Annotated in this window: 228 protein-coding genes, 4 tRNA genes and 1 riboswitch (2 of these 233 cut by a window edge); of the genes, 140 read left to right on the top strand and 92 right to left on the bottom strand. The window is 73.7% G+C overall.

Annotated elements, in window-relative coordinates:
* Positions 1 to 21 carry the 5' end (the start) of a DUF885 domain-containing protein gene (locus tag J2X64_RS07380; RefSeq protein WP_310151751.1) on the bottom strand. 1665 nt of this gene lie to the left of the window's left edge, so only the first 21 of its 1686 coding nucleotides appear in the window; the start codon lies at positions 19 to 21; its stop codon lies beyond the left edge, outside the window.
* 154 nt (positions 22 to 175) lie between these two features.
* On the opposite strand from J2X64_RS07380, the gene J2X64_RS07375 reads away from it, so the two are divergent.
* Positions 176 to 1441 (top strand): MFS transporter, encoded by a 1266-nt coding sequence (locus J2X64_RS07375; protein ID WP_310151748.1) that lies wholly within the window; start codon positions 176 to 178, stop codon positions 1439 to 1441.
* Here J2X64_RS07375 and J2X64_RS07370 read toward each other — a convergent pair.
* From J2X64_RS07370 to J2X64_RS07325, 10 genes are all read right to left on the bottom strand, one after another.
* Entirely contained in the window at positions 1438 to 2043 is a 606-nt protein-coding gene (locus J2X64_RS07370; RefSeq protein WP_310151745.1) for a bacterial proteasome activator family protein, read from the bottom strand. The two genes, J2X64_RS07375 and J2X64_RS07370, sit on opposite strands and share 4 nt — an antisense overlap.
* Before the next feature lie 15 nt (positions 2044 to 2058).
* Complete coding sequence (locus J2X64_RS07365; RefSeq protein WP_310151742.1) at positions 2059 to 2580, bottom strand: nitroreductase/quinone reductase family protein; 522 nt, start codon at positions 2578 to 2580, stop codon at positions 2059 to 2061.
* A 10-nt stretch (positions 2581 to 2590) separates the two neighbouring features.
* Complete coding sequence (locus J2X64_RS07360; protein ID WP_310151739.1) at positions 2591 to 2953, bottom strand: DUF1304 domain-containing protein; 363 nt, start codon at positions 2951 to 2953, stop codon at positions 2591 to 2593.
* A 5-nt stretch (positions 2954 to 2958) separates the two neighbouring features.
* Positions 2959 to 4257: an MFS transporter gene (locus J2X64_RS07355; protein WP_310151737.1), complete on the bottom strand. Its 1299-nt coding sequence runs from the start codon at positions 4255 to 4257 to the stop codon at positions 2959 to 2961.
* 272 nt (positions 4258 to 4529) lie between these two features.
* A complete protein-coding gene (locus J2X64_RS07350; protein WP_310151734.1) occupies positions 4530 to 5507 on the bottom strand; it encodes an NAD(P)H-quinone oxidoreductase in 978 nt (325 codons plus the stop codon).
* The gene (locus tag J2X64_RS07345) at positions 5504 to 6106 is read right to left on the bottom strand and encodes an NTP transferase domain-containing protein (RefSeq protein WP_310151731.1); all 603 of its coding nucleotides are present in this window, start codon (positions 6104 to 6106) and stop codon (positions 5504 to 5506) included. Before J2X64_RS07345 ends, J2X64_RS07350 begins: the two co-directional genes overlap by 4 nt.
* Positions 6107 to 6121: 15 nt before the next feature.
* A complete protein-coding gene (locus tag J2X64_RS07340; RefSeq protein ID WP_310151729.1) occupies positions 6122 to 6865 on the bottom strand; it encodes a D-alanyl-D-alanine carboxypeptidase family protein in 744 nt (247 codons plus the stop codon).
* Positions 6866 to 6906: 41 nt separating this feature from the next.
* Positions 6907 to 7719, bottom strand: a complete 813-nt coding sequence (locus J2X64_RS07335; protein WP_310151725.1) for an IclR family transcriptional regulator — start codon at positions 7717 to 7719, stop codon at positions 6907 to 6909.
* Entirely contained in the window at positions 7712 to 8404 is a 693-nt protein-coding gene (locus J2X64_RS07330) for a response regulator (RefSeq protein ID WP_310151722.1), read from the bottom strand. The genes J2X64_RS07335 and J2X64_RS07330 overlap by 8 nt, the downstream gene beginning before the upstream one ends.
* Positions 8401 to 10020, bottom strand: a complete 1620-nt coding sequence (locus tag J2X64_RS07325; RefSeq protein ID WP_310151720.1) for an ATP-binding protein — start codon at positions 10018 to 10020, stop codon at positions 8401 to 8403. The genes J2X64_RS07330 and J2X64_RS07325 overlap by 4 nt, the downstream gene beginning before the upstream one ends.
* A gap of 130 nt (positions 10021 to 10150) precedes the next feature.
* Between J2X64_RS07325 and J2X64_RS07320 the strand changes: the two genes are divergently transcribed.
* Genes J2X64_RS07320 through J2X64_RS07305 form a run of 4 tightly spaced genes read left to right on the top strand, consistent with a single transcriptional unit; the run spans position 10151 to position 13712 of the window.
* Complete coding sequence (locus J2X64_RS07320) at positions 10151 to 11161, top strand: tripartite tricarboxylate transporter substrate binding protein (RefSeq protein ID WP_310151717.1); 1011 nt, start codon at positions 10151 to 10153, stop codon at positions 11159 to 11161.
* The gene (locus tag J2X64_RS07315; RefSeq protein WP_310151713.1) at positions 11158 to 11670 is read left to right on the top strand and encodes a tripartite tricarboxylate transporter TctB family protein; all 513 of its coding nucleotides are present in this window, start codon (positions 11158 to 11160) and stop codon (positions 11668 to 11670) included. The genes J2X64_RS07320 and J2X64_RS07315 overlap by 4 nt, the downstream gene beginning before the upstream one ends.
* Positions 11670 to 13310, top strand: a complete 1641-nt coding sequence (locus J2X64_RS07310) for a tripartite tricarboxylate transporter permease (protein ID WP_310151709.1) — start codon at positions 11670 to 11672, stop codon at positions 13308 to 13310. The genes J2X64_RS07315 and J2X64_RS07310 overlap by 1 nt, the downstream gene beginning before the upstream one ends.
* A gap of 9 nt (positions 13311 to 13319) precedes the next feature.
* Complete coding sequence (locus J2X64_RS07305; protein ID WP_310151707.1) at positions 13320 to 13712, top strand: universal stress protein; 393 nt, start codon at positions 13320 to 13322, stop codon at positions 13710 to 13712.
* A 152-nt stretch (positions 13713 to 13864) separates the two neighbouring features.
* On the opposite strand, the gene J2X64_RS07300 is transcribed toward J2X64_RS07305, so the two are convergent.
* Both J2X64_RS07300 and J2X64_RS07295 read right to left on the bottom strand, forming a co-directional pair.
* Positions 13865 to 14671 carry a hypothetical protein gene (locus J2X64_RS07300; RefSeq protein ID WP_310151704.1) on the bottom strand — a complete coding sequence of 269 codons (807 nt, stop codon included), beginning with the start codon at positions 14669 to 14671 and terminating at the stop codon, positions 13865 to 13867.
* A gap of 30 nt (positions 14672 to 14701) precedes the next feature.
* Positions 14702 to 15712 (bottom strand): hypothetical protein, encoded by a 1011-nt coding sequence (locus J2X64_RS07295; RefSeq protein WP_310151701.1) that lies wholly within the window; start codon positions 15710 to 15712, stop codon positions 14702 to 14704.
* Positions 15713 to 15916: 204 nt separating this feature from the next.
* Between J2X64_RS07295 and hutH the strand changes: the two genes are divergently transcribed.
* Positions 15917 to 17482 (top strand): histidine ammonia-lyase, encoded by a 1566-nt coding sequence (gene hutH, locus J2X64_RS07290; RefSeq protein ID WP_397444018.1) that lies wholly within the window; start codon positions 15917 to 15919, stop codon positions 17480 to 17482.
* Positions 17483 to 17600: 118 nt separating this feature from the next.
* Positions 17601 to 19259, top strand: a complete 1659-nt coding sequence (gene hutU / locus J2X64_RS07285) for a urocanate hydratase (RefSeq protein WP_310151694.1) — start codon at positions 17601 to 17603, stop codon at positions 19257 to 19259.
* Between the two features lie 175 nt (positions 19260 to 19434).
* Here the strand turns inward: hutU and J2X64_RS07280 are convergent, their stop codons facing one another.
* Positions 19435 to 19917: a YbaK/EbsC family protein gene (locus J2X64_RS07280; protein ID WP_310151691.1), complete on the bottom strand. Its 483-nt coding sequence runs from the start codon at positions 19915 to 19917 to the stop codon at positions 19435 to 19437.
* 160 nt (positions 19918 to 20077) lie between these two features.
* On the opposite strand from J2X64_RS07280, the gene J2X64_RS07275 reads away from it, so the two are divergent.
* Positions 20078 to 22012: a glycosyl hydrolase family 28-related protein gene (locus J2X64_RS07275; protein ID WP_310151688.1), complete on the top strand. Its 1935-nt coding sequence runs from the start codon at positions 20078 to 20080 to the stop codon at positions 22010 to 22012.
* 213 nt (positions 22013 to 22225) lie between these two features.
* Here J2X64_RS07275 and J2X64_RS07270 read toward each other — a convergent pair whose 3' ends face one another.
* Positions 22226 to 23203, bottom strand: a complete 978-nt coding sequence (locus J2X64_RS07270) for a LacI family DNA-binding transcriptional regulator (protein ID WP_310151686.1) — start codon at positions 23201 to 23203, stop codon at positions 22226 to 22228.
* A 228-nt stretch (positions 23204 to 23431) separates the two neighbouring features.
* Here J2X64_RS07270 and J2X64_RS07265 point away from each other — a divergent pair, with 228 nt between their 5' ends.
* The 3 genes from J2X64_RS07265 to hutI are packed head-to-tail and all read left to right on the top strand — an operon-like array spanning position 23432 to position 27215.
* The gene (locus tag J2X64_RS07265; protein WP_310153153.1) at positions 23432 to 24625 is read left to right on the top strand and encodes an allantoate amidohydrolase; all 1194 of its coding nucleotides are present in this window, start codon (positions 23432 to 23434) and stop codon (positions 24623 to 24625) included.
* Positions 24622 to 25947, top strand: coding sequence for a formimidoylglutamate deiminase (locus J2X64_RS07260; RefSeq protein ID WP_310151683.1), 1326 nt, complete (start codon positions 24622 to 24624; stop codon positions 25945 to 25947). The genes J2X64_RS07265 and J2X64_RS07260 overlap by 4 nt, the downstream gene beginning before the upstream one ends.
* Positions 25944 to 27215: an imidazolonepropionase gene (gene hutI / locus J2X64_RS07255; protein ID WP_310151680.1), complete on the top strand. Its 1272-nt coding sequence runs from the start codon at positions 25944 to 25946 to the stop codon at positions 27213 to 27215. The genes J2X64_RS07260 and hutI overlap by 4 nt, the downstream gene beginning before the upstream one ends.
* Positions 27216 to 27240: 25 nt before the next feature.
* Here hutI and J2X64_RS07250 read toward each other — a convergent pair whose 3' ends face one another.
* Entirely contained in the window at positions 27241 to 27519 is a 279-nt protein-coding gene (locus J2X64_RS07250) for a DUF4235 domain-containing protein (RefSeq protein WP_310151677.1), read from the bottom strand.
* Between the two features lie 68 nt (positions 27520 to 27587).
* A riboswitch (TPP riboswitch) is annotated at positions 27588 to 27690 on the top strand.
* Positions 27691 to 27780: 90 nt separating this feature from the next.
* Here J2X64_RS07250 and J2X64_RS07245 point away from each other — a divergent pair.
* The 3 genes from J2X64_RS07245 to J2X64_RS07235 all read left to right on the top strand — a co-directional run bounded on the left by J2X64_RS07245 (position 27781) and on the right by J2X64_RS07235 (position 32901).
* The gene (locus tag J2X64_RS07245) at positions 27781 to 28449 is read left to right on the top strand and encodes an ECF transporter S component (RefSeq protein WP_310151675.1); all 669 of its coding nucleotides are present in this window, start codon (positions 27781 to 27783) and stop codon (positions 28447 to 28449) included.
* 139 nt (positions 28450 to 28588) lie between these two features.
* Positions 28589 to 30757, top strand: a complete 2169-nt coding sequence (locus J2X64_RS07240) for an ATP-binding cassette domain-containing protein (protein WP_310151672.1) — start codon at positions 28589 to 28591, stop codon at positions 30755 to 30757.
* 56 nt (positions 30758 to 30813) lie between these two features.
* Positions 30814 to 32901, top strand: a complete 2088-nt coding sequence (locus J2X64_RS07235; protein ID WP_310151669.1) for an elongation factor G-like protein EF-G2 — start codon at positions 30814 to 30816, stop codon at positions 32899 to 32901.
* Between the two features lie 60 nt (positions 32902 to 32961).
* Here J2X64_RS07235 and J2X64_RS07230 read toward each other — a convergent pair whose 3' ends face one another.
* Positions 32962 to 34002: a LacI family DNA-binding transcriptional regulator gene (locus J2X64_RS07230; RefSeq protein WP_310151667.1), complete on the bottom strand. Its 1041-nt coding sequence runs from the start codon at positions 34000 to 34002 to the stop codon at positions 32962 to 32964.
* A 167-nt stretch (positions 34003 to 34169) separates the two neighbouring features.
* Here J2X64_RS07230 and mmsA point away from each other — a divergent pair, with 167 nt between their 5' ends.
* The 4 genes from mmsA (at position 34170) to J2X64_RS07210 (ending at position 39502) form a co-directional block, all read left to right on the top strand.
* Positions 34170 to 35777 carry a multiple monosaccharide ABC transporter ATP-binding protein gene (gene mmsA, locus J2X64_RS07225; RefSeq protein WP_310153151.1) on the top strand — a complete coding sequence of 536 codons (1608 nt, stop codon included), beginning with the start codon at positions 34170 to 34172 and terminating at the stop codon, positions 35775 to 35777.
* 106 nt (positions 35778 to 35883) lie between these two features.
* Positions 35884 to 37134 (top strand): multiple monosaccharide ABC transporter permease, encoded by a 1251-nt coding sequence (gene mmsB / locus J2X64_RS07220; RefSeq protein ID WP_310151664.1) that lies wholly within the window; start codon positions 35884 to 35886, stop codon positions 37132 to 37134.
* Between the two features lie 71 nt (positions 37135 to 37205).
* The gene (locus J2X64_RS07215) at positions 37206 to 38303 is read left to right on the top strand and encodes a substrate-binding domain-containing protein (protein ID WP_310151662.1); all 1098 of its coding nucleotides are present in this window, start codon (positions 37206 to 37208) and stop codon (positions 38301 to 38303) included.
* Positions 38304 to 38446: 143 nt separating this feature from the next.
* The gene (locus J2X64_RS07210; RefSeq protein ID WP_310151659.1) at positions 38447 to 39502 is read left to right on the top strand and encodes a GDSL-type esterase/lipase family protein; all 1056 of its coding nucleotides are present in this window, start codon (positions 38447 to 38449) and stop codon (positions 39500 to 39502) included.
* A 21-nt stretch (positions 39503 to 39523) separates the two neighbouring features.
* On the opposite strand, the gene J2X64_RS07205 is transcribed toward J2X64_RS07210, so the two are convergent.
* From J2X64_RS07205 to J2X64_RS07180, 6 genes are all read right to left on the bottom strand, one after another.
* A complete protein-coding gene (locus J2X64_RS07205) occupies positions 39524 to 40093 on the bottom strand; it encodes a dihydrofolate reductase family protein (RefSeq protein WP_310151656.1) in 570 nt (189 codons plus the stop codon).
* Between the two features lie 200 nt (positions 40094 to 40293).
* Entirely contained in the window at positions 40294 to 41691 is a 1398-nt protein-coding gene (locus tag J2X64_RS07200; protein WP_310151652.1) for a DUF222 domain-containing protein, read from the bottom strand.
* Positions 41692 to 41867: 176 nt separating this feature from the next.
* On the bottom strand, positions 41868 to 42509 hold the full coding sequence (locus J2X64_RS07195; protein WP_310151650.1) for a hypothetical protein: 642 nt from the start codon (positions 42507 to 42509) through the stop codon (positions 41868 to 41870).
* Between the two features lie 172 nt (positions 42510 to 42681).
* Positions 42682 to 43086 (bottom strand): DUF488 family protein, encoded by a 405-nt coding sequence (locus J2X64_RS07190; RefSeq protein WP_310151647.1) that lies wholly within the window; start codon positions 43084 to 43086, stop codon positions 42682 to 42684.
* A gap of 55 nt (positions 43087 to 43141) precedes the next feature.
* A complete protein-coding gene (locus J2X64_RS07185; RefSeq protein ID WP_310151645.1) occupies positions 43142 to 43282 on the bottom strand; it encodes a hypothetical protein in 141 nt (46 codons plus the stop codon).
* Between the two features lie 44 nt (positions 43283 to 43326).
* Complete coding sequence (locus tag J2X64_RS07180) at positions 43327 to 43995, bottom strand: class I SAM-dependent methyltransferase (protein ID WP_310151641.1); 669 nt, start codon at positions 43993 to 43995, stop codon at positions 43327 to 43329.
* Between the two features lie 238 nt (positions 43996 to 44233).
* On the opposite strand from J2X64_RS07180, the gene dnaK reads away from it, so the two are divergent.
* From dnaK to J2X64_RS07150, 6 genes are all read left to right on the top strand, one after another.
* On the top strand, positions 44234 to 46132 hold the full coding sequence (dnaK, locus tag J2X64_RS07175) for a molecular chaperone DnaK (protein WP_310151638.1): 1899 nt from the start codon (positions 44234 to 44236) through the stop codon (positions 46130 to 46132).
* Positions 46129 to 46752 carry a nucleotide exchange factor GrpE gene (gene grpE, locus J2X64_RS07170; RefSeq protein ID WP_310151635.1) on the top strand — a complete coding sequence of 208 codons (624 nt, stop codon included), beginning with the start codon at positions 46129 to 46131 and terminating at the stop codon, positions 46750 to 46752. The genes dnaK and grpE overlap by 4 nt, the downstream gene beginning before the upstream one ends.
* 62 nt (positions 46753 to 46814) lie before the next feature.
* Positions 46815 to 47834: a DnaJ C-terminal domain-containing protein gene (locus J2X64_RS07165; protein WP_310151632.1), complete on the top strand. Its 1020-nt coding sequence runs from the start codon at positions 46815 to 46817 to the stop codon at positions 47832 to 47834.
* A 2-nt stretch (positions 47835 to 47836) separates the two neighbouring features.
* The gene (locus J2X64_RS07160; protein ID WP_310151629.1) at positions 47837 to 48295 is read left to right on the top strand and encodes a heat shock protein transcriptional repressor HspR; all 459 of its coding nucleotides are present in this window, start codon (positions 47837 to 47839) and stop codon (positions 48293 to 48295) included.
* A gap of 99 nt (positions 48296 to 48394) precedes the next feature.
* Positions 48395 to 50125, top strand: coding sequence for a formate--tetrahydrofolate ligase (locus J2X64_RS07155; RefSeq protein ID WP_310151626.1), 1731 nt, complete (start codon positions 48395 to 48397; stop codon positions 50123 to 50125).
* Positions 50126 to 50239: 114 nt separating this feature from the next.
* A complete protein-coding gene (locus J2X64_RS07150; RefSeq protein WP_310151620.1) occupies positions 50240 to 50575 on the top strand; it encodes a ribonuclease E inhibitor RraB in 336 nt (111 codons plus the stop codon).
* A 54-nt stretch (positions 50576 to 50629) separates the two neighbouring features.
* On the opposite strand, the gene J2X64_RS07145 is transcribed toward J2X64_RS07150, so the two are convergent.
* The gene (locus J2X64_RS07145) at positions 50630 to 52195 is read right to left on the bottom strand and encodes a glycoside hydrolase family 3 N-terminal domain-containing protein (protein WP_310151618.1); all 1566 of its coding nucleotides are present in this window, start codon (positions 52193 to 52195) and stop codon (positions 50630 to 50632) included.
* Positions 52196 to 52386: 191 nt separating this feature from the next.
* Between J2X64_RS07145 and clpB the strand changes: the two genes are divergently transcribed.
* From clpB to J2X64_RS07130, 3 genes are all read left to right on the top strand, one after another.
* Entirely contained in the window at positions 52387 to 54975 is a 2589-nt protein-coding gene (gene clpB / locus J2X64_RS07140) for an ATP-dependent chaperone ClpB (RefSeq protein WP_310151615.1), read from the top strand.
* A 131-nt stretch (positions 54976 to 55106) separates the two neighbouring features.
* Positions 55107 to 55571 (top strand): hypothetical protein, encoded by a 465-nt coding sequence (locus J2X64_RS07135; RefSeq protein WP_310151613.1) that lies wholly within the window; start codon positions 55107 to 55109, stop codon positions 55569 to 55571.
* A 14-nt stretch (positions 55572 to 55585) separates the two neighbouring features.
* Positions 55586 to 57274: an alpha-amylase family protein gene (locus J2X64_RS07130; protein ID WP_310151611.1), complete on the top strand. Its 1689-nt coding sequence runs from the start codon at positions 55586 to 55588 to the stop codon at positions 57272 to 57274.
* 61 nt (positions 57275 to 57335) lie between these two features.
* Here the strand turns inward: J2X64_RS07130 and J2X64_RS07125 are convergent, their stop codons facing one another.
* A complete protein-coding gene (locus J2X64_RS07125) occupies positions 57336 to 58172 on the bottom strand; it encodes an NlpC/P60 family protein (protein ID WP_310151608.1) in 837 nt (278 codons plus the stop codon).
* A gap of 106 nt (positions 58173 to 58278) precedes the next feature.
* Here J2X64_RS07125 and J2X64_RS07120 point away from each other — a divergent pair, with 106 nt between their 5' ends.
* Together J2X64_RS07120 and J2X64_RS07115 are read left to right on the top strand one after the other, a co-directional pair.
* Positions 58279 to 58989 (top strand): LppX_LprAFG lipoprotein, encoded by a 711-nt coding sequence (locus tag J2X64_RS07120; RefSeq protein ID WP_310151605.1) that lies wholly within the window; start codon positions 58279 to 58281, stop codon positions 58987 to 58989.
* Positions 58970 to 60592 carry an MFS transporter gene (locus J2X64_RS07115; protein ID WP_310151602.1) on the top strand — a complete coding sequence of 541 codons (1623 nt, stop codon included), beginning with the start codon at positions 58970 to 58972 and terminating at the stop codon, positions 60590 to 60592. Before J2X64_RS07120 ends, J2X64_RS07115 begins: the two co-directional genes overlap by 20 nt.
* Positions 60593 to 60670: 78 nt before the next feature.
* Here J2X64_RS07115 and J2X64_RS07110 read toward each other — a convergent pair whose 3' ends face one another.
* Both J2X64_RS07110 and J2X64_RS07105 read right to left on the bottom strand, forming a co-directional pair.
* Positions 60671 to 61567 carry an alpha/beta hydrolase gene (locus tag J2X64_RS07110; RefSeq protein WP_310151600.1) on the bottom strand — a complete coding sequence of 299 codons (897 nt, stop codon included), beginning with the start codon at positions 61565 to 61567 and terminating at the stop codon, positions 60671 to 60673.
* A gap of 1 nt (position 61568) precedes the next feature.
* Entirely contained in the window at positions 61569 to 62354 is a 786-nt protein-coding gene (locus tag J2X64_RS07105) for an exodeoxyribonuclease III (protein WP_310151597.1), read from the bottom strand.
* A gap of 46 nt (positions 62355 to 62400) precedes the next feature.
* On the opposite strand from J2X64_RS07105, the gene J2X64_RS07100 reads away from it, so the two are divergent.
* The 3 genes from J2X64_RS07100 to J2X64_RS07090 are packed head-to-tail and all read left to right on the top strand — an operon-like array spanning position 62401 to position 64538.
* On the top strand, positions 62401 to 63168 hold the full coding sequence (locus J2X64_RS07100) for an SDR family oxidoreductase (RefSeq protein ID WP_310151594.1): 768 nt from the start codon (positions 62401 to 62403) through the stop codon (positions 63166 to 63168).
* 44 nt (positions 63169 to 63212) lie between these two features.
* A complete protein-coding gene (pyrE, locus tag J2X64_RS07095) occupies positions 63213 to 63767 on the top strand; it encodes an orotate phosphoribosyltransferase (RefSeq protein ID WP_310151591.1) in 555 nt (184 codons plus the stop codon).
* Positions 63768 to 63818: 51 nt separating this feature from the next.
* Positions 63819 to 64538 (top strand): LemA family protein, encoded by a 720-nt coding sequence (locus J2X64_RS07090; protein WP_310151587.1) that lies wholly within the window; start codon positions 63819 to 63821, stop codon positions 64536 to 64538.
* A 93-nt stretch (positions 64539 to 64631) separates the two neighbouring features.
* Here the strand turns inward: J2X64_RS07090 and J2X64_RS07085 are convergent, their stop codons facing one another.
* Complete coding sequence (locus tag J2X64_RS07085; protein ID WP_310151584.1) at positions 64632 to 65207, bottom strand: helix-turn-helix domain-containing protein; 576 nt, start codon at positions 65205 to 65207, stop codon at positions 64632 to 64634.
* 55 nt (positions 65208 to 65262) lie between these two features.
* Here J2X64_RS07085 and J2X64_RS07080 point away from each other — a divergent pair, with 55 nt between their 5' ends.
* From J2X64_RS07080 to J2X64_RS07050, 7 genes are all read left to right on the top strand, one after another.
* Positions 65263 to 66459 (top strand): MFS transporter, encoded by a 1197-nt coding sequence (locus J2X64_RS07080; RefSeq protein ID WP_310151581.1) that lies wholly within the window; start codon positions 65263 to 65265, stop codon positions 66457 to 66459.
* Positions 66460 to 66492: 33 nt separating this feature from the next.
* Entirely contained in the window at positions 66493 to 67398 is a 906-nt protein-coding gene (locus J2X64_RS07075) for an ABC transporter ATP-binding protein (RefSeq protein WP_310151579.1), read from the top strand.
* Positions 67395 to 68204, top strand: coding sequence for an ABC transporter permease (locus J2X64_RS07070; protein WP_310151576.1), 810 nt, complete (start codon positions 67395 to 67397; stop codon positions 68202 to 68204). Before J2X64_RS07075 ends, J2X64_RS07070 begins: the two co-directional genes overlap by 4 nt.
* A 38-nt stretch (positions 68205 to 68242) precedes the next feature.
* Positions 68243 to 69478 carry a sensor histidine kinase gene (locus J2X64_RS07065; RefSeq protein ID WP_310151574.1) on the top strand — a complete coding sequence of 412 codons (1236 nt, stop codon included), beginning with the start codon at positions 68243 to 68245 and terminating at the stop codon, positions 69476 to 69478.
* A complete protein-coding gene (locus tag J2X64_RS07060; RefSeq protein WP_310151571.1) occupies positions 69475 to 70101 on the top strand; it encodes a response regulator transcription factor in 627 nt (208 codons plus the stop codon). Before J2X64_RS07065 ends, J2X64_RS07060 begins: the two co-directional genes overlap by 4 nt.
* Before the next feature lie 129 nt (positions 70102 to 70230).
* Positions 70231 to 70716, top strand: a complete 486-nt coding sequence (locus J2X64_RS07055; protein WP_310151568.1) for a hypothetical protein — start codon at positions 70231 to 70233, stop codon at positions 70714 to 70716.
* Positions 70703 to 72223, top strand: a complete 1521-nt coding sequence (locus J2X64_RS07050; RefSeq protein ID WP_310151564.1) for a multicopper oxidase family protein — start codon at positions 70703 to 70705, stop codon at positions 72221 to 72223. Before J2X64_RS07055 ends, J2X64_RS07050 begins: the two co-directional genes overlap by 14 nt.
* 32 nt (positions 72224 to 72255) lie before the next feature.
* Here the strand turns inward: J2X64_RS07050 and J2X64_RS07045 are convergent, their stop codons facing one another.
* The 3 genes from J2X64_RS07045 to J2X64_RS07035 all read right to left on the bottom strand — a co-directional run bounded on the left by J2X64_RS07045 (position 72256) and on the right by J2X64_RS07035 (position 76038).
* Positions 72256 to 72945 (bottom strand): VTT domain-containing protein, encoded by a 690-nt coding sequence (locus tag J2X64_RS07045; RefSeq protein WP_310153149.1) that lies wholly within the window; start codon positions 72943 to 72945, stop codon positions 72256 to 72258.
* A gap of 97 nt (positions 72946 to 73042) precedes the next feature.
* Entirely contained in the window at positions 73043 to 75007 is a 1965-nt protein-coding gene (locus J2X64_RS07040) for a TetM/TetW/TetO/TetS family tetracycline resistance ribosomal protection protein (protein ID WP_310151560.1), read from the bottom strand.
* 155 nt (positions 75008 to 75162) lie between these two features.
* Entirely contained in the window at positions 75163 to 76038 is an 876-nt protein-coding gene (locus J2X64_RS07035) for an LLM class flavin-dependent oxidoreductase (RefSeq protein ID WP_310151558.1), read from the bottom strand.
* 67 nt (positions 76039 to 76105) lie between these two features.
* On the opposite strand from J2X64_RS07035, the gene J2X64_RS07030 reads away from it, so the two are divergent.
* The 10 genes from J2X64_RS07030 (at position 76106) to J2X64_RS06985 (ending at position 83794) form a co-directional block, all read left to right on the top strand.
* Positions 76106 to 76888 (top strand): TrmH family RNA methyltransferase, encoded by a 783-nt coding sequence (locus tag J2X64_RS07030; protein ID WP_310151554.1) that lies wholly within the window; start codon positions 76106 to 76108, stop codon positions 76886 to 76888.
* The gene (locus J2X64_RS07025; RefSeq protein WP_310151551.1) at positions 76885 to 77244 is read left to right on the top strand and encodes a YciI family protein; all 360 of its coding nucleotides are present in this window, start codon (positions 76885 to 76887) and stop codon (positions 77242 to 77244) included. The genes J2X64_RS07030 and J2X64_RS07025 overlap by 4 nt, the downstream gene beginning before the upstream one ends.
* Before the next feature lie 10 nt (positions 77245 to 77254).
* Positions 77255 to 77617, top strand: a complete 363-nt coding sequence (locus J2X64_RS07020; protein WP_310151549.1) for a YciI family protein — start codon at positions 77255 to 77257, stop codon at positions 77615 to 77617.
* 7 nt (positions 77618 to 77624) lie between these two features.
* Entirely contained in the window at positions 77625 to 77987 is a 363-nt protein-coding gene (locus J2X64_RS07015; RefSeq protein WP_310151547.1) for a YciI family protein, read from the top strand.
* A gap of 13 nt (positions 77988 to 78000) precedes the next feature.
* Positions 78001 to 79278, top strand: coding sequence for a DUF6596 domain-containing protein (locus J2X64_RS07010; protein ID WP_310151544.1), 1278 nt, complete (start codon positions 78001 to 78003; stop codon positions 79276 to 79278).
* An 81-nt stretch (positions 79279 to 79359) separates the two neighbouring features.
* Entirely contained in the window at positions 79360 to 80385 is a 1026-nt protein-coding gene (fbaA, locus tag J2X64_RS07005; protein WP_310151541.1) for a class II fructose-bisphosphate aldolase, read from the top strand.
* Positions 80382 to 80792: a DUF3151 domain-containing protein gene (locus J2X64_RS07000; RefSeq protein WP_310151540.1), complete on the top strand. Its 411-nt coding sequence runs from the start codon at positions 80382 to 80384 to the stop codon at positions 80790 to 80792. Before fbaA ends, J2X64_RS07000 begins: the two co-directional genes overlap by 4 nt.
* 205 nt (positions 80793 to 80997) lie before the next feature.
* Positions 80998 to 81837, top strand: coding sequence for a hypothetical protein (locus tag J2X64_RS06995; protein WP_310151537.1), 840 nt, complete (start codon positions 80998 to 81000; stop codon positions 81835 to 81837).
* 102 nt (positions 81838 to 81939) lie between these two features.
* Positions 81940 to 83241, top strand: coding sequence for an adenylosuccinate synthase (locus tag J2X64_RS06990; RefSeq protein WP_310151535.1), 1302 nt, complete (start codon positions 81940 to 81942; stop codon positions 83239 to 83241).
* Positions 83234 to 83794 carry a DUF402 domain-containing protein gene (locus J2X64_RS06985; RefSeq protein ID WP_310151533.1) on the top strand — a complete coding sequence of 187 codons (561 nt, stop codon included), beginning with the start codon at positions 83234 to 83236 and terminating at the stop codon, positions 83792 to 83794. The genes J2X64_RS06990 and J2X64_RS06985 overlap by 8 nt, the downstream gene beginning before the upstream one ends.
* Before the next feature lie 32 nt (positions 83795 to 83826).
* Here the strand turns inward: J2X64_RS06985 and J2X64_RS06980 are convergent, their stop codons facing one another.
* Together J2X64_RS06980 and J2X64_RS06975 are read right to left on the bottom strand one after the other, a co-directional pair.
* On the bottom strand, positions 83827 to 86043 hold the full coding sequence (locus J2X64_RS06980) for an AAA family ATPase (RefSeq protein ID WP_310151530.1): 2217 nt from the start codon (positions 86041 to 86043) through the stop codon (positions 83827 to 83829).
* Positions 86044 to 86180: 137 nt separating this feature from the next.
* Positions 86181 to 87224, bottom strand: a complete 1044-nt coding sequence (locus J2X64_RS06975; protein WP_310151528.1) for a helix-turn-helix transcriptional regulator — start codon at positions 87222 to 87224, stop codon at positions 86181 to 86183.
* Between the two features lie 258 nt (positions 87225 to 87482).
* On the opposite strand from J2X64_RS06975, the gene purD reads away from it, so the two are divergent.
* Complete coding sequence (purD, locus tag J2X64_RS06970; RefSeq protein ID WP_310151525.1) at positions 87483 to 88766, top strand: phosphoribosylamine--glycine ligase; 1284 nt, start codon at positions 87483 to 87485, stop codon at positions 88764 to 88766.
* 36 nt (positions 88767 to 88802) lie between these two features.
* Here the strand turns inward: purD and J2X64_RS06965 are convergent, their stop codons facing one another.
* Together J2X64_RS06965 and J2X64_RS06960 are read right to left on the bottom strand one after the other, a co-directional pair.
* Positions 88803 to 89540 carry a phosphotransferase gene (locus J2X64_RS06965; protein WP_310151522.1) on the bottom strand — a complete coding sequence of 246 codons (738 nt, stop codon included), beginning with the start codon at positions 89538 to 89540 and terminating at the stop codon, positions 88803 to 88805.
* Between the two features lie 122 nt (positions 89541 to 89662).
* Positions 89663 to 91114, bottom strand: a complete 1452-nt coding sequence (locus tag J2X64_RS06960) for an MFS transporter (protein ID WP_310151520.1) — start codon at positions 91112 to 91114, stop codon at positions 89663 to 89665.
* A gap of 121 nt (positions 91115 to 91235) precedes the next feature.
* Here J2X64_RS06960 and J2X64_RS06955 point away from each other — a divergent pair, with 121 nt between their 5' ends.
* From J2X64_RS06955 to J2X64_RS06945, 3 genes are read left to right on the top strand one after another with little or no spacing between them, the layout of a single operon-like run.
* Positions 91236 to 91745 (top strand): SigE family RNA polymerase sigma factor, encoded by a 510-nt coding sequence (locus tag J2X64_RS06955; RefSeq protein WP_310151517.1) that lies wholly within the window; start codon positions 91236 to 91238, stop codon positions 91743 to 91745.
* A complete protein-coding gene (locus tag J2X64_RS06950) occupies positions 91745 to 93049 on the top strand; it encodes a hypothetical protein (protein WP_310151516.1) in 1305 nt (434 codons plus the stop codon). The genes J2X64_RS06955 and J2X64_RS06950 overlap by 1 nt, the downstream gene beginning before the upstream one ends.
* A 28-nt stretch (positions 93050 to 93077) precedes the next feature.
* Entirely contained in the window at positions 93078 to 93992 is a 915-nt protein-coding gene (locus J2X64_RS06945) for a phosphoribosylaminoimidazolesuccinocarboxamide synthase (protein WP_310151513.1), read from the top strand.
* A 75-nt stretch (positions 93993 to 94067) separates the two neighbouring features.
* Here the strand turns inward: J2X64_RS06945 and J2X64_RS06940 are convergent, their stop codons facing one another.
* The 5 genes from J2X64_RS06940 to J2X64_RS06920 form a co-directional block, all read right to left on the bottom strand.
* On the bottom strand, positions 94068 to 94529 hold the full coding sequence (locus J2X64_RS06940; RefSeq protein WP_310151509.1) for an HNH endonuclease signature motif containing protein: 462 nt from the start codon (positions 94527 to 94529) through the stop codon (positions 94068 to 94070).
* Positions 94530 to 94532: 3 nt separating this feature from the next.
* On the bottom strand, positions 94533 to 95297 hold the full coding sequence (locus J2X64_RS06935) for a DUF222 domain-containing protein (RefSeq protein ID WP_310151507.1): 765 nt from the start codon (positions 95295 to 95297) through the stop codon (positions 94533 to 94535).
* A 103-nt stretch (positions 95298 to 95400) separates the two neighbouring features.
* On the bottom strand, positions 95401 to 95832 hold the full coding sequence (locus J2X64_RS06930) for a nitroreductase/quinone reductase family protein (protein WP_310151503.1): 432 nt from the start codon (positions 95830 to 95832) through the stop codon (positions 95401 to 95403).
* 113 nt (positions 95833 to 95945) lie between these two features.
* Positions 95946 to 96857, bottom strand: coding sequence for an NAD(P)H-hydrate dehydratase (locus J2X64_RS06925; RefSeq protein WP_310151500.1), 912 nt, complete (start codon positions 96855 to 96857; stop codon positions 95946 to 95948).
* A complete protein-coding gene (locus J2X64_RS06920) occupies positions 96850 to 97689 on the bottom strand; it encodes a histidine phosphatase family protein (protein WP_310151496.1) in 840 nt (279 codons plus the stop codon). Before J2X64_RS06920 ends, J2X64_RS06925 begins: the two co-directional genes overlap by 8 nt.
* Before the next feature lie 333 nt (positions 97690 to 98022).
* Between J2X64_RS06920 and purS the strand changes: the two genes are divergently transcribed.
* The 5 genes from purS to J2X64_RS06895 all read left to right on the top strand — a co-directional run bounded on the left by purS (position 98023) and on the right by J2X64_RS06895 (position 103070).
* Positions 98023 to 98292 carry a phosphoribosylformylglycinamidine synthase subunit PurS gene (gene purS / locus J2X64_RS06915; protein ID WP_310151493.1) on the top strand — a complete coding sequence of 90 codons (270 nt, stop codon included), beginning with the start codon at positions 98023 to 98025 and terminating at the stop codon, positions 98290 to 98292.
* Positions 98289 to 98972, top strand: coding sequence for a phosphoribosylformylglycinamidine synthase subunit PurQ (purQ, locus tag J2X64_RS06910; RefSeq protein ID WP_310151490.1), 684 nt, complete (start codon positions 98289 to 98291; stop codon positions 98970 to 98972). Before purS ends, purQ begins: the two co-directional genes overlap by 4 nt.
* On the top strand, positions 98969 to 101284 hold the full coding sequence (gene purL, locus J2X64_RS06905; protein ID WP_310151487.1) for a phosphoribosylformylglycinamidine synthase subunit PurL: 2316 nt from the start codon (positions 98969 to 98971) through the stop codon (positions 101282 to 101284). The genes purQ and purL overlap by 4 nt, the downstream gene beginning before the upstream one ends.
* Positions 101285 to 101359: 75 nt before the next feature.
* Positions 101360 to 102523, top strand: coding sequence for an ATP-binding protein (locus J2X64_RS06900; protein ID WP_310151484.1), 1164 nt, complete (start codon positions 101360 to 101362; stop codon positions 102521 to 102523).
* A gap of 184 nt (positions 102524 to 102707) precedes the next feature.
* Entirely contained in the window at positions 102708 to 103070 is a 363-nt protein-coding gene (locus tag J2X64_RS06895; RefSeq protein ID WP_310151482.1) for a sterol carrier family protein, read from the top strand.
* A gap of 39 nt (positions 103071 to 103109) precedes the next feature.
* On the opposite strand, the gene J2X64_RS06890 is transcribed toward J2X64_RS06895, so the two are convergent.
* Genes J2X64_RS06890 through J2X64_RS06880 form a run of 3 tightly spaced genes read right to left on the bottom strand, consistent with a single transcriptional unit; the run spans position 103110 to position 106033 of the window.
* Positions 103110 to 104153 carry a Gfo/Idh/MocA family oxidoreductase gene (locus J2X64_RS06890; protein WP_310151479.1) on the bottom strand — a complete coding sequence of 348 codons (1044 nt, stop codon included), beginning with the start codon at positions 104151 to 104153 and terminating at the stop codon, positions 103110 to 103112.
* 27 nt (positions 104154 to 104180) lie between these two features.
* Positions 104181 to 104984 (bottom strand): fused MFS/spermidine synthase, encoded by an 804-nt coding sequence (locus tag J2X64_RS06885; RefSeq protein WP_310151476.1) that lies wholly within the window; start codon positions 104982 to 104984, stop codon positions 104181 to 104183.
* Between the two features lie 2 nt (positions 104985 to 104986).
* A complete protein-coding gene (locus J2X64_RS06880) occupies positions 104987 to 106033 on the bottom strand; it encodes a zinc-dependent alcohol dehydrogenase family protein (protein WP_310151473.1) in 1047 nt (348 codons plus the stop codon).
* Positions 106034 to 106223: 190 nt separating this feature from the next.
* Between J2X64_RS06880 and J2X64_RS06875 the strand changes: the two genes are divergently transcribed.
* Complete coding sequence (locus J2X64_RS06875) at positions 106224 to 107087, top strand: LLM class flavin-dependent oxidoreductase (protein WP_310151470.1); 864 nt, start codon at positions 106224 to 106226, stop codon at positions 107085 to 107087.
* A 92-nt stretch (positions 107088 to 107179) separates the two neighbouring features.
* Here the strand turns inward: J2X64_RS06875 and J2X64_RS06870 are convergent, their stop codons facing one another.
* The 4 genes from J2X64_RS06870 to J2X64_RS06855 all read right to left on the bottom strand — a co-directional run bounded on the left by J2X64_RS06870 (position 107180) and on the right by J2X64_RS06855 (position 111206).
* Entirely contained in the window at positions 107180 to 108100 is a 921-nt protein-coding gene (locus J2X64_RS06870) for an anti-sigma factor domain-containing protein (RefSeq protein ID WP_310151467.1), read from the bottom strand.
* A complete protein-coding gene (locus J2X64_RS06865) occupies positions 108097 to 108693 on the bottom strand; it encodes a sigma-70 family RNA polymerase sigma factor (RefSeq protein ID WP_310151464.1) in 597 nt (198 codons plus the stop codon). Before J2X64_RS06865 ends, J2X64_RS06870 begins: the two co-directional genes overlap by 4 nt.
* A gap of 24 nt (positions 108694 to 108717) precedes the next feature.
* Entirely contained in the window at positions 108718 to 109362 is a 645-nt protein-coding gene (locus J2X64_RS06860) for a fasciclin domain-containing protein (RefSeq protein WP_310151462.1), read from the bottom strand.
* A 188-nt stretch (positions 109363 to 109550) separates the two neighbouring features.
* Complete coding sequence (locus J2X64_RS06855; protein WP_310151459.1) at positions 109551 to 111206, bottom strand: molybdopterin-dependent oxidoreductase; 1656 nt, start codon at positions 111204 to 111206, stop codon at positions 109551 to 109553.
* Positions 111207 to 111289: 83 nt separating this feature from the next.
* Between J2X64_RS06855 and J2X64_RS06850 the strand changes: the two genes are divergently transcribed.
* From J2X64_RS06850 to J2X64_RS06820, 7 genes are all read left to right on the top strand, one after another.
* On the top strand, positions 111290 to 111517 hold the full coding sequence (locus tag J2X64_RS06850) for a hypothetical protein (protein ID WP_310151456.1): 228 nt from the start codon (positions 111290 to 111292) through the stop codon (positions 111515 to 111517).
* A 49-nt stretch (positions 111518 to 111566) separates the two neighbouring features.
* Entirely contained in the window at positions 111567 to 113105 is a 1539-nt protein-coding gene (purF, locus tag J2X64_RS06845) for an amidophosphoribosyltransferase (RefSeq protein WP_310151453.1), read from the top strand.
* A 103-nt stretch (positions 113106 to 113208) separates the two neighbouring features.
* Positions 113209 to 114831 carry an FG-GAP-like repeat-containing protein gene (locus J2X64_RS06840; protein WP_310151450.1) on the top strand — a complete coding sequence of 541 codons (1623 nt, stop codon included), beginning with the start codon at positions 113209 to 113211 and terminating at the stop codon, positions 114829 to 114831.
* A gap of 64 nt (positions 114832 to 114895) precedes the next feature.
* A complete protein-coding gene (gene purM, locus J2X64_RS06835) occupies positions 114896 to 116008 on the top strand; it encodes a phosphoribosylformylglycinamidine cyclo-ligase (RefSeq protein WP_310151447.1) in 1113 nt (370 codons plus the stop codon).
* A 49-nt stretch (positions 116009 to 116057) separates the two neighbouring features.
* Positions 116058 to 116489 (top strand): hypothetical protein, encoded by a 432-nt coding sequence (locus tag J2X64_RS06830; protein ID WP_310151443.1) that lies wholly within the window; start codon positions 116058 to 116060, stop codon positions 116487 to 116489.
* Between the two features lie 24 nt (positions 116490 to 116513).
* Entirely contained in the window at positions 116514 to 117005 is a 492-nt protein-coding gene (locus tag J2X64_RS06825; protein ID WP_310151440.1) for a hypothetical protein, read from the top strand.
* A gap of 71 nt (positions 117006 to 117076) precedes the next feature.
* A complete protein-coding gene (locus J2X64_RS06820; protein ID WP_310151437.1) occupies positions 117077 to 117559 on the top strand; it encodes a hypothetical protein in 483 nt (160 codons plus the stop codon).
* Here the strand turns inward: J2X64_RS06820 and J2X64_RS06815 are convergent.
* From J2X64_RS06815 to J2X64_RS06800, 4 genes are all read right to left on the bottom strand, one after another.
* The gene (locus J2X64_RS06815) at positions 117556 to 118122 is read right to left on the bottom strand and encodes an isochorismatase family protein (protein WP_310151435.1); all 567 of its coding nucleotides are present in this window, start codon (positions 118120 to 118122) and stop codon (positions 117556 to 117558) included. The genes J2X64_RS06820 and J2X64_RS06815 overlap by 4 nt on opposite strands.
* Positions 118119 to 119582 carry a cytosine permease gene (locus tag J2X64_RS06810; protein ID WP_310151432.1) on the bottom strand — a complete coding sequence of 488 codons (1464 nt, stop codon included), beginning with the start codon at positions 119580 to 119582 and terminating at the stop codon, positions 118119 to 118121. The genes J2X64_RS06815 and J2X64_RS06810 overlap by 4 nt, the downstream gene beginning before the upstream one ends.
* Before the next feature lie 151 nt (positions 119583 to 119733).
* Positions 119734 to 119925 (bottom strand): DUF3073 domain-containing protein, encoded by a 192-nt coding sequence (locus J2X64_RS06805; RefSeq protein ID WP_310151429.1) that lies wholly within the window; start codon positions 119923 to 119925, stop codon positions 119734 to 119736.
* 221 nt (positions 119926 to 120146) lie between these two features.
* Positions 120147 to 121238 carry a Glu/Leu/Phe/Val dehydrogenase dimerization domain-containing protein gene (locus tag J2X64_RS06800; protein WP_310151427.1) on the bottom strand — a complete coding sequence of 364 codons (1092 nt, stop codon included), beginning with the start codon at positions 121236 to 121238 and terminating at the stop codon, positions 120147 to 120149.
* 249 nt (positions 121239 to 121487) lie between these two features.
* Here J2X64_RS06800 and J2X64_RS06795 point away from each other — a divergent pair, with 249 nt between their 5' ends.
* The 3 genes from J2X64_RS06795 (at position 121488) to J2X64_RS06785 (ending at position 123478) form a co-directional block, all read left to right on the top strand.
* Positions 121488 to 121676 carry a BldC family transcriptional regulator gene (locus tag J2X64_RS06795; RefSeq protein ID WP_310151424.1) on the top strand — a complete coding sequence of 63 codons (189 nt, stop codon included), beginning with the start codon at positions 121488 to 121490 and terminating at the stop codon, positions 121674 to 121676.
* 162 nt (positions 121677 to 121838) lie between these two features.
* A complete protein-coding gene (locus J2X64_RS06790) occupies positions 121839 to 122969 on the top strand; it encodes a CaiB/BaiF CoA-transferase family protein (RefSeq protein ID WP_310151422.1) in 1131 nt (376 codons plus the stop codon).
* Positions 122970 to 123091: 122 nt separating this feature from the next.
* On the top strand, positions 123092 to 123478 hold the full coding sequence (locus J2X64_RS06785; protein WP_310151419.1) for a hypothetical protein: 387 nt from the start codon (positions 123092 to 123094) through the stop codon (positions 123476 to 123478).
* Between the two features lie 167 nt (positions 123479 to 123645).
* Here the strand turns inward: J2X64_RS06785 and J2X64_RS06780 are convergent, their stop codons facing one another.
* The gene (locus J2X64_RS06780) at positions 123646 to 126945 is read right to left on the bottom strand and encodes a response regulator (protein WP_310151417.1); all 3300 of its coding nucleotides are present in this window, start codon (positions 126943 to 126945) and stop codon (positions 123646 to 123648) included.
* 120 nt (positions 126946 to 127065) lie between these two features.
* Here J2X64_RS06780 and J2X64_RS06775 point away from each other — a divergent pair, with 120 nt between their 5' ends.
* A complete protein-coding gene (locus J2X64_RS06775) occupies positions 127066 to 127713 on the top strand; it encodes a LysE family translocator (protein ID WP_310151415.1) in 648 nt (215 codons plus the stop codon).
* A gap of 97 nt (positions 127714 to 127810) precedes the next feature.
* Here J2X64_RS06775 and csrA read toward each other — a convergent pair whose 3' ends face one another.
* Genes csrA through flgN form a run of 3 tightly spaced genes read right to left on the bottom strand, consistent with a single transcriptional unit; the run spans position 127811 to position 129127 of the window.
* The gene (csrA, locus tag J2X64_RS06770; RefSeq protein WP_310151411.1) at positions 127811 to 128140 is read right to left on the bottom strand and encodes a carbon storage regulator CsrA; all 330 of its coding nucleotides are present in this window, start codon (positions 128138 to 128140) and stop codon (positions 127811 to 127813) included.
* Positions 128141 to 128193: 53 nt separating this feature from the next.
* The gene (fliW, locus tag J2X64_RS06765) at positions 128194 to 128598 is read right to left on the bottom strand and encodes a flagellar assembly protein FliW (RefSeq protein WP_310151409.1); all 405 of its coding nucleotides are present in this window, start codon (positions 128596 to 128598) and stop codon (positions 128194 to 128196) included.
* A 16-nt stretch (positions 128599 to 128614) separates the two neighbouring features.
* Entirely contained in the window at positions 128615 to 129127 is a 513-nt protein-coding gene (flgN, locus tag J2X64_RS06760; RefSeq protein ID WP_310151406.1) for a flagellar export chaperone FlgN, read from the bottom strand.
* A 204-nt stretch (positions 129128 to 129331) separates the two neighbouring features.
* On the opposite strand from flgN, the gene J2X64_RS06755 reads away from it, so the two are divergent.
* The 32 genes from J2X64_RS06755 (at position 129332) to J2X64_RS06600 (ending at position 157740) form a co-directional block, all read left to right on the top strand.
* Positions 129332 to 130228 carry a sigma-70 family RNA polymerase sigma factor gene (locus tag J2X64_RS06755; RefSeq protein WP_310151404.1) on the top strand — a complete coding sequence of 299 codons (897 nt, stop codon included), beginning with the start codon at positions 129332 to 129334 and terminating at the stop codon, positions 130226 to 130228.
* Positions 130229 to 130362: 134 nt separating this feature from the next.
* Entirely contained in the window at positions 130363 to 131232 is an 870-nt protein-coding gene (locus tag J2X64_RS06750) for a flagellin (RefSeq protein WP_310151401.1), read from the top strand.
* Between the two features lie 94 nt (positions 131233 to 131326).
* On the top strand, positions 131327 to 133210 hold the full coding sequence (fliD, locus tag J2X64_RS06745) for a flagellar filament capping protein FliD (RefSeq protein WP_310151398.1): 1884 nt from the start codon (positions 131327 to 131329) through the stop codon (positions 133208 to 133210).
* A 29-nt stretch (positions 133211 to 133239) separates the two neighbouring features.
* Positions 133240 to 133641: a flagellar export chaperone FliS gene (gene fliS / locus J2X64_RS06740; RefSeq protein ID WP_310151395.1), complete on the top strand. Its 402-nt coding sequence runs from the start codon at positions 133240 to 133242 to the stop codon at positions 133639 to 133641.
* Positions 133638 to 133994 carry a hypothetical protein gene (locus J2X64_RS06735; RefSeq protein ID WP_310151392.1) on the top strand — a complete coding sequence of 119 codons (357 nt, stop codon included), beginning with the start codon at positions 133638 to 133640 and terminating at the stop codon, positions 133992 to 133994. Before fliS ends, J2X64_RS06735 begins: the two co-directional genes overlap by 4 nt.
* On the top strand, positions 133994 to 135361 hold the full coding sequence (flgK, locus tag J2X64_RS06730) for a flagellar hook-associated protein FlgK (protein WP_310151389.1): 1368 nt from the start codon (positions 133994 to 133996) through the stop codon (positions 135359 to 135361). Before J2X64_RS06735 ends, flgK begins: the two co-directional genes overlap by 1 nt.
* A 61-nt stretch (positions 135362 to 135422) precedes the next feature.
* Entirely contained in the window at positions 135423 to 136331 is a 909-nt protein-coding gene (flgL, locus tag J2X64_RS06725) for a flagellar hook-associated protein FlgL (RefSeq protein WP_310151387.1), read from the top strand.
* A 254-nt stretch (positions 136332 to 136585) separates the two neighbouring features.
* Positions 136586 to 136945, top strand: a complete 360-nt coding sequence (locus J2X64_RS06720; protein WP_310151384.1) for a flagellar basal body protein — start codon at positions 136586 to 136588, stop codon at positions 136943 to 136945.
* Positions 136945 to 137346: a flagellar basal body rod C-terminal domain-containing protein gene (locus J2X64_RS06715; protein WP_310151381.1), complete on the top strand. Its 402-nt coding sequence runs from the start codon at positions 136945 to 136947 to the stop codon at positions 137344 to 137346. Before J2X64_RS06720 ends, J2X64_RS06715 begins: the two co-directional genes overlap by 1 nt.
* Before the next feature lies 1 nt (position 137347).
* Positions 137348 to 137701, top strand: coding sequence for a flagellar hook-basal body complex protein FliE (locus tag J2X64_RS06710; protein WP_310151378.1), 354 nt, complete (start codon positions 137348 to 137350; stop codon positions 137699 to 137701).
* Positions 137698 to 139296 (top strand): flagellar basal-body MS-ring/collar protein FliF, encoded by a 1599-nt coding sequence (gene fliF / locus J2X64_RS06705; RefSeq protein ID WP_310151375.1) that lies wholly within the window; start codon positions 137698 to 137700, stop codon positions 139294 to 139296. Before J2X64_RS06710 ends, fliF begins: the two co-directional genes overlap by 4 nt.
* Complete coding sequence (fliG, locus tag J2X64_RS06700; RefSeq protein WP_310151372.1) at positions 139293 to 140324, top strand: flagellar motor switch protein FliG; 1032 nt, start codon at positions 139293 to 139295, stop codon at positions 140322 to 140324. Before fliF ends, fliG begins: the two co-directional genes overlap by 4 nt.
* On the top strand, positions 140311 to 140973 hold the full coding sequence (locus tag J2X64_RS06695) for a FliH/SctL family protein (RefSeq protein WP_310151370.1): 663 nt from the start codon (positions 140311 to 140313) through the stop codon (positions 140971 to 140973). The genes fliG and J2X64_RS06695 overlap by 14 nt, the downstream gene beginning before the upstream one ends.
* Positions 140970 to 142268 carry a FliI/YscN family ATPase gene (locus J2X64_RS06690; protein WP_310151367.1) on the top strand — a complete coding sequence of 433 codons (1299 nt, stop codon included), beginning with the start codon at positions 140970 to 140972 and terminating at the stop codon, positions 142266 to 142268. The genes J2X64_RS06695 and J2X64_RS06690 overlap by 4 nt, the downstream gene beginning before the upstream one ends.
* Entirely contained in the window at positions 142265 to 142693 is a 429-nt protein-coding gene (locus J2X64_RS06685) for a hypothetical protein (protein ID WP_310151363.1), read from the top strand. Before J2X64_RS06690 ends, J2X64_RS06685 begins: the two co-directional genes overlap by 4 nt.
* Positions 142684 to 143799 carry a transglycosylase SLT domain-containing protein gene (locus tag J2X64_RS06680; protein ID WP_310151360.1) on the top strand — a complete coding sequence of 372 codons (1116 nt, stop codon included), beginning with the start codon at positions 142684 to 142686 and terminating at the stop codon, positions 143797 to 143799. Before J2X64_RS06685 ends, J2X64_RS06680 begins: the two co-directional genes overlap by 10 nt.
* Before the next feature lie 413 nt (positions 143800 to 144212).
* The gene (locus J2X64_RS06675; protein WP_310151357.1) at positions 144213 to 145295 is read left to right on the top strand and encodes a flagellar hook-length control protein FliK; all 1083 of its coding nucleotides are present in this window, start codon (positions 144213 to 144215) and stop codon (positions 145293 to 145295) included.
* Positions 145296 to 145302: 7 nt separating this feature from the next.
* Positions 145303 to 145881, top strand: a complete 579-nt coding sequence (locus J2X64_RS06670; protein WP_310151354.1) for a flagellar hook capping FlgD N-terminal domain-containing protein — start codon at positions 145303 to 145305, stop codon at positions 145879 to 145881.
* 6 nt (positions 145882 to 145887) lie between these two features.
* Entirely contained in the window at positions 145888 to 147132 is a 1245-nt protein-coding gene (locus J2X64_RS06665) for a flagellar hook protein FlgE (RefSeq protein ID WP_310151352.1), read from the top strand.
* Positions 147133 to 147374: 242 nt separating this feature from the next.
* The gene (locus J2X64_RS06660; protein ID WP_310151350.1) at positions 147375 to 147626 is read left to right on the top strand and encodes a flagellar FlbD family protein; all 252 of its coding nucleotides are present in this window, start codon (positions 147375 to 147377) and stop codon (positions 147624 to 147626) included.
* 1 nt (position 147627) lies between these two features.
* On the top strand, positions 147628 to 148404 hold the full coding sequence (locus J2X64_RS06655; protein ID WP_310151347.1) for a MotA/TolQ/ExbB proton channel family protein: 777 nt from the start codon (positions 147628 to 147630) through the stop codon (positions 148402 to 148404).
* Positions 148401 to 149318, top strand: coding sequence for a flagellar motor protein MotB (locus tag J2X64_RS06650; protein WP_310151344.1), 918 nt, complete (start codon positions 148401 to 148403; stop codon positions 149316 to 149318). The genes J2X64_RS06655 and J2X64_RS06650 overlap by 4 nt, the downstream gene beginning before the upstream one ends.
* Before the next feature lies 1 nt (position 149319).
* Positions 149320 to 149787 carry a flagellar basal body-associated FliL family protein gene (gene fliL / locus J2X64_RS06645; RefSeq protein ID WP_310151341.1) on the top strand — a complete coding sequence of 156 codons (468 nt, stop codon included), beginning with the start codon at positions 149320 to 149322 and terminating at the stop codon, positions 149785 to 149787.
* Positions 149788 to 149892: 105 nt separating this feature from the next.
* On the top strand, positions 149893 to 150762 hold the full coding sequence (locus J2X64_RS06640; RefSeq protein ID WP_310151338.1) for a flagellar motor switch protein FliM: 870 nt from the start codon (positions 149893 to 149895) through the stop codon (positions 150760 to 150762).
* Positions 150763 to 150885: 123 nt separating this feature from the next.
* Entirely contained in the window at positions 150886 to 151605 is a 720-nt protein-coding gene (gene fliN, locus J2X64_RS06635; RefSeq protein ID WP_310151335.1) for a flagellar motor switch protein FliN, read from the top strand.
* The gene (locus J2X64_RS06630) at positions 151602 to 152117 is read left to right on the top strand and encodes a flagellar biosynthetic protein FliO (protein ID WP_310151331.1); all 516 of its coding nucleotides are present in this window, start codon (positions 151602 to 151604) and stop codon (positions 152115 to 152117) included. The genes fliN and J2X64_RS06630 overlap by 4 nt, the downstream gene beginning before the upstream one ends.
* A complete protein-coding gene (fliP, locus tag J2X64_RS06625) occupies positions 152110 to 152985 on the top strand; it encodes a flagellar type III secretion system pore protein FliP (protein ID WP_310151328.1) in 876 nt (291 codons plus the stop codon). The genes J2X64_RS06630 and fliP overlap by 8 nt, the downstream gene beginning before the upstream one ends.
* Before the next feature lie 7 nt (positions 152986 to 152992).
* Positions 152993 to 153262, top strand: coding sequence for a flagellar biosynthetic protein FliQ (locus J2X64_RS06620; RefSeq protein ID WP_310151325.1), 270 nt, complete (start codon positions 152993 to 152995; stop codon positions 153260 to 153262).
* Positions 153262 to 154035 (top strand): flagellar biosynthetic protein FliR, encoded by a 774-nt coding sequence (locus J2X64_RS06615; protein WP_310151322.1) that lies wholly within the window; start codon positions 153262 to 153264, stop codon positions 154033 to 154035. The genes J2X64_RS06620 and J2X64_RS06615 overlap by 1 nt, the downstream gene beginning before the upstream one ends.
* Positions 154032 to 155177, top strand: coding sequence for an EscU/YscU/HrcU family type III secretion system export apparatus switch protein (locus J2X64_RS06610; RefSeq protein WP_310151319.1), 1146 nt, complete (start codon positions 154032 to 154034; stop codon positions 155175 to 155177). The genes J2X64_RS06615 and J2X64_RS06610 overlap by 4 nt, the downstream gene beginning before the upstream one ends.
* A 57-nt stretch (positions 155178 to 155234) precedes the next feature.
* Positions 155235 to 157286, top strand: a complete 2052-nt coding sequence (flhA, locus tag J2X64_RS06605; RefSeq protein WP_310151315.1) for a flagellar biosynthesis protein FlhA — start codon at positions 155235 to 155237, stop codon at positions 157284 to 157286.
* A 1-nt stretch (position 157287) separates the two neighbouring features.
* Complete coding sequence (locus J2X64_RS06600) at positions 157288 to 157740, top strand: hypothetical protein (RefSeq protein WP_310151312.1); 453 nt, start codon at positions 157288 to 157290, stop codon at positions 157738 to 157740.
* 40 nt (positions 157741 to 157780) lie between these two features.
* Here J2X64_RS06600 and J2X64_RS06595 read toward each other — a convergent pair whose 3' ends face one another.
* From J2X64_RS06595 to J2X64_RS06585, 3 genes are all read right to left on the bottom strand, one after another.
* The gene (locus tag J2X64_RS06595) at positions 157781 to 159106 is read right to left on the bottom strand and encodes a glycosyltransferase (RefSeq protein WP_310151310.1); all 1326 of its coding nucleotides are present in this window, start codon (positions 159104 to 159106) and stop codon (positions 157781 to 157783) included.
* Positions 159103 to 161316 (bottom strand): glycosyltransferase family 4 protein, encoded by a 2214-nt coding sequence (locus J2X64_RS06590; protein WP_310151306.1) that lies wholly within the window; start codon positions 161314 to 161316, stop codon positions 159103 to 159105. The genes J2X64_RS06595 and J2X64_RS06590 overlap by 4 nt, the downstream gene beginning before the upstream one ends.
* A gap of 104 nt (positions 161317 to 161420) precedes the next feature.
* On the bottom strand, positions 161421 to 162482 hold the full coding sequence (locus J2X64_RS06585; RefSeq protein WP_310151303.1) for a putative sulfate exporter family transporter: 1062 nt from the start codon (positions 162480 to 162482) through the stop codon (positions 161421 to 161423).
* A 94-nt stretch (positions 162483 to 162576) separates the two neighbouring features.
* Between J2X64_RS06585 and J2X64_RS06580 the strand changes: the two genes are divergently transcribed.
* Positions 162577 to 163509 carry a LysR family transcriptional regulator gene (locus J2X64_RS06580; RefSeq protein WP_310151301.1) on the top strand — a complete coding sequence of 311 codons (933 nt, stop codon included), beginning with the start codon at positions 162577 to 162579 and terminating at the stop codon, positions 163507 to 163509.
* Between the two features lie 22 nt (positions 163510 to 163531).
* Here the strand turns inward: J2X64_RS06580 and J2X64_RS06575 are convergent, their stop codons facing one another.
* The 4 genes from J2X64_RS06575 to J2X64_RS06560 all read right to left on the bottom strand — a co-directional run bounded on the left by J2X64_RS06575 (position 163532) and on the right by J2X64_RS06560 (position 167227).
* Positions 163532 to 165127, bottom strand: a complete 1596-nt coding sequence (locus J2X64_RS06575; RefSeq protein ID WP_310151297.1) for a hypothetical protein — start codon at positions 165125 to 165127, stop codon at positions 163532 to 163534.
* Positions 165128 to 165155: 28 nt separating this feature from the next.
* Positions 165156 to 165779, bottom strand: a complete 624-nt coding sequence (locus tag J2X64_RS06570) for a hypothetical protein (RefSeq protein WP_310151294.1) — start codon at positions 165777 to 165779, stop codon at positions 165156 to 165158.
* A gap of 281 nt (positions 165780 to 166060) precedes the next feature.
* A tRNA-Phe gene (locus J2X64_RS06565) sits at positions 166061 to 166137 on the bottom strand.
* Between the two features lie 163 nt (positions 166138 to 166300).
* A complete protein-coding gene (locus J2X64_RS06560; protein ID WP_310151292.1) occupies positions 166301 to 167227 on the bottom strand; it encodes a diiron oxygenase in 927 nt (308 codons plus the stop codon).
* Between the two features lie 50 nt (positions 167228 to 167277).
* Between J2X64_RS06560 and J2X64_RS06555 the strand changes: the two genes are divergently transcribed.
* Positions 167278 to 167955 (top strand): TetR/AcrR family transcriptional regulator, encoded by a 678-nt coding sequence (locus tag J2X64_RS06555; protein ID WP_310151289.1) that lies wholly within the window; start codon positions 167278 to 167280, stop codon positions 167953 to 167955.
* Positions 167956 to 167986: 31 nt separating this feature from the next.
* Here J2X64_RS06555 and paaZ read toward each other — a convergent pair whose 3' ends face one another.
* Positions 167987 to 170023 (bottom strand): phenylacetic acid degradation bifunctional protein PaaZ, encoded by a 2037-nt coding sequence (gene paaZ, locus J2X64_RS06550; protein ID WP_310151285.1) that lies wholly within the window; start codon positions 170021 to 170023, stop codon positions 167987 to 167989.
* 146 nt (positions 170024 to 170169) lie between these two features.
* Here paaZ and paaA point away from each other — a divergent pair, with 146 nt between their 5' ends.
* Genes paaA through J2X64_RS06515 form a run of 7 tightly spaced genes read left to right on the top strand, consistent with a single transcriptional unit; the run spans position 170170 to position 176200 of the window.
* On the top strand, positions 170170 to 171162 hold the full coding sequence (gene paaA / locus J2X64_RS06545; protein WP_310151282.1) for a 1,2-phenylacetyl-CoA epoxidase subunit PaaA: 993 nt from the start codon (positions 170170 to 170172) through the stop codon (positions 171160 to 171162).
* Positions 171159 to 171473, top strand: a complete 315-nt coding sequence (gene paaB, locus J2X64_RS06540; RefSeq protein WP_310151279.1) for a 1,2-phenylacetyl-CoA epoxidase subunit PaaB — start codon at positions 171159 to 171161, stop codon at positions 171471 to 171473. The genes paaA and paaB overlap by 4 nt, the downstream gene beginning before the upstream one ends.
* Before the next feature lie 7 nt (positions 171474 to 171480).
* Positions 171481 to 172431, top strand: coding sequence for a 1,2-phenylacetyl-CoA epoxidase subunit PaaC (gene paaC, locus J2X64_RS06535; protein WP_310151276.1), 951 nt, complete (start codon positions 171481 to 171483; stop codon positions 172429 to 172431).
* Positions 172428 to 173015, top strand: a complete 588-nt coding sequence (gene paaD / locus J2X64_RS06530; RefSeq protein WP_310151273.1) for a 1,2-phenylacetyl-CoA epoxidase subunit PaaD — start codon at positions 172428 to 172430, stop codon at positions 173013 to 173015. Before paaC ends, paaD begins: the two co-directional genes overlap by 4 nt.
* Positions 173016 to 174113 carry a 1,2-phenylacetyl-CoA epoxidase subunit PaaE gene (gene paaE / locus J2X64_RS06525; protein WP_310151270.1) on the top strand — a complete coding sequence of 366 codons (1098 nt, stop codon included), beginning with the start codon at positions 173016 to 173018 and terminating at the stop codon, positions 174111 to 174113.
* Positions 174114 to 174140: 27 nt separating this feature from the next.
* On the top strand, positions 174141 to 175319 hold the full coding sequence (locus tag J2X64_RS06520; protein WP_310151268.1) for a thiolase family protein: 1179 nt from the start codon (positions 174141 to 174143) through the stop codon (positions 175317 to 175319).
* Positions 175316 to 176200 (top strand): 3-hydroxyacyl-CoA dehydrogenase family protein, encoded by an 885-nt coding sequence (locus J2X64_RS06515; protein WP_310151265.1) that lies wholly within the window; start codon positions 175316 to 175318, stop codon positions 176198 to 176200. Before J2X64_RS06520 ends, J2X64_RS06515 begins: the two co-directional genes overlap by 4 nt.
* On the opposite strand, the gene J2X64_RS06510 is transcribed toward J2X64_RS06515, so the two are convergent.
* Positions 176188 to 176823 (bottom strand): TetR/AcrR family transcriptional regulator, encoded by a 636-nt coding sequence (locus J2X64_RS06510; protein ID WP_310151263.1) that lies wholly within the window; start codon positions 176821 to 176823, stop codon positions 176188 to 176190. The genes J2X64_RS06515 and J2X64_RS06510 overlap by 13 nt on opposite strands.
* A 300-nt stretch (positions 176824 to 177123) precedes the next feature.
* Between J2X64_RS06510 and J2X64_RS06505 the strand changes: the two genes are divergently transcribed.
* Positions 177124 to 178047, top strand: a complete 924-nt coding sequence (locus tag J2X64_RS06505; RefSeq protein ID WP_310151260.1) for an NADP-dependent oxidoreductase — start codon at positions 177124 to 177126, stop codon at positions 178045 to 178047.
* Between the two features lie 89 nt (positions 178048 to 178136).
* Here J2X64_RS06505 and J2X64_RS06500 read toward each other — a convergent pair whose 3' ends face one another.
* The 11 genes from J2X64_RS06500 to J2X64_RS06450 form a co-directional block, all read right to left on the bottom strand.
* Positions 178137 to 179087, bottom strand: coding sequence for an SDR family NAD(P)-dependent oxidoreductase (locus tag J2X64_RS06500; protein ID WP_310151257.1), 951 nt, complete (start codon positions 179085 to 179087; stop codon positions 178137 to 178139).
* Positions 179088 to 179193: 106 nt separating this feature from the next.
* Positions 179194 to 179267: transfer RNA gene (locus J2X64_RS06495), tRNA-Asp, on the bottom strand.
* A gap of 29 nt (positions 179268 to 179296) precedes the next feature.
* A tRNA-Glu gene (locus tag J2X64_RS06490) sits at positions 179297 to 179369 on the bottom strand.
* 96 nt (positions 179370 to 179465) lie between these two features.
* Positions 179466 to 179840, bottom strand: coding sequence for a GntR family transcriptional regulator (locus tag J2X64_RS06485; RefSeq protein WP_310151254.1), 375 nt, complete (start codon positions 179838 to 179840; stop codon positions 179466 to 179468).
* Complete coding sequence (locus J2X64_RS06480; RefSeq protein ID WP_310151251.1) at positions 179837 to 180754, bottom strand: hypothetical protein; 918 nt, start codon at positions 180752 to 180754, stop codon at positions 179837 to 179839. The genes J2X64_RS06485 and J2X64_RS06480 overlap by 4 nt, the downstream gene beginning before the upstream one ends.
* A gap of 57 nt (positions 180755 to 180811) precedes the next feature.
* On the bottom strand, positions 180812 to 181861 hold the full coding sequence (locus J2X64_RS06475) for a PHP domain-containing protein (protein WP_310151247.1): 1050 nt from the start codon (positions 181859 to 181861) through the stop codon (positions 180812 to 180814).
* Positions 181862 to 181879: 18 nt separating this feature from the next.
* Positions 181880 to 183322 carry a GuaB1 family IMP dehydrogenase-related protein gene (locus J2X64_RS06470; RefSeq protein WP_310151245.1) on the bottom strand — a complete coding sequence of 481 codons (1443 nt, stop codon included), beginning with the start codon at positions 183320 to 183322 and terminating at the stop codon, positions 181880 to 181882.
* A gap of 33 nt (positions 183323 to 183355) precedes the next feature.
* Positions 183356 to 184198, bottom strand: a complete 843-nt coding sequence (locus tag J2X64_RS06465; protein WP_310151242.1) for an oxidoreductase — start codon at positions 184196 to 184198, stop codon at positions 183356 to 183358.
* Positions 184195 to 184413: a hypothetical protein gene (locus J2X64_RS06460; RefSeq protein WP_310151240.1), complete on the bottom strand. Its 219-nt coding sequence runs from the start codon at positions 184411 to 184413 to the stop codon at positions 184195 to 184197. Before J2X64_RS06460 ends, J2X64_RS06465 begins: the two co-directional genes overlap by 4 nt.
* Positions 184414 to 184442: 29 nt before the next feature.
* Positions 184443 to 185429, bottom strand: coding sequence for a hypothetical protein (locus J2X64_RS06455; RefSeq protein ID WP_310151237.1), 987 nt, complete (start codon positions 185427 to 185429; stop codon positions 184443 to 184445).
* Positions 185426 to 186427 carry a pirin family protein gene (locus J2X64_RS06450; RefSeq protein ID WP_310151235.1) on the bottom strand — a complete coding sequence of 334 codons (1002 nt, stop codon included), beginning with the start codon at positions 186425 to 186427 and terminating at the stop codon, positions 185426 to 185428. The genes J2X64_RS06455 and J2X64_RS06450 overlap by 4 nt, the downstream gene beginning before the upstream one ends.
* A gap of 116 nt (positions 186428 to 186543) precedes the next feature.
* Between J2X64_RS06450 and J2X64_RS06445 the strand changes: the two genes are divergently transcribed.
* A complete protein-coding gene (locus J2X64_RS06445) occupies positions 186544 to 186759 on the top strand; it encodes a hypothetical protein (protein ID WP_310151231.1) in 216 nt (71 codons plus the stop codon).
* Positions 186760 to 186790: 31 nt separating this feature from the next.
* Here J2X64_RS06445 and J2X64_RS06440 read toward each other — a convergent pair whose 3' ends face one another.
* Positions 186791 to 188044, bottom strand: a complete 1254-nt coding sequence (locus tag J2X64_RS06440; protein ID WP_310151227.1) for an aromatic acid exporter family protein — start codon at positions 188042 to 188044, stop codon at positions 186791 to 186793.
* Between the two features lie 148 nt (positions 188045 to 188192).
* Between J2X64_RS06440 and J2X64_RS06435 the strand changes: the two genes are divergently transcribed.
* A complete protein-coding gene (locus J2X64_RS06435; RefSeq protein ID WP_310151225.1) occupies positions 188193 to 189032 on the top strand; it encodes a PAS and ANTAR domain-containing protein in 840 nt (279 codons plus the stop codon).
* 61 nt (positions 189033 to 189093) lie between these two features.
* On the opposite strand, the gene J2X64_RS06430 is transcribed toward J2X64_RS06435, so the two are convergent.
* The 3 genes from J2X64_RS06430 to J2X64_RS06420 form a co-directional block, all read right to left on the bottom strand.
* Positions 189094 to 189228 (bottom strand): hypothetical protein, encoded by a 135-nt coding sequence (locus J2X64_RS06430; protein WP_310151222.1) that lies wholly within the window; start codon positions 189226 to 189228, stop codon positions 189094 to 189096.
* A 588-nt stretch (positions 189229 to 189816) separates the two neighbouring features.
* Positions 189817 to 189889: transfer RNA gene (locus J2X64_RS06425), tRNA-Lys, on the bottom strand.
* A 122-nt stretch (positions 189890 to 190011) separates the two neighbouring features.
* Positions 190012 to 190776 (bottom strand): TetR/AcrR family transcriptional regulator, encoded by a 765-nt coding sequence (locus J2X64_RS06420; RefSeq protein WP_310151220.1) that lies wholly within the window; start codon positions 190774 to 190776, stop codon positions 190012 to 190014.
* 110 nt (positions 190777 to 190886) lie between these two features.
* Here J2X64_RS06420 and J2X64_RS06415 point away from each other — a divergent pair, with 110 nt between their 5' ends.
* The 3 genes from J2X64_RS06415 to J2X64_RS06405 all read left to right on the top strand — a co-directional run bounded on the left by J2X64_RS06415 (position 190887) and on the right by J2X64_RS06405 (position 193525).
* Positions 190887 to 192362 carry an MFS transporter gene (locus J2X64_RS06415; protein ID WP_310151219.1) on the top strand — a complete coding sequence of 492 codons (1476 nt, stop codon included), beginning with the start codon at positions 190887 to 190889 and terminating at the stop codon, positions 192360 to 192362.
* A gap of 130 nt (positions 192363 to 192492) precedes the next feature.
* Complete coding sequence (locus J2X64_RS06410; RefSeq protein ID WP_310151216.1) at positions 192493 to 192825, top strand: zf-TFIIB domain-containing protein; 333 nt, start codon at positions 192493 to 192495, stop codon at positions 192823 to 192825.
* A gap of 52 nt (positions 192826 to 192877) precedes the next feature.
* The gene (locus J2X64_RS06405; protein WP_310151214.1) at positions 192878 to 193525 is read left to right on the top strand and encodes a hypothetical protein; all 648 of its coding nucleotides are present in this window, start codon (positions 192878 to 192880) and stop codon (positions 193523 to 193525) included.
* Between the two features lie 169 nt (positions 193526 to 193694).
* Here the strand turns inward: J2X64_RS06405 and J2X64_RS06400 are convergent, their stop codons facing one another.
* Positions 193695 to 193943, bottom strand: coding sequence for a hypothetical protein (locus J2X64_RS06400; protein ID WP_310151211.1), 249 nt, complete (start codon positions 193941 to 193943; stop codon positions 193695 to 193697).
* Positions 193944 to 194082: 139 nt separating this feature from the next.
* On the opposite strand from J2X64_RS06400, the gene J2X64_RS06395 reads away from it, so the two are divergent.
* The 4 genes from J2X64_RS06395 to J2X64_RS06380 all read left to right on the top strand — a co-directional run bounded on the left by J2X64_RS06395 (position 194083) and on the right by J2X64_RS06380 (position 197324).
* Complete coding sequence (locus J2X64_RS06395) at positions 194083 to 194301, top strand: hypothetical protein (protein WP_310151208.1); 219 nt, start codon at positions 194083 to 194085, stop codon at positions 194299 to 194301.
* A 166-nt stretch (positions 194302 to 194467) separates the two neighbouring features.
* Positions 194468 to 195094, top strand: a complete 627-nt coding sequence (locus J2X64_RS06390) for a DUF47 family protein (RefSeq protein WP_310151206.1) — start codon at positions 194468 to 194470, stop codon at positions 195092 to 195094.
* Between the two features lie 8 nt (positions 195095 to 195102).
* Positions 195103 to 196095, top strand: coding sequence for an inorganic phosphate transporter (locus J2X64_RS06385; RefSeq protein WP_310151204.1), 993 nt, complete (start codon positions 195103 to 195105; stop codon positions 196093 to 196095).
* Between the two features lie 467 nt (positions 196096 to 196562).
* Positions 196563 to 197324, top strand: a complete 762-nt coding sequence (locus J2X64_RS06380) for a hypothetical protein (RefSeq protein ID WP_310151199.1) — start codon at positions 196563 to 196565, stop codon at positions 197322 to 197324.
* Positions 197325 to 197360: 36 nt separating this feature from the next.
* On the opposite strand, the gene pstB is transcribed toward J2X64_RS06380, so the two are convergent.
* The 7 genes from pstB to mshD form a co-directional block, all read right to left on the bottom strand.
* Positions 197361 to 198137: a phosphate ABC transporter ATP-binding protein PstB gene (pstB, locus tag J2X64_RS06375; RefSeq protein ID WP_310151196.1), complete on the bottom strand. Its 777-nt coding sequence runs from the start codon at positions 198135 to 198137 to the stop codon at positions 197361 to 197363.
* A gap of 104 nt (positions 198138 to 198241) precedes the next feature.
* Positions 198242 to 199180, bottom strand: coding sequence for a phosphate ABC transporter permease PstA (gene pstA, locus J2X64_RS06370; RefSeq protein WP_310151191.1), 939 nt, complete (start codon positions 199178 to 199180; stop codon positions 198242 to 198244).
* Positions 199177 to 200151 (bottom strand): phosphate ABC transporter permease subunit PstC, encoded by a 975-nt coding sequence (gene pstC / locus J2X64_RS06365; RefSeq protein WP_310151190.1) that lies wholly within the window; start codon positions 200149 to 200151, stop codon positions 199177 to 199179. The genes pstA and pstC overlap by 4 nt, the downstream gene beginning before the upstream one ends.
* Positions 200152 to 200332: 181 nt before the next feature.
* Positions 200333 to 201466, bottom strand: a complete 1134-nt coding sequence (pstS, locus tag J2X64_RS06360; protein WP_310151188.1) for a phosphate ABC transporter substrate-binding protein PstS — start codon at positions 201464 to 201466, stop codon at positions 200333 to 200335.
* Positions 201467 to 201676: 210 nt separating this feature from the next.
* Positions 201677 to 202627, bottom strand: a complete 951-nt coding sequence (locus J2X64_RS06355; protein ID WP_310151186.1) for an NUDIX hydrolase — start codon at positions 202625 to 202627, stop codon at positions 201677 to 201679.
* Positions 202624 to 204882, bottom strand: a complete 2259-nt coding sequence (locus J2X64_RS06350) for an RNA degradosome polyphosphate kinase (protein WP_310151185.1) — start codon at positions 204880 to 204882, stop codon at positions 202624 to 202626. Before J2X64_RS06350 ends, J2X64_RS06355 begins: the two co-directional genes overlap by 4 nt.
* Before the next feature lie 10 nt (positions 204883 to 204892).
* Entirely contained in the window at positions 204893 to 205870 is a 978-nt protein-coding gene (gene mshD, locus J2X64_RS06345) for a mycothiol synthase (protein ID WP_397444017.1), read from the bottom strand.
* 104 nt (positions 205871 to 205974) lie between these two features.
* On the opposite strand from mshD, the gene J2X64_RS06340 reads away from it, so the two are divergent.
* Entirely contained in the window at positions 205975 to 207810 is a 1836-nt protein-coding gene (locus J2X64_RS06340) for a bifunctional metallophosphatase/5'-nucleotidase (protein ID WP_310151179.1), read from the top strand.
* Between the two features lie 72 nt (positions 207811 to 207882).
* Here J2X64_RS06340 and J2X64_RS06335 read toward each other — a convergent pair whose 3' ends face one another.
* Positions 207883 to 208572 (bottom strand): response regulator transcription factor, encoded by a 690-nt coding sequence (locus tag J2X64_RS06335; RefSeq protein WP_310151177.1) that lies wholly within the window; start codon positions 208570 to 208572, stop codon positions 207883 to 207885.
* Positions 208573 to 208655: 83 nt separating this feature from the next.
* Between J2X64_RS06335 and J2X64_RS06330 the strand changes: the two genes are divergently transcribed.
* Together J2X64_RS06330 and J2X64_RS06325 are read left to right on the top strand one after the other, a co-directional pair.
* A complete protein-coding gene (locus tag J2X64_RS06330; protein ID WP_310151174.1) occupies positions 208656 to 208916 on the top strand; it encodes a MoaD/ThiS family protein in 261 nt (86 codons plus the stop codon).
* Between the two features lie 16 nt (positions 208917 to 208932).
* Entirely contained in the window at positions 208933 to 209790 is an 858-nt protein-coding gene (locus J2X64_RS06325; protein WP_310151170.1) for a hypothetical protein, read from the top strand.
* A 72-nt stretch (positions 209791 to 209862) separates the two neighbouring features.
* On the opposite strand, the gene J2X64_RS06320 is transcribed toward J2X64_RS06325, so the two are convergent.
* Positions 209863 to 210234 carry a DsrE family protein gene (locus tag J2X64_RS06320; protein ID WP_310151167.1) on the bottom strand — a complete coding sequence of 124 codons (372 nt, stop codon included), beginning with the start codon at positions 210232 to 210234 and terminating at the stop codon, positions 209863 to 209865.
* Positions 210235 to 210356: 122 nt separating this feature from the next.
* Here J2X64_RS06320 and J2X64_RS06315 point away from each other — a divergent pair, with 122 nt between their 5' ends.
* From J2X64_RS06315 to J2X64_RS06305, 3 genes are read left to right on the top strand one after another with little or no spacing between them, the layout of a single operon-like run.
* Positions 210357 to 210854 carry an FABP family protein gene (locus tag J2X64_RS06315; protein WP_310151166.1) on the top strand — a complete coding sequence of 166 codons (498 nt, stop codon included), beginning with the start codon at positions 210357 to 210359 and terminating at the stop codon, positions 210852 to 210854.
* A 3-nt stretch (positions 210855 to 210857) separates the two neighbouring features.
* Positions 210858 to 211442, top strand: coding sequence for a low molecular weight phosphatase family protein (locus J2X64_RS06310; RefSeq protein WP_310151163.1), 585 nt, complete (start codon positions 210858 to 210860; stop codon positions 211440 to 211442).
* Positions 211442 to 212389 (top strand): hypothetical protein, encoded by a 948-nt coding sequence (locus J2X64_RS06305; protein WP_310151160.1) that lies wholly within the window; start codon positions 211442 to 211444, stop codon positions 212387 to 212389. Before J2X64_RS06310 ends, J2X64_RS06305 begins: the two co-directional genes overlap by 1 nt.
* A gap of 110 nt (positions 212390 to 212499) precedes the next feature.
* Here J2X64_RS06305 and J2X64_RS06300 read toward each other — a convergent pair whose 3' ends face one another.
* The gene (locus J2X64_RS06300; RefSeq protein WP_310151157.1) at positions 212500 to 213519 is read right to left on the bottom strand and encodes an LCP family protein; all 1020 of its coding nucleotides are present in this window, start codon (positions 213517 to 213519) and stop codon (positions 212500 to 212502) included.
* A gap of 56 nt (positions 213520 to 213575) precedes the next feature.
* Between J2X64_RS06300 and J2X64_RS06295 the strand changes: the two genes are divergently transcribed.
* Complete coding sequence (locus tag J2X64_RS06295; RefSeq protein ID WP_310151155.1) at positions 213576 to 213989, top strand: Fur family transcriptional regulator; 414 nt, start codon at positions 213576 to 213578, stop codon at positions 213987 to 213989.
* Entirely contained in the window at positions 213986 to 215029 is a 1044-nt protein-coding gene (locus J2X64_RS06290) for a glycine cleavage T C-terminal barrel domain-containing protein (protein WP_310151152.1), read from the top strand. Before J2X64_RS06295 ends, J2X64_RS06290 begins: the two co-directional genes overlap by 4 nt.
* Before the next feature lie 112 nt (positions 215030 to 215141).
* On the opposite strand, the gene J2X64_RS06285 is transcribed toward J2X64_RS06290, so the two are convergent.
* Entirely contained in the window at positions 215142 to 216554 is a 1413-nt protein-coding gene (locus tag J2X64_RS06285) for a polysaccharide biosynthesis tyrosine autokinase (protein WP_310151150.1), read from the bottom strand.
* A 140-nt stretch (positions 216555 to 216694) separates the two neighbouring features.
* Between J2X64_RS06285 and J2X64_RS06280 the strand changes: the two genes are divergently transcribed.
* From J2X64_RS06280 to J2X64_RS06250, 7 genes are all read left to right on the top strand, one after another.
* Positions 216695 to 217546, top strand: a complete 852-nt coding sequence (locus J2X64_RS06280) for a 3-keto-5-aminohexanoate cleavage protein (RefSeq protein ID WP_310151148.1) — start codon at positions 216695 to 216697, stop codon at positions 217544 to 217546.
* A 74-nt stretch (positions 217547 to 217620) separates the two neighbouring features.
* Positions 217621 to 218175 (top strand): helix-turn-helix transcriptional regulator, encoded by a 555-nt coding sequence (locus J2X64_RS06275; RefSeq protein WP_310151145.1) that lies wholly within the window; start codon positions 217621 to 217623, stop codon positions 218173 to 218175.
* Positions 218176 to 218189: 14 nt separating this feature from the next.
* Positions 218190 to 218876, top strand: a complete 687-nt coding sequence (locus J2X64_RS06270; protein ID WP_310151142.1) for a hypothetical protein — start codon at positions 218190 to 218192, stop codon at positions 218874 to 218876.
* A gap of 146 nt (positions 218877 to 219022) precedes the next feature.
* A complete protein-coding gene (locus J2X64_RS06265) occupies positions 219023 to 220003 on the top strand; it encodes an asparaginase (RefSeq protein ID WP_310151139.1) in 981 nt (326 codons plus the stop codon).
* 3 nt (positions 220004 to 220006) lie between these two features.
* Positions 220007 to 220432 carry a D-aminoacyl-tRNA deacylase gene (gene dtd / locus J2X64_RS06260; protein WP_310151137.1) on the top strand — a complete coding sequence of 142 codons (426 nt, stop codon included), beginning with the start codon at positions 220007 to 220009 and terminating at the stop codon, positions 220430 to 220432.
* A gap of 28 nt (positions 220433 to 220460) precedes the next feature.
* Positions 220461 to 220796 carry a DUF2516 family protein gene (locus J2X64_RS06255; protein WP_310151134.1) on the top strand — a complete coding sequence of 112 codons (336 nt, stop codon included), beginning with the start codon at positions 220461 to 220463 and terminating at the stop codon, positions 220794 to 220796.
* A gap of 11 nt (positions 220797 to 220807) precedes the next feature.
* Complete coding sequence (locus J2X64_RS06250) at positions 220808 to 221206, top strand: phosphomannose isomerase type II C-terminal cupin domain (RefSeq protein WP_310151132.1); 399 nt, start codon at positions 220808 to 220810, stop codon at positions 221204 to 221206.
* Positions 221207 to 221224: 18 nt separating this feature from the next.
* On the opposite strand, the gene J2X64_RS06245 is transcribed toward J2X64_RS06250, so the two are convergent.
* Positions 221225 to 222046, bottom strand: a complete 822-nt coding sequence (locus tag J2X64_RS06245) for a class I SAM-dependent methyltransferase (protein ID WP_310151129.1) — start codon at positions 222044 to 222046, stop codon at positions 221225 to 221227.
* 131 nt (positions 222047 to 222177) lie between these two features.
* Between J2X64_RS06245 and J2X64_RS06240 the strand changes: the two genes are divergently transcribed.
* The 4 genes from J2X64_RS06240 to J2X64_RS06225 form a co-directional block, all read left to right on the top strand.
* Positions 222178 to 222954 carry a hypothetical protein gene (locus J2X64_RS06240; protein WP_310151126.1) on the top strand — a complete coding sequence of 259 codons (777 nt, stop codon included), beginning with the start codon at positions 222178 to 222180 and terminating at the stop codon, positions 222952 to 222954.
* A gap of 71 nt (positions 222955 to 223025) precedes the next feature.
* Positions 223026 to 224378, top strand: coding sequence for a D-inositol-3-phosphate glycosyltransferase (gene mshA, locus J2X64_RS06235; RefSeq protein ID WP_310151123.1), 1353 nt, complete (start codon positions 223026 to 223028; stop codon positions 224376 to 224378).
* A complete protein-coding gene (locus tag J2X64_RS06230) occupies positions 224375 to 224905 on the top strand; it encodes a YbjN domain-containing protein (protein WP_310151120.1) in 531 nt (176 codons plus the stop codon). Before mshA ends, J2X64_RS06230 begins: the two co-directional genes overlap by 4 nt.
* 40 nt (positions 224906 to 224945) lie before the next feature.
* Positions 224946 to 225134: the 5' portion of a DUF6767 domain-containing protein gene (locus J2X64_RS06225; protein WP_310151118.1), read on the top strand. The gene runs 3 nt beyond the window's last position; the window shows 189 of its 192 coding nt (coding positions 1-189); it begins with the start codon at positions 224946 to 224948; its stop codon lies off the right edge, out of view.

Here is a 225134-nt window from a genome sequence, read left to right as displayed (position 1 = left end):
AGTCATGGTGCCGTCGGTCATGGTGCCGAACGTATCGGTGCCCGGCGACGCCCGACAGCCGGTTTCCGCCGCACGGCCACGGGCTCCCCAGCAGCGCCCCACCGTTTGCCCCGGAGCGCCCCATCGTTTGGCCGGGCGGCCGCCGTCGCCCGCGGGCCCGGGGCACACTGTGCGGGTGACGACCACCGCCCCCGGCTGGCTGCGCGCCGACCCGGACTTCCGCCGGTACTGGACGGCGCGCCTCACCTCGCTCACCGGGTCGCTCGTCACGGCCGTCGCGATGCCCGTCCTCGTCTACCGGATCAGCGGCTCGCCCGGCCTCACCGCGCTCACCACCACCCTCGAGGCGCTGCCGTACCTCCTCTTCGGGCTGTTCTCCGGCGTCGTCGGCGACCGGCTCGACCGCAAGCGGGTCATGGTGGGCGCCGACCTCGCCAACGTCGTCGTCATCGGGACGGTGCCGCTCGCCTGGTGGCTGGGACACCTCACGGTCGCCCACGTGCTCGTCGCGGGGTTCGTCGCGCAGTCGCTCTTCACGTTCTTCGACGGGGCCAACTTCGGCGCCCTGCCCGTTCTGGTCGGGCGCGAGCGGGTCGGCGAGGCGAACGCCGCCATCTGGGGAGTCGGCGGCATGCTCGACCTGTGCGTCCCCGCCGGGGTCGGCCTCGCGCTGGCGGTGATGCACCCGGCCGACCTGCTGGTGCTGGACGCGCTGACCTTCCTCGTCTCGGCCCTGCTCGTCCGCTCGATCGGGCGGGCCCTGTCCACCGCCCGCGAGCGCGCCGCATCGGCCGGGTTCGCCGTCGGTGCCCGGTCCGTCCTCGCCGACATCCGTGACGGCCAGCGGTTCCTGTGGCAGCACGCGGGCGTGCGGTCCAACACCGTCATCGGCGCGCTGCAGTCGCTGGCCGGTGCCGGGTTCATGGCGCTCGCGGTCCCGTGGTGCGACCGGGTGCTCGGCGTGGGGACGAGCGGCTGGCGGTTCGGCCTCGTCTTCAGCATGTGGGGCGTCGGCGGCATCCTCGCGGCCTGGCTGACCCCCCGCCTGCTGCGCCGGGTCGGGACCGCCCGGCTCACGCTGCTCGCGATCCCGGTGTCGGCCGCCGGCGGGCTGGTGGTCGCCACGACGACCACGTGGCTGGTCGCGGTCGTGGCGATGGTCGGCTGGGGCGTCGCGTACCAGCTCGTCGTCATCAACTCGCTGACCTACCGCCAGCAGGTCACGCCCGAGCACCTGCTCAGCCGGGTCAACACCGCCGGCCGGATGCTCTCCTGGGGCATCGGCTGGACGGTCGGGGCGCTCGCCGCGGGCGGGCTGGCCAACGAGTGGGGCGTACGCCGCGCGATGGTGAGCGTCGTCGCCGTCGGCGTGCTCGCCGCGGCATACGCGTGGCTCTCGCCCCTGCGCCGCATCGCCCGCGAGCCGGAGGTGGCCGCCTAGAGGTACTGGCCGGTGGGCCCGCTCTCGCGGTGCTCGGGGCCGCCCGGGTGCAGGCCCGGGCCACTGGGCATCCCGGGGCCGCCGTCCATCGGCGCCTGGCCGGGCGGGAGCGCGCGCCGCATCTGCGCCAGCTGCTGCTGGGCCGCCATCTGCTGGGCGAACAGCGCGGTCTGGATGCCGTGGAAGAGCCCCTCGAGCCAGCCCACGAGCTGGGCCTGCGCGATCCGCAGCTCGGCATCGGTGGGCGCCTCGTCCTCGCGGAACGGCAGGGCGATCCGCTCGAGCTCCTCGATGAGCTCGGGGGCCAGGCCGTCCTCGAGCTCCTTGATCGAGCGGCGGTGGATCTCGGCCAGGCGTGCGCGTCCCGCCTCGTCCAGGGGCGCGTTGCGCACCTCCTCGAGCAGCTGCTTGATCATCGAGCCGATCCGCATGACCTTGGCCGGCTGCTCGACGAGGTCGGCCGGATTGGTCGGGCCGTCCTCGCTCTCCTCGTGGTGGGAGACGCCCATGCCGTCCTGCGTGACGACGACCACCCGGTGCGGGTCGCGGTCGCCCTCGGCGTCGGGGCTGGTCTGGCCTTCCGGTCGCGGCTGCTCGCTCATGCGTCCCATCCTGCCTCAGCCGCGCGGGGCGGGCTGGAGGAGCCAGACCGTGATCGTGCGGTGGGCCGCCCGCCGGCGGTATGCCGGGTAGCCGGCGTACATCGCGGCGGCCGTGTCCCAGACGGCCTCCGCCTCCGCGCCGCTGAGCAGCCGTGCCCGGACCCGGACCGACCGGTCGTGGTGGGTGAGGACCCCGCTGGGGTCGGCGCGCAGGTTGTGCACCCAACCGGGGGTTGCCTCCCCGCCGTAGTTCGACCCGATGACGGCCAGGTGCTCCCCGCAGGGGATGGCGAGCAGGTGGCTCTGGCGCTCCCGGCCCGTGCGGGCGCCACGGGTGGTGAGCGTGACGGTGGGGACGCCGGCGAGTGCCTCGGTGGCGGTGCGACCTCCCGCCAGTCGGCGCACGGCGGTGTCCAGGGGCGCAACGACCCGGCTCGCGACCCGGGCCCCCGGCGCGCTGGCGACGAGCCGGTGCAGGGCGTGCCGCACCGGGCCGGCGTGCGCCGCGGGGAGCCCGAGGTCGGCCCACAGTCCCATGGCCGGACCGTCAGCCGGCGAGCAGGACGGCAGCCAGGGCGACGGCACCCGGCAGGGCCTGCACGAGCAGGATGCGCCGGCTCGCGGTGGCCGCGCCGTACAGCCCGGCCACGATGACGCAGAGCAGGAAGAAGACCGCGAACCCGAAGCGCAGGTGCTCGGGGCCCACGAGGCTCCAGACGAGACCCGCCGCGAGGAAGCCGTTGTAGAGGCCCTGGTTGCCCGCCAGCGTGCGGGTCGCCTCGGCGAACTCGGGCGTCAGGCCGAACGCCGCACGGCCGCGCGGGGTGGTCCACAGCGCCATCTCCAGCACCACGATGTAGAGGTGGACCAGGGCCACGAGGGCCACCAGCACGGTGGCGAGCACGCTCATGCCGCTCAGCGTGGCACGGCCTCGGCCGCGAGGGGGCCGTTCGCGGCCGGCTCGCCGGGGGCGTCGCCCGGTGCGGCCTGCACCGTCGCGGCGTGGCCCGCCCGATCGAACCGGCGCAGCACGACCCGTGACACGAGTGCCACGACCAGGGCGGTGGCCGTCGCGGTCACCGCCACGGCGAACGCAGCCCGGTGCCCCGAGTCGTCGGCCAGCCGGCCGGCGACCGCGGACCCCAGCGCGTAGCCGAGCCCCGTCGCAGCGGCCAGCAGCGTCATCGCCGAGCCCACGCGGGTCGGGGGCGCCACACGCTCGCCGAGGGTGAAGGTGGTGATCATGTAGGGCGCCACGACGAAGCCGAGCAGCAGCACGACCGCCACGAGCGACCCCAGCGAGCCCACGAGCAGCAGGGGCAGCGACAGCACGAGCAGGCCACCGGCGGCGGCGAGCAGGCGCGTCGTGAGCGCCACCCGCTCGGGCACCGCGGCGAGCGCGACGCCGGCCGCCACGCTGCCCACGCCCAGCAGGGCGTGCACGAGACCTGCGCTGCCGGGGTGGCCGGCACTGGTCGCGAGCACGGCCGTGCCGGTCTGCACCGAGCCGAAGACGGTGCCGATGAGGAGCTGGGCGAGCAGCAGGATGCCGAGCGGGACGGTCCACAGCCGGGTCCGGGCCCCGGCGGCGGCACGGACCGCGTGGGTGAGCCGGGCGGAGTCGTGCAGGGCGAACCCGGTGCCGAAGACGAGCAGCAGCACCGCCGCCAGCACGAGCCCCGCACCGGGCGCGGCCACCGACACGAGCACCCCCAGCAGCGCCGGCCCGAGGACGAACGACGCCTCGTCGGCGGCGCCCTCGTACGAGAAGGCGGTGGACACCAGCCGCGGCTGCAGGCTTCCCTGCCCGGCGGTCAGCGGCCGCCACCGCACGCGGGCCATCGGCCCGACCTGCGGCAGGAACGCACCGGTCACGCCGGCTGCGGTGACGAGGACGGCCGCGGGTCGCCCGGCCGCGGCCAGCGCGACGAGGGCCAGCAGCCCCAGGCCCGCGACGACCGACTGCACGAGCAGGACGGGCCGCTGCCCGACCCGGTCGGCGACCGCCGCGGCCAGCGGCGAGGCGACCGCGCTCACCACGGCGAGCGTGCCGGCGGCCAGGCCGCCCGCGGCATACGAACCGGTCGTGTGGGACACGAGCAGGAGGGCACCCATCTGGCTCATGGCCAGGGGTAGGCGCGCGAGGAAGGCGGTGACGACGTAGGCGGGACCGGCCACCGAGAACAGGCGGCGGTAGGAGGCGATGGGCGACACGGGTTCTCGTTCTGAGCGGGGCGAGGGCACGCCGAAACGGGCGTGCGCCGCACCCGCCTCCAAGACGCACAGGAACCCTTTGCCGCCCCCAAGGATACGCCGCCCGGCGAGGTGCCCCTGCCCGATCGCTCGTCTGCGCACAGACGTCCGTCCCACTGCGCACGGATCCGCTCACTGCGCAGTGGGACGCAGGTGTGTGAACAGACGAGCGGGGCCGGCCCCCGGGGGGTGGGGGCGGGGGCGGGGGCGCGAGGGGTCAGGGCGTCAGGCGGTCAGGGCGTCAGGAGGATCTTGCCGACGTGGCCGCTGGACTCGAGCTCGCGGTGGGCGGCTGCCGCGTCGGCGAGCGGGTACCGGCCGTGGACGACCGGGCGCACCCGACCCGCCTCGACGAGGGGCCAGACGTGCTCGCGCACGGCGGCGACGATGGTGGCCTTCTCGCCCGCAGGCCGCGCGCGCAGCGACGTCGCGATGACGGCGGCCCGCTTGGCCAGGAGCTTGCCGAGGTCGAGCTCGGCGGTGCGACCGCCCTGGAGGCCGATGATGACGAGCCGCCCGTTGGGGGCGAGGACGTCGACGTTGCACGCCAGGTACTTCGCGCCCATGTTGTCGAGCACGACGTCGGCCCCCGCCCCGCCGGTCGCGGCCCGCACCCGCTCGACGAAGTCCACCTCGCGGTAGTTGACGAGCACCTCGGCGCCCAGCTCGCGACAGGCCTCGAGCTTCTCGGCCGTGCCCGCGGTGACCGCGACGTGCGCGCCGACCTCGCGCGCGAGCTGGATCGCCATGGTGCCGATGCCGGAGGAGCCGCCGTGGACGAGCAGCGTCTGCCCGGGCAGCAGGTTCGCCGTCATGAAGACGTTGGACCAGACCGTGCTGACGACCTCGGGCAGGGCCGCCGCGTCCTCCAGCGACACGCCCGCGGGGACGGGCAGCAGCTGCCCGGCCGGCACGCAGACCAGCTCGGCGTAGCCGCCGCCGGACAGGAGCGCGCAGACCTCGTCGCCGACCGACCAGCCCTCGACGCCCTCGCCGAGCGCGTCGACGGTGCCGCTGACCTCCAGCCCCGGGTACTCGGGGGCGCCGGGCGGCGGCGGGTAGTGGCCCATCCGCTGCATGACGTCCGCGCGGTTGACCCCGGCGGCCGCGACCCGCACCCGGACCTCGCCGGCCGCGGGCTGGGGGTCGGGCACCTCGTCGAGGACGAGGGCGTCGGCGTCTCCGGGCTGGGGGATCGTGATGGCCTTCACGGGCCGAGCCTATGGCGTGCCCGTTCGAGGTCGTCCGGGGTGTCGACGTCGAGTGCCGCCGGGTCCGCGACCTCGACCGCCTCGACCCGCAGCCGGTCGAGCAGCCGCATGAGGGGCGCCCCCGCGGCTGGCGTCGGGACCGCCGCGCGCAGGGCGTCGACCCGGTATGCCGCGAGCAGCGGCTGCACCCGCCCGCCAGCGTCGCGGGCGGCCACCACCTCGGGCGCGGAGCCGGTGCCGTGCCCGCCGGAGCCGGTGCCGCCGCCCGCCACGAGGCGGCTCGCGAGGTCGGGTGCCGCGGGCGCGGCATACGGCATGTCGCCACCGAGGGCGACGAGGACGGGCGTCGCGACGTGCGGGAGGGCGGCGGCCAGCGCGGCGACCGGACCTCCCCCGGGCGGGTCCTCGCGCAGCCAGGTGACCCCGCGCGTGGTCGGGCGGCGCTCGCCGACGCACAGGACCGCCCAGTCGCCGGGCAGGCCGTCGAGCAGCCGGTCGAGGACGGTGGCGCCGCCGAGGTCGGCTCGGGTCTTGTCGCCGCCGAAGCGCCGCCCCGTGCCCCCGCACAGCACGACGGCGGTCACGGGGGTGTCGGGCACCCGGCCATTGTGGGGTCAGCCGGCGGCGGTCGGCAGCCTGGGCGGGCAGGTGGACGTGGCGAGGTACTCGAAGTGCCACCACTCGTTGTCGTAGGTGCGGCAGATCCCGTACGCCGGTCCGTGCACCTCGAGCCAGGCGGCGACCGCCTGCGGGTGGACGTCGACGGCGTACCCCTTGACGTGGGCGGACCGGCTCGGCGGCAGGACCCACCTGCCGGCCTCGGCCGCCGAGCCGTAGGTCGCGACGGCCCGGTCGAACAGGACCTGCTGGTAGGCGCGGCTGCGCCAGGCGGAGCGGATCTGCGGGTGGAGCCCGCCGGCCCGGGCGGCGGCGAAGGCCCGGTCGAAGGCACGGGCCGCCGAGGGCTGCATGTTCGTCGTCCCGCGGACGGGCGCGTCCAGGGCGATGCTGACGGCCGGTGCCGGGATGCGGTCGGTGACGACAGGGGCGAATGCCGTGGAGCCGGCCGGGCGGTGCGCCTGCCTTGCGGGCGTGGTGGCGCTGGTCGGGGAGGTGGTGCGGGACTGCGGAGCCACCGGGTGGGCCGTCGTGGGCCTGACCGGCGGACGCACACCCCTGCCGGGCTGAGCGCCTGCCGCGACCACGCCGGTGGACGCACGACCGGCTCCGGCGGGGTCCCGGCTCCACGCGGCATACCCCGCGGCGCCGCCCGCCACGAGCAGGGCCACGGCCGCAGCAGCAGCGCGTCGCACCACCCGGCGTCGCCGGCGTCCCGCCGACTGGTGAGTCGTCGTCATGGTCCCCCCTCGGTCCCGCAGGCCAGTGTGGCAGGCGGGTGTCAGTGGACGCCGCGGATGCGCGCGGTCAGTGCGGCCGCGGTGCGGGTCACGGCTGCGACGAGGCGCTCCTGCTCGGCCGTGTCGACCTCGTCCCGGGGGAAGGTGACCGCGATGCCGGCGACCGGGTGGCCGGTGTGGTCGAGGACGGCCCGGGCGACCGAGGCGAGACCGGGGCTGACCGAGCCGTCCTCGGTGGCGTAGCCGCGCGTGCGCACCGCCGCGAGCTCGCGGCGCAGCTCGGTGACGCTCGCGGGGCCGCGCCCGTCGCGCTGGACGAGCGTGTCCCTGTGCGGGAAGAGGGCCCGGACCTGCGCTGCGGGCAGCTCGGCCAGCATGGCCAGGCCGCTGGCCGTGAGGGTGGCCGGCAGCCGCACGCCGACGTCGGTGACGAGCAGCGGGCGGCCGGGCGCGCGCTCCTCGATGACGTAGAGGACGTCGCGGCCGTGCAGCACCGCCAGGTGCGCGTTGTGGGTCGTCGCGTCCACGAGCCGGCCGAGGAGCGGGCGGGCGATCCGCTGCAGCGGCGCCTGGCGCTGGTAGGCCGACCCCAGCTCGAAGGCCGCGACGCCCAGGCCGTAGCGCCGGTCCTCGGGCAGGTGCGTGACGAAGCCGGCGTCCCGCAGCACCGCCAGCAGGTGGTACGTCGTCGAGCGCGGAAGGCCCAGGTCCCGCGCGATCGCCCCGGCGGGCAGGGGCTCGGTGTGCCGCGCCAGCAGGGTGAGCACGTCGAGCGCGTGCCGGGCTGCCGGGGCGTTGGCGGACGACGCGGCGCGGGTCCCGGGCCCGGGTTCGCGGCCCGGCGCCTCAGGCACGGCGGTAGCGCCGTTCCGGGCGGCCGGTGCTGCCGTAGCGGAGGGTGACCTCCGCGCGCCCGGTGCTGACGAAGTACTCCAGGTAGCGCCGGGCGCTCACCCGGGAGATGCCCACCGCCTCGGCGGCCTCGGTCGCCGACAGGGTGCCGTCGGCGGTCCGCAGCGCGTCGGCGACGACGGCCACCGTCTCCGGGCTGAGGCCCTTGGGCAGCACGGTGGATCCCGAGCCGGCGCGGGCGAGGACCCGGTCGATCTCGGCCTGGCCGTCGACCCGGTCGGCGTCGCCGCGCAGGAGCTGGCGCTGAGCGGCATACCGCTCCAGGCGCTCGCGCAGGTCCTGGAAGCCGAACGGCTTTAGCACGTAGTCGACCACGCCGCGCTGGATCGCCCCGCGGACGGCGTCGAGCTCGCGGGCCGCGGTGATGACGATGACGTCGCAGTCGCTGCCCGCCTGCCGCAGCTCGCCGAGGACGTCGAGGCCGAACCGGTCGGGCAGGTACATGTCGAGCAGCACGAGGTCCGGCTGGGTCCCGGCGACCTGGGTGAGGGCGTCGGCCGCGGTGTGCGCGACACCGACCACCTCGAAGCCCTCAACCTTCTCGACGAACCCCGTGTGCACCCGGGCCACCATGAAGTCGTCGTCGACGATGAGGACGCGGATCGCGGCGCCGGTCACCCGGCTCACCGGGTCACCGCCTCGGGGACGGGGGTGACCGTGAGGTGGGCGGTGAAGACCGCTCCGTCGGCCGTGTTGTGGAACCCCGCCTCGCCACCGCGGCGACGGCACACCAGCCGGGTGAGCGCGAGCCCGATCCCGTGCTCGCCCTCGCCCTCGGTCTTGCTCGTCACGCCCTGCTCGAAGACGGAGTCCGCGACCTCGTCCGCGACGCCTGGCCCGGAGTCCCGGACCGTGATCCGCACCGTGGTGCTGTCGTGGGCGATGCCCACCTCGACCCACGAGCCGGCGCTGCCGGCTGCGGCGTCGATCGCGTTGTCGACGAGGTTGCCGACCACGGTCGCGACGTCGGCGGAGTCCTCGGTGTCGAGCCGGTCGAGCGAGGTGTCGTCGCTGATCCGCAGGTCGACCCGGCGCTCGGCCGCGATCGACGCCTTGGCCATGAGGAGCACCCCGACGGCGGGGTCGCGGACCCGGCTGTTGACCGACAGGTCGAGGGAGTGGCGGCGCTCGCTGACCGCGTCGACGTAGCGGACGACCTCGTCGTACTCGCCGATCTGGATGAGGCCGCTGATCGTGTGCAGCTGGTTGGCGAACTCGTGCCGTTGGGCCCGCAGCAGCTGGGTGCTGCTGCGGAACGACCCGAGCTCGCGCTCGAGCGCGGCCAGGGCGGTGCGGTCGCGCAGCGTGGTGACGGTGCCGAGGTGGCGGCCGTCCTTGTCGACGCTCATCCGGTTCATGACCAGCACCCGCCCGCGGCGGACCACCACCTCGTCGGTGGCCTCGCCGTCGCCGGTGAGCACCGTCAGCAGGCGCCCGGTGATCCGCAGGTCGGCCAGGCTCAGCCCGGTGGCGTGCTCGGGCAGGTCGAGCAGGCGACGGGCCACGTCGTTGACCAGGGTGATCCGCCCCTGCGGGTCGAGCGCGACCACGCCCTCGGCGATGCCGTAGAGCAGGGCCTCGCGGTGCTCGACGAGCCCGGTGATCTCCTCGGGCTCCATGCCGAGGGTCTGCCGCTTGATCCGCTCCGCCAGCAGCCACGACCCGACGAGCCCCACGATGAGGGCGGTGCCCAGGTAGGTGAGCAGGTACGAGGAGGCGCCCCGAAGCCGTTGCCACGCCGACGGGAACGCCTCGGTGATCATGACGGTGCCGAGGTGCTCACCGACGTGCTCGTCCGCCACGCTGAAGACCGGGACCTGGCTCACGAGCTGGCGCTGCCCGAACAGCTCGAGCGTGCCCGACCAGCTCGCTCCGTCGGCAACGGCCTTGCGCGGCAACGGGATCCGGCCACCCTCCAGCGAGGGGTCGGTGGAGGTGCGCACGTTCTCGTCGGCGTCGGCGAAGGTCACCGACGTCACCCGGGACTGCGTCACCACCGACTGCCCCAGCGTGGCGAGACCGGTGCGGGTGGACGGCGTGGCGAGGTTGGTCCGGACGAGGGGGTTGCCGCCGAGCTGCTCGGCCAGCGCGCTGACCCGGCGTCCCTCGACCCCGCGGAACGTCGCCTCGGACTGCGCGAGGGACACTGCACCGACGAGCACGAGCACCACGATGACCACCGCCAGCTGCAGGACGAGCAGCTGGCCGGCCAGGGTGGGCCGCCGGCGCCGGCGTACGAACACTATGAACTCAACCTTCACTGCTGACAGAAGGGGGACGGGCCGGGGAGGTGGCCGCCACGATCATGGCGCTCGCCTCCCCGCGAGCGGAAGTCTCCCCCCTGAACGTCCTGCACGACGAAAGGTCTCAACGATGAGAGCCCGTCCCACGACCGTCCTCGCGGCCGCCACCGCCGTGGCCGCCCTGCTGCTCAGCGCCTGCGGCGCCACGGCCGCCAAGGGCACCGCCTCGTCCTCGTCCGACGGCGGCAAGCCCGCGACGGGCCTGCAGCTCATGGTCCCGAACAGCCCCGGTGGCGGCTACGACACGACCGCCCGCACCGCCGCCAAGGTCATGGAGGCCCAGAAGATCACCGGCTCCGTCCAGGTGTTCAACCTGCCCGGTGCCGGTGGCACCGTCGGACTGCAGCGGGTCGTGAACGAGAAGGGCAACGGCAAGCTCGCCATGCAGATGGGGCTGGGCGTCGTCGGCGCGGCATACACCCAGAAGTCGAAGGCGACGCTCGCCGAGACCACGCCGATCGCCAAGCTGATCGAGGAGGCCGGCGCGATCGTCGTGCCGAAGGACTCCCCGTACAAGGACATCAACCAGCTCGTCGCCGCGTGGAAGGCCGACCCCAAGAAGGTCGCCGTCGGCGGCGGCTCCTCCCCGGGTGGCCCCGACCACCTGCTGCCGATGCAGCTCGCCAAGGCGGTCGGCATCGACCCCAAGCAGGTCAGCTACGTCTCCTACGACGGTGGCGGTGAGCTCCTGCCGGCGCTCCTGGGCAACAAGATCGCCTTCGGTGCCAGCGGCTTCGGCGAGTTCCTCGACCAGGTCGAGGCGGGCGACGTGCGCGTCCTCGCGGTGACCAGCGAGCAGCCGATCGAGGCGCTCAAGGACGTCAAGACCCTCAAGGAGCAGGGGATCGACCTGGTCTTCACCAACTGGCGCGGCATCGTGGCGCCCCCCGGCATCTCCGACGCCGACAAGAAGGCCTGGACCGACGCGCTGACGAAGATGCACGACACGCAGGCGTGGAAGGACGAGGAGAAGAAGCGCGGCTGGACCGACGCCTTCCAGACCGGTGACGAGTTCAGCACCTTCATGAAGGAGCAGGACACCCAGGTCGCCGAGATCCTCAAGCAGCTCGGCCTGGCATGACCCAGCCCACCTCGGGCCGCCCGCAGGTCAAGGACCGCGCACAGTACGGACTGTGCGCGGGCCTTGCCCTGCTCGGCGCCTACGTCCTGTTCGACGCCAGCCGGATCGGCCACGTCTCCAGCAGCAACGACCCGGTGGGCCCCAAGCCCATGCCGATCCTGCTCGGGGTGCTGCTGCTCGTCGTGGCCGTCTTCTACGCCATCGACGTCGCCCGTGGCGGCGCAGGCGAGGCGGAGGAGGGTGAGGACGTCGACCTGTCGACCAGCGTCGACTGGCGCACCATCGGCCTGCTCGTCGCCGCCTTCGCGGTCAACGCCCTGCTCATCGAGCCGCTCGGCTGGGTGATCAGCGGGGCCCTGCTCTTCGCGGGCTCGGCCTTCGCGCTCGGCAACCGCCACCACGTCCGGGGCCTCGCGGCGGGGCTGGCCCTGTCGCTCATCACCTTCTACGCGTTCGCGATCGGGCTCGGGGTCAACCTGCCCGCCGGCATACTCCAGGGAATCCTCTGATGGACAACCTCCTGAGCCTCCTCGGGGGCTTCGGCGACGTCCTGTCGCCGATGAACCTCCTCATCGCCCTGCTCGGCGTCACCGTCGGCACCGCCGTCGGCGTCCTGCCGGGCATCGGGCCGGCCATGACCGTGGCCCTGCTCCTGCCCATCACCTACGGCCTGCAGCCCGTCGAGGGCCTGATCCTGTTCGCCGGCATCTTCTACGGCGGCATGTACGGCGGGTCGACGACCTCGATCCTGCTCAACACCCCGGGTGAGTCGGCGTCGGTCGTGACCGCGATCGAGGGCAACAAGATGGCCAAGGCGGGACGGGCCGCCCAGGCGCTCGCGACGTCCGCCATCGGCTCGTTCATCGCGGGCACCATCGGCACCCTCGGGATCGTCTTCCTCATGCCGCAGGTGGCGAAGTTCGCGATCAGCCTCGGTGCGCCGGAGTACCTCGCGATCATCCTGCTCACCTTCACGGGCGTGACGGCCGTCCTCGGCGCCTCGCGGGTGCGCGGCCTCGCCTCGCTGCTCGTCGGCCTGACCATCGGCGTCGTCGGCATCGACTTCGTCACCGGCCAGCAGCGCCTCACCGGCGGACTGCCGCAGCTCGCGGACGGCATCGACGTGGTCGTGGTTGCGGTCGGCATCTTCGCGGTCGGCGAGGCACTGTGGGTCGCGGCGCACCTGCGGCGCAAGGCCGGCGAGGTCATCCCCGTCGGCCGGCCGTGGATGGGGCGCAGCGACTGGTCGCGGTCGTGGAAGCCGTGGCTGCGCGGCACCCTGCTCGGCTTCCCGTTCGGCGCGATGCCTGCGGGGGGCGCGGAGATCCCGACGCTGCTGTCCTACACGGCCGAGAAGAAGCTCTCGAAGCACCCGGAGGAGTTCGGCAAGGGCGCCATCGAGGGCGTCGCCGGCCCGGAGGCGGCCAACAACGCCTCCGCCGCCGGCACGCTGGTGCCGATGCTGGCCCTCGGCCTGCCGACCAACGCCACGGCAGCGATCATGCTGGCCGCCCTCCAGGGCTGGGGCATCGAGCCGGGGCCGCTCCTGCTCACCAAGGAGCCGGCGCTGGTCTGGGCGCTCATCGCCAGCCTGTTCATCGGCAACACGATGCTGCTGCTGCTCAACCTGCCCCTCGCCCCGGCGTGGGCCAAGCTGCTGCAGATCCCGCGGCCCTACCTCTACGCGGGCATCCTGTTCTTCGCGTCCATGGGTGCGTATGCCGTGAACAGCCAGCCGTTCGACCTGTGGCTGCTGCTCGTGCTGGGTCTGCTCGGGTTCGCCATGCGGCGCTTCGGGCTCCCGGTGCTCCCGCTCATCGTGGGGGTCATCCTGGGCCCGCTCGTCGAGCGCAAGGGCCGGCAGTCGCTCCAGCTCACCGGTGGCGACATCTCCGGGCTGGTCGGCGGCCCGGTGGCGTGGGTCTGCTACGTCCTGATCGTGCTCGCCCTCGCCTGGCCGCTGATCGGTGCGCTGCTGCGACGCGGTCGCGGCGGGCACGGAGACGACCGTCCCGGTGGCGGCGACGGAAGTGGTGGCGGCTCCGCCGAGGCGGACGGCGACGAGATGAGGTCGGAGCGACCGGCCGACGTCCGGGCAGCCGTGGCGCAGTCCGGACGTAGTGGCAGCGAACCCGGCTGGGCCGGCTGAGGAGGAACGATGACGGTGCTCACGGGGTACGTCCCCAACGCGTTCGGCGAGGCGGCGCTCTCGCACGCGGCCCAGGAGGCCCGGCGGCGGCACGAGCCGCTGCTCGTGGTCAACATGTCGCGCGACGACGTGCTCGCCGACGCCCACCGGGCGCCCGACGACCAGCTCGCGCGGGTCGGCCGCGACCTGGCCGAGCTCGGCCTCGACGCCAGCGTGCGCCGGGTCGAGGAGGGCAGCGACCCCGCCGAGGCGCTGCTCGCGGTGGCGCGGGAGGTCGACGCCTCGGTGCTCGTCATCGGCCTGCGCCACCGCACCCCGGTCGGCAAGCTCATCCTCGGCTCGACGGCGCAGCGCGTGCTGCTCGACGCCCCGTGCCCGGTCCTGGCGGTCAAGCCCGCCTGACGGGTTGCCCTCCGCGCCGGGTGCCCGGTGCGCGCCGGGTGCCCGGTACGCGCCGGACGCCCGGTACGCGCCGGACGCCCGGTTCGCGCCGGACGCCCGGCGCGAACCGCAGCGGGCACGGGCCCGGGCCGTGTGGCCGCCCGGTGCGCCCGTCAGTCGCCGTCGACCGGGTCGGGTCCCGCCGGACCCGACCCGGTCGGCCGCGCCCGCCCCGAGGCACGTCGGCGCAGGCCGACCTGCCGGACGACCTCCGGCACGCTCGCGACGGTCGCCAGGAGCAGTGCCACCACGGTGACGTACCGGGGGTCGTCCCGGCTGAGGGTCCAGGCGATGCCGGAGACGAAGACCAGCACGAGCAGGGCGCGCCCCGCGAGCCGCCACGCGGGCTCCGGCGACCGGTCGGGCGCCGACGGGAGGAGGCCGGAGCCGTGGTCGTCGGCGGCCGCCTCCACGAGGGTCCGGCGCTCGAGCACCCGGGCGCGGTCGGAGTCGAGCTCGCCCGCCCCGCGGTAGGGGAACCCGGGCGCCACCGGGAGATCGAGCGCGGCCGCCAGGGTGCGCCACCCGTCCTCCGGCGACGAGGGTGACCGCAGCACGAGCAGGAGCTCCTGCGGGTCGGCCCCGAGCCACCGTTCGAGCTCGGCCGCCGTCGAGCGGGCGGCCCCGGCGTCCAGGCCGTTGACCTTGCCGGCGGTCCAGCCCACGGTGGCGCGTCGCCTGCCGCGGGCCCACAGCTGCAGTGCGCTGCGCCACTCCCCGACCACGAGCAGCAGGCCCGTGCCGACCTTGCTCACCTCCTCGGCGACCCGCTCGAGCGCCGCCTGGTCGGCCGAGCCGACGTCGACCAGGGTCCAGCCCGGCACGGCGGCGGGCGCCATCCGCACCGTCGACAGCGCCCAGACGGCCCGGCGCTCGAGGTCGGCGGGCGCGGCCCGGACCATGAGCACCATGGCGGTCACGCCGTGCCCCCGCTCACCGGGCGCCCGCGGTCATGACCCGGTGGCCTTCTTGGTGACCACGTGCCGCCGGTGGGTGAGGAACTCCTCTCGCGCGTCTCCCCAGTAGCCCCAGGGGAACTCGGTCGCGTGCGGCCCGACGGCGACGAGCTGGTCGTACGCGTCGTCGAACCGGTGGAGGTGGAACAGCACCCGGACGAGCAGGTTGCGGGTCTGCGCCGTGAGGTGGTGACCGGCGTCGGCGTTCGCCTCGACGTACGCCTGCCCGCGACGGACCGCGTCCTCGACCCGGGCGGGGTCCTGGGTCAGCGCGGTCGACGGGTCCTCGGCGAGGTGCTCGAGGACGGCGTCGAGCGGCAGCTCCTGGATGCGAGCGTCGGCCGGCGTTCCGTCGACCGCCTCGTGCACGAACGCGTACATCTGCTCGTGCGAGCCGAACCACTTCTTCGCCAGGAACTGCATCGCCTGCGAGGTGCCCTCGTAGTGGTACCGGTCGACCTCCCACAGCGTCTCGACGTAGCCGCGCAGGACGTCGGCCGGAGCCTCGAGCCCGCGGGCGTGGACGATGGCGAGGGCCCACGGCTCGGGGTCGCCCGGCGAGAGGTCCACCGCCCGCTGGATCTGCGCAGTGGCGTCGGCGAGCGTCGTGTGGAAGGCCTCGAACTGCTCCCGGGTGACGTCCTTGGCACGGGCGTGGCTGCGCTGCTCCCAGGCCTGCAGGACCAGGAGCCGGGAGGCGACGACGGCCAGGTCGGGGTCGTCGGGTGCCTCGGCCCGCCAGGCCTCCAGCCACTGCGGCGCCTGCAGGGACGCCTGGCCGAGCGTGGAGACGAGGTGGCTGCGGTCGCCCCAGGCCTGGTTCTGCCGGGTCCAGGCGAGCAGCTCGGCGGCCGGCGCGTGCTCGCCGCGCAGGGCGGCCTCGACGGCCGGGAGCGCGAAGTCGGCGGGTGCGTCCACCACCACCGCGTCGTCCGGTGCGAGCTGGGCCGTGAGCCCGGGCCCGTCCCTCATGGCCTTGCGGGCGTCGTTGAGCTTCTTGAACACCGGTTCCCCCTCCGTTGCGGTGGGCGCAACCTACAGGGCGCGGGCGCCGATGACGAGGGGCCGGGAGCTGCCACCCGAGCGCTGGCGGCCTCCCCGTGGCCACTCGCGACGCGCGGCGGGGCCCTGACGGTCGGTCTCGGATGCGAGACGGTATGCCGCCGCCGTGGCTGTGCGCCGCGCCCCGGCTCGGCTGCAATGGAGGGCATGACCACCACGTCCCCCTCCGTCGCGACGGTCCTCGTCGGCACCGGGCCGCTGTCGTTCGACGACGTCGTCGCCGTGGCCCGCCAAGACGCGCGGGTCGAGCTCGACCCCGCAGCGCTCGAGGAGGTCCGACGCACCCGCGGGGTCGTCGAGGCGCTGGCCGACGACACCCAGCCCCACTACGGCGTCTCGACCGGGTTCGGCGCCCTCGCCACTCGGCACATCCCGGTCGAGCTGCGCGCCCAGCTGCAGCGCTCGCTGGTGCGCTCGCACGCCGCCGGCTCCGGTCCGGAGGTCGAGCGCGAGGTCGTGCGGGCGCTGATGCTCCTGCGCATCTCGACCCTCGCCACCGGCCGCACCGGCATCCGCGAGGAGACGCTCTCCACCTACGTCGCGATGCTCAACGCCGGCATCACCCCGGTGGTCCACGAGTACGGCTCGCTCGGCTGCTCCGGTGACCTGGCCCCGCTCTCGCACTGCGCGCTCGCGCTCATGGGCGAGGGCGTCGTCCGGGATGCTGCCGGGGAGCGGATGCCCACGTCCGAGGCCTTCGCCACTGCCGGCATCACCCCGGTCGAGCTGCGCGAGAAGGAGGGCCTGGCCCTCATCAACGGCACCGACGGCATGCTGGGCCAGCTCGTGCTCGCGATCACCGACCTGCGCCGGCTGCTCACCGTCGCCGACCTCACCGCCGCGATGAGCGTCGAGGGGCAGCTCGGAACCGACGACGTCTTCGCCGCCGACCTGCACGCCCTGCGCCCCCAGCCGGGCCAGGCGCGATCCGCCGCCAACCTCCGGAAACTGTTGCAGGACAGCGCCATCCGCGACAGCCACCGCGACCCTGAGGCGTGCACGCGGGTCCAGGACGCGTACTCCCTGCGCTGCTCGCCCCAGGTCGCCGGCGCGGTCCGCGACACGGTGGAGTATGCCGCGACGGTGGCCGGCTTCGAGCTGGCGTCGGCCGTCGACAACCCGGTCGTCACCCCGGACGGCCGCGTCGAGTCGAACGGCAACTTCCACGGGGCGCCGGTCGCCTACGTCCTCGACTTCCTCGCGATCGTGGCTGCCGACCTGGCCTCGATCAGCGAGCGGCGCACCGACCGGTTCCTCGATGTGGCGCGCAACCACGGGCTGCACGCGTTCCTCGCCGACGACCCGGGCGTGGACAGCGGCCACATGATCGCCCAGTACACGCAGGCGGCGATCGTCTCCGAGCTCAAGCGCCTCGCGGCTCCCGCCTCGGTCGACTCGATCCCCTCGAGCGCCATGCAGGAGGACCACGTCTCGATGGGGTGGTCCGCGGCCCGCAAGCTGCGCCGCTCGGTGGACGGCCTGACCCGGGTGCTCGCGATCGAGCTGCTCACCGCGGCCCGTGCCCTCGACCTGCGGGCCCCGCTGCAGCCCGCACCCGCCACGGCAGCGGTCGTCCGCGCCCTGCGGGAGGCCGGTGCGGCCGGACCCGGCACCGACCGCTTCCTCGCCCCCGAGATCGAGGTCGCGGTGCAGCTCGTCGCGAGCGGCGCCGCCGTCGCCGCGGCCGAGTCGGTCACCGGCCCCCTCGACTGACACCACGGCATACCGACCAACCGACAGGACCCTACCGACCCAGGTCTTTGAGCGTTCCCCGCGGCCCTGCCCGCCGAGATCGCGCAAAGACCCCGCACGACCGACGAAGGAGACCACCATGGAAGGCGCCCGCCCCGTCCGCGCCCCGCGCGGAACCGCCCTCACGCACGCCACCCACTGGGGGGCCGAGGCCCCGCTGCGGATGCTCATGAACAACCTCGACCCCGAGGTGGCCGAGCGGCCGGACGACCTCGTCGTCTACGGCGGCACCGGCCGGGCCGCGCGGGACTGGAAGTCCTTCGACGCCATGGTCCGCACGCTGTCGACGCTCAAGCAGGACGAGACGATGCTCGTCCAGAGCGGCAGGCCGGTCGGCGTCATGCAGACCCACGAGTGGGCGCCGCGCGTCCTCATCGCCAACTCCAACCTCGTCGGCGACTGGGCCACCTGGCCCGAGTTCCGGCGGCTCGAGCACCTCGGGCTGACGATGTACGGGCAGATGACCGCCGGGTCGTGGATCTACATCGGCACCCAGGGCATCGTGCAGGGCACGTACGAGACCTTCGCCGCGGTGGCCGACAAGCGGTTCGGCGGCACGCTCGCCGGCACACTGACCCTGACCGGCGGTTGCGGCGGCATGGGCGGCGCCCAGCCGCTCGCCGTCACCCTCAACGGCGGGGCCTGCCTCATCGTCGACGTCGACCCGGCCCGCCTGCACCGCCGCGTCGAGCACCGCTACCTCGACGAGGTGGCCGACGACCTCGACGACGCCGTCGAGAAGGCGCTGCGCGCCAAGGCCGAGCGGCGTGGCTGGTCGGTCGGCGTCGTCGGCAACGCGGCCGAGGTCTTCCCCGAGCTGCTGCGCCGTGGCGTCGACATCGACATCGTCACCGACCAGACGTCGGCCCACGACCCGCTGTCCTACCTGCCCGAGGGGATCGACCTCGGCGACTGGCACGAGTACGCCGAGAAGAAGCCCGAGGAGTTCACCGACCGGGCCCGGGCGTCGATGGCCAGGCACGTCCAGGCGATGGTCGAGTTCCAGGACGGTGGCGCCGAGGTCTTCGACTACGGCAACTCGATCCGCGACGAGGCACGGCTCGGCGGCTACGACCGGGCGTTCGAGTTCCCCGGCTTCGTCCCGGCATACATCCGCCCGCTGTTCTGCGAGGGCAAGGGCCCGTTCCGCTGGGCCGCGCTCTCCGGTGACCCCAAGGACATCGCCGCGACCGACCGCGCTGTGCTCGACCTGTTCCCGGACAACGAGCGGCTGCACACCTGGATCAAGGGTGCGCAGGAGCGGATCGCGTTCCAGGGCCTGCCCGCCCGCATCTGCTGGCTCGGGCAGGGGGAGCGGGACAAGGCCGGGCTGGCGTTCAACGAGCTCGTCCGCACCGGCGAGGTCAGCGCCCCGATCGTCATCGGCCGCGACCACCTCGACACGGGGTCGGTGGCAAGCCCGTACCGCGAGACCGAGTCGATGCTCGACGGGTCCGACGCGATCGCCGACTGGCCGCTGCTCAACGCGCTCGTCAACACGTCCTCGGGGGCGAGCTGGGTCTCGATCCACCACGGCGGTGGGGTCGGCATCGGACGGTCGATCCACGCCGGGCAGGTCTCGCTCGCCGACGGCACCGAGCTCGCGGCGCAGAAGCTGGCCCGCGTGCTCACCAACGACCCGGCGATGGGCGTCATCCGCCACGTCGATGCGGGCTACGACATCGCCGAGCACACCGCCGAGCAGCAGGGCGTGCGCATCCCCATGCGCGAGGGCTGAGCCGGCGGCAGCCTCCGGCACGAAACTCTGCTAGCAGAGGAATGCGCTCCCAGCACAGGTTCGATCCTCTGCTGAGCGCACGAACTTTTGCTAGCAGAGGTTCGTGCGCGCGAGCGGGGGCAGGTCGCGGTGCCGGTGGGCGCCCTGGTGCGGGGCGCCCGGTGGGGAGGTTCGGTCAGGCGGAGTCGGCGGGGTCGGTGACGTCGGCGACGTCGGCCTGCAGGACGCGGACGATGTCGTCGGCCTGCGCGGTGGCGGCCACGCCGTGGTCGCCACCACCGATCGACACCGGCCGGCCGAGGATCGAGCTGTCCGCGACGACCGGCCACGGGTGCGTCGAGCCGAACGGCGTGATCGTGCCGCGCACGTACCCGGTGACGTCGCGGGCCGTCTCGGCGTCGGGCATCGACAGCCGGTTCACCCCGAGGTGGGCGCGCAGCTTCGGCCACGAGATCTCGCGCCCGCCCGGCACCAGCACGAAGAGGTAGTCGTCGGCGCCACGACGCACGACGAGCGTCTTGAGGACGTCCCGGGGCTCCAGGCCGCGTGCGGCGGCCGCCTCCTCGAGCGAGCGCACCGGCCCGTGCCGGGTGATGGCGTGCTCGATGCCGCTGTCCGCCAGGGCCCGGGCGGCCCGCTCTGCTCCGTTCCCCGTCATGGCGCCAGCGTAGGGGCCGGCTCCCGCCGGCGGCGCGGCTCCCGTGCCGACCGGCCCGCCCGGTCCGGCGCCGGACGCTCCCTTGACACGGCAGGGGCCGACGGCCACGCTGCACCGTGGGTGACACGAGTCACCACTCCCCTCGACGAAGAGGTCCGCCGTGTCCGACAGCGTCCTGCCGCGCCTGCGCGCGCGCTCCCGATCAGCCCGTCCCCGCCCGGCCACCCTCGGCCTCGCCGTCGCCGCGGCCCTCGCTCTCGGTGGGCTGGTCGCCCCCAGCGCCGGCGCGGCCGCCCCGGCCGTCCCGGCTGCCCCGGCTGCCACGAACCCCTCGGCGCCCGACCTCGGCCCGGCCGTCACCGTGTTCGACCCGAGCATGCCGGTGTCGCAGATCCAGTCGACGCTGGACGCGTTCGCCGCCAAGCAGGTCGACAACGAGATGGGTACCGCCCGCCACGCGTTCCTCTTCTCGCCCGGCACGTACGGCACCGCCGCCCAGCCGCTGCAGGTCAAGGTCGGCTACTACACCGAGATCGCCGGCCTCGGCGCCTCGCCGGGCGACGTGACCATCAACGGCAAGATCGAGGTCTACAACCGCTGCCTCGAGGGCGGGGGCACCAGCTACTGCGTCGCCCTCAACAACTTCTGGCGCACGCTGTCCAACCTGACCCTGCACATCGACGGCGCCGGGCAGGACGGCTGCCGCGCCTCGGCCAACTTCTGGGCGGTCTCCCAGGCGGTCTCGATGCGCCGGGTCGACATCTCCGGCTCGAACCTCTCGCTCATGGACTACTGCACGGCCGGCCCGCAGTACGCCAGTGGTGGCTTCATCGCCGACTCGCGGATCCCGTTCACCATCAACGGCTCCCAGCAGCAGTGGTTCACCCGCAACAGCGAGGTCGCCGGCTGGAGCAACGGCGTCTGGAACGCCGTCTTCTCCGGCGTCGTCGGCGCCCCCACCGAGGCCGGCTGGCCCAACCCGCCGTACACCACCCTCGACCGCACCCCGGTGAGCCGCGAGAAGCCCTACCTCTTCGTGGACGGCCAGGGCCGGTATGCCGTGCGCGTCCCGAGCGCCCAGCGCGACAGCCGCGGCATCTCCTGGGGCGCCGGCATGACGCCCGGCCGGACCGTCCCCCTCGACCAGTTCTTCTTGGCCACGCCGGCCACGCCGGTGCAGGAGATCAACGCCCAGCTCGCGCGCGGCCGCGACCTGCTGCTCATGCCCGGCGTCTACGACGTCGACCGCAGCATCAGCGTCAAGCGCGCCGACACCGTCGTCCTGGGCCTCGGGCACGCGACCCTGACATCGGTCGGCGGAGCGGTGCCGCTCACCGTCGCCGACGTCCCGGGCGTCGTCGTCGCGGGCGTCACCATCGACGCCGGAACCGTCGAGTCGCCCGCCCTTCTCCGGGTCGGCACCCGCAACGGCAACCAGGGTGTCGCCCACGACGCGGCGAACGACCCGACCACCCTGTCGGACGTGTACTTCCGCGTGGGCGGCCCGCACATCGGCCGCACCGACACGGCTCTGGAGGTCAACAGCGACGACGTGCTCATCGACCACACCTGGGTCTGGCGCGCCGACCACGGCCTGGAGCCCTTCACGGCCGGGGTCAGCGGCGACACCGACCGCTGGCGCACCAACACCGGGCGCACGGGCGTGGTCGTCAACGGCGACGACGTCACCGCCACCGGGCTGTTCGTCGAGCACTTCCAGCAGCACAACGTCGTGTGGAACGGCGAGCGCGGCACGACGATCTTCTTCCAGAACGAGCTGCCGTACGACCCGCCCACCCAGGCCGACTGGGACCACGACGGGATCCGCGGCTGGGCGGCGTACAAGGTCGCCGACGGCGTCCGGACGCACCACCTCTACGGCGGTGGCTCCTACGTCTACAACCGCAACAACCCCTCGATCCACACCGAGAACGCGTTCGAGGTGCCGCAGACTCCGGGCGTGCGTCTCCACCACCTGCTCACGGTGAACCTCGACGCAGGCACGCTCGACCACGTCGTCAACGGCGTGGGCGCGGCAGCCGACACGACCAAGGTCGGCGTCCCGGTCTACGTGGAGGACTATCCGACCCCGTAGTCACGACCCCGGCGCCCGGCCCTAGGCGGCCGGGCGCCCTAGGCGCCCGGCAGCACGTCGGGCGCCGCCAGACCCCCGGCCGGGTCGACCCCTGAGGTCGGCCCGGCGTGGGACGCGTCGGGCGAGGACCGGTTCCACCCCGGTCCCCGCCCGACGCCGCTGTCAGCCCCACGCCGCTGTCAGCCCGACCACACTGTCAGCCCGACGCCACTGTCAGGTCGACCCGCGCTGGACGAGGTCGAGCGTGTCCGGCAGGGCCTCGCCGTCGGACTCGCTGCCGTCCAGGGCCGCGACGACGGCCGCCGCGAGGTGCTCGGCCTGCGTGTCGAGCGACTGGGAGACGGTGCTCAGGGCCGGCACCGCGAAGCGCGCAGCCGGGATGTCGTCGACACCCACCACCGCGAGGCCGTCCGGGCACGGCACGCCCTCCGCCCGTGCCCCCGCCTGCACCGCGAGCGCCACGTCGTCGTTGTATGCCGCGACGCCGGCCACCGCCGCTTCGCGCCACGTCCGGACCGCCGCCCGCGCCGCGCCCTGCGCGAGCTCGAGCGGGACCACCACGGGCGCCGGCAGCCCGGCCTCCTCGCAGACGGCCTGCACCCCGGCGAGCCGCAGCTCGGCGAACGCGCGCACGCGCGGGTCGGTCGGCGCGGCATACCCGAGCGGGGTGTGGCCGCGGTCGATCAGGTGACGGGCCTGGAGCCGCCCGATGCCCTGCTGGGTGGCGGCGAAGACGTCGGGGACGTCGCCGGAGATGGAGGAGGCGACGACGTGGATCCCCGCCCGGCGCATGGCGTCCCGGTCGCGGGCACTGAACGCCTGGAGGCCGACGACCGCGCGCGGGGTCACCGCGCGCCACAGCTCGTGCAGGGGCCTCCCAGACCGCGCGTGGTGGACGAGCAGGCTCAGGCCGCGCTCGGCCAGCGCGCCGGCCAGCCGGTCCAGCAGCGTGTCCACGGCCGGCCCGAGCGGCCAGTCCGGCAGGACGTAGAGGACCAGGTCGCTGCGGCCGGTGCGCAGCGTGCGGGCGGCGACGGAGGGGTGGTAGCCGAGGCGGTCGGCCGAGGCCCGCACCCGAGCCCTGGTCTCCTCGGACACCCGCACGCCGGGGGTGTCGTTGAGGACGTAGCTCACGGTCGTCCGGGAGACGCCGCTGTCGCGCGCGACGTCCGCGCTGGTCACGCCGTGCACCCGAACCTCCTGCCCTGCCCTCCGGCGACACAGCCTAGTGAGGCGAGACCGGTCCGCCGGGGAGGCGTGCTCCACCCGACGTCCGGTCTGCGATCCGAGACACATCCGGGGTCGCCACCCCCGGTGCGCGGGCCGCCCCTGGTGTGCAATGGTCTGGTCCCGGCCTGGACCTCCACCAGGCTGCCGCCGCGACGCCCCCGAGGAAGGACCTGCGTGAGCTTCGAGTCGATGTGGGCCGCGCTGGAGCCCGTGGGTCGTGACGGCGGTTCGGGGGGCTACCGCCGCTTCGCGTGGACGCGCGACGACGCCGACCTGCGCGAGTGGTTCGCGGGCGAGTGCGCCGACCGCGGTCTCGACCTCACCGAGGACCGCATGGGCAACCAGTGGGCGTGGTGGGGCGACCCCGACGAGGCGGTGCGCCGCGGCCGCAAGGGCGTCGTCACCGGCTCGCACCTCGACAGCGTGCCCGACGGGGGCGCGTTCGACGGCCCGCTCGGTGTCGTCAGTGCCCTCGCGGCGGTGGACGCGTTGCAGGAGAGGGGCTTCGAGCCCTCGCGCCCCATCGGCGTCGTGAACTTCGTCGACGAGGAGGGCGCCCGCTTCGGTGTCGCCTGCGCCGGGTCGCGCGTCATCACCGGGGCCATGACCGCCCGCCGCGCGCGCAGCCTGCGCGACGTCGACGGTGTCTCGATGGCCGAGGCGCTGCAGGCCGCGGGCCGCGACCCGCACGGCATCGGCCGCGACGAGCAGACCCTGGCCCGCGTCGGGCAGTTCGTCGAGCTGCACGTGGAGCAGGGGCGCGGGCTCGTCGACCTCGGCCACCCCGTCGCGGTCGCCTCCGACATCTGGCCGCACGGCCGGTGGCGGATGGACTTCGGCGGCGAGGCCAACCACGCCGGGACCACGCGCCTGGAGGACCGGCACGACGCGATGCTCGGCTACGCCGCCGCCGTCCTCGCCACCCGCGAGGCGGCCGTCACCCACGGCTGCGTCGCCACCGTGGGCAAGGTGGCCGTCACGCCCGGCGGGGTCAACGCGATCCCCAGCCGGGTCACCGGCTGGCTCGACGCGCGCGGCTCCAGCGCCCGGGCGGTCCGCCGCGCGGTGGCCGACATCCGCTCCATGGTCGAGCAGTCCGGCGGCGAGGTCGCCGAGGAGTCGTGGACCCCCGCCACCGTCTTCGACACCGCCCTGTCCGCACGGCTGCAGACCCGGCTCGGCGGCATACCGGTCCTGGGGACGGGTGCCGGGCACGACGCGGGCATCCTCGCCAACGCCGGCATCCCCTCGACCATGCTCTTCGTCCGCAACCCCACCGGCGTCTCGCACTCGCCCGCGGAGCACGCGGAGCTGTCCGACTGCCTCGAGGGCGTCGCGGCGCTCGCCGCGGTGCTCGAGGACCTCGCGGGGGACGCCGCATGACGACCTGGTGGGCCGAGCACGCCTGGCTGCCCGACGGCCTGGCGACCGACGTGCGGATCGAGGAGGCCGGCGGCCGGTTCACCTCGGTCACCCCGCGCACCCGTCCGCGCGACGGCGACGTCCGCCTGCCGGGGGTGGTCCTCCCCGGCCTCGCCAACGCGCACAGCCACGCGTTCCACCGCGCCCTGCGCGGCCGCACGCACGCGGGCGGCGGCAACTTCTGGACCTGGCGCGAGCAGATGTATGCCGTGACGCGGCACCTCGACCCCGACACCTACTTCGAGCTCGCCCGGGCGGTCTACGCCGAGATGGCGCTCGCCGGGATGACCGTCGTCGGCGAGTTCCACTACCTGCACCACGGAGTCGACGGCCGCCCCTACGCCGACCCGAACGCGATGGGCCACGCGCTCGTCGCGGCCGCGCGCGAGGCGGGCGTCCGGCTGACCCTGCTCGACACCTGCTACCTGGCCGGCGGCCTCAGCGGTGACGGGCACCTGCCCCTCGACGACGTGCAGCAGCGCTTCTCCGACGGCGACGTCGACGCGTGGGCGGCGCGGGTCGCGGGTCTCGAGGGCGACGACACGACCCGCATCGGGGCGGCCGTGCACTCCGTCCGCGCCGTGCCCCGGGACCAGCTCGCGCCGATGGCCGAGCTCGCCCGTGGCCGGGTCGTCCACGCGCACGTCAGCGAGCAGCCCGGCGAGAACCTCGCCACGCAGGTCCACTACGGCGCGACCCCGACCGAGCTGCTGGCCGAGGCCGGCCTGCTCGACGACCGCTTCACCGCGGTCCACGCCACCCACCTGACCGACGGCGACGTCGCCGCGCTCGGTGCGGCCCGGGCGACCGCCTGCTTCTGCCCGACGACCGAGCGCGACCTCGCCGACGGCATCGGTCCCGCGCGCGCCCTCGCCGAGGCCGGGGCACGCCTGTCGCTCGGCTCGGACCAGCACGCCGTCATCGACCCCTTCGAGGAGGCGCGCGGCCTGGAGATGCACGAGCGGCTGGCCAGCAACGAGCGCGGCCGGTTCGCCCCGGACGACCTCCTCGACGTGGCCACGGCCCGCGGCTACGACTGCCTCGGCTGGTCCGACGGCGGCCGGCTCGAGGCGGGGGCGCTCGCCGACCTCGTGGCCGTCCGGCTCGACACCGTGGGCACCGTGGGGTCCAAGGCCGGCCAGGTGCTCTACTCCGCCACCCGCGCCGACGTCGACACGGTCGTCGTGGCGGGCCGAGCGGTGGTCGAGGACGGCAGGCACCGCCTCGGCGACGTGGCGAAGCTGCTCGGGTCGTCGCTCGCCGCCGTCCGGGACCACCGATGAGCGGGCCGCAGCCCAGGAGCGGGGCCGCCCCGGGTGGCGACGCCACCACCCGTGAGGGCGCGTCCCGCCACGGCAGGCACGCCGCCGACGGCGAGGGCCGGGTCGGCAGCACGCTGGTCACCGGGATCGGTGAGCTCGCCACCTGTGACGGCACCGGGCCCGACGGGCTCGGCCTGCGGACGGACGCCGCCCTCGTGGTCGAGGACGGCCGGGTCGCCTGGGTCGGTGCCGCCGCGTCGGCGCCCTCAGCGGACAGGGTCGTCGACGTGGACGGCCGGGCGGTGCTGCCTGGGTTCGTCGACTCCCACGCCCACCTGGTCTTCGCCGGTGACCGCGGCGCCGAGTTCAGCGCGCGCATGGCGGGCACGCCCTACGACGGCGGTGGCATCGGGGTGTCGGTGGCGGCGACCCGGGCCGCGAGCGACGACGAGCTGCGCCGGCTGCTGGCCGACCGGGTCGCCGAGATGCGGTCGCAGGGTACGACGACCGTCGAGGTGAAGAGCGGCTACGGCCTGACGGTGCAGGACGAGGCCCGGGGCCTGCGGCTGGCCGCCGAGGTGACGAGCGAGACGACGTTCCTCGGCGCGCACGTGGTGCCGCCCGAGTACGCCGCCGACCGCGCGGCATACCTCGACCTCGTCACCGGCCCCATGCTCGAGGCGGCGGCGCCGCACGCCCGGTGGGTGGACGTCTTCTGCGAGCCGCACTCGGCGCACGCGTTCACCGCCGACGAGGCACGTGCGGTGCTGGTCGCCGGTCGCGACGCCGGTCTCGGGCTGCGCGTCCACGGCAACCAGCTCGGCCACGGCCCCGGCGTGCAGCTGGCCGTCGAGCTGGGGGCGGCGAGCGTCGACCACTGCACCTACCTGTCGGGCGACGACGTCGACGCCCTCGCCGACGCCTCGGACACCACCGTGGCGACCCTGCTTCCGGGAGTCGAGTTCTCGACCCGGTCGCCGTACCCGGACGCCGAGGGGCTGCTGCGGGCCGGGGTCAGCATCGCGCTCGCGACCGACTGCAACCCGGGGACCTGCTACTCCAGCTCGATGCCGTTCGTCATCGCCCTGGCCGTCCGCGAGATGGGCCTGACACCGGGTCAGGCGGTGCACGCCGCCACCGCGGGGTCGGCGAAGTCGTTGCGGCGCACGGACATCGGGCGCATCGCTGTGGGTGCGCGGGCTGACCTCGCAGTGCTCGACGCACCCTCACACGTGCACCTGTCGTACCGCGCCGGCGTGCCGATCGCGCGCACCCTCGAGCTGCGCTGAGCCGTCGACCCCGGAGGGGAGCGGTCTAGGCGTCCCCGTGCTGCATCGGCTTGGGCAGGTGTCCGGAGGACTTCTGGTAGTACTGCGCGGCCTTGCGGGTGGCGAGCGTCTTCGCGGCGCCGACGGCCAGGCCGGTGAGGGCGGCGAACAGCACCGCGTCGCGGGCCGGGGTGCGCGGGTCGCGCGGGTCGAGGACCTCGTTGCGACCGGCCTTCTTCCACACGACGGTGACCAGCTTGCTGGCGAGCACGCCCGCGAGGACGGCTCCGCCCGTACCGAGGACCCGCCAGACCATGGTTCCCATCCCTTCCGCCTCCCACATTCGTGACCTGCGGTTTCCACCCTGCCACAGACGGTGGAGTATCGTCGGTCGGGCAACGACAGGGGAGCGCGCGAGCGCTGAGAGTGCGGGCGACCGCAGACCCTCACACCTGATCCGGTTCGCACCGGCGTAGGGAGTCGAGTTCTCAGGCACCTGTCGGGCGGTCCCGCCCCGGTGCGGCCTCCCGGCAGTGGCCTCCCCCGAGGTATCCACCGATCCAACGGATTCCACGGGAGACGACAGATGAGCACCACCAACACCCCGGCCGGCGCCACGGCGACCGGCTCCACCGCTGCCCGCCGCGGCAGCATCCGCGCGACCGCACCCCTCATGGGGTGGCGCACGGTCGACCTGCTGACGATCGCGTTCCTCGGCGCGGCGTTCGGCATCGCCTACTGGGGCTGGGACCTGGCCTACCAGGCCCCGGCCAACGCCCTCGGCGGCCTCTTCCCGCCGCTGCAGGGCATCACGGGCGCCCCCTGGCTGATGGCCGGTGTCGTCGGCGGCCTCGTCGTGCGACGCCCCGGCGCTGCGCTGCTCTGCGAGGTCGTGGCCGCGCTGGTCTCGATGCTGCCGGGCACCCAGTGGGGCTTCGCCACCCTGGTCTCGGGGATCCTCCAGGGCCTGGGCGCCGAGATCGCCTTCGCGCTCCTCGGGTATGCCGCGTTCGGCCTGGTCGCCGCGCTCCTCGCCGGTGCGCTGAGTGCCCCGCTCGAGGCCGTCTACGAGTGGTTCGTCTACTGGACCGACTGGAGCTGGGGCTACAAGATCGCCTACGGCCTCATCCTCACCGCTGCCGGCGCGGTCGTGGCCGGCGGCCTCGGCTGGCTGCTCACGCGCGGCCTGGCCACGGCCGGGGCGCTCAACGCCTTCCCGCCGGGCCAGGAGGCCCGGGAGCACCGCGCTGTCTGACCTGACCGCCGTCGACCCGGGCGGCGGCCCCTCCACGGGACCGCTGCCCGGGTCGGGCCGTGCCCCCGACGCGTCGACCGGGCGCGGCCTGGTCGAGGTCCGGGACCTGACCTGGCGCCCCTACGGGCGCCGCCAGCCGGTGATCCCGGGTCTCGACCTGACCATCCCCGCCGGGCAGCGGGTCCTGCTCGTAGGCCCCTCCGGGTCGGGCAAGTCGACCGTCCTGCGCGCCCTCGCCGGGGTGCTCGAGGTGGCCGACTCCGGTGAGCGCACCGGCACCGTCCACGTGGACGGCGCCGACCCGGGGGTGCGTGCCGGCACCGTCGGCCTCGTCCTGCAGGAGCCCGGGGCCGGGGTGGCCTCGGCGACCGTGGGGCGCGACGTCGCCTTCGGCCTGGAGAACGTCGGGCTCCCGCGCGAGCAGATGCCGGCGCGGGTCGCGGACGCCCTGGCCTCGGTGGGCCTCACCATGCCGCAGGACACACCCACCCACGCGCTGTCCGGCGGCGAGACCCAGCGGCTGGCGCTCGCCGGCGCCCTCGCCCTCGAGCCGACCCTGCTGCTGCTCGACGAGCCGACCGCGATGCTCGACCCCGGGAACGCCGCGTCGGTGCGGGCCAGCGTCGCCGAGGTCGTCCGGGCCCGCTCGCTCACCACGGTCGTCGTCGAGCACCGGCTCGGGCCGTGGCTAGACCTCGTCGACCGCCTCGTGGTCCTCGGCCCCGACGGCCGCGTCGTCGCCGACGGGGAGCCGGCGACGGTCCTCGACCAGCACGGGGAGTCCCTTGCCGCACAGGGCATCTGGGTGCCGGGCGTACCCGACCCGGTGCCGCACGGCATAGCCGCTGGGACGTTCGAGCCGTCCGCGCTCGGCGCCAACCTCGCAGCCCTCACCGCCACCGATGTCACCGTCGAGCGCACCGTCCGCCGGCTCGACGGCTCCACGCGCACCAGCGTGGCCCTCCGGGACCAGTCGCTCACCGCGCGGGCCGGCCAGCTGCACGCGCTCGTCGGCCCCTCCGGCTCCGGCAAGTCGACGCTCCTGCTCGCCCTCGCCGGGCTGCTGCACCGACAGGCCGGGGACGTCCGGGCCCACCCCGACCTCGCGGGCCGCCGGTCCCCGGACCCCGCGCGCTGGTCCACCACGGAGCTGGCCGCGGCCTTCGCCTGGGTGCCGCAGTGGGCCGGCTCGACGGTGGTGGCGCACACGGTGCTCGACGAGGTCATGGCGACCAGCCGGGCGCTCGGCCGCGTCGAGAGCGAGTCGCTGGCGCGCGCCAGGGTCCTGCTCGGCGCCCTCGGCCTCGCGCACCTCGAGCAGGCCGACCCCCGCCACCTCTCCGGGGGCGAGCAGCGCCGGCTCGCCATGGCCGCGGCCGCGGTGCACCAGCCCGCCGTGCTGCTCGCCGACGAGGCGACCGTCGGGCAGGACCGGCTCACCTGGGCGGCCGTGCTCGGTGTGCTGGAGGCCCTGCGCGACGCCGGCACCGCGGTCGTCCTCACGACCCACGACGACGCCGTGGTGGCACGGGCCGACCGCACGACCACCATCGCCCGGCCTCCCCAGCCCGCCGAGCCGCCGGCCGCCCGGCGACCCCTCGTGGCGCGGTGCGGCCCGCTCGCGCTGCTCGCGGCGGCCGCGCTCGGCATACCGGCCGGCGTCGTCTCCCCGCACTGGACCACCAGCCTCGCCGTCGTCGCCGTGCAGCTGCTCCTGGCGGTCGTGGGACTGTCCGCGCCCGGCGACGGACCGGCTCCGCAGGGCCGCACGCGCGCCGTGCTCGCCCGGCTCCTGCCCGGCATCGTCGGCGCCCTGTCGGTCGGGTGGTCCACGTGGCTGCTCGGTGGCCACGACGTCGACGTCGCGGTGACGGCCGCGCTGCGCGTCGCCGTCATCGTCGTGCCGTCGGCGGTGCTGGTGCGGTGGGTCGACGCCGACGCCCTCGGCGACCACCTCGGCCAGCGGCTGCACCTGCCCGCCCGGCCGGTCGTGGCGGTCGCCGCCGCGCTGCAGCGCGTGCACACCTTCGGCGACACGTGGACCGAGATCTCGCGCGCCCGCCGCGTGCGCGGCGTGGGTGCGAGCGCACGCTCGCCCAGGTCGGTGCTCGTCGAGCTGTGGGCGCTCACCACCGGCCTGCTCGTGCGCTCGCTGCAGACCGCAGCCGAGCTCGCGGTCGCCATGGACGCCCGCGGCTTCGCCACCGCGCAGCGGCGCACGTGGGCCGCGCCGGCGCCGTGGACCCGCGCCGACACGCTGCTGGTGGGCGCCGCGCTGCTACCTCTCGCGGTGGCGCTGCTGGGCTGACGGGCGTCCCCCCGGAGGCCCTTGTGCCGGGCTGCCGCCCGGAGGAAGGTGACCCCATGAACCGTCCTGATGACGTCAGCGGGCCCGCGTCGCCCGAGGACATCCGCAATGTCGTCCTGGTGGGGGCGAGCGGCGCCGGCAAGACGGCGCTGTTCGACGGTGTGGTGGCGGCCCGGATCCCGGGCCGCCGCTCTCGTGAAGGGGGAGGTTCGACGGTCGCCCTGGCCGCCGCGACCCTGCCCGGACCGGTGAGCGTGACGCTGCTCGACACCCCCGGCCACCCCGACTTCGTGGGCGAGGTGCGGGCCGGGCTGCGGGCCGCCGACGCCGTGGTGTTCGTCGTGTCGGCGGCCGACGGCGTCGACGAGGCGACCCGGATGCTGTGGCGCGAGTGCGAGGTGCTGCGTATGCCGCGTGCCGTGGCCGTGACGCGGCTCGAGCAGGCGCGGGCGGACTTCGACGCGACCGTGGACGCGGTCCAGCGGGCGTTCGGGGACGCCCAGCCGCTCGCGCTGCCCCTGGTCGACGGCGGCTCGGTCACCGGCCTGCTCAACCTGCTGCGCCGCACCGTCACCGACCACGGCGACGGCACACCCACCGACCGGGAGCCGACCCAGGACGAGGGTGAGCTCATCGACGCCCAGCGCGGCGACCTCATCGAGTCGGTGATCGAGGAGTCCGAGGACGAGGGGCTCCTCGACCGCTATCTGGGTGGGGAGGAGGTCGACGTCGACTCCGTGTCCGCCGACCTGCGGCTGGCTGTCGCGACGGCCCGGTTCTTCCCCATCATCCCGACGCACGCGCCGACGGGGGTCGGTGTGGAGGCGCTGCTCGAGCTGTTCGAGAAGGGGTTCCCCTCGCCGGTCGGCGCCGGTGTCCCCAAGGTCTACACGCCTGCCGGGGCCGACTTCGGCGAGGTCACCTGCGACCCCGACGGCCCGCTCGTGGCGGAGGTCGTGCGGACGACGACCGACCCGTTCGTCGGCCGGCAGTCGCTGGTGCGCATCTTCTCCGGGACGCTGCGGCCGGACGAGCCGATCCACATCTCCGGGCACCTCCAGCAGTTCGCCGCCCACCTGACCGACGAGCACGCCGACCACGACACCGACGACGAACGCGTCGGACCACTGCTCGCGCCGATCGGCGACGACACCCGCCCGCTCGGAACGGCGATGGCAGGGCAGGTCGTCGTCGTCTCCAAGCTCTCGGGTGCGGAGACCTCGGACACCCTGTCGCGCAAGGACCGGCCCGCGCTCGTCGAGCCGTGGGTGCTGCCGACGCCACTGCTCCCCGTGGCGATCCACGCCAGGTCCAAGGGCGACGAGGACAAGCTCGCCACCGCGCTGCAGCGGCTCGTCGCCGAGGACGTCACCATGCGGCTGGAGCACAACGCCGAGACGCACCAGCTCGTCATCTGGGCGATGGGCCCAGCGCACGTCGACCAGCTCATCGCGACGCTGGAGTCCCGCTACCACGTGGCGGTCGAGGCCGAGCCGGTGCGGACGTCCCTGCGGGAGACGTTCGTCCAGCGGACCGAGGTGCAGGGCCGGCTGGTCAAGCAGTCCGGCGGCCACGGACAGTACGCCGTCTGCCACCTCGTCATCGAGCCGCTCGACCGCGGGGCGGGGGTCGAGTTCGTCGACAAGGTCGTCGGTGGCGCGGTACCCCGGCAGTTCATCCCCTCCGTGGAGAAGGGTGCGCGGGCCCAGCTCGACCGCGGCGTCCTCGCCGGCTACCCCGTCGTCGACGTGCGGATCACCCTGACCGACGGCAAGGCGCACTCGGTCGACTCGTCCGACATGGCGTTCCAGACCGCGGCCGGCATGGCCCTGCGGGAGGCGGCCAACGAGACCACCGTCGCCATGCTCGAACCGGTGGACTCCGTGCGCATCGAGGTGTCCGACGACGCCGTCGGCAGCGTGCTGGCGGACCTGCGCGGCCGCCGCGGCCAGGTCCACGGCACCGAGCCGTGCGACACCGAGGGCCGCACGGTGATCCTGGCCGAGGTGCCGGCCCACGAGCTGTCGCGCTACCCGGTCGACCTGCGGTCGGTGAGCCACGGCACGGGCACCTTCACCCGCAGCTTCGTACGGTACGACTACATGCCACCCGCGCTCGCGCGACAGGTCAGCGCCGGCGAGTAGCGCGGCTGGTCAGCGCCGGCGGGCGCCCTTGCCGCTCAGGCCGACGGGCAGCCGGACCGGTCAGCGCCGACGGGCAGCCGACGGGGCGATCTCGCCCGAGCCACGGGTGACGAGGACGGGCTCGAGCTCGACGTGGCACGGGGGCGAGTCGTCGCCCGCGAGCCGGGCGAAGAGCCGCCGGGCCGCCTCCGAGCCGATGGCCCCGACGTCCTGCTGGACCACGGTCAGCGGTGGGTCGAGCAGGTCGGCGAGCGGGAAGTCGTCGAAGCCGACGAGCGCGGTCGTCCACGCCGCGTCCCGCTGGCGCAGCGCGCGCACGGCCCCCTCGGCCAGGGTGTTGCGGGCGGCGAAGACCGCCGTGGGCGGGTCGTCGAGGTCGAGCAGACCCAGCAGCGCCCCGGTCGCGTCCGCGGGGGTGCGCAGGCCGGTCACGACGAGCCGGGGGTCCGGCGGGGTGCCCTGCCGCTCGAGCTCGCCGACGAACCCGGCACAGCGCGCCGCCGCGGTCTCGATGCGGGGCAGGTCGCCGAGGAACGCGATCCGCCGGTGGCCCGCGGCCAGCAGGTGGGCCGCAGCCATCGCAGCACCGCGGGACCCGTCGACGGTGACCGAGTCGACGTCGACACCGTGCGGACGCCGGTCGACGAAGACGGCCTCGAGCCCGGCGTGCAGGTCGGGCAGCAGGTAGTCCTGGCGGGTCGTGGCCGGCATGAGCAGCAGCCCGTCCACCCGGCGCCGCACCAGCCCCTCGACGAGCCGCCGCTCGCGCTCGGGCTCCTCGTCCAGGCTCGAGGCGACGACCGCGACGTCACGCTCGTGGGCGACTAGCTCGATGGCCTGCAGCAGCCGGGCGGAGTAGGGGTTGCTGAGGTCCTGGAGCATCGCCGCCACGGTCGAGGGCCGGCGCACCGAGCGCCGCAGGTTGCTCGCGGTGAGGTCGTGCCGGTAGCCGAGCTGCTCCACGGCGCGGCGCACCCGCGTCGCCGCGGCGGGGGACACCGCGGGCTCGTCGTTGACCACGCGTGAGACGGTCTTGACGCTCACGCCGGCAACGGCGGCCACGTCGCGCATGGTGGCGCGCGAACGGGGCCGATCGGACATCTTTGTCACGGTCTCGACTCTCGTGGGTGCGGGGAGTTGACTTGGCTCGGCGTGCTGACTAAAACTCGCCCTTGACAACGTTGTCAAGTGACGGCGGCGCGGCCGGAAGAGGAGCGCCACAACCTCGACGAGGAGGCGGCGTGAGCGACGGTGGGACCATCCTGGAGATGACCGGGATCACGAAGACATTTCCCGGCGTGAAGGCCCTCTCGGACGTCACCATCACGGTTCGTCGCGGCGACGTGCACGCGATCTGCGGCGAGAACGGCGCCGGCAAGTCGACCCTGATGAAGGTCCTGTCGGGCGTGCACCCCCACGGCAGCTACGAGGGGCAGATCGTCTTCGACGGCAAGCCGGTCGAGTTCGCCAGCATCCGCGACTCCGAGCACGCGGGCATCGTCATCATCCACCAGGAGCTCGCGCTCATCCCCGAGCTGTCGATCGCCGAGAACATCTTCCTCGGCAACGAGACGACCACCAACGGCGTCATCGACTGGGTCGCGACGAACAACCGCGCCCGCGACCTGCTCGCCCGGGTCGGCCTGCAGGAGGACCCCGAGACCCCGATCAAGAACCTCGGCGTCGGCAAGCAGCAGCTCGTCGAGATCGCCAAGGCGCTGAGCAAGCAGGTCAAGCTGCTCATCCTCGACGAGCCCACCGCGGCGCTCAACGAGGACGACTCGCGCCACCTGCTCGACCTCATCCGCGGCCTCCAGCAGCGCGGCATCACCTGCATCATGATCAGCCACAAGCTCAACGAGATCGAGGCGATCGCCGACGCGATCACGATCATCCGCGACGGGCAGACGGTCGAGACGATCGACGTGCGCGAGGGCGCCGTCGACGAGGACCGCATCATCCGCGGCATGGTCGGCCGCTCGCTGGAGTCGCGGTTCCCCGACCACACGCCGAACATCGGCGAGACCTTCTTCGAGGTGCGTGACTGGACCGTCGCCCACCCGAACGTGCCGGACCGGCTCGTGGCCAAGGGCTCGGACTTCTTCGTGCGTCGGGGCGAGATCGTCGGCTTCGCCGGTCTCATGGGCTCGGGCCGCACCGAGCTGATGCGCTCGATCTTCGGCCACAGCTACGGCACCTTCCTCAAGGGCACCATGGTGCTCAACGGCGAGGAGGTCCGGCTGCGCAGCGTCCCCGCGGCGATCGACGCCGGCATCGCCTACGTCACCGAGGACCGCAAAGTGCTCGGGCTCAACCTGCTCGACGACATCAAGACGACCACCGTGTCGGCCAAGCTCAAGAAGATCGCGAGCAACTTCGTCGTCGACCGGCGGGCCGAGCACAAGGCGGCCGAGGAGTACCGGCAGGCGCTGCGGACCAAGACCCCCTCGGTCGACTACGGCGTCGCCAAGCTGTCGGGCGGCAACCAGCAGAAGGTCGTCCTGGCCAAGTGGCTGTTCACCGACCCTGACCTGCTGATCCTCGACGAGCCCACCCGCGGCATCGACGTCGGCGCCAAGTTCGAGATCTACGGCATCATCCAGCGGCTCGCCGACGAGGGGAAGGGCGTCATCGTCGTCTCCTCCGAGCTCCCCGAGCTGCTGGGGCTGTCCGACCGCATCTACACGATCTGCGAGGGCCGGATCACCGGTGTCCTCGAGCGGGGCCAGGCCGACCAGGAGTCGCTGATGCGCCTCATGACGGTCACGAGCTCCGTGCACACGCCCGAGGGCGAGCTCGCCCCGGACGTCGTCGACGGCGAGGCGCAGGCCGAGCCCACCGGTGCCGAGTCGGGCACCAAGGCCCCCACGGGCTGAGCTTCCGCACCGTTCCCCCGACCTCGACCCGCCGGCACCACCGCCCTGCCTGCCTCATCCCACCTGCCCGATCCACCCCCGACCCAGCGAGGACCGCGAGACGCCCATGGAAAAGCTGAAGCAGATCTTCGGCGGTGACACCCGCCAGTTCGGCATGATCTTCGCCCTCGTGGCGCTCATCGTCCTGTTCCAGATCCTCACCGGCGGGCTGACCCTCAAGCCCGAGAACGTCATCAACATCTTCCAGGGCAACAGCTACATCCTGGTGATGGCGATCGGGATGGTGCTGGTCATCATCGCCGGCCACATCGACCTGTCGGTCGGGTCGGTCGCCGCGTTCGCCGGCATCGTCGTGGCGATCGCGATGCGCGACTGGGGCATCCCGTGGTGGGTGGGCATCCTCCTCGGCCTCGTCATCGGCGCGGTCGTCGGAGCGTGGCAGGGCTTCTGGGTGTCGGTGGTCGGGATCCCCGCGTTCATCGTGACGCTGGCCGGCATGCTCATCTTCCGCGGCGCCAACCAGTTCGTGGGCCACTCCAACACCGTGCCCGTGCCCAACGACTTCCAGGTCATCGGCGCCGGCTACCTGCCCGAGGTCGGGCCCGACACCGGCTACAACAACCTCACGCTCCTGCTCGGCATCCTGCTGTGCGCCGCGATCATCTTCGGGATGGTCCGCAACCGCAGGAACCAGCGCAAGATCGGGATCGAGGTCCAGACCGGCTGGTTCGTCTGGGTGCGTCCGGCCCTCATCTGCGTCGCCATCCTGGCCGCCTCCATGCTGATGGCGTCCGGTCGCAAGGGCACGTCCCTGCCGGTGTCGGCACTCATCCTCGGCGTGCTGGTGCTGCTCTACGGCTTCATCTCCACGCGCACCATCGTCGGTCGCCACGTGTATGCCGTGGGCGGCAACCGCCACGCAGCCGAGCTGTCGGGTGTCCGCAGCCGGCGCATCAACTTCCTCGTCATGATGAACATGTCGATCCTCGCCGCCCTCGGCGGGATGATGTTCGTCGCCCGCTCCAACGCCTCCGGCCCGTTCGACGGCGTCGGCTGGGAGCTCGACGTGATCGCGGCCGTCTTCATCGGTGGCGCGGCCGTCAGCGGCGGTGTCGGCACCGTCGTCGGGTCCGTCATCGGTGGTCTCGTCATGGCGGTCCTCAACAACGGCCTGCAGCTGCTCGGCGTCGGCGCCGACCAGACCCAGATCTACAAGGGCCTGGTGCTGCTCGCCGCCGTGGCGTTCGACGTCTACAACAAGAGCCAGGGGCGCCGGTCCATCACCGGCATGCTCATGAAGAACTTCGGGGGCCGAGCCACCGAGGGCACAGGGGAGAAGGCCGGGCAGGAGGCGTGACGCCAGGCGTCGCGGGTGGACCTTCGTCCTTGCTCTCCCATGCAACTCACAGAAAAGGAAACATGATCCGTATGCGATCTCTCACCAAGGTGATGGCGGTCTCCGCCATTGCTGCGATGGCACTGGCCGGATGCGGTCGGTCCGACAGCGGCTCGGGTTCCGGCAGCTCCGGCAGTGGTGGCTCCGACAAGTTCCCCAAGGACGCCCTCATCGGCGTCTCCCTCCCGCAGAAGACGTCGGAGAACTGGGTCCTCGCCGAGAACCTGTTCAAGACCGACCTCGCCGCGGCCGGCTTCAAGGCCGACGTGCAGTTCGCCAACGGCGGCGTCACCGAGCAGCAGAACCAGATCCAGTCGATGGTCACCAAGGGCGCCAAGGTGATCGTGGTCGGTGCGATCGACGGCTCGCAGCTCGGCACCCAGGTCAAGGCGGCCAAGGACTCCGGGGCGACGGTCATCGCCTACGACCGCCTGCTCAAGAACACCGACGCGGTCGACTACTACGTCGCCTACGACAACTTCAAGGTCGGTGTCCTGCAGGGCAACGCGCTGCTCGACGGCATGAAGAAGAAGAAGGCCAACGGCCCGTACAACATCGAGCTGTTCGCCGGGTCCCCCGACGACGCCAACGCCCAGGTGTTCTTCGACGGCGCGATGAGCGTGCTCAAGCCGAAGATCGACGACGGCACCCTCAAGGTCGTCTCCGGGCAGACCAGCTTCAACCAGGTCGTCACCCAGGGCTGGAAGGCCGAGAACGCGCAGAAGCGCATGGACACGCTGCTGTCCGCGAACTACACCTCGACCGCGATCGACGGCGTCCTGTCGCCGAACGACACCCTGGCCCGCGCGATCATCACCTCGGTGAAGGCCGCCGGCAAGCCCGTCCCGATCGTCACCGGGCAGGACTCGGAGGTCGAGTCGGTCAAGTCGATCATGGCCGGCGAGCAGTACTCGACGATCAACAAGGACACCCGCAACCTGGTCAAGGCCACGATCGAGATGATCCAGGCCATCCAGAAGGGTGACCAGCCGAAGATCAACGACACCAAGTCGTACAACAACGGCGTCAAGGTCGTCCCGGCCGAGCTGCTCCCGCCGCTCATCGTCACCAAGGACAACGCCAAGGAGGCGTACGCCAACGACCCGACGCTCTCCAAGATCACCGGCTGATCCACGGCGTCTCGTCACTGACGGGCCCGGCCACCCCTGGGGTGGCCGGGCCCGTCCGCGTCCGCGGGGTCGCGTAGCGTCGTGGCCAGGTGGCCACGACCGGTCGTGGCCCGTCATGACCCGTCGTCCCCCGGGGAGGTGCCGTGCGACGCAGCCGCGCGGGAGCGCTGGCCGCCCTGCTCGTCGCGGCCGTCGTCGGGGGTGGTGCCGCCCTCGCTGTCGCGCAGCACGACGGCGACAGCGCTGGTGCCTCACCGGCGACGTCGCTGCCGACCGCAACCGGGCGGGTCACGGCGACCGCCCCGGCCGCGAGCGGAACGTCGGCGCCCGGTACGACCCCGGGCGCCCGGGGCGCGCCTTCTACCGCCGGCGGTCGCTCCGGAGTCCGCACGGTCATCGTGCTCGGCGACTCCTACTCCGCCGGCAACGGAGCCGGTGGCTCGACGGGGGCCTGCTACCGGAGCCCGCGCAGCGCAACCCGCCTGTATGCCGCGGCCGTGGGTGCCCGTGTCGTCGACGCCTCGTGCAGCGGCGCCGTGGTCAACGACCTGGTCTCGCCCGACCGGGCGGGGAACCCGGCACAGGACTCGGTGGTGGACCAGCGCGCCGACGTCGTCGTGCTCACCATGGGCGGCAACGACGTCGGGTTCGGCGACATCGTCACCGAGTGCTTCCTGCTCGCCTCCGGGTCCCGGCCCGGCGGCTGTGCCGATGGGGTCTCCCGCGCGCGGAGCCTGCTGCCCCAGGTGCAGGCGGCGCTCACCGACGCGCTGGTGCAGGTGCGCTCCCGCATGCGCCCTGATGCCGTGCTGGTCCTGCGTGCCTACCCGCTGCTCGCGCCGAACCGGCCGTTCGTCCAGCAGGGCGGCTACGACGCGGACGCCGGCGTCCGTGCCCTCGGCACCGACGGCGTCGCCATGCAGGACAGGGTCGTCCGGGCCGTGCGGTCCCGCGTGCCCGGTGGGGCCGGGGTGCGCACGTACCTGGACACCTCGGCGCTGCGGCTGTTCGCCGGCCACGAGCTGGGGTCCGGCAGGTCGACGGGCACGGGCACGCCGGGCGGCAAGGCCTCGGTGCCGTGGTTCGACGGGTTCCAGACGCCGGGGGCGGATGCTGCCGACGTCTACCACCCCAACGCCCTGGGCCAGGCCGCGTGGGGGCAGTCGCTGCGCACCTTCCTCGCGCCGCTGACCCGGTAGCGCTGCCCCCTCCCGGGGCCGTCACACCGCCTGTTGCTGGCCGCCGAGGACCCGGAACCGCAGGATCGTGGCGTCCCCCGACTGCTTGCGGTCGATCGGCTCGAGGTCAGTCCTCGGGGTCGTCGGCGAGGAGAACCTCGTGCCGTCGACGAGCAGCACCGGCAGGACGTAGACGAGGAGCTCGTCCACGAGACCTGCCTCGAGGCACTGCCCGGCTGCGTCGGCGCCGAGGACCTCGACGTCCCTGTCGCCCGCGGCCTCGCGTGCGGTCGCGACCGCGGCGCGGATGTCCCCCTCGACCACCGTCACGCCGGGCGGCGCGGGGTCCAGCGACCGGTGGCTGAGGACGAACATGGGACCCGTGAACGGGTAGTCCACGAGGTCCGTCGACTCGGCCCGCATCCGATCACCGACGTCCCAGGTCCGCCTGCCCACGAGCATCGCCCCGGTGGCGCCGGCGATCCGGGCCATGTCGTCCGGGTCGACGAAGTCCGCCAGCGCCCGTCCGCGGCCCCAGTCCATCGAGTCACCCGGACCGGCGATGAACCCGTCCAGCGACATGCACCTGTTGACGACGACCTTGCCACCCATCGCGGTTCCCCTCCGTCCGTGCCCCGCCCTGACACCGCGATCCTGCCGCCCCCCGACGCGGAGCGGAAGGGCCGTGCCTGCGTGTGACGGACGCCGCGTAGCGGCACAGGGTCCGGGACGCCGGGCTGACGGGTGCGGAGCGAGAGCCGCTCAGCGGCAGGCAAGTGACCCCGCCGGTGGTGACGGGGTACGGGGCGGGGTCATGGTCGCCACGCTGGAGTGGGCGGGGGAGCAGGCGCAGCGGTCGCCACTCGTCCCCACTCGTCGAAGACCCGCGGGTCCGCACAGGGGACCTGCCCAGGACCCGACCGAGCTGCCGAGGGTGGGGAGCTGGAGAGTTCGTCGGCGGAGCGAGCCCGACTCTGCTCGAGCCAGTGGTCGTAGGCGCCCGGCGTGAGGTCCCACTCGACCCGGCCGGCGCGGACGGTGCCGTGGAAGCCCTTGGTGTGGACGACGGTGTGGTGCCGGCCGCAGAGCAGCGCCGCGTGGTCGAGGTCGGTGGGGACGCCGTCGGCCCAGTGCCAGAGATGGTGCGCGTCGCACCACGACGCCGGCACCGAGCACCCCGGGAACGAGCAGTGCCCGTCGCGCAGCCAGAGCGCCCGCACCTGCGCGCTGGTGAACACCCGGTGCCGCCTCCCCAGCTCGACCAGCTCGCCGTCGGACCCGAGCACCGCGGGGACCAGGCCGGCGTCGCACGCCGCCCGACGGACGGTCTCGGGACCGAGGAGCTGGCCCACGTCGCCGGACCCGAAGACCGTGCCTGCACCGAGCCGGGCGGTGAGGTCGGCGAGATCCATGGTCACGAAGAGCTCCGCCTTGGAGGTCGTTGGCACCCCGTCGGCGGACGCCACCCCTCGACGCACGACTTCGACGAGCGCGTCGAACCGCCGCTGCCCCGAGGGCCGCCGGTCCGGCTCGCCGTCGGCTGGGCGGGGCGCCGACAGCGCCTGCACCGCGGCCTCCAGCACGGCCCTGCCCTCGGCGTCCGCCACGATCCGGTACTCGTACAGCCCGGAGCCGTCGTCCATCGGCTGCGAGAAGGAGGTCCGCTCGTGCAACCTGTCGTGCTCGCCCTGGAACTCGCCGTCGTGGCCGTAGCGCGCCACGAGCCGCCGACGCACCGCGCGGATGTCGCGGCGGCTGCTCTTCTCGGCGATGCCGACGAGGGCCTCCATCACCGGCCCCTGGGCAGCCGGGTGCAGCCGGTGCCCGATGCGCTCGTACTCGTCGACGACGCAGGCGGCGTGGGCGACCGGGACCCGGGCGTCCAGCACGGCCGCCTTGAGGAGGGCGTACCTGGGCAGCCGCGCGTGCTCGACCACGGCCACGACCGGCGCCGAGCCACCAGCTCGCAGCGAGGGGGCGTGGTCGCGCAGCCAGCGCTGCGCACCCGCCGTGCCACCGGAGGCCTCGCCTCGCTCGACAGCCTCGGCGAGCACGGCAACCCTGCCGGCCCCCACTCGCGCGCCGACCTGGTCGACCAGGGTCAGGAGAGGCCCCAGGTCCGTGCCCTGCGCGGACCACAGCTCCTCGCCGATCCCGCCGAGGGCTGCGCACGCCCGCTGCAGCGCCTCGCGCCGCTCGAGTAGTGTCATGCCCCCTGACATGCACCCAACCTAGTGGCGACCACTGACAGTGGAAGTGTGCCGAATCCATTGCAGCAGAACGACTTCGACAACCGCGGCGGTTGTCAACTTCGTGCGCGCTCGGTGTCGTAGAGGGCCTTGCCCGCAGCACCTCCTCGGCATGACTGCGATGCTGCTGCCCGCGCTCAGCCGAGGACGGTCACCGGGGTCTCGACGCGGCCACGCCGGTCCAGGTAGCCGTGCCACAGCAGCCGCGCAGCCGTCGAACGGTGCGGCCGCCAGCGCTCGCCGAGGTCCTCGAGCTCCCCCTGGGTCGGCACCGCGTCCAGGCCGAGCGCCTCCGCGGTGGCCACCTGCAGCGCGCGGTCACCCACCGGCCACAGGTCGGGGCGGCCGAGGCAGGCCAGCAGGTACACGTCCGCCGTCCACCGCCCGATGCCCGGCAGCGAGGTCAGCTCGCGCCGGACACCGTCGTCGTCGAGCTCGGCCAGCCGGTCGAGGTCGAGCCGCCGGGTGAGCACGGCGGTCGCCAGCGCGCGCAGGTAGCGGTCCTTCTGCCGGGACACCCCGTCGGCGCGCAGGTCCTCGGGCGTGGCCGCGAGGACGGCGGCGGGGGTCATGACCCCGACGCGGTCCAGCACGCGGGCGTAGGCCGCGGCTGCACTCGCCAACGACACCTGCTGCTCGAGGATGAACAGGACGAGGCTCGGGAACCCGGTGGGGCGCAGCCACAGTGGTGGAATGCCGTGTGCTTCCACGAGGGCCGCGAGGTGCTCGTCGGAGTCCGTGAGCTCCTCGACGGTCCGCCGGAAGAGGGTGTCGTCCACCGGGCGAAGGTACCCGAGCGCCTCCCGCGGCGCCGGTGTCGCGGAGAGCTTCCTCAGCGCTGCTCGTCCCGGAGCCGCGCTCCGCGCTGGCGCCCGGGCGGCGCCGTCGCGGGGCCTTGCTCCGCGCTCGTGCTCGGTGGCGCCCACCGCGCGGGTTTCGCGGAAGGTTGTCTCACGGCTGCTGGTCGTCCGGGGCGAGCTCGGCACCCGCTGCCACGAGCAGCTCGCGCAGCACGGACCGGTGGCAGCGCGACTCGTCCTCGCAGTAGCAGCCGACGGACACGTCGGTGCGGCGGGACGTCGCGGCCAGCAGGTCGAGCACGTGCCGCGCGCCGGGGTGGGCCATCTCGCGGCGGTAGGCGCGCACGAAGGCCGCCCACTCCCGGTCGGTGCCGGCGGCCAGCGCCCGGGTCACGAGCGCGGCGCTCGGGGCGAGCTCGGGCAGCCACACGTCGTACCAGTCCCGGCTGGCGAACTCCGCCCTCGGGACGCCGCGCGGGGGACGGCGGACCGTCCCGATGCGCAGGCCCTCACCCTCGTGCCTCGGCGACCCGAGGCGTACCACTCGCAGTGCCATCGCCCCACTGTGCCACCGCCCCCTCCGGCCCCCTTCCGCCGGAGGGGGCGGCGGCTCAGCCGGCGCGGAGCCGACGGCGCTGCTCGCGCAGGGCCTGGACCTGCGCCCAGTACTCGCTGCGGTCCCGGTCCTCGCGCACGTCGGGTGCCTGCGGTGCCGGGACCACCCGCAGGTGGCGGGAACGCTGCTGTGCCATGACCCGAACGCTAGGACCGTCCACCGACAACGGGTGGCGAGCCGTCAGGCAGGGAGCCGGGCCTCGCCCAGGACGTGCGGGCTGGCCGGCATCGTGGGGCCGGTCTCGGGGAAGCGGAAGCGTCGGGTCCCGGTGACCTCGAACCCCGCCGCCCGCAGCTCGGCCACCTGGTCGCGGGAGGTGTGGCAGCCCCCGACCAGCAGCGGCCACACCGTGGCGTCGACGACCCGCTGCACGCGGCGCAGCCCCGGCTCCTCGGCGACGGTGTGCTCGAGGAACCGCACGGTCCCGCCGGGGCGCAGCACCCGGGCGACCTCGGCCACGGCAGCCTGCGGGTCCGCGACCGAGCAGAGCACGAGGCACACGACCGCCGCGTCCATGCTCGCGTCGGGCAGCGGGAGCGACTCGGCCCGCCCCGGCACGACGGTCACGGGGCGACCCGCCGCGGTGGCCTCCTGCGCGCGCCGGGTCCCGGCCTCGCGCAGCCGGGGCTCCGGCTCCACCCCGACCACCTCGGTGACCGCCGCGGGGTAGTGCGCGAAGTTGAGCCCGTTGCCGCACCCCACCTCGACCACCCGCCCACGCAGGGGGGCCAGCAGCTCGCGGCGCAGGTCCGCCATCCCCGCCGGCTCGATCCGCTCGCTGGCGCGGGCGTAGAACCGGCTGAACAGCGGTCGGGGCAGGTCGGGGGACGCGTCGGCGGTGCGGGCCATGGCCCACCCTCCCACGCACGGGCCGCGTGCCGTGGCCCCCGGCCCGAGCGTCCCCCGTCCGCGTCACCGGCCGGGCGAGATGGCGCCCGTGGCCGGGAACATCCCGGACCACCACAAAGTTGAGTCAGGTGAGCGCAAGTTCGGACGCCCCGATTTGCCACGCGGCATACCGGCTCCTAACTTGAGCGGAGACAACTCAATCCGAGCACCATCCCCGAGCACCACAGGAGAAACCACCATGGCACGTGCGGTCGGCATCGACCTCGGTACCACCAACTCGGCTGTCGCCGTCCTCGAGGGCGGGGAGCCGACCATCATCGCCAACGCGGAGGGTGGTCGCACGACCCCGTCCGTCGTCGCCTTCTCCAAGGGTGGCGAGGTCCTCGTCGGCGAGATCGCCAAGCGCCAGGCCGTCACCAACGTCGACCGCACCATCCGGTCGGTCAAGCGCCACATCGGCACCGACTGGAAGTCGGCCGAGATCGACGGCAAGACGTACACCGCGCAGGAGATCTCCGCGCGCATCCTGCAGAAGCTCAAGCGCGACGCCGAGGCCTACCTCGGTGAGGACGTGACCGACGCCGTCATCACCGTCCCCGCGTACTTCGACGACCACGAGCGCCAGGCCACCAAGGAGGCCGGTGAGATCGCGGGCCTCAACGTCCTGCGCATCATCAACGAGCCCACCGCCGCGGCCCTCGCGTACGGCCTCGACAAGGGCAAGGAGGACGAGCTCATCCTCGTCTTCGACCTCGGTGGCGGCACCTTCGACGTGTCCCTCCTCGAGGTCGGCAAGGACCCCGAGGACGGCTTCTCCACCATCCAGGTCCGCGCGACCTCCGGTGACAACCAGCTCGGTGGCGACGACTGGGACGAGCGGATCGTGGGCCACCTGCTCACCGTCGTGAAGAACACCTCGGGCGTCGACCTGGCCAAGGACAAGATCGCCATGCAGCGCCTGCGTGACGCGTCGGAGCAGGCCAAGAAGGAGCTGTCCTCCTCGACCTCGACCACCGTGTCGCTGCAGTACCTGTCGATGTCGGAGAACGGGCCGATCCACCTCGAGGAGACGATCACCCGCGCGCAGTTCGAGCAGATGACCAAGGACCTGCTCGACCGCACCCGCCAGCCGTTCGCCAACGTCATCAAGGACGCCGGCATCTCGGTGGGCGACATCGACCACGTGGTCCTCGTCGGCGGCTCGACCCGCATGCCGGCGGTCAGCGCCCTCGTCAAGGAGCTCACCGGCGGCAAGGAGCCCAACAAGGGCGTCAACCCGGACGAGGTCGTCGCCGTGGGCGCCTCCCTGCAGGCCGGTGTCCTCAAGGGCGAGCGCAAGGACGTGCTGCTCATCGACGTCACGCCGCTGTCGCTCGGCATCGAGACCAAGGGTGGCCTGTTCACCAAGCTCATCGAGCGCAACACCGCGATCCCGACCAAGCGCTCCGAGGTGTTCTCGACCGCCGAGGACAACCAGCCCAGCGTGCTCATCCAGGTGTTCCAGGGCGAGCGCGAGATCGCGCAGCACAACAAGGCGCTCGGCACCTTCGAGCTGACCGGCATCGCGCCGGCCCCGCGTGGCGTCCCGCAGATCGAGGTCACCTTCGACATCGACGCCAACGGCATCGTGAACGTCTCCGCCAAGGACCGGGGCACCGGCCAGGAGCAGAAGATCACGATCTCCGGCGGCTCGGCCCTCCCCAAGGAGGACATCGAGCGGATGGTGCGCGAGGCCGAGGAGCACGCGGCCGAGGACAAGAAGCGGCGCGAGGAGACCGAGGCCCGCAACACCGCGGAGAACCTCGTCTACTCGACCGAGAAGTTCCTCACCGACAACGCCGACAAGCTCCAGGAGGACCAGCGCAAGCCGGTCGACGAGGCGCTCGCGGACCTCAAGGAGGCCCTCAAGCCCGAGTCCGGCGCCAGCATCGAGGACATCTCCGCCAAGAGCAGCAAGCTCTCCGAGGAGTCCCAGAAGATGGGCACCGCGATGTATGCCGCGGCCTCGGCTGCGGACGCGTCCGCCGGGTCCGAGGGTGCGGGCGCCGGTGAGGGTGCCGCCGCGGGCGGCGCCGGTGCCTCCGACGACGACGTCGTCGACGCCGAGGTCGTCGAGGACGACGAGGAGAAGAAGTGACCGACCAGAACCCGACGGCTGACCAGCCCGACGGAGCCGAGGCGATGGTGGGCTCGGAGGAGTTCGAGCCCACCACCGCCGAGGCGGCGGCCGCCGAGCAGGCCGCCGTCGCGGACCAGCAGCCGGCCGGCGAGACCGTGACGGGCGAGACCGGATCGGGCGAGCCCGGGTCGGAGGTCCACCCCGACACGGCGCTGGCCGCGGAGCGGCTCACCGACCTCCAGCGACTGCAGGCCGAGTACGTCAACTACAAGCGCCGCGTCGACCGCGACCGTGCGGTCGTGCAGGAGCGGGCCGTCCGCGACGTCCTCGAGACGCTGCTGCCGGTGCTCGACGACATCTCGGCGGCTCGCGAGCACGGCGACCTGGCCGACGGCCCGTTCGCCAAGATCGCGGACAAGCTGGAGTCGACGCTGGGCCGGTTCGGCCTCGAGCGCTACGGCGCGGTGGGGGAGGAGTTCGACCCGGGCCGGCACGAGGCGCTCATGCACGCGGCGTGGCCGTCCGACGGCTCTGTCTCGGGCGACTCCACGACGGTCGTCCAGGTCCTGCAGCCCGGCTACCGCGCCGGTGAGCAGGTGCTGCGCGCCGCCCGCGTCGCGGTCGCCGACCCCGAGTGACCCCGGCAGCCGGCGCGACCTCAGTACGATTCCCCACCCCGTCCCGCTGAGAGGAGGACGTCATGGCCAGCCAGGACTGGTTCGAGAAGGACTTCTACGCGATCCTCGGCGTCCCCCAGGACGCTGACGAGGCGGCGATCAAGAAGGCGTACCGCAAGCTCGCCCGCAAGCACCACCCCGACCAGAACCCCGGGGACGCGGCGGCCGAGCAGCGCTTCAAGGACGTCGGCGAGGCGAACTCCGTCCTGTCCGACCCCGAGAAGCGCCGCGAGTACGACGCGATCCGGCAGATGGCCCGGGGTGGTGCCCGCTTCACCGCGGGCGGCCCCGGCGGCGGCGCGACCAACGGCGGGTTCGAGGACATCTTCTCCTCGATGTTCGGCGGCGGCGGGGGCCCCGGCGGCGCCCGCGTCCGGTACTCCACCGGCGGCGGGGGCCAGCCCGACCTCGAGGACATCCTCGGCGGGATGTTCGGTGGCGGCGGCCCGGCATACGGCGGCGGCACGGGCTTCCGTGCGCCCACCGGGCCGCGCAGGGGCGGCGACCTCACCGCGCGCACCACCCTGTCGTTCCGCGACGCGGTCAACGGCGCGACGGTGACCCTCGGGACCTCGAGTGGCGGCCAGATCACCACACGGATCCCGGCCGGGGTCAAGGACGGGCAGAAGATCCGCCTGCGCGGCAAGGGCCAGCCGGGTGACTCCGGCGCCCCCGCCGGCGACCTCATCCTCACCATCACGGTGGAGAAGCACCCGGTCTTCGGGCGCGAGGGCGACAACCTCACGGTCGACCTGCCCGTGACGTTCGCCGAGGCCGCGCTCGGCGCGACCGTGTCCGTGCCGACGCTCGACGGCGACCCGGTCAAGGTGCGGATCGCCCCCGGGACGCCGAGCGGGCGGGTGCTGCGGGTCAAGGGCCGCGGCGTGCCGCGCAAGGACAGCCCGGGCGACCTCATGGCCAAGGTGGCCATCGTGGTGCCGCAACGGCTCTCCGACGACGCCAGGGCGGCCGTCGAGACGCTGCGCGAGCTCGACGGCGGGCACGACCCGCGGGCGGAGCTGTTCGAGAAGGCGCGGAGGTGAGCATGGCGACCGAGCCCGAGTTCCGGCCCGACGACGACGCGCCGATCTTCGTGATCTCGGTCGCCGCCGCGCTCGCGGGCATGCACGCCCAGACGCTGCGCCAGTACGACCGGCTCGGCCTCGTCCGGCCCTCCCGCACCCGGGGTGGCGGCCGGCGCTACTCCGGTCGCGACGTCGCCCTGCTCCGTGAGGTGCAGCGTCTGTCGCAGGACGAGGGCATCAGCCTGGCCGGCATCCAGCGCATCCTCGCCCTCGAGGACCAGGTGGCGGCCCTTCAGGCGCGCGTGCGGGAGCTGCGGGCCGAGCTCGACGAGGCGCGGGCGGCAGCGGGCTACGGCGGCCCCGGCGCCCGCGTCTTCGCGGTCGGCCCGAGCGGCGAGGTGTATGCCCTGCGCGCCGGCCAGCGCGTGCGCCCCGAGCGCTCGCAGGCACTGGTGGTCTGGCGGCCCGACCCCCGCTGACCGCGGACACCGCGGCTGGGCCGGGCAACCACGGCTCACCCCGGACACCACGGACGAAGGGCCCTGTCACTCCGGCCACCCCGGGCGGACAGTGTCGGTGTGTCCACGTCCTCGCGAGCCTCGTCCTCGCCGTCACCAGCCAGCAGCGACCTCGCCATCGCGCGGGCCGCGCACCTCGAGCCGGTCGAGGAGGTGGCGCGCGCCGCCGGCATACCGCTGGAGCACCTGGAGCCCTACGGCCGCCACGTCGCCAAGGTCGACCTGGCGGCCGTCCGCGACCTGGCCGACCGCCCGCCCGCGAGGTACGTCGTCGTCACCGCCATCACGCCCACGCCGCTCGGCGAGGGCAAGACCACGACGGCCGTCGGGCTGGCCCAGGGGCTCTCCCTGCTCGGCCACCGCGCGACCCTGGCGCTGCGGCAGCCGTCGATGGGCCCGACGTTCGGCATCAAGGGCGGCGCGGCCGGCGCGGGCCACAGCCAGGTGCTGCCGATGGAGCAGCTCAACCTGCACCTCACCGGCGACTTCCACGCCGTCACCGCGGCGCACAACCTGCTCGCCGCGATGGTCGACAGCTCCCTGCACCACGGCAACGAGCTCGACCTCGACCCGCGCAGCATCGCCTGGCGCCGGGTGCTCGACGTCAACGACCGGGCCCTGCGCAACATCGTCGAGGGCCTCGGCGCCCGCATCGACGGCGTGCCGCGGCAGAGCGGGTTCGACATCACCGCCGCCAGCGAGGTGATGGTGGTCCTCGGGCTGGCGACGTCGCTGCGCGACCTGCGCGAGCGACTGGGCCGGATCGTCGTGGGCTTCACGTATGCCGGGCGGCCGGTGACCGCGGACGACGTCCGGGCCGCGGGGGCGATGGCCGTCATCCTCAAGGACGCGCTGAAGCCGAACCTGCTGCAGACCACCGAGAACACGCCGGTGCTGGTGCACACCGGCCCGTTCGGCAACATCGCCACCGGCAACTCGTCGGTGGTCGCCGACCACCTCGGCATCCACACCGGGGACTACCTGCTGACCGAGGCGGGCTTCGGCTCGGACATGGGGGCCGAGCGGTTCGTCAACCTCAAGTGCCGCGTCTCCGGGCTGCGGCCCGATGCGGCGGTCCTCGTGGCGACCGTCCGCTCGCTCAAGGCGCACTCCGGCAACTACTCCGTCGTGGCGGGGAAGCCCCTGCCGCCGGAGATGCTGCACGAGAGCCCGCGGGCCGTGCGTGCCGGCGCGGACAACCTGCGCCGCCACCTCGAGATCGTCCGGTCCTTCGGGCTGTCGCCGGTGGTGGCGGTCAACGCGTTCCCGACCGACTTCGAGTCCGAGCACGCGGTGATCCGCGAGGTGGCCGGGGCCGAGGGGGCGCGCGTCGCGGTCTCCACCCACGTGGCCGACGGCGGCAAGGGCGCGCTCGACCTGGCCGAGGCCGTCGTGGCGGCCTGCGCCGAGCCGCACGGGCTCCGGTTCACCTACGAGCTCGACGACACCCTGCGGGACAAGGTCGAGGCGGTCGCGACGAAGGTCTACGGCGCCGACGGGGTCGACTTCTCACCGACGGCTGCGAAGGACCTCGAGCGGTTCGAGGTCCTCGGGTACGGCGGGTTCCCCGTCGTCATCGCCAAGACCCACCTGTCGATCTCGTCCGACCCCACCCTCGTCGGCGCGCCCACGGGGTGGCGGCTGCCCGTCCGTGAGGTGCGCGCGGCGGCCGGAGCCGGCTACGTGTACGCCATCAGTGGCGAGATGCGCACCATGCCCGGCCTGCCGCGGAACCCGGCGGCCGCGTCGATCGACCTCGACGAGGACGGCGAGGTCGTCGGCCTGTTCTGAGGCCGACCGGGGGACGGCAGTGACGCGGGCGTCGCCGGTGACGGTTGGGTGTCGACCCGGCCGGGAGGACCACGGTGACCGGCCGACTCCGGTGGCCAGCGGCATACTCGACGCATGAGTGAGCACCTGCTGGTCTTCCCCGAGCGCGACGTCGCAGAGCAGGTGGCGGAGGAGCTGCGCGACGAGGGGTTCACCGAGGTGCGGGTCGTGCGCGAGGCGCTCGCCGGTGAGGACGACTCGGAGTCGCACGAGTGGGGCGTGCACGTGGTCGAGGAGATGGTCGCGGACGAGTCTGGGCCGGTCGAGGGCGGCCTGCGTGACCGGTTCACGGCGCTCGCCGAGGAGCACGACGGCTGGTACGACCCGGAGCCCGACGGCTGGTCGACCCCGCCCGGCGTGGTCGCCCACCGCGACCCGGCGTCGGGCGCGGCCGAGCCGACGCCCGCCTAGGACAGGCGTAGGACCGCAGGTCGGGCCGAACCGGCCCGGCCCCGGACTGACCCGTCAGGCCGGGCCGCCGGTCAGCAGCGCCACCACGGCCTCGCCGGCGGCCCACGAGGCACCGTGGGTGACGACGTGCGTCGTCCCTGCGGGCGGCTCCCACCCGGGCCAGCCGGTGTCGACGACCACGACGTCCGGTCGCGTCGCCACGACCGTGCGCACCGCCTCGTCCATCCAGGCGTGCCGGTGCGGGTCGCGCACCACCAGCCAGAGCGGCCCGCCCTGGGCGGGGAGGTCCCCGGCCAGCGTCGCAGACTCGCCGGCCGCGGCAGCGACGTCGTCGGACGCCGCGAGCCGGTGCACCTCGACCTCCGGCCAGCGCCGACGGGCGGCCGTCACCACGCCCACCGGCGTCTCGGACCCGACGGCGATGTTCGTCCCCGCCTCGAGCACGAGCAGCACCGGCGGCTGCGCCGAGGCGACCACCTCGCCGCGCACCCGGATCGACCGGGTCGCAGCCTCGCGGCCGGCTCCGTGCGCCACGCCGCCCAGACGGCCCGCGGCCTCTGTGCCTCGGGTGACGTCGGCCCGGTCGGCCCGGTCGGCCCGTTCTGCGCGGTCGCGCAGGGCGTCACGCAGCGCTGCGGCCTCGGCGACCCGGGCCGCGGCCTGCGCGAGCCGTTCCTCCGCGAGCCGGCCTGCGTGCACGGCCTCGACGACGGCGTCGACGACCAGGTCGAGCGTCTCGACCCCGGCGGTGTCGCCGCCGATGCAGAGGGCGTCGACCCCGGCGGCGAGGGCCAGCACGGCGCCGTCCGCGAGGCCGACCGTGCGGGCGACGGCACCCATCTCCAACCCGTCCGAGACCGCGAGGCCCCGGAACCCCAGGGTGTCGCGGAGCAGCCCGGTCATGACGGCGGGGACGAGCGTGGCCGGGCGGTCGTCCAGCACGGGAAGACGGATGTGGGCGCTCATGACCGCAGCGACCCCGGCGTCGACGGCGGCGCGGAACGGCTCGAGCGCCGGGTCGTGCTCGGGGTCCTGCACGTCGACGACGGGGACGTCGAGGTGGCTGTCGACCCGGGTCCCCCCGTGGCCGGGGAAGTGCTTGGCGCAGGCCAGGACGCCGGCCGACTGCAGGCCGCGGACCCAGGCCGCCGTGTGGCGGGCGACCAGAGCGGGGTCGGACCCGAAGCTGCGCACCCCGATGACCGGGTTCGCGGCCTCGACGTTGACGTCGGCATCCGGCGCGTAGTCGAGGTCGATCCCGGCGGCGGCGAGCGACCGCCCGATCTCGGCGCCGACCCGCTCGGTGAGGTCGACGTCGTCGACCGCGCCGAGGGCGAGGTTGCCGGGCCAGGACGACCCGGTCAGGTGCTCGAGCCGGGTGACGTCCCCGCCCTCCTCGTCGACCGCGACGAGCGCGGCCGGGTTCGCCTCGTGGACCTGGGCGGTGAGCCGGGCGACCTGCGCCGGGTCGACGATGTTCCGCCCGAACAGCGCCACGCCGCCCAGCCCCTGCTCGAGCCGGGCGAGCAGCCACGAGGGCGCGGTCTCGCCGACGAAGCCCGGCTGCACGACGGCGAGGGCGAGTCGGGCCAGGTCGGGGGAGCGCGACGCGAGCGACATGGCCGCACTCTACGGACGGTCGTCAAGCCCGCAGGTCATCCCGGGTTGCCCGTCAAGGTTGAGCGGAATACGCTCAAGTTTGCCGAGGTTGTCACCTGTGGACGCGCGCCACCTCGGGCGCGTCCGACCCCACGAAGCACCGGAACACCGACGCACCGACGCACCACCGAGCACAGGAGAACCCACCAGGCATGGAGCTGAAGCCCACCGCCAAGGTCGCGGAGGCGCTCGCCCTCGCGCAGCGCGCCGCCCAGACCGCAGGGCACCCGGAGATCACCCCGGACCACCTCACGAGCGCCGTCGTGCAGCTCGACACCCCGCTGGCCGATGCCCTGCTGCAGGCGGCCGGCACCGGCGCGGGCCACGTCCTCGGCCAGGCCGACGCCCGGCTGCGGTCCCTGCCCACGACCTCCGGCGCCAGCGCCACCCCCGGCCTCGGCCGCGAGGCTGCCGCCGTGCTCCAGCAGGCGGACACGCTCATGCGCGCCAAGGGCGACACCTACCTTGCGCTCGACCTGCTCCTGCTCGCCCTCGCCGAGACCGGCCACCTGGCCGCCGTCGAGAAGCGCGGCGCCAAGGACATGGAGGCCAAGATCGACGCGCTGCGCGGGGGCCGCAAGGTCACCAGCGAGACGCCCGTCGAGGAGGGCGAGGCCCTCGAGAAGTACGGCACCGACCTCACCCAGATGGCGCGCGACGGCAAGCTCGACCCGGTCATCGGCCGCGACTCGGAGATCCGCCGCGTCGTGCAGGTGCTGTCCCGCCGCACCAAGAACAACCCCGTCCTCATCGGCGAGCCCGGCGTCGGCAAGACCGCCGTCGTCGAGGGCCTGGCGCAGCGCATCGTCGACGGCGACGTGCCCGAGAGCCTGCGCGGCAAGCGGCTCGTCAGCCTCGACCTCGGCGCCATGGTGGCCGGTGCCAAGTACCGCGGCGAGTTCGAGGAGCGGCTCAAGGCCGTCCTCGAGGAGATCCGGACGAGCAACGGGCAGATCGTCACGTTCATCGACGAGCTGCACACCGTCGTCGGCGCCGGCGCGACCGGCGAGGGCGCGATGGACGCCGGCAACATGCTCAAGCCGCTGCTCGCCCGGGGGGAGCTGCGGCTGGTCGGCGCCACGACCCTCGACGAGTACCGCGAGCACATCGAGAAGGACCCCGCGCTCGAGCGCCGCTTCCAGCAGGTCTTCGTCGGCGAGCCCAGCGTCGAGGACACGATCGCGATCCTGCGCGGCCTCAAGGAGCGGTACGAGGCGCACCACAAGGTGACGATCGAGGACTCCGCGCTCGTCGCGGCGGCCTCCCTCTCCGACCGCTACATCACCGGCCGCCAGCTGCCCGACAAGGCGATCGACCTCGTCGACGAGGCCGCCTCGCGCCTGCGGATGGAGATCGACTCCAGCCCGGTGGAGATCGATGAGCTGCGCCGGCAGGTCGACCGGCTCCGGATGGAGGAGCTGCACCTGCAGACCGAGACCGACGAGGCCTCGCGCGAGCGGCTCGAGGCGCTGCGGGCGACGCTGGCCGACAAGGCCGAGCAGCTCGCCGCGCTCAACGCGCGCTGGGAGGCCGAGAAGTCCGGCCTGAACAAGGTCGGCGAGCTGCGGGCGAAGGTCGACGAGCTGCGCACCCAGGCCGACCGGTTCGAGCGCGACGGCGACCTCGGCAGCGCCTCGCGCATCCGCTACGGCGAGCTGCCGGCGCTGGAGAAGGAGCTGGCCGCCGCCCAGGCTGCGGAGGAGTCCGCCACCCCGGCCGACGCCATGGTCAAGGAGCGGGTCGGCGCCGACGACATCGCCGAGGTCATCTCGGCGTGGACCGGCATCCCGGCCGGCCGGCTGCTGCAGGGCGAGACCGAGAAGCTGCTGTCGATGGAGTCGATCATCGGTGCCCGGCTCATCGGGCAGGAGACGGCCGTCCGTGCGGTGTCCGACGCCGTCCGGCGCTCGCGGGCCGGCCTCGCGGACCCCAACCGCCCGACCGGGTCGTTCCTCTTCCTCGGCCCGACCGGCGTGGGCAAGACCGAGCTCGCCAAGTCGCTGGCGGACTTCCTCTTCGACGACGAGCGGGCCATGGTCCGCATCGACATGAGCGAGTACTCCGAGCGGCACGCCGTCGCGCGCCTCATCGGCGCCCCGCCCGGCTACGTCGGCTACGAGGAGGGCGGTCAGCTGACCGAGGCGGTCCGGCGCCGGCCCTACTCGGTCGTCCTGCTCGACGAGGTCGAGAAGGCGCACCCCGAGACGTTCGACATCCTGCTGCAGGTGCTCGACGACGGCCGCCTCACCGACGGCCAGGGCCGCACGGTCGACTTCCGCAACGTCATCCTGGTCATGACCTCCAACCTCGGCAGCCAGTTCCTCATCGACCCGGTGATGGCGCCCGAGGACAAGAAGGAGGCCGTCATGACGGCGGTGCGCGCGGCCTTCAAGCCCGAGTTCCTCAACCGGCTCGACGAGGTCGTGGTGTTCGACCCGCTGAGCACCGAGGAGCTCGGCCACATCGTCGAGCTGCAGGTCCGCGAGCTCGCCTCCCGCCTGGTCGACCGCCGCATCACCCTCGAGGTGACCGACGCGGCCCGCGAGTGGCTGGCCATCACCGGCTACGACCCGGCCTACGGCGCGCGGCCGCTGCGCCGCCTCGTGCAGCGCGAGATCGGCGACCGGCTCGCCCGGGCCGTGCTGTCCGGCGAGGTGCGCGACGGAGACACCGTCGTCGTCGACCGTGACGACAGCCTCGACGGGCTCACCGTGCGCGGGGCGGACCACGCCGTGGCCTGACCGCACCACCCGCCCAGGGCCAGAGGGGGTATGCCGTGCGCACACGGCATACCCCCTCGTCGCATCCCGGCGCCAAGGGGACGGCGACGCGGGCCGTGCGAGTCCGCGGCAGCCGCAGCAGACTGGGGCGCATGACGGACGAGCCACTGCACCAGCGCCCGGAGGGCGCCAGCGACGCCACGGTCGAGGCCGTGGGCAAGGTGAGCGAGGCCTTCGAGGCCATCGAGGAGGTGCGGGGGCGGCTCTACGGCCTGCACCGGCTCGTCGGCACCGCGGACCTGGCCCTCGGCGAGGCCGTCGAGCTGCTGCGCAAGGCGGGTCACGAGGAGCTCGCCGACACGGTCGACCGCGAGATGGTCGGGCGCAACGTGCTGCCGGGCATGTGGACGTTCCAGGTCGTGGAGACCTTCGACGAGGGCTACTACGCCGAGTTCCGGCGGATCGAGAAGCTGGTGCGCGACCAGCTCATGGACGGCCGGCGGCACGTCTACGAGGCCGAGATGAAGACCCGCGAGCGCACCCACGGCCAGCCCGGCCACGAGCCGTCGCCCGAGGTCCTGGACCCGCAGGACCTGCAGGCGGACAGCCTGTCCTGACCGGAGGAGGCACCGTGACGACACGCCTGTCCCAGACAAGCGACCTGTGGTGGAAGAACGCCGTCATCTACTGCGTCGACGTCGAGACGTACTTCGACGGCAACGGCGACGGCATCGGCGACCTGCAGGGGCTGACCCAGCGGATCGACTACCTCGCCGAGCTCGGCGTCACCTGCCTGTGGCTCATGCCGTTCTACCCCTCGCCGGACCGCGACGACGGCTACGACGTCACCGACCTCTTCGGCGTCGACGCCCGGCTCGGCACGCACGGCGACCTCGTCGAGCTGATCCGCACCGCGAACGACCGCGGCATCCGCGTCATCGCCGACCTCGTCGTCAACCACACCTCCGACCAGCACCCGTGGTTCAAGGCGGCCCGGCGCAGCAAGGACAACCCCTACCGCGACTTCTACGTCTGGCGGTCCGACCCGCCGCCCGACACCTCGGACAAGGTCGTCTTCCCCGACAAGGAGGACAGCATCTGGGCGCTCGACGAGCGGACCGGGGAGTGGTACCTCCACCACTTCTACACGTGCCAGCCCGACCTCAACTTCGCCAACCCCGAGGTGCGCGACCAGATCGCCAAGTCGATCGGGTTCTGGCTCCAGGTGGGCATGGCGGGCTTCCGCGTCGACGCCGTGCCCTACCTCGTCGACGACATCGACACCGAGGCGCCCGACGTGCCGGGTGACCCGCACGAGTACCTCAAGGAGCTGCGCGCGTTCCTCAACCGCCGCCGCGGGGACGCGGTCCTGCTCGGCGAGGTGAACCTGCCGCACAAGGACCAGAAGCAGTACTTCGGCGGCGCTGACGGCAACGAGCTGCACATGATGTTCGACTTCATCGCGATGCAGGCGATGTACCTGTCGCTGGCGCGGCAGGACTCGCGCCCGCTGGCGAAGGCGCTGCGGGCGCGCCCCGCGGTCGACCCGGACTGCCAGTGGGCGACGTTCGTGCGCAACCACGACGAGCTCACCCTCGACAAGCTGAGCGACGAGGAGCGGCAGGAGGTGTTCGCCGCCTTCGGGCCCGAGCCCGAGATGCAGCTGTACGGCCGCGGACTCAAGCGGCGGCTGCCGCCGATGCTCGACGGCGACCCACGGCGGATCCGGATGGTCTACAGCCTGCTGTTCTCGCTGCCCGGCACGCCGACGCTGTACTACGGCGAGGAGATCGGCATGGGCGAGGACCTCGCCTCCGAGGGCCGGATGGCCGTGCGGACGCCGATGCAGTGGGAGCGGGTGGCCAACGGCGGGTTCTCGTCCGCCCCGGCCCGCAGGCTGGTGCAGCCGGTCGTGCCCGGTGGCTACGGCCCCGAGCACGTCAACGTCGCGGACCAGAAGCGCGACCCCGACTCGCTGTGGAACTTCGTGCGCGGCCTCATCCAGACCTACCGCGAGTGCCCCGAGCTCGGCTGGGGCGACTTCACGGTGCTCGAGCAGCCGCTCCACCAGGTCCTGGTCCACCGGTGCTCCTGGGAGGGGTCGACCGTGGTGGCGGTGCACAACTTCGCCGCTGAGCCGGTCACCGTCACCTTCCCGCTCGACCCGCGCGACCTCGGGGGGGACCTGCCCATCTGGCTGGAGGACCTCGTGGCCCGCGGGACGCAGGAGCCGCGGCGCGACGGCACCGTCGAGGTCGCGCTCGAGGGCTACGACCACCGCTGGTACCGCGTGCGCCGCGACGACCTGCCCCGCCGCTGACGGTCCGTGGTCCGGTCAGCTGGCCGGACCACGGCCCGTCAGCCACCGGTCGCGGGGTCCGTCAGCTCACCGGGCGCACGACGTAGGGCATGACGCCGGTCTCGGAGGTGGAGAACGCGCGGACCCGGATGTCCGGCCCGCTCACGCGGTCGGCCTCGACGACCTTCCCGTCGCCGACGTACAGCGCGACGTGGTGGATGCGCGAGGCCGACTTCGTCGAGTCGGACCAGAACACCATGTCGCCCGCACGGAGCCGGCTGGTCGGGACGCGGGGGCCGTCGGCGTACTGGCTGCGCGACGTGCTGGACAGGCGCACCCTGGCGCCCTGGTGGAACGCGTACTCCATCAGGCCGGAGCAGTCGAAACCGACGGTGTTGCGGTCGTCGATCCCGCTGGGGCTGCAGCAGATCCCCTTCGTCGGGCCGTAGGCGTTGCCGCCGCCCCAGGAGTACGGGTACCTGCCGGTCATGGACGTGGCCGCGGCGATGACGGCCTTGACCCGGGCGCTCGGCGTGCCCTGCTCCGGCGTCGGGGTGCCGGCGCACAGCGGGGCGACGAGGCCGTCGGACCCGGTGCGGACGTAGGCGTCGCTGACGTAGCCGCCTGACTTCAGCCGGTCCCAGACCGTGCTCGTGCCGTAGGTGCCGGTCACCGACTGCCCGTACGTCTGGCAGGTGATGGTCACGCGGGCGCCGTCCGCCCGGGACCCGATCGCGGCCGACGCGGCCGTCGGCTTCTGCCGGACCGTGAGCGCGGGCCCCGGGTCGCCCTTGGTGTTGACGACGCCGGTGGCGCCGGAGGCCTGGGCGGCGAGCGCGCCGGCGACCGAGACGCCGACGAGGGCGACGGTCACGGCGGCAGTGGCCACTCGTCGTCGTGTGGTGGTGAGCAGGTTCATGAGGTCCCCCCTGTGGTGTGCCGGCTCGGGCCGGGTCGCCGCGAACGCTAGGGCGGGCAGCGTGTGGCGACCATGGGGAGCGGTCCCCGGCGGATAGCGTGTGCGCATGCGTCCCCCCGGTCGGTATGCCGTCGTCGCGGCCCTCGCGGTCGGCCTCGCCTCCGGCCTGCTCACCGCCTGCAGCGGCGGGGACAAGGCAGCCGCGAAGGCCGAGCTGCCGCCCGCCCAGCGCCTCGCCGCGGCGCGCGCGGCGCTCGAGAAGAGCCCGGCGGTGTCGTTCACGCTGACGTCGGAGGGCCTGCCCGGCAAGGCGGTCGGCGTCTCGGCGGCCCAGGGCACGGGGCTGTTCCGGCCGCCGTCGTTCAAGGGCACGCTCAACGCCACCATCCGTGGCGTCACCGGCACCGTGGAGGTGGTCGCGGTCGAGCAGGACGTCTACCTCAAGTTCTTCACGCCGGGCTTCAACAAGATCGACCCCAGGACCTACGGGGCGCCGAACCCCGCGCAGCTCTTCAACACCCAGACGGGTGTGACCAGCCTGGTGTCGAGGACCACCGGTCTCGCCGCCGGTCCGCGCACCCGCGACGGGGCCACCATCGTCGACACCTACACCGGGAAGGTCCCGGGGTCCGCGGTCGCCGACCTGTTCGTCATCGGCGACCGGTCGGGCACGTTCGACGTCACCTACGGCGTCGCGGAGGACGGTGACGAGCTGCGGTCGGTGGTGCTCAGGGGTCCCTTCTACGCCGGCTCGACGTCGACCTACACCGCGCGCCTCACGAAGCTGCCCCAGGCCGTTGCGATCCCCCGCCCCTAGGGCGCTGCTCGCCACCGCCTCGGTCGCGGTGGCCCTCGCGGCGGCCGACACCTACGTCGTCGTGCTCGCGCTGCCCGACATGATGACCGGCGTCGGCCTCGGCATCGACGCCCTGCAGGAGGCGACCCCGATCGTCTCGGGCTTCCTGCTGGGCTACGTCGCGGTGCTTCCCCTCATCGGACGGCTCACGGATCTCGTTGCCCGCCAACGCATCCTGCTGACCTGCCTGCTCGTCTTCGTCGTCGGGTCGGCCGTCACGGCCGTGGCGGTGGAGCTGCCCGTGCTCGTCACGGGGCGCCTGCTCCAGGGCGTCGGCGGCGGCGGCCTCGTCCCGGCGACGCTGGCGATCGTGGCCGACCTGTGGCCGCGCGGGCGCCGCGGCACCCCGCTCGGCGTGGTCGGCGCCGTGCAGGAGCTCGGCAGCGTGCTCGGGCCGGTCCTCGGGGCCCTGGTCCTCGCCGTCGCGGACTGGCGGGCGATCTTCTGGCTCAACGCCGTCGCCGGCCTGGTGCTCGCTCTCCTCGTCGCGGTCACAGGCGGTGCCCGACCGGTGGCCCCACGGGCCGTGCCCGCCGTCGTGGGCCTGCTCGCAGTCGTCGTCACCGGCCTCGCCCTCGTGGCACCCGCGCGGCTCGCGACCGACGTCACCCTGGGCGTGCCGTTCGTCCCCTTCGACGGGTATGCCGCGCGGCTGGCGACACCGATCGGCGCCGCCGGGCTGGGGCTGGCCGCGGTCTGGCTCGCCCTGGTGCTGCGCTCGGCATGGCCGGTGCTGCGCCGGGCCGACCTGCCGGGCGCCCTGCTGCTCGGGACCGCGCTCGGCACCCTCGTCCTCACCTTCGCCGCGAGCGACCCCGAGCGCGAGGTCGTCGGTCCGCTGGGCCTGGCCCTGCTGCCCGTAGGCGTGGTCGCGCTGGGCCTCTACCTGTGGCGGCACCGCCGGGCTGCGGAGCCGCTCGTGCCGCGGGGAGTCGTCCGTGGGCGCACCGGCAGCGCGCTCGTCGTCAGCCTGCTGACCGGCGTCGCGCTGGTGGCGGTCGTCGTCGACGTCCCGGTGCTCGCCCGGCTCACGCTCACCGGCTCGCAGACCACGGCGGCGCTGGTGCTCGTGCGCTTCCTCGTCGCGGTGCCCGTCGGGGCGGTCGCCGGCGGGTGGGCGCTGCGCCGGCTCGGGGAGGCGGTGGTCAGCGGCGGGGGACTGCTCCTCGCCGCGGCCGGCCTGCTGGCCATGAGCCGCTGGGGCGACGGAGCCCTCGAGACGTGGACCGCGACGGCCGTCCTCGTCCTCGTCGGGCTCGGTGTCGGACTCGCCCTCGCGCCGGTGAACAACGCCGCGCTCGCCGACTCACCGCCGCAGGCGCACGGTGTCGCGGCCTCGCTGGTCGTCGTCGCGCGGATGGTGGGCATGGTCGTCGGGCTCGCCCTGCTGACCGCGATCGGCCTCCACCGGTACTATGCGGCCGTGGCCGCACTGCCCGACCCGACGGACACCCGGGCCCTGGTCGGCGCGGGGGTCGTGCAGGTGCAGACGGTCTTCCTCGGAGCGGCGCTCGCGGCCGCCCTGGGCGCGCTGGTGTCCCTGCGGCTGGGACTGCGCCGCTAGGCCTGAGCCGCCTGACGGGGCCGCCTCACCCAGCCGCGTGTGCCGGGGCGCGTGGACCGCCAGCTCGGCGAAGGGTCCTCAGTGCCGGTCGGACCGGGCTGCCAGGACGGTGTCGAAGGCGTCGACGACGTGGTCGGTGGCCTCGTACATGAGCATGTGGCCCCGGCCGTCGAGCTCCACGACGCGCGCACCGCGGATGAGCTCGCCGAGGCGGCGCGCGTGCCGCGGCGGGGTGAGCCGGTCGCGGGACCCGACGAGGACGACCGACGGCACCGCAGCGAGCCGTTCGACCGCCTCGGTCTCGTCGTGGAGCCCGAGGGCGGCGTGGAAGCGCCCGAGGGTGGGCAGCGTGGTCGCGGCGACCTGCTCGCGGGTGAGGCGCACGAGCTCGGGGTCGGCCTCGTCGCCGAAGAGCAGGCGGCGCTGCCCCTTGTGGGTGACGAACCGGCCCGTCGGCACGGCGGGCATCCGCGCCGCCAGCCGCATCGCGGCGCCCTGCACCCAGGGCAGGCCGGTGCCGAGGTCGCCCGCAGAGGTCGACACCAGGACCACCCCCGCGACGCGCTGCTCGAAGTCGTCGGGGTGCAGGCCGGCATACGCCATCACGGTCATGCCACCCATCGAGTGGCCCCCGAGGACGACCTCGCCCTGCGGGGCGACGACGTCGAGGACGGCCGCGAGGTCGTCCCCGAGCGCGCGGACGCTGGCCTCGCCGCGGAGCGGTGAGGAGCCGCCGTGCCCGCGCTGGTCGTAGGCGACCACGCGCAGCCCGCGGGCGAGCAGTGCCTCGACGACGGGGTGCCAGGACCGGCGGGTGAGCGTCCAGCCGTGGGCGAGGACGACGGTCGGGGCGGGGCCGTCGGCGGGGGTGGCTGGCAGGTGCTCCTCGACCCGCAGCAGCGCGCCGTCCGGTGCCGCGACCGTGAAGGTGCGGGTGCCGCCGGTCCGCCGGTCCGTCCCCCGCGCCCGTGCCACGTCAGTCCTCCAGCTCGACGACGACGGGGGCGTGGTCGGAAGCGCCCTTGCCCTTGCGCTCCTCGCGGTCGATCGCGGCCCCGACCACCCGGTCGGCGAAGGCGGGGGTGCCGAGGACGAAGTCGATGCGCATGCCGCGGCGCTTCTGGAAGCTCAGCTGGGTGTAGTCCCAGTAGGTGTACGTGCCGGGGCCGGGGGTGTGCGGCCGCACGACGTCGACGAAGCCGGCGTCGAGGAACGACTGGAACGCGGCACGCTCCGGCGGCGACACGTGGCTCTTGTCGAGGTAGTACTCCATCGACCAGACGTCCTCGTCCTGCGGCGCGATGTTCCAGTCGCCCATCAGCGCGGCGGCATCACCCCGCTCGACCCAGCCGCGCGCGTGCGCCTGCAGGTGGGCGAGCCAGTCGAGCTTGTAGGCCATGTGCGGGTCGCCGATGCCCCGGCCGTTGGGGACGTAGACGGACGCCACCCGCACGCCGCCGCACACGGCCGTGAGCGCGCGCGCCTCAACGACCTCCGGCTCGCCCCAGCCCGGCGCACCGGGGAAGGACGCCTCGACGTCGTCGATCCCGACCCGGGAGACGATCGCGACGCCGTTCCAGTGGTTGAGGCCGTGGTGGGCGACCTCGTACCCGAGCGCCCGGAGCCGGTCGAAGGGGAACTGGGCGTCGGTCGCCTTGGTCTCCTGGATGGCCAGGACGTCGACGTCCGTGCGCTGCAGCCACGCCTCCACGCGGTCGATGCGGGAGCGGATCGAGTTGACGTTCCAGGTGGCGATACGCACGGGAGCCACCCTAGGTGACCCTCGGTAACCGCCGTACAGTGACCGCATGAGCACTGCCCTGGTCACCGGCGCGACGGCCGGGATCGGCCTGTCCTTCGCCCACCAGCTCGCCGAGCGCGGCCACGACGTCGTCCTCGTCGCGCGCAACCGCGCGCGGCTGGAGAACGTCTCCGACGACCTGCGGGCGAAGTACCGCGTCTCGACCGAGATCCTCGTCGCCGACCTGTCCGACCGGGCCGAGACCGGCAAGGTGGCCGAGCGGCTGGCGGACCGGGCCCGGCCCGTGGACCTGCTCGTCAACAACGCGGGCTACTCGCTCAAGCGGCGGTTCCTCGACAACGACATCGAGGACGAGGAGGCGCTCTTCGACGTCCTCGGCCGCGCGGTGCTCGTCCTCTCCCACGCCGCCGCCAACGCCATGCGCGAGCGCGGCCACGGCGCCATCGTCAACGTGTCGTCGGTGGCGGGGCAGATCGCGTCCGGCCCGTACTCGGCCGTGAAGTCGTTCGTCACGGTCTTCACCGAGGGCCTGGCCACCGAGCTCGCCGGCACGGGTGTCACCGCCACGGCGCTGCTGCCCGGGTTCACGCACACGGAGTTCCACGAGCGGGCCGGCGTCACGATGACGAGCATCCCCGAGTTCATGTGGCTCGACGCCGACAAGCTCGTGCGCGACTGCCTCGACGACGTCGCCAAGGGGCGGGTCGTGTCGGTCCCCGGCGCGCAGTACAAGGCGATCGTCGGGGCGCTGCGCGTCCTGCCGCGCGGACTCGTGCGGTCCCGGGCGCGCAGGGCCCACCGCCCCAAGGACTGAACGGCGGGTCGGCACGCGGGCGACCCTCGGTAGGCTGGTCGCCCGTGACCGACATCGCCGCTGCCCGCGCCCGCCTGCTGGAGATCATCAAGGACAAGGCCATCGTCCACGGCCGGGTGACGCTCTCGTCCGGCAAGGAGGCCGACTACTACGTCGACCTGCGCCGGATCACCCTCGACGGCGAGGCCTCGCCGCTCGTGGGCATCGTGATGCGCGACCTGGTCAAGGACCTCGAGTTCGACGCGGTCGGTGGGCTCACCCTCGGCGCCGACCCGGTCGCGACCGCGATCCTGCACGCCAGCGCCGCCGCCGGGGACCGCAAGGACGCCTTCGTCGTCCGCAAGGCCGGCAAGGCGCACGGTCTCCAGCAGCGCATCGAGGGCCCGTCGATCGAGGGCCGCCGCGTCGTGGTCGTCGAGGACACCTCCACCACCGGCGCCTCGCCGCTCGAGGCCGCGAACGCCGCCCGCGAGGCGGGTGCCGAGGTCGTGGCGGTCGCCACCATCGCCGACCGGGCGACGGGCGCCGCGGAGAAGTTCGCCGAGGCCGGCCTGGAGTACCGGTTCGTCTACGGGCTCGAGGAGCTCGGCCTGGCCTAGGATCGCCTCGACCGGCAGGCGTCCTGCCCGCACCAGGCAAGGGGGAAGTCCGTGATCGTCGCGATCGTCATCGTGGTCCTCGTCGTGCTGATCGCCCTGTGGGCGGTCGGCATCTACAACGGGCTCATCAAGCTGCGGAACCTCGTGCAGGAGGCCTGGCGGCAGATCGACGTCGAGCTCAAGCGCCGGCACGACCTCATCGGCAACCTCGTCGAGACGGTCAAGGGGTATGCCGCGCACGAGCGGGGAACCCTCGAGGACGTCATGAAGGCGCGCTCGGCCGCCATGAGCGGTGGCCAGTCCCCGGCCCAGCAGGCGCAGTCCGAGGGGCTGCTGTCGGCGGCGCTCGGGCGGCTCATCGCCGTCGCCGAGGCCTACCCCGACCTCAAGGCCAACCAGAACTTCCTGGCCCTGCAGGCCGAGCTGACCTCGACCGAGGACCGCATCGCCAGCGCCCGCCGCTACTACAACGCCAACGTGCGCGAGCTCAACACCAAGGTCGAGACCGTCCCCTCGAACATCGTGGCCGGCATGTTCGGGGTGCACCGCGAGGAGTACTTCGAGACGCAGACCGCGGCCGAGCGCGAGCCGGTCCAGGTCGACTTCGGCCAGCGGGAGGCCACCATCCCGCCGCCGAGCGGGTATGCCGGTGGGGCCGGTGCCGCGGCCGCCGCGGGACCGGCGCCCGAGGGGGCGATCCCCTCGCCCGAGCAGGCGCCGCAGCCGCCCCAGTCGCCGCCCCAGCAGGGCGAGCCCCCGGCCCAGCCGTAGTCCTCCACGTCCTGCGTCGCTGATCCGGATCGTGGTCGGTGACGTGGGACGCGCGACCCACGGCCTGCCCGCCGTGGGGGTCGGGACCGCCGGTCAGGCCGGCGGCTCGGCGCGACGGGCGGGCAGCACCAGGCCGTAGACGTCCCACGGCCGGGCGCCCTCGGGGTGGTCCCGGCTGGTCCTGCCGCCGTACGACCGCACCAGGGCGTGCAGCGACTCCCGCAGCTCGCGCTCCTCGTCGTCGGTGAGCCAGAGCCGCCCGCGCGCGGTCATGCCGTGGTCCTCGCCGTCGGCGACGGCCGCCGCCAGCCGGTCCAGCCCGGCCTCGAGGTCGGCGAACCACTCGTGCACGGACAGCCGGCTGTCGTCGATCCCCGCGGCCCGGTGGGCGCCCGGGGTGATGGTGATGCTCTCGGCCACCGCGCGCCACGGCCGCTCGCGGCCGTCACCGGACTCGACCCGCTCGACGATGCCCCAGGCGGCCAGGGCCCGGAGGTGGTAGCTCATCGCCGAGGGCGTGACGTCGCAGATCCGCGACGCCTCCGTCGCCGTGAGCACCTCACCGGAGTACAGCTCGGTCACGACCCGCTGCCGCGCCGGGTGCGCCAGCGCCCGCAGTGCCCTGGGGTCGGTGATCCTCAGCTCGCTCCGCGCGGTTGACCGTGCCATGCCTGAAAGACTACCTTCACAAACTGTGAAAGATTCGTTTCAGGAATGGCGTGCCGTGGCGGCGACCCAGGGTGTGGCCGTCGTCCTCGCCGCCGGGGCCCTGTCGGTGGCCGGTGACTCGGCCGCGATGGTCGCCCTCGTCCTGCGGGCCCATTCGGACAGCGGCGGCGCCGCACCGGTCACCGCCCTCCTGCTGTGCTTCGCCCTTCCCGTCGTGGCGACCACCGGGGCCGCGGGTGTGCTCGCCGACCGGGCGGACCCGCGGCGCCTGCTGCTCGTCACCGGCCTCGTGCAGGCCGGTGCCGCTGCCGGGCTCGCGGTCGTCGACGACCTGGCCACGACCTGCCTCCTGGTCCTCGCCATGCAGACCGGCTTCGCCCTCGGCCAGCCCGTGTGGGGTGCGGTCGGGCCGGCGCTGGTCGGCGAGCGGCGCGTCGGGCGCCTCATCTCCCTCCAGCACGCGCTGCGCGGGGTCGCCGGGCCGGCCGGGGCAGGGCTGGGTGGCGTCCTCGTCCAGTCGGTGGGGGCAGGTGCCGTCCTCGCGCTCGACGCCGTCAGCTTCGTCCTGCTCGCGCTCGCCGGCGCCTCCCTGCAGGTGCCCCGGCCGGCACCCCCCGCCGCCCGCGCGACCGTGCGCGACGCCGTCCTGCCGCGCGCCGGGGTGGCGGCGCTGCGCGAGCACCCGGCGCTGTGGGTCCTGGTCCTGGCCCTGTTCCCGATGGTGGTCGCGGTGGAGTCGGTCAACGCCGCGGAGGTCTTCCTGGTCCGGGACGTCCTGGGTGCCTCCGCCGGCGGGTACGGGCTCGCCGAGGCGGTGCACGGCGGTGCCGCCGTCGTCGGCGCGCTGGCGGCCGGCGGCCTGACGAGGTTCACCGTCCGGGTGCGGGCGGTGCTGGCGGCCGTGGCCGTCGTCGCCATCGCCCAGGTCGGCGCGGGCCTCGCCCCGGCGTACGCCGCGTACCTCGCCGCCGCAGCCCTGTCGGGCGCTGCCCTCGGCGTCGTCAACGCCCTGGTCTTCGCCCTGCTGCTCTCCGAGGTGGACGCCGCCCGGCGCGGTTCCGTCGTCGCCTTCGTCAGCGGGGTGTCGCGGGGCTGCTCGGTGGCCGCCCTCTCGCTGGGCGGGGTGCTCACGGCCACGGCCGGGCCGCGCACGGCATACCTCGTCGCGGGCACGGCCGGACTGCTCGTGGCGCTCGCGGCGGTCCTGGGGGTCCACCGGTCGGTGGACAGCCGTTCCACCGTCCGGGGCTGACGCACGCCGGCACGACCCCGGCAGGGTGGAGCCATGGACTCCCCGATCCGCGTCACCGGACTGCGCAAGACGTACGGCACCCGAGCCGCCGTCGACGGCCTCGACCTCGACATCCGCCGCGGCGAGGTCTTCGCCCTGCTGGGGCCGAACGGCGCCGGGAAGACGACCACGGTCGAGGTCCTCGAGGGCTTCCGGCGCAGGGACGGCGGCACCGTCGAGGTCCTCGGCGAGGACCCGGAGGGCGCCGGGCTGGCCTGGCGGAACCGGATCGGCATCGTGCTGCAGACCTCCACCGGACTGGACCTGCTGACCCCGCGCGAGGCGCTCTCGAGCACCGCGAAGGTGTACCGGACGCCCCGGCGTGTGGACGACGTTCTCGACGCGGTCGGGCTCACAGACAAGGCGGACGACCGCATCGGCAGGCTGAGCGGGGGCCAGCGGCGCCGGCTCGACGTCGGCCTCGGCATCGTCGGCTCGCCCGAGCTGCTGTTCCTCGACGAGCCGACCACCGGGTTCGACCCGCAGGCCCGCCGCGACTTCTGGGAGCTGGTCTCCGGCCTCGCCGGCGACGGCACCACCATCCTGCTCACGACGCACTACCTCGACGAGGCCGAGCACCTGGCCGACCGCGTCGGTGTCATCGCCGGCGGCCGGATGGTCGCCCTGGACACTCCCGCGAACCTCGGCGGTCGTGCCGTCTCCGAGGCGACGGTCACCTGGGAGGAGCCGGGCGGGCAGCGCCACACCGAGCGGACGTCGACCCCGACCGAGCTGGTCGCTCGGCTGTCGGCCCGCCTCGGCGGGGAGGTCCCCGCACTCACGGTCACGCGGCCGTCGCTCGAGGACACCTACCTGTCGCTCATCGCCCCCCACCTCGCGGGCACGGCCCCCGGTGCCGCGCCCGGTGACGTCACGCCCGACCTGGAGGTCTCCCGGTGAACGCGCTCGCCATCGGCTGGGACCGCAGCGTCCTGGAGCTGAAGACGTACTTCCGCGAGAAGGAGGCGGTCTTCTTCTCCTTCGCCTTCCCGATCCTCATGCTGTCGATGTTCTCGGTGATCTTCGGGCCCGGCTTCGAGCACGGCGACGCCGCGGCCGTGGGGGTCAACGCGGCCCGGTTCTTCCTGCCTGGCATGGCGGCGGCGGGCGTGATGCTCACGAGCTTCCAGTCGATGGCCCTGTCGGTCGCCGCCGAGCGCGATGACGGCACGCTCAAGCGGCTGCGGTCCACGCCGATGCCGCCGCTGTCGTACTTCCTCGGGAAGGTCGGGCTGGTCGCGTCGACCTCGCTGGCCCAGTTCGTGCTGCTGGTCGGCGTGGCGCGGGTCGCGTTCGGTGTGCAGCTGCCGACCGACGCGGGGCACTGGCTCACCTTCCTCTGGGTGTTCCTGCTCGGCGTGGCGGGCGGCACCGTCCTCGGGATCGCGTACTCCTCGCTGGCGACGTCGGCCCGCTCGGTGGGGGCGACGGTCATCGCGCCGACGCTGGTGCTGCAGTTCATCTCCGGCGTCTACTTCGCCTTCACGGACCTGCCGGAGTGGCTCAAGCAGGTCGCCGCGGTGTTCCCGCTCAAGTGGATCGCCCAGGGCATGCGGTCGGTGTTCTTCCCCCAGGACTGGCAGACGCAGGAGATGGCCGGCACGTGGGAGCACGGGCGCACCGCCCTGGTGCTCGGTGCCTGGCTGCTCGTCGGCCTGCTGGTCTGCGTCCGCACCTTCCGGTGGACGAAGCGCGGCACCACGTGAGCGCTCCCGCTCCCGCGCCGGCGCGACACAATGGCACCGTGAGCGCGCCCGACCCCGCAGCCGCCCAGCAGGACTGCGCGCCGCTGCCGGGGACGTCCTCCCACCAGCTCGACGAGATGTGGCGCCGCCAGCTGGTGTGGTGGCACGTGCTCTTCGCGGTGCTCGTCGCGACGACCGTGGTCGTCATGCTCGCGGAAGCCAAGCCGCACCTGGGGTGGCAGCTCGGCTGCGTCGTCGGCATCGCCGCGGCATACGCGGTCTGGGGTCGTCGCGGGCTCGGTGAGCAGCAGTCGCGTGCCGCCCTCACCTACGTCACGCTCGCCTGGGTCCTCATGGTCGCCCTCATGGCGCTCGACGGCACCGGGACCGCGTGGATCCTCACCTTCGGGCTCTTCCCGCAGACGTGGGCGAGCCTGCCGCGCAACCGGGCCGCGACCGCCGTCGTCCTGGCCGTCGTCGGCATCGGCCTGGCCCGGCTGTGGCAGGGACCGCGCACCGGGGACGAGCTCGTCGGCATCGCGATCAGCACGGCGATCATGCTCGTGCTCTCGCTCACCCTCGGCCTGTTCATCGACCGCATCATCCGCGAGGCCGACACCCGTGCCCGGACCATCGACGAGCTGCGCCGCACCCAGGACGAGCTCGCCGCCGTCGAGCGTGCGCAGGGCGTCGCGGCCGAGCGCGAGCGCATCTCGCGGGAGATCCACGACACCCTCGCCCAGGGCTTCACCTCGGTCGTGACGCTCACCCGGGCGACGCAGTCCGCCCTCGAGCGCGGCGACCTCGACGTCGTTCGCGAGCGGCTGCGCGTCATCGAGCAGACCGCCGCGGAGAACCTCGCCGAGGCCCGCCTCATCGTCGCCGAGACGACACCCGGCCACCTGCAGTCGCGCACGCTGGCCGAGGCGCTCCGGCGCCTGGTCGACGCCGTCGCCGACGGCAGCGGCATGACCGGGCGCCTCGTCGTCGACGGCGTCCCCGAGGTGCTCCCCGCCAACTCCGAGGTCGTCCTGCTGCGCAGTGCCCAGGAGAGCCTGGCCAACGTGCGCCGCCACTCCCGCGCCCGGTCCTTCGAGGTGCGCCTGCGGTATGCCGAGGGCGAGGCCGTGTCGCTCGAGGTCACCGACGACGGCGTCGGCTTCGACAGCGGGCAGGACCGCTCGGGGTACGGCCTCGACGGCGCGACCGCCCGCGCCGCGGAGGTCGGTGGCCGGTTCGAGGTCGACAGCACCCCTGGGGGCGGCTCGCGGGTGCGGGTGGAGGTGCCCCGATGACCCTGCGGCTGCTCGTGGTCGACGACCACCCCGTCGTGCGGATGGGTCTGGTGGCGATGCTGTCCGACCTCGAGGACGTCGAGGTCGTCGCCGAGGCCTCCGACGGGGAGGAGGCGGTGGCCCAGGCCCGGCGGCACCGCCCCGACGTGGTGCTCATGGACCTGCGGATGCCGGGTGTCGACGGCGCCGAGGCCACGGCCCGGCTGCGCGCCGACGAGGACGGACCCGCGGTGCTCGTGCTCACGACCTACGACACCGACGCCGACATCGTCCGCGCGGTCGAGGCGGGCGCCACCGGCTACCTGCTCAAGGACGCGCCCCGCGACACCCTCGCCGACGCCATCCGGCGCGCTGCCCGGGGCGAGACGGTCCTCGCCCCACCCGTCGTGGCGCGGCTCGCCCACCGGATGCGGACCCCCGCCGGTCCCGTCCTCACCGACCGCGAGACGCAGGTGCTGCGGTGCGTGGCCAGGGGCCTGTCCAACTCGGAGGTGGGGCGCGAGCTGCACATCGGCGAGGCCACGGTGAAGACGCACCTGCTGCGGTCGTTCGAGAAGCTCGGGGTGACCGACCGGACGGCAGCCGTCACCGCGGCATACCGCGCCGGCCTCATCGAGCTCTGACCCGGCGACGGCCCCCGCGGCCTAGCCCAAACGACGGATCCCGGTGCCGCGGCCCGGCGGGACCATGGTCCCGCGCGGCAGCCCACGCGTGTCTCCGCAGCACGCCTGCCGCGCGCTGGAGGGATACCCATGCGCACCGTCTACCGAGTTCTGGCGTTCCTCGTCGCCCTCGAGGTCGCCGTGCAAGCGATGTTCATCGTCTACGGCGACGCAGGCCTCGGCCTGTGGGTGGAGGACGGCGGCGTCGTCGCCAAGGCGACCTTCGAGAACGCGTTCGAGTCCGGCCAGGCGCCGTTCGCCGAGTTCAAGGCGTTCGTCTTCCACGGCATGAACGGCATGATGGTCATCCCCGCCCTCGCCCTGCTCCTGGTCGTCGCCTCGTTCTTCGCCAAGGTGCCGCGCGGCGTGGTCTTCGCGCTCGCGGTGCTCGGCCTCGTCGTGCTCCAGGTGACCCTCGGGCTGCTGGGCCACTCGGTGGCCGTCCTCGGCGCGCTGCACGGCATCAACGCGCTCGCGCTGTTCTCGACGGCGGCCTGGACCGGCATCCGCGTGGCCCGGGTGACCCGGCGCACCGAGGTGGTCCCGGAGTCCGCCGAGCAGCGTGTCGCCGTCTGAGTCCTCGCAGGTCGTGGGCGACCGGGCCCGCCGTCGGCGGGTCCGGCTCGCCGTCGCGTTCCTGGCCACGGCCGCGGTCGTCGTGCCGCTCGGGTGGATGTGGGTGGCCAGCTTCGCGCCGGCCAGCTTCTCGGTCGCCCGGATGGGCACGCCCGACTACGGCGGTGGCCCGGCACCGGCGCACCGGCACGGGCCGGGCGCGCTCGCGGCGACGGGACGCGACGTGCGCGCGATCGTCGAGCCCGACACCGGCCGGGCCCCCGACGTCGCGCTCACGCTGACCGCCCGCGCCGAGCGGGTGCGGTTCGGGTCGGGACCCCCGGTCGCGGCGTACACGCTCAACGGCACCACACCCGGGCCGACGGTCCGGGCGCGGGCGGGCGACCTCGTGCAGGTCACGTTCGTCAACGAGTCGGTCCCCGGGGGCGCCACCCTGCACTGGCACGGCATCGACGTGCCGAACGCCGAGGACGGCGTCGCCGGCGTGACCCAGGACGCCGTCCGGCCGGGCCAGTCGCACACCTACCGGTTCGTCGCGCGCCAGGTCGGCACGTACTGGTACCACTCGCACCAGGTCTCGCACGAGCAGGTCGTGAAGGGGCTGCTCGGCGCCGTCGTCGTGCTGCCGCGGGAGGGCGTCGCCGAGGACGCGGACGTCCTCGCCCTGACCCACCTGTATGCCGGGCGGCGTACCGTCGCCGGTCGCACGGGGGCCGTCCCGGTGGTGGTCCGCCCGGGTGCGGTCGCCCGCGTGCGGGTCGTCAACACCGACAACGGCATCGTCCCGGTCTGGGTCTCCGGGGCTGCGTACCGGGTCGTGGCCGTCGACGGCACCGACGTGCACGGGCCGACCCCGGTCTCGGGCCGGTCGGTGGTCGTCCCCGCCGGTGGCCGGGTCGACCTCGCCGTGCCGGTGCCCGTTGGCGGGAGCGCGGTACGGGTGGAGGTGGGCGGCGCCGCCGTGGTGCTGGGGCCGGCGGGGAGCTCGGGGACGGCGACCCGCGCACCCCGCGACACCGTCGACCTGTTGTCGTACGGCACGCCGGCGCCGCTGGGCTTCGACCCGGGCCGGGCGGACCGCCGGTTCGAGTACGCCATCGGCCGGCGCCCGGGCTTCGTCCGCGGGCGACCGGGGGTGTGGTGGACCGTGAACGGGCACCTGTACCCCTCCGTCCCGATGTTCATGGTGTCGCCGGGCGACGTCGCCACGATGCGCATCGCCAACTCCTCGGGCGAGACGCACCCGATGCACCTGCACGGTCACCACGTCGTCGTGCTGGCCAGGGACGGGGTACGCGCCACCGGGAGCCCGTGGTGGACCGACTCGCTCGAGGTCCGCAGCGGCCAGACCTACGAGGTGGCGTTCGTGGCCGACAACCCCGGCATCTGGATGGACCACTGCCACAACCTGCCGCACGCCCGGGAGGGGCTGGTCGCGCACGTGATGTACGAGGGCGTGACGACCGGAGTCCGGACGGGCCGCGACACGGTCAACAGCCCCGAGTAGTCACCGGCACAGTCCGACGTTGGCGGGAGGGCTCAGTAGGCCTGGTCGCGCAGGTCGCGGGCGGCCTCGCCGGCCTCGTCGAGGATCTCCTCGCTCGCCGTGCGACCGCGGCGGGCGCGGACGATCTCGACCGCCATCGGGATGACCGAGACGAGCACGATCGCGAGGATCGCGGCCTCGAGGTGGTCCTTGAGGATCGGGAAGGCGTTGCCGAGGAAGTAGCCGAGCAGTGTCACGCTCGTGGCCCACAGCACGGCACCCACACCCGACCACACGAAGAAGTGCCGCCGGTCCATCCGGCCGACACCGGCGACCACGGTGATGAAGGTACGCACGATCGGCACGAACCGGCCGATGACCAGGGCCTTGGCGCCGTACTTCTCGAAGAACGCGTGCGTGTCGTCGAAGTACTTCTTCTTCAGGACGCGGCCGTCGCGCTGGTAGAGGGGCGCGCCCACGGCACGGCCGATCTCGTACCCGACGACGTTGCCGGCGAAGGCGACGAGGCTGAGGACGATGCAGGCCAGGACGATGTTGACCTTGATCGAGCCCTCGGCGATGAACAGGCCGACAGCGAAGAGCAACGAGTCGCCTGGCAGGATCGGGAAGAGCAGCCCGCACTCGACGAAGACGATCGCCGCGCTGACCCAGAAGAACTGCGCGCCGAACTGCCCGAGGAGCCACTGGGGGTCCATCCAGTTGGGGCCGAGCGAGGGAGCCATCACCCGTCAAGGGTATGCGGTGCGGCCGGTCTCGCCCGAATCCGCGGCTGTGAGCCGGCTGGGAGGTTCCTCAGGACGCCCCGTGGGGAATGCCACCTCACCCGGCCGGCCAGGTGCGGGAGACGCGGCCCCAGTCGCGGATCTGGGTGAACGGGTCGGGCTGCGCCCGACGCCGCTCCGGCGGCGGCCCCACGACGGGCCCGAAGTGGTCGAGCACGGTCGTGAGCACGCCCTCGCCCCGCGTCAGGTGGGGGAGCCGCTGCTGCAGCCCGTGCACCTCCTCGGCGGGGACGTGGCCCGTCAGCACGGCAGGCGCCGTCGCGGACGAGCCGGCGACCCGGGTCGCGAGCGGCACCGCGCGGTGGCGCGGCAGCTCGGACAGGACGGCGCCGAGCAGGTCCTGCGGCACCTCCAGCTCGAACCGGTGGACCGGCGCGCACACCACGGTCCCGCCGCGCACCAGCGCCTCGGCGAGCACGAGCCGCGCCAGGCTGCGGAAGTCGGCCGCCGTGCTCGACATCGCCTTGTCGAACGTCGCGTGCATCGCGCTCTGCCTCGGGTAGTAGCCGGAGTGCGTCACGACGACCCGGCAGTCGGGGACGGCCCAGCCGTGGACGGCCTCGGCCAGGGTGGCCTGCACCCCCTCGCGCACCGCGGTGAAGAACGCCGGCGGCATCGAGCCGAGCTCGACCTCGAGCCCCAGCTCCACACCGCTGCCGACCTCGGCCGGCTCGACCCGCAGCCCGACCGTGGCGAGGAAGGGGTTGGGCGCCACGTCGATGACCCGGTGGGCGGACCCGGGGCGCACCACCCGCTCGACGCACACCGGCGTCGTCGGGCGGAACGACGCGCGCACCCCGTGGTCCTCCGCCAGGAACGCCGCGATGACCTCCTTCTGCACCTCCCCGTAGAGGGACACGGCGACCTCGCCGCGCCCGTCGTCGAGCCGCAGGTCGATCAGCGGGTCCTGCTCGGCGAGCTCGGTGAGCGCGGTGAACAGTCGCCCCCGGTCACGGGGGTCGACCGGGTCGACGACGGTCTCCAGGCTCGGTCGGGCCAGCTCGACGGCATACCTCCGGTGCCGGCTCGGGCCGAACGTGTCCCCGACGCGCGCGCCCGCCGGGCCCCGCAGCACGGCGATGCGGCCGGCACCGACGGCGTCGGCCGGTCTCGGGCCGCCGGGCTCGAAGACCTCGAGCCCGGTGACCCGCTCACCGGCGCCGCCCGCGCTGCCGTCACGCCCGCCGCCCGCGCCGTCGCCACCGCCCACGCCGCCGCCGGACAGGATGACCCGGTCCCGGACCCACAGCGTGCCGCCCGTCATCCGCACCAGGGTGCGCCGCTGCCCGGTCGGCGTGCGCTCGAGCTTGAAGACGACGCCCGCGGGCTCCCCGCACGGGTCGACGGCGGTGTCCGCGACGAGGTCGTTCACCGCGTCGAGCAGCGGCCGGACGCCGACGCCGGTGATCGCGGACCCGAAGACCACGGGGTGGACCTCTCCGGCGCGGGTGCGGGCGCGCAGGTCGGCCCGCTCCGCGCGGGACAGGGGGAACGGCTCGTATGCCGCGGCGCGGCCTCCCGGCGCGTCCGCCACGCCGAGGGGCACCGCGCCGGGCGTGAGGCGCTCGGCGACCTGGGCGAGCACCCGGTCCGGGTCGGCCCCGGCGCGGTCGAGCTTGTTGACGAAGAGCAGGGCGGGCAGGCGGAGCCGCTGCAGGGCCCGCATGAGCACGAGCGTCTGCGCCTGCACCCCCTCGACGGCGGACACGACGAGCACGGCGGCGTCGAGCACCGCGAGGGCGCGCTCGACCTCGGCCACGAAGTCGGAGTGACCGGGGGTGTCGAGGAGGTTGACGAGGGTGTCGTCCCACTCGAACGAGGCGACGGAGGAGCGGATCGTGATCCCGCGGCGCCGCTCGAGGTCGAGCGAGTCGGTCTGCGTGTCGCCCGTGTCGACGCTCCCGAGGTGGTCGAGGACCCCGGCCTCGTAGAGGATCCGCTCGGTCAGGCTGGTCTTGCCCGCGTCAACATGCGCGACGACCCCGACGGTCAACGTGCGCAACTGCCTTCACATCCATTCGGTAGGTGGGTACCTGGCGGGACGTGGAAGCAGCTCGCATCGGGTTCTCCGTTCTGGGACTCGGGTGTCGGTCCTCCATGGCAGCAGCCGGCCGGTGCCGACGGCAAAGGGTTTTCGGCCGGGCGGGGCGCCCTCGCTCAGGGCAGCAGGGGCCGCACCTCGCGCCCGACCCAGCCGACGAACGCGGCCGCGTCGGTGGCCGAGGCCGGCTGCAGGACCACCGTGGTCGCGCCGAGCTCGGCGCACCGGCGGACCGCGTCGGCGACCGTTGCGGCGTCACCGGCGACGGCCCGGCCGTCGGTCGGCGCCAGGCCCCACGCGGCCAGGTCGGCGGCCACCCGCTCGTCCGCGCCCGGGCCGGTGTCGGCCATGAGCGTGTGGACCACCTCGGGGGCCGGCGCACCGGCCGGCCGCGCGCCCCGGACCGTCTCGACCGCCGAGCGCAGGTCCTCGTGGCCGAGCCCACCGGCGAGCAGGATGCCGTCGGCGAGCCGGGCGGCCAGCGCCAGCGTGCGGGGGCCGTGCCCGCCGCTCATCACCGTCACGGGCGTCGTCGGCGGCCAGTCGAGCCGCACCCGGTCGAGCCGGACGTAGCGGCCCTCGGTCGTCACCTCCTCGCCCGCGAGCAGGCGCGCGAGGGCCTCGGTGTACTCCTCGAGCAGGGTCATGGGGGAGGCCACCCGGGACCCGGTCTGCCCCATCCACTCCTGGACGCCGTGGCCGACCCCCGGCACGAACCGGCCGGGGAAGAGCCGGGCCACGGTGGCGACCTCCATGGCGGCGAGGGCGACGTTGCGCAGCGGCGCAGGCATGAGGCCGAGCCCCACCCGCACCCGGCGGGTCAGGGCGAGGGCCGTCGCCGCGGAGGCGACGCCGCTCTGCTTGAAGCAGTCCTCCCAGACCCAGAGGTCGTCGAGGTGCTCGTCGGCGGCGTGCGCGAGGTCGGGCAGCGCCTCGGGCGGCAGGGTCGGGACGAACGCGACGCCGAGCCGTGGGCTGGAGGTGGTGGCCATCCCGGCATCGTGGCAGCGCCCACCGACGACCGCACGCACGCGCCCCGCCCGCACCTAGGGTGGGCACGTGGGCGAGCGGAGCGGCGAGGACACCGAGCGGGGGGAGCCGCAGCGCGAGGACGCCGTCGGCGTCGGCCCGTGGCCCGGTCCGTGGCCGCAGGGCGACCACTGGGACCCGGACCTGCTGCGCGACGGCGACCGCCGCAACGTGGTGGACCGGTACCGCTACTGGCGGCACGACGCGATCGTCGCCGACCTCGACACACGGCGGCACGACTTCCACGTCGCCATCGAGAACTGGGGCCACGACTTCAACATCGGCTCGGTGGTCCGGACCGCGAACGCCTTCGGAGCCAAGGCGTTCCACATCGTCGGCCGCCGTCGCTGGAACCGCCGCGGCGCCATGGTCACCGACCGCTACCAGCACGAGCTGCACCACCCGGCCGTCGCCGACCTGGTTGCCTGGGCCGCGACCGCAGGACCACCGGACGACGGCGGCCGGCCCACCGGCATACCGCTCGTCGGCATCGACAACCTGCCCGGCTCACTGCCGCTCGAGACGGCGGTCCTGCCCCGGCACTGCGTCCTCGTCTTCGGGCAGGAGGGGCCGGGGCTCAGCGAGGAGGTGCGTGCGGCCTGCACCCAGGTGCTGCACATCGAGCAGTTCGGCTCGACCCGCTCGATCAACGCGGGCGCCGCGGCGGCCGTCGCCATGCACGCATGGGTGCGCCGCCACGTCTTCGGCCAGGAGGTGCCCGCGGAGAAGTTCCCGGGGCCGGCTGTCGATCCGGGTGGCCCCCGTCCGTCACCAGGGTGCACGCACCCCACCGACGAGAGGAACCAGCCATGACCCAGTACCTCGTGCTGCTGCCGAGCCCCGAGGGCCGGTACGCCACCGCGACCGAGCAGGAGAGGCAGGACCTGCACACCGCCCACACCGAGTTCGTCCAGCTCCTGGCCGAGCGCGGGCACAAGATGACCGGGGGAGCGCAGCTCACCCCGTCGTCGCAGTCGCGCGTCGTCCGGGGCGGCGCCCTCGACGACGTCACCCTGACCGACGGCCCCTACGCCGAGAGCGCCGAGCAGGTCGCCGGCTACTACCTGGTCGAGACCGACGACGTGGAGGACCTGGCGCGCGTGTGCGGCCGGCTGCTCGCCACGCCGTTCCACCCGGCCGTCGAGATCCGCCCGACCGTGGGCATGTGAGGAGGCAGTCATGAGCGAGTACGTCGTGCTGATCGTGGGGGACGCCGACCGCTGGTGGACCACCATGGACGTGGACAAGCGCAAGGCCGGGTATGCCGAGTACGCCCGGTTCGCCGAGGAGCTCGGGAAGCGGGGCCACACCATCACCGGCGGCGCGGAGCTGCACGCCTCGAGCGAGGCCCGCCGCATCCCGCCCGGCGGTGGCGCGGCCACCGAGGGCCCGTTCGCGGAGGTCACCGAGCAGGTCGGCGGCTTCTACCAGGTCCGCACCGACGACCTGGAGGACCTGCTGGACTGCTGCCAGATCATCGCGGCCGTCGGCGACGGCATCGAGGTCCGCCGGGTCGTCACCCCCGAGGACCGGCCGTCGTGAGCCGGCCGTGAGGTACGTCGTCCTCATGGCGTACCGGCCGGGCGAGTGGGAGGACGCGTCGGAGCAGGTCCGGCAGGAGTACTTCGACGCCCACCACGCGTTCGAGCGGTACGTCGACGAGCACGGTCGCCGGGTCTCCAGCGCCGCGCTGTGCGACGCGGACCTGGCGACGACGGTGCGCCATGCCGACGACGGGACGGTGACCGTGACGGACGGCCCGTTCGTCGAGCTGGCCGAGCAGGTCGGCGGCTACTACGACGTCGAGCTGCCGGACCTCGACACCGCGATCGCGGCCGCCAGGCTGCTGCCGCGCGCCTACAGCGTGGAGGTCCGCCCAACCGTGCAGGTCGAGGGGTACGACGCGTCGTGAGCGGCGAGCGCCCGTGACCACGGCCGGGTCGGGAGCCGGCGAGACCGGCGACGTCCTCGCCGTCGTGGTGCGCGAGGAGTGGGGACGCCTGGTGTCCCTGCTCCTCGCGCGGTTCCGCCGGCTCGACCTCGTCGAGGACGCGCTGGCCGACGCGGTCGAGGCCGCCGCACGGCGCTGGCCCCGGGACGGCGTGCCGGACAACCCCGCCGGCTGGCTGCACACGACCGCGCGCCGCCGCGTCCTGGACCGGCTGCGCGGGGAGGCGATGGCGCAGCGCAAGGTCCCGCTGCTGGTCGTGGAGTCCGAGCGGGAGGCCGAGCACGCGGGCGCCGTGCGCGCCGATCCCGGCGACCTCCTCGAGGACGACCTGCTCCGGCTGGTGCTGCTGTGCACCCACCCGGCGCTGGACCCGGCTGCCGCCAGCGCCCTGACGCTCCGGCTCGTCCTCGGCGTGGGCACCGCCGACGTGGCCCGGCTGTTCCTCGTGCCCGAGCCGACCATGGCCGCCCGGATCACCCGGGCCAAGAAGAAGATCGTGGCCGCCGGCATCCCGTTCACGGTGCCGTCCGCCGCCGAGCTGCCCGAGCGGCTCGACGTGGTCGCGCAGACGGCATACCTCGCCTTCACGGCCGGGTACGCCCCGGGCAGCGGCCCCGACGCCCTCCGCACCGAGCTCGCCGGCGAGGCGATCCGGCTCGTGCGCGTCGTCCTGGCCCTGCGGCCCGGCGAGCCCGTCCTGGTCGCGCTGCTCGCGCTCATGCTGCTCCAGCACTCGCGCCGCGACGCCCGCGTCGACGCAGCCGGGGAGATCGTGCTGCTGCCCGACCAGGACCGCGGCCGCTGGCACCGCGACGAGGTCGACGAGGCGCTCGCCCTGCTCGCCTCGCCGCACCTCACCGGACCGATCACCGTGCAGGCCGCCGGGTATGCCGTGCAGGCCCGGATCGCGGCCGAGCACGCCACCGCGCCGAGCGCCGGGCAGACGGACTGGGAGCGCGTCGTCGCCCACTACGACCAGCTGCTCGACCTCGCCCCCGGCCCCAGCGCCCGCCTCGCCCGTGCCGTCGCCGTGGCCGAGGCCCACGGGCCGGAGGCCGGGCTCGCCGCCCTCGACGGGCTCGAGGGCGAGCTGGCGCACGGGCACCGGCTCGCCGCGGTGCGCGCCGAGCTGCTCTCCCGCGCCGGCGACGCCGACGGCGCCCGCGCGGCATACGCGCTCGCGATCGAGCGGTGTGGCAACGACGCGGAGCGGGCCCTGCTGGTGCGCCGCCGGGACGCGCTGCCCACCTGAGACGGCGGGTGCCCCCGAGGCCCGTGGACGTGGAAGGATCGGTACGACGACGACGTCCACCGATGGCTCGAAGGAGACCCCATGCCCATCGCCACCCCCGAGGTGTATGCCGACATGCTGGACCGCGCGAAGGCAGGCTCCTTCGCGTATCCCGCGATCAACGTGTCGTCCTCGCAGACGCTCAACGCCGCCATCCGCGGGTTCGCCGAGGCCGGCAGCGACGGCATCGTGCAGGTCTCCACCGGCGGCGCCGAGTACCTCTCCGGCCCCACCGTCAAGGACATGGTGACCGGCTCGCTGGCGCTCGCGGCCTACGCCCACGAGGTCGCGAAGAACTACGACGTCAACATCGCGCTGCACACCGACCACTGCCCGAAGGACAAGCTCGACGGGTTCGTCCGGCCGCTGCTGGCCGCCTCCACCGAGCGGGTCAGGGCCGGCGGCAACCCGTGGTTCCAGTCGCACATGTGGGACGGCTCGGCGGTGCCGCTCGACGAGAACCTGTCCATCGCCCGTGAGCTGCTCGACCTGTGCTCCGCCGCGAAGGTCGTCCTCGAGATCGAGGTCGGGGTCGTCGGCGGCGAGGAGGACGGCGTCGCCAACGAGATCAACGACAAGCTGTACTCCACGCCCGAGGACGCCATCGCCACCGCGCGGGCGCTCGGCACCGGCGAGAACGGCTACTACATGACGGCGCTCACCTTCGGGAACGTGCACGGCGTCTACAAGCCGGGCAACGTCAAGCTCCGGCCCGAGGTGCTCAAGGCGGCGCAGGACGCGGTGCACCAGGAGTTCGGCACGCCGGACGAGAAGCCGTTCCACCTCGTCTTCCACGGCGGCTCCGGCTCGAGCGCCGAGGAGATCTCCGCGGCCGTCGACTACGGCGTCGTGAAGATGAACATCGACACCGACACCCAGTACGCCTTCACCCGCCCGGTGGCCGGCTTCATGCTCACCAACTACGCGGGTGTGCTGAAGATCGACGGCGAGGTCGGCAACAAGAAGCAGTACGACCCGCGTGCCTGGGGCAAGGAGGCCGAGGCGGGCATGGCCGCCCGTGTCGTCGAGGCCTGCGAGCACCTGCGTTCGGCGGGGACGCACCGGTGACCGAGGGCCACAACCTGCTGGGCATCCCCGAGACCCACCTGCCGGAGGACCCCGCCGCGGCGCAGCTGGAGCAGGGCGTCGCGGCCGACCAGGTCGCCGCCGCGCACCCGACCTCCTCGCTGGCGTGGGCCACCCTCGCCGAGGACGCGCTGGCCGACGGCCGCACGGTCGAGGGCTACGCGTACGCCCGCACCGGGTACCACCGGGCGCTGGACTCCCTGCGCCGGAACGGTTGGCGCGGCCAGGGGCCGGTGCCGTGGGAGCACGAGGCCAACCGCGGCTTCCTGCGCGCGCTCGCCGCGCTGTCGCGCGCGGCCGGAGCGATCGGCGAGACCGACGAGGAGCAGCGGTGCGCGCAGTTCCTGCGCGACTCCTCGGCGACCGGGGCGCGCGAGCTCGGCCTCTGACACGGAGATGCCGGGGGACCCGACCTTCGTCGGGTCCCCCGGCTCCGCCCCCTGCGCAGGTCGAGACCTGCTGGGCTGCGACCTCACCGATGCGTCCCCTGCCTCTCCGGAGAGGGCTGCAGCGCCGCCCATTCTGCACGGCTTCGTCCCCGGAATGTGTCACTATGCTGCCATTGGACAGATGATGACAGGAAGGGGTGGGCCTGTGACCAGCGACGACCCCATCGTGGTCAACCGGCTGTTCCACGACCCGGTGGCCCGCCTGCACGCCGTCCTCGAGCGCGGGGAGGGGGAGCTCGAGCGCCGGCGGACCGAGCTCGCCGAGGTGCGTCACGCCCTGCTGCAGCTGTCCTCCGAGACCACCGCGCCGGCGGGCGGCGGTGGCCCGACGCCCGTCTGGGAGCGCGTCGCTGCCGACCTCGCCCCGCCCGTGCTGCGCCAGCTGACCGAGCGCACGACGACGACCATCCGCAGCTGCGTCCTCAGCCTCGACGTCGGCCCGGGCCTGGACGGGGAGAGCGTCCGGCACACCCAGGAGATCCTCCGGTCGGGGCGGGTGCGCCAGCGCACCATCTACCCGGCGGACGCCATGGTGACCCCCGAGGGCCGGGAGTGGGTCCAGTCGTGGGCCGAGGCGGGCGAGGAGCAGCGGGTGAGCCTGGTGCCGCCCAGCGACTTCGCGGTCTTCGACGACGAGGCCGTCATGGCCGTCGCGGAGTGGGGCAACGCGGCCGCCGACTACGTGCTGATCCGCGAGCCGATGCTCGTGGCGGCGTTCGCGACCCTGTTCGACCGCGCGTTCGAGCGCGCCCTGCCCGTGGCGCGCGACTCCGACGCGCCGGGCTCGGACCTGCGGCTGCTGCGGCTGCTCGGCCTCGGGCTCAAGGACGAGTCGATCGCGCGCTACCTCGGCGTCAGCCTCCGGACGGTCCGGCGCCGGGTCGCCGCGCTGATGGAGGTGCACGGCGCCCAGACGAGGTTCCAGCTCGGCCTCGCGGTCGCCCGGGAGGGTCTCGTGGACCCTGCCGGTGGCGACGACCGGTAGCCTTTCGGGGTACCGGGCCCCTGTGCGTCCACGCCAGGGGCCTGTTGCCTGACCGGGTCCGTCACCACGGGCCGCTTGGACGAACCGAGGAAGGGTGTGGGTATGCCGGCGATCGTGCTGGTGGGTGCCCAGTGGGGCGACGAGGGCAAGGGCAAGGCCACCGACCTCATGGGCTCCGACGTCGACTACGTCGTGAAGTTCAACGGCGGCAACAACGCCGGGCACACCATCGTCATCGAGAAGGACGGCAGGCGCGAGAAGTTCGCGCTCCACCTCCTGCCCTCGGGCATCCTCACGCCGACGTGCACCCCGGTGATCGGCAACGGCGTCGTCATCGACCTCGCCGTGCTGTTCCAGGAGATCGACGGCCTCGAGGCGCGCGGCGTCGACACGTCGAAGCTCGTCGTCAGCGCCAGTGCCCACGTCATCGCGCCGTACAACCGGACCCTCGACAAGGTCACCGAGCGCTTCCTCGGCTCCCGCAAGATCGGCACCACCGGCCGCGGCATCGGCCCGACCTACGCCGACAAGATGGCGCGCAACGGCATCCGCGTGCAGGACCTCTTCGACGAGAAGATCCTGCGCCAGAAGGTCGAGGCGGCCCTGGCGTTCAAGAACCAGGTCCTCGCCAAGATCTACAACCGGCGCGCCGTCGAGGTCGACGAGGTGATGGACGAGCTGCTCGGGTATGCCGAGCGGCTGCGCCCGATGGTCGCCGACACCTCGCTCGTGCTCGAGGAGGCGCTGGCCCGCGGCAGCAACGTCCTGCTCGAGGCGGGCCAGGCGACCCTGCTCGACGTCGACCACGGCACCTACCCGTTCGTGACGTCCTCCAATGCCACCGCCGGCGGCGCCTGCACCGGGTCCGGCATCCCGCCGACCCGCGTCTCGCGCGTCATCGCGATCCTCAAGGCCTACTCCACCCGTGTCGGCGAGGGCCCGTTCCCGACCGAGCTGTTCGACGACAAGGGCGAGTTCCTGCGCAAGACCGGCGCCGAGTACGGCACGACGACCGGCCGTCCGCGTCGCTGCGGCTGGGTCGACACCGTCGTGGGCCGCTACGCCACGCGCATCAACGGCGTCACCGACTTCGTCGTCACCAAGCTCGACGTGCTGACCGGCCTGGACACCGTGCCCATCTGCGTGGCCTACGACGTCGACGGCGTCCGGCACGACCAGATGCCGGTCAACCAGACCGACTTCCACCACGCCAAGCCGATCTACGAGGAGCTGCCGGGCTGGTGGGAGGACATCTCCACCTGCCGCACCTTCGAGGAGCTGCCGGCGAACGCGCAGGCATACGTGCTGCGGCTCGAGGAGCTCATCGGGGCGCGCGTCTCGGCCATCGGCGTCGGCCCCGGCCGCGACGAGATCATCAGCCGCCACCCGCTGCTGGATGCCTGACCCGGCCGGTCGGTCCGCTGCCCGCCTCCCGGCGGGTCACCCGGTCCGCGGCCGCTACACCAAGTGGGGCGGGCTCCGTCACCACGGCGCCGACCTCGTCTACCTCGGCGCCGACGAGCACGGCGACTGGCTGGGTGACCCGGCCGGGAACTCCTGGTCCGGTGGGCCCAAGGAGTTCACCAGCGTCACCGACAACGTGCTGCTCGTGCCGCGCGACCGCGGCCTGACGGCGATGTTCTACCAGGCGCACCCCGAGCAGGAGTTCGAGCTCTACGTCGACATCACCACCGTCCCGGTGTGGGACGGCGACCTCGTGACCGCCGTCGACCTCGACCTGGACGTCATCCGCCACTTCGACGGGACGGTGCTGGTCGATGACGAGGACGAGTTCGCCGAGCACCGGGTCAGCCTCGGCTACCCCGACGAGGTCTGCGCAGGAGCGGTCTCCGAGTGCGACCGGGTCGTGTCGGAGGTCCGCGGTGGAGCTCCCCACTTCGCCATGGCGACCGCCGAGCCGTGGCTGGCCGTGTTCCGCGACCTGACCGGCCGCTGAGACGGGCCCGGCCACCCCGCCTCCTCGACCTGCTACTCGACCTCGAGCACCGTCATCCGGTGCGCCGCGCGGGTCAGCGCGACGTACAGCACCCGGATCCCGCCCGGCGACTCGCGGGCGATCTCCGCCGGGTCGACGATGACCGTGGCGTCGTACTCGAGGCCCTTGGTCGACATCGGGTCGATCAGCACGACCCGGCCCCCGGCCGCGCCGTCGACCTCGGCGAGCTGCGCGGCATACCGGCTCGGGGTGACGACGGCGACGGAGCCCTCGACGTCCTCGAGCAGCGCCTCGACGGCGTCACGGACGGCGATGGCCACGTCGGCCGCGGTGGTGCGCACCTCGACCGGCTGCACGCCGGTCTCGCGCACCGCCGCCGGGATGTCCGCGTCGGGGACCTCGGCCCGGACCACGCGCGCCGCGTAGTCGAAGATCTCGCGGGCGTTGCGGTAGTTCGTGTCCATGTGGAAGAGGCGTCGCTCCTGGGAGCCGAACGCCTCCTCGCGCGCCCGGGCGGCCTCCAGCGCGTCCGGCCACGACGCCTGCGCGGCGTCGCCCACCACGGTCCACGAGGAGTAGCGGCCGCGACGGCCGAGCATGCGCCACTGCATGGGCGACAGGTCCTGGGCCTCGTCGACGAGGACGTGGGCGTACTCGCCCGGGCCCTCGACGCGCCCGTGCAGCAGCCGCTCGCGCGGGTCGGTGGGGGCGGTCCGCGACGCGGCGCTGCGAGCGGAGCCGGGCGTGGTGCCGACCTCGGCCACGCCGAACTGCGAGACGTCCTCGAGCTCCTCGATCTCGTAGAAGCCGCGCTCCTCGGACGGTGCGTCCTGCACGGTGCCGAGCCTGGCGGCGAGGTCGTCGACGAGGGCGACGTCGGCCACCGACCAGGTTCCGGTCTCGAGCGCCTCGCGCATCGACGCGGCGAACAGGTCGGCCTCGTCCGGGGTCAGCACGCCCTGGCCGTGGCGGCGCACCAGCTCGGGGTCGGCCAGCCACAGCAGCACCTCGCGCGGGTCGACCTGCGGCCACCACTGCTGGAGGAACGCCTCGACCTCGAGGTGCCCGTCGAACCGGTCGAGGAACTCGGCGCGGTCGCCCTCGCGGACGCTGGCCCACGCCGCCTCGGCGAGCGCGGCCTCGACGGCCTTGGTCGCGAGGTTGCGCTGCCGGTCGCGCAGGACGCGGCTGCGGATGCGGTCGAGGACGGGGCTGTCGACGCGGACCGCGTGCCCGGCGACGAACGCGCGGAACGTCGTGGGCGCGTCGGGGACGCGCCCACCGGCCGCGCGCGCCAGCAGGCGCCGGATGCGCAGCGACCCCTTGAGCGCGGCCACCTCCGGGGAGTCGAGCCGGGTGGCGGTGATGCCGTCGACGACGTCGCCGAGGGAGCGCAGGGTCACCGACTCCTCGCCGAGGGAGGGCAGCACCCGCTCGATGTATGCCGTGTATGCGGACGAGGGGCCGACGACGAGGATGCCGCCGGACTCGAACCGGCGGCGGTCGGAGTACAGGAGGTAGGCCGCGCGGTGCAGGGCGACGACGGTCTTGCCGGTGCCGGGGCCGCCGGTGATCTCGGTGACGCCGCGGGCGCTGGCGCGGATGGCCTCGTCCTGGTGGCGCTGGATGGTCGCGACGATGTCGCGCATCTGCGCGCCACGGCTGCGGGTCAGCGCGGCGAGGAGCGCGCCGTCACCGACCACGACGAGGTCGTCGGGCGCCTCGGCGACCATGAGGTCGTCCTCGACACCGACGACGTCGGGGCCCTTGCAGCGCAGCACGCGCCGGCGCAGGACGTCCATCGGCTCGACCGGGGTGGCGCGGTAGAAGGCGGCGGCCGCCGGGGCGCGCCAGTCGACGACGAGCGGCTCGTAGTCGTCGTCGCGGACGCCGAGGCGGCCGATGTAGCGGACCTCGCGGTCCGGCGCGGCTCCCTCGCGGGACAGGGAGTGGTCGAGGTCGAGCCGGCCGAAGACGAGTCCCTCGTACTGCGTGTCGAGGGTGGAGCGGCGGCGGGCGGCGTTGAACACCAGTGCATCCCGCTCGAAGAGGCCGGTCAGCTCCTCGTCGCGCACGTCGCCGGTGCGGTCGGTGCGACCGCGCGCCAGGCCGTCGGCCTCGACGAGGCCGGCCCGGGCCTGGGCCTTGGCGAGCTCGGCGTAGACGAGGTCCACATGGGCCTGCTCGACGGCGATCTCACGAGCCACCTCCGCCGTGTCGGCGCGGGTGGTGTGGTCCGAATCGGTCACGAATGGTCTTCCTGTCGTCCCCACTGCGAGCGCACGAGTCTAGCCCGGCGCCCCACGCACCCGTGCGCCTCCACGGCATACGGACCAGCACGCGGGTGAGCACGCGCCACCCTGGCGGTACGTCGCGGACGGGCAGCTCAGATGAGGCCGCGGCGCGCGGCCTGCACCCCGGCCTGGAACCGCGTCCCCGCGCCGAGCTGGTCCATCAGCGCGCGCACCCGGCGCTCGACCGTGCGCTGGGAGATGCCGGTCTGCCGGGCGATCGTGGCGTCGGTGGCGCCCGCCGCCATCAGCGCCAGGATCGTGCGGTCGCGGCGGTCGCCGCCCTGGCCGGTGCGGTGCAGGGGTGAGCCGCTGTCCCAGAGCTGGTCGGCGAGGGCGATCAGCGCCAGCACCATCGGCCGGGCGCGCACCACGACCGACCCGAAGCCCGACGGGTCGAACTCGCTGAGGTCGACCACGGCGGTGTGGTCGTCGACGATGACGGCCGAGAACGGCACCGCGCTGTTGAACCGCGCCCGCTCGCCGCCGCGCTCCCTGGCCTCGAGCACCTCGAGCAGGTTGTCGACCTCGAGCACCGCGGTGTCGTAGACCGTGGTGTAGTCCAGCGTCGTCCCGCCCACACCCCTGCTGGTCTCCTCGTGGGAGTGGATGGGGCTGGCGAACACGGCCCTCGTGCGGGGCGAGAGGGTGCGGAAGGTGCGGATGCGCTCGCGGCCCGACGCCACAGCCTCGGCCGTCGCGGCGGCGATCTCGTCGAGGGAGTCCAGCAGCCGGATGGCGCCGGCGTCGCGGCCCCGCGACGCCGCGCGCGCCTGGAAGAAGACCTGGGCCAGCTCGTGGGCGGCCGACCGGGCCTCGCGGGCCTGGCGCTCGTAGGCGAGGGCGAGGGCGGGCAGCGAGATGTCCGGTGGCAGGACCTCGACCTGGCCCCCCGAGTGCACCCGCAGCAGTCCGCGGTCGGCCAGGAGGCGCAGGGCCAGGTCGACGAGGGGGGCCTGCATGCCCTGGGCGAGCAGCAGCGAACGGCTCGGCTCGGGGTGCTGCACCACGGCGAGGTAGACGCGGGTCACCGTCTGCTCCGCCTCGTCGCTGTCGAGGTCGAGGGCCGCCGCGAGGTCGGCCGGTGACGGTCCCGTGCGGGGCGGGTCGTCCGGCGGCAGCGGGTCGGCTCCGGCCATGCGGGACATCGTCACCCGGCTGGCGTCTATCCGTCAATGACGCAAGTCCGCCAGCTTTGGGCTTTACCCGCACGGCGCCGATGGTCCACTCTGGAGCCAGTCGACTCTGTCGACCCACGTGCTCGGTTGCAGGTTCCCCCGCCAGGTGACCGCACGTCGGCTGCGCGGCGTCCCCGGGAGAATGTCCCCCCTGCCTCCCCGGGACGCCGCGCTCTTCTTCGTCCGGCGGACCGCGCACCGCCCTCTACGCTGAACCCCGTGAAGGTTCTCGTCCTCGGCTCCGGTGCCCGCGAGCACGCCATCGTCAAGGCGCTCGGCGCCGACCCGGCCGTCGACGCGGTGGTCGTCGCGCCCGGCAACCCCGGGATGGACGCGGTCGCCCTGTGCGAGCCGCTGCCCGGCGGCGTGAGCGACCCCGCCTCGGCGGTCGAGGTCGCTCGGCGCCACGCCGTCGACCTCGTGGTCGTCGGTCCCGAGGCCCCGCTCGTCGCGGGCGTGGCCGACGCGCTGCGCGAGGCGGGCTTCGCCGTGTTCGGCCCCTCGGCCGCCGCTGCCCGGCTCGAGGGCAGCAAGGCGTTCGCCAAGGACGTCATGGCCGCGGCCGACGTGCCGACCGGCCTGGCGCGGGTGTGCACCACCGTCGACGAGGTCGCCGACGCCCTCGACGCCATGGGCGCACCGCACGTGGTCAAGGACGACGGCCTCGCGGCGGGCAAGGGCGTCGTCGTCACGCAGGACCGGGAGCAGGCGCTGGAGCACGCGCGGGCCTGCCTCGCCAAGGACGGTGGAAGGGTCGTCGTCGAGGAGTTCCTGTCCGGGCCCGAGGTGTCGCTGTTCTGCGTCAGCGACGGCCGCACCGTGCTGCCGCTCGCCCCCGCGCAGGACTTCAAGCGGGTCGGCGACGGCGACGAGGGCCCCAACACCGGCGGCATGGGCGCCTACTCGCCCCTCGACTGGGCGCCGCCGAGCCTGGCTGACGAGGTCGTCACCCGGATCGCGCAGCCGACGGTCGAGGAGATGGCCCGGCGGGGCACGCCGTTCGTGGGCGTCCTGTTCGTCGGCCTGGCCCTGACGCCCCGGGGACCTCGGGTCATCGAGTTCAACGCCCGCTTCGGCGACCCGGAGACCCAGGTCGTCCTGGCCCGGCTCACCACCCCGCTGGGCGGCCTCCTTCACGCCGCCGCCACGGGGACGCTGGACGAGGTCGGCGCGCTGTCCTGGTCGAGCGAGCACGCCGTGACCGTCGTCGTGGCCGCGGCGGACTACCCCGCGACGCCGCGGACCGGGGACCCCATCACCGGCATCGAGGACGTCGACGACGTGCCCACGGCATACGTCCTGCACGCGGGCACCGGGCGCGCGGACGACGGGACGCTCGTCTCGGCCGGCGGCCGGGTGCTGTCCGTGGTCGCGCTGGGCGACAGCCTCAGCCAGGCGCGGTCGCGGGTCTACGAGGCCGTCGAGCGGATCGCGCTGGACGGGTCGCACCACCGCACCGACATCGCGCTCGCGGCCGAGCGCAACGAGCTGCACGTCGGGTAGCGGCCGCGGCTGCGCGTGCCCCAGGGGCCGCCCGGCTCACGGCTGCGAGAGCAGCACCGCGACCTCGGGGTAGCGCTCGGGCGGGCCGTAGCCGTGCTCGACCAGCCAGCGCACGTTCCCGAGGCACCGCAGCGACCACCACGCCCTGACGAGGTCCCGGTCGACGTCGGTGCCGTAGCCGGCCAGGACGTCGTCGAGGTGCTCCGGGTGCCCCAGCGTGAGCGTGGCGAGGTCGTGGAGGGCGTCGCCCCGGGCGGCCTCCGACCAGTCGAGGATGCCGGTGACCTCGTCGCCGTCGACGAAGACGTGGTCGACCTGCAGGTCGCCGTGGACGAAGACGGGGGTCCACGGCCGCAGCGCGGTCTCGGCGAGCCGGCGGTTGCGCAGCACCACGTCGGCCGGGAGCACGCCGCTCCCGACCAGCCAGTCGCACTCCCGGGCGAGCTCGGCAGCGATGAGCTCGGGGTCGCGTCCCGGCCACGGCGGCAGCGGCGCGTCGTGCAGCGAACGGACGGCGGCACCGGCCGCGGCCCAGGCCGCGGGCGACGCGGGGGAGGGGTCGCCGAGGTGCCCGAGTGCCGTCCCCTGCAGGGCGGCGAGGGCCAGCACCGGTGGGTGGTGCCACAGGACCTCCGGGGTCGGGACCGGTGCCAGCGCCATCGCCTCGACCTCGACGTCCGTGCGGGCCTCGTCGGTGTCGACCTTGAGGAACACGTCCCCCACGCGCAGTGTCGCCCGCTCACTGTGGGCGACGACGACCTCGAGCTCCTCCACGCCCGGCAGCATCGCCCGGCGAGGTCACCCGCGTCACCGGGTTTTCCGCAGCTGCGGGCAGCTGGGCGGTGACCCCGCCGGGGGTGAACCCGCCGGACCCGCGCACCCGGCGCCCGGGCTCGTCAGGCCGCGGGTCCGGCGGCCCGCCTCGCGAGGGCGAGCCCGGCGGCGCCGGCTGCGACCGACCCTGCCATGACGACGGCGAACAGGCCGCCGCCCAGCCGGTCGGCCCGCCACGCGATGACGGCGCCGGAGGCCGCGAACGCCACGGCCTGGGTGACCGACGGCGCCAGGAACGACGCGGCCGAGTTCCGGCCCTGGTCCGCCTCGGTCGACAGCGTCAGGACGTGGTTGCTGATCGCCGGTGAGGTGATGCCGATCCCGACCCCGGCCACTGCCCACGCCGCGAGGCCGAGCCACATCGGCACCACCTCGAGCGAGAGGGCCACCGGCCCGAGCAGCCCCAGCGTGAGCAGCCCGAACCCGGCTCGCAGCCGCGTGGTCACGGACGTGCGCTCTTGGACGACCCGCAGGCCCTGCACCTGGGAGCCCAGTGCCCAGAACAGCCCGGTGATCGTGAGGCTCACCCCCGCGGCCGCCGGGCCGTAGTGGTGCACCTCGGTGAGCATGAGCGGCAGGAGCCCCCCGGTGGTCCCGAACGCGGCGCCGAGCAGCCCCCGAGCCGCCGTGAGCGCGGGTATGCCGGGTGCCCCCGTCAGCGTGCCGGCCGGCAGGATCGCGCGCAGGGACGGCACGAGCGCGGCGACGCCGACGAGGACGAGCAGCCCGCCCACGGGTCCTTCGAGCCCGCCACGGGGGAGCAGCGAGCCCCCTGCCGTCAGGGCGGCGAGGCCGGTGGCGGCGACGACGGCCCAGCCCGCCGCACGTGACGGGACCGGGGCCTGGGGGTCGTCCGGCCGGTCGGCGTCGCCGGCCGGAGTGGTGCCGTTCGTGGGGGCGCCGGACGACCGGCCCGACCTCGCCTGCGTGCTCGTCATGGCGGGGCGGAGGAGCGCCGCCACCGGGCCGAGCAGTGCGACGCCGATGAGGAACACCGCTCGCCAGCCCACGTGCTCGGCGATCAGGCCCGCCACCGACGGCCCCAGGAGCGAGGGCAGCACCCAGGCGGCCGCGAAGGTGGCGAAGACCTTCGGACGCAGGGACGGTGGGAGCGCCCGCGCCACGAGGACGGTGAGGCCCACGTCGAAGAGGCCCTCCGCCAGGCCGCCCAGCAGCCGGCCGCCGACGAAGAGGACCATCGTCGGCGCGAGGCCGCTGAGCAGCTGGCCCGCCACGAAGGACGCCATGCCGGCGAGCAGCACGGGCCGGGGGCCGCGACGGTCGCTCCACAGGCCGGCGACCGTCGTGGCGACGACGAAGGTGACCAGGGGTGCGGCGCTCGCGGCCCCGAACAGCCACAGCCCGTCGAGGTCGCGCGCCACCGTCGGCAGCACCGTGGAGACGGCGCGGTTCTCGAACGCCCCGAGGGTGACCAGCGCGACCGCTCCCGTGGCGAACGGGAGGTGTTCGCGGGCGAGCAGCGAGGGGCGGGTCTCGGGGGGTGCGGTGGCCATGCGTGCCAGTGTGGAAGTTGAAGTCCACTTGAAGTCAAGCCGGTCTGCACCGGCGTTCTGGCAGGCTGGCCCAACCGGACCGGGGCCCCACCGCGTCTCCCGCACCGGAAGGGGAGGTGCAGTGAGGGCTGATCTCGAGGACGAGTTCCGCGCGTTCGCGACGACCGCGATCCCGCGGCTGCGCCGGGTCGCGCTGGCCACGTGCCGTGACCCGCACCGTGCGGACGACCTGGTGCAGACGACGCTGGAGAAGCTGTATGCCGTGTGGCCGCGGGTCCACGGCGTCGACGACCCACTGGCATACGCCCGCACCACCCTGGTGCGCTCGCTGGTCTCGGAGCAGCGCCGGCACTGGTGGCAGCGGGAGCGGTCGACCGCGGACGCGGGGCACGACGTCGTCTCGGCCGCGCAGACCGAGCACGTGGAGCAGCGGCTCGACCTGCACGTCGCGCTGGCGGCGCTGCCCGAGCGGCAGCGGATGGCTGTCGTGCTCAGGCACCTCGAGGACCTGTCGGTCGCGGAGGTCGCGCGGCTGATGGGCTGCTCCGAGGGCACCGTCAAGAGCACGACGAGCGACGGCCTCCGGGCACTGCGCTCGTCGCTGGAAACCGTTGCGGGACGAGGGAAGTGATGGGGATGGACGACACGATGGAGCGGGTGCCGGAGGGGTTCCTGCGGCAGTACGAGGAGCAGCTCTGCGCACCGCCGTTCTCGGTGGACGACCTGGTCGCCGGCGGGCGGAGGCGCGTGCGGCGCCGGCACGCGGGTGTGGCGCTGTTGGCGCTCGTCGTGGCCGGTGGGGCCGGTCTCGGGCTGCAGCACCTGGATCGCGACCCGCGGACGGCAGTACCGGCCGGGAGCCCCGCCGCGGGGCTGCTGGGGTGCGGGGCGAATCCGCAGCCGTGTGGCCCGCTCGTCCGTGAGTGGGCGAAGTCCGAGCTGGGCGTGGACCTCCCCGCTGGGGCGCGCTTCATGCGGGGGCCGGTGCCCGGCGCGTCATCCGCCTCCACGTGGTCCTTCCGCGCGGAGGGTGCCGACCCCGAGGTGCAGGGTCAGCGACTCGAGGTGCTGGTCGCGCTGGCGGACCGCGAGGTGCTGCCGACCGGCTCGGGGATCCAGGGGGCCGACACGGGCACGACGGGGGGCGAGCTGCCGGCGGGTACCCGGTTCACGCGGATCGGCGGCCCGCTTGGCGCCGACCGCCGCTGGACGGCGTGGACCGTGCCGGCCGACGGGGCGCGGCCGGTCCTCACGGTCGTCGTCACAGGCGTGAACCCGGGAGGGGCCGCCTCGCTGCCCACGGCGCTCACCGACGTCGCCGTTGCCCACCTGATCTGGGGGCTCGACACCACGAAGGCGACTGCACAGCGTGCGGGCTGCGTGTCGCGACCGGAGTCGTGCGTCGCCGTGGTGTCGGAGTGGTCGCGCGAGGTCGCGCACTCGACGGCGACGGTGCGCACCGCGTCCGCGGACGCGTACGAGCCCGGCAGCGTGGTGATCGAGCAGAAGGTGAGCTCGGTGCCCGGAATGCAGGACGTGCACCTCTCGGTCCTCATCGCGCCGACGACGACGGAGCCCAAGGCGGGGAGCGGGCTGCCGTACCGCCCGGACCCGGTCACGCTGCCGGGCATCCCGGGCCGGGCGGGCAGGCTCACCTCGAACGGCGGGGGCAACCTCGTCGAGAGCTACCGGCTGCCGGCGACCGGGTCGCGGCCGGCCGTCGAGGTCGTGCTCAATGCCGCGAACCAGGGCCCGGTCGGCGGGTCGTACTCCGAGACGTCGGACGACGTCCGGGCGCCAGCGTGGTGGACGCAGGCGAACGTCGCCGACCTCCTGACCCGGCTCTACGGCTCGGACGCTGTCAGCCGCGGTGACGAGGGGGCGCGAGGCACGGGCACCCCCGGGGCGTCCGCCACCGGGACTGCGCCGCACTGACCGGCGTCGGGCTGGGAGGATGGCGGACATGACGTCCTCCCGGCTCGACTCGCCGCCGGCGCTGCCCGGCTACGCCCACGTCTACTCCGGCAAGGTCCGCGACCTGTACGCCCCGCTGGACCCCGCCACCGGGCAGGCCCGCGACGACCAGCTGCTGCTGGTCGCCAGCGACCGGCTCTCGGCCTTCGACTTCATCCTCGAGACGCCGGTGCCCGACAAGGGCGCCGTCCTCACGCAGCTGTCGCTGTGGTGGTTCGAGCAGCTCGAGGACCTGGTGCCGAACCACGTCGTCTCCACCGACGTCCCCGCCGAGGTCGCCGGGCGGGCGGTGCTCGTTCGCCGGCTCGAGATGCTGCCCGTCGAGTGCGTGGCACGCGCCTACCTCACCGGCGGCGGCCTGCGCGAGTACCAGGCGGACGGGCACGTGAGCGGCATCCGGCTCCCCGAGGGGCTGGTGGACGGCTCGCGGCTGCCCGAGCCGGTGTTCACGCCGTCGACCAAGGCGCCGGAGGGCCAGCACGACGAGCCGATGCCGTATGCCGACGTCGAGGCCGCCGTGGGCAAGGACCTCGCCGCGCGGGCGCGGGACCTGACCACGCGGATCCTGGCCCGGGGCAACGAGATCGCCGCGGAGCGGGGCATTCTCATCGCGGACACCAAGGTTGAGTTCGGGCTCGACGGGGACGAGCTGGTCCTCGCCGACGAGGTGCTGACCCCCGACTCGTCGCGGTTCTGGCCGGCCGACCAGTGGGAGCCGGGCCACCCGCAGCCGTCGTTCGACAAGGAGTTCGTCCGCGAGTGGCTGATGTCGCCGGCCAGCGGTTGGGACAAGGCGTCGGGCGAGGCTCCGCCGCCGCTGCCCCAGGACGTGCTTAAGCGCACGCGCGCCAAGTACATCGAGGCCTACGAGCGGCTGACCGGACGCACCTTCATCGCGTCCTGAGGCAAGCAGCTGGCGGGCGCTGGGCGCCCGGGCACGGCTCGAGCCCCGTCGTGGCGGACGGGGTGCGGGGCGGGGTCATCGTCGCGGCGGGTCGTCGGCCGGGTCCGCCCAGCATGGGACGGCGCCTGACCGGCGCAGCGCCTCCAGCCGGTCGTCATAGGACCCGTAGGTCAGGTCCCACTCCACGCGGGGCCCGGAGCCACGGTCGACGACCGCACCGGCATACCGCAACTGGTGGACCACGGTGTGGTGGGCGCGGCACAGCAGTGCGGCGTTGGTGACGTCGCTGGCCCCGCCGTCGGCCCAGTGCACCAGGTGGTGCGCGTCGGTCCAGGCCGGCGGTCGCGAGCAGCCGGGAAAGCTGCAGTCGCCGTCGCGCATCCACAGGTGCCTGATCTGCCCCCGCTCGAACAGCCGCGTCGCCCGGCCCTGCTCCAGCACCTCGCCCCGCGAACCGAGCACCACCGGGACGACCTCGGCGTCGCACGCGAGGCGGCGCGCGGTGTCGGCCGTCACGAGGTCGCCGGTGGGGATCAACCCCTACCCCCGGCACCGGTCCGCGAGGACGTCGAGGCCGACGGTCACGACCAGGCTCGTCTTCGCCTGGCGCGGGACACCGTCCGGTGCCTGGACGGCCCGCAGCACCAGGTCGACCAGGGCGTCGGCCCGACGGGCGGCGGGTGTGCGTGGGTCGTGCTCACCGGTCTCCGGATCGGGTTGCGGCCGGGCGAGTGCGTCGACCGCGGCGTCGACGACTGCGGCGCCCTCCTCGTCGAGGAGCAGCGTGTACCGCGACAGGCCCATGGGTCCGGGCCCCTTGACGAGGGACCGGTGCGCCCGACGCACCGCCGCGTCGTGCTCGACCAACCGGTCAGGTCGCAGCAGGTCGCTCGTGTGCCGGACCGCCACCGCTAGCACCTTCTCCGGCAGGCCTCCGGGTCCGCTGGCGCCGTCGAGCAGGTCGCTCGTGACCGCGTCGAGGACCCGGGCGTCCGCCATGCCGCGGAACGACCGGTGGAAGCGCACCAGCTGGGCGGCCTTGGCCACCGGCACCACGCGATCGAGCCCTTCGCCGCTGCGGTCGACCGCTGCCGCTCGCGTCGCGCCGGCCACGACGTCGCCGAGCCGGAGGTCGTCCGCGGCATCGGCCACCGTCTGCGCCTCGGCGAGCGCGCGCTCCCGGGCGAGCAGCGCCTGGGCCCGCGCCCAGTCGAGCCGGCCCCAGCCCTCACCGGACCCGAGGCCGCGGCGACCCGCCTCGGCAAGGGCCGTCACGAGGTGCGCGTCGACGCTGGCGGACAGCACTCCCAGCAGCCGGACGACCTCGGTGGAGCAAACCTAGGTGCGACCACCGACAGTGGGGCCCGCCCCGGGAGGCTGGATCTGCTTGGCGCGCAACGACTTCCGACTAGTCCTCTCGTGGGACGACGCGTGCCACCGGGATGGTCCGACCGGCCTTCCGCTCGTACTTCGCCACCGAGGGAAGGGCTGATAGCACGCGTTGCCACGCTGCGTCCCGCTCGACGCCCGTCAGCTCCTCGAGCCGGACTCGGAGGCGCCGGCTCCCGACCTGGACCCAGCCCTCTCGCGCGGCCCGCACGTTGCGGAACCACTGCGGGTCCGTGGGGCTGCCGCTCCCCGTGCCCCACACCAGCCAGCCATCGCCCTCACGCAGCGCGCGGACGCAGGTCGGGCGGTCGAGACCGCTGGTGCGGCCGGGAACGGTGAGCATGACGACGGGAGCCTCGTCCGTGCCTCCCATGCCACGCCCGTTCCAGCGCCGGTACATCCAGATGCCGATGCGGTTGCCCGCCACCTGCATCCGTCGTCGTGTCCTCATCGGCCTCACCTCGCTGTCAGTGTGGCACCGCCGGCGGGGTGGGCGCCGAGCCCAGGGCCCGAGCCGAGGCGGCGAAACCACTGGCGGGGGTGCGCCGCCGGGCCCTGGAACGCTCAGTCCCGGCTGGTCAGCTCGTGCAGGAGCGAGGGCACGACCCCCGGAACCTCCCGTGCCAGGAAGCCGACCGTGCCCACCTGCTCGGCGAGCTCGTCCCCGGCCTTGCCGTGCAGGTACGCGCCCCACACCGCCGCCTGCTCCGGCTCCGCGCCCCGACCGAGCAGTCCCGCGACGATGCCGGCCTGCACGTCGCCGGACCCGGAGACTCCGAGACCCGGTCCGCCGGCGTCCGTCCACCACACGCGCCCGTCGGGGGACGCGACCGTCTTGGTGGAGCCGCCGCAGAGCACGACCGCGCCGCTGCGCGAGGCCAGGGCCTTCGCCGCGCCCGCCGGGTCATGGCCCACGTCCTCCACCGGGACGCCGAGCGTCAGCGCCACCTCGTCGACGTTGGCGCTCAGGACGCAGCCGCGGGACAGGTGGTGCACGTCTCCACCGCCTTTGCCGAGGTATGCCGAGGCCACCGCGTCGAGGACCAGAGGCGCCTCGAGGCGCGGGACCAGGGCCTGGAGGAGCGACAGCGTCGCGTCGACGTCGGAGAAGCCGGACCCCACCAGCACCGCGTCGGCTCCGTCCGCCAGCTCCAGGAGCTCGTCAGCAGCCTCCGGCGTGAGCGAACCGCCGGAGTCGGTCGGCAGCGGGTGCACGAGCGCCTCGGGGACCGCGACCGCCAGGGCAGCGGCGACCTCGTGGGCCGTGGCCACCTGCAGCTTGCCGCCACCCGAGCGCAGCACCGCCTCGCCGGCCAGCAGGACAGCGCCCGGCGTGCTGGAGGTGCCTCCCACGACGAGCACCCGACCGCGGGACTCCTTGTCGCTCCCGGGCTCGGGCAGCGGCCACTGCCGCAGGAGCGCGGGCGTGACGCGCTCGGCCGCCCCATCGCTGCCGCCGGCGGCCGGGTCAGCCATCTCCGTGGACCCCCGCCGCGGTCTCGCCGCTCCGCTCGCCCTTGCTCGGCTCCTCGGTGTGCTCGGCCCCGAACCGGTCGACGGCGTCGGTGTCCGCGAACGACACGAGCTCCATGGCCCGGTCGCCCGCCCGGTACCTCGTCACCGAGCAGTTCGGCAGCCGCTCGCGCTTGTCGATGTCGAGCAGCTCGGCCTCGGTGAGGTCCTCCAGCACGTACCGGAAGGACATGATCACCGCCTGGTGCGTGAACAGCCAGACCCGCCGCCCCTCGTACCCCTCGCGCAGGTCGGCGAGGATCGAGCGGACACGCAGGGTCACGTCGCACCAGCTCTCGCCCGAGGGCGGCTGGTAGTAGAACTTCCCGACGTGGCTGCGCCGCTGCGCCTCGGCGGCGTACTCGGCCTCGATGCCGCGCCAGGTCAACCGGTCGAAGGCTCCGAGGTCGCGCTCGCGCAGCCGCTCGTCCACCACGAGGTCGTCGGGACCGGCCGGCCCGGACCCACCAGCCACCCCGGACGCGCCGTTCCCCGACCGGGCTGCGCCGGCCAGCGCCCGCTCCGCCGTCTCGGCGGCGCGCCGGTACGGCGAGCACACGACCACGTCGGGCCGGTCGTCCGTACCCAGCTCCGCCAGCAGTCGCCCGACGGCGTCCGCCTGCTCCTTGCCGGTGTCGGACAGCGGTACGTCGGCGTCGCGCAGCTCGATCTCGAGCCGCTGCGCCCCGCGCTCGCGTGCCTGCTCGTCGGCGAGGTTGCCGAGGCTCTGCCCGTGCCTGACGAGCACCAGCTCGCTCGGCCAGCGGGACGTGGCGACCAGGACTCCTCTGGGCATGGGGGTACCTCTCCTCGGGGGCGTCGTGGGTGCCCCCTACCCCGTATGCCGCGTCCTCATCCGTGAGCGGCCGCCTCGCCCGGTATGCCGCGTGCTCACCTGCGCTCCCAGCCGCTCCGAGCCCCTCGCAGGAACTTCTGCTAGCAGGGCTTGGCGCACTCAGCGCAGGGTGGACCCTCTGCTGACAGCACGAACCTCTGCTAGCAGAGGTTCGTGCTCCGCGACCCGACGGACCCCCGGCGTCGCCCACCCGGCGGACCGCGCGGCATACCCGGTCAGCGGCGCCGATAGACTCGGCCCTGGCATCCTCCCCTCGTCCCAGGAGACACCCGAATGGGCCACGTCGTCATCGACGTCATGTTGAAGCCAGAGATCCTCGACCCCCAGGGCCAGGCCGTCGGCGGGGCACTGCCCCGGCTCGGCTTCGACCAGTTCACCGACGTGCGGCAGGGCAAGCGCTTCGTGCTCACCGTCGACGGTGACGTGACGGACGAGCACCTCACCGCCGCGCGGGAGGCAGCCGAGAAGCTGCTGTCCAACCCGGTGATCGAGGACGTCGTCTCGGTCCGTGAGCTGCGCGCCGACGAGGACCCCGACCAGTGAAGGTCGGGGTCGTCACGTTCCCGGGGTCGCTCGACGACCGTGACGCCGCCCGCGCGGTGCGCGCCGTCGGCGCCGAGCCGGTCAGCCTCTGGCACGGCGACGCCGACCTCAAGGGCGTCGACGCCGTCATCCTCCCCGGCGGGTTCTCCTACGGCGACTACCTGCGCTGCGGCGCCATCGCCCGCTTCGCCCCGGTCATGGACCAGCTCGTGCCGGCGGCACAGGGCGGCCTGCCGGTGCTCGGCATCTGCAACGGCTTCCAGGTGCTCACCGAGTCGCACCTGCTGCCCGGCGCGCTGGTCCGCAACGACCACCGCAAGTTCAACTGCGTGGACACGACACTGCGGGTCGAGAACGCGCAGACCTCCTGGACCTCGGACTTCGAGCAGGGCCAGGAGATCACCATCGTCCTCAAGAACGGCGAGGGCGGGTTCGTCGCCGACGAGCGCACCCTCGACGAGCTTGAGGGCGAGGGTCGCGTCGTGTTCCGGTACGTCGTGCCCGAGGGCGGCCGCAACCCCAACGGCTCCTACCGCGACATCGCCGGCATCACCAACGAGCGCGGCAACGTCGTCGGCCTCATGCCCCACCCGGAGCACTGCGTCGAGGAGGGCTTCGGCCCGAGCCTCGACGGCCTGCCCTTCTTCACCTCGATCCTCAAGCAGGTTGTCAACGCATGAGCACCACCACCGGCCGCCCCTCCGACCGCCCGGCCGTCGACACCGTCGAGCACGCAGCCCAGACGCCCGAGGTCGAGCAGCCGTGGGCCGAGCTCGGCCTCAAGCCCGACGAGTACGCCAACATCCGCGAGATCGTCGGCCGCCGCCCGACCAGCGCCGAGCTCGCGATGTACTCGGTCATGTGGTCCGAGCACTGCTCGTACAAGTCCTCCAAGGTCCACTTCTCGCTCTGGGGCGAGAACACCACCGACGAGATGCGCGAGAAGCTGCTCGTCGGCATCGGTGAGAACGCCGGCGTCGTCGACATCGGCGACGGCTGGGCGGTGACGTTCAAGGTCGAGTCGCACAACCACCCGTCCTACGTCGAGCCCTACCAGGGCGCCGCGACCGGTGTCGGCGGCATCATCCGCGACATCATGTCGATGGGCGCGCGCCCGATCGCCGTCATGGACCCGCTGCGATTCGGCAACCTGCACCACCCCGACACCCAGCGCGTCCTGCCCGGCGTCGTCGCGGGCGTCGGCGGCTACGGCAACTGCATCGGCCTGCCCAACATCGGCGGCGAAGTGGTCTTCGACGACTGCTACCAGGGCAACCCGCTCGTCAACGCCCTGTGCGTCGGCGCCATGCGGGTCGAGGACATCCACCTCGCCAAGGCGTCCGGCGTCGGCAACAAGGTCATCCTCTTCGGCGCCAAGACCGGCGGCGACGGCATCGGCGGCGTCTCGGTCCTCGCGTCGGAGACCTTCGACGAGGGCGGCCCGACCAAGCGCCCCGCCGTGCAGGTCGGCGACCCGTTCGCCGAGAAGGTGCTCATCGAGTGCTGCCTCGACCTGTACAAGGCCGGCGTCGTCGACGGCATCCAGGACCTCGGCGGTGCCGGGCTCTCCTGTGCCACCAGCGAGCTCGCGTCCAACGGTGACGGCGGCATGCAGGTCGAGCTCGACCTCGTCCCGCTGCGCGACGCCAGCCTCCGGCCCGAGGAGATCCTCATGTCGGAGAGCCAGGAGCGGATGATGGCCGTGGTCGAGCCGGGAGCCAAGCTCGACGAGTTCATGGCGATCTGCGACCGCTGGGACGTCGAGGCCACCGTCATCGGAGAGGTCACCGACGGCGACCACCTCGTCATCACGTGGCACGGCGAGGTCGTCGTCGACGTCCCGCCGCGCTCGGTGGCCCACGAGGGCCCGACGTACCACCGGCCGCTCGAGCGCCCGGCATACCTCGACGCGTTGCAGGAGAACGGCGCCGGCTTGCTGCCGAAGCCCGCCACGGGCGAGGCGGTCGCTGCCGACCTGCTCACCCTGCTCGCCTCGCCGAACCTCTGCGACAAGTCCTGGGTCACCGACCAGTACGACCGCTACGTGCTCGGCAACACCGCGCTCGCGATGCCCGACGACGCCGGCGTCGTCCGCGTCGACGAGGAGACGGGGCGCGGCGTCGCCGTGTCCACCGACTGCAACGGCCGGTTCGCCAAGCTCGACCCGTATGCCGGGGCGCAGCTCGCGCTCGCGGAGTCCTACCGGAACGTCGCGACGGCGGGGGCGACCCCGCTGGCCGTCACCGACTGCCTCAACTTCGGCTCGCCGGAGGACCCGGGCGTGATGTGGCAGTTCCGCGAGGCGGTCAAGGGCATCGCCGAGGGCTGCAAGGCGCTCGGGATCCCGGTCACCGGCGGCAACGTCAGCTTCTACAACCAGACCGGGGACGTCGCGATCCACCCGACGCCCGTCATCGGCGTCCTGGGCGTCATGGACGACGTCGCGCGCCGCACCCCGAGCGGGTGGAGGACGCCCGGCCAGGTCATCTACCTGCTCGGTACCACCCGCGACGAGCTCGACGGCGGCGAGTGGGCGCACGTCGTCCACGGCCACCTGGGGGGCCACCCGCCCGTGGTCGACCTCGAGGCCGAGCAGCTGCTCGGCGAGATCCTCGTCAACGCCAGCCGGGACGGGCTCGTCGACGCCGCGCACGACCTCTCCGACGGTGGCCTGGCCATCGCGCTCGCGGAGGCCACCCTGCGCCACGGCGTGGGTGCGCGCATCTGGCTCGAGGAGGTCTGCGAGCGCGACGGGATCGACGCGTTCACGGCCCTCTTCAGCGAGTCGACCGCCCGGGCCGTCGTCGCCGTGCCGCGCTCGGAGGAGGTGCGGTTCACCGACATGTGCACCGCGCGTGGCCAGGTGCACGCCCGGATCGGCGTCGTCGACGACCAGACCGACGGCCTCGATGTCCAAGGGCAGTTCAGCGTTTCGTACGAAGCGCTCCGGGATGCGCACACCGGCACCCTGCCCGCGGTGTTCGGTCGCTAACATCCCTCCATCGGGGTAGATGTCCTCTCCAGGGGTGGATGTCCGCTCTAGGCGGAGCTGTCCGGAGGGAGAGGCGTGAGCACGGCCCAGGACCTGGCACGGCGCCAGGCGATCGCGGCGTACGACGTCGTCGGACGCCCACCGGAGGCCGACCTGCAGGGTCTGGTCGAGCTCGCCGCCGCCGTGTGCGACGTGCCGACCGCCGCGATCAACATCATCGACGACCGCCACCAGCACCAGGTGGCGGCCGTGGGCATGGAAGCCTCGGTCTGCTCTCGCGAGGACTCGATGTGCGCGAAGGTCTTCCAGGGCGGCCAGCAGGTCGTCGTCCCCGACGCCCGCGTCGACGACCGCTTCGCGCGGAACCCGTTCGTGACCGGGGTCATCGGCAAGGTCCGCTTCTACGCCTCGAGCCCGCTCGTGACGCCCAGCGGCATACCCATCGGCACCCTCTGCGTGTTCGACGAGGACGCCCGCGACCTCTCGGACGCCGGGGCGCGCTCGCTCGAGCTGCTCGCCGCCCAGGTCGTCGACGTCCTCGAGCTGCGCCGCACCCACCGTGAGCTGACGAGGTCCAACGAGCAGCTGACCCGGTTCGCCGGGCAGGTGAGCCACGACCTCGGCAACCCGCTGGCGGCGCTGCGCGGGTTCCTCGAGCTGGCCTCCAGCAGCCCCGAGCTGGCCGACGCACCGTTCGCGACGATGGCGCTGTCGCGGGCCGAGCTCGCCGCCGACCGGATGAACGCCCTCGTCGTGGACCTGCTCGAGTACGCCCGCGTGGGTGGCCGGGCGCGTCGCACCGCCGTGGACCTCGGTGCGGTCGTGGCGGCGGTCGTCGAGGACCTCGACGCCCGGCTCACCGACAGCGGTGCCACGGTCCGGGTCGGCGAGCTGCCCGAGGTCACCGGCGACGAGACCCTGCTGCGTGCCCTCCTGCAGAACCTGCTCGCCAACGCCGTGAAGTTCACCGCCGCGTCGGGCGTCGCGCCGGTCGTCTCGGTGGCGTGCGACGAGATCAGTGACGGCTGGCGGGTCGCGGTCGACGACAACGGCCCCGGCGTCGAGCCGCAGGACCGGGATCGCGTCTTCGGGCTGATGGAGCGGGCTTCGAGCACGGTCGACGGCGTGGGCATCGGGCTCAGCACCTGCCGCCGGATCGTCGAGGCGCACGGCGGCCTCATGGGCATCGACGACTCCGCCGCCGGTGGCGCGAGCGTCTGGTTCACCCTCCCCGGCTGAGCACGGACACCGAGCGGCCCGGTCACGCGTCCCCCCGCGTGACCGGGCCGTTCGTCCCCAGTGGTGTCCCCACCGGAAACACTAGGGGGGACGCCGGGAACGGTCGATGGGTAGAACTACCCATCGTGTGCCTGCGGGTGCGACCGGCTGCCTTGACGTCGTCGCGCCGTGCGACGATGCCCGTATGCCGCCGCGTCGTCGAGTCCCCGTGCCCGCCGGCCGCGACGCCGTCGGGGTGTGGCGCTCGGAGGGCACCGCCACGGCACGCACCGACCTCGCGACCGCGGTCCGTTACACGCTCGAGGAGCTCGCCTCGGTCGCACCCGGTCGCAGCGTCGAGGTGCGCGTGCCGCCGTTCGGTGCGGTGCAGTGCGTCGAGGGCACGACCCACACCCGCGGCACCCCGCCGAACGTCGTCGAGACCGACGCGCAGACCTGGCTCGAGGTCGCCACGGGCGCGCTCGCGTGGGGCCAGGCGTGGGAGTCGGGCCGCCTCCGGGTCAGCGGCCACCGGGCCGACCTCGGCCCGCTCATGCCGCTGGCCTGACGGTCCGCCCGCAGGGAGGGGAGACGCCAGCCTGCTGGCTCACTCGCCGGGGTAGGACACCCCGACCTGGCGGCGCACCTCGTCGAGCGTGGCCATGATCGCCACGGTCTCGTCCAGGGGCAGCAGCGGCGACTCGAGCTCGCCCGCGCCGATGCGCCGGGCCACCTCGACGGCCTCGTGGTGCAGGCCGACCTGCCGCTCGGGAGAGGTGTACTCGTCGAGGACCTCGTGGTCGGGCGAGGTGAGTCGCACGACCGCGCCGGGCGTGTAGAAGTCGCCGGTGATGTCGATGCGGGCGCGGGTCCCGCAGATGCTGGCGGTGGTCCCGGTCTTGGTGAGCATCGTCGCGAGGACGGAGGCGACGGCGCCGCTCGAGCTCTCGAGGACCACGCCCTCCTGGCCGTCGACGCCGGTGTCGGTCACGGTGCCGTGCGCGGTGACCGACCGGAACTCGCCCTTCGCGCCGAGGGCGAACGACGCGAACGACACCGGGTAGATGCCGAGGTCGAGCAGGGCTCCGCCGGCCAGGGCCGGGTCGGACAGCCGCTGCGGGCCATCGGGGAACAGCTTCTGCCCGTGGTCGGCGAAGACGGTGTGCACCTCGCCGAGCAGGCCGTCCTCGAGGCACCGGCGGACGACGTCGACGTGCGGCAGGAACCGCGTCCACATCGCCTCCATCGCGAACAGCCGTGCGCTGCGCGCGGTCTCGACGACCTCACGGGCCTCGGAGGCGTTGCGGGTGAAGGCCTTCTCCACGAGGACAGGCTTGCCGGCGCCCAGCGCGAGGAGCGCGTGCTCGCGGTGCTCGGAGTGGGGCGAGGCGACGTAGACCGCGTCGACGTCGGGGTCGGCCACGAGGTCCTCGTACGAGCCGTGGGCGGTGGCGACGTCGAAGTCACCGGCGAACTCCCGCGCCCGCGCGATGCTGCGCGACCCGACGGCGACGACCCGCTGGCCGGAGCGGGTGTGGACGGCCTCGGTGAAGGCTCGGGCGATGCCGCCCGGTGCGATGACACCCCACCGCAGCGCGGGGGCGTCGTGGGGGTCGGGCGTGCGGGGCGGCGGCAGGGTGAGGTCGGGCACGGGTCCATCCTGCCGGGCGCAGGCCGGTCAGCGCACGCGCCACCGGTCGAGGACGGGCGGCTGGGGCGTCGGCTCCGCGTCCGCGTCGGTGAACGGGCGGGCGGAGCCGAGCGACCCGAGCAGCTCGCGGCCCGACACGAGGGTCGCCGAGAAGGCCGTCATGTTGACCCGCCGGGGGAGCTGGTCCATCGGCAGCCGTCGCGCGCTCGCCACCAGCACGGTGTTGCCGAAACGGCGGCCCTTGCGGACCTCGGACGTGGCGATCGCGGCCGTGTGGGGCAGGACGGCGTGCACCGAGGCGTGCAGCCGGGCCAGGTGCCGTCGCGCCGGCTCGTCGGTCGTGTTCATCGCCAGCACGCCGTCGGGCTTCAGCACCCGTCGGACCTCGGTGAACCACTCGGTGGTCACCAGCTCGGCAGGCACCCGGCCCCCGGCATACGCGTCGACGACGACCACGTCGGCACTGGCGTCGGCGAGCGCGGTGAGTCCGGTGCGCCCGTCGACCGGCCGGACGCGGATGCGGTGGCCGCGGGGGAGCGGCAGGGCCGCGCGCACCTGCTCGGTGAGCGCAGCGTCGGGCTCGAGGACGATCTGCGGTGACCCCGGACGGGTGTGCGCGACGTACCGCGGCAGGGTCAGCCCGGCGCCACCCACGTGGGTGACGGCGAGCGGCCCCTCGGGGAGCGAGTCGACGACGGCGGCGAGGAACTGGACGTACTCGAAGACGAGCAGCCGCGGGTTGTCGAGCTGCACGTACGACTGCGGGTGCCCGTCGAGCATGACGACGGTGCCGCCGGTGCCGTCGTCGACCAGCTCCAGGTCGCCCGGCACCGTCAGGGCCGCACGAGCGACTTCACCGCGCGACGCTCGTCCATCGCGGCATACGCCTCGGCGACGTCGGACAGCGGCACCTCGAGGTCGAAGACCAGCCCGGGGTTGATCACGCCGGAGAGGACGTCGTCGCGCAGCTGGGGCAGGTACTGGCGCACGGGGGCGACGCCACCCGCGATGCCGACGTTGCGGCTGAACAGGTCGCGCACGGGGTACTCGATGCCGTGGGGCACGCCGACGTAGCCGACCGTGGCACCCGGCCGGGCGACGGCGATCGCGGTCTGCATCGACTCGTCGGTGCCCACGCACTCGAGCACCGCGTCGGCGCCGACACCGTCGGTCAGCTCGTGCACGGCGGCCACCGCCTCGTCGCCGCGGACCTCGACGACGTCGGTCGCGCCGAACTCGCGGGCGATGGCCTGGCGCGAGGCGTGCCGCGACATCGCGATGACGCGCTCGGCACCCATGCGGGCGGCGGAGAGCACGCCGCTGAGGCCGACCGCACCGTCGCCGACCACGACGACGGTGTCACCCTCCTGCACGCGGGCGGCGACCGCCGCGTGCCAGCCGGTGCCCATGACGTCGCTCAGGGCGAGCAGGCTGGGGACGAGCTCGTCGTCCGGCACCTCACGGGTGGCCACGAGGGTCCCGTCGGCCAGCGGGACGCGGACGTACTCGCCCTGGCCGCCGTCGACCATGACGCCGTCGCGGTCCGGGCCGCCCCAGAAGCCGCCGCGCACGCACGACGTCTGGATGCCGACGCGGCAGTGCGGGCAGGTGCCGTCGGAGTACTTGAACGGGGCGATGACGAAGTCGCCCGGGCGCAGGCTGCGCACCTCGGCGCCGACCTCCTCGACGACCCCGACGAACTCGTGGCCGATCCGCGTCGGCTCGGTGACCTCGTTGATGCCGCGGTACGGCCACAGGTCGCTGCCGCAGACGCACGCCGCGGTGACGCGGACGAGGGCGTCGGTCGGTGCGACGATCGCGGGGTCCGGGACGTCCTCGAGGCGGATGTCCCTGGGGGCGCTCAGAATCGTTGCCTTCACGGCGCAAGCCTGCCACGCAGGCTCGTGGCCGGCCCGACGTGGTCCCCCCGGACCGGGCACGGGGGTATGCCGGCCGTGCGGCACGCGCCCGGCGGCGCGGCACCCGCCCGGCCGTGCGGCACCCGCCCGGCCGTGCGGCACCCGCCCGGCCGTGCGGCACCCGCCCGGCCGTGCGGCATACGCTCGGCGCATGCGCTTCGGCATCACGATCCTCCCCGAGCACCGCTGGTCCGACGCCGAACGGCTGTGGCGCGGTGCGGAGGAGCTCGGCTTCGACCACGCCTGGACCTACGATCACCTGGTGTGGGCGGGCCTGCCGGACTCGCCGTGGTTCGGGGCGCTGCCGACCCTGACCGCGGCGGCCACGGTCACCTCGACGATCCGGCTCGGCACGTTCGTGAGCTCGCCGAACTACCGCCACCCGTACGTCTTCCTGCGGGACCTCCTGGCCCTCGACGACGTCTCGGGCGGCCGGCTGCTCTGCGGCCTCGGCACCGGCGGCGACCTCGACGCGCGCATCCTCGGCGAGGAGCTGTCGCTCAAGGAGCGGGTGGACCGGTTCCACGAGTTCGTCGAGGCGCTCGACCGGCTGGCGACCCGGGACCACGTCGACCTCGACGGCCGGTTCCACCGCACCGTCGACGCGCGGACGCTGCCGGGGGCGGCCCAGCGGCCGCGGTTCCCGTTCGTCGTCGCGGCGAACGGCCCGCGCGTGCTGCGGCTCGCGGCGCGCCTCGGCCAGGGGTGGGTCACCTACGGCGCCGGAGGCGACACCCTCGAGGAGTGGTGGGCAGGGGTCGCGGGCCTGACCGAGCGGCTCGACGAGGCCGAGGCGCAGGCCGGTCGGGAGCGACCGCTCGACCGCTACCTGTCGCTCGACGGCTCGCCGCGGTTCTCGCTGGAGAGCGTCGACCTCTTCGAGGACATGGTCGGCCGGGCGGTGCAGCTCGGCTTCACCGACGTCGTCACCCACTGGCCGCGCCCCGAGGGCGTGTATGCCGGGAGCGAGGCCGTGCTCGAGCAGGTCGCCGCCCGGATGCCGGCCCTGCGCTGAGCAGGACGGGTCACCCGGGCGGTCATGGCCTTCGGGTCGCCGAGGAGCCGACGGCTGGGGACCGGTGGTGGAGGGGCCCCAGCCGCCGCCCGTCAGCTGAACGAGAACAGCGCCAGCGGTGCCGACGTGGGCTCCGGGGAGCCCCCGGCCGGCTCGAGGGTGATCCCGGCACCGGTCGCCGAGGTCGCGTCGCCCTCGAGCATCACCGTCACCGTCGGTGCACTGCCGTGCGGCATGACCAGGGCGCTCTGCATGCCCTTGCCCGGCTGGTCGAACCACACCTGGAAGTCCTTGCCGGCAGGGGCCGAGGGCATGTTGTCCGCGATGAGCACGGCCTTGCCCAGGGACGGGCTGCGCACGATCGTGGCGCGGGCGCCGTCGATCACCTTGACGAACCGCTGGGCGTCCTTGGCCTCGAGCACCCGCTCGGTGGCCGTCAGCCGTGTCGAGGGACCGGAGTCGGACCACGGGCTCCACACCAGGCCGCCGATGACCAGCGCGGCGGCCGCGGCGACACCGGCGAGCCAGGTCATCGCGCGCCGACGGCGCAGGGGCACGACGACCCCACCGGAGGAGCTCTCCGTGGTGGCGGTCGGTCCGGCAGGCGCAGGCGCGGGGACCGGGACCAGGTGAGTCGGCTCGTCGAGGTGCGGCGACGCCGGTCCGGTCGTGTCCGGCGTCGCCGGGGCCGGCTCGGAGCGGCGCTCCGCCGCTGCCGGGTCGACGGGGGCGGACCCGAGCACGGTGGGGGACTGGGGCCCTGCGTGCGGGTCCGCGCCCAGGGGCGGGAGCGGCCGCACCGTGGCGATGCGTCCCAGGACGGCGTCACGCATGCCCGACGGGGGAGCGGTCTCGGCGAGCACCGCCAGGTGGGCCGCCGCCTCGCGCAGCGAGGAGACCTCGGCCCGGCACTCCGGGCACTCGGCCAGGTGAGCCTCGAACGCAGTGCGCTCGTGGTCGTCGACGGCGTCGACGGCGTAGGCGCCCACGAGGCCGTGGATGTCGGCGCTCATGACTGCACCCCCAACGTGTCTCTCAGCCGGATCAGCCCATCGCGGATCCGGGTCTTGGCGGTACCCAGGGGAATGTCCAGGAGGGCGGCCACCTCGGTGTGCGTGTAGCCACCGAAGTAGGCCAGCTCGAGCGCTCCCCGCTGGGTCTCGGTGAGCGTCTCCATGGCGTTGCGGACGCGTTGTGCGTCGAGGCTGCGCTCGACGGTCTCGGCGGTCTGGTCGAACTCGCGGTCCTGGTTCCGGGCCCCGTACACGCCCTCGCGGTCGGTGGCGGCCTGGGCGGAACGCACCCGGTCGACCGCCTTGCGGTGGGCGATCGTGAGCATCCAGCTGATGGCCGAGCCCTGTGCCGGGTCGAACCGGGAGCTGGTCCTCCAGATGTCGAGCAGTGCCTCCTGCGCGACCTCCTCGGACTGGGCCGGGTCGCGCACGACCCGCAGGACCAACCCGTAGATGCGGGACGAGACCAGGTCGTACAGGCGGCTGAACGCGCCCTCGTCACCCAGCGCGCACGCCTTGAGCAGCGCGCCGAGGTCCGATGGGGGGGCAGCACTTCCCCAGGTCGCTCCGGGACCTGGGGAAGTGGCTGCCATGGGAACCATCATGGCTGATGTTGCTTACTTCGGAAGGAGAACGCCGTCGATGATGTAGACGGTGGCGTTCGCGGTCTGCACGTTGCCGCAGACGATGTTCGCCTCACCGACCTTGAAGGACTCGCCCGAGCCGGTGACGTTGATGGTCGTGCCGGCCAGGGTCTTGTGGTCGCCGGGGAGCTGGTCCGGGGTGAGCTTGCCCGGGACGACGTGGTTGGTGAGGACCTTCGTGAGCAGGCCCTTCGGGTCCTTCATCGCCGCGTCCATCGTGGCCTTCGGCACGGCCTTGAAGGCGTCGTTGGTCGGGGCGAAGACGGTGATGTCCTTGGCGCTGTTGAGCGTGTCGACCAGGCCGGCCTCCTTGACCGCGCCGACCAGCTGGCTCAGGACCGGGTTGTTGCTGGCGGCAGTCGCGACCGGGTCGGTGGCCATGCCCGAGAACGAGCCCTTGCCGTCCTTCGGGACCGCGCTGCAGGCGGCGCCGAACGGCTGGCCCATCATGTCGGAGGAGGAGGACGAGGACGACGAGCTGGACGAGCTCGGCATGCTCGAGGACGAGCTGCTCGACGCGCCGGCGCTCGCGCTGTCGTTCGAGCTGCCACACGCCGCGAGGCCGAGCGGCAGGGCGAGGGCAAGGGCAGCAATGGTGCTGCGACGTGCAGTGCTCATGGTGTGACGCTCCTTGGGAGAGGTTCGAGTTACACCAGCGATTCGGTGCCGCTCGTGAGGTGGATTGGGTTGTGGCAGAAAAGATTTCGCGTATGCCGCGAATGTCCCGGGCGCAGCACTCCTGGACCTGTCCCAGGGCACGCGTCGGCCGCGCACCCTCCCCCTACGGTGGGTGCGCGGCCTCGTCGTCAGGAGACGATGACGACGATCGAGTGGTACCCGGAGGCACCACCGGGGAACGGGTCGGTCCGTCTGTCCGTCTGGACCTCGCCCTTCCCGTTCGTGGCCCGGACCGTCACGTCGTGGCGCCCGCTCGTGGCGTCCCAGACCCAGCTCCACTGCCGCCAGTACGTCGTGCCCCCGTCGGGCCCGAGGGTCGCCTTCTGCCACGGCCCGTCGTCGATGCGGACCTCGACCTCGCTGATGCCGTCGCCGGCCTGCGCCCAGGCCACGCCCCCGACCGGGATCTTCCCGGGCTTGTAGGTTCCGAGCCCCATGGGTGTGTCGATCCGCGACTGGGTCTTCACCGGGGCGTCGGTCACCCAGTCCCGCTCGGTCCAGTAGGCCTTGTCCTTGGCGTAGGTCGTCGCGGTCAGCTTGCTGAGCCACTTGGTCGCGCCGACGAAGCCGTAGAGGCCGGGGGTCACGAGCCGGGCGGGGAAGCCGTGGCGGGCCGGCAGCGGCTGCCCGTCCATGGCGATGGCGATGAGCGCGTCGCGGTCGTCGGTGAGCGCCTCCACCGGGGTGGAGATGGTCATGCCGTCGACGGACTCGGAGAAGATCTGGTCCACCCCCGACTGGATCCCGGCCCGCTCGAGCACGTCACGCACCCGCACACCGAGCCACCGCGTCGAGGAGATGTACGCGCCTCCCACGTCGTTGCTGACGCAGTTGAGGGTGATGTCCTTCTCGATGACCTCCATGGCCAGCAGGTCCTTGAACGACATCGAGAACGGCCGGTCGACCATGCCGTCGACCTCGAGCTTCCAGGTGTCGACGTCGACGCGGGGGATGACCAGGGCGGTGTCGACCCGGTAGAAGTCCGAGGTCGGGGTCCGGAACGGGCTCACCCCCTTGACCGTGCCCTCGATCCCGGTGGGCAGCGGCGGGAGCGCGCTGGCCGGCGCCGGCAGGGTCACGTCGGCCGGGGTCGACGCGCCGCCTCCCAGCTTCTGGCCCAGGGCACCGACGGCCGCGGCGCCGACGGTGACCCCTGCCGCCCCCAGCAGGAAGCTGCGGCGGGCGGGGGTGCCGGGCGTGCCCGGTGCGTATGCCGTGTGGTCGAGCGGCGACTCGGGTGCCTGGCCCCCCGAGGTGGCCCGGCCCCGGTCGGGCACCGTCGCGGCCGCGTGCTCGGGCCGCCTCTCGGCGCCGCGGGCGGCGAGCTGGGCCGAGTCCTCGATGCGCTCGGCGAGGAGCCGCAGGCCGGACAGGACCGCGACGCCCACGGTGCCCGCGGCGACGGCCGGGACGATGTCCTGCGGCATCGATGCGGGCCGGAGCAGGGCCGCGATCCCGGCGAGGGCCGCGAGCGCGACGAGCAGGGCGTTGGCGAGGGGGTGCCGGTTGCGCGAGAGCAGCCCGATCCCCGCGGACGCGAGGGCGGTCACCACCGCGACGGTGGTGAGCAGCACCGGCTTGTCGTTGGTGCCGAGGGTCTGCACCGCCCACTCCTTGACCGGGGTCGGCGTGGCGTCCACCACCGTGGACCCGATGGCCAGCACCGGCGAGGCCGCCGGGTTCACGAACGCCGCCACGAGGTGGCCCACAGCCATGCCGGCGGCCGCGGCGAGCAGGCCGCAGACGGCATACGTCAGGCGGGTGGTCCTCGTGGAGGTGCTCATGACCTCCATTCGTACTCGCCGTGGGTTGCGGATGGGTCACGCCCGCACCGGTGGGCTCCGCGACCGGCAGGTACCGTGGACGCGTGAGCCGCACCCGTCGCTACCCCAACTTCGTCGCGTTCATCGCCACCGGCGTCATCGTGGGCTTCGTCGTCGGGTCCGTGTTCGCCTACCTCAACCCCGAGAACTCGACTCCCTACGGGAGCACCTACAGCGCGGGCAGCGCGGTGATGTTCCTCGGGCTGCTGGGAGCCTTCGTGTTCGGGCTGCTCGCCGCCGTCGTCGCGGTGCTCCTCGACCGGCGCGACTGACCGGCCGTCCCGCGCGGGTGCGCCCGCGGCCTGTGGGAGGATGGGGTCCGTGGCACGCGGCGACGGACGGCTCTCCCACGACATCCTCCCCGGCGAGAAGGGCCCGCAGGACGCCTGCGGGGTCTTCGGCGTGTGGGCTCCCGGTGAGGAGGTCGCCAAGCTCGCCTACTACGGCCTCTACGCCCTGCAGCACCGCGGACAGGAGTCGGCCGGCATCGCGACCTCCGACGGCCGCTCGATCCTCGTCTACAAGGACATGGGCCTCGTCTCGCAGGTCTTCGACGAGCGGTCGCTGGCCTCGCTGCGCGGGCACCTCGCCGTCGGCCACTGCCGCTACTCCACGACAGGCGGCTCCACCTGGGAGAACGCCCAGCCGACGCTCGGCGGCCACGACTCCTCGACCGTCGCCCTGGCGCACAACGGCAACCTCATCAACTCCGCCGAGCTGCGCGACCTCGTCGCCGACCGGCGTGCCGACGGCTTCGGCGGCAGCCGAGGTGAGCTGACCCGCGGCAACACCACCGACACCGCGCTCGTCACCGCCCTGCTCTCCGACGACCCGGACCGCTCGCTCGAGGCCGCGGCGCTGGAGATCCTGCCGCTGCTGCGCGGCGCCTTCTGCTTCGTGTTCATGGACGAGACGACCCTGTATGCCGCGCGCGACCCGCACGGCATCCGCCCGCTGGTGCTCGGCCGGCTCGAGCGCGGCTGGGTCGTCGCCTCCGAGACCGCGGCGCTCGACATTGTCGGCGCCTCGATGATCCGCGAGGTCGAGCCCGGCGAGCTCATCGCCATCGACGAGGAGGGGCTGCGCTCGCAGCGGTTCGCCCCGGCGGAGCCCAAGGGCTGCGTCTTCGAGTACGTCTACCTCGCCCGGCCCGACACCACCATCAGCGGCCGTGGCGTGCACGAGGCCCGGGTCGAGATGGGCCGGGCGCTGGCGCGCGAGCACCCCGTGGAGGCCGACCTGGTCATGCCGACGCCGGAGTCCGGCACGCCGGCCGCGATCGGCTACGCCCAGGAGTCGGGCATCCCCTACGGCCAGGGCCTGGTCAAGAACTCCTACGTCGGGCGCACGTTCATCGCCCCGTCGCAGACGATCCGCCAGCTCGGCATCCGGCTCAAGCTCAACCCCCTGCGCGACGTGATCAAGGGCAAGCGGCTCGTGGTCGTCGACGACTCGATCGTCCGGGGCAACACCCAGCGTGCGCTCGTGCGGATGCTCCGCGAGGCCGGGGCGGCCGAGGTCCACGTGCGGATCTCCTCGCCGCCCGTGCGCTGGCCCTGCTTCTACGGCATCGACTTCGCGACCCGCGCCGAGCTCATCGCGACCGGAATCGGTGTCGACGAGGTGTGCACGTCGATCGGGGCCGACTCCCTCGGCTACATCTCCGAGGAGGGGATGGTCGCCGCCACCGAGCAGCCTCGCTCGGCCCTGTGCACGGCCTGCTTCACCGGCAGCTACCCGGTGCCGCTGCCCGACGACTCCCGCCTCGGGAAGAACCTGTTCGAGACGCTGCCGCTCGACGTCGACGGCGTGAGCCTCGGGGTGGCCGGCGGCGCCGAGGACGCGCTCACCCGCCCGTGACGCGGGCGCCCGGACCCCGGTCCTAGGTCCAGGACCCCGGTCCTAGGTCCCTGTCCCCTCCCTCCCGCCGGTGCTGCACTGGCGGGTAGGTGGAGGTGGTCGCATGCCGAGGAACCGGATCGCCCGGTGGGCAGCAGCTGCGGCCCTGGCAGCCCTGGCGGTGACGGGGAGCGCCGTGGGGGCGGGCCCGGTCGACGCCGCCGGGCGTCCGGGAGCCGTGCAGGCCGCGACGCTCCCCCTGTCCGGCAACGACGTCTCGTGGCCGCAGTGCCCGACGGCAGTGGGTGGCCGGGGCCTCCCGATGCCGCCGACCACGGCGCAGTTCGTGGTGGTGGGCCTGACCTTCGGCCTGCCGTTCACCGAGAACCCGTGCCTGGACGACCAGGTCGGGTGGGCCACGGCGTACGGCGTCCCGGCGCAGGGGTACACGATGGCGGCGTTCCCCACGGCGGCCCAGCTCACGGCACACCGCAGCAGCGGTCCCTGGGCGAGCAGCACGCGAGCCGGGCAGCTGTCGAACGCCGGGTACGCCGAGGCGACCTTCGCGCTCGCGACCCTGGACCGGACGGGGTTCCACCCGCCGGTGGTCTGGGTCGACGTCGAGCCCCGGGCGGCCCAGCCGTGGCCGACCGGCACGGCGACCCGGCAGCGCGAGAACCGCTACGTCCTCGAGGGCCTCGTGCGGGGGCTGCGGGACGGCGGGGTCGCGTACGGCCTGTACTCCTACGCGTCCGGGTGGGCGGACATCACCGGCTCGTGGCGGCTGCCGGGTGTGCCGGTCTGGGCGACCGCCGGGACCCTCGACTACCCGAACGAGGCGCTCGACCGCTGCACCCAGGCGAGCTTCTCCGGGGGGAAGGTCCTGGTGTCGCAGTGGTACGACTCGACCCGCGACTACGACCGGACGTGCGGGACGTACGCCTTCACGCCGTTCCCGGTCCCGGCCTCGACGCTGTCGGGGTCGACCGGTGACTTCAACGGCGACTGGGACAACGACGTGCTGGCCCGCGTGCGCGGCACCGGTGACCTGCGGCTGTACGCGGGCACCGGGAAGGGCTCCCTGCGGGCGGGTGTACGGGTCGGTGCCGGCTGGACACCGTTCACCACCCTCGACACGGTCGGCGACCTGACCGGGGACGGGGCCCTCGACGTCGTCGCCCGGCAGTCCTCCACCGGCGAGGAGTGGCTGTACCGCGGCAACGGCAGGGGCGGGTGGCTGTCGCGGGTGCGGATCGGCACGGGGTGGACCATCTACTCCACCGTCCTCGGGCCCGGCGACTTCTCCGGCGACCAGCGACCCGACCTGCTGGCGCGCGAGCGCTCGACCGGCTACCTGTGGCTGTACCGCGGCAACGGCACGGGTGGCCTGCCGCCCCGGGTGCGGGTCGGCTCGAGCTGGAACGCCTTCAGCGCGCTCGCGGCCCCGGGCGACCTCAACGGCGACGGGACGGCCGACGTCCTGGCCCGCGAGTCCCGGACGGGCTACCTGTGGCTCTACCCGGGCAACGGCCGGAGCGGGTGGCTGCCGCGGGTCCGGGTCGGGACGGGCTGGAACGCCATGACGGCGATCATGAGCCCGGGCGACCTGACCGGCGACCGCATCCCCGACGTCCTGGCACGGGACCGGTACGGCACCCTGTGGCTCTACGCGCGGACGCCGTCCGGCGGCTGGCTGCCGCGGGTGCGGGTCGGCACCGGCTGGAACGGCCTCGACGCGATCTTCTGACCCAGGGAGACAGGGGACGAGGCGGCGTCCCGGGGGCGGGTCGCGGGGCTCTACGCTGGGACCCGTGAGCGAGCCGACCACGTACGCGTCCGCCGGAGTCGACGTCGAGGCGGGCGACAAGGCCGTCGAGCTGATGAAGGCGAGCGTGCGCCGGGCCACCAGGCCCGAGGTCCTCGGCGGTCTCGGCGGGTTCGCCGGGATGTTCGACGCCAGCGCCATCGCCCGGATGACCCGCCCCGTCCTCGCCACCAGCACGGACGGCGTCGGCACCAAGGTCGCGATCGCGCAGGCGCTCGACCGGCACGACACCATCGGCTTCGACCTCGTCGGCATGGTCGTCGACGACATAGTCGTGTGCGGGGCCGAGCCGCTGTTCATGACCGACTACATCGCCACGGGCAAGGTCGTCCCCGAGCGCGTCGCGGCGATCGTCTCCGGCATCGCGGCCGCCTGCGAGCAGGCGCGCGTCGCCCTCGTCGGCGGCGAGACGGCCGAGCACCCCGGGCTGCTCGAGCCCGACGAGTACGACGTGGCGGGTGCCGCGACCGGCGTCGTCGAGCACGCCGACGTGCTGGGTCCCGACCGCGTGGCCGCCGGCGACGTCGTCCTGGCCCTGGCGAGCAGCGGACTGCACAGCAACGGGTACTCGCTCGTGCGGCACGTCGTGCGCACCGCCGGGTGGGAGCTCGACCGCGAGGTCCCCGAGTTCGGGCGCACGCTCGGCGAGGAGCTGCTCACCCCCACGCGCGTGTATGCCGCGGACCTGGTCGACCTCTTCCGCACCGACGGCGTCGACGTCCACGCCCTCTCGCACGTGACCGGTGGCGGTCTGGCCGCCAACCTGGCGCGTGTCCTGCCGCCCGGGTCGTTCGCCCGCGTCGACCGCTCCACCTGGACCCCGCCCGCGGTGTTCTCGACCGTCGCCGCGCTGGGCAAGGTCCCGCAGGACGACCTGGAGCGCACCCTCAACATGGGCGTCGGCTTCGTGGCGATGCTCCCCGCCGAGCAGGTCGACGCGGCCACCGCGTTCCTGGCCGCGCGCGGCATACCGGCCTGGGTCGCGGGCGAGGTCGTCGACGAGGCGGACACCACCCCGGACCCCGGCCACGAGGTCGTCCGTGGCGCCAAGGGCGTCGAGGGCGGCGCGGTCCAGCTCGTCGGGGACTACCGCGCCTGAGTAGCGCGACGGATGGTCGCCCCGGGCGACCGGTCCCCACCATGGGCGGGTGACCACCGCAGACGCCCCCCTCCTGGACACCGGCTCCGACGCCCCTGACCGTCGGCGGCGCCGGGCCATGTGGTGGGCCGGGCTGGCCACCACGACGGCCGGGCTCCTCGCCACGGCCGCCCTGGTGGCCGAGTGGGCGGTCGCCCAGGTGTTCGGCCGGGCTGCCTACGGCCTCGCCCGCGGACTTGCCGGCGGGTGGGCCACCACCGACCCCGAGGACCTGCCGTCGGCGGCGAGCACGCTGGACGACCTGCTGACGACCACCACGGTGGCGACCGTCCTGGCCGTGGCCGCCGCGGTCGCCCTGGCCGCCCGTCTGGGCCGCTCCGTGGCGATGCCGCCATGGGCGAACGGGCTGACGGCGGCAGCCCTCTGCTCGGGAGTCGAGCTCGTCGTCCTCGCGCAGGTCACCGGGGGCTTCCCCGGCTGAGCCGTGCGGAGCTAGCGTCGGAGGGTGCCCTGGTGGGACGGGGAGGACCAGTCGGTGCGCCAGTACCGGTGGCTGCTGCGCACCTCGCCGCTCGACGCCCTCGAGGCCGCGCACGTCGAGGCGCTGGCGCCCATGCCGAGGTCGCGCCGCTCGATCGTCCTGCGCGCCGTCCAGTACGGGCTCGTGACCGGCCTGCGCCTCACCCCCGACGACGTCGGCCGGATCGCCCACCTCGTCACCGTCGGTGAGCGCCGGCGCCCCGGCGAGTTCCTGCGCGCCTGCCCGGCGCCCGTGCTGGTGACGCTGGCCCAGGGCGTGATCGTCGCCGAGGCGTCGTTCGGCAGGTTCGGCGGGTATGCCGCGTGGGACGGCTCGGACCCCGAGCCCGAGGCGGACGGCGTGGACGACTCCGCCTACGCGCAGCCGTGGCACATAGCCGTCGAGCAGCACGTGAGCTACCGCGGCATCAGCGGCGGGCGCTCGCTGCCCGGCTCGGCGGGATCCCGCGGCTGGTGAGCCGGAAGCCTCCCCAGCCGCGTCCGCGACCCGTACGCTGCGGTCGCACGGACCGTCACGGAGGGGGAGCCATGACCGCACCGACCGAGGACCAGGTGGTCCGCCAGTACCGCTACCTGCTCGCCACCGCTCCGGCGGACGCGCTGCGGGCGGCCCACGTCGAAGCGCTCGAGGGCCTCGACGACCGCGGCCGCGAGGCGGTCCTGCGGGCCGTGCAGGACGGCCTCGTCGCCGGCGGCCGGCTCCGGCCCGGGGACGTGTCGGCGATCGCCCGGCTGGTGGTGCACGGCGAGCTGCGGGCGCCGGGCAGCTTCCGGGCGGCCTGCGAGCCGGCGACCCTGCACGACCTGGCGGACGGCGTGGTCGGGTCCGCGGCGGTGTTCGGCCTGTTCGGCGGCTACGCGGACTGGGACGGTGCCGACCGGGAGCCAGCGGACCCGGGCGTCGACCACGGCGGCGCCCCCGGCCGGGACGGCGACCCCGCCGCGGAGGCGTGGGCCTACGCGCGGGCGCACGCCGCCCAGCAGACCGGCTTCGGCGCCGGCTCGGTCTAGCCGGCGCCCGCGACGGCGGCGAGGAGGTCCGCGGTCGTCGTCAGGGAGACGAGGGGCGCGTAGAGGGACATGACGTCCAGCGCCTTGGCGTGGTTGTCGTCGGTCGAGCCGGCGCACGCGTCCGTGACCACTGTGACCGAGGCCCCGGCGTCGGCGGCGGCCAGCACGGTCGAGATGACGCAGCAGTCGGTGGCGACCCCGGCGACGACGAGGTCGGGCTGGTCCCCGACGAGGGCACGCAGGTCGGCGCCCCACTTGCCGAACGTCGTCGCCGTCACCGCGGCGGCCCGACCGGCGTGCGGCGCCACCTCGTCCGTGAGCTCGTAGAGCGGGCTGTCGGCGGGCTGCAGGGCCCACGGGAACTGCTCGTAGTACGGCACCCACGCACCCGTCGGGTGCTGCGGAGCCACGAACCGGGTGAACACGGCCCGCGCACCGAACGCCTCGGCGAGGCGCACGGCGTTCGCCGCGGCCGCGGCATACCGGGGCGCGCGCCACTCGCTCGAGGGGTCGCCGAACACGCGCTGGAAGTCGACCGCGACCAGCCAGGGGCCAGCGCTCACGCGCCGCCCTCCTGGCGGTGGACGGTGCCGCGCCGCAGGACCAGCGTGCCGACGAGCCCGATGACCAGGGCGAGGAGCACCCCGAGGTTGGCGTACGCCCAGGCGCCGTCACGCCCACCGAGGCCGAGCGGGCCGAGCAGGTAGCCCTGCCAGTTGTTCCAGGAGGCGTCCTTGGCGAAGGTGTTGACGACCAGCCCCCAGCCGAGGACCGACGCGACGACGGTGAGCCCGATCGAGGTCCAGTCCCACGCGCCGTAGCGGCCGCGGGGGTCGAACAGGGCCTCCTCGTCGTAGTCGCGGCGGCGCAGCCAGATGTCGCCGATCATGATCCCCGCCCAGGCGGCCAGCGGGACCCCGAGGGTGATGAGGAACGACTGGAACGGCCCGAGGAAGTCCTGGGCGAAGAAGACGACCCAGATCGTGCCGAGGGTGAGGATGACGCCGTCGACGAGGGCCGCGCTCGGGCGGGGGATGCGGACGCCGAGCGAGAGCAGGGTCAGGCCGCTGGAGTAGATGCCGAGCACCGCGCCGCTGACCAGGGCGAGGATCGCGGCGACGAGGAAGGGCACGAGGACCCACGTCGGCAGGATGGTGGCGAGCGTGCCGACCGGGTCGGCCGAGATGCCGTCGCGCAGCGTGGGGTCCGAGCCCGCGAGCAGCAGGCCGTAGAGCACGAGCAGGACAGGGGCCAGGGCGCCGCCGACGGTGTTCCAGGCGACGATCGAGGAGCCGGAGGCATCGCGGCGCTGGTAGCGGGACCAGTCGGCGGCGATGTTGATCCAGCCCAGGCCGAAGCCGGTCATGAGCAGCACCAGCGCCCCGATCACGGCCTGGGTGGAGCCGGCCGGGATCGCCGTGACCTTCGACCAGCTGATGTGGTCGACCGTCATCGCGACGTAGAGCACCGTGACGACGCCGGTGATCCAGGTCAGCCACGACTGCAGCCGCATGATGACGTGGTACCCCGCCACGGACGCCAGCACGATGAGGGCCGCCGTGACGAGCGCGGCCGCGATCTTGGTGCCCGTGCCGCCGCCCCAGCCGAGCTCGCGGAAGATCGTCGCGGTGGCCAGCGTCGCGGTGATCGCGAGGAAGGTCTCCCAGCCGATCGAGGTCAGCCACGAGATGACGCCCGGCACCTTCTGGCCCGTGACGCCGAACGCCGCGCGCGAGAGGACCATCGTCGGCGCCGACCCGCGCTTGCCGGCGATCGCGATGACGCCGCACAGCAGGAAGGACACGACGATGCCGACGACGGAGACGAGCACGCCCTGCCAGAACGAGATCCCGAACGCCAGGGCGAACGCGGCGTAGCTGATCCCGAAGACCGACACGTTGGCCGCGAACCACGGCCAGAACAGGTCTCGGGGTCGAGCGGTCCGTTCGGCCTCGTCGATGATCTCGATGCCGGTGGTCTCGACCCCGAGACGGCGGGTGCGTTCCCGCGTGCCTGCACTCATGAGCGGAGCGTAGCCCTCAGCCGGGCAGCGTCAGCGGCGGCGCGGCGGAGGGCACGACGGCGTGGCGGCCGGGGGGGATCGGGTCCCGGGGGACCGTGGCCGACACGGACCGCCGGCCCGTGCATGAGGGTGGAGCAGGACGTGGATCAGGTCATCGCTGACCCGAGACCCACTTCCCGTAGTCGTCGTACTCGTCGTCGCCGTCGTCGGAGACTCGCTCCGGCTCGGTGTACGACGAACCGTGTAGTTCTCGCTCAAGCGCGCTCAGGTCGGTGTTCGGGGAGAAGTACTTCAGCTCCCGAGCAACCTTCGTCTGCTTGGCCTTGGCCCGGCCGCGCCCCATGGCGTGACCCCCTCATGCGTCTGCCGGGACGGCATCGCCTGGACGAGTCACCTGGGGTGCCTCGGCTCCACGGAGCGGTCCCGGGAAATGTGTATGTGTCGTGGGTCCAACGCTACATGAGCCGCGCAAGTTCTGCGGCGGGACCCGCGCCGATCGAACCGGTCGGACGAGGCGCGGGTCCCGCCACCGCAGGATGCCGTGGGGAGGGAGGCCGGAAGGGCTCAGCGGGCGGGCAGCCAGATCCCGCCGGCCTGCTTGGCCGCCATCCGCTCCTCGGCGATGTGGTCGGCCGCGGCGGCCGGGGTGATCGAGCGCTCCTGAGCGGTCTCGAGGACCTCGAGGGTGTGGTCGAAGATCGCCGTGGCGGCCTTCTTGGCCCGCTCGAAGTCGAACCCGTGGAGCTCGTCGCTCACCTGGATCACGCCACCGGCGTTGACGAGGAAGTCGGGGGCGTACGTGATGCCGCGGGCCGCGAGCTGGTCGGCGGTGCCGCCCTCGCCCTCGCGCACGAGCTGGTTGTTCGCGCCGCCGCAGACGACCGTGGCCCGCAGCGCCGCCACGGTGGCGTCGTCGAGCGCCCCGCCGAGCGCGCACGGTGCGTACACGTCGATGTCGGAGCGGATGAGCGCGTCGGTGTCGGCGACGACCTCGACCTCGGGGTGCGCCGCGGTGAGGGCCTCGAGCGCCTCCTCGTTGACGTCGGTGACGACGACGCGGGCACCGTCCTCGAGCAGGTGCCCGGTGAGGATGCGGCCGACCTTGCCGACACCGGCGATGCCGACGGTCCGGCCCTTCAGGGTCGGGCTGCCCCAGACGTGCTGGGCGCAGGCCCGCTGGCCCTGGAACACGCCGTACGCGGTGAGCACCGAGGAGTCGCCGGCACCGCCGTTGGCCTCGCTGCGGCCGGTGGCGAAGCGGGTGGTCTCGCTGACGACGTCCATGTCGGCCACGTAGGTGCCCACGTCGCACGCGGTGACGTACCGGCCGCCGAGGCTCTCGACGAAGCGCCCGTAGGCGCGCAGCAGGTCGGGGGTCTTGTCCGTCGCCGGGTCGCCGATGATGACGGCCTTGCCACCGCCGAGGTCCAGCCCTGCCACGGCGTTCTTGTAGGCCATGCCCCTGGACAGGCGCAGCACGTCGGCCAGGGCGGCCTCCTCGGTGGCGTACGGGTAGAACCGCGTCCCGCCGAGGGCCGGCCCGAGGGCCGTGCTGTAGATGCCGATGATGGCCCGCAGGCCGGTGGTCTTGTCGTTGCAGAAGACGACCTGCTCGTGCTGGGACATCGAGGTCGAGGGCGGCGAGGACACGGTCACGGTGGTGACTCCTAGGGCTCGGTGGCGCTGGGCTGGGCGGCGCGGGTCGCGCGCCGTGCTCCCAGCGTATTCCTGCCCGTGGGGTCCGGGGACCCACGTCCGCGGCCGCCCCGGTGCCTGCCCGGGTCCCGCCGCGGGCTCCCGTGACTAGTACTTCCGGACCATGCGGGATGGCCCGTTCGGAATGTTCCCAATGGGAGGCCCTTGTCCGATTATGGGTGGACGTCCCCTGAAGTAGGAGAAGAACACATGGTCACTCGTCCGACGGAGGTCGAGAAGCTGCTCACGCCCGCAGAGGTCGCTGCGCTCTTCCGAGTCGATCCCAAGACAGTCACCCGCTGGGCCAAGGCAGGAAAGCTCAACTCGATCCGCACCCTGGGCGGCCACCGCCGTTACCGGGAGGCGGAGGTGCGGGCGCTCCTGTCCAACGTCATCTGACGGGGGAGTGGGGCCGGCTCCGGGTTTCAGGGGCTCGGACCGGCCACGCAACCCCGGCGTTCGCGGTCGAGCCGCGTCGCCGGCAGCCCGTCCACCTCTAGGGGACAGAGGTGGACGGGACGCCGGCGGGCTCGTCGTGCCCGACCGGTTACCGTGCCCTCCATGAGTGGTGCGCCGCGTCCCGGACCGCTGTCCGGCGTCCGCGTCCTCGAGCTGGGGGGCATCGGCCCGGGCCCGTATGCCGGCATGCTCCTGGCCGACCTCGGCGCGGACGTCGTCCGTGTCGACCGGCCGGGGGAGGACCTGTCGCCGACCCATGCCGTGCTGCTGCGTGGCCGCCGGTCGGTGGCGCTGGACCTCAAGTCCGAGGACGGCCGGGCGACCGTCCTCGACCTCGCCGAGCGCTCCGACGTGCTGCTCGAGGGGTTTCGCCCCGGCGTGGCCGAGCGGCTCGGGCTCGGGCCGCAGGACCTGCTCGCGGTCCGGCCTGCCCTCGTCTACGGCCGGATGACCGGGTGGGGCCAGGAGGGCCCGTATGCCGGTCGCGCCGGCCACGACATCACCTACCTCGCGGTCTCGGGCGCCCTCGAGGCGTTCGCCGGGCCCGACGGCCGGCCGGTGCCGCCGCTGAACCTGCTCGGCGACTTCGGCGCTGGCGGGATGCTCCTCGCCTTCGGGGTGGTGTCGGCGCTGCTGCACGCCCGGACCACGGGCGAGGGCCAGGTCGTGGACGCGGCGATCGTCGACGGCGTCGCCTCGACGACGGCCATGCTCCAGTCGATGGTCGCCTCCGGGCTGTGGCCGGGGCCGCGCGGCACCAACCTCTTCGACGGCGGTGCCCCCTTCTACCGCTGCTACCGGACGTCCGACGACCGCTGGGTCGCGGTGGGGGCGGTCGAGCCGCACTTCTGGGGGCGCGTGCTCACCGGGCTCGGGCTGGGGGCGGCCGAGGTGGACGAGCTCGTCGGGCGGCAGCTGGACCGGTCGGCGTGGCCCCAGGTCGCGGACCGGCTGGCGGTGGCCTTCGCCGGCCGCACCCGCGACGAGTGGGCTGCCCACTTCGCGGACCGCGATGCCTGTGTCGCGCCGGTGCTGTCGCTCGCCGAGGCGGCGCAGGACCCCCACCTCGCCGCGCGCGGCACCTACCTCCCGGACCCGGGTGGCTCCGGGCCTACGCAGCCGGGAGTGGTCCCCCGCTTCTCGCGGGCCCCGGGGACGCGGCCGGACGACGGGCTCGGGACCGGTCGCCCCACCCGTCCCGGTTTGCCCGGGATGGACGGGACCGAAGAGTGAACTCCGTTCGTCCAAACGGTTGAGTGGTTATTCAAGGCTTGGCAAAGTTCGCGGTGCCGCGACCGGTCGTGGCGGTTTAGTCATCCCACACCCACCTGCATCGCAACCCAGGGGAGCCCACCGTGACCAACAGCCTCGGTACCTTCGTCCTCGAGCGGATGCGCCTGCTCGGTTGGAGCCGGGAGGTGCTGCAGCAGCGCACGGCCCTCGACGCGTGGACCCTCGAGGCGATCCTGGACGCCCCGGTCCTGCCGGAGTGGCCCGAGCCCACGGCGATGGCCGCCCTGGCCCGCGAGCTCGACGTCCCCGTCCGGGAGCTCGTGCTGCAGGCGGCCCAGGGCAGCGGCCTGGACGTCCTGGCGCCGCTGAGCCCCACCGAGACCCTGATGCTCGCGTCGAACGAGGACCTCATGAAGGAGGTCCGTCGCCGGCTCGCCCTCGGTGCCCGCACAGGCCAGTACATCGCCAGCCCGAGCGGGCTGCTCGGCGCGGACGTCGAGTCCGCCTAGACCACCCCTTCCCGGGCGGCTCCCGCCCAGACGCCGGACGGCCGGTCGGAGACCTCTCCGACCGGCCGTCTGCGTGTCCCCGGGCTGACGGTGGCGCGACCCGGGCGGGCCGGTGACCCCGGACGTGCCCGGTGGCCCCGGACGGGCCCGATGGGCGCAGCCGCGGCTCAGCCGGCGCGTATGCCCTCGCGGTAGGTGCGCAGCGCGTCGACCGCCAGCCGGCGCTGCTGCTCGAGCTGGTCGAGGACAGCGTCGGGGACGAGCACGCCGTCGTCGCCGAGCAGCTCGACCTCGAGGCACAGGGAGGCCAGGGTGGTGGCCCCCAGGTTGGAGGACGTCCCCTTGAGCCGGTGGGCCGCCCGCCCCTGGCCGTGCGCGTCGCCGGCCGCGTGCGCCGACCGCAGCATGTCCATCGTCTCGGCCGTGCTGGCGTCGAACCGGTCGAGCATCCGCAGCAGCAGGCTGGGGTCGTCCGGGTCGAGCTCGAGCAGCTCGGCGAGGCGGTCGAGGTCGAGGGCGGCGGCATGGTCCGGTCGGAGACCGGCCCCGGGGTCCGGAGTCGACGGCGCCGTGCCCTCCGTGGCCGCGTCCGTGCCCGTCCCGGTGCCGGTCGGTGCGGCGGAGGGCCGTACGGGACCGGACGGGGCGTCTGGCGCGGCGGGCCGGGGGCCCACGAGCCGGTCGAGGACCTCGGCCAGCAGCGCGATGTCCACGGGCTTGGTGAGGAAGTCGTCCATGCCCGACTCGAGGCAGCGCTCGCGCTCACCGGCGATGGCCGAGGCCGTCATCGCGATCACCGGGACGTGCTGCCGGCCGTCCTCGAAGGCGCGGATGGCGCGGGTCGCGTCGTAGCCGTCCATCTGCGGCATCTGGCAGTCCATGAGGACCGCGTCGTAGGCGCCGTCGGCGTTCTGGAAGGAGTAGTAGCCGGCCAGCCCGTTCTCGGCGAGGTCCACCGTGAAGCCGAGGGACTCGAGGATCCCGGCGGCCACGAGCTGGTTGACCTCGTTGTCCTCGACGACCAGCACCCGGCCCCGGTCGAGGGCCCGGGCCTGCTGCCGCGGGGCGTCCGGTGCGGGCGCGGGCTCGGGGGGCAGGTGCGCCTGGCGGCCGGCGGCCCCCACGGTGTTGAGGGTGTCGAGCAGGGCGGAGGGCAGCACCGGCTTGAGCAGGCTGGCGTCGATGCCGGCCGCGGCGATGTCGCCCGCGTCGAGGTCCATGGCCGAGGTCAGCAGGATGATCCGCGTGGCGTCGAAGCGGGTGTCGGCACGCACCATCCGTGCGAACTGCTCGCCGTTGACACCGGGCATGACGTAGTCGAGCAGGACCAGGTCGAACGGAGCCCCCTGCCGCTCCGCCTCGTCGAGCAGGCCGAGTCCCTGCACCCCGGACGACGCGACGACGGTGTCGACCTTCCAGCCGGCGAGCTGCTCCTCGAGGATGAAGCGGTTCGTCTCGTTGTCGTCGACGACCAGGGCGCGGAGCCCGGCGATGACGCTGCTCGTGGGCGGGGGTGGTGCGGACCCGTCGCCGGCCGCGTCGAAGGTCGCCGTGAACCAGAACGTGCTGCCGGCGCCCTCTTCGCTGTTGACCCCGATCCGGCCACCCATGGCCGTCACGAGCTGGCGGCTGATCGCCAGCCCCAACCCGGTGCCGCCGTACTCGCGGGTGGTGGAGGTGTCGCCCTGCGAGAACGCGGTGAACAGCCGGGCCTGGACCTCCGGCGAGATCCCGGAGCCGGTGTCGCTCACGTCGACCCGCAGCTGCACGTGCCCGTCACGTGCGGACTCGACGGTGCAGCGCACCACGACCTCGCCCGCGGCAGTGAACTTCACGGCATTCGCCGTCAGGTTGGCGACCACCTGCCCGAAGCGCACCGGGTCGCCCACGACGCGCCGCGGCACGTCGGGGGAGCAGGTGACCGCGAGCTCGAGGGCCTTGGCCCGGGCCCGCTCCGCCGACAGGGTGGTGGCCTGCTCGACGACGTTGGTGGGGTCGAACTCCACGCGTTCGAGCTCGAGCCGGCCGGCCTCGATCTTGGACAGGTCGAGGACGTCGTTGACGAGACCCAGCAGGCTGCGGCCCGCCGAGTCGATGCCGTCGGCGAGGCGCTGCTGCTGCGGCGACAGCTCGGTGCGCCCGAGCAGCTCGGACAGGCCGATGACGCCGTTGAGGGGGGTGCGGATCTCGTGGCTCATCGTCGCGAGGAAGTCGGACTTCGCCCTCGAGGCCCGCATCGCGTCGTCCCGCGCCCGGGCGAGCCGCTCGGCCGCCCACTCGCGCTCGGCGACGTGGGCGAACAGGGCGCTGGCCTGCCCGACGGTGACGCTGTCGCTGTCCGTCGGCGGGGTCGTGGCCCGGGTGTCCATGACGACGACGCAGGCGGCGCGGTCCTCCGCGACCACGGGGGCGGCGACGAGGTGGGTGCCCTCGGTGCTGCGGGAGATCTCGGGCATGAGGCTGCGGGTCGCGGCCCGCGCCAGCCGTCGCGCCTCGTCGACGTCCGCCTGCGGCGCCGGCCGCGTCCTGCCGGGGACCGCGACGAGCTCCCCGTCGTGGGACACCCGCCATGCCGCGACCGCCCGCCAGCCGGTGTGCTCGGCGACCTGCGCCAGGATGCGCGGGATGACCTCGGTGATCGTGGTGGCCTCGTTCGCTGCGGTCGCCATCGACGTCAGCAGGGCGAGGGCCTGCTCGGCGTCCTTGGTCTCGGTGACGTCCTGCGCGGTGCCGCCCATGCGGACGACCCGGCCCTCGGCGTCACGGGTGGCCTGTCCGCGGCCGCGGATCCACTTCAGCCCGCCGTCGTGGCCGATGACCCGGGCGTCGAAGACGAACGTCCCCGTCTCCATGGCGGCCTGCACCGTCGCCTCGACGTCCGCCCGGTCGTCGGGGTGGATGCGGTCGACGAAGCCCTGGTACGTGGGGGTGAGGTCCTCCACCCGGTCCAGCTCGTAGATGCGGTAGAGCTCGTCGGACCAGGTCACCGTGTCGGTGAGGACGTCCCACTCCCAGCTGCCGATCCTGGCGATGTGCTGGGCCTCGGCAAGCTGCTGCTCGCTGCGCTGCAGGCTCTCGATGAGCCGTCGCTGCTGGCTGTAGTCGCTGACACGGTGCAGCCACCCCACGGGACGTCCGCCGTCGTCGTGGATCCGGGTGTGGCTGACCAGTGCCCACAGCCGGCTGCCGTCCCGGCGGACGAAGAGGCACTCGAGGTTGTCGCCGGGCTGCCCGGTCTGCTCGAGCTGGCGCAGGTGCTGGGCGAACTGGCCGCGCCCGACCTCGTCGAGCGTCTCGAAGACGGACAGCCCCGGCATGTCATCCGGGGAGCGGCCGAGGAGCTCGGCCAGCCGGTCGTTCGCGTACACCGTCCGGCCCTCGCGGTCGAACACCCACAGCCCGTCGGGGGACGCCTGCGCGAGCCAGCGCTGCAGCTCGGCGGGGTCGACGTCGCGGGGCTCGGGCACGGGGCAATCCTCGCACCAAACGCGCCGTTGTCCGGGCAAACGCGCGCTTCCGGGCCGTAAGGACCACCCCTTCGGACGACCCCGGTGCGACCGGACGTCGCCGCGTGACAGGCTGGCCGCGTGGGAGTCTCGACGGGTGCCGCGCTCGGCATGGCGCTGACCGCCCTGGGCATGGTGCTGACGCCCGGGCCGAACATGATGTACCTGGTCTCGCGGAGCATCTCCCAGGGCCGGGCGGCAGGCCTGGTGTCGCTCGCCGGCACCGCGCTCGGCTTCGTCGTCTACCTCGTCCTGGCCGGCGTCGGGCTCGCCGTGGTCTTCGTCGCCGTGCCGTGGCTGTTCATCGGCTTCAAGGCGGTCGGCGCGGCATACCTCGCGGTCCTCGCGTGGCAAGCACTGCGCCCTGGCGGCCGGGGGCCGTTCGAGGTGCGCCCCACCGCCCGCCACGGTGCCGGACGGCTCTTCCGGATGGGGCTGGTCACCAACCTGCTCAACCCCAAGGCGGCGATCATGTACCTCGCGCTCATCCCGCAGTTCGTCGACCCCGGCCGGGGCCACCCGGTTGCGCAGGGGTTCGTGCTGGGGGCGGTGCAGATCGCGGTGAGCGTGACCGTCAACGCGGGGATCGTCGTGGCCGCAGGCGGTGTCGCCGGGGTTCTGGCACGACGCCCGTCCTGGGTGGTGTGGCAGCGCCGGGTCACCGGGACGCTGCTGGGTGCCGTCGCGGTCGTGCTGGCCCGCGAGGTGCCCGCCCGCGCCCGGGTCTGAGGCTCGGTACCCGGCGTCTCAGGACCATGCTTCCCAGGACCCAGGCGGCCCAGGACCCAGGCGGCTCAGGACCCCGGCGGCTCAGGACCCCTGCGGCTCAGGACCCCGGCGTCGCGCCCGGCTGCCCGGGCTCCTCCGGCCCGGCCGTCGTCGCGGGATCAGTCGCCCCGGCCTGCAGGTCTGCGCCCCGGTCGCCGGCGGCGCCGCGCACGGCCCTGGCCAGGTCGGTCGTCGCGCCCTGGGACGCGGAGGCCGCGGCGGCGTTCGCCCGCTGGACCTCCTCGTAGACCTCCTGCCGGTGAACCTGCACGTGCGACGGCGCGTCGATGCCGATGCGCACCTTGTCGCCGTTCACCTCCAGCACCGTGATCACGACGTCGTGGCCGATGCGGAAGCTCTCGTGGGGACGGCGGCTGAGCACGAGCACGCCCCGGCTCCTTCCCTGGCCCCTGGGGCCATGGTGGTCGACGGCTGCGGTGGTCAGTGCGCGCCGAGGGGCGCCCGCAGCGGGAAGTCCTGGCCGCTCAGGACGACCTGCTCGGCGACCCCGGTGCGGGTGTTGACCACGACCGGGGCGAGCAGGTTGGCATGGGCGGCGCTGACGTCCGCCCCCACAGTAACGATCGTCAGGACGAGAGCGTCGTCGGCGTCCTCGAGGCCGAGGCGCCCGGCGGTGGCGTCGTCGAGGACCGGCCGGTACTCGGGGAAGAACACGCCCGCGGCCGCGACGACGAAGCCGGGGGCCGCGCCGTCGGTCGGCAGCATCTCGAAGACGCCGCCCTCGCCTCCGTGCAGCGCGTACTCGTGCGCGTCGGGGAAGCCCACCAGGCCCTCGGCGAAGTGCGCGACAGGGGCGGTCGTGGAGGAGGGGGCGTCGAGGGTCATCGCGGTCATTGTCGCCTCACGTGCTCTGGTCGAAAAGTCGGCGGGTGGGGTCGGTCTGCCGAGCGCCGGTCGGGCCGTACGTCGCCGCCGGTGCCGGACCGGTGAAGCGGGCGAGCACGTCCTCGACCGCCTGCGCCCCCGCCGCGAGCACGTCGCGGTTGGCGGCGGCCGACTCGGTCAGGTCCCGGGTCGCCTCGAGCAGGGCGGTGCGGTGCTCGGCGAGCAGGTCGTCCCACGGCGCCGGCGCGAGCGCGGCGATCTGCGACAGGGTGGCGTCGGCGTCGAGGCCCAGGGCGAGGGCGACCGGCGCGGTGTCGACGGCGCGGACCAGCTCGGCCCCGCGCACCTGCTCGAGCGCGATCTCGACCTCCTGCGCCGCCCTCGCCACCCAGGTGGCGCGGCCGGTCTCGACGAGGGCGCGCTGCACCTCCAGGCGGTAGGCCAGGCGCTCGAGCAGACCCCGGACGGCCCACAGGGCGCCGGAGAGCTCGGCGCACTGCTGGGCGGCGTCACGGGTCTCGGTCCTCACGACCGCTCCCATCGTCAGCGGCGCGGCATCCCTGAGCCGTTTCCGACCGGCATCGGGTGCCCGAATTCCTGCAAGCGCTTCCATGAGCACAGCGAGACGTCGCAAACACAGGTTCCTGACGGTTTCCATACCCAACGTCGTCCGAACGGCCGAGGTTGCTTGTCCGAAGGGCCGGAGACCTGCTGTGGTGGTCGGGAGCATCCGATGGCGTGCGGAATTGTCGTCCACGTGACCGCGACTGAGTGCTTTCAGGCCAGTTTGGAACCGTTTGACGTCGAGACGGCCTGCCGCGAGAACCTTCCCATCGTGCACTACGAGGTGCGCTCGCTCAGCGCCCGCCTCCCGGGCCACGTCGCGCTGGACGACCTCACCTCCGCCGGCCTCGGCGCGCTGGTCGCCGCGGCGCGGTCCTTCGACCCCGCCCTGGGGGTGCCGTTCGGGCGGTATGCCGCGCGCCGCATCCGGGGCGCGCTGCTGGACGAGCTGCGCTCGATGGACTGGGCGTCGCGGTCGCTGCGCTCCCGGGCCCGGGAGCGTGAGGCGCACCGCGAGGCGCTCGCCGGCCGGCTGAACCGCGAGCCGCGGGAGCAGGAGCTGGCGACCTCGATGGGGACCTCGGTCCAGGAGCTGCGCGAGCTGCGCCGGGACCTGCACCAGTCCGTCGTGCTGCGGATCGACGCCGTCCGCGAGGACGGCGACGCCGACGCGCTGCTGCCCCGCACGACCGCGACGCCGGAGTCCCTCGTCGTGGAGCGGGAGCGCCGCGCGTACCTCGTCGCCGCCGTCGACGCCCTCCCCGAGCGCCTGCAGGCCGTCGTGCGCGGGACCTTCTTCGAGGACCGCCCGATCCGTGAGGTGGCCGAGGAGCTCGGCGTCACGGAGTCACGCGTCTCCCAGCTGCGCACCGAGGCGCTCGGGCTGCTGCGCGACGGCCTCAACACCCACCTCGACCCCGAGCTCGTGCCCGCCCGGCCGGACGGCGTCGTCGCCCGGCGGCGGGCCGCCTACTACGCCGAGATCGCGGGCCGGGCCAGCCACCACAACCGCCGCCCGGGCGGGTTCGGGGGCGGCCACCGCACCCACCGCGTCGCGGGCGAGTGACTCCCGCGACGCGTTCGCGGAGAAAGTCCTCAGGGACGGCTCGACCCGGCCGATAGGGCCGGTGTCGACCCCCTGGGCCGACGCGGGGAGCCACGGATGGCTCCCCGGGACCCCATCCAAGGAGAGGAACCACCATGGGTCTTCAGATCAACACCAACGTCGCGGCGATGAACGCGTACCGGAACCTCAGCTCCACCCAGGGTTCCATGGCGACCAGCCTCGAGCGCCTGTCCTCCGGCCTGCGGATCAACCGCGCTGCCGACGACGCCGCCGGCCTGGCGATCAGCGAGAAGCTGCGCGCCCAGACCAACGGCCTCAACCAGGCCACCTCGAACGCGCAGGACGCGATCAGCCTCGTGCAGACCGCCGAGGGTGCGCTCAACGAGACGCACTCGATCCTCCAGCGCATGCGCCAGCTCGCTGTCCAGTCGGCGAACGACACCAACACCGACGCCGACCGGGCCCAGATCCAGAAGGAGGTCGGGCAGCTCAGCCAGGAGCTGGACCGCATCTCTTCTGCGACTCAGTTCAACAAGCAGGACCTGCTCGCCGGGGACACGGTCGCTGGGACGTCGACAAAGTCGTTCACCTTCCAGATCGGTGCCAACGCCGGTCAGGAGCTGAAGGTTTCCATCAACAAGGTGGATGCCGCCAGCCTCAAGGTCAGCGCTCCTGCCGTCGCGGGCACCGCAGGCGCGACCGAGGTCGACGTCACCACCCAGGCGAACGCCAAGGACGCGCTCACGAAGATCGACGGGGCCATCGACACCGTCTCGGGTCAGCGCGCTGACCTCGGTGCGGTGCAGAACCGTCTGCAGCACACCATCAACAGCCTCAGCGTCGCCTCCGAGAACTCGGCTGCTGCCGAGTCCCGGATCCGTGACACCGACATGGCCAAGGAGATGACCTCCTTCACCCGCTCGCAGATCCTGCAGCAGGCCGGTGTCTCGATGCTGGCGCAGGCCAACTCCGCCCCGCAGTCGGTCCTCAAGCTGCTCGGCTGAGTCCGGAGTGCAGCCCGGGGCCTGAGGGGGCGATCCTCCCCAGGCCCCGGGCCCACACCCACCCGGCACCGGCGACAGGAAAGGAGACAGTGCCATGGCCGCGGTCGACGGACTCGTCTCCGGACTGAACACCAGCCAGATCATCAGCTCCCTCATGAAGGTCGAGCGGCAGTCGGGTGCCTACCTGAGCACCGGCAAGGCGGCCAGCCAGACGATGGTCAGCGTGCTCCAGGCGCTCAACAGCAGCCTGAGCACCCTGCAGACGGCTGCCGCGGCCCTCGTCCCCGACACCATCGCCAAGGCGTCCGCCTGGACCTCGACCACGGCGACCTCCTCCCAGGCCACCCTCGCCAGCGCGACCACCGGCGCCACCGCCACGCCCGGCCGCACCACCTTCACGGTGCAGTCGGTCGCCACGGCGGGAGCTGCCGTGTCCTCGGGCTCGGTCGCGAGCCTCGACACGGCCGTCGCGGGCGGCCCCTTCGTCCTGGCACAGGGCCTCGATGCGCTCGGCCTCGCCTCGCCGGCGGCCGGTGCCGCCCTGTCGGCCGGCACCCACAGCGTCTCGGTCACCCAGTCCTCGGCCGGGGCGACGCTGACCGGGTCCCCGGTCGCCGACAGCGTGACCATCGACGCCTCGAACGCCGGGCTCTCGGTCCTGCTCGACGGGTCGGGCACGCCCACGACCTTCACCCTCGCGCAGGGCACCTACACCCGTGACCAGCTCGCGGCGGAGGTCACTCGCGCGTCCGGCGGCGCGCTCACCGCGAGCACCACGACCAGCGGCGCCCTGAGCATCGCGACGACCCACGAGGGCTCGGCCGCCGGCCTCGCCCTGGCCGGCGCCAACACCGCGCTCGGCCTCACCGACACCACGACCACCGCCACCGGCACCGACGCGGTCGTCTCGCTCGACGGCGTCGCGACCACCGTGTCCAGCCTGACCCGCGGCGCCCAGCTGAGCCTCAACGGGGCCGGCGGCGACAGCCTCGTCTTCACCCTCAGCGGCGGCCTGCGTGCCGGGACCGCGTCGGCGACCCTCGTCGACGTCGCGGCCGGCTCCTCGCTGACCGCCGTCGTCTCGGCCATCAACGGCGCGGGCGCGGGCGTCCGCGCCACCGCCGTCCAGGTGTCGTCCACGGCATACCGGCTCCAGCTGAACTCGATGACCACGGGGGCGGCGTCCGACGTGACCGTCGGCGACAACGCGTTCCCCTCCTCCACCTCGACGCTGGGGTCGATGCTGCAGCTGCAGGCCGGGACCGACACCGTCCTGCGGGTCGGCACCGGGCCCGGCGCGTACGACGTCACCTCGCCGACCGCGTCGGTCACCGGGCTGCTCCCCGGCGTCACCGTCACGGCGGCCAAGGCCGACCCGACCACCCCCGTCACGATCACCGTGGACCACGACAGCGCCGGCATCGCGGACAAGGTGCAGGCGATGGTCAAGGCCGCCAACGACGTGCTGGCCTACCTGTCGAGCAAGTCGTCCTACGACACGTCGACAAAGACGGCAGGCCCGCTGCTCGGCGACTCGATGGCGCGCGACCTGGCCCAGCGGATCACCGACACGGCGGTCGGCACCTCGACCAGCACCCCCGGCCTGGCCGGGGTCCAGGTGGCGCGCGACGGCACCCTCACCTTCGACCGGACGGCGTTCCTCGCGGCCTACGCGAAGGACCCCGACGCGGTCGCCGGCACGCTGACGACCATGGCGTCGGCCGTCACCGACACGGTCAAGGCCGCCTCGGACCCGCTCGACGGCTACGTCACCGGCCAGGTGAACCTCGCCCAGGAGCAGGTCCGCGACTACACCGACCAGATCGCCAGCTTCGAGGTGCGGATGTCCATGCGGCAGGACAGCCTCCAGCGCCAGTACGCCGCCCTCGAGACCATGCTCGGCAGCCTGCAGTCCCAGAGCCAGTGGCTCGCGGGGCAGATCGCCTCGCTCCCCACCCCGTCCAGCGGCAAGAACTGACCGCCGGCGACAACCCAGGAGTCGTGACCATGACCTCCCCCGCGATGCTGCGCCGCCGCTACCAGGCGGACGCCGTGACCACCGCCTCCCCGAGCCGGCTCGTCGTGATGCTCTACGACCGGCTCGTCAAGGACCTGTATGCCGCGCACACGGCGATCGGCTCCGCCGACATCCCGGGCGCGCACAACGCCCTGCTCCACGCGCAGGAGATCGTCGCCGAGCTCACCGGCTCGCTCGACGTGGCCCGCTGGGAGGAGGCGCGCAGCCTCGCCTCCCTCTACGAGTACCTGTCGCACACCCTCGTGCGCGCCAACCTCGCGAAGTCGCAGTCCTACGTCATGGACTGCCTCGAGGTCGTCGAGCCGCTGCGCGACGCGTTCGCGACCGCCGCGCTGACCCCCGACGCGGAGCCGCTCGAGGGCGTCTCGTGAGCGCCGAGTCCTGGGCCCTGTCCTGGAGCCAGCCCTGGGACGCCGCGCTGGACCGCCTGCAGGAGGACCTCGACCGCGCCGAGGCGCAGCTGTCCGCCGAGTCGCCTGCTGCCGGGTGGCCGGACGGCGCCTGCCTGCCGGTCGTGCCCGACCGGGCCGGTCCGCTGCCGGAGCACCTGGGCGACCGGGCGCGCGGCCTGCTCGCGCGCACCGATGCGCTGGCGCACCGCGTGGCCGGCGAGCTGTCGCGCACCGGTCGCGAGCTGCGCCAGCTGACCGACCGCGCGCCCGAGCCCGGCGCGGCCGGCCGTCGCGGACGCCGACACCCGGCATACCTGGACACGAGGGCCTGATGTCCGACTTCGCCAGCCTCGGCCTGGGCGCTCGCGCGCTCCAGGCGGCCCAGCGCGGTCTCGACCTCAGCGGACAGAACATCAGCAACGTGAACACCGCCGGGTACTCGCGCCAGCGGCTCGACCAGGTCGCGCAGGGCTCCTCCGTCGTGCCCTCGATGTGGGCGGCGGGGCCGGTCACCGGCGACGGCGTCCTCGTCCGCGGCACCGAGCGGATCCGGGACGAGTTCCTCGAGGCCCGCGCCCAGGAGGTGCACGGCTCGCAGGCGCTCGCGGCGACTGCGCAGTCCACGCTCGGCGCCGTCGAGGGTGCGTTCGGCGAGCCGGGCAGCACCGGCCTGCAGTCGCAGCTGTCGGCGTTCTGGAACGCCTGGCACGACGTGGCCAACGACCCGACCAGCTCTGCGCCGCGCACGGCCCTGCTCGCCAAGGCCACCCAGCTGGCCGGCGCCTTCAACCGCGTGGCCGACGACCTCGACCAGCAGTGGACCGACGGCCGCGAGCAGCTGGTCGCCACCGTGTCCCAGGTCAACCAGGCCGCGGCCGACGTCGCCCGCCTCAACGACGCCATCCGCAGCGCCACCGCCTCGGGCGTGCCGGCGCACGAGCTGTCCGACCAGCGCGACCAGCTCGTCCTGCAGCTCGGCGAGTCGGTGGGTGCGGTCGGCCGCCTGGCCGAGGACGGCACCGTCACGGTGACGGTGGGCGGCACCGCGCTGGTGAGCGGGAACCGGGCGTCCGAGCTGACCGTCACAGGGCAGGCCACCCGCGCCGCCGGGGGAGGGGCCGGCGTCGCGTGGGCCGCCTCCGGGACCGCGGCGACCCTCGGTGGCGGCACCGCCCAGGGCCTGCTCACCGCCCTCACGACCACCCTCCCGACGTACGCCGGCGCCCTCGACGCCGTCGCCGCGTCGGTCGCCACGACCGTCAACTCCCAGCAGGCGGCCGGCTACGACCGCACCGGCACCACCGGCAGCCCGCTGTTCGGCGGCACCACCGCCGGCGCCCTCCGCGTGGCGATGGACGACCCCACGGGCGTCGCGGCGTCGTCCGCGCCGCCGCCGGCCTACGACGGCGGCAACGCCTCCGCCATGGCGGCCCACCTCGGCGACGCCACCGGCCCGGACGCGAGCTACCGCAGCCTCGTCGTGCAGCTCGGGGTCGAGTCCCAGAGCGCCTCGCGGCAGGCCGACGTGCAGGCCGTCGTGCTGCGCCAGGTCGACACCGCCCGGCAGGGCGTCTCCAGCGTCAGCCTCGACGAGGAGATGACCAACCTCATGAGCTACCAGCACGCGTATGCCGCGGCGGCCAGGTTCGTGACCGCCGTCGACGAGACGCTGAGCACCCTGATGACGATGGCGCGCTGACGCGCGCCACGCGCCCCGCACCACTCCCGACGACCACGCCGACCATCCCGGAGCGAGCACCATGACCCGCGTCACCCCCACCACCCTGAGCAGCGGTGTGATGGCCGGCCTGCAGAGCAGCCTGTCCCGGCTCCAGCAGACCCAGGAGCAGCTCTCGTCCGGGCGTCGCCTGAACCGCCCCTCCGACTCGCCCGTCGACACGGTCGCCGCGATGCAGCTGCGCGCCCAGCAGGGCCAGCAGGAGCAGCTGTCGCGCAACATCGACGACGGCCTGGCGTGGCTCAACACCGCGGACTCCGCCCTCAACCAGACGAGCAGCTCGCTCAACCGCGTGCGCCAGCTCCTCCTGGCCGGCAGCAACGCCACCAACGGGCCGGCCGAGCGCGAGGCGATGGCCGCCGAGGTCGACCAGCTGCGCGCCGGGATCCTCCAGCTCGCCAACTCCCAGTACGGCGGCCGCCCCGTCTTCGCCGGCACCCAGGACACCGCCGCGGCATACGACCCGGCCACCGGTGCCTACCTCGGCAACGGCGCGACCGTCGACCGCACGGTCTCCGACGACGCCGCCTCGGGGCGGGTCCCCGTCAGCGTGCCCGGCAGCGCCGCCTTCACGACCCTGCTGGCCGACCCGTCCGACCCCACCGGGGCGGGCGTCCTCGCCCGGGTCAGCGCCGCGCTGCGCAGCGGCGACACGACCTCGCTCGGCTCGGCGCTCGGCGACCTCGACACCGCGGGGGAGGCGCTGCGCTCGACCCAGAGCACCGTCGGTGCCCGCACGAACCGGCTCACCGCCGCGCAGTCCAGCGGTGCGCTGCGCGCCGACACGGTCACCAGCCGCCTGGCCGCCGTCGAGGACATCGACCTGGCCAAGACGATCACCGACCTCAGCCTCCAGCAGACGGCATACCAGGCGGCGCTCGGCGCCGCGGCCAAGGTGGTCCAGCCCTCGCTCATGGACTTCCTGCGCTGACGCTGCACCCCCCGCGCTGACCGCGCTCGTACGGGGCGCCAACCCCGCGACGGGACGTGGACAACGGCCTCAGCCGAACGGCTGAGTTCGACCGCGTTTGCCGTGGTTTGGTGCCGTGACTCCTCAGCGGCCGCCGGCTGGGGCCGATGGGGGCGCCAGGCCATGGATGGCCGGACGCCGCCAAGGACGGGTGGCACCCACGCCCCCACGGGTCCGTGGCACCACGGTGCGCCGGACCGCCATCCAGGAGTGCCATGACCGACCTCATCGGCGACCCGACGCTGCGCGCCCTCGGCCACGCGCTGAGCGGCCTGTCGCTGCGTCAGCGGACGATCGCCGACAACGTCGCCAACGTCGACACCCCGCAGTTCCTCGCGGGCCGGGTCGACTTCGAGTCCAGCCTGCTCGCCGCGATCTCCGACGGGGAGGACGCCGGTGACGCGCCCGTGGCCACCGAGCGCTCGATGGCCCCCACCCGGACCGACGGCAACAACGTCAACCTCGACGAGGAGACGCTGGCCGGCACCGAGACAGGCCTGGCCTACCAGCTCGGCGTGCAGGCGATGACCGACCACTTCGCGCGGCTGCGCATCGCCGCGGGCGGGGCCTCCTGATGGCGGGCCCCTTCGGCGCGATCGACACCGCCGGCACCGGCCTGGTGCTGCACCGCACCTGGCTCGACGCGGTCGCCGACAACATCGCCAACGTCAACATCGTCCGCCCGACGAGCGGCGAGGCGTTCCGCGCCCGGTACGTCGTCGCGGAGGCCGCGAACTACGGCGGCACGGACGGGGTGCGCGTGGCGGGCGCCGAGTTCGGCGACGCCCAGGGCCGGATGACCTACCAGCCCGACTCGCCCCTGGCCGACGCGCAGGGCTACGTGCGGCTGCCGGACATCGACCTCGCCGACCAGATGTCGCAGCTGATCATGGCCCAGCGCGGGTACCAGGCGAACCTGGCCGTCGTCGAGCGGGCCACCGCGGCATACCAGCAGGCGATCGGGCTGGGCCGCTGACGTGAGCATCTCCCCGATCTCCCCCCTCGCCGGGCTGTCCGCAGCCATGCCGCTCGCCGGTGCCGTGACCCCCGGTGCCATCGGCACCGCGCCGGCCGGCGCGGGCGCCGGCATCGCCGCCGGTGGCACCGACCCGGCCGCGTTCGGCAACGCCGTGACCCAGGGCCTGGAGAAGCTCCAGGCCATGCACTCGACCACCGACTCCCTCGCCGTGCAGGCGGTCACGGGCAACCTCGCCGACATCCACGACTACACGATCGCCGCCAACGAGGCCGCGGTCGCCACCCAGCTGACCGTCGCCGTCCGCAACAAGGCCGTCGACGCGTTCACCGAGATCATGCGGATGCCGATGTGAACCGCTTCGACCCCAAGGACCTCCTCGCCCGCGTCGGGCGGCTCTTCAGCGGCTTTACGCCGGGGCAGCGCGTCGTCACCGGCATCGCCGCCCTCGCCGTGGTCGTGGGCGCAGCCCTCTTCGTGTCGTGGGTGTCCAAGCCGACGTATGCGCCGCTGTTCACCGGGCTCTCGAGCACCGACGCCGCGGCCGTCACGGCCAAGCTCACCGAGGCCGGTGAGCCGTACCAGCTCGCCGACGGCGGGCAGACGGTCATGGTGCCGCAGGCCGACGTCTACCAGCAGCGGATCGACCTCGCCGGCCAGGGCCTGCCCGCCGGGACCGACGGCACCCAGGGCTACTCGCTGCTCGACAAGCAGAGCATGACCAGCAGCGACTTCCAGCAGAAGGTCACCTACCAGCGGGCGCTCGAGGGCGAGCTCGCCAAGACGGTCGAGTCGATCAACGGCGTCCAGGCCGCGGTCGTGCACCTCGCCGTCCCGCAGGACGACGTCTTCACCACCGACGCCGCCCAGCCGACCGGGTCGGTGCTGGTCAAGACCGCCCCTGGCGTGACGCTGTCGCCGACGATCGTCGACTCGGTCGTCCACCTCGTCTCCGGGTCCGTTCCGAAGCTGAGCCCGGAGCAGGTCACCGTGGCCGACGCGTCCGGCAAGGTGCTGCACGCCGCGGGAACCCCGGGCTCGGACACCGCGGGTGCCGACGCCCGCGACCAGCAGAAGCGCGCCTTCTCCGACGCCACCGCGGCCACGGTGCAGTCGATGCTCGACACCGTCGTCGGCCCGGGCAAGGCGGTCGTGCGCGTCGACGCCGACCTCAACTTCGACCAGCAGACCATCGACCGCGAGCAGTACGTCCCGTCCCAGCCGGCGACGCCGCTCAGCTCGTCCAAGACGACCGAGAAGTACACCGGCACCGGCACCCCGGTCGGCGGCGTCCTCGGCCCGACGGCGACCGCCGGCACCACCGGCGGCTCCGGCTCGAACTACACCAAGACCGAGGACAAGCTCACCAACGCCGTCGGCACGGTCAAGGAGAAGACCACGACCGCGCCCGGCCAGGTGCGCCGCATGTCGGTGGCAGTCATCGTCGACGCCAAGTCGGCGGGGTCGGTCAACTTCGCCGAGCTGTCGTCGCTCGTCTCGGCCGCTGCCGGCCTGGACCCCAAGCGCGGCGACGTCGTGCAGGTGAGCCAGATGGCCTTCGACACCACGGCTGCCGCGTCGGCGGCCAAGGAGCTCGAGCAGGCCGCCAAGGACCGCCAGCGCGCGCAGTACGTCGACATCGGCAAGACGGTCGGCCTCGGCGTCGTCCTGGTCCTCGCCCTGCTCATCGGGCTCAAGCGCTCGCGCCGCAAGCAGGGGCCGGCCGGGCCGCAGGAGATCGAGGTGTACCGCGTGCCGACCGGGCCCGCGCCGGTCGACGCCCTGCTCGAGCAGGCGGAGCTGCGCCCCGCCGCCCTGCCCAGCCGCGCCCCCGACAGCACCGCCGAGCTGCGCAGCCGCAGCCGGGAGACGGTGGCGACGATGGCGCGCGAGCGACCCGACGACGTGGCCCGCCTCCTGCGCGGCTGGATGGCGGAGGACCGGACGTGACCGTGACGACGACGGGTGGTCCGCAGACCATTCCCGGGATCCGCAAGGCCGCCGTGCTGCTCGTGCAGCTCGGCAAGGAGAGCTCGGCCCACGTGCTGCGGGCGCTGCGTCCCAGCGAGGTCGAGCTGCTCACGGCCGAGATCGCCCGGCTCGAGGGCACCGACCTCGAGACGCAGGACCACGTGCTCCAGGAGTTCGAGGCGATGGTCAGCGCCGAGCGCTACTACATCCAGGGCGGGCTCGACCTCGCCGAGGAGATGCTCGTCGAGTCCCTCGGCCGCGACCGCGCCAAAGAGGTGCTGGGCCGGCTGTCGGCGTCGCTGATGCAGGTGCCGTTCGAGTTCCTGCGCCGGGTGGAGCCGCGGCTGCTGCTGTCGTTCCTCCAGGACGAGCACCCCCAGACCATCGCCCTGGTGCTGGCGCACATGGCGTCCGACCAGGCCGCGGTGGTGCTGAGCGGGCTGCCCGAGGACATGCAGGCCGACGTCGCGCACCGCCTCGCCGTCATGGACCGCACGTCGCCGGAGATCGTCAAGCAGGTCGAGGCGCACCTCGAGCGCCGCCTCGCCAACCTCGTGCAGAGCGCCGACTACTCGGCCGTGGGTGGCCTGGCGCCGCTGGTCGGCATCATCAACAGCACCGAGCGGTCGACCGAGAAGCACATCCTCGAGGGCCTGGAGCAGCGCGACCCCGAGCTCGCCGAGGAGGTCCGCGCGCACATGTTCATGTTCGAGGACATCGTCGGCCTCGACGACCGCGCCGTGCAGGTCGTCCTGCGCCAGGTGGACAGCAAGCAGCTCGCGCTGGCGCTCAAGGGCGTCAGCAACGACGTGCGCGACAAGGTCATGCGCAACATGTCCGAGCGCGCGGCCTCGGCCCTGCGCGAGGAGATCGAGGTCATGGGACCGGTCCGGCTGCGCCACGTCGAGGAGGCGCAGGCCGTCGTCATCCGCCTCATCCGGTCCCTGGAGGAGGCGGGCGACATCGTCGTCTCGCGCGGCGGGGGTGGTGACGATGTCGTCGTCTGAGTCGCGGCGCGCCACGGTCCTGCCCCGGGCCGGGCACGGCGCCCTGCGTCCCGCCCGCTTCCTCGGCGAGCAGCTCGCCACCCCGGGCGCCGTCCCGGCCGGCGACGCGTCCGGAGCCACCAGCGCGTGGGCGGACGGCCACGCCGCCGGGTATGCCGCGGGGCTGCTCGAGGCGCGCCGGGAGCAGGAGCTGTGGCTCGAGGCCGCGACGGCCCGCGCGGAGGCCGAGAGCGCCGCCCGCGGGCACAGCTGGGACGTCGTCCTGTCCGGTCTGCGCGAGGCGGTGGCCGGTGCCCGGGCGCAGGCGACGGTCGACGACGTGACCGGGACCGCCGCGGCCATGGCCGTGGAGCTCGCCGAGGTGCTCGTCGGCCACCACCTCCGGGTGGGGGAGTGCAGCGCGCTCGACGCCGTCACCCGTGCCCTGGCGGAGGTGCCGCGCGGGTCCGTCGTGACCCTGCGCGTGCACCCCGACGACCTGCCGCTCCTGCCGCAGGACACCGCCGCCCTCTCCGCCGACTGCACCCTGGCCGTCGTGCCCGACGCCGCCGTCGGTCGGGGCGGGGCCGTCGCCGACCTCGGCGACCGGACCGTCGACGCGCGCCTGGAGGCCGCGCTCGAGCGGGTCCGCGAGGTGCTGGCCCGGTGACCGCTGTGCTCGAGGAGCTCGTCCGGGCGGCCCGCCCGCTCGTGGTCGGCCGCGTCACACGCGCGGTCGGCGTGAGCCTCGACGTCGCCGGGCTCGACGTCGCGGTCGGCGAGGCCGTGCGCGTCGCCGGCGACCAGGGCCCGATCCTCGCCGAGGTCGTCGCCCTCGACGGCGACACGGCCCGCTGCCTGCCCGTGTCGGACCTGCGCGGCGTGCGCCGTGGTGCCGAGGTCGTCGCCACCGGGGGCCCGCTGCGGGTGCCGGTCGGGCCCGGGCTCGTCGGCCGCGTGGTCGACGCCCTGGGTGCGCCGATCGACGGCGGCCCGCCGCTGCGCGACGTCACGTGGGAGACCAGTGACGGCACGCCCCCGCCGGCCATGACCCGCGACCGCATCGACACCCAGCTCGCCCTCGGCATCCGGGCCATCGACACCCTCGTGCCGTGCGGCCGCGGCCAGCGCATGGGCGTCTTCGCCGGCTCCGGCGTGGGCAAGTCGAGCCTGCTGTCGATGGTCGTGCGCGGCACCGACGCCCCGGTCTGCGTGCTCGCCCTGGTCGGCGAGCGCGGCCGCGAGGTGCGCGAGTTCGTCGAGCACGACCTCGGGCCCGAGGGCCTCGCCCGGTCGGTCGTCGTCGTGGCGACCTCGGACGAGCCGGCCCTCGTGCGGCTGCACGCGGCATACACCGCCACCCGGATCGCGGAGTCGTTCCGCGACCAGGGGCAGGACGTCCTGCTGGCCATGGACAGCGTCACGCGCGTGGCCATGGCGCAGCGCGAGGTGGGGCTCGCCGCCGGCGAGCCGCCCGCCACGCGCGGGTACCCGCCGTCGGTCTTCGGGCTGCTGCCCCGCCTGCTGGAGCGGGCGGGCACGTCGCACGCAGGCAGCATCACCGGCCTCTACACCGTGCTGGTCGAGGGCGACGACATGAACGACCCGATCGCCGACGCCGTCCGCTCGATCCTCGACGGGCACGTCGTGCTCGACCGGCGGCTCGCGACGTCCGGCCACTTCCCCTGCATCGACGTGCTCGAGTCGGTGTCGCGCGCCAACCGGTCGCTGACCGACGCCCACCAGCGCGAGTCCGCCTCGATGCTGCGCCAGCTGCTGGCCGCCCGGCGCGACGCCAAGGACCTCGTGGAGATCGGCGCGTACGTCGCCGGCACCAACCCGCTCGTCGACCGCGCGCTGGCGCAGGCCGGTGACATCGACCGGTTCCTGCGCCAGGACCTCGACGACGTCGCCGACCTCGCCGAGAGCTGGTCCGGGCTGCACGGCCTGGCAGGTGCGCGGTGAGCGCCCGCGGCAACCGCCTGTCCGTCGTGCTGCGCGTGCGCCGGATCCAGGAGGAGCTGCGCCAGGCCGACCTCGCCCGCGCCGTGGCCGCCGCGGTCGTGGCCGAGGAGGAGAGCCGGGCGGCGCACCAGCGTTACCTCGCCTCGGCCGGCCTCCCCGACCCCAGTGCTGCCACGGCGTTCGGGGCCGCCAGGGAGCGGGCCGGCGGCCGCGCCCGCCACGTCGCGCAGGCCGGCGCGCGGTACGAGCTCGCGCTCGGCGACACCGAGCGCGCGCGGGTCCTGCTCACCGAGGCCCGCACCCGCACCTCCGGCCTCGAGCGGCTCGTCGACCGGGCCCGCGAGCTCGCGCACCGCGAGGTGCTCGCGGCCGACCAGCGCCAGGCCGACGAGAGCGCGTCCCGGGACGGGGGTGCGTGGCTGTGAGCATCGACGTCAGCGGGCCCGCGGCCGCCCTGGCCCGGATCGGGGCCATCCAGAGCCGGTTCGCCGCCATGGCCGCTCCCGCGGCCGCGTCGACCTCGTCCTCGTCGGGGGCGACCTCGGCTGCCGGCGCCTCGTCGGCGAGCGGCTCCCTCTCGGCGATCCCCGGGGCGGACGCGACCGGCACCTCCTTCGACGCCGTCCTCGGAGACGCCCTCACCCGGGCGGGCGCCACGGCCGGTGCCGCGGTCGACGAGGCACCGGGTGACGGCGACGTCGGCGCGCGTGCCGTCGCCGCCGGGCGCAGGTACCTCGGCGTGCCCTACGTGTGGGGCGGCACCGACCCGGCGAAGGGCCTCGACTGCTCCGGACTGGTGCAGCGCGCCTTCGCCGACGTGGGCGTCCGGCTCCCGCGGGTCGCCGCCGACCAGGCCAGGGTGGGCACCGCCGTCCCCGACCTCGCGCACGCACGCCCGGGTGACCTCGTCGCCTTCGGGAGCCCGGTCGACCACATCGGCATCTACGTCGGCGACGGCAAGATGCTCGTCGCCCCGCGCGCCGGCAAGGACGTCATGGTCCAGGACGTCTACCGGACCCCGACCGCCATCCGCCGGGTCTGCGAGCCCGCGGGACCCGTCGTGCGCACGTATGCCGGGAGCCCGGCGACCCTGTCGGCCACCTCCGCCGCGCAGGGTGCGGCGGGGTCGACCGGCGGTGTTCCGTCGTGGGTGCCGGCGCAGTGGCGCCCGCTCTTCGCGACGGCCGCGGCCCGGCACGGGGTGCCGGCCGCGCTGCTGGCGTCGGTGGCCCGGGCGGAGAGCGGCTTCGACCCCGGTGCCGTCAGCCCGGCCGGGGCGGTCGGCCTCATGCAGCTCATGCCCTCGACCGCGCGCGGGCTCGGTGTCGACCCGCGCGACCCGGCCCAGGCCGTCGACGGTGCCGCCCGCCTCCTGTCGAGCCACCTGCGCCGGTTCGGGTCCACGTCCCTGGCGCTGGCGGCCTACAACGCCGGGCCCGGAGCCGTGGAGCGGTATGCCGGGGTGCCGCCGTACCGGGAGACGCAGCAGTACGTCCAGCGGGTGCTCGGGTACGCGGGGGTGGCCGCATGACCGCCGTCGCGCCCCGTCCCGCCGTCGCCTCGTCCACGTCCGCCGCCACGGCCCCCGCCGCGGCGGCGCGACCGGCCGACCGTTCCGACGGGACGGGCGGGCGCGACTTCGAGGCCGTGCTCCGCGGGCACGGTGGGAAGGACGCGGTCACGCCCCGGCCGCGCCCGCAGGACCGGGACGCGCATGCCCCGGCCCCGAGGCACTCGTCGCCCGACCACGCCGACCGGACGGACGGGTCGTCGTCGACGGCCGTCGCTGCCCTGGCCGACGGGGCACGCCCGGCTCCCGACCCGGCAGGCCCGGCTCCCGACCCGGCACGCCCGCGATCCGACCCGGCGGCAGGCCCGTCGGTCGGCCCGGCGGCAGAGGGCACCGGCGCTCCCGTCGTTCCGTCCGGCGCCCCGGCGTCCCCGATGACCCCCGTCACCCCCTCGCCGACCACCGGAGTGTCCGTCACCGCTGACGCCACGGCCACCGGTGGGACGCCTCGCGCGGCGACGGTCCCGACCTCCGCCACGTCCACCCCGGATGTGCCCGACGCCACTGCCGCCCCGGTGGTGGCGGGCGCCACGCCGACGGGCGCCCAGGGCGTCGCGGCCGCCCACGGCCCCGACGCACGGACCCCTTCGGCCCTCACCGGGGGCACGGTCCCCGGTGACGCCTCCGCCGGTTCCGCAGCACCCGCGGACCGAACTGACGGCCCGGACGGTGCCTCACGAGCGGTCGGCGTGGTGGCTGCGGCCACCGCGTCCGCGGACACCGCGACCGGGCAGGTCCGGGCCGCGGACCGGAGCGCTCCCACGGTCGACCCCGGCCCCACGCCGACTGCGACAGCCGGCACCGTGGACGGGGCGCCGGCATACGCCCTCACACCGACCGGCGCACCGCACGGCGGCACCGGCGCACCCATGGTGACGACCGCCGACGCGCGGCTCGCGCAGCCGGCGCTGCCGCCGCAGGCCCAGGTGCTGAACGCCGTCTCCCCGCTCCTCACCACCGCGGACGGCACGCACCGGCTCACGGTGCACCTCGCGCCGGCCCACCTCGGGTCGGTCCAGGTGCACCTCGAGGTCCGGGGTGGCGAGGTCACCGTGCGGCTCACCGCCGTCGACCCCGCGACCGGCGACGCGCTGCGGCAGGGGACGCCCGAGCTGCGGTCGCACCTGGAGCGGATCGGGTTGCGGTCAGCGGGAATCGACGTCCAGGTCGCGCCCGGTGCCCCCACCGGCGACCCCGCTGCGGGCGGTGCCGCGACAGCCGACCGCGGCCCCCGCGACCAGGACCAGCGAAACCCCGGCCCGTGGGCGGGCCCCGACGGGACCGGCGCCGGTGACACCGCGCGCGACGGCGCGTGGCAGCGCCACGGCCGCCCCCTAGAGGGCTGGACCCCGCGAGCCGACGGCCCCCGAACGACCCGGCACACCCCCGGCGCCTCCGACCAGCTCGACCCGCACCGACCCCGACCCCGCGACGTCCGCGTCGACGTCAGAATGTGAGGCCCTCGTGACGACCCCCATCGGCACGTACGACGCCACGGCCGCCGCGCAGGCAGCCGCGGCGACCGAGTCCGCCGCGGCGACCGCCGCAGGGCAGGGCACCTCCGGCAGCACCGGGCCCACCCTGTCCGGCGACGCCTTCCTCAAGCTGCTCGTCGCGCAGCTGAAGTACCAGGACCCGAGCAAGCCGGTCGACAGCGCGCAGTTCATGGCGCAGACCGCCCAGCTCCAGATGGTCGAGACCCTGCACGAGCTGGTCTCGCAGAACGCCGCCGTCATCGCCGGCCAGAACAGCCTCAGCGCCCTCGCCCTCGTCGGCCAGCGCGTCACCTACTCCGTCGGCGGGACCACCGCCGCCGGCACCGTCGACTCGGTCAAGCTCACCCCCGGCGGGCCGACCCTGCTCGTGGGCGGCACGGAGGTGCCGCTCGCGTCGGTCACCGAGGTCGCCCGCACCACCCCCACCGGCACCTCGACCGGCACCACGCCCACCGGCACCACGCCCACCGGCACCGCCTCCTCCGGCTCCACCCCTTCCGGCTCCACCTCGACCGGGGCCACCACGGCCTCCACCGCAAAGGACTGACTGACCATGCTCCGTTCGCTCTTCTCGGCCGTGTCCGGCCTGCGCGCCCACCAGACGATGATGGACGTCATCGGCAACAACATCGCCAACGTCAACACCACGGGCTACAAGTCCTCCCAGACCGTCTTCGAGGACACCCTGAGCCAGGCGCTGCGCACCGCGGGCGCCCCGCAGGGCACCGGCGGCGGCACCAACCCCGCCCAGGTCGGCCTCGGCGTCCGGCTCGCCGGCGTCACCACCAACTTCGGCCAGGGCAGCACCCAGGTCACCGGCCGCCAGAGCGACATGGCGATCCAGGGAGACGGCTTCTTCGTCGTCCAGCAGGACGGCCAGACCATGTACACCCGCGCCGGCGCCTTCTCGTTCGACGCGCTGGGCAACCTCGTCACCCCCGAGGGCGCGACCGTGCAGGGCTGGGGCGCCACCAAGGGCGCCATCGACACCAACGCGCCGGTCGGCGGCCTGCGCCTGCCGGTCGGCCAGGTCCTCGCGCCGACCGCCACCCGCACGGTCGACCTCGGCGGCAACCTGCCGGCCGACGCGGCCACCGGCGCCACGGTGACGCACAGCATCGACATCGTCGACGAGCAGGGCGCCACGATCCCGGCCACGACGACGTACACGAAGACCGGCACCAACACCTGGTCCGCCGTCACCACCGTCCCCAAGCCCGGTGGCGGCACCGCCACCGTCGGCACCACGTCGCTGACCTGGGACCCGGCGGCGAAGTCGTTCACGACCGCCTCGATGGCGCTGACGAGCGGCGCGCTCACCGCTGCCGGCTACCGCTTCGCGTCCGACGTCACGCTCACCATCGGCGGTGACAGCACCCCGCTCACGCAGTTCTCCGGCTCCGCGAGCGCCACCGCGCGCAACCAGGACGGCTCGACGATGGGCAGCCTGCAGAGCTTCACGATGGACAGCACGGGCGTCCTGGTCGGCATCTTCTCCAACGGCCGCACCGAGAAGCTCGGCCAGGTCGCGCTCGCCAGCTTCACCAACCCGGCCGGCCTGGAGAAGGCGGGCGACTCGCTCTACCGCGGCACGGCGAACTCCGGTGCGCCCTCGGTCGGCACCGCCGGCAGCGGTGGTCGCGGCGCGCTGGCCAGCGGCGTGCTCGAGATGAGCAACGTCGACCTGGCCCAGGAGTTCACCAACCTGATCGTGGCGCAGCGCGGGTTCCAGGCGAACTCGCGCGTCGTGAGCGCCTCCGACGAGATCCTGCAGGACCTCGTCAACCTCAAGCGCTGACCGGTCGATCCGGGCAGACGGGCCGCCACGGGCGGTGGTGCGGAGTCCTCCGCGCCACCGCCCGTGTGCGTTGTCGGCGCACGTCGCCGACCGTGCCTCCTGCGGCCGGCACGTCCCCGAGGACCGTGTCCCCGGGGTTCGCGTCCCCGGGCTCCGCGTCCTCAGGTATGCCGGGTGCCTGCCGATAGGAGGGGTGCGCGCCACGGATGGTCGCGCTGAGAAGGACCAAGGACGGACCCGCCATGATCGCTGTCACGCGCCGTAACGGCACCTGCTTCGCACTCAACCCAGACCTCATCGAACGCGTCGAGGCCACGCCCGACACCGTGATCACGCTAGTGGGTGGTGCCCGCTACGTGGTGGTGGAGTCGGTCGACGAGGTCGTCCGCGAGGTGCGCGACTTCCGCGCCTCCGTCCTCGCGGCCGCGGAGCACGTGCACGCCGGACCGGGTTCGCGCCCGGGGCTGCACGTCGTGCAGGACGGCGACCGCTGACATGGAGCTGGCCACCCTCGCCGGGATCGTCGTCGTCCTCGGTGCGGTCTTCACGTCGCTGGTCATGGAGGGCGCCTCGCCCACCTCGATCCTCCTGCTGCCGCCGATCGTGCTCGTCATCGTCGGCACCCTGGGTGCAGCCGTCGCGGGCGGGTTCATGTCCGACGTCAAGGTCGTCGGCAAGCAGGTCGCGCGGGCGTTCACCGCCAAGGCGCCGCAGAGCGACGCCGCCGTCGCCGACCTCGTCTCCATGGCGGACACCGCCCGCCGCGAGGGGCTGCTCGCCCTCGAGGAGCGGCTGCGCGGGATCGAGGACCCGTTCCTGCGCCAGGGCATCGAGATGACCGTCGACGGCACCGACGCCGACGAGATCCACGACGTCCTGCACGCCCGGATCTCCTCCAAGAAGCGCCAGGACCGCCTGGGCATCAAGTTCTTCGCCGACATGGGCGGCTACGCCCCGACCATCGGCATCATCGGCACCGTCATCGGCCTCATCCACGTGCTCGGCAACCTGTCGTCGCCGGAGACATTGGGCGAGCTCATCGCCAGCGCGTTCGTCGCGACCCTCTGGGGCGTCATGAGCGCCAACGCGATCTGGCTGCCCCTGTCGAACAAGCTCAAGCGGCTCAGCGAGGTCGAGTGCGCCCACCTCGAGCTGCTGCTCGAGGGCGTGCTGGCCGTGCAGTCGGGTACCAGCCCGCGGGTCGTCGAGAAGCGGCTCCTCGCCGTCCTGTCCGCGGACGTCGACGCGCCGGCGGCGACGGAGGCGGCGTGAGCGCCGCGCGGTCCGGTGGCGCCCGGGCCGGCGCCGGCCGGCGCCGGGTCGTGGAGGAGGACCACGAGGAGGGCCACGAGAACAGCGAGCGCTGGCTGCTCAGCTACGCCGACATGATCACCCTGCTCATGGCGCTGTTCATCGTGCTCTTCGCCATCAGCCAGGTCGACCAGGCCAAGCTCATCGCCCTGTCCAACGGCCTCGACCAGTACTTCGGCGAGCCGGCCAGCAAGACCAGCTCGACCGGCATCCTCGACGGCAGCCCGCAGGCCGCGGTCGACGGGCACGCCGCGACCCCGAACCCGTCGGCCACCGGCGACCCGATCATCCCGCGGCCGGGCGGGTCGACCGCCCAGGCGGCGGCCCAGGCCGCTGCGCAGGCCGCGGGCCGGGCGCAGGCCGCGAGGCAGCGCGAGGACCTCGCCGCCGTGCAGCGCCGGATCGAGGCGTCGCTGGCGTCGAGGGGCCTGTCCGGCGCGGTGCAGTTCGAGCAGCGCGACCACGGCCTGGTCGTCAACGTCGTCACCGACCGGGTGCTCTTCGAGCTCGGCGAGGCGACCCTGCGACCCGAGGGCCGCAAGGTCCTCGACGCCGTCGCGCCGGCCCTGCGCGGCCTCCCCAACGCGCTCACCGTCGAGGGCCACACCGACAACGTCCCGGTCAGCGGCCGCTTCGCCTCCAACTGGGAGCTGTCGACCGAGCGGGCCACGACCGTGCTCCGGTACCTGCTCACGCGCGGCGTCCCGAGTGCGCAGGTGTCCGCCGCCGGGTATGCCGACCAGCGCCCCCTGTCGTCGAACGCCACCGCGGCCGGCCGCGCCCGCAACCGCCGGGTGGCGATCGTGGTGCACGCGCTCGACACGTCCGGCTCGGCCGCGCAGGCCGCCTCCGCCATCCCCACACCAGGAGACTGACATGGCAACCGCCACTGCCGCGCCCGCCGTCGAGGCAGGCGCCGAACCCGCCCCGCGCCGCAGGCGCACGCTCCTCATCGCCGTCCTCCTGGTCGTCCTGCTCGGCGGCGGGGGCGCGGCATACCTCCTCACCAAGGGCTCGGGGCACGCCGCGGCGGCCACCCCGACCCCCGGCGCGGTCCTCGACCTCGAGCCGCTCACCCTCAACCTCGCCGACGGGAGGTTCCTCAAGGTCGGGCTGTCGCTGCAGCTGTCGGCGGATGCGCCCGCCGCGAAGGGCAGCGAGGGCGGGGTCAACGGTGCCAAGGCGCGCGACGCGGCCATCGGCATCTTCGGCCAGCGGAACTACCAGCAGCTGCTGTCGCCCAAGGGCAGGGCGGCAGCGATCTCGGCGCTCGACACGGAGGTGCGCAAGCGCTACGACGGGGAGGTGCTGCAGGTCTACCTGACCGAGTTCGTCATGCAGTAGACCCGCGGTGCCGACGGTCCGCGGCGGGTAGTCCGTTCGGCCAGTCTGCCCGCGTTTGCCCACGGAAGCCTCAGGACGCCTCCGGGGGTGCCGATCTGTGGCCTCGTGACCGCCGCGCCCGTCTCCTACGACTTCCGCAGCCCCGGACGTCTCAGCCGTGAGCGTGTGCGGGCCCTGCAGGTGACGAGCGAGACCTTCGCGCGCCAGCTGTCGACCGTGCTGTCGACGACCCTGCGTGCGGTCGTCTACGCACGGGTCGTCGCCGTGCGCCAGGTGACGTACGACGAGTACGTGCGCGGGCTGCCCAACCCCTCGCTGCTGGCCGTCCTGGGCTTCCGCGACCTGCCCGGGTCGGGGGTCTTCCAGCTCCCGATGGGCGTCGTCATGAGCGTCATCGACCGCCTGCTCGGTGGTGCCGGTGGCCGCGAGCAGCCCAGCCGCGCCCTGAGCGACATCGAGACCGGCCTCATCCGCGGGGTCGTCGTCCAGGTCGCCCGCGAGCTCACCTACGCCTTCGAGTCCATCGCCCCCGTGCACGCCGAGGTGACCGGCCTGGAGTCGAACACGCAGTTCCTCCAGCTGGCCCCGCCCGCCGACCCGATGGTGGCCACCGAGGTCGAGCTGCGCATCGGCGACCAGGTCGCCACCGCCACCATGTGCCTGGCCCTCGCCACGCTCAAGCCCGTCCTCGCCGCCGTCGACCCGAGCGCGTCGGCGGGGGCTGCCGGTCCCCGCGACGCCGCCGCGCGCACCGTCGAGTCCCGCCTGCAGGAGGTGGAGGTCGACGTCCGCGTCGCCTTCCGCGAGGTCACGCTCACCTCCTCGGAGGTGTTCTCCCTGGCGGTGGGCGACGTCGTCCCCCTGCACCACCCGGTCGAGGAGCCGCTCGTCGTGGCCGTCGACGACACCCGCGTCGCCGCCGCCCGCCCGGGCAGCTCCGGCAAGCGCATCGCCTGCCAGGTGGTCGCGCCCTGATCCCGCGGGCCCAGCCCCACCCCTGCGGGCCCCTGCCCGCCACTGCTCCGCCAGCGCCACACCCCGCTCCTGCCCCGCCCGCCAGCCCCGCCCCCGCCGTCGCACCGCACCGAAGGAAAGCCCATGACCCTCACCGAGCCCCAGGTCGACGCCGCCCTCCTCACCGCCACGGCGCTCGTCGCCGAGCGGCTCGGCGGCCGCCCGGGCGCCACCGCGAGCGCCCTGGGCCCGGCGCAGTGGCCGGTGCTGCAGGCCACCGGCCTCGCGCCGGCGCTGGTGGCGACCGTGGAGGGCGTGTGGGAGGGCCAGGTGGCCGTCCTCGCGCCCCGCGAGCGCGCCGGGGACCTGCAGACCGCCCTCACCGCGGGCATCTCCTCGATGGCCCTCGAGCTCGGCCCGCTGGTCCCGTCCGCGACGCACGAGGTCGAGGTGGGCGAGGTCGTGCCGGCCGGTGCGGGCGTACGGGTCGCCGCGGTGCTCGACGGTGACGTCGTCGTGGCCGCGCTCGTGCTGACGCCCCGGGCCGCCCAGGCTGCTGCCCTCCCGCCGCTCTCCGCCTCCTCGCCCGTCGCCGACATCGACCCCCGCCGCCTGCACCTGCTGCGTGACGTCGAGATGGGCATCAGCGTCGAGCTCGGCCGCACCCGCATGACCGTGCAGGACGTGCTCGGCCTGGCGCCCGGTGTGGTGCTCGAGCTCGACCGCCCGGCCGGTGCGCCCGTCGACGTCCTCGTCAACGGCACCCTCATGGCGCGCGGCGAGGTCGTCGTCGTGGACGAGGAGTTCGCCGTGCGCGTCACCGAGGTGGTCGGCCCGGAGACCGACGCCCGCCTGCGCGCATGAGTGACGGGTCCACCCTCCTCGCGGTCCTGCGCCTGCTGGTCTCGCTGGGCGCCGTCCTGACCCTCGTGGTCTGGGTCGCCAGGTATGCCGCCAAGCGCGGCGTCGGTGGCGCGCGCACCCCTCGCGGGGGTGTCAGCGTCGACGTGCTGTCACGGCGGTCCCTCGGCCGCACCTCCTCGGTGCAGGTCGTGCAGGTCGGCCGCCGGACCATGGTGCTCGGCGTGACCGAGCACGGCGTCTCCGTGCTGGGCGAGCTCGGCGACGAGGACCTCGTCGTGCCGGAGCCCGTCGCGTCCCGGCCGCAGGTCGAGGTGCCCGGGCGGCACGCGTTCGACGAGCTGCTCGCAGCGCACGCCCAGGCTGCGAGTGGCCCCCTCCCGGTCGTTCCGGCTGCGGCGCCGGCTGTCCTGCCTCGCGCCCACGGGGTGGCGTCCCGCATACCGGTGCCGGAGGGCTGGCCGTGGTCGGCCGCGTCGTTCGTCCTGCGGACCCTGCAGGCCCGTCGTGGCTGACGGGTCCAAGCTGGTCCGGCGTGGCCTCGCCGTGGCGGCCCTCGCCCTCGGCGGCGTCCTGGCCTGCGCCACTGCGGCGTCCGCCGCTCCGGCACCGACCACGGCGGTTGCCGTGACGCTGCCGGCACTCCCGTCGACGACGGCGTTCCGTCCGGTGTCCGCGGTGGCGGCCCCCACACCGCCGACTCCCTCACCGTCGCCGTCAGGCACCGTGTCGGTGAAGGTCGACCCCAACCTCGGCAAGCCGAGCCAGGCGGTCAACGTCATCCTGCTGCTCACCGTGCTGTCGGTGGCGCCCGCCCTGCTCGTGCTGTGCACGTCCTTCACCAAGATCATCGTCGTGCTGTCCCTGACACGGAACGCGTTGGGCACCACCACGATCCCGCCGAACCAGGTCCTCGCCGGCCTCGCGCTCTTCCTCAGCCTGTTCATCATGTCGCCGGTCCTGTCGGCCATCAACGACGCCGGCGTGCAGCCGTACCTCAAGGGCGAGCTCACCCAGTCGCAGGCCTACGACGCGGGCGTCAAGCCGCTGCACGACTTCATGATGAAGCAGACCCGACCGGCCGAGCTGGCCACGATGGTCAAGCTCAGCAAGGAGGAGGCGCCCGCCACCCCGGCCGACGTGCCGATGACGACGCTGGTCCCGGCCTTCGTGCTGTCGGAGCTGAAGTCGGCCTTCATCATCGGCTTCGTCGTCTTCGTGCCGTTCCTCGTCATCGACGTCGTGGTCTCGTCGGCGCTGATGTCGATGGGCATGATGATGCTGCCGCCCGCGCTGATCTCGCTGCCCTTCAAGCTGCTGCTGTTCGTCATGGTCAGCGGCTGGAGCATGATCGCCACCGCCCTCGTCCAGAGCTACCACTGAGGGCGCCATGACCGACTCCGACGTCGTCCACATCGGCCTGCAGGCCATGCTCCTCAGCGCCAAGCTCGGCTTCCCGATCCTGTTGGTGGCCCTCGGGATCGGCTTCGCCGTGTCCCTGGTGCAGGCCGTCACCCAGGTGCAGGAGATGACCCTCAGCTTCGTCCCCAAGCTGATCGGCGTGGCCCTCGTCCTGCTCGTCTCCGGCCACTGGATGCTGCAGGAGACGGTCGGGTTCACCCGCGACATGTTCGCCCTGCTGCCCCAGCTGCTCGACTGATGGAGGCGCTCGTCGGCGGCGACACCCTCGGCGTCGTCCTCATGGCCACGGTCCGGCTGTCGGCCTTCTTCGCGATCGCCCCGCCGTTCTCCAGCCGCGCCGTCCCCGCCCGGGTCAAGGCCGCCCTGTCCTTCGCGGTCGCGCTGCTGGTCGCCCCTCGGCTCAGGGGCCAGGGGCCCACCCTGGACCTCACCGGCCTCCTGGGCGGCGCGGCATACCAGGTGCTCGTGGGGGCGACGATGGGCTTCGTCGTCTACCTCGCGTTCAGCGCCGTGCAGGCGGCGGGCGAGCTCGTGGACCTCGCGAGCGGGTTCACCCTGAGCAGCCTCTACGACCCGATGACGAACGTGTCCAGCAGCATGTTCGGCCGGGTCCAGGCGCTGCTCGCGACCACGCTGCTGTTCGCCTCCGGAGGTCACCTGCTGCTGGTGCGCGGCCTGGTCACGAGCTTCCGGACCGCGCCGCTGCGGCCGATGGCGCTCGGCGACGTGGGCCGGCTCGTGACCGACGGGCTCGGCCGCTTCCTCACCGCCGCGCTGGAGATCGCCGCGCCCGTCATGGTGGTGCTGTTCCTCGCCGAGCTCGCCCTGGGCCTGGTCAGCCGGGCCGTCCCGACGCTCAACATCTTCGCCGTCGGCTTCCCCGTGAAGATCCTGCTCGCGGTCTCGCTCAGCGGTGTCGCCTTCGCGCTGCTGCCCGGTGCCGTGAGCCGGCTCGTCGGCCAGGCGGCCCAGGACGTCGGCGCGGTCGCCCGGATGCTGGGGACCAGTTGAGCGACAAGTCCCAGCGGACCGAGAAGCCCACCGCCCAGCGGCTGCGCAAGGCGCGTCGGGACGGGCAGGTCCCGCGCACCCAGGAGCTCGGCGCGTGGCTGTCCGTGCTGGCGTTCACCGTCGTGGTGCCGCACCTCGTCCGCGGGCTGGTCGACCGGTTCGGCCGCACCATGGCCGACCTGCAGAAGGTCATCGTCCACCCGGACACCGCCGTCGCCATGCAGGTCGGGCACGACGCCGCGACCGGCGCGCTGGCCGTCCTGGCGCCGCTGCTCGCCACCATGGTCGTCGTGGCCGTCGTGGCGAATGCCGCGCAGGGCGGGATCCGCGTGTACCCGGGCAAGTTCAAGCCGAAGTTCGAGACGCTGAACCCGGCCAAGGGTCTGAAGAACCTCGTCGGCGCGCACGCGGCGTGGACCTTCGCCAAGACCCTCATCAAGCTCGTGGTGTTCGGCTGGGTCGCCTACGGCGCGGTGCTCGGCATCACCGACCGGGTGACGGGGGCGGGGCAGTGGTCACTCGGTGCGTCCGCCGCCGCGGCCACCGAGTCGGCGCTGTCGGTGCTGCGGACCATCGCGGTGGTCGGGATCGTCCTCGCCGCCGCCGACTACGTCATGGAGCGGCGCCGGGTCGGGTCGTCGCTGAAGATGAGCCGCGAGGACGTCAAGCGCGAGAACCGGATGTCCGAGGGCGACCCACTGCTCAAGGGCCTCCTGCGCGGCAAGCAGCGCGAGCTGAGCCGCAACCGGATGCTCGCCGACCTCGGTGCCGCCGACGTCGTCATGGTGAACCCGACCCACGTCGCCGTCGCGCTGGCATACGAACCGGGGCGCGGTGCGCCACGCGTGGTCGCCAAGGGCGCCGGCCTCGTCGCCGCCCGCATCCGCGAGGAGGCGGCGCAGAAGCGGCTCCCGCTCGTCGAGGACGTGCCGCTCACGCGGATGCTCTACCGCAGCTGCGCGCTCGGCCAGGAGATCCCGGCCGAGCTGTACGACGCGGTGGCCGGCGTCTTCGTCTTCCTCATGGGCCTGCGCCACCGCGGCCTCACCTCCGGCTTCCACCGCAACCCGGGAGCGCACGGGCGGCGAGAGCTCGCCGATCCCGGCCGCCACACCTCAGGAGGGCGCCGTGTGCGCCGATAGGACCGATGTCATGACACCTGCCACCCCGTCGGCCGCCCCCCTGACACGGACCGCGCGATGACCGGCAACCGGATCGGCCAGATCGGCATCCCCGCGGCGATCGTCGGCATCGTCGTGATGATGGTGGTGCCGCTGCCGAGCGTGCTGCTCGACCTGCTGCTCGCGGTCAACCTGACCGGCTCGGTGCTCATCCTGCTCGTCGCGCTGCGGGTGCAGAAGCCGCTCGACTTCGCCGTCTTCCCCTCGCTGCTGCTCGTCGCCACGCTGTTCCGGCTCGCGCTCAACGTCAGCGCGGCCCGGCTGGTGCTGCTCGACGGCTTCGCGGGCAAGGTGATCGACGCGTTCGGCCACTTCGTCGTCGGCGGCTCGATCGTCGTCGGCCTGGTCATCTTCGTCATCCTCATCGTCATCCAGTTCGTCGTCATCACCAACGGTGCCGGGCGCGTGGCCGAGGTGGCCGCCCGCTTCACCCTCGACGCGATGCCCGGCAAGCAGATGGCGATCGACGCCGACCTCAACTCGGGCCTCATCGACGAGGACGAGGCGCGTCGCCGCCGCGCCGAGGTCTCGTCCGAGGCCGACTTCTACGGCGCGATGGACGGTGCGTCCAAGTTCGTCAAGGGCGATGCGATCGCGGCCATCGTCATCACGCTGGTCAACCTCGTCGGCGGACTCGTGATCGGCGTCGTGCAGAACCACATGCCGTTCTCCGAGGCGATCACCCGGTACAGCCTGCTGTCCGTCGGCGACGGCCTGGTCTCGCAGATCCCCGCGCTGCTCATGTCGATGTCGACCGGCCTCATCGTCACCCGGGCCACGACCGAGCGGGACATGGGCAGCGACCTGCTGCACCAGTTCGGCCAGCAGCGCCAGGCCGTGCAGCTCGCCGGTGCGGCGGTCATGGGTCTCGCGCTCGTGCCGGGACTGCCGAAGCTGCCGTTCCTGCTCGTCGGCGGCGCGGCCCTGCTCATCGCCCGGCAGCTGCCGAAGCCCGAGGACAAGGCGGCAGCGGCCACCGCTGCAGCTGCGACGGCACCCACCCCGTCGCCGGACAGCCCCGAGGCGATCGCGCACGACATCCGGGTCGAGCCCATCGAGCTCGAGCTGGCCTACGACCTCATCGGCCTCGTCGACGCCAGCGCAGGGGGCGACCTGCTCGACCGCGTGCGCGCCCTGCGGCGCAAGCTCGCCCACGAGCTCGGCATCCTCATCCCGCTCGTGCGCACCCGCGACAACGTCGACCTCCCGCGGCACACGTATGCCATCCGCATCCACGGCGTGGAGGTCGCCCGTGGCGAGGCCCCGCCCGGGATGGTGCTCGCCATCGGCGACCGGATCGGGCAGCTCGAGGGCACGCCCACCCGAGAGCCGGTGTTCGGCCTCGACGCCAAGTGGGTGCCGATCCACCAGCGCGGCCGGGCCGAGCAGGTCGACGCCACCGTGGTCGACCGGTCCTCCGTCGTGACGACCCACCTGGCCGAGATGGTCCGGCAGAACGCCGCCGACCTGCTCGGGCGCGAGGACGTCAAGCTGCTCGTGGAGACCGTCCGGGCGACCCACCCGGCGGTCATCGACGAGCTCACCCCGACACCGCTCGCGCTCGGCGAGGTGCAGCGCTGCCTGCAGTCGCTGCTCGCGGAGGGCGTCTGCATCCGCGACCTCGTCCGCATCTTCGAGGCGATGTCGCTGCGCGCGCGTGCGTCGACCGACCCGGACGCGCTGGTGGAGGCCGTGCGCGGCGCCCTGGGTCCCGCGATCGCCGCGTCGCACGCCGTGAACGGGGAGCTGCACGTGCTCACCTTCGAGCCCCAGCTCGAGCAGCGGCTGCTCGAGTCGCTGCGTGCGGGCGAGGGCGGAGGCCAGTTGCTCCTCGACCCGTGGTTCGCCGAGCGGCTCGCGACCGAGGCGCTGCGGGTGTCGCAGGTCGCCGAGGAGCGGGGTGTCCTGCCGGTCCTCGTCTGCGCCCAGCCGTTGCGCCGCGCCGTGCGCCGCCTCGTCGAGCCCGGCGCGCCGCAGCTCGCCGTGCTCGCGTACCCCGAGCTCGGCGGCAACCTGCGGCTGACCCCTGCCGGGGTCGTCGACCTCGCCGAGACCGTGACGGCGGCCTGACGTGACGACGACTGCCGCACCCGGTACGCCCGCCCGCCCCGCCGCCGGGCCTGCCAGTCGGCCCGCCCCCGCCGCTGTCTCGGCACCTGCGGCGGCGACTGCCGCGTCGCAGGCGGGGTCCCGCCCGTCCGGCTTCCGGGCCGCGGTCGTCCTCGCCGTGCTCCTCACCGGCCCCGCCGTCTACCTCGTCGCCAGGGGCGAGCTCTCCGCCCACGACGCCCTCGTGCGGTTCGGCTGCGCGTGGGCGTTCGCCACCGGTGGCGTCGCGCTCGTGCTGTCCACCGTGGGTGGTGGGTCCGCCGGCGTGGACGGCACGTCGGCCGACCTCTCAGCCCCGTCAGCCGGTGACCCCGCCGCCGACTCGGCACACGACCCGGCATACGACCCGGCACACGACCCGGCACAGGCCGAGCCGGCACGCGTCGACGACACAGCCGGGACACCGGCCGGCTGAGTCCCCTGGTCGCGCGGCGCCCGCCGTCCGCGGAGCGCGACTAGGACGCGGGCAGGCGCTCGCCGAGCGCGTCCCACGCGCGGAGGGGACCCGGGCGTTCGCGCAGCGACGTGGCCAGCTCCCTCAGCAGCGTGCGACCCGGGTCCTCCCCGGTCGTCCCCTCGAGCAGCCGGGAGACGGCTTCGCGGAGGGCCCCGGCTCCTGCGGCGTTCGGGTCCAGGACCTCGCCGAGGCCGTGCCGCTCGATCGCGGCGGCCCCGGAGAACTGGTCGGTGGACAGGGGCAGGACGAGCAGGGGCACCCCGGCGGTGAGCGCCTCGGTCACGCTGTTGTTGCCGCCGTGGGTCACGGCGACCGCCGCCTGCTGCAGGAGCGTCACCTGGGGGAGAGACTCGCGGACGAGCCAGGCGCCGGGCAGGGGTCCGAGGACGGCGCGCGGGGTGGAGCCGTGGGCCAGGGCGACGCGGACGTCGAGGCCGCGCAGGGCGTCGACGATGCGGGCGAGGACGTCGCTGCGGGCCGAGAGGAAGCTGCCGAGGCTGACGTAGACGACCGGGTGGTCGCTGCCGGCGAGCCACACGTCGACCTCCTCGTCGCGCGGCTCCTCGCGGACGCACGACCCGAGGAACTCATGCCGCGGCAGCAGTGCGGTCCGTCGCGGGTCGTGCAGCTCCTCGGGATAGTTGAGGAGCAGGACGTCGCCGGTCTCGGCGAAGGCGTCCGAGCTCGCGGCCGCGCCCGGGTCGAGCTGGGCCAGGGCGTCGTTCCACTGGCCGGTGAACTCGTCCCGCACCTGCTCGCACAGCCGCCGCAGCCGCGCGAGGCCGTCGGGGTCGGGGGAGAAGGCGGTCGGCCAGTCCTCGGGGCAGCCGTAGACCTCACGGTCCCCGACGACCAGGGCAGACGGGTGGCCCAGCACCACGTCGGTGTACGCGACGCCGGCGGCGGTCAGCCCCAGCCGGGCGCCGAAGGCGAGGTGGTCCACGACGACGGCGTCGGGACGGACCCGGTCGACGACCTCCTGCACGGCCCGGCCGACCCCGACCGGGTTCCACAGCAGGTCGTCGCGCCGGGCGGAGGCCTGGAAGGTCAGGGCTTCGACCGCGCCGCGGCGGGTGGCGTCGAAGAACCCGCGCAGCGCGTCGTCCTCGCCGGGCGGCTGCTCCTCGGCCCGGATGACCCCGGGGTTCGAGCCGCGGCCGAGCTGCAGGTGCTCCCGCTCGTAGCCGAACCCGCGGACGAGCGCGTCGGTCGCGGGCCCGGTCGCCACGACGACCCGCTCGCCGGCGTCGCGCCAAGCCGTGGCGAGGGTGGCGAGGGGGTAGAGGTGCGAGGCGTAGTCGGGGCTGACCACGAGCAGCGTCACGACACGTCCTCCACGACCCGCCGTGCGGCCACGTGGGCACCGCTGCCCCGCGCGACGTCGTCGTAGACGTCGGCCAGTGCCGCGGCCATCGCGTCGATGCCGAACCGGCTGCGCACCATGGCGCGGGACCTGCTGGCCCGCTCCTCGGCCCCGTCGACGGCGGCGAGGTCGAGGGCTGCGTGGACGCCCACCACGAGCGCGGCGGGCGAGGACGTGTCGACGAGGAACCCGGTCTCCCCGTCCGCGACGTAGGTCGCCGGACCGCCGCCGTCGGGCGCGACCACGACGAGACCGACGCCCATGGCCTCGAGGATCGCGATGCCGAACTCCTCCTTGAGGCTGGCGCTGACGTACACGCCCGGCGGGCGCCCTGAGGCCGGGTCGCCCCGGCGGACCGCGGCCAGCCACGCGGCGGTCGTGGAGTTGGGGCGGTGGCCGGCCAGCAGGAGGCCCTGCGAGGCGGCGCGGTCGAGGTCGACGACGTCGGCGACCCGGGCCAGCTCGGCAGCCTCGTCGTCGCTGGGCTCGTCGAGGTCGCCGCCGACGACGAGCAGGTTGCAGCGCTCGCGCAGCTGGTCGTCCTCGGCCCACGCGCGGACCAGGGTGGCCATCCCCTTCACGGGGCTGAGCCGCCCGACCGAGACCGCGACCGGCAGGGCGCGACGCCCGGGCGGCAGGGCGGCGAGCAGGTCGTCGAGCTGGGCCAGCGCGGTGGCTGTGCCCCGGGTGCGCAGTGCTGGCTCGGCGACCTCGCGCACGGCCCGGTCGACGCTGGTGAGGTCGATGCCCTCGCCGACGACCGAGACCGGCACGGCGCCCCCCGACAGGTCGATCCCGAGGAGGCGCTGCAGGTCACCGGCGACCTCGAGCCGCGGGAGGACGACCACGTGGGCGGCATCGGCGGCGAGGTCCCGCAGGAGGCGGTCGCGGAACCACAGGTGCTCGACGAGGTCGGCCTCCCCGAAGCCGTCCCGCGTCAGCGTGCCCGCGGTGTCCCGCGCCTCGATGAGGGCCTGCGGGTCCGGTGCCGCGGTCAGCACGAACGGCACCCCCAGCTCCCGGGCGGGCTCGGCCGCGGCCATCGAGCCGACGTCGGCCATCCGCAGGTGGATGGCGTCCACCCTGCCCGCGGCACGCAGGATGCGCCGTATGCCGCGTCGCGCGGCGACCCGCGCCGGCCACGCCCGGGCGATGCCCTGGGGGGACCCCGCGAGGGGGACGCCGGCGTAGTGGTGGCCGGGGTCGCGCAGCCCGAGGTCGCGGTGACCGGTGGCCGCACCGGGGGCCCCGAGCGTCGCCTGGCCGCGGCCGAGGGGGTAGTGCGCGAGGTCGGCGTGCGTGCGGGAGATCGTCAGGACCCGCGCCCCGTGGGGCCGCTGGCGGACGAGGGCGTCGCCGAGCTGGACGAGCAGCGTGGCGATGCCGCCGGTGTCGCCACGACCGGACTGGTGGAGCTGTCCGTCGACGTCCGCGTGGAGGAACAGCTGCGCGACCGCGGGCGCGTCCGGGACGAGCGCGTCCGGACCGGGGAAGAGGTCGTGCAGGGCGAGACGGGCGGTCTCGGCGAGTGGTCCGACGCACCGCGAGTAGGACAGCAGCAGCTCCTCGGCGCCGGGGTCCGCTGCCGGTCCCTCGCCGAGGGCCGCGAGCGCTGCCCGGCGGACCACGACGGGCTGCTCGACCTCGCCCGAGGCGAAGCCGGTCAGCAGCCGCGACGAGGCAGTCCCGGGGACGAGACCGACGGTCTCGACGAGCCGCGCCTGCTCCTCCACGTCGGACGCCGCAGCGAGGCCTGCCACCAGGGCGGCCCGCACCCGGTCGGGGTCCTGCACCGCCCAGTGCTCGAGGGTGCGCTGGGCGAGCATCCCGGGGAAGCCGCCGCCGGCGCACCTGCGCACGAGCGTGGGCAGTGCGCGGTCGACGACTGGCACGAGGCGTAGGGCGTCGAGGGCGTGCTCCGCGACGTGGGGTCGCTCGTCACCGAGGAGTTCGGTGAGGGCCTCGCCCGCGGTCGTGTCGGCGCAGGCGCCGAGCGCGTGCACGGCTGCGATGGCCGTGAGCGGGTCGGCTCCCCGGACCGTGGACCGCAGGGTCGGTACCGCGTCACTGCCGGCCGACGCTGCGGCGCACGCGAGGTCGTCCGCGGCCCGCATGCCCTCGAGGAGGGTGGGCGCGGACGCGACTGCGGCGATCGACGCCCGAAGGTCCATGTCTGGAACGGTAAGTCGGGGCGACCGGATCCGCCCGCGGGAGAGAAGTCCGGCCGGCTCGCGGGCGGCCCCTCGCGTCACCGGGTGAGGACGAGCCCCGAGCATCACCGGGTGAGGGCGACCCCCGCGCACGCGACCCCGAGGACCCACACCGTGGACAGGGTGCCCAGCACCAGCGGTCGTGCGCCCATGTCCCGGACCTTGTCGAACCGGACGCCGCAGCCCAGGGCGAACATCGCCGCGGCCAGCAGCAGGGTCTGCAGCGTCGCGGCGCCGGTCAGCAGGGCGGGCTCGAGCTGCACGGTGCTGCGCAGGACGACGGCGGCGAGGAAGCCGACGACGAAGAACGGGAGGAGCGGCGGGCGCGTGGCAGCGTCGCGGGCAGTGCCTCGGCGACGCAGCGAGCCGACGACCAGGATCACCGGCGCCAGCATCAGCACCCGGCCCAGCTTGGTCACGACGGCCACCTTGAGCGCGCCACTGCCGATGACACCCGCGGCGGCCACCACCTGCGCCACCTCGTGGATCGACGCGCCCGCGACGAGTCCGGCCGTCTGCGGGCCGAGCCCCCAGAGGCCGGTCACCGCCGGAACCACGGCGATCATCACCGTCCCGAAGAGCACCACCATCCCCACGGCGGTCGCGACCTCCTCCTCGTCGGCGTCGGCCGTGTCCTCCATCGCCGCCACCGCCGCGGCCCCGCAGATCGAGAAGCCGGTGGCGATGAGCAGCCGCAGGGCGGGTGGCACCCGCAGCCACCGGCCGAGGGCCAGGGTGCCGGTGATACCGAGCACGACCACGGCCACCACGACGGCGATGGTCCCGCCGCCCAGGGCGGCGATGTCACCGAGCGAGAGCTGGAGACCGAGCAGCACGATCCCGGCCCGCAGCAGCCGCCGCGAGGCGACCTGCAGCCCCGGGCCGAGCGACGCCGGGACGGCGCGGGTGTTCGACAGCACGGCGCCGGCGAGGACCGCGAGGAGCAACGGGCTCAGGCCGGCCACCGCGTGCTGCAGCAGGACGGCCACCGCGGCCACGCCGACGGCGAGGGCGAGGCCGGGCCACGGCAGCGAGCGGTGCGGGTCGGGGGAGGGGGCGGTCGGCACCCGGCCCTCGCGGTCGGCGAGGCGGTCGGGGGCCTGCTCGGGGTCGGCGGTGGTGTCCACGGTGACCACCGTCGCGGAGTCCGCCGCCGGCGGGTACCGGGCAATCCGGCATACACTCATAGCCGTCGGCTATGGCTGGGACGGGAGGTTTGGGTTGAGCGCTCGCTGGCCCGACCTCGAGGTGCTCGAGCTGCTGGTAGCCGTGGCGGAGGTCGGCAGCATCGGTGCCGCCTCAGCACGCCTGGGCGTCTCGCAGCCCAGCGCCAGCACCAGCATTACGCGGCTGGAGCGCCGGCTGGGCCTGACCCTGGTGACGCGCTCGAGCCGTGGCTCCGTGCTGACGCCGGAGGGGTCACTCTACGTCGACTGGGCGCGGGACGTCCTGGCCGCCGCCGACCGGCTGCGGCTGGCGACCGCTGCCCTTCGGGCAGAACGGAACTCGCACCTGGCGCTCGCGGCGAGCATGACGACCGCGGAGCACCTCGTGCCGCGGTGGCTGGCAGCCTTCCGGCGCGAGCACGGTGACGTCGACGTCAACCTCGCCGTCCTCAACTCGGCCGGCGTGGTGGAGGCGGTGCGCGACGGCAGCCGCGACCTCGGGTTCGTCGAGACCGCTGGCGCGCCGCGTGGCCTCAGCTCGGCGACGGTGGCGACCGACGAGCTGGTGGTCGTGGTCGCGCCGGGCCACCCCTGGACGCGCCGCCGGGCCCACCCCGTGACGGCGGAGGAGCTGGCGCGGACCGCACTGGTGGTGCGCGAGGAGGGTTCCGGGACCCTCCAGACGCTGGTGGAGGCATTCCGGGCCCGCGGCCTGACCCTCGTGGAGCCGGCGCAGGCGCTGTCGAGCAACACCGCCGTCAGGGTCGCCGCGACGGCCGGGACCGCACCGGCCGTGCTCAGCCGACTGGCCGTCGTCGACGCCGTGGCGGCCGGCGACCTGGTGGTCGTCCCGGTGCAGGACCTGTCGATGCGACGCCGGCTGCGGGCGGTCTGGGCCGGTGGCCGGCGGCCGGTCGGCCACGCCGCGGACTTCGTCGCCGTGGCCCGCCGCGACGGCTCACGAGTGGCGGCCCGCGACGACGCCTGAGGAGTGGCGGCCAGCGGCGGGCCTACTTCGTCGGTCCCGCGGCGGGGTCGCGGACCACGTACCCGTCTGCGCGGCCGAGCACGGGCCAGGCGTCGATGACCGTGCGCTCCTTGCCGGTGATCCCGTCGCCACTCGGTGCGCGCATGATGATGGTCGCCTGCCCGCTGCGCAGGTAGGTCAGCAGGTACCGCCGCCAGCTGGCGTTCCCGGAGCGTGCGACCTCGCTGCCGTTGGCCCGGGTGAGGTGGAGCCTGTCGTGGGTGACCCCGCTGACGTCGATCTCGACCCGGCAGCCGTCCCGGAAGTCCTTCGACAGGGCGTTGAGCTCGATGAGCCCCCACGGTGAGTCCGAGGTGACACAGCGGGTCGAGGCCACGACGCGGTCCAGCCGGCGCTCGGGGAACGGCTTGCCCGCGGCATACGCGCTGCCCTCGACCGCACCGACCACCAGGGACAAGCCGGCGATGGCGGCCACCGTCACGGCGGACCGCTTGCGCGGGCTGCGGTATGCCGCGGGGCTGGGGACCAGCCGTGCCGCGCCGTGGATCGCGGCGGGCACCACGAGCGCGAACACCGGCGCCGCGAACGCGGCGTAGAACCCGAAGAACGACGGGGCCGTCAGGAGCACGGCCACGACCGACACCGTGAGCACCGCGAAGAGCCGCCCCTCCACCGACCCCCACGCGGCCAGGGCGCACGCGACGGCGAGGACCACGAGCACGAGCCAACCCGTGCCGGCCACCTGGGCGGCGCTGCGCCCCAGCAGCTTGAACGTCTCCGCGCCGCCGATCTGGCTGAGGCGTTCGAGGGCGGTGTCCGAGACCCGGCCCCGGCCCAGCTGGTCGAGCACGACCATCCGCCACATGGTCCCCGGCGCCTCGAGGAAGAAGGGCAGGCACACCACGGACGCCGACGTCGCTGCGCCCAGCGTCACCCGCAGCAGCGCGCGGCCCCGGTACCGGACCGCGACGTAGCCGAGGACGATTAGCACCGGTACGGCCCACCAGATCTTCACCACGAGGGCCAGGCCCAGCGCGGCACCGGCGGCCACCTGCACGCCACGGCGGTCGGCGACGCCGCGGGCCGAGAGCAGCGCCAAGGCGGAGAGCAGCGCCAGGGTGCCCAACGGTTCCAGCAACGGACCGGACTCGGCGCGGATCGCGGTGGGCCACAACGCGTAGAAGGCGCCGCCGGCAAGCGCCGCCACGAGGCCGAACCGACGCGTGACGACCACCACGAGAGCAGCGTTCAGGCCGCCCAGGAACGCCCAGGCGAGCCGAGCGGCCGCCATCCCGTCCGAGTCGCTCGTCAGCCGGCCCACCCACGCGAACGGCAGCAGCGCCCACACGATGCCGGGTGGGTGCAGCAGGACGAAGTCCCGGTACGGCAGACGGCCGAACGCCACGGCGCTCGCCGCCGCGTAGTAGACGCCGTCGTCGTAGAAGACGGACAGGGCATGCGGCCCCCCGCCGCGCAGGATCGTCCCGACCCGGACGGCGACGGCGAGCACCCCGACGGCCATCGCGACCAGGAGCAGGTGTCGCCGGGACAGCTGGGCGATGGTGCGGCGAGTCCTCGACCCAGAGAGGGAGGACGGCACCGCCGAAGCCGCTGTCATGCGCCGACAGTAGCCCCGGCGGGCGTCGTCACCGAGGGGGTTCCAGCGGGCCGGCCTGTCCCGGCAACAGCGAGTTGGCGTCCATCCACCGACGGAGCCGGGCCTGCGGCACCCACGCGAGCTGGCTGCCGCACACCAACGCCAGGCCGATGAGGGACCACGTGACGCTCATGACGGTCAGACGGCTGTTGTCGAGGTGGACGAGGATCCGCACCGCGAAGTACGCCGGCGCGACGACGTTCAGCACCTTCTGCCACGGATTCCACAGCACCTTGCGCGCCGCCGTGCTCGCCACTGCCCTCTCCTCGGGCCCCACCACCCGCCGCTGGCGCACGGCAGACCACACCCAGGCCCGGCTCGCGGGGTCGGGGCTGTGCGGCGTGACGGGGACGACCTCGCGGTGCGTCATGAGCCACAGGTGCCGGTAGACGGCTCTGCCGAGGTAGAAGGCGAGCCACGCCGCACAGGCTCCTGCCGCCGCGCCCACCCACGAGTGGTGCTCGAGCGAGGTGACGGCCTCGTAGACCAGCACCATCAGGAACGAACCGAAGAACGCGTAGGTGAGCAGGAACTGCCGCCTGACCTCGGGGCCGTACCCGTACGACTTCCACCTCTGCCGGCGATCGGGCGGCGACTGGTCCTCCGTGATCATGCTGCCCCCAAGGCACCCCGGTCGGCGAGCCGAGGACGTGCGCGTCCGCGGCCGACAGCCTCTGTGGGCCTGCTCCGGCCGGCCCCCGACGTCGACCACGGTAGGAGCGCGGTGGGACGCCTCGGACGCGACTCGGGAATTGCGTGACAAATGTCAGTGGACGAGGAGCGGCGAACGGGGCGGCGGGCGGCAGCGGGCACGTGGGCGCGGCTGGCGGGACGACGCACCAGGCCCCGGGAAGCACGAAACCCGCGGGCCGGTTCGCCGGCCTGCGGGTCCTGTGGTGGCCAGGGGCGGGGTCGAACCGCCGACCTTCCGATTTTCAGTCGGACGCTCGTACCAACTGAGCTACCTGGCCGTGGTGCGCCGGGCGCACCATCGCGACGGGGTGGCCCGCCGCGACCGGACGATCATAGCCCATCGGAGGAGCGCCCCTGACACGCCGGCGCAGCGGTTCGGACCAGCCGGCGAAGCGCTCCCGACACGCCGGCGAAGCGCCCCCGACACGCCGGAGCAGCGGCTCAGACCAGCCGGGCGCGCCGCCAGAGGCGGGCCGACGGGCCGCCGACGAGCCCGCAGTCGGTGAGGAAGGACGTGAGGTTCTCGGCGGCGCCGCGCAGCTTGGCGGTGTGGTGCTCGTTGGCCCTCGCGACGCGCACGGCGACGTCGGGGTCGAGGCCCACCTCGGCATACACCTCGGGCTGGACGAGGTTGTGGATGATGATGTTGGCGACGATCCCGAGCACCAGGCGTTGGCGGCCCCGCTCGGCGCGGCCCATCGTCTCGGCGCGGCGCGCGATCTCGTCGCGCGCGAACCGCATGTGCCGTGCCTCCTCCACGACGTGGATCCGGCTGACGGCGCGGGTGAGCGGCTGGACCTGCTCGTCGTCGATGACCTCCCGCTGGAAGATGTCGAGCACCTCCTCGGCGACGAGGATCGAGGCGTAGAGCGACGGCCCGGTGGCGAGGGTCTTGAATAGCCGGCCGAGCTGGTGGTCGAGCCCGGTGGGCTGGTACGACCGGGCGCCGAACTTCTCCGCCGTCCGGGCGAACATGACCGAGTGGCGGCACTCGTCGGCGATCTCGGTCAGCGCGAACTGCACGTGCGGCGTCGCGGGGTCCTGGTCGTACACGTCGCGCAGGATCATCTGCATCAGGATCATCTCGAACCAGATGCCGACCCCCGAGATCGAGCAGAACTCCAGCTCGGTGAGGCGGATCCGCTGCTCGGGCGTCAGCTCGTCCCACAGCGGCGTGGCGTACAGCGTCGACCACTGCGCTGACATGCCGAACAGGCCCTGTTCGAGCGGCTCGGACCAGTCGATGTCCTTCTGCGGGTCGTACGAGGTCTTCGCGGCGGAGGCGAGCAGCCGCCGCGCGGTGGTGTCGCGGTCGTGCCGTGGGCGCACGCGCTCGAGGGCCGGCGCCGGGGTCGTCGTGGGGGTCATGAGGCTCCTCCGGATATGTGTGAATCCGAGTAACGCCTACCATGGTTCACATGAAGAGCGACGCCGTCAAGGGGGACGCCCGGCCGGACGCCGGTTCGGTGGCCCAGCCGGTCGCCGCCGAGGGCGTCCGACCGGACGGCCGCTCCGAGCGGTGGCGGGCACACCGCGAGGAGCGGCGTCGCGAGTTCGTCCAGGCGGCCATCACGGCGATCCGCCAGCACGGCCCGCGGATCGGGCTCGACGACGTCTGCGCTGTGGCCGGAGTGAGCAAGCCGGTCGTCTACCGCCACTTCAAGGACAAGGACGACCTGTTCCGTGCCGTCCTCGAGTCCGCCGCCGAGGACGTGTTCCTCCCACGGCTCGCCGAGGCGTTCGAGCTCGACTCCGCCGACGACCGCGCCATCGTGGCGTCGGCCGTCCGCGCCTACGTCGCGACGGTGCGCGAGGACCGCGACCTCTACCGCTTCGCCTTCGCCCACAACGGACTCGGCGACGGCGGTGACTTCGTCGGCGGAGTGGAGTCGGCCGTCGCGCAGGCCCTCGTCGCCCTGCTCGCCACCCGCCGCGGCGAGCCCGCGGACGACGACGAGCACGTGGCGTATGCCGTGGTGGGCCTCGTGCAGCTCGCGACCCACCGCTGGCTCGACCGGCCGACGATCCCCGAGGAGCAGCTCGTCGAGCTGCTCACCTCGCTGGCGTGGGAAGGCCTGTCCCCCAGGGTGGGGTGAACGAGGAGCGGGCGTGGACCCGCCCCGCCCCTCAGTACTGCGGCTGCTCCTTGGCCACCAGGGTCAGCACGTCGTAGGTCGCGACCGGCTCGCCGGCGGCGTTGCTCACGACGGCGTCCCAGCGCACCTCGCCGTAGTCCGCCGAGCGACGCGGCGAGATCTGCTTGACGGTGAGCAGCACCGAGATCTCGTCGTCGACCTTCACGGGGGTGAGGAAGCGCAGGTTGTCGACGCCGAAGTTCGCCAGGACCGGGCCCGGGTCGGGCTGGACGAACAGCCCGGCCGCGAGCGAGACGACGAGGTAGCCGTGCGCGACGATCCCGCCGAAGAGCTCGTTCTTCTGCGCCGCGGCCTCGTCGGTGTGGGCGTAGAACGTGTCGCCCGTGAACTCGGCGAAGTGCTCGATGTCCTCGAGGGTCACCCGGCGCGACGCCGACTGCACGGTGTCGCCGATCCGCAGCTCTGCCAACGACTTGCGGAACGGGTGGACCTCCTCGACGCGCCGCTGCGACCCCTTGGTCCAGCGACCGGTGATCGCTGTGAGCATGTCAGGGGAACCCTGGAGCGCGGTCCGCTGCATGTGGTGCAGGATGCCGCGGACGCCGCCGAGCTCCTCGCCCCCACCGGCGCGGCCGGGGCCTCCGTGGACGAGCATCGGCAGCGGCGAGCCGTGGCCGGTGGACTCGGGCGCCGCGGCGCGGTCGAGCACGAGGATGCGCCCGTGCCACGGCGCGAGGCCGAGGGTGACGTCGCGGGCGACCTGCGGGTCGTGCGTCACGAGCGAGCCGACCAGGGAGCCCTTGCCGCGGGCGGCCAGCGCGATCGCCTCGTCGACGGTGTCGTAGGAGATGACGGTGCTCACCGGGCCGAACGGCTCGACGTCGTGCGGCTCGACCGCGCCCTCGCGTGCCCGGAGCAGCACGGGCGCGAGGAAGGCGCCGACCGCGAAGTCCGCGTCGACGAGCTCGGCCGAGTCGGGGTTGCCCCAGACGACGTCGCACGACGCCTGCAGGGAGGCGATGGCCTTGCGCACCTCGTCGCGCTGCTCCACCGACGCGAGCGCGCCCATGCGCACGTCCGGGTTGGCCGGGTTGCCGACGGTGGTCTTCGCCAGCCGGGCGCCGATCGCCTCGACCACCGCGTCGGCCATGCTGGAGGGCACGATGGCCCGCCGGATGGCGGTGCACTTCTGGCCGGCCTTGACCGTCATCTCGGTGACGACGCCCTTGACGAACAGGTCGAACTCGGGGTCGTCGACGGTCACGTCGGGGCCGAGGACCGAGCAGTTCAGCGAGTCGGCCTCGACGCCGAGCTGGACACCGCCGTGCAGCACGTTCGGGTGGCTGCGCAGGATGCCGGCCGTGTGCGCCGAGCCCGTGAACGCGACCGAGTCCTGCACCGTGAGCGCGTCGAGCAGGCCCGACGCGCTGCCGCTGAGCAGCTGCAGCGTCCCCTCGGGCAGGATGCCGGACTCGATGATCCGGCGGACCACGAGCTCGGTGAGGTATGCCGTCTGGCTGGCCGGCTTGACGATGCTCGGCACCCCGGCGATGAAGGCGGGCGCGAGCTTCTCGAGCATGCCCCACACCGGGAAGTTGAAGGCGTTGATCTGCACCGCGACGCCCGGCCGCGTCGTGTAGACGTGCTGGCCGACGAACTGGCCCTGGCGCCCCAGCTGCTCGAGGCCGCCGTCGAGGTAGACCGTGTCGGCCGGCATCTCGCGGGTGCCCTTGCTCGCGACGGAGAAGAGCGTGCCGAAGCCGCCGTCGATGTCGACGGCCGAGTCGCGCTTCGTGGCACCCGTACGGGTCGAGAGCTCGTAGAACTCGTCCTTGCCCGCGGTGAGGTGCTTGGCGAGGTCCTTGATGAGGGCCGAGCGCTCGTGGAAGGTCAGGTCGCGCAGCGCGGGGCCGCCCACCGTGCGCGCGTGCTCCACCATCGCGCCGACATCGAGGCCGGTGGAGGAGATCCGGGCGACCTCCTCGCCGGTCGTGGCATCCCGCAGCGGGGTGCCCTCGTCGGAGGCGCGGAACCACCGGCCCGCGGCATAGCTCTCGAGCATCGACATGGGGTGTTGTCCTCTCCCTCGGTGCGTGCCACACTATTACAGACCGCTCGGTCAGTAAATGCCTGCGCGGCCATTCCCTGTGCCACCGGCTGTGCTCCCTCGCCGTGGCGGGGGATGCTGGTTCCCACCACCCTCGGGAGGACGCGATGACGACGGCTCCGGAACGCACCCGCGGCGACGCGGCAGGCGACGACGCGGCATACGAGGCGGGCTTCGACGCCACCATCGCACGCGGCGACCGCATCGAGCCACGGGACTGGATGCCCGAGGGCTACCGGAGGACGCTGGTCCGGCAGGTCGCCCAGCACGCGCACTCCGAGATCATCGGCATGCAGCCGGAGGGCAACTGGCTCACCCGGGCACCCTCGCTGCGGCGCAAGGCGATCCTGCTCGCCAAGGTGCAGGACGAGGCCGGACACGGGCTCTACCTGTACTCCGCGTGCGAGACCCTCGGCGTCTCCCGGCAGGAGCTCACCGAGATGCTCGTCGACGGGCGGCAGAAGTACTCCTCGATCTTCAACTACCCAACCCTGTCGTACGCCGACGTCGGCACGATCGGCTGGCTCGTCGACGGTGCGGCCATCTGCAACCAGGTGCCGCTCTGCCGAACGTCCTTCGGGCCGTACGGCCGGGCGATGATCCGCATCTGCAAGGAGGAGTCCTTCCACCAGCGGCAGGGCTACGAGCTGCTCATGACGATGATGCGCGGCACCGACGAGCAGCGGGCGATGGTGCAGGAGTCGGTGGACCGGTTCTGGTGGCCGGCGCTGATGATGTTCGGCCCGCCCGACGCCGAGTCGCCCAACACCCAGCAGTCGATGGCCTGGGGGATCAAGCGCAACACCAACGACGACCTGCGCCAGCGGTTCGTCGACATGACCGTGCCGCAGGCCAAGGCGCTCGGCGTCACCCTGCCCGACCCCGACCTGCGCTGGAACGCCGAGCGCGGGGCCCACGACTTCACCCAGCCCGACTGGAGCGAGTTCATGCAGGTGGTCAAGGGCAACGGCCCGTGCAACGCCCAGCGGATCGCCCACCGCCGCAAGGCGCACGAGGACGGCGCCTGGGTGCGCGAGGCCGCGACGGCGTATGCCGCGAAGCAGGCTGCCGCGGCGAACGACCAGAAGGGTGTGGCATGACCGACGAGGACGCCGAGGGCCAGGGCGTCCGCGCCGAGTGGCCGCTTTACGAGGTGTTCGTCCGCGGCAAGCGCGGGCTCAACCACGTGCACGTCGGCTCGCTGCACGCGGCCGACGACCAGATGGCGCTGATGCACGCCCGCGACGTCTACACCCGGCGCAACGAGGGCGTGAGCATCTGGGTCGTGAAGTCGGTCGACATCGCGGCATCGAGCCCGGACGAGAAGGACCCGCTGTTCGCCCCGAGCGGCGACAAGGTCTACCGGCACCCGACCTTCTACACGATCCCCGACGACGTCCCCCACATGTGAGCGCCCGATGAGCCACCCCACCCCCGACCCGAACGCGCCCGACGGCTCCGTCTACGACGGGCTGCTCGAGCACGAGCCCGCCGGCGACGCCGCCCACTGGGCCTTCGGCACCGACTTCGAGGACCCGCTCGCAGGCGTCGACACGACCATCCCCGAGGGTGTCGACCCGGCGGTCCTCGGCGCGTACTCGCTCATGCTCGCCGACGACGCCCTGATCGCCTCGCACCGGCTCTCGGAGTGGTGCAGCCGCGCGCCCGACCTCGAGGAGGACATCGCGCTCGCGAACATCGCGCTCGACCTGCTCGGGCAGGCACGCCTGCTGCTGGCCCGCGCCGCGGCGGCCGACCCCTCGCTCGTGCCCGCGCTGCCCGAGGGCTCGCCGGTGCCGCCGGAGGACGCGCTCGCGTTCTTCCGGGGCGACCAGCAGTTCCGGAACGTCCGGCTCGTCGAGCTCGACAACGGCGACTTCGCGGTGACGATCGTCAAGCTGCTGCTGCTCTCGTGCGCGCGGATCGCGGTGTTCGAGCGGCTGGCCGACAGCCGCGACCACGTCCTTGCGGCCGTCGCCGCCAAGGGCGTCAAGGAGCTGACGTACCACCGCGACTTCGCGGGTCGCTGGTTCCTCACCCTGGCCCAGGGCACGCAGGAGTCCCGGCGCCGGCTCGAGGCCGCGCTGACCTCGGTCTGGCCGCTGTTCGCCGAGCTCTTCGACACCCACGACGCCGAGGGTGCCGCCGCCGAGCAGGGTGTCGGGGTGGACCCGGCGACGGTGGCGGACGAGGTCGGCGTGGTCCTGGCGCAGGTGTTCGCGATGAGCGGTGTGGAGCAGCCCGCTCCGGTGCGGATGGCCGCGGTGGCCGGTCGCACCGGGCGCGACGGCATGCACACCGAGGCTCTGAGCCGATTGCTCGCCGAGATGCAGTCGGTCGCCCGCGCCCACCCGATGGGGCAGTGGTGACCGCCGTGTCCGCCCGCGCCGGGCGGACGGTCCGCGACGGCAGGGCCAACCCCGTGCGCCGGTCGCACGCCCCCGGCACCGACCGGTTGCGGGAGCAGGCGTGTGCCGTGGCGCGCACCGTGACCGACCCCGAGCTGCCCATGCTGACCCTCGAGGACCTCGGCGTGCTGCGCGGCGTCGAGGTCGAGGCCGACGGCACCGTGGTCGTGTCGATCACCCCGACCTACTCCGGCTGCCCGGCGATGGCGACCATGCGCGACGACCTCGTGCGCGCGCTCGCCGAGGCGGGCCTTCCCGCCCGGGTCGCGGTGGCGCTGTCCCCGCCCTGGTCGAGCGACTGGATCAGCGAGCGCGGTCGCGCCGCCCTGGCCGAGGCGGGGATCTCCGCCCCGCAGGCGGTGGGCCGTCGCGTCGGCAGCGGACCCGTGCCGCTCACCCTCGCGCCCACCCGCCGCGCCGTCACCTGCCCCCGGTGCGGGTCCGCGGACACCGCCCTCACCTCCGAGTTCGGGCCGACGTCGTGCAAGGCGCTCTACCGCTGCACGTCCTGCCTCGAGCCGTTCGAGCACGTCAAGGAGATCTGAGTGACCGCAACGGGTTCCCTCCTCGTCCCTGCCGGCCGCCGGCGCGGGCCGCGGTTCCACGAGCTCACCGTGCACTCGGTCGAGCGGCTCACCGACGACTCGGCGGCCGTCACGTTCGACGTGCCCGAGGAGCTCGCGGCCGAGTACGACTTCGCCCCGGGCCAGTCGCTGACCATCCGGCGCACCATCGACGGCGTGGAGGAGCGGCGGCAGTACTCCATCTGCGCCGCCGCGGGGGAGCGCCCCCGCATCGGCGTCCGCGAGATCCCCGACGGGCTGTTCAGCCGCTGGCTCGTCCGCGAGGTCAGGGCCGGGGACGTGCTCGAGGTGCAGACGCCGTCGGGCTCGTTCCGCGCCGACCCGACCGTCGGGGAACGGCACCTGTGCATCGCCGCCGGGTCCGGCATCACGCCGATGCTGTCGATCGCCGCGAGCGTGCTGGCCCACCCCGACGCCGAGCTGACGTTGTTCTACGGCAACCGCACCACCGGCTCGGTGATGTTCGCCGAGGAGCTCGCCGACCTCAAGAACCGCTACGGCTCGAGGTTCCAGCTCGTGCACGTCCTCTCGCGCGAGCCGCGCGACGTCCCGCTGTTCTCCGGCCGCCTCGACGCCGAGCGCATCCGCGCCCTCACCGGAGCGTTCGTGCCGATCGACTCGATCGACCACGTCTGGCTCTGCGGGCCGCACGCCATGATCGAGGGGGCTCGCGAGGCCCTGGCCGACCTGGGGGTCGAGCCCAAGCGCGTGCACTTCGAGCTCTTCTACGTCGACGCGCCACCGCCGGAGCTGCACCGGCCCGACGAGGAGCTCGCCGGTGAGACGAGCGAGGTCACCGTCGTCCTCGACGGGCTCACCAGCACCGCCCCCATCTCCCGGTCGACGAGCATCCTCGACGGGGCGCAGCGCACGCGCACCGACCTGCCGTTCGCCTGCAAGGGCGGCGTCTGCGGCACGTGTCGCGCCCTCGTCCGCGACGGTGAGGTCGACATGCGCCGCAACTACGCCCTCGAGGACGGCGAGGTCGACGAGGGGTTCGTCCTCACCTGCCAGTCGTATCCCGTCAGCGAGCGCGTCACCGTCGACTTCGACGCCTGAGCGTCCCTGTCCCCCAAGGAGAACCCCGTGCCCGAAGCGTTCATCGTCGATGCCGTGCGCACCCCCATCGGCCGGTATGCCGGTGCGCTGGCGTCGGTGCGCCCCGACGACCTGGCGGCCCTCGTGGTGGGTGAGGTCGTCCGCCGAGCGGGGGTCGACCCGGCGCTGGTCGACGAGGTCGTCCTCGGTGCCGCGAACCAGGCGGGGGAGGACAACCGCAACGTCGCCCGCATGGCGTGGCTCCTCGCCGGGCTGCCCGACTCGGTGCCCGGCTTCACCGTCAACCGGCTGTGCGCCTCGGGCATGACGGCGATCACCACGGCGCGGCAGATGGTTGCCGCGGGCGACGCCGACGTCGTGGTGGCGGGCGGGGTCGAGTCGATGACACGGGCCCCCTGGGTGCAGGAGAAGCCGGCGAAGGCCTTCGCCCGTCCCGGTGCGGCGTTCGACACCTCGATCGGCTGGCGCTTCACCAACCCCCGGTTCGACGCCGACACCACGCTGACCATGCCGCAGACCGCCGAGCGGGTTGCCCGGCGGTGGGGGCTGACCCGGGAGGAGCTCGACGCGTTCGCCCTGCGCTCGCACCAGCGGGCGGTCGCGGCCATCGAGGCCGGCCGGTTCGAAGCCGAGATCGTGGCGGTCCCCGTCGGCGACGGCGAGGTCGCGGTCGACGAGGGCCCGCGGGCCGACACGAGCCTGGAGAAGCTCGCCCGCCTGCGACCGCTGCACGGTCCGGACGGCCTCGTCACGGCCGGCAACTCCAGCGCCCTCAACGACGGGGCCGCAGCGGTCGTCGTCGCGTCGGAGGCGTTCGTGGAGAGGCACGGCCTCACGCCCCGGGCCCGGATCGTCGGTGGCGCCAGTGCCGGCGTCGCGCCCGACGTCATGGGCATCGGACCGGTACCCGCCACGCGCAAGGCGCTCGACCGGGCCGGCTGGACGGTCGACGACCTCGACGCCGTCGAGCTGAACGAGGCGTTCGCCTCGCAGTCCCTCGCCTGCGTCCGCGACCTGGAGCTCGACGAGGAGGTCGTCAACGCCGACGGCGGCGCCATCGCCCTCGGGCACCCGCTGGGCTGCTCGGGCACGCGGATCGTCGTGACCCTGCTCGGCCGGCTCGAGCGCGCCGGTGCGCGCCGCGGGCTCGCGACGATGTGCGTCGGCGTGGGTCAGGGCACTGCCCTGCTGCTGGAGCGCCCGTGAGCGCCGACGGCGGTGCCTTCGCGTCCGACGCGGCCACGCGCCGTCTGCCGGCGCGGGTCGGCGTCTACGGGGGCGGGCGGATGGGGGCGGGCATCGCGCACGCCTTCGTCTCCGCCGGCTCGCAGGTCGTCGTCGTCGAGGGGTCGACCGAGGCCGCCGAGGCGGCCGGAGCGCGCATCGCCTCCAGCCTCGCCAAGGCAGCCGAGCGCGGGACCCTCGGGGTCGACGCCGAGGCCGCGCACGCGGCATACCGGACGACCACGGACCCGGCCGACCTCGCCGAGGTGACGCTGGTCGTGGAGGCGGTGCCGGAGGACGTCGAGCTCAAGCGGCAGGTGTTCGCGGCCGTCGAGCAGTCGGCGCCGGACGCGGTGCTCGCCACGAACACGAGCTCGCTGTCGATCGACTCCATCGCCGAGGGCCTGTCGCGGCCGGAGCGCCTGGTCGGCCTGCACTTCTTCAACCCCGTGCCCGTCAGCGACCTCGTCGAGGTCGTCGTCGGACGGCGCACCGACCCCGGCCTGGTGGTCGAGGCCCGCGCGTGGGTCGAGGCGCTGGGCAAGACGGGGATCACGGTGCAGGACGCGCCGGGGTTCGCGAGCAGCCGGCTCGGGGTCGCGATCGCGCTCGAGGCGATGCGGATGGTGCAGGAGGGCGTGGCCAGCGCGGAGGACATCGACACGGCGATGACGCTGGGCTACCGGCACCCGGTCGGGCCGCTGCGGACCACCGACATCGTCGGGCTCGATGTGCGGCTGGCCATCGCCGAGCACCTGGCGCGCGAGCTCGGGCCCCGGTTCCAGCCGCCGCAGCTGTTGCGCGACAAGGTCGCGGCCGGCGAGCTGGGCCGCAAGACGGGTCGCGGCTTCTACGACTGGTGACGGGCCGAGGCGGTCGCCAGGCCGTCGAACGCGATCGTCGTGATGGCCTCGGAGAGCTGCCGCGCGTCGGCCGAGCCGCCGGGGCGGTGCCACTCCACGAGCGAGTTGACCATGCCGAAGAGCAGCCGGCTCACGAGCTGCGGTGACACGTCCGAGCGCAGCGACCCCTCGTCGACGGACTCCTGGACGAGGGCGGCGAGCCGGGCGTCGATGGCGCGGCGGCGGCGCAGGGCCTCCAGCTCGACCTCGCTGTTGCCGCGGACCCGGAGCAGCAGCGTGACCGCGGGCTGGTGCTCGACGAGGACCTCGACCGAGAGCTGCACGGCGCGCCGAAGACGCTGGTAGGCGCTGGATCCCGGCTCGCGTCGCTCGGCCTCGTCGATGACCGCGGTGAGGCCGTCCAGCGCCTCGTCGAGCGCCTGCGAGAGCAGGTGCTGCTTGCCGGGGACGTGGTGGTAGATCGCCGACTTGCTGAACCCGAGGGCACGGGCCAGGTCGCCCATGCTGGTGCCGTCGTAGCCCTGCTCGTTGAACAGGTCGACCGCCCTGCGCAGCACCGTCTGCTGGTCGCGGCCGGGACGCCCCCGCCTCGGTGCGGTCGTCCCGCCGTCGGTCGTGCTCACGCGGCCACTGTCCCACAAGCCTTCACGGACCCAAGGTCGTAACGGCGCGTGTGTGGGTCCTCGGCAGGCGAAAGGGGATCCCGAGTCGCAGGGGTCGTCGCGACGGGAAAGGGCCTCGGCGCGCGAGTCCGCTCGCACCTCCGCAAGCTCCGGTGCTCGTGCCAGGCCCGCCAGCGCGCCTCGGCCCCTTCCCCGTCGCTCCTCCGGTGACCGGCCCCGCAGCGCGCCTGCGAGGTTGGTCACGCCGCAATTCGGACGGGGTTCGGAACAGGGGCCGGGGCGCGTGCTGTTGTCCCCCTCATGCGAGCAATCACGTATGCGCAGTACGGCGGTCCCGACGTCCTCGAGGTCACCGAGCGGCCCGACCCGCGGGTCGGTCCGGGTGAGGTCCTCGTCCGGGTCCGGTCGGCGTCGGTCAACCCGGTGGACTGGAAGGTGATGGCGGGCTACCTCGACCCGCTGATGCAGGTGGACTTCCCGGCGGTCCCCGGGTGGGACGTCGCCGGGGTGGTCGAGGCGGTGGGCCTGGACACGCCCGAGTTCTCGGTCGGCGACGAGGTCGTCGCCTACGCGCGCAAGGACTGGGTGCAGCAGGGCACGTTCGCCGAGCTGGTGTCGGTGCCGGCTCGCACGGCCGCCCGCAAGCCGGCCTCCCTCGACTGGGACCAGGCCGCGGGACTCCCGCTGGCCGGCCTCACGGCATACCAGCTGCTCACCCGGCTGGGCCTGCGCGAGGGCGAGACCGTCCTCGTGCACGCGGCCGCCGGTGGCGTCGGCGTCCTCGCCGTGCAGGTCGCCCGCGCGCTCGGCGCCCGCGTGATCGGCACGGCGTCGGAGTCCAACCACGAGTTCCTGCGCGGTCTCGGCGTGGAGCCGGTGACGTACGGCGACGGGCTCGTCGGGCGGGTTCGCGAGCTGGCGCCGCAGGGCGTCGACGTCGTCGCGGACTTCGTGGGCGAGGTGCTCGACGACACCCTCGCCGTGCTCGCCGAGGGCGGCCGGCACGGGTCCGTGGCGGACGGCTCGGTCGCGGAGAAGGGTGGCCTCTACGCGTGGGTGCGGCCCGACGCCGCCGACCTGCAGGCGCTCTCCGACCTCGCCGACGAGGGCAAGCTGACCGTCCCGGTGGCGGCATCCTTCCCGCTCGAGGAGACGGCCAAGGCGTTCGAGCTGAGCCAGGGCGGTCACGTCCGCGGCAAGATCGCGATCCGCGTCAGCGAGTGACGCAGCCGTCCGGACCCGTTGTGCAGCAACGCGTCCGCACCTGCAACGACGACAGAGCGCCCCGGGACCCGTCCCGGGGCGCTTCGTCGTCACGGCCTGCCGGTGGCCTCGGTGACCGCCTGCCAGAGCCGCTCACGGGCGGCCCCGGACTCCACGCGCACGGGCGCGTAGTGCGTGGCGCGTGCCCGGCGGTCGTGCCAGAACCGGCCCGTCCCGATCGGCTCCTCGGTCGCGACCAGCCAGACGACGGTGTCGGCGCCGCCGCGGGCGTCGCGCAGGATGGGGCCGGCGACCTTGGCGAAGCCGGGAAGCGAGTCGGTGACGCCCGGGGTGTCGGCCCAGCCCGGGTGCATCGAGTGCACGGCCGTCCCCTGCCCGTCGAGTTCGCGCGCCCAGCGCTCGGCCAGCACCACCTGCATCCGCTTGGTGCGGGCGTATGCCGTGGTGCCCGAGTACGTGCCGCGCGTGTACTCGTAGTCGTCCTCCGGCAGGGGGTGTGCGTACATGCCACCGGAGGACACGACGACGACGCGTCCGCCGGCGAGCAGGTCGCCGAGGGCGAAGGTGAGGGCGTGCGGGCCGAGGACGTGCGTCGCGTAGGTCAGCTCGTGCCCCTGCGGGCTCACGCGGCGCTCCGGCGGCAGGACACCGGCGTTGTGGACGAGGGCGTGGAGCGTGGGCAGCTCCTCGCGCAACCGCGCGGCATACGCCTCCACGGCGTCGAGGTCGCTGAGGTCGCACACGTCGAGGTCGGCCTGCGCGGACGGCACCTCGGCGACGAGCTGGCGCTGCGCGGCCTCGAGCCGCTCGGTGTCGCGGCCGACCAGGCGCACGTGAGCGCCGAGCCCGGCCAGGCCTGACGCGGTGGCGAGGCCGAGGCCGCCGCTGGCGCCGGTCACGACCACGGTGCGACCGGCCAGGACACCGGGCCTGGGGTCGGCCGGCCACCAGGCACGACGCAGCGCAGGGCCCACCTTGCTGTAGCCGAGCACCACCGACTTGTCGAGGAGCCAGTCCAGCCCGTCCGTCACCGCTGCCATGGCACCAACCCTAGGCAGCCCGTCCGAGGCTCGCTCGACCGGAGTGGCACCACCAAGCGGGGAATGACGAAGGGCCCACACTCTCGTGTGGGCCCTTCGTCCTGGGCGACCCCGACGGGACTCGAACCCGCGACCTCCGCCGTGACAGGGCGGCGCGCTAACCAACTGCGCTACGGGGCCTCGGATGGCTCTGAGGCCTTGCAAAACAGTATCCCCAACGGGATTCGAACCCGTGCTACCGCCGTGAAAGGGCGGGGTCCTGGGCCGCTAGACGATGGGGACCGGCACTTCGCCGAACCCTCGCCCAGCGACTGCGCTCGGATCCGTCGAGGACTCGGAAAGCATAGGGGTACCGCGCCCCGATCTCCAAAACGGGGGTCAGGCCCTCGCCTCGCGCAGGGCGGCGCGCACCAGGTCCACCGCCGCCGACTCGCTCAGCCCGGCCCGGATCGCCCGCTCGGCGTACTCGGCCGCGCTGCGCCCCAGGGCGACGTCCGTGGACTGCGACCCGGGGGCGACCACGGTCCCCGCGCGTCGGCGGGTGGTGACCAGCCCCTCGGCCTCGAGCTCCTTGTAGGCGCGCGCCACCGTGTTGACCGCCAGCCCCAGGTCCGCCGCCAGCGCGCGGACGGTCGGCAGCCGGTCGCCCTCCGCGAGCGACCCGGTCGCGATGTGCCCGGCGATCTGCGTGCGCACCTGCTCGTACGGCGGCGTCGGCGCCGACAGGTCGACCGTGACGGCGAGCTCGCTCACGCCGCGCCCCGCGAGGCGGTGCCGGAGGGCTCGGGAGTCCGGGCAGAGGGTGCGGGCAGGCCCGGGCCGACCCAGAACAGCGCGACGCCTGCGGCCAGGGCCAGCAGCACTCCCAGCCCGGCGCCGGCGAAGCCGAGCCACTGGACCCAGTCGCCGGGCGACCGCGGCGCAGCCTCGCTGGCGATGCGCAGGTTCTGCGTGACGCGGTTGACCGCCGGGCCGAGGGTGAGCCACAGCCCTGCGGCGGTGAGCAGCGCACCGGTGGCGGCCGGGCGCAGGACCCGGACCTGCGACTCCTGCCGGACGGAGCGGTCCAGCTCGGGCGACCCGCCGGGGAGCGCCGGTCGCGACTCCACCCGGCGGACCGCCCACCAGGCCGCCAGCGCCAGCACGGCGAGGGCGATCGCGACCGGCACGGCATACGCGGAGCCGGGGTAGGGGCTCGCGGTGCTGCTGGCGTCACCCGCCGACCGCGTCACCGACCGGCCGTCCGGGCCGGCCGTCAGGACACCCACGACCAGGGCTGCGGCGCTCGCCGCGAGTCCGGCCCACAGGAGTCGCAGCAGGAGGGACGGGGCCAGGCGCCTGGCGTCGAGCGAGGCCTGCCGGACGGTGCCGGCCGGGTGCGGCCAGGTCAGCTCCGCGACCGCGCCGGCGAGGGTGGCCACGGCGGCGCCGATCGCCGGGAGGGTGGCGACGCGCACGTCGGACGCGGGGTTGTCCCCGACGGCAACCCAGGCCGCCATCGCAGCCACGCCCGCGACGAGCGTGGCGCCCGACGCCAGCAGGGAGCGGGCCCGCACGGACCGGTCCAGCCCGCGCGTGCGGGTCAGCGAGACCAGCCGCCCCGCCGTCGTCCCCACGACGAGCACCAGCAGCGGGACGAGCACGAACCCCATGAGCACGACCGTCATGACCCCTCCATATGTCTCAATGACTTAGTTCATTGAGACATATGGAGGCGGTCCACGTCAAGCGTTCGAGGTCCACTCCAGGAGCCGCTCGACCGGCCACGTCGTGACGATCCGGTCGTCGGGGATGCCGAGGCGTTCGGCGCGCTCGCAGCCGTACGCCTTCATCTCCAGCTGGCCGGGCGCATGGGCGTCGGAGTCGATCGCGAACAGGCAGCCGACCTCCATCGCCAGCTCGACGAGCTCGTCGGGCGGGTCGCACCGCTCCGGGCGGCTGTTGATCTCCACGGCCGTGCCGTGCTCGGCGCAGGCCTCGAAGACGGCGCGGGCGTCGAACTCCGACTGCGGCCGCTTGCCCCGCGTCCCCTCCACGAGCCGCCCGGTGCAGTGGCCGAGGACGTTGACGCGCGGGTTCGAGACGGCGGCCACCATGCGGCGGGTCATGGGCGCGGCGTTCATCCGCAGCTTGGAGTGGACGCTGGCAGTGACGACGTCGAGCTGGCCGAGCATGCGGTCGGTCTGGTCGAGCGAGCCGTCGTCGAGGATGTCCACCTCGATGCCCTTGAGCAGGCGGAAGCTGTCGCCGAGCGAGGCGTTGACCGCGTCGACGATCGCCAGCTGCTTGGTGAGGCGCTCGGCCGTCAGCCCGTTGGCGACCCGCAGCTGCGGGGAGTGGTCGGTCAGCGCGAGCCACTCGTGGCCGAGCTCGACGGCGGTGAGGACCATCTCCTCGATCGGGCTGCCGCCGTCGGACCAGGACGAGTGCGAGTGGCAGTCGCCGGTGATGCGCGTGAGGAGCTCCTCGCCGCCGGTGACGAGCGGTTTCGCCTTGTCCTGCAACGTCTCCAGGTATGCCGGGAGGTCACCGTCCAGCGCCTCCGCCACGACCCCGGCGGTGGACTTCCCGATGCCGGGCAGGTCCTGGAGCGTGCCGGCCTCGTGGCGGGTCCGCAGCTCGTCCTCCGGCGTCTCGCGGACGGTGACCACGGCCTTGCGGAACGCCTCGACCCGGTAGGACCCGGCCCGCTCGCGCTCGAGCAGGAAGGCGATCCGGCGCAGCGCCTCGTCAGGCGTGACGGGCGCGGTGAGGGGGGCGACGGCGGCGACCACGCGGCATACCCTCCCGGATCACCAGGAGGTGTGCAGCGGCCGGCCCTCGGCGAAGCCGGCGGTGCTCTGCAGCCCCACGACCGCGCGCTCGGCGAACTCCTCGATCGTCCGCGCGCCGGCATACGTGAAGCTCGAGCGCACCCCGGCCACGATCTGGTCGATGACGTCCTCGACGCTGGGCCGCTCGGGGTCGATGAACATGCGCGCCGAGGAGATCCCCTCCTCGAAGAGCGCCTTGCGCGCCCGCTCGTATGCCGTGTCCGTCGCCGTGCGGTTGCGGACTGCGCGGCTGCTCGCCATGCCGAAGGACTCCTTGTAGCGGCGGCCGCGCTCGTCGGTGAACAGGTCGCCGGGGGACTCCAGCGTCCCGGCGAACCAGGAGCCCACCATGACGTTGGAGGCCCCGGCAGCCAGCGCCAGGGCGACGTCGCGGGGGTGGCGCACGCCGCCATCGGCCCAGACGTGCTTGCCGTGCCGACGGGCCTCGGTGGCGCACTCGAGCACCGCGGAGAACTGCGGGCGCCCGACCGCGGTCATCATCCGGGTGGTGCACATGGCGCCGGGCCCGACCCCGACCTTGACGATGTCGGCGCCTGCCTCGATGAGGTCGCGCGCGCCCGCGGCGGAGACGACGTTGCCGGCCGCCACGGGGACCTGCGGGTCGAGCGCCCGCACCGCACGCAGCGCGTCCAGCATCTTCTCCTGGTGGCCGTGCGCGGTGTCCATGACGAGCAGGTCGACGCCGGCCTCGAGGAGGGCGGCCGCCTTGCCCGCGACGTCGCCGTTGATGCCGACCGCGGCGGCGATCCGCAGCCGGCCCTGCGCGTCGGTGGCGGGGGTGTAGAGGCGGGCCCGGAGGGCACCCGCGCGCGTGATGATGCCGACCAGCTCGCCCGCGTCGTCGACCACCGGTGCGACGTGGTGGTGGGTCGTCGCGAGGGTGTTGAAGGCCTCCTCCGGGTCCGTGCCGTCGGTGACGAGGACGGGCTCGCGGGTCATGACCTCCTGCACCTGGGTGAACCGGTCGACACCGGTGAGGTCGGCCTCGGTCACGATCCCGATGGGGCGCCGCCCGGACTCGTCGACGACGACCGCGGCGCCGTGGGCCCGCTTGGGCAGCAGGACGAGGGCGGCACCGGCCGTCTCGTGCGCGCTCAGGGTGATCGGGGTGTCGTGGACCAGGTGGCGCCGCTTGACCCAGGAGGTGACCTCGCTGACAACGTCGACCGGGATGTCCTGCGGGATGACCGCGAGGGCGCCACGACGGGCGACCGTCTCGGCCATCCGGCGGCCGGCGATGGCGGTCATGTTCGCGACGACGAGGGGGATCGTCGTGCCGCTGCCGTCGGACGACGTCAGGTCGACGTCGAGGCGGCTCGTGACGTCGGAGCGGCTCGGGACCATGAAGACGTCGTCGTAGGTCAGGTCGAGCTGGGGCTGGAGGCCGTTGAGGAACTGCACGGCCCCGAGTCTAGGTCGGGCGGCCGCGACGGCTCAGTGCGAGCCGAACTGGTTGCGGACGATGGCGTCCCACACGCGGTCGCCGCCGACGGTGCGGGCCGTGATGGCGGCGCGGGCGGCGGCGGTGACGACGTAGCGGCTGCGCGGCGAGCGCGACTCCACCGCCTTGAGCACGACCTTGGCCACGGCCTCGGGGCCGCTGGCCAGCATCGGGTTGGAGTAGCCGCCCGTGGTGATGCTCGCGCTCGTGGCGAGCAGGCCGGCATACGGCGACCCGTCGGTGCCGGCGTGCGCCTCGGACGTCAGCGCGGTCTCCTCGAACCCGGTGCGGATCAGCCCCGGCTCGACGAGGCTGACCGAGATGCCGAAGGGGCGGACCTCGTTGCGCAGGGCGTCGCTGATCGCCTCCACGGCGTACTTGGTGGCGTGGTAGTACCCGCCGACGGGCCAGGTGAGCCGGCCGCCCATCGAGCCGATGTTGACGATGCGACCCGACCGGGCCGCGCGCATCGCGGGGAGCACGAGCTGGGTCAGGCGGGCGAGGCCGAAGACGTTGGTCTCGAACATCTGCCGCACCTTGTCGAGGTCGGTCTCCTCGATCGTGCCGTACTCGCCGTAGCCGGCGTTGTTGACGAGGGCGCCGACCCGGCCGTGCTCGTCCTCGACCGCCTTCACCGCCGTGGACATCGACTCCTCGGAGGTCACGTCGAGCGCCAGGACGCGGGCGCCGGCGGACTCGAGGTGGGCCAGGACCTCCGGCCGCCGGGCGGTGGCGTAGACGGTGTGACCGGCCTTGAGCAGCAGCTCGGCCGTGGCCCGGCCGATCCCCGACGAGCAGCCGGTGACGAGGACGGGAGCGAGGGAGCTGGAGGTCATGGGCGGTCCTTCCCGCGTCGGGCGAGGAACCGTTCCACGCCGGCGTAGGCCACCCACCCGACCGCCAGGGCGGCGACGAACGCGACCCAGCTCGACAGGTCGGGCCACAGCGCCGTCACGAGCTCGCGGACGAGCACCATCGCGCAGATCGCGACGACGAGCGGCAGGTACGTCGCGGCGCCGGTGCGCCGCGGCCGCTGGGACGTGGGGGCCATGGCGACAGTGTGCCGGACCGTGCTGGGCGTCAGCGCCGCGGCAGCGTGTACCGCGTGATGCCCTCGTCGGTCCGCACGACCAGCCCGTCGCCGTCGAGCAGCAGCAGGTCGAGCCGCCCGGTGGAGGCGACCTGGGCGACGTGGCGACCCGTACGGGTGTCGACGACCGTGAGGACGGTCGTCGGGGAACCCCAGCGCAGGGGGTTGGCCGGTGTCGAGCGGCTCCTGCGCGTGACGGCGAGGTGGTCGCTGGCGCGGCCCACCTCCGCGCCCGACGGGACCTCGTCGGCGCACCGCGCGAGGACCCGCGTCCATGTCGGGTCGGCGCCGTCGTACGCCGTCAGCACGCACTGCCCGTCCTGGACCGCCGAGACGACCACAGGGCCGTCGGGTACGGCCGTGAGGCGTTGCCCGGGGACCAGCGACTCCCGGCCGTCCACCGGGTCCATGAGGACGACGCCACCACCGCTCGAGGCGGTCGCGTACACGTGCGGCAGTCCCTGGTCTGCCGGTGCCGCGACGCGACCGCTGCCGGTGGTGCGCCACGCCTCGTGGCCGCGGGCGTCGAGCCCGACGAGGTCGCAGGGGGCCGAGGCGTCGGCCGGGCAGGCCGCGACGAGGGTGCTGCCGCGCCGGGCCGCCAGCGGCGCCGGCGCCTGGCCGGCCGGTGGACGCCAGGTCCATCGACCGGTTCCGTCGAGCCCCACCGAGTCGAGCCGGCCGGTGCCGGCGACGACGAGGCGCCCGTCCCCGGCATACGCCCGTCCACCGGCGGCCGAGCCCAGCGAGACCGACTTCCCGGTCCGCAGGTCCAGCGCGGTGTGGTCGCCGCTGAGCAGGACCCGGCCCACGACCCTCCCGCCCAGCGGCTTCGCCTCCCAGTCGCCCGAGACGCCGTGCGTCCGGGGCGTGGTGGCGTATGCCGCGAGCACCAGCGCAGCGACGACCACGACGGCGACGCCCGCACCGAGGAGGCGCCCGCGACGGTTGCGGCGCAACGGTTCCCGGGGGCTCACGAGTCCCGGTCGGCCCGGGAGGCGTTGCGGCGCGGGCGGATCCGCACCGCCGGCAACGCCGGGGCGGGCAGGTGCTGGACGGCACCGGCATACCCCTGCACCTCGCCGAACCGGTCGGAGCCGGCCATCCACTCCTCACGCGCCCGCTCGATGTCCTCGTGGCTGCGGCCCACGAAGTTCCACCACATGACGATGTCCTCCTCGAACGGTGGACCGCCGAGCAGGACGGCCCGCGCCGGGGCGTCGGACGCGTTGGCGAGGACGAGGGAGCCGGCTCCGGGCGGCAGGTGGCCGAGGCCGGCGCGGGGGAGCAGGGTCCCGGCGAGGTCGATCCGGTCGGTGTCGGCGAGGACGCCGTGCTCGTACGACGGGTCGACGGCGAGCTCGATCCGCGCGCCGGGCTGCAGGACGACCTCCGCCCCGAGCAGCGGGGTGGCCGTCCGCACCGGCGACACCTGCCCGACCAGCGAGCCCAGGAACACCGACACGGTTGCGCCCTCGAGCTCGACCGGGGTCGGCGCGTGGTGCTGGAAGTCGCGGGGGGCGTCACGGTCGGAGTCGGGCAGCGCAACCCAGAGCTGCACGCCGTGCAGCGTCGTCGTGCCCGGCGTCGACACCTCGGAGTGGGCGATCCCGTGGCCCCCGGTCATGAGGTTGAGCTCGCCGGGCCGGACGAGGGCATGGGTGCCGAGGCTGTCGCGGTGCTCGACCTCCCCGGTGAACAGCCAGCTCACGGTCTGCAGGCCGGTGTGCGGGTGGGGCGGCACGTCCATGCCGCCGGTCCGCGAGACGTCGTCGGGGCCGTAGTGGTCGGCGAAGCACCACGCGCCGATCATCGACCGCTGGCGCTGCGGCAGGGTCCGCCGGACGGTCATGGCCCGCGGGCCGCCGAGCGGGACGTCGCGGGGCTCGAGCACCTCGACGCGGTGGTCGCCCGCCACGGCCCCGTCGGTGCCGTGGCAGACCGTCTCGTGGGGGTCGGTCTCGACGTTGCTCACCCGCACAGTCTGGCAGGCCGGTCCATGTGCGTTTTCTGTGACTTTGTCGGTCGTGTGCACCGGAGGTGACCCTGCTGGCCTAGTCTTCCGCTCACCCCGACGAAGGCTGGACCACGATGCCACGGCGCTACCTGGAGCTGTACCCCGAGCTGTTCGCCGATCTCGACGAGGCGACCGTCAGCCGCGTCCTGCAGACCGTCGGCAGCCGTGGCGACGGCAGCCTGTTCCCGCGCGAGGTCGTTGTGGACGTCGTCAACCGGACGACCGGCGGGATCTCCTTCCAGGAGCACCGGGAGCGCTGGCTGCGCACGCGGGAGCAGCCGACCGCCTAGGCCCGCGGCCGCCCTCCGCGGCCCACGCCCGTCACTGGCCCTGGACCCGGCGGCGCAGCCCGTCCTTGGGGATGCGGATCGGTCCGCTGTCGGTGGGCACGACCGCCTCGTCGGTGTGCAGCTCGAGCTCGCGCGCCAGCCGCCGCGCGTCCAGCAGGAGTGCCCCGTATGCCGGCCACGCCTTGGGGTCGTCCAGCCGCGTGTCCCGCACCTGGTCGCCGAGGCGGTCGAGGAGGGTGACCGCCTCGCGCAGCTCCCGGCGCACCTCCTCGCGCTCCTCGTCCTCGGCGATGCCGAAGTGGTGGACCGCCGCGCCGACGTGGTCGAGCGCCTCGGCATACGCCTCGAGGAACCGCTGGCTGGGGGCGGGCAGGGACTCGCTGTCGTCCGCCGCGTCGACGAGGGTGCGCGCGATGCCCGAGACCTGCCACTGCGTGCGCCGGACGGCCTCGACGGCGGCGGCGTAGCCGGACCAGTCGACGCTGAGGCCCTGCAGGTTGTCGCGCGGGTTGAAGCGGGTGCTCTCGCGGCCGGTCTCGATCTCGGCATGCACCTGCGGGGCGAGCTGGATGATCTCGGTGCTGGTGTCGTACCAGCCGCGCGCCTCGTCGGCGTCCCAGCCCTCGCGCAGGCCGCCGGCGATCGAGGCCAGCAGCTCGCTCACCCGGGTCGTCAGGCTCATGATCTGCTCGCGCGGCTCCCGCAGGTGCAGCGGTGGCAGCACGATGGCGTTCGTCAGGACGCCGATGACGCCGCCCGCGATGGTCTCCACCACCGTGAGGTAGGTGAAGTCGACGTTGGTGCCACCCACGGTCAGCAGCGACAGCAGGACCATCGTCGGCACCTGGATGCCGTGGTCGCCGAGCCGCCGCCACCGCGCGATGAGCAGCGCGAGGTAGATGACGGGCAGCATGGACCACCAGTGCACCCCCAGCGTCGACCCGACCAGCCACGCCGTGAGCATGCCCACCACGACGGCTGCCACGCGTTGGGCGCTCGCGCCGAGCGAGCGCACCATCGTCCGGTCGACGACCAGCAGGGCTGCCATCGGCGCGTAGAACGCCTGGTGGCTGCCGAGCACGCGGTCGGCGAACTGCCAGGCGACGACGGTGGCCAGCGCCGCCTTGCCCATGAGCAGTGCGGCATCCCGCTGCGGGCCGGCCGTGCGCAGCGCCGTCGACGCGGCGTCCCACCACCCCCGCACGACGTCGACCAGCAGGCGCCTCGCCCTCGCGAACGCGCCTTCCTGTTCCCCCTTCGTGCCCCCCGGCTCAAAGGTGTCCATCAGGGCGACGATAGGACCCCCGGCGCAGCCTCGCCACGTGCACCCCTCGCCGCCGGAGAAGGATGGGCCCTCTCGTCCCTGTTGGGGTGTTTGCGCAGGTAGGGTGGGGTGGACGAAGCACCACACTGCGACGATCGGACGCCTGGACATGATCACGGAGGACCCGGTCTCGCCTCCCGACCCGCTCCCCCGCTCCACCCCCGTCAACCCCTCGCCGCTCGACGCGGACGGTGCGACCGTCGGCGCCGGGTCGCCCGCCGAGCAGGCCGCCACGTCCGGTGCCCGTGACGGCGCCCGCGCCGCCGGGACCGACGGCATCGACCCGTTCCTGGGGGCCGTTCCCGAGGCCGAGAAGGTCCTCGTCGCGGTGGCGGCAGGTGTCCCCGAGACCATGGCGCGGTTCTCCTACGACGTCCGCGCCAACCGCTGGTGGTGGTCGCCGGAGATGTTCGAGCTGCACGGGCTCAGCCCCCAGGAGGCCGAGCCCACCACCGAGCTCCTGCTGGCCCACAAGCACCCCGAGGACCGCACCCGCACCGAGGGCACCCTGAGCGGGGCGCTGGCGACCGGTGAGCCCTTCTGCTGCCGGCACCGCGTCATCGACGCCGGGGGCGGTGTCCGTCACGTGCTCTCGATCGGCATCGGCGTCTTCGACGACGACCGGCGGGTCGTGGCCGTCAACGGCTACTTCGTCGACCTCACCGACTTCGTCGACCACCCCCAGCCGTACGGCGGGATGACCGTGCTCGAGCCGACGGCGTTCAACGCGGTGGTGGAGCACGCCAAGGGCATCCTCGTCGCGGCATACCGGCTCACCCCGGATGCCGCTCTGGAGCTGCTCTGGTGGTCGACGCGGCAGCGCGGCGTGACCCTGGCGGAGCTGTCCAGCGCGCTCGTCGAGGACTTCACGCTGGCCCCCACCAACGAGGTGAGCGCCGCCGCGCGCGCCGACCGCGTGCTCGGCCTCCAGCCGGACCCCGCCGCCTGACGGGGGCGGCACGCAAGCCGGCCCGCGTCGGCCGCGTGCCGGTCGGGGGCCGTCGTTCCTCTCACGCCGGGGCGCGCGCGTCCACCGATTCGTGCCACCGGCGGTGCAGCACGGCATACTCCTCGCGGTTGCCCACCAGGGCTCCGCAGGTCGGGCACGACAGCCCGGAGAACCACGGCCCCTCGTACCCGGCCATCCAGTGCTGGTCGCCTGCGTCAGGTTGCTCCCGGTCGTCCCCCTCACCAGTCCCCACCATCCGTCCATGTTTGCCCCCGCTGGGGTGCGGCGCCTCGTGCAATCGACGCATTCGGGACGCCTCGGGGTGCGTGCGACGGCAGTGTCGTGACCCGGCTTCACCGCGGTCAGTCCGTCGCGGCATCCGGCCGGTGCACCCGGTGCGCGGACCCACCCTGATTCGGCCCAGGGCGCGGATGCCTAGCCGCCGCGGCGATGACGCCGGAACTCGACGAACGCCCACTGCAACCCGAGTGGCGCCAGTACGTACAGCCGGGCGTCGCCTGTGCCCTCCGCCGCCCCTGTGCCACAGGCAGCGAGCAGGAGACCGGTGGAGACCCCCCACGCCCGGGACTGCCTGAGCCGGTCCCAACGACCCTGGAGCGACCGGTCCGTCATGGGTGGATGGTAGGCGGACCACGAGCGCTGTGTGGGCCTGAGGGAGCGTCAAGGATCAGCCCAAGTACCTGTCAAGCATCAGGCGGAACACTGTCAAGCAACAGCCGAAGACCAAACGTCAAACATCACGCGGAGTCATACAAGCGCTGTGTGGGCCCCGTGGGGCTCGAACCCACAACCTACGGATTAAAAGTCCGCAGCTCTGCCAATTGAGCTAGAGGCCCCGGGGGATCAGGACTCCAGCCGAGCCCCTGTCTGCAACCCAGGATGCCGTGCCGCGATCACCGCCGGGGACAGGCTACTGGTGGCTCCACCTGCGCCGAGTCGGGCGGGGACCGCCACGCCGTCAGGCCCCCGCCTGCAACCGCAGGCCGGCGAGCAGCAGGTCGAGCCCGGCTCGGAACTGCTCCGCGTCGTCGTGGTGGGCGAACTCGTCCACCACGTGGTGGATGAACGGGAACTGGCCGGGGTCCAGGGAACGCCACTGCTCGGCATACCGCTCGAGGTACTCCTCGCGCCCCACCTCGCCGGACCGGACGTCGGCGGGCGTCTCCTGCCCCATGTCGGCTGCGGTGCCGACCACGAACCCGACGACGGCGGACACGGCGTGGAACTGCTGTCGCGTGGTGAGGTCGAGGCGCAGCACCTGCTGGCCCAGCTTCTCGTAGAGGCGCAGGGCGTTGGGCTGGGTCTCGGTGTCGCGCATGAAGTACGCGCCGAGCCACGGGCGGTCGACGATCCCGTCGAAGAGGGTCACGGCGATGGTGCGCAGGTCCTCGATCGGCTCGCCGTCGCCCACCGCCTCGACGGCATCGAGGACGTCGCCGAGGACGTGGTCGGCCGCGCGGTCGAGGAGTTCGTCGCGGCTCGAGACGTACCAGTAGATGCTGGCGACGCCACCGCCGAGCCGTGCCGCCAGGGCGCGGAACGTCAGGGCCTGCTCGCCCGACTCGTCGAGCAGGGCGACCGCCTCGGTGAGGACCGAGTCGAGGGAGTGCGAGGCCCGCCGGCGCTCGCGCACGGCGCGACCCGCGCCGGCCCGACCGCCGCCCGCGGGGCCCCGGCCCCGCTGTCGCGGTGGTGGGGCGTCGCGCTCCGGCTGCGGGCTCATGCGGCCATCCCACCACACCGGACGGGGGCCGGTTGCCTTTTCTCGAACATCGTTCTATCTTATCGAACTGTGTTCGACTACCGAACAGCGTTCGATATGAGGTGGTCCCCATGACCGCAGCAACCGCCACCCCGCCCGGCTCCCGCGTGCACACCTCGCTGCGCTCCGCGTGGGTGCCCCTCGCAGCGCTGTGCCTCGCGTTCTTCGTCGAGATGGTCGACAACACGCTGCTGACCATCGCCCTGCCCACCATCGGCCGCGACCTCGGCAGCGGGACCACCGCGCTGCAGTGGGTCACCGGCGCGTACTCCCTGACCTTCGGCGGCCTGCTCCTCACCGCGGGATCGCTCGCCGACCGCCTCGGGCGGCGCCGCGTGCTGCTCGTCGGGCTCGCGCTCTTCGGCTCGATCAGCCTCGCCGTCGTGGCCGTGACCTCGGTCGGCGAGCTCATCGGCCTGCGTGCCGCGCTCGGCGTCGCGGCAGCGGCCATGGCGCCGATCACCAACTCGCTCGTCTTCCGCCTCTTCGACGAGCAGGCGCTGCGCATGCGGGCGATGACCGTGATGATCGTCGTCGGCATGTCCGGCTTCGTCCTCGGCCCGCTGCTCGGCGGCACCGCGCTCGCCCACGTCCGGTGGGAGTGGCTGCTGCTCGCGAACGGGCCCATCGCCCTCCTCGCGTGGCTGGGCGTCCGCCTCGGGGTGCCGGCTGACCGGCCCGAGGACCTCACCCGGGACCGCCTGGACCTGCCCGGCGCGGTCCTGAGCATCGCCACGATCGGCCTGGCGTGCTGGTCCCTCACCAGCGGGGTCGAGCACGGCTGGCTCTCGGCCGTGACCGTCACGTCGGTCCTCGCCGCCGTCGCCGCCCTGGGGCTCTTCGTCCGCCGCGAGCGCCGGGCCGAGTCCCCGATGCTCGACCTCGGTCTCCTCGCCGACCGCACGGTGCGCGGAGCGGCTGTCGCCCAGGTGGGTACCGCGATCGCCATGGCCGGCGTGATGTTCGGCCTGATCCTGCTCTTCCAGTACGCCTACGGCTGGAGCCCCGTACGTGCCGGCCTGGCCAACCTGCCGCTCATCGTGACGATGCTGCTGGCGACACCGCTGTCGGAAGGGCTCGCCGCGCGGTACGGCCACCGGGTGGCCTGCCTCGTCGGGGCGGTGCTCCTCGCCGGCGCCCTGGCGGGGCTGTCCTGGGGCGTCGTCCACGGGTACCCGGCGGTCGCGGCCTCGATGGTCGTCCTGACCGTCGGCCTGCGCACCGTCATGACGATCTGCGCCGTGGCGCTCGTCGAGGCCATGCCGCACAACCGCACCTCGATCGGCGCCGCCCTCAACGACACGGCCCAGGAGGTCGGCAGCAGCCTCGGCATCGCCGTCGTCGGCACCCTCGTGGCCCTGCTCGTCACGACGACGCTCCCGGTCGGCGCCTGGAGCGCGGACCTCGTCGCGTCCTTCGTCCACGGCGAGCGCATCACGTATGCCGTGCTCGCGGCGGTCGTGGGCGTGGTCGCCGTGGGTGGGGCGCTGACGCTCACCGACTCCCGCACCGTCGACGAGCACGCCCTGGAGCTGGAGCAGGCCTGAGCATCGCCCCGGTTCCGTGGTGCCGGTTGCCGGTTGCCGGTTGCCGGTTGCCGGCTGCCGGCCGGTGACGCCGGCGACCGCTGGTCCCTGACGGCCGGAACCGCCCGAGGGGCCGACCCGTTGGCCCGACATGAGCACCCTGACCTGCCCCAAGTGCGGCTCCGAGATGCGCAACTACGAGCGCAACCAGGTCCACGTCGACCAGTGCACCGGCTGCGGCGGCCTGTTCCTCGACCGCGGTGAGCTCGAGGCTCTCGTGGCTGCGGAGAACGCCTGGCACTCGCAGGTGCCGCCGCAGGCCGCGCCGCCGCAGGGCCAGCCTCAGTACCAGCAGGGCCAGAACCCCTGGCAGCAGCCGCCGGCGCAGGGTCACCCCGCGCCGTACCGGGCCACCTCGAAGTCGCCCTACGGCTCGTACGGCCAGCGACGCCGCAAGTCCTTCCTCAGCGAGCTGTTCGACTGACCGCTCGCCGGACACCGGCCACCCGGCCGCGGCGGTGGGAGGATGGACGACGATGCGCAACGAGCCCAGCGGACGTGAGAACCCCCGACGCCCCGCCTTCTTCAGCCCCGCCGCCATGGAGAGCCAGGGTGGCACCGTTCCCGACCCCGCCCAGGTGACCGAGATCGCCCACGAGACGGCAGCGGTCCTGGTCGGCACCGGGCGGGCCGCGGAGGACCCGGAGCTCACCGAGCGGCTGGTCTCGCTCGTCGACGAGCTCGGGCTGTCGACGGTTGCCGAGCTGTGGGCCGACCGGCCGGCGCGCAGCCTGCCCGGTGCGCTGTGGCGGCTCTACGCGCTTCGCGAGTGGGTGCAGCGCAACCCCGAGGAGGCCAGTGCCGACTACGCCGCCGGGATGCGCTTCACCGACGTCAACCACGTCGTCGCGGGCGTGGCCGAGCCGCCCGGTCCGGCGGAGCTCCAGGCGCTCACCGACGCGGTCCTGCGCGGCGTGTTCGCCGGGGACCTGGATCTCGCGCTGCAGCGGGCAGCGGCGTTCTGCCGGGTCGTCTCCGCCGGTCGAGCCGACCGGGCGCACAGCACCGACGTGACCGACCGCGAGGCGGCCGGGCAGCAGACCCGACGGGCCGCGAACATGCTCACCACGGCCGAGGACCTCGAGGCCGGCGCCCACCTGTGGCGGGTCGGCGAGCTCACCTGAACGGCCCCTTGCGCCACGGCGTCCTGTGGACTCGGGGAACATTCCGCGCGGGGTGCGGGTTACAGTCGGACGTGCGCCGGGCCGCGGTAGCCCCGGGTCCCAACTGAAGCCGCTACGAGCGGCCACGCGCCGTGAGGCGCTCCCGGCCCGGCGCATGACCCTCCTCCGCTCACGCCCCCGGCACCGCCTGGGTGGACGGCGGCATGCCCGTGCAGGCTGCGACGTGGGCCCCGGCGTCGTCGCGGGCCGTCGCGCGCGAGCGCCGTCCCGGGCCGGACCAGCCGCAGACGGCGCACGTCGCGTGCGCGAAGGACCCCCGCTCCTCCAGGACCACCTCGACGGGGTCGCCCGGTGGTGCGGTCGACGGGACGGTCGGGGCGCCGCCCGCAGGGGACGGCAACGGCTCGCTACCCGGCATACGCCCATCATCCGGCACCGGGGGAGTAACTAGTCACTACCGGAATCCATGACTCGGATGGGTGGTTCTGCGGCCCCGGCGGTCAAGAGATGGCAAAGGACGTTGCCACTCACGCAGGCCGCTCGGTTAGCGTCGTTCCATGACCACGGACCCGGACGCCGGTGGCGACCTCACCGACGACGCCCTGCAGGACGAGATCGAGCTCGTCGGGGACCTCGTGGTCGCGGCGTCCGCGAGCGAGCATCCCCTCACCGACGAGGAGATCGACCGCGCGCTCGGCCTCGTGCGGGGCCACCGCAGCTCGCCGGCGGGTGGTCCGGCGGCGCCGCACCGCTCGGCGACCCGCCTGCACGTCTGACCTGCGCATCCGCCTGCACTCCTGACTCGCGCGCCCCGCGAGTCCCACCCGCCGGGATCGGGGGCGGTGCGGGCAGCGGTGCGGACGGAGCAGCCGGGTTGCGCTCCTGAGCGCCCTTGCCCGTAGCATCGTCTCCGGCCATCCCCCTGCATGACCGGAGAGAACCGTGGGCTTTCGCCTCACCCCCCAGGAGAACAGCTTCTACGACCTGTTCGCCAAGTCTGCCTCGCACCTCGTCGAGGGCTCTCGTGAGCTGACGAAGATGCTCGGCGCTGGCATCGACGAGCGCGACTCGATCGCCGCCCGCATGCGCGAGATCGAGCACGAGGCGGACGAGTCGACCCACGAGATCCTCCGGAAGGTCAACAGCTCGTTCATCACCCCGTTCGACCGCGAGGACATCCACGGCCTGGCGTCCGCGCTCGACGACTGCATGGACCTCATGGACGCGGCCGTCGACCTCATCGTGCTGTACCGCGTCGGCGACCTCCCCGCGGGCGTCTCCGACCAGGTCGAGGTGCTCTCCCGCATGTCCGAGCTGACCGCCGAGGCGATGCCGCGGCTGCGCTCGATGAAGGACCTCACCGAGTACTGGATCGAGATCAACCGCCTCGAGAACCAGGCAGACCAGACCTACCGCCGCCTCCTCGCGGGCCTCTTCAACGGTGACTTCGGCAACGACGCCATCACCATCATGAAGCTCAAGGAGGTCGTCGAGGAGCTCGAGGCCGCGGCCGACGCGTTCGAGAGCGTCGCGCACAAGGTCGAGGGCATCGCGGTCAAGGAGTCCTGAGCCACCTCATGGAATGGCTTCCTGTCGGGATCGTCATCGCCCTGGCGATGGGGTTCAACTACACCAACGGCTTCCACGACGCCGCCAACGCGATCGCCACCTCGGTGTCGACGCGCGCGCTCACCCCGCGCGTCGCCCTCGCGATGGCCGCCGTCGCCAACCTCTGCGGTGCGTTCTTCGGCAAGAAGGTCGCCGACACCGTGGGCAAGGGCATCATCGACGCCCCCGTGGGCACGACGGGCCTGGTCATCGTCGCGTCCGCCCTCCTCGGCGCCATCGGGTGGAACCTGCTCACCTGGTGGTACGGCCTGCCCTCGTCGTCCTCGCACGCCCTCATCGGCGGGCTCGGCGGCGCGGCCCTGGCGGCCGGCGCCACCGTGAAGTGGCACGGCATCTGGGAGAAGGTCGTCATCCCGATGGTCCTGTCGCCGATCGTCGGCGTGATCCTCGGCTACATCGTCATGACGGTCATCCTGTGGCTCTTCCGTCGCGCCCAGCCCGGCAAGGTCTCGCGCGGCTTCCGGTACGCCCAGACCGCCTCGGCCGCCGCGATGGCGTTCGGCCACGGCCTGCAGGACGCGTCCAAGACCGTCGGCGTCGTCGTCCTCGCGCTCACCGTCGGCGGGTACCACTCGGGCAACAACGTGCCGCTGTGGGTGCTGCTCATCTCCGCTGTGGTCATCTCCCTGGGCACGTATGCCGGTGGGTGGCGGATCATGCGCACCCTCGGCCGGCGGATCATCCACCTCGACCCGCCGCAGGGGTTCGCCGCCGAGACGACCGCGGCCTCGATCCTGTACGTCGCGGGCCTTGCGTTCGGCGCCCCGATCTCGACGACGCACACGATCACCTCGGCGATCATGGGCGTCGGCGCGACCAAGCGGCTGTCGGCCGTGCGGTGGGGCGTGGCCGGCAACATCGTCGGCGCATGGGTCCTGACCTTCCCCGGCGCCGGCATCGTCGCCGCCCTCGGCTTCTGGATCATCCACCTCTTCGTCTGACCCACCCCGGCCCTTCCGACTTCTTGCCCGGCCGGTACCGGATCAACGGCTGATTCGGGCCCGATCGGTGCACGGCGGGCAAGAAGTCGTCGTCCACCGGCGGCCGACCCGGGTCCGTTCGTCCACAGGGGCGGCGACTCGGCCTCCCGCGGTCGCTCCTGTGACCGCACGATGCCGGCGTGGTCGACCTTCCCGAGGGTGCGGAACCCTTCCTCGCGGCCGAGGCGCCGTGCCGCGGCTGGACGTCCCGGCATCTACCTCGCCTGGTGCGTCGCGGTGAGGTGGTGCGGCTGGCGCGCGGACTGTACGCCGTGGCGGAGGTGTGGGCGTCTCTCTCACCCGAGCAGCGTCATCTCGGGCTTGCGCTGGCGGCCGTTCGCCGCGTCCCCGGCGCGGTCCTGAGCCACCGGACCGCCGCCCTCGTCCACGGCCTGCCAACACCGTACGGACGCCTGGGGGCGGTCCGCATGACAGTTCCGGCAGACGACCGCACCAGCCGCGGAGAGTCCTGGGTGCAGCTCCACCGCGGCGCGACCGGGCCGGAGCACGTGAGGCACGCCGCCGGTCTCCCGGTGACGACGGTGGCGCGAACGGTCGTGGACTGCTTCCGCGAGGACGGGCTTGCCGAGGGGTTGGCAGTGGGGGACGCAGCCCTCAGAGCGGGCCTGGTGACGGTGGCCGGCCTTCGGCTGGTGCGGCTGCAGCAGCGACGCTGGCCGGGCGTGACCCGTGCCGCGGTCGGGCTGCCCCTGCTCGACGGGCGCCGCGAGTCCTGGCTCGAGTCCTACTCCGCCGGGGCCATGGCCGGCCGCGACGTCCCGGTGGGGGTGCCGCAGGTGGTCGTGCTCGACGACTGGGGAGAGTTCGTCGCGCGGGTCGACGTCGGCTGGCCCGCCCTCGGCCTCGTGGGGGAGGCGGACGGTCGGGGCAAGTACCTCTCGGACCTCGGGGACGGCCTCGGCGAGGACGAGCACGCCGCTGCGTCCCGTGTCCTGGCCTCGGCCCGACGCGAGTCCCGGCTGCGCGAGCTCGGCCTCGACGTCGTCCGGTGGGACACGTCGGAGATGGTCAGGCGCCCACAGCAGGTGGTCGCGCGGTGGTTCTCGGCGGCACGGGCCGCCGACCCCACTCGGGTCCGTGCCGTGCTGCGTTGTAGCTGCCACCGGCTCGCCCTCACTGATTGCCCGGCCGGCACCGGATCCACCCCGTACGGACGCAGAACCGGGTGACGGCGGGCAACAAGTCGGAGAAGGGAGCGGGGCGGGTCAGCCGAAGCGGCCCGAGATGTAGTCCTCGGTGGCCTTCACGCTGGGGTTGTTGAAGATCTTCTGGGTGTCGTCGACCTCGATCAGCTTGCCCGGCTTGCCGGTCGCGGCGAGGTTGAAGAACGCCGTCTGGTCCGAGACCCGCGCGGCCTGCTGCATGTTGTGGGTCACGATGACGATCGTGTACGTCTCCTTGAGCTCGGAGATGAGGTCCTCGATCGCCAGGGTCGAGATCGGGTCGAGGGCCGAGCACGGCTCGTCCATGAGCAGCACCTGCGGCTCGACCGCGATGGCCCGGGCGATGCACAGGCGCTGCTGCTGCCCACCGGAGAGCCCGGCGCCCGGCTTGTCGAGCCGGTCCTTGACCTCGGTCCACAGGTTCGCGCCCTGCAGCGACTTCTCGACGACCTCGTCGAGCTTCTTCTTGCCCTTGACGCCGTTGAGGCGCAGCCCGGCCGCGACGTTGTCGTAGATCGACATCGTCGGGAACGGGTTCGGCCGCTGGAACACCATGCCGACGGTGCGCCGCACGGCCACCGGGTCGACGTTCGAGGCGTACAGGTCCTGGTCGTCGAGCATGACCTTGCCCTCGACGCGTCCGCCGGGGATCACCTCGTGCATGCGGTTCAGCGTGCGCAGGAACGTCGACTTGCCGCAGCCGGACGGTCCGATGAACGCGGTCACCGACCGCGGCTCGACCGTCATGGTCACGCCCTCGACGGCCTTGAAGGCGCCGTAGTAGACGTTCAGGTCACTGACGTCGATTCGCTTGGCCATGGGGTTGTTCGTCCTTCGGGATGGGATGTGTTCTCAGGGGATGTCGGGGGAGTGGTGGCTGGGCGCCGCTGCGTCGCGGTATGCCGGGTGCCGCCGGTGGCGTGCTACTTCTTCACCGAGCCGAAGCGGGCGACGAAGCGCCCGGCGAGGTTGAGCAGCAGCACGAGCAGGATGAGGGTGAGGGCCGCCGCCCACACGCGGTCGACCGCCGGCTGGAGGCTCTCGGTGCGGTCCTGGTTGATCATCGTCGGCAGCGTCGCCATGTAGCCGCCGAAGAGGTCGGTGGCGATCGACTTCGTGTACGGACCGAGGATCAGCAGCGGTGCGGTCTCGCCCATGACGCGGGCGAGGCCGAGCAGGATGCCGGTGATGATGCCGGAGAAGGCGGTCGGCAGGACGACGCGGGCGATGGTGCGCCACTTCGGCACACCGAGCGCGTACGACGCCTCGCGCAGCTCGTTCGGGACGAGCTTGAGCATCTCCTCGGTCGAGCGCACGACGACCGGGATCATCAGCAGCACCAGCGACAGGCAGACCGCGAAGCCCACCCGCTGGAACCCGAACGTGGTGACCCACACGGCATACACGAACAGGCCGGCCACGATCGAGGGGACGCCGGTGAGGATGTCCACCATGAACGACACCGCCTTGGCGAACCGCCCGCGGCCGTACTCGACGAGGTAGATGGCCGTCATCACGCCGATCGGCACCGAGATCGCCGCGGTGACCAAGCCCTGGATGAGGGTGCCCTGGATGGCGTGGACGGCGCCGCCACCCTCGCGCCGGGAGGTGATGCCCTTCTGGGAGTTGGTCCACCACTGCGGCTCGAGCAGCAGGTGGAAGCCCTTGGACACCACGGTCCACAGGATCCAGACGAGCGGCACGAGGGCGAGGGCGAACGCCAGCCACATGACGACCCGCGCGATGAGGTCCTTGGCCTCGCGGCCGCGGGCGGGGTGGCCCAGGACGGGCACGGGGCCACCGGGCCGCGAGGACCCGGTCGAGCCGACGGTGCGGCCGGGGGCGACGGTGTCGGTGCTCATTCGGTGAAGGCCTTCCTGCGCTCGATGACGACCCGCGCGACCGCGTTGACCACGAAGGTCAGGACGAAGAGCACGAGGCCGGCGGCGATGAACGCGCCCGTCTTCGCGGGGGAGTCGAACTCGCTGGCGTTGTTGGCGATCCGCGAGGCGAAGGTCTCGCCACCGTTGAGCAGCGACCAGCTCCACGGCGTCCCGGGGGCCAGGGACGACACGATGATGGTGACGGCGATCGTCTCGCCGAGCGCGCGGCCCAGGGCCAGCATGGCGGCGGAGATCACGCCGGGCCGGCCGAACGGCAGGACGGCGGTGCGGATCATCTCCCACTGGGTGGCGCCGAGGGCCAGCGCCCCCTCCTTGTGCGCCGTCGGGGTCTGGGCGAAGACCTCGCGCGACAGCGCCGTGACGATCGGCAGAATCATGATGGCGAGCACGACGCCGATGAACAGGATCGTGCCGCCGCTGGTCGAGGTGTTCGAGAACAGCGGGAACCACGACAGGTGGGCGGTCAGCCAGCCCTGCACCGGGTCGAACTTCGGGCCGAAGGTCTTCAGGCCCCAGAGGCCGTAGACGATCGACGGGACCGCGGCGAGCAGGTCGACCAGGTTGGCGGCGGGGCGGGCCAGCCACCGCGGGGAGTACTGGGTGATGAACAGGGCGACGCCGACCCCGACGGGGACGGCGATGAGCATCGCGATGGTGGACGCCACGACCGTGGTCCAGAGCAGCTCGAGGATGCCGAACCGCAGGTTGCCCGGGTCGCCGACCGCCCACTCACGCGAGGTGAGGAAGTTGACCTTGTCGTCCGCGATGGCGGGGATCGCCTGCCAGAGCAGGAAGAGGCCGACGAGGGTGACGATGCCGATGACGAGGGCGCCCGAGGCCTTGGCTGCGCCGCCGAACAGGCGGTCGCCGAGCCGTCCGGTGCCTGCACGGTCGCCCTGCAGGTCGCCTTCGAGCGTCCTTCCGGTCACTGTTGCCACTGGGATGCCTCTGGGATGTGGGGGATGTGGGGTTGTGATGCCGCTGTGGTGGTGCGGCGTTGGTACTGGCTGGTGCTTCCGCGACACGGCTGCCGCGGGGGACGTGCTGTGCTGCGCGGGGGGACGCAGCACGGGTGCCGCGGGGCTGGTCGGCCCCGCGGCACCCGGTCGGTCAGGAGAGCGCGGAGATCGCGGCCTCGACCTTGGACTGCACCTCGTCGGGGAGCGGCGCGTAGCCGATCTCCTCGAGGGACTGCTGGGTCTGCTTGTCGGCGAAGTGCTTGAGGAAGGCCTTGGTCAGCTCGGTCTTCTTCGGGTCCTTGCCCTTGGAGCAGACGATCTCGTAGGTGACGAGGAGGATCGGGTACGCGCCGGCCTCCTTGGTGGCGTAGTCGAGCTTCAGGCGAAGGTCGTTGCCCTGGCCGTCCTGCTTCGCGGCCGCCACGGCCTTGCCCACGGACTCACCGGTGAGCTCGACGGCGCCGCCGCCGTTGTCGATCTGGGCGATGCCCAGCTTGTTGTCCTTGGCGTAGGACCACTCGGCGTAGGTGATGCCACCCTCGGTCGACTTGACCGCGTTCGCGACACCGTCGGACTTCGGCTTGCCCTCGCCCTTGCCGGTCCAGGTCTTGCCCGGCTCGGCCGTCCAGTCCTTGGGGGCGGCGGCGTTGAGGTACTTGGTGAAGTTCTCGGTCGTGCCCGACTCGTCGGAGCGGAAGAAGACCTTGACCGGCTCGTTCGGCAGGGTGACGCCCGGGTTGACGGCTGCGATCGCCTTGTCGTTCCAGGAGGTGATCTTGCCGTTGAAGATCTGCGCGGCCACGCTCGGCGTCAGGACGAGCTTGTCGACGCCCTTGACGTTGAAGGCGATCGCGATCGGGCCGGTCACCATGGGGATGTTCCAAGCGGGGGAGCCGCAGTACTTGGCGGCCTCGTCGGCCTCGATCTTGCCGTCCTTCGGCTTGGTCTTCAGCGCCGAGTCGGAGCCGGCGAAGTCGACCTGGCCGGCGATGAACTGCTTGATGCCGGCGCCGGAGCCCGTCGGGTTGTAGTTGACGGTGGTGCCCGAGCAGGCGTCCTGGAAGCTCGAGATGGCCTCCTCGATCGCGTTCTTCTGGGCGGACGAGCCCTCGGCGTTGAGCGTGCCGCCGCCCTGCGGGCAGTCGGACGACGCGGCGCCGGAGGACGACGACGAGCCCGACGCGCTGGCACCGGAACCGGTGTTGTTGTCGGAGCCGCACGCGGACAGCGCGAGGGAGCCGACCAGGGCCACGCTGGCCACGAGGCCGAGACGCTGGATCTTCACGGTGTTCAAACCTCTCCACAGGGGGAAACTCGGGGCGGGCGCACTGCCCGACGACCCTGAAGGTAGGGAGGGTTGGTGACGTGGTGGCCCGTCGCAGGTGAACGGACGGTGAACAACACCCAGACTCTGGACGGCGGCCCCAGCACGCCCACCCGACGGCCGGGTGAACGGCGGGTCAGGAGTCGGTCAGGAGGTGCCCGAACCCGCAGGTCAGGGCAGGTGTCGCTCGACGGCGACGACCCGCGCGCCGGCCCCGGTCCCCGCGAGGTGGACGACCAGCACCTCGCCCTTGGCCATCTTCTCGGCGGCCGCCTCGCGCAGCGCCTCCCCGGTGGCCCCGGCGTCCGGCTCGGTGCCGTCCACGCGGTCGCACAGGCGGGTGATCAGGTCCGGCAGCACCGGCCCGTGGCTGCACAGGGCCGAGGGCACGCCACGCTCGAGCAACCGCTCGAGGTGCCGGCCCGCCCGGGTCGGGTCGGCCTCGTAGCCCTCCTCGCTGAGCCCGTCCTTGGTGCGCAGGGGTATGCCGCGCAACGCGGCATACGGGCGCACCGTGTCGGTGCACCGCACCGACGGTGAGCTGACGAGCCGGCGCACGGCGTATGCCGAGAGCAGCGCGCCGAGCTGCGCGGCACGGTCTCGTCCCGCGGCGCTGAGCGGACGCAGGGGGTCCTCCCCGGGCCAGGAGCCGCGCCCGATGGCGTGCGCGTGCCGCACCAGCGCGAGCGGCCACGTGATCAGGGTGCCGGCCTTGTCGGCGCGCACGAGCGCACGCAGCTGCTCGCGGTCGCGCGCGTAGTCGAGCCGGTCCGAGGCGGCGACGACGTCGAGCCAGCGGACCTCGTCCACCTCGTTGGCGAGCGGACCGGCTGGCTTCGTCGCCTCCGCCGCCCAGTAGCGGACCTCCTTGGTGGCGGGCTGCCCGTCGCCGTCGAGCACGGTGTACGAGGCGCCGGGCAGGGGCCGCCCGAGGCCCACCTCGAGCGAGGTCTCCTCGGCCGTCTCGCGCACCGCCGCCACCGGCCAGGGCTCGCCCGGGTCGAGCTTGCCCTTGGCCCACGACCAGTCGTCGTACTTGGGCCGGTGCACGAGGGCGACCTCGAGCTGGCCGCGTCGACGTCGCCAGGGCAGCGTCCCTGCGGCCGGGATGGGGGTGCTCAACGGCGGCGGGCCTTGCGGCGGCGCTTGGTGTGCTGCTCGATGAGCGTGGCCTGCAGGTCGAGCAGCGGCTCGCCGTCCGGGCCGGTGTTGACGCGCGTCCACCGGCCGTCGGACCCCAGGCGCCAGTGGGCGTACTCGTCGCTCATGCCGCGGGCGAGCAGCCAGCGCAGGTCCTCGACGTGCCTGGGCTCGGCGATGCGGACCAGCGCCTCGACCCGGCGGTCGAGGTTGCGGTGCATCATGTCGGCGCTGCCGATCCACACCTCGGGCTCGCCACCGCCGCCGAAGTGGAAGACGCGGGAGTGCTCGAGGAAGCGGCCGAGGACCGAGTGCACCTCGATGTTCTCGGACAGGCCCTCGACACCGGGTCGCAGGGCGCAGATCCCGCGCACCCAGACGTCGACGTGCACGCCGGCCATGGACGCGCGGTAGAGCGCGTCGATGACCTGCTCGTCGACGATCGAGTTCACCTTGATCTGGACCAGGCCCGGCCGGCCGGCCCTGACGTGGTCGATCTCGGCCTCGATCCGCTCGACGAGCCCGCTGCGGATTGACCGGGGCGCGACGAGCAGCCGCTTGAACTTGCTGCGCGGCGCGAACCCGGAGAGCTGGTTGAACAGCCGGGCCAGGTCGTCGCCGACCTGCGGGTCGGAGGTGAGCAGCCCGAAGTCCTCGTAGAGCCGGGCGGTCTTGCCGTTGTAGTTGCCGGTGCCGATGTGGCAGTACCGGCGCAGGCCGCCGTCGCTCTCCTGGCGCACGACCATGCAGAGCTTGGCGTGGGTCTTGAGGCCGACGATGCCGTAGACGACGTGGACGCCCGCGTGCTCCAGCTTGCGGGCCCAGGAGATGTTGTTCTGCTCGTCGAAGCGGGCCTTGATCTCCACGATGGCCAGGACCTGCTTGCCCGCCTCGGCCGCGTCGATGAGGGCGTCGACGATGGGCGAGTCGCCGCTGGTGCGGTAGAGCGTCTGCTTGATGGCCAGCACGTGCGGGTCGGCGGCCGCCTGCTCGATGAAGGCCTGCACCGACGTGGAGAACGAGTCGTAGGGGTGCTGGAGCAGGACGTCTTTGTCGCGGACCACCGGCAGGATGTCCGACGCCTTGGAGCTCTCGGCCGGCGAGAGGTCCGGGTGCGACATCCCGCGGAACGGCGGGTACCGCAGGTCGGACCGCTCGATGTCGGCGACGAGGTTGAGGCTGCGCAGGTCCAGTGGCGCCGGGAGCCGGTAGACCTCGCTCTCGCTCACGCCGAGCTCGCGCACGAGCATGTCGAGCACGTGGTCGTCGATGAGCTCGTCGACCTCGAGGCGCACGGGCGGGCCGAACCGGCGCCGGGTGAGTTCCTTCTCGAGGGCGGCGAGGAGGTTCTCGGCGTCGTCCTCCTCCACCTCGAGGTCCTCGTTGCGGGTGACCCGGAAGGTGAAGTGCTCCCGCACCTCCATGCCGGGGAAGAGCATGTCCAGGTGGGCGGCGATGACGTCCTCGAGCGGGACGAACCGGGTGTGGAAGAGGTCGGCGGTGACGGGCTCGCCGGCCTCGGGCTCGATGTGCAGCAGCCGGGGCAGCAGCGGCGGCACCTTGACCCGGGCGAAGTGCTCCTTGCCGGTCTTGGGGTTCACCAGGACGACGGCGAGGTTGAGCGAGAGCCCGGAGATGTAGGGGAACGGGTGCGCCGGGTCGACAGCCAGCGGGGTGAGAACCGGGAAGACCTGGTCGGTGAACTGCTCGGACTGCAGGGCGCGCTCGTCGTCGCTGAGCTCGTCCCAGCGGACGATCGCGATGCCCTCCTCCTCCAGGGCCGGCTGCACCTTGTCCTTGTAGACGGCCGTCTGCATCGCCTGCAGCTCGTGGGCGACCAGCGAGATCTGGTCGAGCACCTCCCGCGGCTCGAGCCCCGACGCCGAGCGCACCGCGAGCCCGGTGGCGATGCGGCGCTTGAGACCGGCCACCCGGACCATGAAGAACTCGTCGAGGTTCGAGGTGAAGATGGCGAGGAACCGGGCCCGCTCGAGAAGCGGGACCGTGTCGTCGGCCGCCATCTGCAGCACCCGCTCGTTGAACTGCAGCCAGGAGATCTCGCGGTCGAGGAACCGGTCGGCCGGCAGCCCGCTGTCGTCCTGCCACCCCGCCGACTGCACGACCCGCATGAACCGGCCGTTCGCGGCACGAGGCTGCGCGCTGGCGATCGAGACCTCGTGGCCGGCCTCGTCGGTGTCGAAGGTGTCGGCGTCGTCGGCCTCGGTGGTCACGCTCATGCGGTCATCCTCACAGGGGGCGGTGAACGGGACGCGAATACATCACGTCGACCATGATGCTGCGGAATCCCAGTCCCGTGTAGGTGCGTATCGCCGCCGCGTTGTCGCCGTCGACGTAGAGGACGACCTCCGGGAGGCCGAGCCGGGCCAGGTGGGCGAGGCCGAGGGCCGTGACCGGCCTGCCCAGGCCGCGGCCCTGGTGGTCGGGGTGGACGCCCACGACGTACACCTCGCCGGCCGTGGCGCCGGGTTCGAGGGTGGACCGCTGCTCCGGGTCCACCTTGGTCCAGTGGAACGCCGCGACCGCGTCGGGTGCCTGCGCCGTGCCCACGACGATGAACCCGGCCGGGTCGAACCAGTCCTGCGCCATCCGGTCCTGGAGGTCGGCGAGCGTCATCCGGCCCTGCTCGGGGTGGTGGGCGAACGCCGCGGCGTTCGTGGCCAGCCACGCCTCCTCGTCCCGGCCGGGCTCGAACGCCCGGGCGGTGTAGCCGGCCGGCAGCGCGGTCGCGGGTGAGGTGGCGTCGTCCTGCGTGAGCGGGCGGGACATCTTGTGCAGCTCGCGCACCGGTTCGAGCCCGGCCGCAGCCGCGAGGGCCCGGGCGGCCGGGAGGTTGCCGTGGGCCCAGAGGCGCACCTCGCCCGCCTCGGCCAGCACCGCCTCGAGCAGGGCCCGGCCGACGCCCGTACGCCGGTGGCCCGGGTCCACGACGAGCTCGCCCGACGGGTCCTCGTCGTCGTGGTCGGCCTCGCGGGCTTCCCCGTCGTCGCCGGCGAGCTGCGCGTACCCCGCGAGCTGCTCCCCGGCATACGCCAGCACGTGGCGCACACGGCCGGGGCCTGCGGCGAGGTCGAACAGGGTCTGCTCCGACAGGGCGCCCACGCCGTCGGCCTGCGTCGCGCGGGCGGCGAGGGACCGCACGGCGTCGCGCTCGTCGGGGGTCAGGGTGTCGGTGGGGCGGATACGTGGTGACGGCACGGGAAGCATTGGACCACGCCATCCACCTGCATCTTCCCTAACGAGCGGGGTGCCGTTAGCGTGCACGGGTCCGGCCCACCTGCCGGGACCCACCTCCGCACAAGGACGCACACATGACCTCTCTGCGCACCCGACGCCTGTCGGGAGTCGTCGCCGTGGCCGCCATGGCCGCCGCCGGCCTGGCCATGACCGGGGGCAGCTCGACGGCTGCCGCGAACGGCCCGACCATGGACATCCAGCTCTTGTCGTTCAACGACTTCCACGGCAACCTCGAGACCCCGTCGGGCTCCAGCGGCCGCATCGTCACCGGGCACAAGACCGTCACCGACCCCAAGACGGGGGCGCTGGTCGCCCAGGACGTCACCACGGACGCCGGCGGCGTGGAGTACCTCGCCACCCACCTGAAGGAGGCCCGCAAGGGCCACCCGTACTCGCTGACCGTGGCGGCCGGTGACCTCATCGGCGCCTCCCCGCTGCTGTCGGCCGCGTTCCACGACGAGCCCACCATCGAGGCGATGAACTCGCTCGGCCTCGACGCGAGCGCCGTGGGCAACCACGAGTTCGACGAGGGCTACAAGGAGCTCCAGCGGATGGCGGACGGTGGCTGCCTCGACGACGGCACCGGCGCAAACAACCAGGACTCCTGCCCCGGCGGCAAGACCTTCACGGGTGCGAACTTCGACTACCTGGCCGCGAACGTCGTCTACTCCGGCACCGACAAGACCATCCTGCCGCCCTACACGATCAAGAACATCAAGGGCGCCAAGATCGGCTTCATCGGCATGACCCTGCAGGACACCCCGACCATCGTCACCGCGGCCGGTGTCGCCGGCCTGCAGTTCAAGAACGAGGTCGCGACCGCCAACGCGCTCGTGCCCGTCCTGCGGGCCCAGGGCGTCAACGCGATCGTCGTGCTCATCCACCAGGGCGGCACCCCGAACCAGCAGACCTGGTACGAGAACGGCACGCCGTACACCGTGAACCCGACGTACGACTACACGTGCGCCCAGGGGGGCAGCCTCGCCGCCGACAGCCCGATCATCCCGATCGCCAAGGGCCTCGACCCCGCCATCGACATGATCGTGTCCGGCCACACCCACCAGCCGTACGTCTGCGACATCAAGGACCCGGCCGGCCAGCCGCGCATGGTCACCTCCGCGTCGTCGTTCGGCCGCCTCTTCACCGACACCGAGCTGACCTACGACCGCCGCACGCAGGACATCGTCCGCACCTCGGTGGACAGCGCCAACATGATCGTCACCCGTGACGTCGCCAAGGACGCCGACCAGACGGCCCTCATCGACCGCTACAAGACGCTCGTGACGCCGATCGCCAGCAAGGTCATCGGCCACGTCACCACCGACGTGACCCGCACCGGCAACGCCGGCGGGGAGTCGCAGCTCGGTGACCTCATCGCCGACGCCCAGCTCGCCGACCCGTCGGTCGTGACCGGTGGCAGGAAGCCGGACATCGCCTTCATGAACCCCGGTGGCATCCGCACCGACCTGACGTACAGCAGCAGCAAGTACGGCGAGGCGCCCGGCGACATCACCTTCGAGGAGGCGTTCAACGTTCAGCCGTTCAACAACTACCTCGTGTCGCTCGACCTCACGGGCGCGCAGGTCAAGCAGCTGCTCACCGAGCAGTGGTCCGGCAAGAACGCCGGCACCGCTAAGAAGATCCTGCAGGTGAACAAGGGCTTCAACTACACCTACTCGGGCACCACGCTCGGGACGGTGACGGTGAACGGACAGCCGCTGGTCGACGGCCAGACCTACCGCATCGTGACGAACAACTTCCTCCAGGGTGGTGGGGACAACTTCCCGACCATGGCCCAGGGGACGAACGTCTACTACGGCGGCCTGGACATCGACGCGTTCGCCAGCTACCTGTCGGCGAGCTCGCCCTACACCCCGGGTGCGCTGACCCGGATCACGGCCACCCCGTGACGGCGGGCGCCTGACGGCGCAGGCACGACGACGCCCCACCCGGGTCCCGGGTGGGGCGTCGTCGTGCAGGGCTCAGGCGTCGGCTGCGATGTCCTCGGCGGGGACGAACCGGTAGCCGACGTTGCGCACGGTCCCGATGAGGACCTCGTACTCCGAGCCGAGCTTGGCCCGCAGGCGACGGACGTGGACGTCCACGGTGCGCGTGCCCCCGTAGTAGTCGTAGCCCCACACCTCCTGCAGCAGCTGGGCGCGGGAGAAGACGCGGCCCGGGTGCTGGGCGAGGTACTTCAGGAGCTCGAACTCCTTGTAGGTCAGGTCGAGCAGGCGGCCCTTGACCCGCGCGGAGTACGTCGCCTCGTCGATGGTGACGTCGCCGGAGGTGATCTGGACCTCCTCGGGCTCCTGCGCCTCGGCGATCCGGCCGACCGCCAGGCGCAGCCGCGCCTCGACCTCGGCCGGCCCGGCGGACTCGAGCAGCACGTCGTCGACGCCCCACTCGGCCGTGATGCCGGCGAGGCCGCCCTCGGTGAGGATCGCGAGGAGCGGCACGGACATGCCGGTGGCGCGCAGGACGCGGCACAGCGACCGGGCGACGGCCAGGTCTCGGCGGGCGTCGAGCAGCACCGCGTCGGCGGGGGGAGCGTCGACCAGCGCGGTCGGCTCGGCCGGGATGACCCGCACGTGGTGGGTCAGGAGCCCCAGGGCCGGCAGCACGTCCGCGCTGGGTGCCAGCGCGTTGGTGAGGAGCAGCAGTCGGGCCATCCCTGCCGATGGTACGGGCAGGCCGACGTGACCGGGGTGCCGTACGCATGGTGAGATCGTTGTCTCACCGGAGAGGGGCAGGTATGCCGTCGGAGCAGGAGCAGCAGTCCGTGACCGTCCGCTACTGGGCGGGTGCCCGTGCGGCCGCCGGGGCGGACTGCGACGTCATCACCGGCTGCGCCACCGTGGGCGACGCCCTGGCGGCCGCGACGGCGCTGCGCCCGGGCCTGGCCCCGGTGGCCGCCGTCAGCAGCCTCCTGCTCGACGGCCGGGCCGCCCAGCGGTCCGACGTCCTGCCCGCGGGAGCCGTCGTCGAGGTCCTGCCCCCGTTCGCCGGGGGGTGATGGGAGGATGCGGGCTGTGTCCGAGGTGCCTGAGCAGGAGTCCGCGCCGGTCCTGCCGCTGACCCGCCGTGAGCGGCGTGCGGTGGCCGAGGCGTCGCGTGCCGACCTGCCCAAGCGGGCCCTGGCCGTGCGGCCCGTCTCGATCGTCGCCACCATCGCGTTCGCCGCGCTCGTGGCCCTGACCGGGTACGCGAGCCCCCGCTTCGTGGCGCTCGCCGTGGCGCTGGGCGGGTTCGTGCTCGCCTGGGGCTGGCCGGTGCTGCTCGGCCTGCCGAGCCCGAGGGGAACCACCGCAGTCCTGTCGGTCGGGGTCGCGCTCACGTCGGCCGCGGTGCTGCTGACCCGCGACGAGCCGTACCTGGAGTGGATGCCGGCGGCGATGGCCGTCGCCGTGCTCGCCGCCTTCGCCCACCAGCTGCTGCGCCGGGACGGTCGCCCCCGGCTCACCGAGTCCATCGCCTCGACCGTGGCGGGACTCGCGATCATCGCCTCGGGCGCGGCCTTCGCGCCCATCCCGCAGTACCTCTACGGCGAGCACGGCCTCGCCGCCGCGATGGCGGGGCTGGCCGTCGGCGTCCTGGCCGACCCCCTCATCTCGGTGCCACGGCTGCGGCAGTGGGCGCTGTTCATCTCGATGTTCGCCGGCGGGCTGGCCGCGCTCGTCGTCGCGCTCGTGGCCGGCGAGCCGACCGCGGGCTCGGGCGCCCTGCTCGGGCTCCTCGCCGCCGCGATCTCCCACGCGGCCCGCCGGGTGCTCGCCCCGCTGCCCTCCGCCCCGTTGCCGCGGGCCCAGCTCGCGTCCGCCCTGGCCGCGTCGCTGCTCGTGGGGGTCATCTCGTTCACGGTCGTGACATCCCCCGTCTTCTCCGGCTGACACAGCCGGCACCCGCCCTGCTCCGGGCTCACCCCACGGGCGGCACCCCTCCCACTGGCGGGGACGCCGACGTCAGTAGACGAGGGCCTGGGCCTCCGGCGCCATGACCTCCTCGACGAAGGCCGCCGCACCCCGGATCGTGGCACCCGCGACGAGGTCGTCCACCTCGAGCCCGCGCCGGGCCGCGCACTGGCCGCACACCGTCAGAGTGCCGGCCGCGAGGACGGCGTCGCGCAGCTCGGCCAGCTCCGCGGCATACGGCAGGGTCACCTCCTCCGCGCGCCCGGGCACCGCGAGCCACGTGGCCTCCCCGGTCAGCCAGAGGCTGACCTCCACCCCGCTGGCAGCCGCCGTGGCGGCCACGGTGAACGCCTGGTTGAGCCGTTCGAGGGCCTCGACGCCGGACGTGACCTTGACAATGAGGCGGGTTCGCGGGTCGGACATGGCCCACAGGCTACGATCTGGCGCGTGCACACGTTCTACATCGCCCTGCTCGTGGCCACGGCCGTCGTGGTGACCTGGTTCGCCGGTTTCGTCGTCTACCGCCTGGTGAAGACGCCGCGCTGATGCAGTTCACCCTCGACCCCGACCTGCCCCGGGAGCTCGCCCCCCTCGCCTGGCTGATCGGGCGCTGGGAGGGGGCGGGCGTCGTCGGCTACCCCACGATCGAGTCGGCCAACTTCGGCCAGGAGATCGAGGTGACCCACGACGGGCGCCCGTTCCTGGAGTGGCACAGCCGCACCTGGCTGCTCGACGACGCCGGCCAGAAGGTGCGCCCGCTCGCCACCGAGCTGGGGTTCTGGCGTCCCGTCGAGGGCGGTGAGGTCGAGCTGCTGCTCACCCATCCCACGGGGATCGTCGAGATGTACTACGGCAAGGCCGAGCCGGCGAAGATCGAGCTGCGGACCGACGGCGTCCTGCGCAGCCCGCACGCCAAGGAGTACAACGCGGCGAGCCGGCTCTACGGCCTCGTGAACTCCAACCTGCTGTGGGCCATGGACATGGCGGCCGTCGGCCAGCCGCTGCAGAGCCACGTCTCCGCCGAGCTGAAGCGTGTCGGCTGACCGATGACGACGCCTGCGCGGATCCTCACCGTGTGCACCGGCAACGTGTGCCGTTCGCCGTACCTCGAGCGCGCCCTGCAGACCGAGCTCGACCGCTCCTGGGGGCAGGGTGAGGTCGAGGTCACCAGCGGTGGCACCGGCGCGCTCGCCGGCAACCCGGTCGACGAGGGCTCGCGGGTCATCATGGACCGGCTCGGCTACCCCTCCGAGGGCTTCGTGGCCCGCACGCTGCTGCCCCAGCACGTGGCGTCGGCCGACCTCGTGCTGACCGCCACGCGCGCGCACCGCGGCAAGGTCGCCACCCTGCACCCGCGCGCGCTGCGCTACGTCTTCGCGTTCCGCGAGTTCGCCGACCTGCTCGCCGGCATCGACCCGGCCGAGCTGCACGCCCCGTCGGCGTCCGCGTCCGAGCACGTGCAGCGCGTCGTGGCGCTGGCCGCCGGCCAGCGCGGCATGCGGCCACCGCTGTCCGACGCCGAGGCCGACATCATCGACCCCTACCGACGTGGCCCGGAGGTCTTCGAGCAGATGGCCCAGGAGATCAGCAGCGCGCTGCCCACCGTCGTCGCGGCCCTGGGGCGGCCCTGATGGCCCGGCTCACCGAGCGCGCCGGCCTCGTCGCCCTGGCGGCCTTCCTCGTCGTCGACGTGGCCCTCGTGGGGCTCGCCGTCAGCAGCACCCGGCAGCCCGTGGCCCGGGGCGGCGAGACGGTCGGCGCCTCGTCCGAGGGCCTGCCCGCCGGATCCACCCCCACGCCGTCCAGCAGCTCCTCGACCGGCTCGAAGGGCACCTCCGGCGCGCCTGCCGTCGACGTCGTGCCCGTCGCCGTGGGTGTGGTCGGCGTGGACGCCAAGCGGGCGCTGCGATTCACGCAGGGAACGTGCGACAAGGGCGGCGCGACGCTCGAGCTCACCACCAACGGCGGCAAGACGTGGGGGCCCCGCTCGGCGCCCTTCGACGTGATCGTCCGGGTCCGCGTGCGCGGTGACGGCTCGGCCTTCGCCGTCGGCGCCGACAAGGGCGACTGCGCCCCGGCGATCAAGCAGACCAGCGCCGTGGACGCCGACTTCGGTGACGGCGGCAGCGTGAACGACGCCTGGTACCGCGACCCGCGCGCCACCGACACCGTGGGCCTGCCCACCGGCAAGCGGGGCAAGCCGTGCGGCTCGTCGGACGTCATCGACCTCGCGGTCGTCGACAGCGGCGCCCAGGTGCTCTGCGGCAACGGCAAGCTGCTCTCCAGCAAGACCGGCACGTCGTGGCGCACCGTCGCGACCGCCGAGGGCGCGCTGGCCGTCGCCATCAACGGCTCGGGCGACTCCTACCTCGTCGTCCCGAAGGTCGACGGGTGCAAGGGCCTGGCGGTCGTGGCCAGCGGGTCGCCGACCAAGGCGACCGGCTGCATCGAGACCGACCTGACGAAGGTCGACCCGGGCAGCGTCGCGCTCTCGGTCACCGCCGACCGGGCCTGGCTGCGCGTGGGGGACGAGGTCCACACCTCCGCGGCCGACCTCGGCGACTGGACGACTCCCTAGCCGTCGGCTCCGGGTCTCCCGGCCGACCGTGCCGGGACTGCACGGGCACGCGTCCGGGACTCCGTTCGGGACCCCTGCCGGGAACCAGCGGCCCGACGGGGCCCGTCGCGTCAGGGCGTGAGGGACTTGTCGGTGTAGTTGGCCATGTCGTCGTTCTGCAGGGCGTCGGCCAGCACCTTCATGCCGGGCTCGTCGAGGATGTCGATGGAGGCGCCGACGGGCGAGGTCCCGAACCCGGCGAAGGGGGCGGTGACGAAGCTGACGTCCCGGCCACGCAGGTTCCGCATCGAGAAGGCCTCGCTGCGCATCTCGCCGACCGTGAACTTGTCGTCGACGATGAGGTTCTTCGTGCCGGCGTCGACGAACTTGGCCAGCGTCACCGGGTTGGTGAGCACGTCCTTGCTCAGCGACTTCAGCAGCAGCGCCTTGATGAACGCCTGCTGACGGCGCCCACGCGAGATGTCGCCCTCGCTGAGGTCCTTGCGCTCGCGGACGAACGCGAGCGCCTCGGCGCCGTCCATCTCCTGGAAGCCCTTGTGGAACGTGTAGTTGGGGCCGCTGCTGGGCTCCTCGACGTAGACGTTCACGCCGCCCACGGCGTCGGTCATGTTCTTGAAGCCCTCAAAGTTGCTGATCGCCACGTGGTCGATCGGCACCCCGACGAGGTCCTGCAGGGTGCGCACCAGCAGCGGCGCGCCGCCGTAGGCGAAGGCCGCGTTGATCTTGTCCTTGCCGTGGCCCGGCACGCTGACGTAGAGGTCACGGGGGAAGTGCACGAGCGTGACCTTCTTGCGGTCGCCGGACACGTGCATGAGCACGATCACGTCGGACCGCGCGCCACCGAGCCCGGCGCGGGCGTCGGAGCCGATGAAGAGGATGTTCTGCGCGTCCTTGGCGGCCGGCTTCTTGGTCGGGCCGGCGTCGGCACCGCTCACGCCGGGGGTGGGGAGCAGGGACTCCCGCTTCACGTTGGTCGAGACGGTGTGGTTCAGGAGCAGCAGGTATGCCGCGGCGCCCCCCACGACCACCAGCACGACGAGCGCGACGAGGACCGCGACGACCCGCCGGGCGCGATGCCTGCGGCGGGGGGTCTGCGGGGTGGGCCTGGTGTCTTCGAACTCATCGAGCACCCGGTCAGTGTAGGTAACCCGGAGGGCCGTCCGGGCCAGGACCGTACAGTGGAACGGTGCAGGACGTCGGAGAGCAGCTGCGCGCCCAGGGTCTGAGGATGACCTCCCAGCGGCGACGCGTGCTCGACGTCGTCACGCAGGAGGGCCACGTGACACCTGACCGCGTCGTGTCCCTCGTCGCGGCCGACGGTGGCCAGCCGCTGGCCGCCTCCACGGTCTACCGGGCGCTGGAGGCCCTGGAGTCGCTCGGTGTCGTGGCGCACACGCACCTGGACCACCGGGCGCCCAGCTACCACCTCGCCGACCACTCCGGGCACGTCCACCTCGTGTGCCGCCGCTGCGGCCGCGTCGAGGAGTGCCCGGAGTCGTTCGCCACGGAGTTCGTCGGGAATGTTCTGGCCGCCAACGGGTTTGTCGCAGACGTGACCCACATGGCCGTCCACGGGGAGTGTGCAGAGTGCAGCCGGTGACAGAGAACGTCGAGACCGAGGCGACCGCCTACCGGTCGCCCCTGCTGGCGCGCCCCGGGGCGGTGGAGGGTGAGGGCCCCGACGCCGGGGTCGCAGCCCACTACGGCAACCCGGTGCGCGAGCAGCGCCTGCTCGCCGAGGGGCTCGCCGTCGTCGACCTGTCCCACCGGGGCGTGGTGACGGTCACCGGGCCCGACCGGCTCTCCTGGCTTCACTCGATCACCAGCCAGCAGCTGACCGGCCTCGTGCCCCACGACTCGCGCGAGGCGCTGGTCCTGAGCCCGAAGGGCCACGTCGAGCACGACCTGCACCTCGTCGACGACGGCACCACGACGTGGGTCACCACCGAGCCGGGCACCTCCGCGGCGCTTGCGGGGTGGCTCGACTCCATGCGCTTCATGCTGCGCGTCGAGGTCGCCGACGTGAGCGCCGACTGGGCCGTGCTGGGCGAGCCGTCCGGCTCGGAGTCCCGGCCCGGCGAGCCGCTCGCCTGGCGCGATCCGTGGCCGGGGCTGGTCGGCGACACGGCGGCATACGGGCCCGTCGAGGGTCACCCGGCGCAGGACCGGCGCTGGCGCGAGGTGCTCGTGCCGCGCGCGGAGCTGGAGCAGGCCGTGGGCGACCGTGACCTCGCCGGCACCTGGGCGAGCGAGGCGCTGCGCGTCGCCGCGTGGCGACCGCGCCTCGGCTTCGAGACCGACCACCGCACGATCGCGCACGAGGTCGACCTGCTGCGGACGGCGGTCCACCTGCACAAGGGCTGCTACCGCGGGCAGGAGACCATCGCGCGGGTGCACAACCTCGGGCGGCCGCCGCGGCGGCTGGTGTTCCTGCACCTCGACGGCTCGGGCCACACGCTGCCGGACCGGGGGAGCGCGGTCAGCCTCGACGGCCGGCAGGTCGGCTTCCTGACGTCGGTGGCCCGGCACCACGAGGACGGCCCGATCGGCCTGGCCCTCATCAAGCGGAACACCCCGGTGGACGCCACCCTCGACGTCGCCGGCGTCAGCGCTGCGCAGGAGGTCGTCGTCGCCCCCTGAGGGCGCACGACCGGCCCTGACCCGTCCACCTCGACGACACCGACCTTCTCGACGACGACGGCCCGCCTCCCCTGGGGGACGGCGGGCCGTGCGGTCGGTGCTGGGGCGTCGGTCAGACGCGGACGCCCTGGCGGTCGCGGGAGCGCTCGCGGCGGCTGCGGTCCGGCGACAGCGGGGCGTACCCCTCGCCGTAGTAGTAGGTCTCGGCGTTCGCGCCCCGGGTCGGGATGCGGTTGACGACGACGCCGAGCACGTTGCCGTTGACGCCCTTGATGGAGGCGATCGTCCGGCTGAGCTGCTCCTTGGCCACCACGCCGCAGCCGGCCACCACGACGACGCCGCCGGTGATGGTGCTCAGCACCGTCGCGTCGGTGACGGGCAGGACGGGCGGGGCGTCGATGATGACGTAGTCGAACATCTGCTCCAGCTGGCGCAGCACCCGGGCCATCGTCTCCGAGCCGAGCAGCTCGCTCGGGTTCGGCGGGATCTGGCCGGCGCCGAGGACCTGGACGCCGGTGTCGCCGAACGGCTGGATGACGTCCTCGAGGTCGGCCTGGCCGATCAGGACGTTGGTGAGGCCGACCGAGCCCTCCATGCCCATGTACTGCAGCAGGCGCGGGCGGCGCAGGTCGCCCTCGATGACGCAGACGCGCGCCCCGGCGGCGGCCATGCTGATGGCGAGGTTGGCGGTGGTCGTCGTCTTGCCCTCACCCGGCAGGGACGAGGTGAAGACGATCGAGCGCGGGTGGTTGGCCACGTCGACGAACTGCAGGTTCGTGCGCAGCGAGCGGAACGCCTCGGCGCGCGGGCCGTGCGGGTCGGACTGGATGATCAGCGGCTGCTTGGCGCCGTCGTTGGAGAACGCGATGCCGCCGAGGACGGTCTCGTCGGTGGCGTCCTTGACGTCGCGCTCGCTCTTGACCGAGGTGTCGAAGGTGTCGCGCAGCAGCGCGGCCCCGAGCCCGACGAGCAGGCCGAGCACGACGCCCAGGCCGATGTTGCGGGTCGGGTTGGGGCTGATCGGGCCGCCCGGGACGGCGGCAGGCCGCACGACGGAGACCTTGACCGGGCTCGGGGCCGAGTCGGAGACCCGCTCGAGCTCGCCGACCGTGGTGCTGAACTGCTTGCCCACCGCGTCGGCGATCCTGGCTGCCCGCTCGGGGTCGCGGTCGGTGACGAGGACGTCGATCAGGACGGTGTCGAGCGGCACGTTCGAGGTGATCTTGCCGCCGAGCGCGTCGGGGGACATGTCCAGGCCGAGCTGCTTGATGACCGGGTTGAGCACGGTCGGGGTGTTGATGAGGTCGGCGTAGGACTTCACGCGCTGCTGGGTGAAGACGTTCCCCTGGAGCAGCTGGGTGGAGTCCGAGCCACCGGAGGTGGAGACGAACAGCTGCGTGCGGGCCTGGTACGTCTTCGGGCTCGACAGCGTCATCAGCGCCGCCAGGGCGACCAGCAGGAGGGTGCAGGCGGCGATCGTGCGCCAACGCTTGCGTACCACCCGGTAGTAGTCGTGAAGGTCCACGGTCCCGCTTTCGCTCTCTGTCCCCCGGGCTGTCCCCGGTCCCGGTTTGCGCGCGTTTGCGCACAGGCGGTGCTCAGTGTCCCACACGTGGGAGGCCCTCCGGGGACCCCGACGCGAGCACTCGCTGCCATGATGACTCCATGCCTCCCACCCCCGGCACCCTCATCACGGTCGCGCCCACCGGCGCCGAGCTCGACAAGGCCGACGTCCCCCAGCTCCCCACCACCCTGGAGGAGCTGGTCGAGACCGCCAAGGCCTGCGAGGCCGTCGGCGCCGCGATGATCCACCTGCACATCCGCGACGCGGAGCACCGGCCCACGCTCGACCACGGGTACCTGTCGGCGGCGGTCGAGGCGCTGCGCGAGCAGACCTCGCTCATCGTGCAGCTGTCGACCGGCGGCTCGGTCCACGACCCGCTCGAGCAGCGGCTCACCGTGCTCGACGCCGAGCCCGACTCGTGCTCGCTGACCTGCGGCACCACCAACTTCGGCGACGACGTCTTCCTGAACCCCTGGGGCTTCATGTCCGACCTCTACGTCCAGGCGCAGGAGCGCGAGGTCGTCCCCGAGTTCGAGCTCTTCGACCTCGGCCACGTAGCCGCGCTGGCCCGGCTGCTGGACCGCCACGGGCTCCCCTTCGGCGGGAAGGTGCACGTCGACTTCGTCACCGGCGTGCCGGGCGGTATGCCGGGCACGACCGCCGCGCTGGTGGCCGGCGTCGCGATGCTGCCGCCGGAGGTCACCTCGTGGTCGGCCACCGGCATCGGGCGCTCGCACCTGCCCGTCGCGGCGGCGGCCCTGTCCGCCGGCGGCCACCTGCGCGTCGGCATGGAGGACAACGTGGTCTACGCCCGGGGCGTGCCGGTCGAGCACAACTCCCAGCTCGTGGAGCGTGCGGCCCACCTCGCCGAGGTCATGCAGCGCCCGGCGATGTCCACCGACGACGCCCGTGCCCTGCTCGGCGTCAGGGACCGCCGCACGCCCACCGCCTGACCCGCCACCCGTGTGGTCACCGTCACGCTGTCTCGGGTTTGCATTCTGCTAACTGAAGCAAGCACACTGGAGGCATGACCCGGATCCCGCTCGGCCCCCTGGCAGGCAACAGCCTGGGCGACTACCTGCGCGAGCAGCGTCAGTCGGCCCGGCTCTCGCTGCGCCAGCTGTCCGAGCTGGCCGGGATCTCCAACCCCTACCTGTCGCAGATCGAGCGGGGCCTGAAGAAGCCCAGCGCCGAGATCCTCCAACAGCTCGCCAAGGGCCTCGAGGTCTCCGCGGAGTCGCTCTACGTGCGGGCGGGGATCCTCGACGAGCGCCACGGCCACGAGGCCGAGCCGCTCGACACGCGGGCCGTCATCGGCGCCGACCCGAAGCTCACCGACCGCCAGAGGGCCGCGCTCCTCGACATCTACGACTCGTTCGTGGGTGCCGCGAAGCCGGCCGGTACGCGGGCCGCCCGGAAGGCCGGCACGCCGAAGACCGGGAAGGCCGCCACGGCAGCCCAGGCGGCCGCGAGACCGGCCGCCGAGCGCGCCGGCACGGCCACCGCGAAGCCGGCAGGGAAGCCGGCGTCGAAGTCCGCCCCTCCCCGGAGCGCCTCCCGCCCCACCACGACCACACCCTGATGAAGGAGATCCCCATGGCACGCGTTGCCGACATCCGCAAGACCGTCACCGACAGCACCCCCGTGTACGCCGTCGTCGGCCTGACCGACCTCGCCGTCGAGAAGGTGCGCGAGGCCCGCCTCAAGGCCCGCACCGTCGGCGCCGAGCTCGACCCGTCCGCCCTGCAGGCCAAGGCCCAGGCGCGAGCCACCGTCGCCGTCGAGCAGGGCAAGGAGCTCCCCGCCCTGGCCCTGAACCGCGGCCTCGTCCTGGCCGGCAAGGCCCAGGAGGAGTACGAGACCGTCGTCGCCCGCGGCGAGAAGCTCGTCAAGCGCGTCCGCACCCAGAAGCCGACCCAGGACCTGCTCGCCCAGGCCGAGGCGACCTTCGCCCTCGGCAAGGGTGCCGTCACCACCGTGCGCCGTTCCGCCAGCGAGATCCAGCGCTCGGCCAAGGCCACGCTGACCACCGGCCGCCGCGAGGCCGTCGCCACCGTCGATGCCGTCACCGAGTCGGTCAGCGCCGAGGCCGGTGAGGCGACCGCGACCGTCAAGAAGTCCGCGGCCCGCACCCGCACCGCCGCCAAGCGCACCGCGACGACCACGAAGAAGTCGGCCGCCACGACCAAGAGCTCGGCCAAGCGTGCCGCCACCAGCGCCCGCAAGACGGCCTCCGCCACCAAGAAGGCCACCACCGCCGCGGCGGAGAAGGTCGGCGACTGAGCCACACCACCGGGGCCGGCCCCTGACCGGCCCCACCCCCGACGGCCCCCACCCGACACCCGGGTTGGGGCCGTCGGCATCCCTGGAGCCGGGGCCACGACCCGCCCCGCCACGCCGGCCGACGTCCCGGTGGCTACGCTCGCCGGGTGACCGATCCGGCCCTGCCCACCCCGCCCGCCCTCGACTCGGCCCCGGTGCTCGCGCACTACGTGCGCGGCGGCTTCGTCGAGTCCGCCCACCGCGCCTCCGTCGTCGCCACGGCGGCCGACGGCAGCCACCTGCTGGCCCTCGGGACCGTCGACGACCCGGTGTTCCCGCGCTCGTCCAACAAGCCGCTGCAGACCCTCGCCATGGTGCGTGCGGGCCTGCGCCTCGCGCCCCAGCACCTCGCCCTGGCCTCGGCCAGCCACTCGGGCGAGGACTTCCACCTCGAGGGCGTCCGCGAGGTCCTGGCCTCGGTGAGCCTCACCGAGGGCGCGCTGCAGAACACCCCGGACTACCCGCTCGACGAGGCCGCCCGCAACGCGGTGATCCGCAACGGCGGCGGCAAGCTCCCGATCACCCAGAACTGCTCCGGCAAGCACGCGGCGATGCTGGCCACCTGCGTCGTCAACGGCTGGGACACCGCGACCTACCGCGACCCCGGCCACCCGCTCCAGCAGGCGATCGCCGAGACCCTGGCCGAGCTCACCGGTGACGAGATCACCGCCACGGCCGTCGACGGCTGCGGCGCCCCCGTCATGGCCGTCACCCTCGCCGGACTGGCCCGCGCGTTCGGCCGCCTCGCGTCCGCGGAGCCGGGCACCCCCGAGGCCATGGTCGCCGACGGCATCCGGGCCTTCCCGGCATACCTCGGGGGCACCGGCCGCGACGTCACGGCCCTCGTCGAGGGCACGCCCGGCCTCATCGCCAAGGACGGTGCCGAGGCGGTGTATGCCGTCGGGCTCGCCGACGGGCGCGGCATCGCGCTCAAGGTCGCCGACGGCGGTACCCGCGCCAAGCCGGTCATCCTCGCCGCGGTCATGCGCCGTCTGGGGATCGAGTCCGCGGCCCTCGCCCAGCTCGAGGACGCCCCCGTCCTCGGCCACGGCGAGCCCGTCGGGGCGGTCGTCGCGGTCGGCATCTGACCCGTGCGCGCCGTCCTCCAGCGCGCGACCCGGGCACGGGTGGTCGTCGGCGACGAGGTCGTCGGCGAGATCACCCGTCCCGGTCTGGTGGCCCTCGTCGGCGTCACCCACGACGACGGTCCCGACCAGGTGTCGGTGCTGGCGCGCAAGATCAGCGAGCTGCGCATCCTGCGCGACGAGCGCTCCGTCCTCGACGAGGGTGCGCCCGTGCTCGTGGTCAGCCAGTTCACGCTGTATGCCGACACGCGCAAGGGGCGCCGTCCGTCCTGGGGTGCGGCGGCACCGGGTCCGGTGGCCGAGCCGCTCGTCGCCGCGCTCGTCGCCGCGCTGCAGGAGCGCGGCGTCGAGGTGGCGACGGGACGCTTCGGCGCGATGATGCAGGTCGAGCTGGTGAATGACGGACCTGTCACGCTCGTGGTGGACGTCTGAGGTCCGGCACCCCGTTACGCTGGTCCGCATGTTCTCCGCACTGGGCTCGGCCCAGAACCTCGTCGTCTGGCTGCTGAGCCTCGCGGCCTTCGCGGCCGAGGTCTTCGCACTGGTGGACTGCGTGCGACACCGTCCGGACGCGTTCGTCGCGGCCGGCAAGCGCACCAAGAAGTTCTGGACCATCGTGACCGCGGTCGCCGCCCTGTTCGGGTTCATCTCGATCGGGTCGGGGCTGCTGTTCTCGATCGGCCTCATCGGCTTCGTGGGCGCGGCCATCTACCTGGCCGACGTCCGGCCGGCCCTGCGCCAGGTGAGCGGCGGGCGCGGCGGCAACCAGCACATGGGCCCCTACGGCCCGTGGTGACAGGGGGATCCATGACTGACAGAACCGCAGACGTGCAGGCACCCGCGGAGGCGCTGCCCGACCCGCGTGAGGGCATCTTCACCGTCGACCGGCCGTGGGGGAACTTCCAGCAGTTCGTCTCCAACGAGCGCGTCACCGTCAAGATCATCACCGTCGAGCCCGGCCACCGGCTCTCGCTGCAGACGCACTCGCACCGGGGTGAGTTCTGGCAGGTGCTCGACGTGCCGATCGAGGTGACCGTGGACGAGCGGACCTGGAGCGCGGCCCCCGGCGAGGCGGTGTGGGTGCCCGTGGGCTCGCTGCACCGCATGGCCAACAAGGGCGACCGGCCGGGCCGCCTGCTCGAGATCGCGTACGGCGACTTCGACGAGGCCGACATCGTCCGACTCGAGGACGACTACGCCCGCTGACGTCCGCCGCGAGGACGACTACGCCGGCCGAGCCTCCGCGGGCCGGACGGCGTCCCACGCCACCGTCACCTCGCCGAGCCGCCAACGGGCCGGCGCGTCGAGCAGCGGCCAGCCCTCGTGGCGCAGCGCCGTGATCGTCGCCAGGAACCGCTGACGCACGCCGTAGCTGCCGTGGTGTGCCGCGTGCGCCCATGCCCGGTCGAGCGCCCCCAGCCACGCGTGGACGGGCTCGCCCGGCACGTTGCGGTGGATCAGCACCTTGGGCAGCCGCTCGGCGATGTCCGACGGAACCGTCATCCCGCGCAGCCGCCAGGACAGCGTGAGCGACCTCGGGCCGTCACGGTCCACGGCCACCCAGGTGCTGCGGCGACCGAGCTCGTCGCAGGTGCCGTCGACGAGCAGGCCGTCGTCGGTGAGCCGGTCCTGCACGGTACGCCAGGCGTCCGCGACCTGGGCCTCGTCGTACTGCCGCAGCACGTTGAACGCGCGCACCACCGTGGCGCGGGCGTCGCCGGGCAGCGGCACCTCGAACCCGCCGCGGCGGAACGACAGCCCGTCCCGGGCGAGCGCCTGCCCGGCCTCGACGCGCGCCTGGTCGATCTCCACACCCACGACCTGGACGTCCGGGCGCACGTGGCGCAGCCGGTCGTGCAGCTCCACCGCCGTCACGGGTGAGGCGCCGTAGCCGAGGTCGACGACCACCGGCGGCCGCACGGGCGCTCGCAGGCGCCACGCCTGCGGCCCGGCCAGCCACCGGTCGACCCGGCGCAGGCGGTTGGGGTTGGTGGTCCCGCGCGTCACGGTGCCGACCGGGCGCTGCACGACCACGCCCCGCAGCATACGGAAGCACGTCGCGCCGACCTGCCCGCGTCCGGCGTGACGAGGCGCGGGGAGGCATGGGGAAGCGCTCCGGGCGGGACGTGCCACGGAAGCGTGCGGGGTGGGCGCCCGCGCCCCTCTACGCTGACGGGGTGCGTTGGCGCGAGCAGGACATCAGCCGCAGCATGGTCGCGCTGGTGGCCTCGCTGGGTGCGTTGGCGCTCCTCGGGCTCGTGACGCACCTCCCGAAGTGGCTCGGTGAGGACCACGGGTTCCAGACGGTCACGCCCGGGCTGCTCACGGTGCGCCCGGACGCCAAGGGCGTCGCCACCCTCGGTGGCGGGGTCACGGTGAGCATGTATGCCGACGGCATGCGGGTCCTGCGCGGCGACACCCTGCTGTTCCAGTCGGTCATCGGGGGGTCGCTCCTGTCCGCGGTCGAGGGGCACACCACGGGCAGCGGCGCCTCGACGCACGAGCACATCGACCGCCGGCTCGACAACATGCGGGTCGACGGCCTCGTCTTCCTCCCGGGTCGGGCGACCTACGTCGGCGAGCTGTTCGACGCCCACGGGTCGGTGCCGTTCACCCTGCGCGTCGAGCTCGCCGGCGGCGTGGTCAAGATCGGCGTCAACGTCAACGGCGCCGACGGGGTCGTCTGGCACCTGGACCACCGCCCGTTGACCGAGGGGCTGCCGCCGGGCCTGCCGCACGTCAACCTGCGCGGTTCCGCACGGTGGCTGCGACCCACCACCCTGGAGGGCCAGGCGGCGTTCTCCTCCAGCCTCGGCACCGACATCGGCCTCGGCCCGCAGCGGGTGGCCCGCGGTGTCGACGTGCGCGCCAAGGGGCGCACCGACGTGCACATCTGGTCCGACGCGAGCTTCCTCAGCGTCTCCTCCCAGTCGCGCAGCGGCGGGTCGGGCTGAGGCCCCGCCGCCCGTCCCACCCGCCCCGGGCCGGGCAGCCGGGCGTGGGGGCAGGTGGCAGACTCGGCGGCATGGCACCGGACCGCATCAACCGCGTGGCGATGCTCAGCGTCCACACCTCCCCGCTGGAGCAGCCGGGTACCGGCGACGCCGGCGGGATGAACGTCTACGTCGTCGAGGTCGCGCGCCAGCTCGCGCGCCGGAACGTCGAGGTGGAGATCTTCACCCGGGCCACGTCCGTGGACCAGCCGGCGGTGCACGAGCTGGAGCCGGGTGTACTCGTGCGGCACGTCACGGCCGGGCCGTTCGAGGGCCTGCGCAAGGACGACCTACCGGGCCAGCTGTGCGCCTTCGCGGCGGGCGTGATGCGCGTCGGGGCCTTCGCGCCCGAGGGCCACTACGACCTCGTCCACTCCCACTACTGGCTGTCCGGCCAGGTGGGCTGGCTGGCCGCCGACCGCTGGCAGGTCCCGCTCGTGCACACCATGCACACCATGGCCCGCGTCAAGAACCAGCACCTGGCGAGCGAGGACTCCCCGGAGCCCGCCGGGCGCGAGATCGGCGAGGTCCAGGTCGTGGAGGCGGCCGACCGCCTCATCGCGAACACCCTCGGCGAGCGGCGCGAGCTCATCGAGCTGTATGCCGCGGAGCCCGACAAGGTCGTCGTGGTGCCGCCGGGGGTGGACCTCGAGCTGTTCACGCCGGGCGACCGGGCGGCCGCTCGCGCCGCCGTCGGCCTGCCGCAGGACGCCAGGGTGCTCCTGTTCGTGGGACGGATCCAGCCGCTCAAGGCTCCCGAGGTCCTGGTCGAGGCGGCGGCGGAGCTTCTCGCGCGCCACCCCTCGTGGGCCGGTGAGCTGGTCGTGGCCATCCTCGGCGGTCCGAGCGGGTCCGGGCTCGAGCACCCCGAGTCGCTTCAGCAGCTCGCCCAGCAGCTGGGCGTCACCCCCCAGGTGCGCTTCGTCAAGCCGGTGCCGCGCCCGGAGCTGGCGCAGTGGTACCGGGCGGCGGACCTCGTGGCGGTCCCCTCGCACTCGGAGTCGTTCGGCCTGGTGGCGGTCGAGGCCCAGGCCTGCGGCACGCCCGTGGTCGCCGCCGACGTCGGCGGCCTGCCGACCGCCGTGGGCGACGCAGGCGTGCTCGTCGACGGGCACGCCGTCCCCAAGTGGGCCGACGCGCTCGAGTCGCTCCTGCTCGACCCCGACCGGCGGAACTCGTTGTCCCGCAAGGCTGTCGAGCACGCCGCCCTGTTCGGGTGGGACCGCACGACAGAGCGGCTCTACGAGGTCTACGTCGAGGCGAGCCGTGCCCGTCGCGCCGGCCTCGCCGGTCAGCAGGCCGGCACGGCGCCGAGTGCGCCGCCCGCGGTCGAGCCGGGCAGCAGCCAGCCCCTCGACGGGATGGCGCCGGCGGTGGTCCCGTGAACCCGGTGCGGACCTCGGCCGTGGACGCCATCGAGGAGTTCCTGGCGGATGCCGAGCTGCAGTGGGAGGAGGGCGCTCGCACGGGCGAGTACGTCGTCACCCTCCCCGGCGAGAAGAAGCTCAAGACCGTGCTGTCGCTGATCGTCCGCGAGGACTCGCTCTCGGTCTCGGCGTTCGTCATCCGCAACCCCGACGAGAACCACCAGGAGTTCTACCGGTACCTGCTGCGGCACAACCTGCGCCTGCCCGGCCTCGCGTACGCCATCGACCGAGCCGGCGACGTCTACGTCACCGGGCGCGTCCCGCTCGAGGGCGTCGACACGGCATACCTCGACCGGCTCCTCGGCGCCGTGCTCGAGGCGGCGGACTCGCACTTCAACGAGCTGCTCGCCATCGGGTTCCTCAGCTCGATGCGCAAGGAGTGGGAGTGGCGGGTGTCCCGCGGGGAGTCGCTGCGCAACCTCGAGGCGTTCCGGCCGATCCTGCAGCGCGACGGCGACCCCGGACCCGACGGCGACGGGACCTAGGCCCCTCGCGCGGGGCACGGCGCCCGGTGATGGTGGTGCCGTGGCCAGCACCAGCCGTCGTCCCGTCGCGCAGTGCCCCCTGCGCCCCGGCGACCCCTGCTCGCTGTGCTTCCCCGGCGCGACGGGGCCCCAGGACTGTGGACTGGTCTACCTCGCCATGGACGACCCGGAGCTGCGCGCCGCCCTGGCCGAGCAGCGGGCGGCAGTCCGGGCGGCGCGGGCCGAGCAC

This window comes from Phycicoccus sp. 3266, assembly GCF_031456495.1.
Lineage (GTDB): Bacteria > Actinomycetota > Actinomycetes > Actinomycetales > Dermatophilaceae > Pedococcus.
This window is presented reverse-complemented; position numbering and strand designations above follow the sequence as displayed.

Coding starts and splice junctions, on each gene's coding strand:
- J2X64_RS07215 (WP_310151662.1), top strand. CDS start 37,206: ATGCGATCTCTCACCAAGGTGATGGCGGTCTCCGCCATTGCTGCGATG.
- J2X64_RS06875 (WP_310151470.1), top strand. CDS start 106,224: ATGCGCTTCGGCATCACGATCCTCCCCGAGCACCGCTGGTCCGACGCC.
- J2X64_RS06435 (WP_310151225.1), top strand. CDS start 188,193: ATGATCACGGAGGACCCGGTCTCGCCTCCCGACCCGCTCCCCCGCTCC.
- J2X64_RS07020 (WP_310151549.1), top strand. CDS start 77,255: ATGAGCGAGTACGTCGTGCTGATCGTGGGGGACGCCGACCGCTGGTGG.
- hutH (WP_397444018.1), top strand. CDS start 15,917: ATGACCACCACGTCCCCCTCCGTCGCGACGGTCCTCGTCGGCACCGGG.
- J2X64_RS07230 (WP_310151667.1), bottom strand. CDS start 34,002: ATGTCCGATCGGCCCCGTTCGCGCGCCACCATGCGCGACGTGGCCGCC.
- J2X64_RS06810 (WP_310151432.1), bottom strand. CDS start 119,582: ATGAGTGCAGGCACGCGGGAACGCACCCGCCGTCTCGGGGTCGAGACC.
- J2X64_RS06270 (WP_310151142.1), top strand. CDS start 218,190: ATGGCACGCGTTGCCGACATCCGCAAGACCGTCACCGACAGCACCCCC.
- J2X64_RS07340 (WP_310151729.1), bottom strand. CDS start 6,865: ATGACGACGACTCACCAGTCGGCGGGACGCCGGCGACGCCGGGTGGTG.
- J2X64_RS06655 (WP_310151347.1), top strand. CDS start 147,628: ATGGAGCTGGCCACCCTCGCCGGGATCGTCGTCGTCCTCGGTGCGGTC.
- J2X64_RS07265 (WP_310153153.1), top strand. CDS start 23,432: ATGTGGGCCGCGCTGGAGCCCGTGGGTCGTGACGGCGGTTCGGGGGGC.
- J2X64_RS06280 (WP_310151148.1), top strand. CDS start 216,695: ATGCCTCCCACCCCCGGCACCCTCATCACGGTCGCGCCCACCGGCGCC.
- J2X64_RS06445 (WP_310151231.1), top strand. CDS start 186,544: ATGCCACGGCGCTACCTGGAGCTGTACCCCGAGCTGTTCGCCGATCTC.
- J2X64_RS06855 (WP_310151459.1), bottom strand. CDS start 111,206: ATGAGCACCTCCACGAGGACCACCCGCCTGACGTATGCCGTCTGCGGC.
- purL (WP_310151487.1), top strand. CDS start 98,969: ATGAGCACCACCACCGGCCGCCCCTCCGACCGCCCGGCCGTCGACACC.
- J2X64_RS06870 (WP_310151467.1), bottom strand. CDS start 108,100: ATGAGCGCCGACATCCACGGCCTCGTGGGCGCCTACGCCGTCGACGCC.
- J2X64_RS06920 (WP_310151496.1), bottom strand. CDS start 97,689: ATGCCCAGAGGAGTCCTGGTCGCCACGTCCCGCTGGCCGAGCGAGCTG.
- fliW (WP_310151409.1), bottom strand. CDS start 128,598: ATGACCCTCGACGCCCCCTCCTCCACGACCGCCCCTGTCGCGCACTTC.
- J2X64_RS06865 (WP_310151464.1), bottom strand. CDS start 108,693: ATGGCAGCCACTTCCCCAGGTCCCGGAGCGACCTGGGGAAGTGCTGCC.
- J2X64_RS07180 (WP_310151641.1), bottom strand. CDS start 43,995: ATGGCCCGCACCGCCGACGCGTCCCCCGACCTGCCCCGACCGCTGTTC.
- fliD (WP_310151398.1), top strand. CDS start 131,327: ATGGCCGCGGTCGACGGACTCGTCTCCGGACTGAACACCAGCCAGATC.
- fbaA (WP_310151541.1), top strand. CDS start 79,360: ATGCCCATCGCCACCCCCGAGGTGTATGCCGACATGCTGGACCGCGCG.
- J2X64_RS06320 (WP_310151167.1), bottom strand. CDS start 210,234: ATGTCCGACCCGCGAACCCGCCTCATTGTCAAGGTCACGTCCGGCGTC.
- paaB (WP_310151279.1), top strand. CDS start 171,159: ATGACCGACGAGGACGCCGAGGGCCAGGGCGTCCGCGCCGAGTGGCCG.
- J2X64_RS06305 (WP_310151160.1), top strand. CDS start 211,442: ATGGCCCGGCTCACCGAGCGCGCCGGCCTCGTCGCCCTGGCGGCCTTC.
- J2X64_RS07135 (WP_310151613.1), top strand. CDS start 55,107: ATGACGGACGAGCCACTGCACCAGCGCCCGGAGGGCGCCAGCGACGCC.
- dnaK (WP_310151638.1), top strand. CDS start 44,234: ATGGCACGTGCGGTCGGCATCGACCTCGGTACCACCAACTCGGCTGTC.
- J2X64_RS06820 (WP_310151437.1), top strand. CDS start 117,077: ATGACCGCACCGACCGAGGACCAGGTGGTCCGCCAGTACCGCTACCTG.
- J2X64_RS06350 (WP_310151185.1), bottom strand. CDS start 204,882: ATGAGCGTGACCACCGAGGCCGACGACGCCGACACCTTCGACACCGAC.
- J2X64_RS06925 (WP_310151500.1), bottom strand. CDS start 96,857: ATGGCTGACCCGGCCGCCGGCGGCAGCGATGGGGCGGCCGAGCGCGTC.
- J2X64_RS06950 (WP_310151516.1), top strand. CDS start 91,745: ATGGGGATGGACGACACGATGGAGCGGGTGCCGGAGGGGTTCCTGCGG.
- J2X64_RS06335 (WP_310151177.1), bottom strand. CDS start 208,572: ATGGCCCGACTGCTGCTCCTCACCAACGCGCTGGCACCCAGCGCGGAC.
- fliS (WP_310151395.1), top strand. CDS start 133,240: ATGACCTCCCCCGCGATGCTGCGCCGCCGCTACCAGGCGGACGCCGTG.
- J2X64_RS07370 (WP_310151745.1), bottom strand. CDS start 2,043: ATGAGCGAGCAGCCGCGACCGGAAGGCCAGACCAGCCCCGACGCCGAG.
- J2X64_RS07045 (WP_310153149.1), bottom strand. CDS start 72,945: ATGGCTCCCTCGCTCGGCCCCAACTGGATGGACCCCCAGTGGCTCCTC.
- J2X64_RS07315 (WP_310151713.1), top strand. CDS start 11,158: ATGACCCAGCCCACCTCGGGCCGCCCGCAGGTCAAGGACCGCGCACAG.
- J2X64_RS06440 (WP_310151227.1), bottom strand. CDS start 188,044: ATGGACACCTTTGAGCCGGGGGGCACGAAGGGGGAACAGGAAGGCGCG.
- J2X64_RS06570 (WP_310151294.1), bottom strand. CDS start 165,779: ATGATCACGGAGGACCAGTCGCCGCCCGATCGCCGGCAGAGGTGGAAG.
- J2X64_RS07280 (WP_310151691.1), bottom strand. CDS start 19,917: ATGACGGGGAACGGAGCAGAGCGGGCCGCCCGGGCCCTGGCGGACAGC.
- J2X64_RS07205 (WP_310151656.1), bottom strand. CDS start 40,093: ATGGGTGGCAAGGTCGTCGTCAACAGGTGCATGTCGCTGGACGGGTTC.
- J2X64_RS07055 (WP_310151568.1), top strand. CDS start 70,231: ATGCGCACCGTCTACCGAGTTCTGGCGTTCCTCGTCGCCCTCGAGGTC.
- J2X64_RS06985 (WP_310151533.1), top strand. CDS start 83,234: ATGCCTGACCCGGCCGGTCGGTCCGCTGCCCGCCTCCCGGCGGGTCAC.
- J2X64_RS06245 (WP_310151129.1), bottom strand. CDS start 222,046: ATGCTGCGGGGCGTGGTCGTGCAGCGCCCGGTCGGCACCGTGACGCGC.
- J2X64_RS07260 (WP_310151683.1), top strand. CDS start 24,622: ATGACGACCTGGTGGGCCGAGCACGCCTGGCTGCCCGACGGCCTGGCG.
- J2X64_RS06340 (WP_310151179.1), top strand. CDS start 205,975: ATGACCTCTCTGCGCACCCGACGCCTGTCGGGAGTCGTCGCCGTGGCC.
- J2X64_RS06250 (WP_310151132.1), top strand. CDS start 220,808: ATGACTGACAGAACCGCAGACGTGCAGGCACCCGCGGAGGCGCTGCCC.
- J2X64_RS06840 (WP_310151450.1), top strand. CDS start 113,209: ATGCCGAGGAACCGGATCGCCCGGTGGGCAGCAGCTGCGGCCCTGGCA.
- paaZ (WP_310151285.1), bottom strand. CDS start 170,023: ATGTCGATGCTCGAGAGCTATGCCGCGGGCCGGTGGTTCCGCGCCTCC.
- pstB (WP_310151196.1), bottom strand. CDS start 198,137: ATGGCCAAGCGAATCGACGTCAGTGACCTGAACGTCTACTACGGCGCC.
- J2X64_RS06750 (WP_310151401.1), top strand. CDS start 130,363: ATGGGTCTTCAGATCAACACCAACGTCGCGGCGATGAACGCGTACCGG.
- clpB (WP_310151615.1), top strand. CDS start 52,387: ATGGAGCTGAAGCCCACCGCCAAGGTCGCGGAGGCGCTCGCCCTCGCG.
- J2X64_RS06795 (WP_310151424.1), top strand. CDS start 121,488: ATGGTCACTCGTCCGACGGAGGTCGAGAAGCTGCTCACGCCCGCAGAG.
- J2X64_RS06310 (WP_310151163.1), top strand. CDS start 210,858: ATGACGACGCCTGCGCGGATCCTCACCGTGTGCACCGGCAACGTGTGC.
- J2X64_RS06430 (WP_310151222.1), bottom strand. CDS start 189,228: ATGGCCGGGTACGAGGGGCCGTGGTTCTCCGGGCTGTCGTGCCCGACC.
- J2X64_RS07305 (WP_310151707.1), top strand. CDS start 13,320: ATGACGGTGCTCACGGGGTACGTCCCCAACGCGTTCGGCGAGGCGGCG.
- J2X64_RS07250 (WP_310151677.1), bottom strand. CDS start 27,519: ATGGGAACCATGGTCTGGCGGGTCCTCGGTACGGGCGGAGCCGTCCTC.
- J2X64_RS06630 (WP_310151331.1), top strand. CDS start 151,602: ATGAGTGACGGGTCCACCCTCCTCGCGGTCCTGCGCCTGCTGGTCTCG.
- J2X64_RS06945 (WP_310151513.1), top strand. CDS start 93,078: ATGACGTCCTCCCGGCTCGACTCGCCGCCGGCGCTGCCCGGCTACGCC.
- J2X64_RS06715 (WP_310151381.1), top strand. CDS start 136,945: ATGGCGGGCCCCTTCGGCGCGATCGACACCGCCGGCACCGGCCTGGTG.
- J2X64_RS07200 (WP_310151652.1), bottom strand. CDS start 41,691: ATGACACTACTCGAGCGGCGCGAGGCGCTGCAGCGGGCGTGCGCAGCC.
- J2X64_RS06615 (WP_310151322.1), top strand. CDS start 153,262: ATGGAGGCGCTCGTCGGCGGCGACACCCTCGGCGTCGTCCTCATGGCC.
- J2X64_RS06675 (WP_310151357.1), top strand. CDS start 144,213: ATGACCCCCGTCACCCCCTCGCCGACCACCGGAGTGTCCGTCACCGCT.
- J2X64_RS06255 (WP_310151134.1), top strand. CDS start 220,461: ATGTTCTCCGCACTGGGCTCGGCCCAGAACCTCGTCGTCTGGCTGCTG.
- paaC (WP_310151276.1), top strand. CDS start 171,481: ATGAGCCACCCCACCCCCGACCCGAACGCGCCCGACGGCTCCGTCTAC.
- J2X64_RS06420 (WP_310151220.1), bottom strand. CDS start 190,776: ATGAGCCCGCAGCCGGAGCGCGACGCCCCACCACCGCGACAGCGGGGC.
- J2X64_RS06330 (WP_310151174.1), top strand. CDS start 208,656: ATGCCGTCGGAGCAGGAGCAGCAGTCCGTGACCGTCCGCTACTGGGCG.
- hutI (WP_310151680.1), top strand. CDS start 25,944: ATGAGCGGGCCGCAGCCCAGGAGCGGGGCCGCCCCGGGTGGCGACGCC.
- J2X64_RS06505 (WP_310151260.1), top strand. CDS start 177,124: ATGCGAGCAATCACGTATGCGCAGTACGGCGGTCCCGACGTCCTCGAG.
- J2X64_RS06660 (WP_310151350.1), top strand. CDS start 147,375: ATGATCGCTGTCACGCGCCGTAACGGCACCTGCTTCGCACTCAACCCA.
- J2X64_RS07365 (WP_310151742.1), bottom strand. CDS start 2,580: ATGGGACTGTGGGCCGACCTCGGGCTCCCCGCGGCGCACGCCGGCCCG.
- J2X64_RS06315 (WP_310151166.1), top strand. CDS start 210,357: ATGCAGTTCACCCTCGACCCCGACCTGCCCCGGGAGCTCGCCCCCCTC.
- J2X64_RS06975 (WP_310151528.1), bottom strand. CDS start 87,224: ATGGCCGGAGCCGACCCGCTGCCGCCGGACGACCCGCCCCGCACGGGA.
- J2X64_RS06395 (WP_310151208.1), top strand. CDS start 194,083: ATGACCACGGACCCGGACGCCGGTGGCGACCTCACCGACGACGCCCTG.
- hutU (WP_310151694.1), top strand. CDS start 17,601: ATGGAAGGCGCCCGCCCCGTCCGCGCCCCGCGCGGAACCGCCCTCACG.
- paaA (WP_310151282.1), top strand. CDS start 170,170: ATGACGACGGCTCCGGAACGCACCCGCGGCGACGCGGCAGGCGACGAC.
- J2X64_RS06805 (WP_310151429.1), bottom strand. CDS start 119,925: ATGGGGCGCGGCCGGGCCAAGGCCAAGCAGACGAAGGTTGCTCGGGAG.
- J2X64_RS06560 (WP_310151292.1), bottom strand. CDS start 167,227: ATGACCCCCACGACGACCCCGGCGCCGGCCCTCGAGCGCGTGCGCCCA.
- J2X64_RS06385 (WP_310151204.1), top strand. CDS start 195,103: ATGGAATGGCTTCCTGTCGGGATCGTCATCGCCCTGGCGATGGGGTTC.
- J2X64_RS07085 (WP_310151584.1), bottom strand. CDS start 65,207: ATGGCACGGTCAACCGCGCGGAGCGAGCTGAGGATCACCGACCCCAGG.
- J2X64_RS07120 (WP_310151605.1), top strand. CDS start 58,279: ATGCGTCCCCCCGGTCGGTATGCCGTCGTCGCGGCCCTCGCGGTCGGC.
- pstA (WP_310151191.1), bottom strand. CDS start 199,180: ATGAGCACCGACACCGTCGCCCCCGGCCGCACCGTCGGCTCGACCGGG.
- J2X64_RS06620 (WP_310151325.1), top strand. CDS start 152,993: ATGACCGACTCCGACGTCGTCCACATCGGCCTGCAGGCCATGCTCCTC.
- J2X64_RS07360 (WP_310151739.1), bottom strand. CDS start 2,953: ATGAGCGTGCTCGCCACCGTGCTGGTGGCCCTCGTGGCCCTGGTCCAC.
- J2X64_RS07245 (WP_310151675.1), top strand. CDS start 27,781: ATGAGCACCACCAACACCCCGGCCGGCGCCACGGCGACCGGCTCCACC.
- J2X64_RS06755 (WP_310151404.1), top strand. CDS start 129,332: ATGGCGTGCGGAATTGTCGTCCACGTGACCGCGACTGAGTGCTTTCAG.
- J2X64_RS07025 (WP_310151551.1), top strand. CDS start 76,885: ATGACCCAGTACCTCGTGCTGCTGCCGAGCCCCGAGGGCCGGTACGCC.
- J2X64_RS07185 (WP_310151645.1), bottom strand. CDS start 43,282: ATGGCACAGCAGCGTTCCCGCCACCTGCGGGTGGTCCCGGCACCGCAG.
- J2X64_RS06480 (WP_310151251.1), bottom strand. CDS start 180,754: ATGACGGTCGTGCTCATGGGGTTCGTGCTCGTCCCGCTGCTGGTGCTC.
- mshD (WP_397444017.1), bottom strand. CDS start 205,870: ATGCTTCCCGTGCCGTCACCACGTATCCGCCCCACCGACACCCTGACC.
- J2X64_RS07125 (WP_310151608.1), bottom strand. CDS start 58,172: ATGAACCTGCTCACCACCACACGACGACGAGTGGCCACTGCCGCCGTG.
- J2X64_RS07060 (WP_310151571.1), top strand. CDS start 69,475: ATGACCCTGCGGCTGCTCGTGGTCGACGACCACCCCGTCGTGCGGATG.
- J2X64_RS06465 (WP_310151242.1), bottom strand. CDS start 184,198: ATGACCTCCAGCTCCCTCGCTCCCGTCCTCGTCACCGGCTGCTCGTCG.
- J2X64_RS07310 (WP_310151709.1), top strand. CDS start 11,670: ATGGACAACCTCCTGAGCCTCCTCGGGGGCTTCGGCGACGTCCTGTCG.
- J2X64_RS06555 (WP_310151289.1), top strand. CDS start 167,278: ATGAAGAGCGACGCCGTCAAGGGGGACGCCCGGCCGGACGCCGGTTCG.
- J2X64_RS07320 (WP_310151717.1), top strand. CDS start 10,151: ATGAGAGCCCGTCCCACGACCGTCCTCGCGGCCGCCACCGCCGTGGCC.
- flgK (WP_310151389.1), top strand. CDS start 133,994: ATGTCCGACTTCGCCAGCCTCGGCCTGGGCGCTCGCGCGCTCCAGGCG.
- purS (WP_310151493.1), top strand. CDS start 98,023: ATGGGCCACGTCGTCATCGACGTCATGTTGAAGCCAGAGATCCTCGAC.
- J2X64_RS06990 (WP_310151535.1), top strand. CDS start 81,940: ATGCCGGCGATCGTGCTGGTGGGTGCCCAGTGGGGCGACGAGGGCAAG.
- fliL (WP_310151341.1), top strand. CDS start 149,320: ATGGCAACCGCCACTGCCGCGCCCGCCGTCGAGGCAGGCGCCGAACCC.
- J2X64_RS06590 (WP_310151306.1), bottom strand. CDS start 161,316: ATGGACCTTCGGGCGTCGATCGCCGCAGTCGCGTCCGCGCCCACCCTC.
- fliN (WP_310151335.1), top strand. CDS start 150,886: ATGACCCTCACCGAGCCCCAGGTCGACGCCGCCCTCCTCACCGCCACG.
- J2X64_RS06275 (WP_310151145.1), top strand. CDS start 217,621: ATGACCCGGATCCCGCTCGGCCCCCTGGCAGGCAACAGCCTGGGCGAC.
- J2X64_RS06460 (WP_310151240.1), bottom strand. CDS start 184,413: ATGGCCCCCACGTCCCAGCGGCCGCGGCGCACCGGCGCCGCGACGTAC.
- flgL (WP_310151387.1), top strand. CDS start 135,423: ATGACCCGCGTCACCCCCACCACCCTGAGCAGCGGTGTGATGGCCGGC.
- J2X64_RS07190 (WP_310151647.1), bottom strand. CDS start 43,086: ATGGCACTGCGAGTGGTACGCCTCGGGTCGCCGAGGCACGAGGGTGAG.
- J2X64_RS07100 (WP_310151594.1), top strand. CDS start 62,401: ATGAGCACTGCCCTGGTCACCGGCGCGACGGCCGGGATCGGCCTGTCC.
- J2X64_RS06500 (WP_310151257.1), bottom strand. CDS start 179,087: ATGGCAGCGGTGACGGACGGGCTGGACTGGCTCCTCGACAAGTCGGTG.
- J2X64_RS06895 (WP_310151482.1), top strand. CDS start 102,708: ATGCCGCCGCGTCGTCGAGTCCCCGTGCCCGCCGGCCGCGACGCCGTC.
- J2X64_RS06380 (WP_310151199.1), top strand. CDS start 196,563: ATGACAGTTCCGGCAGACGACCGCACCAGCCGCGGAGAGTCCTGGGTG.
- mmsB (WP_310151664.1), top strand. CDS start 35,884: ATGGAAAAGCTGAAGCAGATCTTCGGCGGTGACACCCGCCAGTTCGGC.
- mshA (WP_310151123.1), top strand. CDS start 223,026: ATGGCACCGGACCGCATCAACCGCGTGGCGATGCTCAGCGTCCACACC.
- J2X64_RS06695 (WP_310151370.1), top strand. CDS start 140,311: ATGTCGTCGTCTGAGTCGCGGCGCGCCACGGTCCTGCCCCGGGCCGGG.
- J2X64_RS06665 (WP_310151352.1), top strand. CDS start 145,888: ATGCTCCGTTCGCTCTTCTCGGCCGTGTCCGGCCTGCGCGCCCACCAG.
- J2X64_RS06400 (WP_310151211.1), bottom strand. CDS start 193,943: ATGCCGGGTAGCGAGCCGTTGCCGTCCCCTGCGGGCGGCGCCCCGACC.
- J2X64_RS06790 (WP_310151422.1), top strand. CDS start 121,839: ATGAGTGGTGCGCCGCGTCCCGGACCGCTGTCCGGCGTCCGCGTCCTC.
- mmsA (WP_310153151.1), top strand. CDS start 34,170: ATGACCGGGATCACGAAGACATTTCCCGGCGTGAAGGCCCTCTCGGAC.
- J2X64_RS07165 (WP_310151632.1), top strand. CDS start 46,815: ATGGCCAGCCAGGACTGGTTCGAGAAGGACTTCTACGCGATCCTCGGC.
- J2X64_RS06720 (WP_310151384.1), top strand. CDS start 136,586: ATGACCGACCTCATCGGCGACCCGACGCTGCGCGCCCTCGGCCACGCG.
- J2X64_RS07035 (WP_310151558.1), bottom strand. CDS start 76,038: ATGGCCACCACCTCCAGCCCACGGCTCGGCGTCGCGTTCGTCCCGACC.
- J2X64_RS06960 (WP_310151520.1), bottom strand. CDS start 91,114: ATGGCCACCGCACCCCCCGAGACCCGCCCCTCGCTGCTCGCCCGCGAA.
- J2X64_RS06410 (WP_310151216.1), top strand. CDS start 192,493: ATGAGCACCCTGACCTGCCCCAAGTGCGGCTCCGAGATGCGCAACTAC.
- J2X64_RS06860 (WP_310151462.1), bottom strand. CDS start 109,362: ATGAGCACTGCACGTCGCAGCACCATTGCTGCCCTTGCCCTCGCCCTG.
- J2X64_RS07075 (WP_310151579.1), top strand. CDS start 66,493: ATGGACTCCCCGATCCGCGTCACCGGACTGCGCAAGACGTACGGCACC.
- J2X64_RS07150 (WP_310151620.1), top strand. CDS start 50,240: ATGAGTGAGCACCTGCTGGTCTTCCCCGAGCGCGACGTCGCAGAGCAG.
- J2X64_RS07160 (WP_310151629.1), top strand. CDS start 47,837: ATGGCGACCGAGCCCGAGTTCCGGCCCGACGACGACGCGCCGATCTTC.
- J2X64_RS07235 (WP_310151669.1), top strand. CDS start 30,814: ATGAACCGTCCTGATGACGTCAGCGGGCCCGCGTCGCCCGAGGACATC.
- J2X64_RS06405 (WP_310151214.1), top strand. CDS start 192,878: ATGCGCAACGAGCCCAGCGGACGTGAGAACCCCCGACGCCCCGCCTTC.
- J2X64_RS06575 (WP_310151297.1), bottom strand. CDS start 165,127: ATGACAGCGGCTTCGGCGGTGCCGTCCTCCCTCTCTGGGTCGAGGACT.
- flhA (WP_310151315.1), top strand. CDS start 155,235: ATGACCGGCAACCGGATCGGCCAGATCGGCATCCCCGCGGCGATCGTC.
- J2X64_RS07145 (WP_310151618.1), bottom strand. CDS start 52,195: ATGTCGCTCGCGTCGCGCTCCCCCGACCTGGCCCGACTCGCCCTCGCC.
- J2X64_RS06415 (WP_310151219.1), top strand. CDS start 190,887: ATGACCGCAGCAACCGCCACCCCGCCCGGCTCCCGCGTGCACACCTCG.
- J2X64_RS06930 (WP_310151503.1), bottom strand. CDS start 95,832: ATGAGGACACGACGACGGATGCAGGTGGCGGGCAACCGCATCGGCATC.